Raw genomic sequence first — 230,686 nt, 5'->3', positions numbered from 1 at the left:
GTGGCCGCGCGCCGCGCAGCGATACCGGCCTCGGGATACTACGAGTGGCTGGTCGCGCCCGACGGCGGCAAGACACCGCAGTTCGTCTCATCCGGCGACGACGAGACGATCCTCTTCGCCGGACTGTACGAGTGGTGGCGCAATCCCGCCGTCGCCGCCGACGATCCTGCGCGCTGGCTGCTCTCGACGACCATCCTGACCCGCGCGGGAGCCGGGCCGCTGGCGTCGCTGCACGAGCGCATGCCCGTGTTCCTCGAGCCGGGCCTCATGGAGGACTGGCTCGACCCGCGCACGACGGGAGATGCTGTGCTGCTCTCCGAGATCTCGCTGGCGGCGGAGGAACTCGCCGAGGACATGGTGTTCCACACCGTCGGGGCTGCCGTGGGCACCGTCGGCAACGACTTCCCGGAGCTGGTGCAGCCCGTCGACTGACCGCCGCGCAAATCGGATGCGTGCGACACTGGATTGTGCGGAAATCGGATAAGCCCCTCTCGGCCAAGCAGGGCGCCGAAGTCATCATTCACCGCGCGGCTCGCATCGAAGACGCGGTGCACGAGTTCCGGCAGAAACGCGCGCAGGCCAGAGGCAAGGTGCCCACGGTCATCCCCTACGCGGGTTATGGATCGACGAGCTGGGTACGGGTGCTCGCGCGGGTGTTGCTGACGACGCCGACCAGGCCTGGCTCGCGAGAGGAACGCAAGGCCCGAACGCAGCACGAGAGCGTGCGTGGCTGGCGGAGCTTCACGAGCGTCCCCTTCGGCAACGCCTCCGTGACGGTCGAGGCCGGTGGGCGGTCTCACACCGTTGCAGCGGATCGGGGCGGCGTCGTGGATGCGGTCGTCGAGGTGGCGCTCGAACCGGGCTGGCAGACCATCACCATCGGAATCGAGGGTGGTCAGACCGTCGAGGCTCCCCTCTTCGTGCTCGATCCCTCCACACGTTTCGGCGTCGTCAGCGACATCGACGACACCGTCATGGTCACGGCGCTTCCGCGACCATTGTTGGCTGCCTGGAACACCTTCGTGCTCGACGAGCACGCTCGGGTGCCCACGCCAGGCATGGCCGTGCTGCTCGAACGCCTCACGACGGAGAACCCCAGCTCCCCCGTCATCTACCTCTCTACGGGTGCATGGAATGTCGCGCCGACGCTCAGCCGGTTCCTCTCGCGCAACCTCTACCCCGCGGGCCCCCTGCTTCTCACCGATTGGGGGCCCACGCACGATCGTTGGTTCCGCAGCGGGCGCGAGCACAAACGCGAGAACCTGCGGCGGCTCGCACGCGAGTTCCCCGACGTGCGCTGGCTGCTCATCGGAGACGACGGGCAGCACGACGAGGAGATCTACGCGGACTTCGCCATCGACTTCCCCGACAGCATCGCCGCTGTGGCGATCAGGCAGCTCTCACCGAGCGAGGCCGTTCTGGCCGGAGGCCGCTCGAACGACGAGGTGCACACCGAGCAGACCGGCGCGACATGGGTCTACGCTCCCGATGGTGCCGGCATCTCCTCCCAGCTCACCGAGGCCGGCATCCTCTAGCTTCTCCCGCGCTAGATCCAGCCGCGTTCCTGGGCGACGAACACGGCCTGCTGACGAGTATCGACGGCGAGCTTCGCGAGCACAGCGGATACGTGATTGCGCACCGTTCCGGGCGCGAGCTTCAGCTGCCGGGCGATCTGGGCGGTCGTCTCGCCCCGACGGCCGACGCGGAGGACATCGAGCTCTCGATCGGTGAGCGGGCAGCGTTCGTCGCTGAGGGCATCGGCCGCCATCTCCGGGTCGACGTATCGGGCTCCCGCCATGACCCGTCGGATGACCGCGGCAACTTCTCCGGCATCCCGCGACTTGGGCAGAAAGCCGGCCACTCCGGCCGCGAGCGCGCGCCTCAGCACGCCGGGGCGCGCATGACGGGTGACCACGACGCACCGCGCGCTGACCGTGCGTCGGAGCCGCTCGGCGACCTCGACTCCATCGAGGCCGGGCATCTCGAGATCGAGAAGGCACACATCGGGCTTCAGCCGCTCGGCCTCGGCGACGGCCTCCTCGCCGTCGGCGCATTCGGCGATCACGTCGATGTCGCCCTCGAGGCGCAACAGGGCCGCGAGGGCGGAGCGGATCATCGCCTCGTCGTCGGCGAGAAGCACCCGGATCATGCTCGCACCGCCTGGCCGTCCGGAACAGTGACGACCACGCGGAACTCGCCGTCGTCTGTCGTCACGGTCAGGGAACCGCCAGCCGCGCCCACGCGCCGCGCGATGCCGTCGAGACCCGATCCGCGGTTGTCGGCGAGGATCATCGGGTCGGATTCCTCGGTGTCGTTTCGGATCTCGTAGCGCCACTGCTCGCCGCCATGGGTCAGCGCCAGTGCGGCCCGTCGTCCGCCACCGTGACGGAGCACATTCGTCGTCGTCTCACGGATGACGGGCCCGAAGATCGAGGCAGGAGCGCCGGCCGCATCCGGTGAGACACGCGTGTCTGCTGCCATGCCCGCCGCACGGAGGAGGTCCCGGGCGTTGGCCAGCTCGTCGGGAAGGGGCACGGAGCGGAAGCGGGTGGCGAGGTCTCGGGTTCCCTGGCGGGCATCGTCGACGCTCACTCGCGCCGCGCGAAGCTGCTGAAGCGCGGCATCTCTGTCATCGGGGAGCAGCCGCTCGGCCAGCTCCAGCTGCAGGGCGATCACCTGCAGATGATGACCCTGCAGGTCGTGCACGTCTGTCGCGACGCTCAAGCGTTCCTCCGCGGCGGCAAGGCGCGACTCGGAGATCCGGGCGCGGTCGAGCGCGATGAGAACGTCCCACCACCAGAGCGAGAACACCGTCATCAGCGGAAGAACGCTCGTGTAGAAGCCGAACACGAAATAGTCACCGCCTCCCGGCCCCGCGAAGGTGCCATTGACGTCGAGCCCCCAGAGACACACCAGCAGCACCGTGACGACGATCACCAGGCGCAGGCGCACGGGGCGCGGCCAGTCGAGCAGCTGCAGAGACTGCGCCAGCGGCAGCGCGAGCATCAACCAGAGACCGCTGACCGAGAAGACGACGGCACCGGCGGCCACAGCCACCAGCAGCGGCACGAGCACAGAGCGGCCGGGCAGGCTCGTCGTCTCACCCGTGCGATGCCGATAGGTGCGCACCAGCGGCAGGGTCGAGGCGATCCAGATCAGTCCCGCAGCCGAGACCACGAGCAGTGTCGCCGCCTGCTCTCCTCTCTGGATCAGCGTCGCCACCCAGATCAGCACGATGACGACCTCGAAGAACACGACCGCAGACGCCGTGTACCACCAGGTGGCGACGACTCCCCGCGCCGTCGTCGAGCCTGGTCGCCCGGTCGTGTCGGATGCTCGGCGAGAGTCTGCGGGATGCGTCACGTCCACCACCATAGGCGCGTGACAGATGTCACGGCCTCGGCGGGCATAAGGCCCGACAGGAGGTGACAGACCGACACTGTCGATGGGGCAGCTCGTGCGCTGGGCTTGAGCATGACAAGGCCCCGTCGATCCGGGTGCCGCCACACGAGAAGGAGTCACACCATGGACCTCATCCCCCGCTTCCAGGATCTGGTCGCCCAGGTTCCCGAGCTCGTTCAACCGCTGATCGTCGCACTGGCCGGCGCCGTACCCTTCATCGAGGGCGAGGGGGCCGCCGTCATCGGCGTGATCGGCGGGGTGCATCCCGTGGCCGCCGTGCTCGCCGGTATCGCCGGCAATTTCCTCTGCGTACTCGTGCTCGTGACGCTGAGCTCGAGAACACGCTCGGCGATCATGAGCCACCGACGAAACCGCGCCGAGGCCCGCGAGGTGACCCTGGTCGGCGCCGGTTCCGTGGCGCATGACGAGAACGCAGACGTGGATGCACCGGAGTCGGGCCGAAAGACGGCTCGCTGGGTGAAATTCCAGCGCGCGCTCGACCGCTACGGCGTTCCCGGAGTCAGTCTGCTCGGGCCTCTGCTGCTGCCGACGCAGTTCACGGCGACGATGCTCACCGCGTCGGGAGTAGCCGCTCGACGCGTGCTGTTCTGGCAGGGTCTCGCCATCATCGGGTGGACGACCCTTCTCGGCGTGGTCGTCGGTGGTGTCGTGCACACCGTCACATAGTCGCACTCGCACGCCACGCTGGGGCGAGTGGCGGATGTCGGTGCCGGTTCGTACACTTCGAATATAGAAGATATATTCGAATGTCTCCCGATTGGAGAGCGGCCATGAACATCGAAGAACCCGTCACCGTCGAGCTGTCCGACGACGGCTCTCCCCTGAGATTCGAGTGGCGCGGAGTGCATTACGGAGTCATCAGCGCACCCGAACGCTGGTTCGCGCGGCGACCCTGGTGGCTGCTCGACGGCAGGGCCTCTCTCGGCACGGGCGGGGCCCTGATCGATCGTGAGATGTGGCGCGTCGATGCCGTACCGCTCACCGTCGGTATGCCGCGCCGCGACGGCACGTTCGATCTCGCCCTGCGCTCTGCACCGGGCGAGTGGCACATGTCCCGTGCCTTCGACGACGTTCTCGACACGCAGCTCTTCGCCTGACGCCGATGCCCCGATTCACCCACCTGCATGTCGCGTCGGCATACTCTGCGCACTTCGGAACATCCCAGCCCGAGGCGTTGGTCGCTTCCGCTGTGAGCGACGGCGCCGAGGTCGCGGCCATCACCGATCGCGACGGCCTCTACGGCGCCATCCGGCACGTGCGGGCCTGCATAGCCGCGGGCATCGACGCGGTCGTGGGTGTCGATCTCGCTCTGCTGCCAGAGCGAACGAGGCGCACCTCGACCCCGGGCAGACAGGCCGATTCCCCGGCTCCCCCAACCTCGGCTCCCCCGGCCTCGGCTCCCCCGGCCTCGGCTCCCGCGCGCATCACGGTCCTGGCGCACGGGCACAACTCCGGTGAGGGGTGGGCTGCACTCTGTCGGCTGATCAGTGCCGCCCACAGTCCTGCGGGCGACGGCATGCCGCGGCGTCCGAGCGATGTCGGCATCCAGCGCTCCCGTCCCAACGGGTTCCTCATCGGCGAGTCCGGCCCGGTCGCCACAGTATTGCTCGGCCCTGATTCCGACGTGGCGCAGGCGGTAGCCGCCGCAGATCTCCCACTCGCCGCATCCATGCTGGCCGAGTGGAAGAGGCTGCTGCCCGGCGCGATCGCGGTCGAGGTCGTATGCCACCTCACTGAACCGGGAGATCGCGCCAGCATCCGTCATGCCGCGCGCATGCTCGAACTCGCCGACAGCGTGGGCGTACCCGCGGTGCTGAGCAACGCCGTGAGATACCTGCGACCCGACGACGCGGTCACCGGTGACGTGCTCGACGCGGCCGATCGACTCCGCCCCCTGGGCGCGTTCCAGCCCCAACCCAATGCTCAGGCCTGGCTCAAATCGGCCGCTGCCATGAGGCGCCTCGCCTTCCTCATCGTCGATCACTCGGCACTGCCCCGATCAGCCGCCGAGCAGTTGCTGTCGCAGACCGAGCGCCTGGCCGACACCTGCAGACTCGACCCCCGAGCAGACCTCGCGTGGCGGCAGCCGAAGATTCCCTCGCACACCGTCCTCGGCGTCGACGGCGATCCGCTCGTCGAGCTGCGTCGACGCAGTGAGTCGGGCCTTCTCGAGCGCTACGGAGCTGCCCGGTCGAGCGAGCTCGAGTCCTTGAAGACCCGGCTCGACACAGAGATCGAGACGATCGGCCGATTCGGCTTCGCCAGCTACTTTCTCACCGTGGCCGAGGTCTCGGCGCTGATGCGGTCGATGAACGTGCGCAACCAGGCGCGAGGCTCCGGCGCCGGCAGCCTGGTGAACTATCTCCTGCGCATCTCCAACGTCGACCCGGCACGGCACGATCTGTTGTTCGAGCGATTCTTGGGAAACAAGCGCTCGACGCTGCCCGACATCGACATCGACGTCGAGTCCGCCCGCCGTCACGACATCTACCGCGCCATCTTCGAACGATTCGGCGAGAATCGCGTGAGCCTCATGTCGATGCAGAACACCTATCGTGCACGAGGCGCAGCGCGCGACGCCGGCCTCGCCCTCGGTCTCGACGACGCTCAGATCGACCTCGTCGCCACCAACCTCTGGCGTTTCAACGCTCGCGATTTTCGCCAAGTGCTCTCCGAGAAGCCCGAACTCCGAGAGATCGCCGCTCTCGTCAAGAACGACGCCCAGATCGACATGCTCGTCGATCTCACAGAACGACTCGATCGTCTCCCTCGCCACATCAGCATGCATCCGTGCGGCGTGATCCTCGGCAACGACGGGCTCCTCAACACCACGCCCGTGCAGCCGAGCGGCATGGGCCTGCCCATGAGCCAGTACGACAAACACGATATGGATGACGCCGGGCTGTTGAAGCTCGATGTACTCGGCGTGCGCATGCAGAGCACGCTGGCCTACGCCGTGTCCGAGATCCGTCGCATCCATGGGCGCCGAGCGGCCCACGCCGGCGGCCTGCCGGTCGATGCGCGCTACGTCAGCGCCGACGGCGTCATCGAGCTCGACGAGATTCCCCTCGACGACGAGGCCACCTTCGAGGCGATCCGAACCACGCGCACCCTCGGCATGTTCCAGATCGAGAGCCCGGGCCAACGCGAGTTGATCGGCAAGATGCAGCCCACGGAGTTCGAAGATCTGATCGCCGACATCTCCCTGTTCCGGCCCGGACCGATGAAGGGCAACATGGTGGCGCCGTTCCTCGACACGAAGCACGGCTTCGCCCAGCCGCAGTATCTGCACCCGACGTTCCGCCCCTTTCTCGAGAGCACCTACGGCGTCGTGATCTACCACGAGCAGATCCTGCGCATCTTCGCGGCCTGCATGAACGTCTCGCTCGCCGAGGGCGACGAGATGAGGAGAACGATCGAAGACCCCGAGGCCCGTGTCGAAGAACGATTCCGTCGACAGACCGCAGCGAACGTCGATAGCGACGGCGCGCGCATCTACGACGATCAGGCAATCGAGCGCATCTGGGCCGTGCTCAAAGGGTTCGGATCCTTCGGCTTCTGCAAGGCGCACGGAGCCGCCTTCGCCCTGCCGACCTTTCAGAGCGCGTGGCTCAAGACCCACTATCCCGCCGAATTCGTGGCGGCTCTGCTCACCCACGACCCCGGCATGTACCCGAAACGACTACTGCTGGCCGAGGCACGGCGCATGGGTGTGCCGATCCTGCCACTCGATGTCAGCGCGTCACGAGAGGTCTATACGGTCGAGCGCATCGAACCGCCTCGGCCGCAGGGTGTGCTCGCCGATCCCGACGACGTGATCCTCGGCATCCGGCTGTCGCTGAGCGATGTGCACGGAATCACCGGGGCCGAACTCGAGCGCATCCTCGCCAATCAGCCGTACGTGGGCATCGGCGACTTCTATCAGCGCGCGGCTCCATCGCGCGCCCTTCTCACCAGGCTCGGGCTGGTCGGCGCCCTCGATTCACTGGCCACGAGAGATGATGCGGCCGGTGACGGACACGCATCACGCGGCGACGTGATGGCCCGAGTGCGCGAGCTGATCGCACGGGGCAAACGTCCCGCGACCCGGAATGTCCAACCCACCCTGCCGATCTTCGTCGACGACAGAGAACAGCTGACGGAGGTCACGAGCGAACCGAGCATGGTCGAGCGCGTTGCGACCGAGCTCGACGTTCTGCAGATGGAGGTCAGCGAGCACGTGATCGAGAGCTACCGCCCCCTGCTCGACGAACTCGGTGTGATGCCCGCCAGCGAACTCCTCAACTGCTGGAACGGCACGACCGTGCTGGTGGCCGGAATCCGAGTGGCGACACAGACGCCCCCGATGCGCAGCGGCAAACGCGTCGTGTTCATCAGCCTCGACGATGGCTCGGGCTGCTCCGATTCCACCTTCTTCGAGGAGGCGCAAGACCGGGCCGGCCCTCTGCTGTTCGGCACCAAGCTCATGGTCATCCAAGGCAAGACGCGACGCACAGGAGAACGGGGAGTCTCGATCGAGGCGACGAACGCCTGGGACTTGAAGGCTCTCTGGGCGCAATGGCAGCAGACACAGCAGCGCCAGGAGCGCGAGGCCTCGTGAATGCGGCGGCACAGGCGCCCGGCGCGACAGAATAAACGCATGCGACGCACAGACCGCGCTCGGATCGCGAACCTCAGGCTGGTCTCCCAGCACCTGGCGGCGAGCGCACTCTCCTCACCCGCAGAAGTAGCTTTCTCGATGCTCGCGACACAGGCGCAAGACCTGTCGTCGGCGCAGTGGGCTCTGGGCGTGCGCAGCCCGGGCTCCACGCTCGCCGACGTCGACCGCGCATTCACCGAGGGCTCGATCGTGCGGTCATGGCCCTTCCGGGGAACACTCCATGTGACGCCCGCGGCAGACCTCGGCTGGATGCTCGCCCTCACCCGCGACAGAACTCTCCGCGGCGCGAAGACGAGACACGCCGGCCTGGGGCTCGACGAACAGACCTTCTCGCGCGCCGCCGGTGTCGTCCGCAGCTCGTTGCAAGGGGGTGGGCGATTGTCGCGGGCGGCCCTGCTCGCCGAGCTCGATGCTGCCGGCGTCGCCACCGACCATCAGCGCGGTAGCCACATCATCTGGTACCTGGCCCATGCCGGCCTCATCTGCTTCGGTCCGATGGGGGCCACGGGGCAGTCCGTGGTGCTGACCGACGAATGGGTGACGGAGCCGCGCCAGCTCTCCCCCGATGAGGCACTCGCCGAACTCGCGGTGCGCTACTTCACGTCGCACGGCCCGGCGACGCTTCGCGATCTCCTCTGGTGGAGCAAAGTCCTGGTGCCGGAGGCGAGACGAGGCATCGAGGGCGCCGGCGACAGACTTCGCCGCATAGAGGTCGATGGCACGACCTACTATCTGGCGGCAGACCAGGCAGACGAGCCCGTCGTACCCGGGCTCGTTCTGCTCCCCGGCTTCGACGAATACCTCCTGGGCTACGAGAACCGCGATGCCGTGCTGGCTCGAGAGCACAGCGCCCGCGTCGTGCCCGGCTCGAACGGCATCTTCCTGCCGATGGTCGTCTCGAACGGTCAGGTGGTCGGCACCTGGCGGCGAACGATTCGACGGGCTTCGGTCGACATCGCAGCGTCGACGTTCGCGCCGATGACCTCCACGGTCACCGCCCGCTACGTGAAGGCCGCCCGACGGTACGCCCGATACCTGGGGCTCGACCAGGGTGAGACGACGATCGCCGACTCCTGAGGTCTGCGGCAATCCGTGCGCCCGTGCGACAACGAAGACACTTCGATATGACTCCCGCCGATGCCTCCTCACCGCGCTACGCTCCGTTCGGCCTCGACGCCGACCCGGCGGCGTCGAGCCTCATCTCGAGCACCGTCGAGACAGAACTCGGGTCAGTCCGCGTGCACAGCTCGATGACGCGAAGCGGATCGACCGCCACGCTGCTGCTGCACGGCGCGGCCGGCAGCTGGACGACGTGGACGCCTCTTCTCGCGGCCGCCCGGGCCACGGGAGCGCCGCTCGCCGATGTGGTGGCCATCGATCTGCCGGGGTGGGGCGATTCGCCCGGCCCGCGCATCCGGTCGCGTCTCACCCTCGACTCGCTGGCCGATGTGGTCTGGCGTGTCGTCACGCACCTCGGCTACACCCGTGCCGACATCGTCGGCCACTCCCTGGGCGCCTTCATCGCGCTGCACCTCGCGGCGACCCGCCCGGCGAGTGTCGATGCCGTTCGCCTCGTCTCGGCGACGAGCTACTCGGTGCTCGCGAGCATCGAGCATCCGGTGCGATCATTCGGTGCCGTTCCCGGCTTCACTTTGCTGCTCGGCGTGTTCCGGCTGCTTCGGATGGGTGGAGATCGCGGCGCTGGGCTCGTGCGGGCCGTTCGGCGCGTCGGGCTGCTGCGCGTCGCCGTGAGTCCGCTCTTCCGACATCCACGTCTCGTGCCGCGATCGGTCGTAAGCGCGCTGGCCGACGAGGTGCGGCCCGACAGTTTCGTGCGTGCCGCGGAGGCGACCCGCGGCTACGGCCTGCAGCGACGCTGGGCGAGCATCCGGTGCCCCGTGTGGGCCGTGCGGGGCGACGCCGACTCGTTCGTACCGTCGCGCGACCTCACCGGCCTGCTTCGCGCGATCCCGCTCGCGACACTCGCCGAGATCGGCGACTGCGGCCATTTCGCTCACATCGAGCGCCCCGGTGAGACGTTGGATGCCCTCGGCCTGATGCCCTCGCGACCGCGGCCCGCACACGACGAAGCCGCCGCCCGGTGATTCCGGGCGACGGCTTCGATACGCGGATGATCCGCGACAGAACTACTTCTGGAGCGAGGCCTGAAGGTCGATCGTGATGGTGACCTCGTCGCCGACGAGAACTCCACCGGTCTCGAGGGGAGCGTTCCAGCTGACACCGAAGTCGTTGCGGTTGATCTTGGTGGTCGCGGTCAGTCCGGCCTTGTAGTTGCCGTACAGGTCGTCCTGGAATCCACCGAACTCGAGGTCGAACGTGACCGGCTTGGTCACGCCCTTGATCGTGAGGTCTCCGTCGACGAGGAAGTCGCCACCCTCGTAGCGGATGCCGGTCGACACGAAGGTCAGCTCGGGGTGCGTGGGGGCGTCGAAGAAGTCGTTGGTGCGCAGGTGACCGTCGCGGTTCTCGTCGTTCGTGTTGATCGAAGCGACCTCGGCCTTGGCCGTGACGGTGGAGTCGAGCGGGTTCTCGCCCGTGGTGAAGGTGGCGTCGAACTTCTCGAACTTGCCCTTGACCTTGCTGATGAGCAGGTGGCGAACGCTGAACGAGACCTCGGAGTGCGAAGCATCGATAGTCCAGGTGCCGGCCTTGTAACCCGGGATGTTGATCGTGTCGGTCATGATTTCTCTTTTCGTCTGAGACAGAAGGGAGTGGGTCAGAACCCACTTCGATACAAATGCATGTACCACCGCGATTATTCCACTTCAGTCGAACCAGATTCTGAATAGCCGGTGAATGTCGTCACGCGGCGACATAGTCGGACGGCAGTTGAGAAGATTGCAGAATGACGAATGACAACACACGCGTGGATTTCTGGTTCGACCCATCGTGCCCTTGGGCCTGGATGACGAGCCGCTGGGTCGACGAGGTATCCGGCCACCGCGACCTCGACGTGCACTGGCACATCATGAGCCTCGCGATCCTGAACGAGAACAACGACGTGCCCGAGTCCTACCGAGCCTTCTTTCCGCGCGCTCTGCGCTACGCGCGTGTCGTGGCGACCGCCGAGGCGTTGCACGGTGAAGAGACGCTCAAGCCGCTGTACGACGCGCTCGGCCGGCGCATCCATCTCGACGAGCGGGCGACCGACGTCGAGGCCGTGGTCGCGGAATCGCTTGCCGAGGCGGGGCTCGACGCATCGATCGCCGACCGGGCGCTTCCGGATGCCGATGGCCGATTCGAATTCGAGGCCGAGTTGCGCGCATCCCACCGCAGCGGCATCGACCTGGTCGGCGACGATGTCGGAACTCCGATCATCGCCGTGAACGGCGTCGCCTTCTTCGGCCCCGTCATCTCGCCCGCACCGCACGGCGAGCAGGCACTCGCCCTGTGGGACGGGATCGTCGCAGCAGCGTCCTACGACGGGTTCTTCGAGCTCAAACGCAGCCGCACCCGCGATCCGATCTTCTCCTAAAGTCCCGGTAATCCCGGGATTCTAAAGAGCGTCGCCTACCCTGGAGATCATGGCCCATTCCGTTCTGAGATTCTTCGGCGTGCTCGCGACGGTCACCGCGCTCGTCGCGGTGCCGTTCGCGGGCGCTGCCGCAGGCCCGCTTCGCGCCGCCGACTATCCCTCTTGGGACGACGTGCAGGCGGCCAAGCAGAACGAAGCCACGGCCCAGGCCGAGGCAGAACGGATCAGCGGCCTTCTCGACGAGCTCGAGGCGACGGCCACCACCCTCAGCAACGAAGCGCTGAAGCGCGGCCAGGAATATCTTGTCGCGACGTACAACCGAGACGCGGCGCAGACCTCGGCCGACGACCTCGAGACCCGGGCGACCGAGGCCTCGACGAAGGCCGATGCGGCGAAGCGCCAGGTCGGCCAGATCGCCGCGCAACTCTACAAGTCCGGCGGCGACAACGGCACGGCCAATCTGTTGCTGAACGGCGATAAGTCGAAACAGCTGCTCTACAAGCTCGGCACGATGAGTCAACTCACGGCGCAGACCGTCGGCCTGCGCGACGCCGCCGAGATCGCAGCCAACAACGCGACGTCTCTGAGAGAGCAGGCCGATGCCGCGTTGGCCGAACGCGACCGGCTGTCGACCGAGGCAGAGACCGCCCTCGCAGCGGCGAAAGACTCCAAGGCGGCGGCCGACGCCCAGGTCGTCGAGGAACAGGCGCACAGCGCCACCCTGTACGAGCAGCTTGCAGCGTTGAAGAACACGACCGCCGCCGCCGAGCAGGGCTATCGAGATGGCCTCGCCAAGGCGGCCGAGGAGGCCGCTCGCAAAGCGGCAGCCGAGGCCGCGGAAGCGGCGAACGACGCTGGCGGCGATGGCAGTTCCTGGGTGCCCGATTCTGGCTCGGTCGCGTCACCCGCCGAGGCGAAGCAGATCGCGTTCAACATGCTCGGCTCCTATGGCTGGGGCGGCGATCAGCAGAGCTGTCTCGTTCAACTCTGGACAGGCGAGTCCGGCTGGCGCGTCAATGCCTACAACCCCGACAGCGGCGCCTACGGCATCCCCCAGTCGCTGCCCGCCAACAAGATGGCCAGCGCTGGAGCCGACTGGCCCACCAACGCAGCCACCCAGATCACCTGGGGACTCGACTACATCAGCGGCCGTTACGGCACACCCTGCAATGCCTGGGCAAGCTGGAACGCGAGATCACCGCACTGGTACTGACCCGGCCAGGTCTGATAAGTCGCGTCTGGTCAGCGCCCGACAAGACTCGAGCCGGCCGTCGTCAGCAGAACAACGTCGACGACCGCGCTGGCGATGATCAGCTGAAAGAGCAGCCGCGTCGGCGGCCGGGTGAGCGCCAGGGCAATCCCCGCCACCGCGATGGCGACGCCTGCGACAAGTCCGATCACGGCAACAGCGATCAACTCGGGCGACGACGACGCGATGCCGATCGACGCGATGAGCGAGGCTAACGCGAGGGAAGCGAACGCGACCACACCCGACGGGCGACGACCGAGGATGTGAGGCAGCCCTCGCACCCCGGTGCGGGCGTCGTCGTCGAGGTCAGGGAGAACGTTGGCGAAATGCGCCCCGAAGCCCAACAGCGCTCCGACAGCGATCGCCCACCATGCCGCGGGCCGCGGCTCGATCAATGACAGCGTCACGAACAGCGGAAGCGTTCCGAACGTGACCAGATACGGGACTCCCGATGCCGGCGTGCGCTTGAGCCACGCGTTGTAACTCCACCCAGACGCGATTCCGATGATATTCACGAGTGCGGCGAGCGGGCCGAGCAGCAGAGACAGCGGCACGGCGACGACGACGGCAGCGATGGCGGCGCCACGAACCGCCGATCGACTCACCACGCCGGATGCGATGGGCTTATCCGGGCGCGCGACCGCCGAGTCCCGATCGGCATCGATCCAGTCGTTGCTCCACCCGATCGACAGCTGGCCCGCGAGCATGGCCGCCCCCACGAGCACGATCCGTGCCGGATCGACGCCCACTCCCACTGCGAGGATGACGGTGACGAGAGTGACGGCGATCGCCGGCCCCGGATGAGACGCGCTGATCATCCCCCGGAGCATATGTCGAAGTATAGAGAGTGGCCGGGCGTCGCTCAGGATCGCTCGATGCTGGCGAGGAGCATCGTGAGCGATCGTGCTAGTGCGGCGCGCTCATCACCCTTCAGGCCCGCGAGAAGGGAGTTCTCTGCCGAGAGCTGGAGAGGGAACACCTCGTCGACGAGGTCTCGACCCGCTGCCGTCAACGAGATCAACGCTCCCCGGCCATCGGCGGGATTCATGGAACGACTCACCAGCCCGCGCCCCTCGAGCTGCTTGAGCCTCTTCGTGGTCGAGGGAGCCGTCGCGAGAGAGATCGTACGCAACTCGCCAGGAGATCTCGGCGTAGCGGATCGCCTGAGAACGGCGAGGATGTCGAACTCCCCGCGCGTGAGCCCGTGAGCGGCGAGCACCTCGTCGCTGCGGTGCACGATCAACGCCGCACTACGAAGCACGCGCCCCACGACGCCGATTGCCTCGAGGTCGAGGTCCGGTCTGATACGGCGCCACTCGCGCTGAATATCGTCGACCGCGTCGCCGCGATCGGTGCCACTGACCTCCGCGCCAGTCATCGGACCTCCACAAAATAATTTACTAGTAAACTATATCCAATGAGCTCGCCCATCCTTCCCCACCCGCGTCATCTCGTGGCATTCGGTCCGCACAGAGGCGCTCACACGGTGGCGGTCCGGGCCGGCATCTCGATGGCCGTGCCGCTGATCGTGCTGTGGCTCACAGATCATCTCGACCTGTCGCTCTACGCGGCATTCGGGGCATTCACCGCACTGTACGGACGCAACCACAGCCATCTCCCCCGCCTACGCATGCAGTCGCTCGCCGCCGCGATGCTGGTCGCAGCTGTCGTCATCGGAACGACCGTCGGCATATTCGAGGCCCGCGAATGGATCGTCGTGCCCGTCGTCGCCGTCGTCGCGGCCGTCGTGACGATCATCTCGGATGCCGCCGACCTGCATCCACCGGGCGCGCTGTTCGCCACCTTCGCGGTCGCGGCGTGCGCATCCGTGCCGAGCACGACCGGGTCGATCTGGCTGGCGTTAGCCGTCGCGTCGGCCAGTGCCGCGCTCTCGCTCGCCATCGGCGTCGTCGGCTTCGCCCACCCTGCCGCGCGGATCCGGCCGCACTCGCGATTCTCCGTCTCGTTCCGCGATGCGATTGCCCGACCAGCACAAGTCTCGACGATCGCCCGACTCGTGACCGGAATCCTCGTCGCCGGAATCGTTCCCACCCTCGCGGGAATCGGGCATCCGTATTGGGCGATGGTCGCGGTCGTCGCAGCCCTGTCGGGGCCGGATGCGACGGCACGGCTCGTGCGCGCCGGTCACCGGATCCTCGGAACACTCGTCGGCCTCGGCCTCGCCGCGCTCATCTTCGCGATCGACCTGCCGACCGCAGCGACCATCGCCGTCGTAGTGGCACTGCAGATGACCGCCGAACTCTTCATCGGCCGCAACTACGGACTGACCATGGTCTTCGTCACCCCGCTCGCGCTCTGCATGATCGAACTCGCACACGCGGTCGACGGAGGCGCGCTCATCGCTGACCGCTTCGTGGAGACGGTGTTCGGAGCGGTGATCGGCATCGGACTCACCCTCCTGTGGCGCTCCCGATCATCGACGATCGTCGACCCGTGACGGGCGGCCCGCATCGGCGTGGGACGAACCAGAGTCGACACCCGATCGCTCGTCCGCCTCGAGACGCTCGGCTTCGTCTCCGCCAATAGCCTCTCCGCGGGCGACGAGTCCCGCCACATCCGACAGCGGAATCTGCTTGAGGAAGAGCGAGAGCAGGAAGGCGAGTCCGATGAAGGGCAGCAGGAACCAGAACACGGGCGCCAGCGCATCGGCGTAGGCCGTGACGATGCCATCACGCACACTGTCGGGCAGCTGCGACAGCGTCTGCGGGTCGAGTGTCGACGTCGATGCGGCGGCGTCCGACGCACTGGCCCCGGCGTTCGTGAAGACGGCCGTGAGGTTCTCTGAGAGGCGCGTGGTGAAGATGGTGCCGAACACCGCGACTCCGAGAGAGGCGCCCACTTCGCGGAAATAGTTGTTCGTGCTCGTCGCAGTGCCGACCATCGAGGGATTCACCGAGTTCTGCGCCACGAGTACGACGACCTGCATGATGAGGCCGAGGCCGGCGCCGAAGACGAACAGGAAGATGCAGATGAGCCAGATCGGGGTATCAGCGGTCAGTGTCGTCATCGCCACCATTGCCGCGGCGGTCAGCAACGTTCCCACGATCGGGAAGAGCTTGTAGCGGCCGGTGCGAGTGATGGCGACTCCCGACACGATCGACGTGCCGATGAGGCCGACCATCATCGGCAGCATCAGCAGACCCGATGCAGCCGCCGAGGTGCCCGACGACATCTGGAGGAAGGTCGGGATGAAGCCGATGGCCGAGAACATGCCGAGTCCCAGCGTGAGCCCGATCAAGGTCGCGTTGACGAAGGTGCGGTTCGTGAACAGGGCGAGCGGGATCACCGGGTCTTTCGCCCGAGCCTCGACGATGACGAACAGGATCGCGGCGACGATCATGCCGGCCCCGAACATCCAGGTCTCGGGCGCGGCCCAGCCGTGGTCGGTCTTGTCGCCGCCGAAGTCGGTGAAGAAGATGAGGCAGGTCGTGAAGGCCGAGAGCAGGATCACGCCGAGGATGTCGATCGGCTGCGTCGCCTTCTTGCTCGGCAGCCGGAGCGCGAACCAGGCGATCGCGAAGGCCGCGATGCCCACGGGGATGTTGATGTAGAACGCCCACTGCCAGGTGAGGTGGTCGACGAAGAAGCCTCCGAGCAGGGGTCCGCCGACGGCGGAGAGGCCGAAGATCGCACCCAGCGGGCCGAGGTACTTGCCGCGCTCGGAAGCCGGAACGATGTCGGCGATGATCGCCTGCGACAGGATCATCAGACCGCCGCCGCCCAGACCCTGGATGGCACGGAACACGATGAGCTGCGTGAAGTCGCCGGCGAAGGCACAGCCGACCGACGCGATGGTGAACAGCGCGATCGCGATGAGGAACAGGTTGCGGCGGCCGAGCACGTCTCCGAATTTTCCGTACACGGGCATCACGATAGTGGTGGCGAGAAGGTAGGCCGTGGTCAGCCAGACCTGGTGCTCGACGCCGCCGAGCTGCCCGACGATGGTGGGCATGGCGGTGGAGACGATCGTCTGGTCGAGGCTCGAGAGGAGCATGCCGGCGATGAGGGCGCCGAAGATGATCCAGATGCGCCTCTTCGTGAGGAGCATCGGCCTCTCGGCGATGGAGGCAGTAGTCACGGGTGGGCCTTTCGAGGAGTGGAATCGGCGAGCACGGTGCGTGCAGCAGAGAGGGAGTCAGTAAGGATGGAGGTGAAGTCGAGGGGGGCCGCGAGGGCATGCATGCGCTCGCCCACGCTGCGCAGCAGACCGACCAGGACGTATGCGACGGCCTGCGCCCGGAGATCATCGACCGCGACATTCTCGCGCTCGGCGACGAGAGCGACGAGTTGCCGCTCGCGCTCCTTGCTCATGCCGATGAAGCGCTGAAGGAGTCGAGGCTCTCGGTCCAGAGCAGCGAAGAAGTACGCGTGCTCCTGCGCTGTGCCCTCGAGCGTACCGAAGTGCTCGATAGCCAGCTCGAGCAGATCGTCGATGACGACAGGCCAGCCACGGGACCCCCGGGCCAGGAACTCCCCCGCGAAGATCTGCGACTCGGCGTCGGGATCGACACCGATGACCGCATCCTCCTTGGTGCGGAAGTAGTTGAAGAACGTGCGTCGGGATACACCGACCTCATCGCAGAGCTGCTCGACGGTGAAACCGGCGAGGCCGTGCTCGGCAGTGAGCCGTCGAGAAGTGGAGGTCAGACGTGACGCCGTCTCAAGACGGCGCCGCTCACGACGATCGACGATTGCACTTTCATTCACAAAGTGCAGTATTGCACTTTGTTACCGTGGGTGCAATCTTGTCGAGAAGCCCGTCATCACCGTCGGCTGATCCCAGGCAGCCTTGGGCAAAAAGAACTTGGGCAAAAAGAAAGGAACCACCCTCTCGGGCGGTTCCCTTTTTGATTCCGGTGGAGCTGAGGGGATTCGAACCCCTGACCCCCTGCATGCCATGCAGGTGCGCTACCAACTGCGCCACAGCCCCGAACATGTCTCCGCCTGGGCTTTCGCACCGGGCCGAAACAACTTGCCTAGCTTACAACATGGATCCCGCTGAAGAAAAATCGAGAGGCGATCCGGCTGTCGTCAGCGTCAGGCGCTGGCCTCCGAAGACGCGAGCTCGATCGGAACGACAGGGCAGTCCTTCCAGAGACGCTCGAGCGAGTAGTACATGCGGTCTTCCTCGTGGAAGACGTGCACGACGATGTCGCCGAAGTCGAGAAGAGCCCAGCGGCCCTCCGAGAGACCTTCGCGGCGCAGGATCTTGACGCCCTGCTCGGCGAAGCGGTCGATGATCTCCTCGCCGATGGCCACGACGTTGCGCTCATTGCGACCGGAGGCGAGCAAGAAGATGTCGGCGAGGGGAAGCGGGCCGGATACGTCGAGAGCGACGAGATCGGATGCCTGCTTCGAATCAGCGGCGGATGCCGCGATCTGGGTGAGCTCGATGGAGCGTGCTGAGGCTGTCAATTGAATTTAGAAGATCCTGAAGACAAAGGCGGCGAGCAGAAGGCCCACGACGCCGATCGCGAGAACACCCGCGGTGATCGCGAGGACGACAGGCACGTTGACCCTGCCCCGCTTGGGAGGAGCGACGAGGGCGTTGTTCGACGCCCCAGTGCTGACTGCTCGGCTGGCACTGACCGGAGCGACGTCGTCGCCGCTCTGCTCGGTCTCACCGATGTCGAGGAGTGCGTCGAGATCTTTAGACTCGATGCCGGCCGCAGGAGCGCCGCTGGCGCCCATGCTCGAGGGCAGGTCGATCGACCCGGTGATGATGACCTCACCGGTCTCGTCGAGAGCTGTGCCCATGTCCATGCTGCTGGGAACGGCGGGAAGAACCAGCGCGCTCGTCTGCGACGAGTTGGTCGATCCGACGGTACGCGACGAGATGAGGTCGTCGAACGACGCGTTGGAGTCGTCGATCTTCGCCGGAGCCTGCTCGTCGGGGACGACGGTCGGAGGCTGGAAGATGGGAGCGAGAATAGGGCCGCTCGAGAGCGACTCGACGGTGATCTCGGTGACAGAGTCTCCGTCGTCGGGGTCGTCGTCGATCGGCACATCATCGGTGCCGGAATCGTCGGTTCGCGAGTCACCGGTGCGCGAATCACCGGATCGCTTCTCGTCGATCTGCGGCTCATCGATGACGAGTTCTTCGACGATGGGCTCGGACTCGCTCGCCTCGGGCGCGAAGCTCGAGATCGGGTCGGATGCGCCGCGTGCGCTGACCGGAGACGGCGTCTGCTGCGGGGTCTCGCGCTCGAACGTGGGAATCGCCTGAGTCGGCTCTTCGACCACGACGGCGTCTTCGACGACCTCGGTGGCGTCGGATGTCTGGGTGGCTTCGGTTTCGGAGTTCGCGGACTCGTCGGAAGGAGCCGCGGCGTCGGGCTCTGCCGTGTCGGGAACGGCGCTCGCATCGGCCTCGGCTGCGCGGCGCGCAGCCTCTTCGTTCACCTTCGCGGCGTCCTGCCGGTCTTTCTTGGGCATGGTGCGCTCGAGTTCGCGCAGCTGGCGCCGTGTCAGCGGCTGCTCGTCGGGAGACAACGTCATTCAAAACTCCGATATAGATGGTGCTTGGTGATGTACTGTACGACACCGTCGGGTACCAAGTACCACACCGGAAAACCCCGGCCCACCCGGCCGCGTATGTCAGTGGACGATATCGCTAGAGCCGGAACTTCCAAATAGCTTACGTCTTCATGCGGCAAAGCGGAAATGGACAGCGGATGTCCGGGCCGGGAGACGGCCACGAAGTGGGCGAGCGACCAGAGTTCGTCGGCGTTCTTCCACCCCAGGATCTGAGCGATGGCGTCGGCACCCGAGATGAAGAACAGGTCGGCGTCGGGTCGCTGTTCGTGCAGATCGCGCAGGGTGTCGATCGTGTAGGTGTCGCCGACGCGGTCGATGTCGACGCGGCTCACGGTGAACCGCGGATTGGACGCCGTGGCGATGACCGTCATGAGATAGCGGTGTTCGGCCGGCGTGACGACCTTCTTCTGCCAGGGCTGTCCGGTGGGGACGAACACCACTTCGTCGAGGTCGAACGACTGGGCTACCTCGCTGGCGGCAACGAGGTGTCCGTGGTGGATGGGGTCGAAGGTTCCACCCATCACACCGATCCGGGCACGCCTGCCGCTGGCGGAGGTCACGTTCGTCGGTGCCTAGTGGTCGGCGCCGGTGCGGTCTGCGTGTCCGTGAGGATCGTGGCTGGCGGCGTAGGCGGCGGACTTGCGCGGGTGGCGGTTGGCAACGTCACGGTAGCTCCACATGACGGCGGCCAGAGCGGCGAAGATCACGAAGGCGATGAGTCCGAAGACGATGGCCGGGAACGGCAATTCGACGTGGGCCTCAGCTTCGGCCAACAGGCTGGTCACAACTGACATGGTTCTCTTTCGTCGTCGGCGGCGCGCAGAAAATAACGCGGTCGGTCAAGGATACCGCTACGCGCGCACCTGCCCTGTTCCCCGCACCAGCCACTTCGTGCTCGTGAGCTCGGGAAGTCCCATCGGGCCGCGCGCGTGCAGCTTCTGGGTGGAGATGCCCACCTCGGCTCCGAAGCCGAATTCGCCTCCGTCGGTGAAGCGCGTCGAGGCGTTCACCATGACGGCCGCAGAGTCGACCTCGCGCAGAAAGCGTTCGGCATTCGACAGATCGTTGGTGATGATCGACTCTGTGTGGTGCGTCGAGTAGTGGCGGATGTGATCCATCGCCTCATCGAGATCGGCGACGACCCGCACGGCGAGGTCGAGCGTCATGTACTCGGTCGCCCAGTCGTCGTCGGTCGCCTCGACCGCGTCGGGGAACACAGCGAGCGTGCGGTCATCGCCGTGAATCGTGACGCCGGATGCACGGAGCGCACCGAGCACACCGGGAAGCAGACGCTCCGCGGCGCTCTCGTGCACCAGCAGCGTCTCGAGCGCGTTGCACACGCTCGGCCGCTGCACCTTGGAGTTGTGCACGATGGCGGTGGCCATCTCGAGGTCTGCGCTCGAATCGAGGAAGATGTGCACGATACCGGCACCCGTTTCGATGACGGGAACGGTCGACTCGCTGACGACGGTGTTGATCAGGGCGGCACTGCCGCGGGGAATCAGCACGTCGACGTACCCTCGCGCGGTCATCAGAGCGGTAGCGCCCTCGCGTCCGAATTCGTCGATGGTCTGCGCGGCCTCCCGCGGAAGACCGACCGACTCGAGCGCGATCTGAATCAGGTCGACGAGCACCCCATTCGTCTTCTCGGCAGCGGAGCCTCCCCGAAGAACGACGGCGTTGCCGCTCTTGATGGCGAGCGCCGCGATGTCGATCGTGACGTTCGGACGGGCCTCGTAGATGGCGCCCACGACACCGAAGGGCACACGGACCTGCTCGATGCGCACGCCATTGGGCAGCGATCGCCCGCGCACGGTCTCCCCCACGGGATCGACGAGGCCCACGAGGTCGAGAGTCGCCGACGCGAGAGCCTCGATGCGGGCGTCGTTCAGGGTGAGCCGATCGAGCAGCCCCGCAGCGAGCCCGTTCTCTCGCCCGTTGGCGAGGTCGAGGGCGTTGGCCTCGCTGATGCGCGAGACGTTCGACCTCAGCTGCTCCGCGATGGCCGAGAGCGCGTCGTTCTTGACGTCGGTCGTGGCCTGGGCGAGGCGGCGCGCAGACGTGCGCGCGGCATCCAGTTTCTCGGTGAACGTGCTGGAGGCCAGTGTCGAAAGGGGCATGGCGCCCAGTTTACGACGAGGGGGCCGCGTCGAACCAGGTTCCGACGGTCTCACCGGCGAGCGCCTGAGCGGCCTGCGGAGTCGAGGTCAGGATGACCGCCGTGCCGTTGCTCGCGGCGTAGCGCGCGGCCGACACCTTGGTCGTGGCACCGCCCGTGCCGAGCCCTGTTCCGACGTCGCCGACGACGACACCGTCGAGCTCGTCGCCGTAGGGCACATGCGAGATCAGGATGGCGCCGGGTTCGAGGGGCGGCCGGGTGTAGAGGGCGTCGACGTCGGAGAGCAACACCAGCAGGTCGGCCTGCACGAGCTCGGCCACGAGCGAGGCGAGGCGGTCGTTGTCGCCGAAGCGGATCTCATGCGTGGCGACCGTGTCGTTCTCGTTCACGATGGGCAGGATGCGCAGACCGAGCAGACGCTCCATGGCTCGCTGAGCGTTCGAACGCGGCGTGGGGTTCTCGAGGTCGCCGGCCGTGAGGAGCACCTGGCCCGCCACGATGTCGAAGCGGTCGAGGCTGTCTTGATAGCGGTAGATGAGCACGTTCTGCCCCACCGCTGCCGCAGCCTGCTGGGTGGCCAGATCAGTGGGGCGGGAGTCGAGCTGCAGATACGGCATGCCCGTGGCGATTGCGCCTGACGAGACCAGCATGATCTCGACACCGCGACCATGGGCCGTGGCCAGCGCGTCGACGAGTGGCGCTATCTGGCCCGCATTGTCACCGGAGATCGACGACGAGCCGACCTTCACGACGATGCGTCTCGCGCGCTCGATGTCGCTGCGGTCGGCCAGCCGGACGCGGGTCACTCCTCGTCCGTGCTGTCTTCGCGCCAGAGTCCCGCCTCTTTCTCGCGCACGAGCTCTGCGCGGGCCTCGGCCTTGGCGTCCATGCGCTCGAAGTACTCCTCGCGGCGCTGGTTGCTCGTGCGTCGGCCGTCTTTGAGCAGGCGCGGGTCGAGACCGCGCGGCGCGGTGACCAACTCGGCCGTCGACGTCATCGTGGGCTCCCAGTCGAACACCACGCCGTTGTCGAGGCCGATGATGACCGTCGAACCGGCCTGAGCACCCTTCTTGAAGAGCTGGTCTTCGACGCCCAGCTTCGCCAGACGGTCGGCGAGGAAGCCGATGGCCTCTTCGTTCGTGAAGTCGGTCTGCTGCACCCAGCGCTCGGGCTTCGTGCCGAGCACCCGGTAGATGTTTCCGCCCGATCCACCCTCGACGCGCACGGTGAAGCCGGCCTCGTCGACGGCGCGGGGGCGCATGACCAGGCGAGGCTTCGGCGGAGCGTCGATGAGCGCCTGCCGGCCCTCTTCGACGAGCTGAGCGAGAGCGAACGACAGCGGCTTCAGGCCCTCGTGGCTGACCGTGGAGATCTCGAACACGCGGTATCCCCGACCCTCGAGTTCTGCGGTGACGAAGTCGGCGAGCTCGCGCCCTTCCGGGACGTCGATCTTGTTCAGGGCGACGAGCTGCGGGCGCTCGATGAGCGGGATCTGACCCTCGGGAACCGGGTACGCGGCCAGCTCGGCAAGAATGATGTCGAGGTCGGAGATGGGATCGCGGCCGGGTTCGAGGGTCGCGCAGTCGAGCACGTGCAACAGCGCGGTGCACCGCTCGACGTGGCGAAGGAATTCGAGGCCCAGACCCTTGCCCTCGCTCGCGCCCTCGATGAGGCCGGGAACGTCGGCGATCGTGTAGCGGGTCTCCCCCGCCTGAACGACGCCCAGGTTGGGGTGGAGCGTGGTGAAGGGATAGTCGGCGATCTTCGGCTTCGCGGCGGAGAGTGCCGCGACGAGGCTCGACTTGCCGGCGGAGGGGTAGCCCACGAGCGCGACGTCGGCGACGACCTTCAGTTCGAGCCGGATGTCGCCCTCGAAGCCGAGCGTTCCGAGCAGCGCGAAGCCCGGAGCCTTGCGCTTCGTGTTGGCCAGAGCTGCGTTTCCGAGCCCGCCCTGTCCGGCCTCGGCGACGACGACGCGCATGCCGGCGTCTGTCATGTCGGCGAGCTCGGTGCCGTCGGCGTCTTTCACGAGCGTTCCGATAGGCACGCTCAGTACGAGTTCGTCGGCGTTGGTTCCGCTGCGGTGATCGCCCATGCCGGGGCCGCCGTTCTCACTGCGACGATGCGGTGAGCGGTGGAATCCGAGCAGTGTGGTGACGCCCGGGTCGGCGACGAGCACGATGTCGCCACCGTTGCCGCCGGTTCCACCGTCGGGCCCCGCGAGGGGCTTGAACTTCTCGCGCTTCACCGACACGCAGCCGTTGCCGCCATTGCCTGCGCGGAGGTGGAGTGTCACATGGTCAACAAACGTCGCCATCTGCTCTCCTAACGTTGGTGTTTCAGTGAAAAACGAAGAATGGCAGGAACGGGCCGAAGCCCGCCCCTGCCATCTGTGCCTGCGAGGTGGTGCTACTCGCCTGCCACGATGTTGATGACCTTGCGGCCGCCCTTGTGTCCGAACTCGACCGAACCAGCGGCCAGTGCGAACAGGGTGTCGTCGCCGCCACGGCCGACGTTCACGCCGGGGTGGAAGTGGGTGCCGCGCTGGCGGACGATGATCTCGCCCGCTCCGACGACCTGGCCACCGAAGCGCTTGACGCCCAGACGCTGTGCGTTGGAGTCACGACCGTTGCGAGTGGAACTCGCGCCCTTTTTATGTGCCATTAGCTCTTCCTGCCCTACTTGATTCCGGTGACCTTGACGCGGGTCAGGTCTTGACGGTGACCCTGGCGCTTCTTGTACCCGGTCTTGTTCTTGAACTTCTGGATGACGATCTTCGGGCCACGGAGGTCTTCGAGGACCTCGGCGGTGACGGTGACCTTGGCGAGCGATGCGGCGTCGAAAGTGATCTTGTCACCGTCGACGAGCAGCACGGCGGCCAACTCGATGTTGCCGTCTTTGTCGGCCTTGATGCGGTCGAGGGTGACGATCGTGCCGACCTCTACCTTTTCTTGCCGACCACCGGCGCGCACAACTGCGTAAACCACTTCAGTACCTATTCTCTAGAGAGCGAATGCCCACAAAACTCGATTGACACGCGGGCTGAGCCAAGCGCGCGCCAACGGACAACTTTACGTCAAGCTCGCGCTCCGGTCAAACCCGGAGCACGTTGATGAGCGCCTTCCCCCGAGGGTTCGGTCGAGGTCTTTGCGCTCTCGACAGCATAACAGCCTCTGATGCCGGCTACGGCCAGGTGACGCGGAGGCCCGCCAGCGTGCGCACCGCCGCCCCGCTCGACCGGTCGACGAGAGAGGTCGCGATCTCGGCGCCGGGGCGTGGCTGCACGGCGATCGCGAGGTACTGGGTGTTCGGCGACTGCGTGACCGAGACGATGCGGGCATCCGCCGATGCCGTGTCGAAGACGACCGTCGCCCCGCTCGTGTCGCTTCGGACCACGACCTGCCGCATGACGCCATCGACACCGGCGACGTTCACCACGGAGACGGTGGTCGACCCGTCCGGGCCCAGGAGTGGAGGACCGACAGCGGTCGCGCCCTCCGGGAGGATCGGCGTGAGCGGCGACACCTGACCGGAGAGGAGATCGAGCATGTGGAAGGTGCCCTGGCCACTGATCACCGATTGCGTTCCTGTCGGAGCGACCTCTCCGAGACCGTCGTAGTCGCCGATCACGGCCCCCTGCTGCAGCGCGGAGTCGTAGATCGACATCACTCCGCCGGCGGTCGTCTCGATGAGCGTGCTGTCGGGAATGAATCGCCACTGGTCCACCTCGAGCGGCTCACCGATCACGGTGCCGGGCAGCGTGAACGAGGTGTGCTTGGCGAGCAGGTCGAACAGCAGCAGAGTATTCGAGTAGCCGGCGGCAGGGTCGGCGCTGGTGAAGCGGAACCCCAGCATCGCCTGTTTCACCGAGGAGCCGAGCTGCGTGATCGTCCCCCGCGTCGGCAGAGGCAGGGTCTCGACGGCGCTCTGTCCGGGCGCTACCAGCACGAGCTGCGACATGCCGTCGTCGGTCTCGGTCACGATCGCGAGGCTCGAACCGACGACGGCGAAGTCCTGGATGCGCGGGGCCGAGTACACGACGTCTCTCGCGGCTCCGGAGACGGTGGTTCGCACGATGGCGTCGTCGGCGCCCGCCGCCGCATCCGGCCCGCCTTTCTGCAGGTAGTAGAGCGGCGGCGATCCCGTCGTGAAGGAGTAGTCGAACGTCGACCCGGCCTCCTGGAACGGGCTTGTGACCCCGGATACGGACACCACGTAGTCGGTGCCGTACAACAGGCGCTGCTCGAAGGTGATCGAGAGCGTGCTGCCGTCGGTGGCGACCTTCAGGGGAATGCTCGGCGTGACGCTCACCTGCTCGACATCGATCTCGGCGAGCGGCTCGTTCGAGTGCATCAGCAGGCGTTGCTGGGTGAGCTGAACGACGCTCTCGGTATCGATGTCGGAGCGCACGAGCCGCGGGCCCTGCCCCAGGGTCAACACGGCGAGACCGGTGCAGAGCACGACCAAGACGGCGATCATCGCTGCGAGCGTGCGGCGGAACGATCGTCGAGGCCCGGGCGCTGTGCTTCGCTGCTCAGTAGACATAGGGGTCACTCGGCTCGTCGACCGAGCTCACCTGCTGTGGCACGATCACCATCGACTGGCGGCTCTTGACGCTCGGGTTCAGGTCGAAGGCGCCCGTCACCTCGACCCAGTCGTCGAGCTCGAGCGACGACTTCCAGTCTGGCTGGTACACCGGAACCCCGACCGGCTGGGCGTCGGCGGCGCAGCAGGTCACGAAGAAGCGGGTGACGAAGAAGACGTTGTCCGGGTCGTCGGGGTCGGCGCTGATGAAGCCCGTCAGTGTCGCAGGTTTGCCCGCGATGCCCTGCAGATCTGTGCTCTGACGAAGAGCGGTCGCCCACTCCTTGACGCCGTAGTCCGCGGTGTCACCGGCGGGCTGCTGCGACCCTGACCCCACGACAGTGCCGCTGTTCACACTGCGCTGGTCGGCGGTGGCCGAGGTGAGCGTCGCAGGGGGCAGAACGATCAGTGAGCCGACGCCGAACAGGCTCGCGATCACCACGGCTATCGACAGGCCACGCCGCCACACGCGCCGCGCCGGGCCGGCGTCCGTCGCGTCGTCGCTCGGCACCCGCACCACGAAACTGGCGACGACCAGCACGATGCCGCAGGCGGCCGCGATGACGGTGAAGGCGAAGTAGCGGGGATGCACGTAGAGGCCCAGGTCGCCGTTGAGCCAAAGCCACACGGTGGCCACGCAGGCGACCAGCGTCAGAGCGACGCCGATCCATCGTTGTCTTGCACCGTCAAACAAGAACGTTCACCGCCAACCCCAGTGCCGCGGCCATCAGCCCGACAAGCACAGACACCTGCACGAGAGTCTTGGTCGTGAACGTGGTGCGCATCAGCGCCAGCATCTTCACGTCGATCATGGGTCCGAAGGTCAGGAACGACACGATGGCACCCGTCGAGAAGATGCCGCCGAACGACAGGATGAAGAAGGCGTCGACGTTCGAGCAGACCGACACGACGAAGGCGAGGACCATCAAGGCCAGCACAGACCACACCGGGTTGCTGCCCAGCGCGACCAGCACGTCGCGCGGCACGATCGTCTGGATGCCGCCGGCCACGAGCGAGCCGATGATCAACGCGGGCATGATCCCCGTGGTCTCCCGAACGAACATGGCCAGGCTGCGCACGAGTCGTGACCCGGACTCGTCGTGGGCGATCGCGCACTCGCGAACGAACCCCGGCGTCAACAGCGCATCGGGGTCGGAGTGCTTCGAGTAGAGCCATCCGATCGTGTTCGCGATGACGAATCCGCCCACGAGTCGTGCGATGAGGATGATCGGGTCTCCTCCGAACGCCTGCTGGGTCGTGATGATGGTGATCGGGTTGAGGATGGGCGCCGCGAGCAGAAACGTCAGTGACTCGGGCACGGTGAAGCCACGGATGATCAGCCCGCGCGCAAGAGGCACGTTGCCGCACTCGCACACGGGCAGGAGCATGCCGATGAGCGAGATGCAGGCTCGCCGGGCCACGGGGTTCTTGGGCAGGATGCGATCGAAGAATCCCGCCGGAAGCCAGACCTGCACGATCACCGCGAGCACGATACCCAGCAGCACGAAAGGCAGCGACTCGACGATGACGCTGATCGAGAGCGTGACGAAATCCTGCATGCGGTTGGGCAGGCTCCACCCGAGACCGGGGATGAGAGCGCGAACCGCGAACAGGAGAGCGACGACGCCGACGCCCACTCCGATGCGCACGAGCAGCTGACGCCCCGTCACCGACGCCGAGTGCGTATGGCCCTCGTGCTCGTCGTGACCCGTGTGATCAGCATGACCATCGAGCGTGGAGCGGGTGGAAGACATCGGGCACAAGAGTACAAGCCGGCGGCACGCGGGAGGCTGAGAAGCGCCGTGCGGCCGTACACTCGTGAGGACTATGACCGTGCTCATCGATTGGCCCATCTGGCCCGCTCACGGCACCGTCTGGGGCCACCTCGTCAGCGACTCCTCACTCGATGAGCTTCACCAATTCGCACGAGCGGCCGGTCTGCCCGCGCGGAGCTTCGACCTCGATCACTACGACGTGCCCATCGCGCGGCACGACGACCTCGTGGCGGCCGGCGCGCTGCCCGTGAGCTACCGCGACCTGGTGCGCCGACTGGAGCGGAGCGGGTTACGCGTCAAAGGCCGCGACCGCCCCGGTGCGGGGCGATAGCGGCCTCTGACGAGTGCTGCGGTCTATCTGCTACTGCTGCTGTTCCTCGGGCGTCGGAGCCGAGAGGGCTGCCGTACTCACCCGACGGCTGCGCGAGCGTCCCTGACCGGGCTGCTTGGGCTCGGGAAGAGCGCCGAGCACTGAATCGAGTAGCACCTCGGCGTCTCTGTTCGAGATGCGGCGCTGGGCTGCCGGCGCCTTCGCTACGGGAATGTCGAGGATATCGATGGCCGGAAGCTCCGCGGCGACGGGCGCCTCGGCGGCATCCGCGGTCGCCTGAGGTGCCTCGGTAGCCGAAGACGACTCTGGGCTCTCGACATCGACCACGGGCTTCGACTGGCGCGCGCGGCGGTTGCCCTTGCGACGTGACGATGTCGGCGCATCCGAGCCCGACGCATCCGGAGCCGTCTGAGCGTTCTCAGAGACCGGCGCGGCCTCGACGGGCGCGTCGGCGGCGGGAGCCGACGCGGCCTTCGCCGCCTCGGACTGCTCCTGCGTGATGATGTTCACGGCACCCGTGTGGGTCGAGATGGTCGACGCGGCGATCTTGGCGAGCGCATTCTTCGCGTCGTCGGTGATGCCGTGCGGCTTGGTCGCAGGCACGCTGTGCGACGACGATCCGTTCGAGGATCCGTTGCCGTTCGACGAGCCGTTTGCGCCGTTTCCGTTGCCGTTGCCGTTGCCGTTGCCACGACCCGAGCGGCGACGCTCCTGCTGGGGCGCGCCCGACGATGCGGGGGCGTTGCCCGGTCCGCGGTGCTTCACGACGGGGTCGTGGTGAACGATGACTCCGCGCCCGGCGCAGACCTCGCAGGCCTCGCTGAACGATTCGAGCAGCCCGAGACCCAGCTTCTTTCGGGTCATCTGCACGAGACCGAGCGACGTGACCTCGGCCACCTGGTGCTTGGTGCGGTCGCGGCTGAGGCACTCGACCATGCGTCGCAGAACCAGATCGCGATTCGACTCGAGAACCATGTCGATGAAGTCGACGACGATGATGCCGCCGATGTCGCGCAGCCGTAGCTGACGCACGATCTCTTCGGCGGCCTCGAGGTTGTTCTTGGTGACGGTCTCCTCGAGGTTTCCGCCCGAGCCCACGAACTTGCCGGTATTGACGTCGACGACGGTCATGGCTTCGGTGCGGTCGATCACGAGCGATCCACCCGACGGCAGCCAGACCTTGCGGTCGAGCGCCTTCTCGATCTGTTCAGAGATGCGGAACTCGTCGAACGCGTCGCGGTCGCCCTCGTAACGCTCGACCCGGTCGAGCAGATCGGGAGCGACCTGACCCAGGTACGTCTCGATCGTCGAGCGAGCGTCGTCGCCTGAGATGACGAGGCGCTGGAAATCTTCGTTGAACACGTCGCGCACGATCTTGATCAGCAGATCGGGCTCGGAGTGGAGAAGGGCCGGTGACTGCTGCTTCTGCACCGCGGTCGAGATCTCGGCCCACTGCTTGGTGAGACGGCTCACATCGAGGGTCAACTGTTCCTCGGTCGCGCCCTCTGAGGCGGTACGCACGATCACGCCGACGTTCTCGGGAAGCACCTCTTTGAGGATCTTCTTGAGGCGTGAGCGCTCGACATCGGGGAGCTTGCGCGAGATGCCGTTCATCGAGCCGTTGGGCACGTACACGAGGTAGCGGCCCGGGAGCGAGATCTGGCTGGTCAGGCGAGCGCCCTTGTGGCCGACCGGATCTTTCGTGACCTGCACCAGAACGGTTGCACCCGGCTTGAGGGCCAGTTCGATCTTGCGTGCCTGGTTGCCGCCGTTGGGGTTCTCCGCCGCCGCGGCATCCCAGTCGACCTCACCCGAGTAGAGCACGGCGTTACGGCCGCGTCCGATGTCGACGAACGCCGCCTCCATGCTGGGCAGCACGTTCTGCACCTTGCCGAGGTAGACGTTGCCGATGAGCGAGGCGTCCTGCGCTTTGGCGACGTAGTGCTCGACCAGTACGCCGTCTTCGAGCACGCCGATCTGGATCTTGTTGTCTTTGGCCCGCACGACCATGACACGGTCGACAGACTCTCGGCGGGCCAGGAACTCGGCCTCGGTCACGACGGGACGACGGCGACCCGCGTCCCGACCGTCGCGCCGGCGCTGCTTCTTGGCCTCGAGACGGGTCGAGCCCTTGATGCGCTGGGGTTCGGTGATGAGTTCGGGCTCTGGCCGCGGGGCGCGCACCTTGACGACGGTGTTGGCCGGGTCGTTGTCTCCCGGCCGGTTGTCTTCGCCCGAGCGGCGGCGCGAGCGGCGACGCACCGAGGTGTCGGGACGATCGTCGTCGTCGCCCTCATCGTCGTCGCGCGGGGGCAACGGCCGGATATCGGGCGCCTGGAAGATCAGCGACGTGGTCGGGCGCACGACGGGCGTCTGCGCGGGCGCGTCGGCCTTCGCAGCAGGCTCGAGCGGCGCGAGGCCCGGGTGCTCCTCGTCGAAGCCGGCCGCGACCTCGGGCGGCGTCTCCGGCGCCTGCTTCGGCGCGTCTGGCACCACCGGGGGCGCGACGCGGGCCTCGAGCGCGGGAGCCTCGAGCGCGGGAGCCTCGACGACCTTCTTGGCCGACTTCCGGCCTCCGAAGAGGCGTTTGCGCGGTGCTGATTCTGTGTTCGATGAACCGTGGTTGTTGTTGTCTTCCACCATTGCTGGTGCACTCCTTGCCGAACCGGTGGCCGCGCCACCCGTCGGTACTCTCTAGAGCGAGCCCGCCGCCTGAGCGACGCCCTCGCCAATCCTTTACACGGACAGCCGGCGACATAGGCTCTGGCTGCCTTTACGTGTACTTCTTTTGTGACTGTACATCTGTGTTCGGATGAGGCGGGCGACCGATGAGGTTGCGCCTGCTTTCGTTCCGACAAGCCTTCTTTGGCGTCTTCCCGGACGCGGCCAGGAAGACTGACGCCAATTATCGCACGCATTCTCAGAATGCGTATTTTGCCCTGTGCGATAATCCGACCGTGGCGAAAACGACGACCAAGACGAGAAGGCCCTTCATTTTCGCGATCTTCCTGATCGTGGCCGGAGTGATCGGATGGATCGCCGCCTTCGACCTCACTCTCGAGAAGATCGAGACTCTCGTCGATCCCTCCCACACCCCGAGCTGCGACATCTCGCCGCTCGTGCAGTGTGGGGTGAACATGTCGAGCGCTCAGGGATCGGTGTTCGGTTTCCCCAACCCCATCATCGGAGTGGCGGCCTTTATGGCCCCGATCTTCGTCGGCTTCGCGATTCTCGCCGGCGCACGCTTCGCCTCATGGTTCTGGATCACCTTCAACGCGGGCCTGCTGGCTGGAATCGTGTTCGTCGCCTGGCTCGTCTCCCAGAGCATCTTCGTTCTGGGAACCCTCTGCCCCTATTGCATGGTGGTGTGGAGCGTGATGATCCCGATGTTCTTCTACGTGACCGTCTTCAACCTCAAAGAGGGCCATTTCGGCAACTCGGGCGCGTCGCGCCGGGTCTTCGCCCGCATCTACCCGTTCACGTGGATTCTCGTGCTTCTCGGGTATCTGGCGATCGTCGTGATGGCGCAGCTGAGGCTCGACGCCATCACGACGATCATCTTGTATAGCTGATCTAGCCGAACCAGATGGCCAGTTCGCGCTGCGCCGACTCGGGCGAGTCGCTGCCGTGCACGAGGTTCTGCTGAACCTTCAGGCCCCAGTCGCGGCCTAGGTCGCCACGGATCGTGCCGGGAGCAGCCGTGGTCGGATCGGTGGTGCCGGCCAGCGAACGGAACCCCTCGATGACCCGATTGCCGGCGATCCGAATCGCGACGATCGGACCCGACTCCATGAACTCGAGGAGCGGTTCGTAGAACGGCTTGCCCTCGTGCTCGGCGTAGTGGGCGGCGAGCAGGCTGCGCTCCGGCTCGACGAGCTTGATGTCGACGAGCTGGTAGCCCTTGCTCTCGATGCGGGAGAGGATCTCCCCCGTGAGGTTGCGGGCGACGCCGTCGGGCTTGATGAGAACGAGGGATTCTTCGCTCGAGATGGTCACAGGGATGTCCTTCCAGACAATGGGAAAACGTACCGTTTCACTGTAGCGAGGGTCGCCGACCGATCAGGGCTGACCGGCGGCGGCAGCGGCTTTCTCTCGGTCGATCCTCGCCCCGACGACCATGCAGTACGTCCACAGCCCCACGAAGAGCACTCCGACGATCCACATGACGGGCACGAGGAAAGCGGATGCGATGATCGCGGCCTGCAGCACCCAGCCGAAGGCGTAGCCCCAGCGGAAGCGCAGCAGCCCGGCCCCGGCCACCAGCGCAACGCACAGCAGTGCACCGCCTCCGAGGGCGGGCAACGCGGGCAGCGCTTTGAGCCCGAACGCCACGAGGGCGGCGAGGAACATCACGACACTCTCGAAGCCGAGCACGATCGAGCCGAGCGACCGGCGCACTGACGCGGCTCGCGCGGGCCGAACCGGCCCGGCTCCGTCTGCCGGGGGCTGGATGTCTGTCACGGCTTCCATTTCTCGGCCGCGGCCAGGGTGATGGCCTCGCCGACCAGCGTGATCGAACCGGTGACCAGCACGGCACCTCGTTCGGCTTCCTCCGCGCTGTCGCGTGCGACCTCCATGGCTCGCTCGAACCCGGGCTCGACCGTGACGCGGTCGCGCCCGACGATGCCAACAACGATCGCCGCCAGCGAATCCGCGTCGACGGCACGATCGCTGGGCGCATCCGTCACGACGAACTCGGTGACGACGGGCTCGAGCGCCCGTACGATGCCCTCGACGTCTTTGTCGGCGAGAACGCCGAGAACGGCGACCACCTTGTCGAAGGTGAAGTACTCGGTGATGGCCACGGCCAGCACCTCGGCTCCGCCGGGGTTGTGCGCGGCGTCGACGAGCACGGTGGGTTCGATGCCCACCAGCTGCAGGCGCCCGGGTGACGTGACGGTGGCGAAGCCCTCATTCACGACATCGGATGCGAGTTCGTGCGTTCCGCCGCCGAGGAACGACTCGACCGCGGCGACGGCCACGGCCGCGTTCTGTGCCTGGTGCGCTCCGTAGAGCGGAAGAAAGAGATCGGAGTACGTTCCGGCGAGGCCCTTGATCGAGACGACCTGGCCTCCGACACCGACTGCGCTGGAGATCAGCTGGAACTGCTCTCCCTGAACCGCGAGGGTCGACTCGGTCAGCTCCGCTGCACGCTGCAGCTCCGCCAATGCGCCCTCGGGCTGGAGGGCCGAGACGACATGGGACACGGGCTTGATGATTCCCGACTTGGTTCGGGCGATCTCCTCGACCGTGTTGCCGAGGCGCGACGTGTGATCGAGCGAGATCGGCGTGATCACGGCGACCTGCCCGTCGGCGACGTTCGTGGAATCCCATTCGCCGCCCATGCCGACCTCGATCACGGCCACGTCGACCGGGGCATCAGCGAACGAGGCGAAGGCCAGAACCGACAGCGCCTCGAAGAAGGTGATGCGGGGCTCCCCGGCCGTCTCGAGTTCGCCGTCGACGATCTGCAGGAACGGCTCGATGTCTGCCCAGTTCGCCGCCAGCGCCTCGTTGCTGATCGGTTCGCCGTCGACGACGATGCGTTCGTTGAGCCGCTCGAGGTGCGGGCTCGTGAAGAGTCCCGTTCGAAGGCCGTACGCCCTCAGGATGCTCTCGGTGATGCGGCTGGTGCTCGTCTTTCCGTTCGTTCCCGTGATGTGGATCACGGGGTACGCCCGCTGCGGGTCGCCGAGCAGCTCGACGACCCGACGGGTGGCGGAGAGCCTGGGTTGAGGCGCGGCTTCTCCGAGCCTTTCGAGGAGGGCCGCGTAGACCGCGTCTCCCGCGGCGACGAACTCGTCGGGATCGGTATCGTCGAGCGGACCGATGTACCCGGATTTCTCTGGATCGGGTGACTCGTGATCAGACATTGCGGATTCCTGACTGTCGGCTCACCGCGACGATGACGTCGTCGGTGTTCGCGTACTTGGCGCCGCCGATGCGAACGACGTGCTCGGGTGCGGTGGTGACCGCGTTGCCGATCCACTCGGTGACCAGATCTCCACGGTACCCGTCGAGACCGGGGGTGTCACGGGGGCCCGAGATGGTGAACTCCGTGGCGAGGGTCTCTGCTGCGACGTCGACCGCCGAGGCGTGACGCAGAGCGTCGGCATCCGCATCGGAGAAGAAGACGAGGTCGAGCACGATCCTGTCACTCACCTCGAAACCCGCCGACTTCCGTGCGTCCTGCACGGCACGGATCATGTCGCGCGCGAGACCCTCCGCCTCGAGTTCGGGAGTCGTCGCCGTGTCGAGCAGGGCGAATCCGCCACCCGCGAGCAGCGCGAGGGCCGTGTGGGCGCCCTCACCGGCATCCTGCGTCTCGAGCACGAGCTCGTATTCGCCGTCGACGAGGTCGATGCCTCCCGCGGTCACGACGCCGTTGCTCTCAGACCAGTCGCCTCCGCGGGCGGCCTTGATGACCTGCTGCACCTGCTTTCCGAGGCGGGGACCCGCGGCGCGGGCGTTCACGGTGAGCTTCGACGTGATGCCGAACTCGAGAGCGCCGTTCTGCTGCTGCTCGACCAGCGTGACGTTCTTCACGTTGAGCTCGTCGGCGAGGATGCCCTCGAAGGGACGCAGAGCCTCGACGTTCGAGCTCACGATCGTGAGATTCGCGAGCGGAAGACGCACGCGGAGACCGTTCTGCTTGCGCAGCGAGAGAACTGTCGACGAGATCTCGCGCACCTGATCCATGGCGTGCACGAGTGCCGGATCGGCCGGGAAGCGGTTCTCGTCCGGCCAGTCGGTGAGGTGAACGCTCCGACCTCCCGTGAGACCCTTCCAGATGCGCTCGGAGACGAGCGGCAGAAGCGGGGCGGCCACGCGGGTGACGGTCTCCAGCACGGTGAAGAGGGTGTCGAACGCCGCCGTGTCGGTTCCCGACCAGAAGCGGTCGCGGCTGCGGCGCACGTACCAGTTGGTGAGCACGTCGGCGAAGTCACGCAGCTTGGCGGTCGCCAGCGTCGAGTCGTAGGCGTCGAGGTCTGCCGCCACGTCGTGGATCAGCTCACGGGTCTTGGCCAACAGATAGCGGTCGAGCACGTCGGTGGAGTCGGTGCGCAGCTGGGCGTCGTAGCCCGACTCCCCCGCGGTGTTGGCGTACAGCGTGAAGAAGTAGTACGTGCTCCAGAGCGGCAGCAGCACCTGGCGCGTCGCCTCCCGGATCGCCTCTTCGGTCACCACGAGGTTTCCCCCGCGCAGCACAGGAGAACTCATGAGGAACCAGCGCATCGCATCCGAACCGTCGCGGTCGAGCACCTCGGAGACATCGGGGTAGTTGCGGAGGCTCTTCGACATCTTCTGCCCGTCGCTGCCGAGCACGATGCCGTGGCTCACGACGTTGCGGAAGGCGGGGCGGTCGAAGAGCGCGGTCGACAGGGTGTGCAGGGTGTAGAACCATCCGCGGGTCTGCCCGATGTACTCCACGATGAAGTCGGCCGGGTTGTGGCTGTCGAACCAGTCCTGGTTCTCGAAGGGATAGTGCACCTGGGCGAACGGCATCGATCCCGAGTCGAACCAGACATCCAGAACGTCTTCGATGCGGCGCATCGTCGACTGCCCGGTGGGGTCGTCGGGGTTGGGGCGCGTGAGTTCGTCGATATACGGGCGGTGCAGATCGGTCGGACGCACGCCGAAATCGGCCTCGAGCTCGTCGAGCGAGCCGTAGACGTCGACGCGCGGGTACTCGGGGTTGTCGCTCTTCCACACGGGGATCGGGGATCCCCAGTAGCGGTTGCGCGAGATCGACCAGTCGCGGGCGTTCGATACCCACTTTCCGAACTGGCCGTCTTTCACGTTCTCCGGGATCCAGTTGATCTCCTGGTTGAGCGTCTCCATGCGGTCGCGGAACTCGGTGACGCGCACGAACCAGCTCGACACCGCCTTGTAGATCAGCGGGTTACGGCAGCGCCAGCAGTGCGGGTAGGAGTGCTCGTAGCTGGCCTGGCGCAGCAGGCGTCCGTTGGCGCGCAGGAGCTGGGTGAGCGGCTTGTTCGCTTCGAAGACCTGCAGACCCACGACGTCGGAGACGCTGGGCAGGAACCGCGCGCCCTCGTCGACCGAGATCACGACGGGGATGCCGGCGGCCTCGCAGATCTTCTGGTCTTCCTCACCATAGGCGGGCGCCTGGTGCACGATTCCGGTTCCATCGGTGGTCGACACGTAGTCGGCGACGAGGATGCGCCACGCGTTCTGCGTTCCCCACGTGTCGGTGTCGGCGTAGTAGTCCCAGAGCCGGTCGTAGGTGATGCCCTCGAGCTCGGCGCCCAGGTGGGTGCGCGAGACGGCGGCGATGGCGTCGTCGGCCGACTCGTAGCCCAGGTCTTTCGCGTAATTGCCCACGAGATCGCTCGCGATCAGGTACTCGTGCGACTCGCCCTCGACCCTGTCTTCGTGCACGTCGGCGGCGCCCAGCGGGCCGCCCGGCAGCACGGCGTACTGGATGCCCGGGCCGACCGCGAGCGCCAGGTTCGTCGGCAGGGTCCACGGTGTCGTGGTCCACGCCAGGGCACGCACGGCGGTGAGGCCGAGAGCCTCCGCCTTCGCGCCGGTCAGGGGGAAGGTGACCGTGACCGTCTGGTCCTGGCGCATCTTGTAGACGTCGTCGTCCATGCGCAGCTCGTGGTTCGACAGCGGGGTCTCATCGTGCCAGCAGTAGGGAAGCACGCGGAAGCCCTCGTAGGCGAGCCCCTTCGTGTGCAGCTGCTTGAACGCCCAGATGACGCTCTCCATGAAGGTGATGTCGAGGGTCTTGTAATCGTTCTCGAAGTCGACCCAGCGGGCCTGCCTGGTGACGTACTCCTGCCATTCGCCCGTGTAGCGGAGAACGGAGTCACGCGAGGCCTGGTTGAAGACGCCGATACCCATCTCTTCGATCTGGCTCTTCTCGGTGATTCCGAGCTGGCGCATCGCCTCGAGCTCGGCGGGCAGGCCGTGGGTGTCCCATCCGAAGCGGCGCTCCACCTTTTTTCCGCGCATGGTCTGGAACCGCGGGAACAGGTCTTTGGCGTATCCGGTGAGGAGGTGGCCGTAGTGCGGCAGTCCGTTCGCGAAGGGCGGGCCGTCGTAGAAGACCCACTCGTCGGCATCCGCTCGATTCTCGATCGACGCGCGGAAAGTGTCGTCGGCCTTCCAGAAGCCGAGGACCTCTTCTTCGATGGCCGGGAAGTTCGGGCTCGGCGTGATGGCGGGCGCCGCGTGGCGGTGCTGCTCGCCGGGGGTTTCTTCAGACTTGGGGTACGACATGCTTCTCCTGGACGGGCTTTCTCGTTGCCTGTTCCACGAGGACGCCTGGTCGGAAACGCTCCGACCCGCGTGGTACCACCTCGCTTGCCCACCATGACTCGGTCGGCCGCTCGTTCATTGGCTGTGACGGGCCAGACCCGTTCGGTTCTACTCGGCCCGCTCGCGCGTGCCTTTCTTCCGAAGACTCACCGGTGATAGCCGGATCACTGTCATCTGACACCCATGTTATCCGACATCGGCACGGTATGGCCTCTTTGCACCCGTACCCTGGTCTGATGCCCGGATCCACTCAGACCACCGCCTCCGTCAACCGATGGGTCTTCTGGCCCGCCGCCGTGATCGTCGTCGCGTTCGCCGCATTCGCCATGGTCCTGCCCGATGCCGCGGAGGCCGCCTTCTCGGCCGTGCAGTCGAGCATCGTCAAGAACTTCAACTGGTACTACGTGCTCATCGCCGCGTTCTTCGTTGTGTTCTGCCTGTTTCTGGGCTTCAGCCGCTACGGCGACATCAAGCTCGGCAAAGACGATGACGAACCCGAGTTCTCGGTCGGTTCGTGGCTCTCACTGCTGTTCGCAGCCGGCATGGGCATCGGACTCGTGTTCTACGGGGTCAGCGAGCCGCTGAGTCACTTCGCGAATCCCCGCCCCGGCGTCACGGGAACAGAGAACGAACTCGCTCAGCAGGCGATCTCGCAGACCTATCTGCACTGGGGCATCCACGCGTGGTCGATCTACGTCGTTATCGGGCTCGCCCTCGCCTACGCGATCCATCGCCGCAACCGACCCGTCTCCATCCGCTGGACCCTCGAGCCGTTGCTCGGCCGCCGCGTTCGCGGGGGCTGGGGCAATGCCGTCGACGTCGTCGCCCTGGTTGGCACCCTGTTCGGTGTCGCGACCTCCTTGGGTCTCGGAGTTCTGCAGATCAGTGCCGGACTCGAGTCGGCGGGACTGCTCGATTCTTCGACGATGATCAATGTGATCATCATCGTCGTGATCACCGGGTTCGTCCTGTTCTCCGTGCTATCCGGCGTGGGGCGCGGCATGAAGTGGCTGTCGAACATCAACCTGATGCTCGCCGCTCTGCTCGTCATCTTCATCCTGATCGTCGGGCCGACCCAGTTCCTCCTCCGCGACTTCGTGCAGTCGCTTGGAAACTACGTGCAGAACTTCGTGGGTATGTCGTTCGCCGTCAACGCCTACACGGGCGAGGCCGGCGAGGCGTGGCAGGCCAGCTGGACGACGTTCTATTGGGGATGGTGGATCTCGTGGGCGCCGTTCGTCGGTATCTTCATCGCGCGGATCTCGCGCGGCCGCACCGTGCGGCAGTTCGTGATCGGCGTCATCCTCGTTCCCACCCTCATCACCTTCCTCTGGTTCTCCGTGCTCGGGGGAACCGCCCTGTACATGCAGTTGTCGGGGCAGGCCGATCTCATCGGGGCAGACAAGACCGTCGATGTCGAGGGCGCGCTGTTCGCCATGCTCGGCAATCTGCCCGGCGGGGCAGTTCTCACCATCGGTGCGATCCTGCTCATCGCCGTCTTCTTCATCACCTCGGCGGACTCCGGATCGCTCGTCATGAGCATGATCGCGTCGGGCGGCCAAGTGGAGCCTCGTCGCTGGGTACGGGTCTTCTTCGCGTGCGTCACCTCGCTCCTCGCTATCGCCCTCCTGCTCTCCGGCGGGCTCGAGGCACTGAAGACGGCGGCGATTATCATCGCGCTTCCGTTCTCCGTCGTCATGCTGCTGATCTGCTGGTCGACCATCATCGCGTTCTCGAGGGAGCGACGGGCGTACGACAAGGCGCGGCGCGCTGCCTTTGTGGAGCACATCGGCGACTTCTATGGACTCGAGGTCGACGAACCCGACGAGCGAGAACCCGAGAGCGGCTGGCGCTCGCTCTTCCGGCGCCGCGGCAGCCGCTCGGCCGCTCCGATGGAGACGTCGACGGAAATTCTCGTCGCTTCTACGGCCGAGGCAGCGCCCGGCGAGGAGATCACCGAGGAACAGCTGCCGAAGGCGTCGACGACTCCCGAGTGATCTGAGGGCTGCGAGACGGCACGCTCCACACGATGGGCACGTCGCGCATCACGAGCACGCTGTCGAGCCGGGCGCTGCCCTCGGGTAGCGCGTCGAAGAACGACGATTCGACGTTGAGGAGCCGCCCCGGCTCGACAGCCCAGTGATCGGTCCCGAGGCTCAACCCGTCGAGCTCTTCGGAGCCTCGCCGCGGCGACCATCCGGTCGAACCCGCGCGAAAGAACTCCGATGCATCGTCGACGGTCGGAAAGAGACGGCTTCTCCATTCGGAGACCACGGCGACATCGGCCGACACCCTCAGATCAGACGCGGAGAGTTCGACCCGGATACGGTTGGGCGTCTCAGAACCGGTGAAGCGCGCGTGCCGATGAACGCCAGGGAACAGCCGTCCTCCGACCGCGACCGGAACCCAGGACGCGCTGTGCCGCACGGGAATGTAGACGCCTCGCTGCGTGCCGCCCTCGTCGTCCCACTCCACGGCGATGCGGTGGGCCGCGTTCTCGGCGCCCCACCCGAGCGCCCGCGGCATCCACGGCGTTCGCATGTCGCCGAGCCTGATCAGACAGACCCCGGCCACGGCGGAGCCGTTGACGAGCTGAGGCCGGAGGCCCCCGGGGAGCAGCTCGGCGGCGACCGAGGGATCGAGGGCGTAGTTGATGAGCAGCCGGCGTTCGATCGTGGCCGTCAGTGACGGAAGAAAATAGCTCATGCGCGCGCCTCGTTCGTGTGCGTCGGTGTGGCTTTCTGGATGCCTCGGAGAACGATCTGCTCGGGACAGACGGCGGAGAGAAAATCGCCGACCGACAGCGCGAGTCTGTCGCCGACGAGCGAGTAGAGGATGCGGTTCGCATCTCGCCTCTCTGTCACGAGGCCGGCCCCTTTCAGCACGGAGAGGTGCCGGGAGATCGTCGGACCCGAGACCGGGAAACGACCGGCGATATCGCCCGCGGCGAGCTCGCTGTCTCGCAACTCCTGCAAGATCTGCCGACGGATCGGAGAGCTCAGTGCGGTGAAGACGTCAGACGTCGATTCGTCGTTTCGCATGTTTGCAATATAGCACTAATGCTAATTAGGTCGATAGCTATTTACCGAGAGAGCCGGACACCGTACGTCACGGCATGCGCGGCACCGCGGCGACCAGCGCGCGGGTGAATGGATGCTCCGGGTGCCGGAAGACCCGATCGGTAGCGCCGCTTTCGACAACGCGGCCGTCTTTCATCACGACGACCTCGTCGCACAGCTGAGCGACCACGGCGAGGTCGTGCGAGACGAAGACGAGTGCGACGCCGAGGTCGCGACGCAGCGCGTTCAGCAGGTCGATGATCGTCGCCTGAATAGACACGTCGAGGGCCGATACGGGCTCATCGCAGACGAGAATTCGAGGCTCAGAAGCGAGGGCACGCGCGATGGCGACACGCTGCCTCTGCCCGCCCGACAACTCGTGCGGTCGCCGACCCTCGAGCGAGGCGTCGAGGCCGACACTGTCGAGCAACTGCCGGATGCGCGCGGCCCGGTCGCCGGGAGACGTGCGGCGCGCGTCGCCTCGCAGCCCTTCGGCGACGATGCGAGCGACCGTGTATCGAGGATCGAAGGAGCCGAGCGGGTCCTGGCTGATGAGCTGGATGTCGCCCCGCCTCGACCGGCGCCGCCGCTCGGGCACCCCGCTCCACTCGACCCCATCCAGCGAGACCGATCCGCGGTTCGGATCGTCGAAGGCGAGCAGCAGCCGGGCGAGCGTGGTCTTTCCCGAGCCGGACTCCCCCACGACGCCGATCGACGCCCCCGCGTGCACGACCAACGACACATCGTCGACCGCCGAGCGCAGGCTGCCGTCGGGACGCCGGAAGTCACGTCCGAGGCCGGTGGCGTGCAGCAGGGGCGTTGACTCCCGCTGATCGAGTAGGCCGCCCGCGGCCGTATCGAGACCACCGGGAGTGATCTCGATACTCGGGCTCCTCCGTCGCGCCGCTACTCGATCGGCGAAGGGTCCGTCACCGAGGCGCGGGGCCGCCGCCAGAAGCATCTGCGTATACGGGTGCTGCGGGCGCGAGAGGACCTCGTCTGTGACGCCCTCCTCGACGATACGGCCGTCTTTCATCACGGCGACTCGGTCTGCGAGACCCGAGACGACGGCGAGATCATGACTGATCACGACGATGCCCAGTCCGTCGCGTCGCAGACCGGCGAGAAGGTCGAGTACCTGGGCCTGCACGGTGACGTCGAGCGCGGTCGTCGGTTCGTCGGCGATGAGGACGCCGGGCTCCCCCGCAAGCGCCGAGGCGATCAGTGCTCGCTGTCTCAGCCCTCCAGACAGCTCGTGCGGATACTGCCGTGCCCGCTCGGCCGGCTCAGGCACGGCGACCCGAGCCAGCATCCCGGTGACGGTGTCGACGATCCCGGCCCGAGGCATCCGCTCGCCCGAGCCGCGGGCACCGTGGATCTCGATCACCTCGGCGACCTCGGCGCCGACCCGGCGCAGCGGGTCGAGCGAGACGAGGGCGTCCTGGCTGACCAGGCCGACGCGGGCGCCCCGGATGCGCCGCCAGTCGCGTTGCGAGTAGCGCCGCGCGTCGACGCCGTCGATCACGAGTTCGTCGACGGCGACCGAGGCGCCGTCGGGAAGCAGCCCGAGAAGCGCCCTCGCTGTCAGGGTCTTGCCGGAGCCGGACTCCCCCACGATGGCGAGGCACTCCCCGGCCGCCACGGAGAGCGAGACGGAGTCGACGACGACCGTCTGACCGAAACGCACCGTCAGCCCCGAGATCCGCACGACCTCACGATTCTCGATCATGCTCGCCCCTCACCGGCCCTACGCAGGCGTCGACCCACGACGGTGGCCGATACGACGGTCAGCGTGATCAGCACGCCGGGGAAGAACGCGACCCACCAGGCCTGGCCGAGGAGGTTGCGGCCTCCCGAGAGGAGGAGCCCCCACTCCGGTGTCGGGTCCTGCGGGCCGAGGCCGAGAAAACTGAGTCCGGCCGCGGCCACGATCGTGGTTCCGATTCCGATCGTGGCGATGACCCCCAGCGGGCGCAGCGTGTTCGGCACGATGTGTGCCACGGCGACGCGCAGCGGGTGCACTCCGAGACCCCGTGCGGCCTCCACGTAGCCGGAGCGGCGAACGACGAGGGTCTCCGCGCGCGCGACCCTGATGTAGGCGGGCACCGCCGCGACTCCGACGGCCGTGGCGACGTTCACGGGCCCCGGGCCGAGTACCGCGATCGCGAAGAGCGCGATGAGGAACTCGGGGAACGCGAGGAGGATCTCGACGCCACGCATCGCCACGCTGTCGATCACACGCGGAGCGAGGCCGGCCAGGGTGCCCACGATGATTCCGACGACCAGCGCGGCGGCGGTCGCGCCGACACCCACGCCGAGCGAGTACGAGGCTCCGTAGACCACGCGGGTGAACACGTCGCGACCGGTCTGGTCGGTGCCAAACGGATGCCCCCAGGCCGGTGGCTGCAGCACCTGGGAGGTATCGGTCGCCAGCGGGTCGAGAGGCGTGAAGATCCACGGCGCCACGGCCATCGCGGCGACGACGACAAGAAGGAGTACCGCAGCGATCAGGCCGACCCGCCCCCGCAGCCAACCCGTCAGCCCGCCGCTCATCGCGCACCTCGGATGGCGGTCGTGGGCGTGTGGATGCGCGGATCGATGGCTCGGTAGGCGAGGTCGACGAGAAGATTGACGAGCACGAAGACGATGGCCGTGAAGACGATGATGCCCATGACCACGGGCAGGTCGCGATTGGTGATGGCCGAGAGAGCCACGCGTCCCAGACCGGGGCGGGCGAAGACCGACTCGACGACGACGGCTCCGCCCAGAAGCGATCCCACGATGTAGCCGGCCAGGGTGAGCGCGGGAATCGCCGCGTGCCGCAGAGTATGCCTCAGCACCAGGCGCGCGGGTCCGGCCCCGCGCGCCCTGGCACTGGTGACGAAAGGCTGCTCCTCGGCGTCTTCGAGGCCCGTCCGCAGCACCTGGCCGAGAATTCCAGCGACCGGCAGCGCGATGGTCAGCGCGGGCAGAATAAGGCTCTGGATGCCGTCTGCGCCGGCCACCGGAAACCAGCCGAGCCCGAACGCGAAGACGCTCAGAAGAACGAGGCCGATCCAGAACGGAGGCGAACTGATGGCCAGCAGTTCGAGCACCGAGAACACTCCGCGCGCGGCCCGTCCGTGCACGAGCACCGCGCCGACGAGGGCGATGACCAGCGCGATCGCCAACGAGGCCGCCGCCAGCTGCAGCGTGTATCCGAGCTGCTGCCCGATCACCTCGGTCACCGGCAGCCGAAGCTGATAGCTGGTGCCGAAGTCGCCCCGCACCAGCCGGGAGAGATACGACAGATACTGAACGACCAAGGGCTGATCGAGGCCGAGCTCCGCCCGGATCGACTGCTTGAGCTCGGGCGACGCCTGCGCCGAGACGCCGAGCATGACATCGACCGGGTCTCCGGGAACGAGCTTCAGAACCAGGAACGCCGCGGTGGCCGCGCCCCACACCACCACGAGCATCCCCGCGACGCGCGCGAGGATGCGCCGAAGTACCATGCCTCGCACTCTATGTCAGCCCGGACTACTTCGTGAGCGAGGCCCCGGAGAAGAGCGGCCACCCGTGAATGTCGACCTCGATGCCGCTCACCTTGTCGCTCGAGGCGAGGATGTACTCGGGCACGTACAGCGGCACGATCACGGCGTTCTCCGCGTTCCACTGCTGCAGCTTCGTGTACAGCTCCGCGCGCGTGGAGCCATCCGTCGTGGCGACGGCCGAGGCGAGCGTCGCATCGATCTCGGGATCGCTGAGGTGCGACGCGTTCTGGTAACCGCCCGTTCCGAGGTGGCTGCGCAGGACATCCGCATCGGCCGACAGGAATCCCCAGTCGGTGAGGTCGTAGTCGCCCGCGAGGTAGGCGTCGAGGTAGGCGCCGGGCTCGAGCTGGTCGTGCACGACCTCGAATCCGATCTTCTTCAGTCCGTCTTGAATCAGATTCGCGAGGTTGGCGTTGTCCTCGTTGACGGGAGTGTAGGAGATCCACCGGGCGCTCAGGCGCTTGCCGTCTTTCGTTCGGTAGCCGTCGGAGTCGCGCTCCGACCAGCCCGCGGCATCCAGTGCGTCGTTCGCCGCGTCGGCGTCGAACGACGCGCTCTTCTCGAGGGCTGCGTCGTAGGAGTCGGGTGTCGTCGGCCCGAGAATCGAATAGGCGCGCTGATAGCTGTCGTTGAAGACGGCCTTGACCGCCGCATCGAGGTCGAACCCACCCGCGAAGGCCTTGCGCACGGTGACGTCGGAGAAGACCGGACGCGTGACGTTGAGGTAGAGCGAGTACGGCACACCGGGCGACTCGGTCGACGTGACCGTGAAGTTGTCGCCGACCTGCGTCAGGCTCGACGGAGCTGTGTCGCCGATCACATCGACCTGGCCCGAGGTGAGCGCGCTGGTGCGTACCGAACTCTCCGGGAGGATCTTCACGTCGAGCTCGTCGATGGTCGCCGGCCCCTGCGCCGTCGCGCCCTCGGGCGCCCAGTTGTAATCGGGGTTCTTCGTATAGACGAGCTCGCTGCCCGGGGTGTACTTCGAGAGGATGAACGGACCCGAACCGACGGAGATGCCCGGGCCGCCGGCCTTCAACTCGCTGGCATGCTCGGCCAGCACCTTCGGCGAGTAGAAGCCGAGCTGCACCGACGCGGCGTTGGCGAGGAACGGAGCGTACGGCTGCGAGAAGCTGACCCGAACGGTCGTCGGGTCGATCACCTCGGTGCCCGCGTAGTACTCGCCGCCGATGAGGCTGGATGCCTGGGCCGACTCGGTGGCCGGGTCGACGATGTGGTCGAAGTTCGCCTTGACCGCAGCAGCATCGAACTTCTCTCCGTCGGAGAATGTGACGTCGTCGCGCAGGGTGAAGGTGTACTGCAACTGGTCGTCGGACACCTGCCACGACGTCGCCAGCCACGGAACGATCGTGCCGTCGGCCTTCTGCGACACGAGCGAATCGAAGACAGGCCGCTGCAGGATCGCGTTGATGTCGAGTTGCGACGAGTGCACGTCGAGGTGACCCACCGGGTCGACATCGACACCGAACGAGATGGTGCCTCCCTCGACCTTCTCACCCGTGCCCGCAGACGCGGAGCATCCGGCCAACACCAGAGCGGCACTGACGACGAGCGCGAGGGAACCTGCGATTCGGAACGATCCGGGGCGCGAAAACATGATGAACTTCTCTCGGGTGGGGATGCCTCGATCGCGAGACGCACCTTCTAGCCTAGGCCGTTTTAAATAGACTCAGCCCAATAAAGCGAAGACGAGAGAGGATGCGCCCGTGACGGATGCGCCGCGTGCCATGAGGGGACGACCCCGCGTCGGGTCTCCGTCGCTTCTCGAAGAGGCTGCCTTCGAACTCTTTCTCGAGAACGGCTACGCCGGCACGACCGTCGAGCAGATCAGCACCCGGGCGGGCGTGAGCCGCAACACCTTCTTCAACTACTTCGCAGCCAAGAGCGACGTGTTCTGGGTCGGGCTCGACGCGAGCATCGATCGCATGGCGGCAGTGCTCGACGCCGCGAGCGCCGATACCGATACCGATGACGGAGTGACGCCGATCGAACTCCTGCGCGACGCTCTTCTCGACGTCGCCGACCGCCTCGGCCCGTCTGACGTGCCCTGGGTGCTCACCCACTTCGAGCTCATCGGCAGCACCCACGAGGTGATGGCGTCAGCCATCGGTCGGGCCACGCGCCTGTCGAACGTCATCGAGCGAGCCCTCGGCGACTCCGCACCCGCGGCCGTCTCCCGCAGCCTGTCATTCGCCTGCGTGGCCGCCGTCATCGCAGCGATGACGAGCTGGGCAGAAGCCGGCCCCGACAGAGGATCGCTCGCAGCTCACCTCGAACGTGCGCTCTCGCCCGTTCTGGCGGGATTCACGGCGCTATAGCGCCGCCCGTCACGTCGCGGAGTGCGACTCGAGGAACTCGTAGACCTCGAGCGTGTCGACGCCCGGGAACTCTCCCTGCGGCAGCGGCGACAGAATGTGGGCGTGCAGCCTCGCGCTGGGCCAGGCCCTGTCTCTCCATCGTTCGGCGAGGTCGTCGTCCGGCCTGCGGCAACACGACTCGTCGGGGCAGCGGGACTGCGCCCGCACCGTCGTGTCTCTGCCCCGAAACCACTTCGCCTCGGCGAACGGCACGCCGACGCTGATCGAGAACTCACCGGCGTCAGTCTTGCCTGTCTGCGTCGCGGACCAGAACGTTCCGCCCGGGGTGTCTGTGTACTGGTAGAACTCCGTCGTGCGGTTGGTGCGGTGCAGGGCCGCGCGTGACGCCCAGAAGCGGCACACGAGCTGACCCTCGATCGCGCCCGTCACATCCATCGGCAGAACGAGACCGTCGTTCTCGTAGGCCTTCTGAATAGCTCCGTCGTCGGCGACGCGTAAGAAGTGCATCGAGAGTCCGAGCTGCTCCGTGCTCAGATTGGTGAGCCGCAGCGCCGCCGCCTCGTGAGTCACCCCGAAGGCGTCACGGAAGTCCTCCACAGACAGGTCACGGCGCTCCTTCGCAGCGCGCAGGAACCGCACCGAGGCGTCGTGCGGCATCAGGCATGCGGCCGCGAAGTAGTTGATCTCGAGCCGCTGCTGCAGAAACTCGGCGTAGCTCTCGGGCGGCTGGTGCCCGAGGAGCCTGTGCGCCATCGCCTGCAACGCCATCGAGCGAAGGCCGTGGCCACCGGGAATCGATGCCGGCGGCAGGTAGATGCGCCCGTTCTCGAGGTCGATGACGGATCGTGCCGAGTGGGGCAGGTCGTCGACGTGGATGAGGCTGAATCCGAGACTCTCGGCGAGCAGGCTCACGCTGCGATGGGTCAAGGCTCCCCCGACGTGACCGACCTTCGCGAGCGCCTCCGAGGCGATCTTCTCGATCTCGGGCAGGTAGTTGTTGCGCTCGCGCATCCTGAGTCGCAGCTCGGTGTTCGCTCGGCGGGCCTCCTCGGGCGTCGCGACCGCGCGATTCGCGCGGCGGATGAGCTCGCGATGCAGGCCCACCAAGGACTCGAGGGTCTCGGTGGGCAGGCTACGCGACGCGGGAACGACCGGCAGCCCGAGCGAGGCGTAGAGCGGACCTCGCTGAGCCCGCGACAGTTCGATCTCGAGGGCTGTGCGGGCATCCGGAGCATCGCCCGAAAGCAGGTCGGTCAGCGGAACACCGAGCTCGCTCGCGATGTTCTGCAGCAAGACGAGCCGAGGCTCCCGGCGGCCGTTCTCGACGAGCGAGAGCTGACTGCCCACGACGCCCACCCGCGCACCCAGTTGGTCGAGCGTGAACCCGGCCTTCTTGCGATGGTGCCGGATGCGTCGGCCCAGCGTGATCAGATCGGTTTCGGCGGCCACATTGCCCTCCTGTCAAGATCGGCTCTTCTTTGCGCGCGATCTTCTCAAATCTACGCCGCTAATAGCTCAGTGTGGAGATACCGAAGGATTTTCTTCCTCGCAACCAGACCGACGCATCTATTCACAGGAGAATCATGACGCTGCTCGCACCGAGGACCGCATCACCCCGCTCTCACTCCAACCCCGAGATCGCCGACTGGGTCGACGACATCGCTCGGCTCACCACGCCCGACGAGGTCGTCTGGGTCGACGGGTCGACCGCGGAATGGGATCGACTGACCAAAGAGATGGTCGCGCAGGGAACGCTGATCCGACTGAACCCCGAATGGCGACCGAACAGCTTCTTGGCGCGCAGCGACCCGGCCGACGTGGCCCGGGTCGAGGATCGCACATTCATCTGCTCTGCGGATCCCGATGATGCGGGCCCCACTAACAACTGGCGCGCTCCCTCGATCATGCGACTCGAGCTGACGAACCTCTTCGCGCAGAGCATGAGGGGCCGCACCATGTACGTGATCCCCTTCTCGATGGGACCCGTCGGAGGCGCACTGTCGCAGTTCGGTGTGCAGATCACCGACTCGCCCTACGTCGTCGCGAGCATGGCTCTGATGACTCGCATCGGAGACGAGGCGCTCGAGGCGATTACACCGGGAACGCCGTGGGTACCCGCCCTGCACAGCGTCGGCGTACCCCTGATCGACGACGCCGGAGTGCGCCACGACGACTCGCCCTGGCCGCACAACGAGACCAAGTACATCTGCCACTTTCCCGAGACCCGTGAGATCTGGTCGTTCGGCTCGGGCTACGGCGGCAACGCGCTGCTCGGAAAGAAGTGCTTCGCGCTGCGTATCGCGAGCGTGATGGCCCGCGACGAGGGCTGGATGGCCGAGCACATGCTGATCGTGCGCGTCACCTCGCCGGAGAACAGGGTGTTCCACCTGGCGGCCGCCTTTCCCTCGGCCTGCGGCAAGACCAACCTGGCCATGCTGGCACCGACGATTCCGGGCTGGAAGGTCGAGACCATCGGCGACGACATCGCCTGGATGCGACCCGGCCCGGATGGGAGACTTCGCGCGATCAACCCGGAGCGCGGCTTCTTCGGCGTCGCGCCTGGAACGGGACCGTCGACCAACCCGACCGCGACGCAGACGATCTGGGGCAACACGATCTTCACGAATGTCGCCCTGCGTGACGACGGAGACGTGTGGTGGGAGGGTCTGACCGATGCGCCTCCCGCCCACGCGACCGACTGGGAGGGGAACGACTGGACCCCCGCATCCGGAACCCGCGCAGCGCACCCGAACGGCCGATTCACGGTGACCGCCGACCAGTGCCCCTCGATCGCCGACGAGTGGAACTCGCCAGACGGAGTCGTGATCGACGCGATCCTGTTCGGAGGGCGCCGCCCGAGCACCGTGCCCCTCGTGTCGCAGGCACGTTCGTGGCAGCAGGGTGTCTTCATGGGCGCGACCATGGCGTCGGAGACGACCGCGGCCGCCACCGGCGAGGTCGGTCGCCTGCGCCACGATCCGTTCGCGATGCTGCCCTTCGCCGGCTACAACATGGCGGACTACTTCGCGCACTGGATCGCGATGGGCGAGCATCTCGGGGAGAAGGCACCGCAGATCTTCTCCGTGAACTGGTTCCGCACCGATGCCGACGGCCGATTCATCTGGCCGGGATTCTCGGAGAACGCCCGGGTCATCGAGTGGATCGTGGGCCGGCTCGAAGGCGATCTGGCCGCGCGATCCACACCCATCGGAGGTCTTCCGCTGGCGCACGAGCTGAACCTCGACGGACTCTCGCTCGGCGTCGACGAGATCCAGGCGATCATCGATCTCGACAAGACGGCATGGCGGCGAGAAGCGGCGGCGATCGCCGAGTACTTCGACGCTTTCGAGGAGAACCGGTTCCCGGTCGAGTTGCGACGGGAGCTCGAGCGGCTGACGCGCGACCTCGGCCCCGAGGTGACGCCGAACTGAGGCGGCGGCGGGGAGGGTATCCTGGGAAACTGACATTCAGGCACCTCACCATCGACACGGTGCCGCCCATAACAAAGGACTCCCCGCCGTGACCGACTCCCTGCCCTCGTCCATTCCTGCCAAGCCCGTGCTCGAAGGGCTCGAAGAGAAGTGGGCCGAGACCTGGGAGTCCCAGGGCACCTATCTCTTCGACCGAGATGCGGCCACCCGCGAGGGTGTCTACTCCATCGACACTCCCCCGCCCACGGCGTCTGGTTCTCTGCACATCGGTCACGTCTTCTCGTATACCCACACCGACGTGATCGCGCGCTTTCAGCGCATGCGCGGCAAGAGCGTCTTCTACCCCATCGGCTGGGACGACAACGGTCTGCCCACCGAGCGCCGCGTGCAGAACTACTACGGCGTGCGCTGTGACCCGTCGCTGCCGTACGAGGCCGACTTCACCCCGCCCTTCGAGGGCGGCGACAACAAGAGTTCCAAGGCGGCAGATCAGAAGCCGGTCTCGCGCCGCAACTTCATCGAACTGTGCGAACGCCTGACGGTCGAAGACGAGAAGCAGTTCGAGATCCTCTGGCGCGAACTCGGCCTGTCGGTCGACTGGACGCAGACGTACCGCACCATCGGCGACGAGTCTCTCCGAGCCAGCCAGCTCGCTTTTCTCGGCAACGTCGAGCGCGGCGAGGCCTACCAGGCCATGGCGCCGACCCTGTGGGACGTGACGTTCCGCACCGCGGTCGCCCAGGCCGAGCTCGAAGACAAGGAGCAGCCGGGCGCGTATCACCGGCTCGCCTTCCACGGCCCCGCCGGCGACATCTTCATCGAGACGACCCGTCCCGAACTGCTTCCCGCCTGCGTGGCTCTCGTCGCGCATCCAGACGACCCCCGATACGCCGATCTCGTCGGCACGACCGTTCGCTCGCCCCTCTTCGATGTCGAGATCCCCGTGGTCGCCCACCACCTCGCACAACAGGACAAGGGCTCGGGCATCGCCATGATCTGCACGTTCGGCGACCTCACCGACGTCATCTGGTGGCGCGACCTCGACCTGCCCATCCGCGCGGTGATCGGCTTCGACGGTCGTCTCATCTCGGATGCGCCGCTGGCGATCACGTCCGAGGCCGGCAAGGCGGCTTACGCCCAGCTCGCCGGCAAGACGGTCTTCTCCGCCAAGCAGACGATCGTCGAGTTGCTCCGCGAGTCCGGAGAGATGATCGGCGACCCGAAGCCCATCACTCACCCCGTGAAGTTCTTCGAGAAGGGCGACAAGCCCCTCGAGATCGTGTCGACCCGTCAGTGGTACATCACGAACGGCGCGCGCAACGAGGAGTTGCGCTCCCGGCTGCTCGAGCTCGGCAACGAGATCTCGTGGCACCCCGAATTCATGAAGGTGCGGTTCGACAACTGGGTCGGCGGCCTCACCGGAGACTGGCTGATCTCGCGCCAGCGCTTCTTCGGCGTGCCCCTGCCCGTCTGGTACCCCCTCGACGCCGACGGCAACCCCGTGTTCGACCAGCCCATCTTCCCCGACGCGTCGTCGCTGCCCGTCGACCCGTCGTCGGATGCCGCTCCCGGATACGACGAGAGCCAGCGCGGCGTCGCGGGCGGGTTCCAGGGCGAGGTCGATGTGATGGACACGTGGGCCACCTCGTCGCTCACCCCGCAGCTCGCGGGTGGCTGGAAGCGCGACGAAGACCTCTTCGAGCGCGTCTACCCGTTCGACCTGCGCCCTCAGGGCCAGGACATCATCCGCACCTGGCTGTTCTCCACGCTGTTGCGCGCCACCCTCGAAGACAACGAGAAGCCGTGGAAGCACGCAGCGGTCTCGGGATTCATCGTCGACCCCGACCGCAAGAAGATGTCGAAGTCGAAGGGCAACGTCGTCACCCCCGCAGACGTGCTGAAGCAGCACGGCTCCGACGCGGTGCGGTACTGGGCTGCCTCGAGCCGCCTCGGAACCGACGCGGCCTTCGACCCGCAGAACCCGACCCAGATCAAGATCGGGCGTCGCCTCGCCATCAAGATCTTGAATGCGGCCAAGTTCGTCTACGGATTCGAGCTGCCCGCGGGCGAGCACGAGGTCACGCACCCCATCGACCTGTCGATGCTGAGCTCGCTCGACGCCGTCATCGCCACGGCGACGGAGGCGTTCGCGAACTACGACCACGCCCGGGCGCTCGAGACCACCGAGTCGTTCTTCTGGACGTTCTGCGACGACTACCTCGAGCTCGTCAAGGAGCGCGCCTACAGCGAGGCGACCGAACCCGCCGCCCGCGCATCCGCCGTCCTCGCCCTGCGCGCGGCGACCGATGTGATGCTGCGACTGTTCGCGCCGTTCCTGCCGTTCGCAACCGAGGAGGTCTGGTCGTGGACGCACGAGGGATCGGTGCATGTCGCATCCTGGCCAACGACCACCCGTGACGCCGCGGGCGTTCCGGCCGACGGCATCCCCTCGAACGAGAGCCTGCTGCACCTTGCCGGCCAGGCGCTGATCGGCATACGCCGGGCCAAGACCGACGCGAAGGCGTCGCAGAAGACCCCCGTCGCGTCGGCCGTCATCGCTGCGCCCGCCGACGCCCTCGAGGTACTCGAGAGGGCATCCGACGATCTGCGCGCCGTGGGAAAGATCGAGAATCTTACCTTCCGTGTCGGCACTGAGCTTGTCGTCGAAGAGATCGTCTTCGCGCCCGATAGTCTCAGCTGAGACAGCGTTGTCGCACACATTAGGAGCACCAGTGGCATTCACCATCAGACCCGTTGTAGACCGTGATTTCTTCGCCTGGCACGAGCTGTTCGAAGGCTACTGCGACTTCTACGAGACACCTCTGAACGACGAGAAGGCCGTGCGTGCGTGGTCGTGGTTCACGTCGGAGCGGCGGCTCGCCGAGGCCATGGTCGCCGTCGACGACGAGACCGGCCAGTTGCTCGGACTCGCTCACTTCCGCGAGTTCGTCGATACCCTCGCCGGCGGCACCGGGCTCTACCTCGATGATCTCTATGTGCGTCCGGAGGCGCGCGGGCAGGGCATCGGGGCGGCTTTGATCGAGCGACTGCGCGAGATCGGTGTCGAACGACGCTCCTTCGTCGTACGGTGGATCACGGCGGAGAACAACGAGGACGCCCGCCGTCTCTACGACAAGATCGCCCAGAAGACCGAATGGGTCACCTACGACCTGAAGGCGTAAGCCTGCACAACCGAGAGAGTCGACGCCCGTGAAGAAGACAGTTCTGCTTGCAGCGACGGTCCTCCTCACGGCGCTCTCGCTCACGGCGTGCTCTTCGGTCGGCGACGCACCCGCGGCGACACCGACATCGTCGGGCGACCTTCAGGGCGGCACCCAACCCGTTTCGACGGTTCCGATCGTGGCATTCCCCGACTCCGACGAACTCGCCGCCTGGTGCCCGCTCGACGTCGAGGCGGTGCACCTCCATCAACTGGAGACGACCGTGTCGAGTGCTGCCGTCTGCTCGACCTCCCTCGGTAGCGACGGCTTCACCACCACCACGGTGAGTGCGGTGAGCGGCACACTCGACGAGCTCCTCGCCGCCTATGCCGAGCCGAACGCGGCCGTCGATCCGTCGATCGTGTGCACGCTGCAGATCGAAGATCCGCTGCTCGTCTGGCTGACCTACCCCGGCGAACGCAGTTACCCTGTCTACGCACCGGTTGGCCCCTGCGGCTTCCCCACAGACGAGGCGAAGGCAGCGTTCTCCGCCCTCGAGCTCACTCCCGTCGTCTCGTTCACGGAGACACCGACAGGTGTGACCACCACTGACATCGGCCTCGGCACTCCCGGGGCCCCGGCCAAGGAGACCACATGATCCAGCTCGGAACCCGTTGGGCCGTCGGCGACGAGACCCCGTCGCGACTCCCTCAGGTCGTCTCCGATGCGATCGAGGGGGTCGAAGCGGCCCTCGCGGAGGCGGGTACCGACACCTCTGGCTGGAATTGGACACTCACCTGGCTCGAAGGCAAGCCGGTCTGCGAGCTCGATGACGGAACGCTCGTCGAATACGACCCTGACGCAGACGAGGCGATCGTCACTCCCTACGACGACGAGGACTGATTCTGTTCGCCCAGTCCCCCACGTCTCCGTTTCATCTGCACACGGTTCGGGTCGGCAGAGTCACTGACCTCTCGCCCAGCTTTCGGCGATTCACCCTCACGGGCGATCGCCTCGACTCCTTCGCCGACAACGGCTTCGACCAGCGCATCAAACTGATCCTGCCGATCGAGCGTCATGGTCTCAGCACGATGCCAAGGACCGACGACTGGTATGCCCTCTGGCGCGAGTTGCCGCAGGAGCATCGCAATCCCATCCGCACGTACACGGTGCGCGAGGTGCGCGCCGAGCTGCGGGAGATCGATGTCGACGTGGTGGTGCATCCCGTCGATGGGCCCGCCTCTGCGTGGGCCGAGTCCGCCGTGATCGGCGACGAGCTCATCGTTCTCGGGCCGAACGCGCATCACGACGGTGTGCACGGCGGGGTCGATTTTCTTCCTCCGCCTCACGCCGAGCGCATCCTGCTCGCGGGCGATGAGACTGCTCTGCCTGCCATCGCCGCGATCCTCGAACGCCTTCCTGCGGAGGCATCCGGACACGCCATCGTCGAGGTTCCGCACTCCGACGACGCCGTCTGCATGACGTCTCATCCTGGCTTCACAGTCGAGGTGCTCGCGCGCGACCACCGTGCGCGGGGTGAGTTGCTCGTGCCGGCGGTGCAGGCCGCGGCCCCTAACCTGCTTCGCTCGGAGGGCACGGCGACGACGCAGCGTGCCGAACTGAGCGACGTCGATGTCGACGTCGAGATGCTGTGGGAGGTGCCATCCGACGATCACGGAGGCCCCGCGCAGCAGGATGCCCCGCTCTATGCCTGGCTTGCGGGCGAGGCCGGAGTGATCAAGACCCTGCGGCGCCATCTTGTGAGCGAGCTCGGCATCGACCGCAAGAGCGTGGCCTTTATGGGCTACTGGCGTCTCGGTCGAGCTGAGGGCTGACCCGCGACCGACCGACCGTGGTCACGATCACGACGACCGCCCCCACGAGCAGGCCCCAGAAGGCCGAGCCGATGCCGATGATCGACACCCCTGAGGCTGTGACGAGAAAGGTGGCGATCGCGGGAATGCGCCGGTCGACGGCCTCGAGCGCACTCACGATGCTGGTCACGAGCGCTCCGAGCAGCGCGAGACCGGCGACCGCCGTGATGAGGATGGGCGGCGCGGCCGAGATGAGCGTCGTCGCGACGCCGGCCGCGAGGCCGAAGAGCACGTAGAGAACACCGGCGGTGACGGACGCGGGCCAGCGCTTGCGTAGATCTGGATGCGCGTCGGGGCCGGCCATGATGGCCGCGGTGATCGCGGCGAGGTTGATGGCGTGGCCGCCGAAGAGCGCTGCAAGCATAGAGCCCGCACCCGACGCGACGAGAGCCGGTCGCGGCGGAACCGTGTAGCCGAACGTCGACATCACCGCGAACCCTGGCACGTTCTGGCCGGCCATCGTGACGATGAACAGGGGCAGGCCGAGGCTCACGATCACTGCGGGATCGAACGACGGAACGACGAACTGCAGCGTCGGAGCGAGCGAGGCCCCCGCGAACATCGAGCTGCCCGCCGTGATGGCGATGCCGACAGCGGCCACGAGCATGGCGGCGGGCACCGCCCACCGGGGGGCGAGTCGGAAGAGCACGAGCCACGTGATGATCACGGGCAGAGCCAGCCACGGCAACTGCACGGCCGCCGTGATGGGAGCGAGGCAGATGGGGAAGAGGATGCCGGCCAACATGGCGCTGGCGATCGGACGCGGGATGCTGGTGATGGCCCGACCCAATGCGGGCCAGAGGCCGCACAGCACGATCAGGGCGCCGCACACCAGAAAGGCTCCCACAGCCGCACCGAAGTCGTCGGTCACCGCGGCCGCCGCGACCAACAGGGCGGCGCCCGGTGTCGACCACGCGAAAGAGATCGGCATTCTGAAGCGCCAGGCGAGCAGGATGCAGCACAGCCCGCTCAGCACACAGACGGCGAGAAGCCCCGACGAAGCCTGCGCCTCACTCGCCCCGACGGCCCGGAGACCCGCCACCACGAGCACGAACGAGCTCGCGAAGCCCGTGATCGCCGAAACGATGCCCGCCGAGACGGGCTGGATCAGCCCAACGGCGTCGGCGTCGTTACGCCGACTTCTCGGCACGAACGGGCTTGCGCGGAACGATGGTGGGTGCGGCGTTGTTGTTCACGGATTCGCGCGTGACGACGACGCGTGCCACTTCGTCGGTGGAGGGAACCTCGAACATGATCGGCCCGAGCACCTCTTCCATGATGGAACGAAGGCCACGTGCACCCGTCTTGCGCAGAACCGCCAGATCGGCGATGGCCTCGAGAGCTTCACGGTCGAACTCGAGCTCGACGCCGTCGAGCTCGAACATGCGCTGATACTGCTTGACGATGGCGTTGCGCGGTTCGGTGAGAATCTGCATGAGGGCGGTCTGGTCGAGCGGTGTCACCGTGGTGACGACGGGCAGTCGACCGATGAACTCGGGAATCAGACCGAATTTGTGCAGGTCTTCGGGCAGAACGTCGGAGAAGAAGTTGACGTCTTCGCGCTTGGAGTGCAGGGGTGCATTGAAGCCGATGCCCCGTTTGCCAGCCCGCTCGGCGATGATCTCTTCGAGCCCGGCGAACGCGCCGGCCACGATGAAGAGGACATTCGTCGTGTCGATCTGGATGAACTCCTGGTGCGGGTGCTTGCGCCCGCCCTGCGGCGGCACGGAGGCGACGGTGCCCTCGAGGATCTTGAGCAGCGCCTGCTGGACACCCTCGCCGGACACGTCGCGCGTGATCGACGGGTTCTCGGCCTTGCGGGCGATCTTGTCGACCTCGTCGATGTAGATGATGCCCGTCTCGGCGCGCTTGACGTCGTAGTCGGCCGCCTGGATCAGCTTCAGGAGGATGTTCTCGACATCTTCGCCCACGTAGCCGGCCTCGGTGAGTGCGGTGGCGTCGGCTACTGCGAACGGCACGTTGAGCCGCTTAGCGAGGGTTTGTGCGAGGTAGGTCTTGCCACAGCCGGTGGGGCCGATGAGCAGGATGTTGCTCTTGGCCAGTTCGATCTGGTCGCCCTGCGTCTCTGCCGGGCCGATGGTGGTGCGTGCCTTGGTGCGCTTGTAGTGGTTGTAGACGGCGACGGAGAGCGCCTTCTTCGCGGCCTCCTGGCCGATCACGTACTCTTCGAGGAAATTGAAGATCTCTTTGGGCTTCGGCAGCTCGAACTCACCGGTGGCTTCGTCGCCCGCCTCTGAGAGGCGCTCCTCGATGATCTCGTTGCACAGCTCGACGCACTCGTCGCAGATGTAAACCCCGGGGCCGGCGATGAGTTGCTGCACCTGCTTCTGGCTCTTTCCGCAGAACGAACACTTGAGCAGGTCGGCGCTTTCTCCGATGCGAGCCATGCCAGCCTCCTGTCGATGACGATTGATTCGAGCCTAGCCCGTGCCACGGACATCCGGGGCAGACCATGATCGAGAGTCGCGTTAGTCGTAACAAAAAGGCCCTTCGGCGGGCCGGGGAACGGATCTCCCGTTCCCCGAGCCGCTCGAAGGGCCCGTAGGGATTGTGCGCTTACTTGACGAGCGCCGGCAGGTTCTTGCGCGAAGTCAGAACCTGGTCGATCAGTCCGTACTCGAGGGCGTCGGCCGCACTCATGATGTTGTCGCGATCGATGTCCTTGTTGACCTGCTCCGCGGTCTTGCCGGAATGGTGTGCCAGGGTCTCCTCGAGCCACGTGCGCATGCGCAGGATCTCAGCGGCCTGGATCTCGATGTCGGACGCCTGACCGCCACCCTCTCCGCCACCGGCGGAGGGCTGGTGGATGAGGATGCGGGCGTTCGGCAGCGCGAGGCGCTTGCCGGGCGAACCGGCGGCGAGCAGCACGGCAGCAGCCGAGGCGGCCTGGCCGAGGCAGACGGTCTGGATCTGCGGACGGATGTACTGCATCGTGTCATAGATCGCCGTCATAGCGGTGAACGATCCACCGGGCGAATTGATGTACATCTCGATGTCGCGGTCGGGGTCCTGGCTCTCGAGAACGAGGAGCTGGGCCATGATGTCGTCGGCGGACGCGTCGTCGACCTGCACACCGAGGAAGATGATGCGGTCTTCGAAGAGCTTCGCGTACGGGTCCTGGCGCTTGTAGCCGTAGGCCGTGCGCTCCTCGAACGTGGGCAGGATGTAGCGGTTGGACGGCGAGGTGCCGTTACCGTAGGGCGAGCTGTAAGCAGCGCCGAAAGCGGGAGTATTCATTCTTCTTCTCTGTTCGTCTGGTCTCGGCGGAACTTAGTTGGACTCGCTGGGCACGGCGTCGGCTTCTTCGGTGCCGCCGCCGCCGGCGACGTCGGACGCGAACTCGCGGACGTGGTCGACGAAGCCATACTCGAGGGCCTCCTGCGCGGTGAACCAGTTGTCGCGGTCACCGTCTTTGATGACCTGCTCGACGGTCTTGCCGGTCTGCTCGCTGGTGAGCTCCGCCATGCGGCGCTTCATGTCGAGGATCAACTTGGCCTGGGTCTGGATGTCGGCGCTCGTGCCGCCGAAGCCGCCGGAGGGCTGGTGGAGCAGCACGCGGGCGTTGGGCGTGATGTAGCGCTTGCCCTTGGTTCCCGACGAGAGCAGGAACTGTCCCATCGAGGCGGCCATGCCGATTCCGACGGTGACGATGTCGTTCGAGACGAACTTCATCGTGTCGTAGATGGCCATTCCCGCGGTGATCGATCCACCGGGAGAGTTGATGTAGAGGTAGATGTCGCGATCGGGGTCTTCTGCTGCGAGCAGAAGGATCTTCGCGCAGATCTCGTTCGCATTGTCGTCGCGGACGGCACTGCCCAACCAGATGATGCGGTCCTTGAGTAGTCGGTCAAAAACACTGGATACCAGAGCCGGTTCGGCCATGTGATTGCTCCTCTATTACTTGCGTGATCTCGAATCTACTGGAGGCTGCCTCGGCAGGTGCCGTTGTTCGCCGTAGGCAAAGATGGCATTGCCGCCGTAGGCAAAGATGGCGTTGCCGCCGTAGGCAAAGATCGGCGCAGCTTGCCGCCTTACGATGAACCCATGGCCACCTCGCTCGACGCGCCCGTCGCATCCACAACCCTGCTCTCACCGCGCGACCTCGAGAAGCTGGCGGCGCTGCGTGGCATGAAGCGTCTGGCCACCGGTCTGCTGGTGATCATGGCGGTGATCTTCGTCGTGGCGTTCGCCTTGCAGGAGAAGTACGAGTGGCTGCAATACGTGCGCGCCGCGGCGGAGGGCGGAATGGTCGGCGCCCTCGCCGACTGGTTCGCGGTGACCGCGCTGTTCCGGCACCCGCTCGGCCTGCGCATCCCGCACACGGCCATCATCCCGACAGAGAAGGACCGCATCGGCGTGGCCCTCGGCGAGTTCGTCGAGACGAACTTCCTCTCGCGTGAGGTCATCACGACCAAGCTCCGTTCGCTGGGCGTCTCGCGCGCGGTGGGAACATGGCTCATCGATCCGGCCCACGCCGAGAGGCTCACCACGGAGGCTGCCAACGCGGCGCGTGGATTCCTCTCTCTCGCCGACGACGACACGATGCGCGAGGTCATCGAGGAGATCGGGCGTCGACAGCTCATCGATCCGGCCTGGGGGCCTCCGCTCGGGCGTATGACCTCGACCTTCGTCGAGGGTGGGCACCAGGGACAGGTCGTCGATCTGCTGGTCGAACGTCTGCATGAATGGCTCGAGCGAAACCCGGATGCGTTCGGTCAGGCCGTGAGCGAGCGCCTGCCCAGCTGGATGCCGTCGTTTGTCGATCGCGTCGTCGACGACCGCGCGCACCGAGAGGCCCTGAAGTTCATCTCGGCGGTGCGAAAAGACCCGAACCACCAGTTGCGCGTCGCGATCGACGAGTACCTCCGCAAGCTCAGCGACGACCTGCAGCACGACGGCGCGACACAGGCCAAGGTCGAAGAGCTCAAGGGTCAGGTGTTCGACAGCCCGCAGGTGCGCGATCTCGCGGGCCAGGCATGGAACGCTGCCCGGACTGCGCTGCTGTCGTCGCTCGAGAACGCCGACAGCGAGCTGCGCACACGCCTCACCCAGGCGGTCACGCAGTTCGGCCACGCTCTTCTCGAAGACGCCGTGCTGGGCGCGAAGGTCGACCGCTGGGTCGAGGATGCCGCCGGCTACCTCGTCGAGACCTATCGCCACGACCTCGCGGCGATCATCTCAGACACCGTGCGCGGCTGGAACGCCGAGGACACAGGACGAAAGATCGAGGTCGAGGTGGGGCGCGATCTGCAGTTCATCCGCATCAACGGCACCGTCGTCGGCTCGCTCGCCGGGCTCGCGATCTTCACCGTCGCCCACGCGATCTTCGGCGGCTGACCTGCGCCGTCACGCTCCCGCGTCCCGCGCGGTATTACAGGACAACGACGTGTGTCTTGGGCGTGTCGTCCGAGCAGAAGCGGCGTTTCGCAAGATCGTCCTGTCGAACGAGAACGACCACTCTCAGGTGGCGGCCCAGAGGGCACGGTAGTACTCGATGCGCTCGTCGTCGCGGGCGACTCCGTATGCGTCGAGCAGTTCCGACTCGAGAAGCTCTCCCCCGGCGTAATTCCACTGCAGGCTCCACGTCGCGACAGCGAGGTCGGCCCAACGATCGGCGACACCCAACGACCCCAGGTCGACGTGGCCGACGAACGCTCCGTCGTCGGCGAGGAGGGTGTTCGGCGCGCACGCGTCACCGTGGCAGACGACGAGCCGGTCTATGGATGGCGAGTTCTCGATCGACTCGGCCACCATCAGGCCCTCCGCCCGGGCTCGCGCGATGCGCTGCGGCACCGACCAGGTGTAGGGGCATCGGTCCACGGGCAAGGCGTCGTGCATGCGGCGGAGTCCGGCGCCGATGGCGCGAGCCGCAACGCGTGCGGCCTCAGGGTCTGACGCGAACCGCGCATCGACCGCACTGTGGCCCGGGATGCCGGCCGTCAGCATCCACGAGCCATCGTTGCCTGAACCCGACGCGAGCACGCGAGGAACCTCGATGAAGGGAGCCGCCCAGGCCAGGCGCACGACCTCGGGGGCCAAGACGGGAGCGCCGCCAGGCATCCACTTGATGAAGCGCGCCCGGTCGCCGTCGCCCAGCCGAAACGTCAGCCCGCCTCGGGTGTTGCGCCACACGGCAACAGGTGTATCGCCGCCCGCGTGCTTCGTCACGATCGATGGCACCTCGATCGGGCCCTCGGGCACGGCGGCGATCAACATACCCTCAGTGTCGCTTAACGACGAAGGGCCCGGCGTGCGTGTGCATGCCGGGCCCCTCGAACGAAGCGACTAGTGCGAGTGACCCTCGTGGTCGTCGTGGTCGTGACCCTCGTGCTCGTCGATGGCGTCCTCGGGCTCCGAGACGACAGCGGCGAACTCCTTGAGGTCGACCGTCTTGCCGTCGGTGTCGACAACCTTGGCCTTGCCGAGCAGGATCGCGAGAGCCTTGTTGCGGGCGACCTCGCCGACCATGGCGGGGATCTGGCCGCTCTGGTCGAGCGCCTGAACGAACTCGTTCGGCTCCATGCCGTACTGGGCTGCACTCTGCACGAGGTACTGCGTCAGCTCGTCCTGGCCGACCTTGACCTGCTCCTTCTCGGCGACGGCGTCGAGAAGGATCTGGGTGCGGAAGGTGTTCTCGCTCGAGGTGGTGACCTCGGCGCGGTGCTCGTCGTCTTCGAGGCGGTTCTCGCCCTCGAGGTGACGGTGCACCTCGTCTTCGATCAGGGCGGGCGGCACGGCCACGTCGACCTTCTCGAGGAGCGTCTCGACCAGCTTGGTGCGAGCGGCGGATGCCTGGCCGAACGCCTTCTGCTTGGCGACGGTGTTCTTGAGGTCGGCCTTCAGCTCGTCGAGCGTGTCGAACTCGCTGGCGATCTGAGCGAAGTCGTCGTCGGCCTCGGGAAGCTCGCGCTCCTTGACGGCGAGCAGCGACACCGAGACGAGTGCGTCGGAACCGGCGTGGTCTCCGCCGAGCAGCGGTGCCTCGAAGGTGGTGGATTCACCGGCAGAGAGCGAGTCGAGCGCCTCGTCGATGCCCTCGAGCAGTTCGCCCGATCCGACCTCGTAGGAGATGCCCGTGGCCTTGTCGACCTCGGCGCCGTCGATGGTGGCGACCAGGTCGAGCTGGGCGAAGTCGCCCGTCTTGGCCGGACGGTCGACCGTCACCAGGGTGCCGAAGCGGCTACGCAGGTTCTCGAGCTCGGTGGCGATGTCCTCGTCGGACACCTCGACCGCGTCGACGGTGACCTCGAGGTCGTTGTAGTCGGGGAGGGTGATCTCGGGACGCACATCGACCTCGATGGCGAGCTCGAGGTCTCCGGAGAAGTCCTTGTTGCTGGGCCACTCGACGATGTCTGCGCTCGGCTTGCCGAGGGGGCGGAGCTCGTTCTCGGTGATGGCCTGGCGGTAGAACCCGTCGAGTCCGTCGTTGACGGCGTGCTCGAGCACGGCCTCTTTGCCGACGCGCTGGTCGATGAGGGGCGGCGGAACCTTGCCCTTGCGGAAGCCGGGGATGTTGATCGACTCGGCGATGTGGCCGTATGCGTGATCAATGCTGGGCTTCAGCTCGTCGGGGGTGACCGAGATGGCGATCTTCACGCGTGTCGGGCTGAGCTGTTCGACCGTGGTCTTCACGTTTGGCTTCTCCTGAGGGTTAGTACTGTGCTGCACCGTTTGGCTGGATCAAAGTGGTACCTGGGGGAACTCGCTGTGGTCGGGGCGACAGGATTCGAACCTGCGACCTCCCGCCCCCAAAACGGGCGCTCTAGCCAAGCTGAGCTACGCCCCGGTTCTCGTCACAAGTCCCGTGAGGCCAGTCACCGGGTAACGCACAGGGCGCATGGCACGAGGGTAGTGCCGGGCGAATTGGCCTCGGCAAGTCTACTGCACAGTCTGGAGGGCCGCTGAGCATATTTCCGCCGTCGGTTACGCGGTGGGGGAAACTGTGTACTACGATGTTCCAGTGCCGCTTGCGGCGCACACCTCCCATTTCGGGGCTGTAGCTTAGTGGTAAAGCCTCTGTCTTCCAAACAGATGATGCGAGTTCGATTCTCGTCAGCCCCTCGCTTGTGAATCAAGGCCCCCGTGAGTCTCTCCGGGGGCCTTTTCTCATCCACAGATCGAACGCTTCTGCCGCCGGGTGCCTGCCGCGTCTGACACGCTGTGACTATGACAGACCCCGCGCCCGCCATCGTTCCTCCTTCGGGGGCAGCATGGCCTGCGACACCTGAGGCCTTCGCCGACACCGCTCTCTGCCCGCGCTGCTTCGCTGTTCTCCGCAGTAGTCACTGCCATGTGTGCGGCCTCGAGTTGGCCGTGCCGCTGGCCGCAGAACTCATCGCCTCGTCGCACACACTCGTCGATGCCGAACGCCGCCGACGCGAGCTGATCCAGCGCATGTGGAACGAGCAACTCGCCGCTCAGGCGATTGAGACAGAGACGCAACCGGCGCCCGCAGACGTTCCGGATGCCGCGGGCGCGTCCGCCGCAACGGTCGCCGCTCCCCCGTTCCCGACATTCCCAGCCGTGCCGTCTGCCCCGAGCGCCGTGCCGGCTGCTCCGAGCGCCGTTCCGTCTGCCCCAGCCGCTGCGGCTTCCCCCGTTCAGCCCACGCTCGAACCGGTCGATTCGCGCCCTCGACGCTCCGGCGTGCAGGTCTTTCTTCTGGTGACGGGCATCGTGCTCCTCTCCGTCTTCGCGCTGTTCTTCGTGACGGTCGCGTACCTCTTCGCCACGGTGGAGGTACGCGTCGCCGTCACTGCTCTCGCCGGAGTGGTCGTCTTTGGAATCGCCTGGTTGCTGAAGCGCCGTCATCTGCCCGCCACAGCGGAAGGCGTCGGTGTGACGGGTGCGGTCATCCTGATCGGCGTACTCGAATTCGTTCGAGGCGCCGAATTGTTCGGTTCCGCCTCGATAGCACCCGCCCTCTACTCCGGAGTCGGCTTCCTCCTTCTGTCCGCTCTCCTCGAGGGGCTTCATCGCATCTCGCGGCTTCGCTTCGCACGACTCGGCAGCGTACTTCTCGCCCCGACAGGGGTCGCGCTCGTCGTGATCGGCGCGCTCGGCACTCTCGACTCCGGCCTGGCCTGGTGGGCCGGCCTGGCTTCCGCGGGCGCCTCGACCCTCGTTCTGCCCCAGGTCAGACAGCGATCGGCCGAAGCCAGCCTCGTTCGCTGGATCGCGCTCGTTTGTCTGACCGCAGCGCTCGTCCCCGCCGCCTTCCTCCTGCCCGAGGTCCCTGGCTCATCTGCCCTCTCTTACTCGGTCTCGGCGGTCGTCTGGGGTGCGGTGATCCTCCGGCTCCGCACAGAGCCCCACGCACTCATCTGGATCAGGGCGGCAGCGGTGCTGCTGGGCGTGTCCGCGTCGCTTGCCCCGACAGTGGCGATAGTCAGGCACGCTTCCACCGAGTGGAACCTGTGGGCGCCCGGCACGGCCGCAGGAATCATCGCCGTCGCCTTCGTGGTCGGGGCGCGCGCCTCGACGGAACAGCTCACGAGTCGTACCTGCCGAGACGCTCAGATCCCGGCCCTCGTCGTCGCCGCCCTCGGCCTACTGCCGGGCCTCGGCCTCGCCGCTCTTCACGTACTCGGCTCGGTCGTGCCGCGTTACCTTCTCTGGCAGGCGAATCCGGGCGACGCTGCCGGGTTCCTCTCAGAGTTGGGGGCATGGGCCGCCGTGCTTGCCCCGGGCGCCGCTGCCGTCCTCGGAGCCATAGCCATACGTGTCGCGCGTCCACCGAGGGCCGTCGGTGCGATCGTGGGCGGCCTTGCAGCGCTGGCATTGCTCGCCGCCGCCAGCCACGCGGGCACCATCTTGCTGGCGCTCGTCGCCTTCGCGGTCGTCGCCGTGACCGGACTCGCTGGCCTTTTTGTCACACGGGGGCGACGAGCGCCGGCCGTGCGCATCCCCTCCGTGGTCCTGCTCGGCGTGGCCGGGTTCGCCGTCGTCGTCCTCTCGCACGCGAGCTCGCCGCTGTGGCTCCCGGGCGCCCTCACGGTCGCCGCCCTCATCGTCGCATCACGCTTCGCCGTCGCGCCAGAGACTCGGGCCGCGTCGGTCGTTCGACCACTGCTCACGGGCCTCGCCGTCGGTTTCGGGTTCGTCGAGACGACACTCCTGATGCCGTGGATCTCCGGCTGGCGCCCGTCGCCCTCGCTCATGATCTCGTCGTTTCCCAGTGCTACAGATCTCGTCGCTCTTCCCGGCGCCGCGGCCGTGCTCCTTCTGTGTGTGGTGCCGCTGGTTCTACGCACTCACGCGGGCCTCGCGCCGCGAGGCACCTGGGATCTGCGAGCGGCAGCCATCGTCGCCTTGCTCACGGCGTTCCTCAGTTCGCTTGTCCTGTTCGCGACGGGCAGCGTCTCCACCGTCGACCACGTCGCGCGCATCGCCATCCCGCTCGGTCTCGCGGTCGCGGCAATCGTGTGGCAGGTTCGCGGCTCCGTAGCGCACACCGCCGAACGCATGGTGCTCGCGGGCCTGGCGCCGCTCGCGCTGGCAGCAACCCTCGCCGCCATCGCTGACGCGGCTACAGCCGCGTCAGCGGCGACAGCCTCGTCAGCGGCACTCATCGTCGATCTCGCGGCCCCGGTCGCCGCGATCCTGGCGGCCGCCCTCGGGGCGATTCTGTTCACCCGAGCCTCGTCCGGCCCGCGCGGAGCGGCGCGTATCGCGTGGGAGAGCGCGATCGCCCTCGTCGTCTTCGTGAGCGTGGTCAGCTGTATAGCGCCGGCCGGCGAGAGCACCTGGCTGGTCCTCCTTCTGCTCGCGGTCACGCCACTCATCGTCGGGTTCGCCGACGGCAACCCGTTCACGAACCGGTCGCCGCGGCGCTTCGGCGGCACGCTCTCGTGCGTCCTCGCCGCCGCGGCGCTCTGGCAGTTCCTCGGCTTCCGAGGCGTCGCCGACGTCGAACCGTACACGCTGCCATTGGCCGGCTTGCTTCTCGGTCTCACGGCCGCCATCGCCCTGTTCAGCCCGCAGACGGCTACTGTGGCGGCCGTCCGGTCGACCCTGTTCGCGGCCTCTCTCGTGATCGCACTCGTACCCTCTGCACTGGTGTCGATCGGCGACGAACGCCCCGTTCGCGCAGTCGTCATTCTCTTGACGGCAGCAGCACTGACGACTACTGCGCTCCTCGTCCCCCGCGTCGTACGTGGCGTCCTCGTGCGCGACAGTGCACTGTATTCGGGCATCGCCGTGCTCGCCGCAGTGGGCCTCACGCGAGCCGTGCGCGACGCCCTCGTCTCCGACACCGGACTGCTCTTTCCCGAGCTCTGGGTGCTGCCCGCTGTGATCGCTCTGGTCCTGACCTCCGTCGTGTGGACGAGACGTCGCGCCCTGCCGTTCCGAGTCGCCCAATTCGGCGTTCCCACCGCGGTCACTCTCGTCGCCGTCAGCGTCGTCGTATGTCTCATCGCGCTTCCCGAGACGACCTCGTCGATTCGCCTGACTGCCGCGAACACGACGTTCGTCGGCGTCGCCGTCGCAGCCGCCGTGCGCCGCCGGGTGCCGCTCGACCGCGTCTCACAGCTCGCGGCGCTGTGCGCTCTGGTCGTCGTCGGCGCGACCGGCCTCGTGACAGGCGCGGCGCATCCATTCGAACTGTCGACGACGCCCGTCGCCCTCGCGCTGATCGTCTCGGGCCTCATCACGTTGCGTCGCGACGCAGCCGCCCGCACCTGGCCGAATCTCGGCTTGGGCATCGCGGTGCTTCTTGTTCCGTCACTCCTGGCCGACTTCGGCGGCACCGAACTCTGGCGCGTCATCGCACTCGGCGTCCTTTCGGTCGCGCTCGTCGTGGCGTCCATCGTCGTTCGCTGGCAGGCCCCGTTGATCGTCAGCGGGGTCGTGCTTCTCGTCCACGCTGTCGCCCAATCCTGGCCGTGGATCCAGGGACTCTATTCGGTCGTTCCGTGGTGGATCTGGTTGGGCATCGGCGGGGTGATTCTCGTCGCCGTTGCCGCGCGATACGAGCACCGCGTGCGAAACCTGAGATCCTTCGTCGGCACGATCTCATCGCTGCGCTGACACGCCGCCACGCTCCTGAGTTCACGATGCTTGCAGCCAGGCGAGCACGGCCAGAACGCGGCGATGGTCGGTGCCGGAGTCATCGAGCCCGAGCTTCGAGAAGATGCTCGAGACGTGCTTCTCGACGGCGCCCGTTCCCACGACGAGCTGCGCGGCGATGCCCGCGTTCGTTCGCCCCTCCGCCATCAGGGCGATCACGTCGCGCTCCCGCGCCGTGAGCGTCGCCAGCGGGTCACGGCGCCGACCGAGCAGATGCCGCACGACCTGCTCGTCGAGAACCGTGCCGCCGCCGGCGATGCGGGTCACGGCATCCCGCAGTTCGTCGAGAGACGCCAGCCGGTCTTTCAACAGGTAACCGACGCCGCTCTCGCCGGCCGCCAGAAGCTCGACCGCGTAAGTCTCCTCGACGTACTGACTCAGCAGCAGAATGCCGATCTCCGGATGTCGCCGACGGAGATCGAGCGCCGCGCGCACTCCCTCGTCGCGGAATGTCGGCGGCATCCGGACGTCGAGTATCGCCACGTCTGGCGAGGTCGAGGCGACGTCGGCAAGCAGCGCCTCGGCGTCGCCGTAGGCCGCCACCGTCTCGAACCCCGCCTCGGCGAAGAGCCGAACGAGGCCCTCGCGCAACAGAAGCGAGTCCTCAGCGAGAACGAGACGGATTCCGCCGGCCGACCGGGGCTTCTCGTCTCGCTCGCTCACTCCCTCAGGATAGAGGGATGCGGGTTGCGATCATCGTCGGACCGCCCTCCGGCGACGTGATCGAGATCTCTCCACGCAACCCGCTCACCCTCTCGGCGAGTCCGGCCAGCCCGTGGCCCGCGACCTCGGCCGCCGACCCGATGCCGTCATCGAAGACGGTGAGCTCGAGCACGGACTCCCCGGTCTCGGATTCGCGCGTAGACGCCGTGACCGTGGCCATGGTCGCTGCGGAGTGCTTCGCCACGTTGGCCAGAAGCTCAGCCGCAATGAAGTAGACGCTGCGCTCCACCTCGGGCGCGATCTCCGACTGCCCCAACGACAGCCGGATGCTCGTGGGCACGGTGCTGCGAACGGCGAGCGATTCGAGTGCGGCCGCAAGGCCGCGGTCCTGCAGGAGGGGCGGCGCGAAGCCCCGCGACAGGTCACGCAGTTCCTCGAGCGCATCACGCGACTGCTCTCTGGCGCCTTCGAGCAGAGCTCGGGCGGCGGCGGGATCGGAGTCGAGAGCACGCTCGGCGCTGGCGAGGTCGAATTGCAGCCGTACGAGACGCTGCTGGGGACCGTCGTGGATGTCTCGCTCGAGGCGTCGCAGACTGTGATCCTCGGCCGAGACGGCCGCGTCGCGGGACGCGCCGAGGGCGGCGACTTCACGCTTGAGATCGTCGGAGGCGAAGCGACCGAGCATGCCGCGGGCGATTCCCTGGTGGATTCTTACGAGACCGTGCGTGACGAAGGGCAGCGTCGCGAGCATGACGAGACCGAGCACCGTGTAGAGGATCGTCTCGTTGCGCTGAAGAACATCAGGATCGTCTCCGAGCTGCAGGCCAGGCACGACGAACTCGATGACGACCTTGTTGATCCACAGGTTGCCGGCTTCGTGAGGGGGAAGGAATCGTGACCAGATGCCGAAGGTCAGACCGCCGAGGCCGGTGACGAGCCAGGTGATCGCCACACACCAGGTAGCGACGCCCACGGCGAAGTTCACGACTCCCCCGTGCAGCAAGTACAACCAGTAGTGCCCATCGCCCAGGTAGTGCCTGAGCCAGCCCACGATGCCGGGGCGGCGCTCGACGTTCCACGTCGGGCGAGCGATGGGCGGCATCCCCGCCGCTTCGAGACGAGCGAGCTCGACGGCGCCGGACCAGCGCGCCGTCACCATGGCGGCGGCCAGAACGAAGACGCCGCCGACGAGAACGACGGTCGAGACGCCGAGCGAGAACAGAGTCACAAGAACGATGAACACGACCGTCACGACCGGAAGCGTGGCGAGAAGAAATCCCAGTTCTCGAGGCACCCTGGCCCAGCGTCGACGGAATCGGCTCTGCACCGGTGCGGTTCCGTCGGTGTCGATCATCGTGCCCAGCGTGGCAGAGTCCAGCTGCTGTGTCATGTCGAGAGTGTGTGTTGTCATGCCTCAACCCTGACCGTCACGCCGCCTCGCCGACATACGACGAGCATCCGGTATCGCCCGGGGGTTAACCCCCGGTCAGCCCTGGGTTAGCCCAGCCTCAGCTTGCTTGCGGAACAATCTGTGCTGAGTACGGTTATACGAGTCAGACACGATAGGAGTCACACAATGACCAACACAACCGTCACCGTTCCCACCAGCTCGACGAGCCCCGACGTCGCAGCCGCTACGGCCCAGTTCCTCGCCCCGATCGTCGTCGACCTCCAGGCCCTCGCCATCAACGGCAAGCAGGCGCACTGGCACGTGCGCGGCGCCAACTTCATCGGCGTTCACGAGCTGCTCGACAACGTCGTGAGCCACGCCCAGGACTGGGCCGACCTCGCCGCCGAGCGCGTCGTCGCCCTCGGTCTTCCGCTCGACGCTCGTATCGAGACCGTCGCCGCCAAGACTGTCATCCCTACCATGGAGCCCGGTTTCCAGCGCTCCGAGTACATGATCGCCGCGATGGTCGCACAGATCGACGCCACGCTGGTGGGCATCCGCAAGGCCATCACCGAACTCAACGACATCGACCTCACCAGCCAGGACGTCGTTCTCGAGATCGCCCGCGGCCTCGAGAAGTCGCGTTGGTTCCTCGCGGCGCACATCGCCGAGTAATCGCAGCTTTAACGACGGCCCTCCGGTGAGTCCACCGGAGGGCCGTCGTGGTTAACCCGGCGTCCACCCCACGGCCACCGACCGGATGCCTCCGGCGGCTAGCGTCGGGCCCATGACGCAGCTCGTGAGCCACTACGCACTCCCGCCCGATCTCGACGATGTCTCGGGTTACACGGTGTTCGATGAGGACGACGACGATCCCGTACTCATCTCGCGGGACGGCACTCGCATCGATACGTGGCGCGAGGGATATCCGTATGCCGAGCGTATGGACAGAAACGAGTACGAGCTCTCGAAACGCCTGCTGCAGATCGAGCTGCTGAAGCTGCAGAACTGGATCAAGGCATCCGATCGCCGCCTCGTCGTTGTCTTCGAGGGCCGCGACGCCGCCGGTAAGGGCGGAACGATCAAGCGTTTCACCGAGCACCTCAATCCGCGCGGGGCACGAACGGTCGCCCTCGAGAAACCGTCAGAGCGGGAAAGCGGCCAGTGGTACTTCCAGCGTTATGTGAAGCACCTCCCGGCTTCAGGAGAGATCGTGCTCTTCGATCGCTCCTGGTACAACCGCGCCGGCGTCGAGCGGGTCATGGGGTTCTGCACCCCCGCCCAGTACGACGAGTTCATGCGCCAGACGCCGAGGTTCGAGGAGATGCTGGTGGGTGACGGCATCGACCTGGTCAAGTTCTGGTTCTCTGTCTCTGCAGACGAACAGCGCACGCGCTTCGCCATTCGGCAGGTCGACCCGGTGAGGCAGTGGAAACTGTCGCCCATGGATATCGCGTCGCTCGACAAGTGGGGTGACTACACGGCGGCGAAAGAGGCCATGTTCGCCCACACAGACACGTCGAACGCCCCCTGGACCGTGGTGAAGAGCAACGACAAGAAGCGTGCGCGCCTCGAGGCGATGCGCCACGTGCTGAGCCTGTTCGACTACGACAACAAGGACCACGAGATCGTCGGGCAGCCCGACGGAAACATCGTGGGTTCGGCCGCTCGAATCTACGAACGCGGGGAGAACGCCAACATCGTCGCGTAGCCTTGTTGGGTGGAAAAAGATCTTCTTGCTCTATCGCAGCTCCGGCAGGAGGCCCGTGACGTTCTGGATGCGGGCATCGAAGCCCGCTGCCGCGAGGGCGAAGATCCGTGGGAGTTTCTCCCCGACCTGCCCACGGTCGACCAGTGCGTCGTCATCGGGCTCCGCACCGCCCACGTCGAGGCCCGTCGCCCCGGTGATCCGCATCAGTCGAACTTCGAGATCCTGCGCGGCATCGCCTTCGATTACCCCGAGCTGCGGCGCGCGGCATGGTCACTCGTGACCCGCCGCTGATCTCTGCGCCCATCGGGAGACGGCTGCGCTGGTCGAGTAGGCCGCGCCCGCGTTGGTCGAGACCCGGCTGCCGCGTTGGTCGAGTAGGCCGCCCGCGGCCGTATCGAGACCCACGTGCGCTGGTCGAGTAGGCCACGTCCCGCACTGGTCGAGCAGACAGCCCCGCGTTGGTCGGGTAGGCCGCCCGCGGCCGTATCGAGACCTGGCCGCGTTGGTCGAGTAGGCCGCCCGCGGCCGTATCGAGACCCGTTCCCTGAGCCTGTCGAAGAGCACCCGGAAGGCGATGTCTACTCCTCCACAGGGCGCCCATTCGGTAGTTATCCACAGCAATATTCCCTGATCAAGCAATGAATCCCGTCGCGGACCCGGTGTCGGTGGCTGCTGTTTGACTTCAGGTATGACATCAACCATCCCGCTCCTCGAGCCCGACCCGTACGTGGTCGCGCTCGAGGAGGTCGCCGCCCTCGATCAGCAGATAGCCCGACTGTCTGCGGTCAGGGCCAGACGCGTCACCGACGCGCGAAACCACCTTCACCGGCAGGCACCAGCAGACACCTCTACCGGTGGTCCCGTATGGTCGACCGCTCGAGTCGAGAGAGTCGAGTTGTTCACCGAACTCGCCCAGCTCACCCGCCGCACCGAGTATCGGGCCGCGACTCTGATCGACACAAGCACCGCTCTCGTGGATCGTCTCCCGGCCACGCTCGCCGCAGTAACTGCGGGGGTCGTGTCGTGGGAGCACGCCGAGGTCATCGCGAAGCATTCCGACGGTCTCGACGGAGATGCGTTGACCGCCTACGACACCGGGCTTGCGGTGCTGGCGGCGGAGGTGAATCCGAAGCAACTCGACCGCAAGGCCCGCCACGAGGTCGAACTCGCCCAACCCACCACCGCGGTCGAACGGGCCGAGAAGGCCGCAGCCACCCGACGCATTTACGTCGATCCGGCAGCGGATGGCATGGCGTACCTGACCCTGTTCGCTCCGGCGCCGGAGATTCACGCGATCGCCGACCGTGCCGCCCGCCTCGCGGCAGGTCTCAGGGCGGGAGGTGACCCGCGCAGCGTGGGGCACCTGAAGCTCGATGTGCTCACCGATTTGATGCTCAACGGCGAAACCTCGATTCCGGGGGCGACCCGTGGCGTCCGGGGCAGGGTGCACGTGATGGTGCCCGCGATGACCATCCTCGGTATCGGCGAGGAGGCCGCGATTCTCCGCGGTTATGGTCCGATCGACCCGGCCACCGCCGCGCAGTTGACGGCGGAGGCGACGTCGTGGCGGCGTATCCTCACCGACCCGATCACCGGACGCATCCTAACCACCGACCCCAGGGACTATCGGCCCACGGCGCGCATGATCGACCACGCGAGACTCGTGCACCCGACCTGTGTATTCCCCGGCTGCACCGTCCCATCGGAACAGGCCGATGTCGACCACACCGAAGACCACGTCTACGGAGGGGACACGATCCCGGAGAACCTCGCACCGCTCAGTCAAGGGCATCACAGGGTGAAGCACCACACCCGGTGGCAGATCGTGCAGAACGGAGACGACATCCTGACTGCCACCTCGCCAGCGGGCTACGAGTACACGGTCCGGCCGGAAGGCAGGATGCAACCCGCACCGAAACGACTCATCCATGCATCCACAGCAGCATTGAGTGCCGTCGTCAGCTCAGAAGCCGCCACCGTGGCCGGGCAAGCAGTCGCAAAGAGAGGGACAGGACCGGAGGAGGATCTCGCGGACTGCCCCTTCTAGAGAGTTCCGAGCTAGAAAGTCCCGGCTGACGAATCACACTCAACGCCAACGTTTGAAGACCGAAGGAGACTTCACGACCCCATCCCCAATCGAGCAACGCGATACAGGCCATCAAGACGACGCTGCAGAATTCGGTCATCAAAGCGACGCTCCGGCAGATCGCGGGTCGGGCTAGCGGGAAAGCACCCGACGCGACGCGGAGCCCCGCCTCTGAGGTCGCCCTGCTCCGGGAGCCGATCGCCGATCTTCTGCGAGCTCCCGAGTGCGCAGCGGCGATCTCCTGTGCGCAGCCGACCTTTCGGTGAGCCGCGAAATGTGCTGGGGTGAGCAGGAAACACGCACCCGCGCCCGAAGCACCGACTGGCAGTGTCTCGCGCCGAGTCAGAGCGCGTTGTGCGTGAAGCGCCCCGCGAGCAGCGTCGCGGCCACGGGCATCCGGCGCAGTTCGTCGGTGCTGGCTGATAGTGGATCGACGTCGAGAACGGCGATGTCGGCTGGCCCGCCCGGCTCGAGGGCACGACGTCCGTCGGCTGAGGCGAACAGAGCGTCGGCGACCGAGATGGACTGCTCGGGATGCCAGGGCGCACGATCGTCACCCGTGCGCACCACGGCGGCGGCGATGGTGATCCAGGGGTCGAGCGGGGCGACCGGAGCGTCGGATCCGAGGGCGAGATCGGCTCCGGCCTCGAGCAGTGACGCGAGCGCGAACGCACGGCCTGTGCGCCCCGGCCAGTACTTGTCGGCGACGTCGCGATCATCCATGGCGTGCTCGGGCTGCACACCGGCGGTGACCCCGAGACGGGCGAAGCGCTCGAAGTCGGACTCGGCGACGAGCTGGGCGTGCTCGATGCTTCCGCCCACGCCGAGTCGTTCGAACGCATCGAGAGCGAGCTTGTTGGCGTGGTCGCCGATGGCGTGAACGGCCGGAACGAGGCCCGCTTGGCTCGCACGGCGAAGCATCGGTACGAGCTCGTCGTACGGAACGTTGAGCAGCCCGCGAGAGTGGGCCAGCCCTTCGAGGCCGGGGTACTCGTCGAAGCAGTACGCGGTTCGCGTGTTGAGTGACCCATCGGTGATCACCTTGAACGGCCCCACCTGCAGCAGTCCGTGCGTGCCCGCGATCAGCGCGCCGGTCGCGAGCCCCGCATCGATGGCCCGGTCGAGGTGCTGCGGGTAGATACCGAATCGCACCCGCAGCTCTGTCGCGCCAGACCGGATGCGACGGGTCCAGTCGTCGACGTTCCACGACATCTCGAGGTCGACGACACCGACGACACCCCGGGCCGCGGCGGCGCGAGCGGTGTCGCGCACCCAGCTATCGAGGGTCTCGGTCTCGACGTCGCCGAGGGTGCGGGTCACGACAAAGCAGTCGTCTTCGCGGAGCAGCCCTGTGGGATGCTCCGCCCGGCCGTGCTCTGCGAGCGCGGCGGAGTTCAGCCAGCAGCAGTGGAGATCGGCACTCACGAGGATGACGGGTCGTGCACCTGTCACGGCATCGAGCAGGCCGCGGTGCGGAGCGTCGGGCCAGAGTCCGTCGCGGAACCCGTAACCGACCAGCGGCCCGGCATCCGCTTCACCAGCCTGCCTGAGTCGCTGGCCGACGATAGCGACAGCATCGGCCGCCGATTCGGCTGACGACAGGTCGAGACGGCGCGAGACGAGCGCCCACTGGGTGGCGTGCACGTGCTTGTCCCAGAGGCCTGGAATCACGTAGCGGCCATCGAGATCGATGATCTGCGTCGACGCGTCGTCGTGGCTCGATGACGCACCACGCACGATGCCGTCGGGCTCCCCCACCGAATCGATGCGACCGTCGACAAGAAGCAGGTCGGCCCTCGCTCCCCCGGGCAGCCGGGCTCCCGTCAACAGCACCGATTCGGTCATTTCTCTCCTCGTACTCGTCGCATCTCGGCCGCGAGCGCTTCGCTCGCATACGGCCCGTCACCCTCGAGCTCGGAGATGATGCGATCGACCGTCGCCTCCGGCTTGTTCTGACTCAGTTTCGTCTTCGCCTCGATGCGCGTCGGAACGAGCCGGAAACCCACGGTGCCCGCGCTGATCGCGTCGGCGAAATCCGAGTTCTCAACTGTTCCGCGCATGAGCCGCGGTTCGTCGACGTGCTTCTCGAAGTGCTCGACGAGTCTGTCGAGCACGCGCAGGTTCTCGTCGGCGTCGAGGATCTCCGGAACGCCCGAGAGGTGGGCAGACGTGAAGTTCCAGGTGGGTACCGCCGTCTCGGCGTCGTACCACGACGGCGAGATGTAGCCGTGAGGCCCCTGCACGATGACCATCACCTCGTGTTGGCCGAGTTCGTGGAGCCTCTCGTCGGGTCGGCCGACATGCCCGACGATGGCGAGCTCGTCGCGGCTGTCGTCGAGCAGCACAGCGTAGTGCGACGCGACGAGCCCCTTCGAGGTGTGGCTGACGAGGGTGATCCAGGGATTCAGTTCGATGAGTCGTCGCAACTCTGCTTCATCGCTGAGCACGAAGGCGGGTGTTTTTCTCATGTCAGGCCTTTCTCACGTCACGCCTGATCTTTCGGGCACCAGTACAGTTTTCGGCCGCCCATGATCTCGAGCACGATGTTCGTGCCGCACACGCGACAGGGCAGTCCGTCTCGCTTGTACACCCAGTGCCGGTCGTCGCGTTTCGCGAGCGCCTTCTCGTAGTCGGCCTTGGAGAGCTTGTCCATGGTCATCATCTGGCCGGTCTCGACGCCGATGGTCAGCAGCTTCGTCCAGTCCTTCCAGAGCGCGCGAACCGTGTCCTCCGGCACGAGCTTTCCCGGGGTGTGCGGGTTGAGTCGGGCACGGAACAGCAACTCGGCGCGATAGACGTTGCCGATGCCACTGACGATCGACTGGTCCATGAGCAGCAGGCCGATGGGTGTCTGCTTCTTGCGCACGGCCTTCGTGAAGCGGTCCTCGGCTTCGCGGCGGGCCTTCGGTGTGGTCTCGAGAAGCGGATCCGGCCCGGCTTTCGCGATCACCACGGCGACTTGGGCCGCATCCAGGATCTCGCACGCGGTCGGGCCGCGCAGGTCGGCGACCGCGGTGTCGGTCAACAGGCGCACGCGCACCGCCCCGACTGGGGCCGGCGGCCATTCGGTGATCTCCTCGCCGAGCTGTTCCTGTTCGGACATGCGCAGCCGGGCGCGCCGCGGCGCGCCGATGCTCGAGATGGAGTCTTCCCCGTCTTCGTCGACGATGGTTCCCCGCTGATTCGTCTGGCCCATGCGGCCGTTCGCTGCGGCGATGGTGTCGTCACGGGTGATGTCGCCGGCGAAGTCCCAGGCACCGTAGATGCCGAGGTGCACGCGCAGCCAGACCTCGCCGTCGAACTCGAGGAACATCTGCTTTCCGACGGCCTTGGTATCGGTCATCGTGCGTCCGTCGAGGATCGCGGCGCCCTCGGCGAAGCGACCCTGCGGGGACCACGATTCGATGCGGCGACCGACGAAATTGCGGGCGAACTGACGGGTGATGCGATGTACGGAGTGTCCCTCGGGCATGACTCAGGCCGGGTCGACGACGTGGCCCGCGATGGCTCCCGTGGCCTCGTACTCCGCGAGCTGCGCGATGCGGCGCACGTGCCTCTCCTCGAGCGAGAAGGGCTCGGCCACGAAGGCGTCGATCAGGCCCATGGCCTCGTCGACGGTGTGCTGGCGGGCACCGATCGAGATGACGTTGGCGTCGTTGTGCTGGCGAGCGAGTACGGCGGTCGAGTGGTTCCAGACCAGCGCCGCGCGCACGCCCGTGACCTTGTTCGCCGCGATCTGCTCGCCGTTGCCCGAGCCACCGAAGACGACACCGAGAGCCTCGACGCCGGCTCGCTGATCGCGCACCACGGCCTGGGCCGCATTGATGCAGAACGACGGGTAGTCGTCGATGGGGTCGTAGCTCGTCGGTCCGTGATCGATCACGTCGTGCCCGAGGGATGCGAGGTGCTCCTGGATGGTCTGGGAGAAATCGAGCCCGGCATGATCCGTGGCGATATGGATGCGCATGGGATGAGTTTACTGAGGCCGGCCGGTCGCGCAGATAGGCTGGTACGGTCACGCGCGGCGGGTCACGAACTCGCGCGCCCAGAACTCATACGAGTACGAAAGAAGTCACCAGTGCCTGGAGAAAACCTCACCCGCGTCGAAGCGCAGGAGCGCGCCGCCATCGTCAGCGTCTCGAGCTACGACGTGGTCCTCGATCTCACCCAGGGAGCGGAGACGTTCCGGTCGACGACGACCGTTCGGTTCACCGCCGCCGCAGGCGCGTCGACGTTCATCGACTCCATCACCCGCTCCGTGCACTCGGTCACGCTGAACGACCGGTCGCTCGACGTCTCTGCCGTGAACGACGGTGTGCGCATCCAGCTCGACGATCTGGCCGACGAGAACGTGCTCGTCGTCGACGCCGATGCCGAGTACACGAACACCGGTGAGGGCCTGCACCGCTTCGTCGATCCCGTCGACGGCGAGGTCTACCTCTACAGCCAGTTCGAGGTTCCCGACTCGCGCCGCATGTTCGCCGTGTTCGAGCAGCCGGATCTTAAGGCGACGTTCTCGTTCACCGTCACGGCACCCGCCTACTGGCAGGTCGTCTCGAACCAGCCGACGCCAGAGCCGGTGGCCGTGGAGGGCACCGAGAGCGCCACGTGGAGCTTCGAGCCCACCCCGCGCATCTCGTCGTACATCACCGCGCTCATTGCCGGCCCCTACGTCGTCGAGCGCAGCGAGCTCACCTCGAGCGACGGGCGCACCATCCCCCTCGGCGTCTTCTCGCGCGCGTCGCTGTCGCAGTACATGGACGCCGACTACATCTTCGAGAAGACCCGCCAGGGCTTCGAGTTCTACGAGACCCAGTTCTCCTACCCCTACCCCTTCGACAAGTACGACCAGCTCTTCGTGCCCGAGTTCAATGCCGGAGCCATGGAGAACGCGGGCGCCGTCACGTTCACCGAGACCTACGTCTTCCGCTCGAAGGTCACCGACGCGGTGCGCGAGCGCCGTGTGGTGACCGTGCTGCACGAGCTCGCCCACATGTGGTTCGGCGACCTGGTCACCATGCGCTGGTGGAACGACCTGTGGCTGAACGAGTCGTTCGCCGAGTACATGTCCACCCTCGCCACGGCCGACGCGACGGAGTGGACCGAGGCCTGGGCCACCTTCGCCTCGACCGAGAAGAGCTGGGCGTACCGCCAAGACCAGCTGCCTTCGACCCACCCCATCGTCGCGACCATAAACGACCTCGAAGACGTGCAGGTCAACTTCGACGGCATCACGTACGCCAAGGGCGCATCGGTGCTGAAGCAGCTCGTGGCCTGGGTCGGCCAGACCGAGTTCATGGCCGGCGTCGCCCGCTACTTCGACGCGCACGCCTTCGGCAACACCGAGCTCGTCGACCTGCTGACCGAGCTCGAGACCACCAGCGGCCGCGACCTCGGCGAATGGTCGAAGCTGTGGCTCGAGACGGCCGGCGTCAACACGCTGCGCCCCGAGATCGCGACCGACGAGAACCGCACGATCACGTCGTTCGCCGTGCTGCAGACGGCGATCGACGAGTATCCCACCATTCGCCCGCACCGTCTCGCGATCGGCTTCTACTCCTTCGACGGCGACGCTCTGGTGCGCACGAAGCGCGTCGAGCTCGATGTCGACGGCGAGCGCACGGAGGTCGGCGAACTGGTCGGCGAGCGTCGCCCCGACCTCGTTCTGCTGAACGACGACGACCTGGCCTATGCCAAGGTGCGTCTCGACGACGCGTCACTCGCTGTCGCGGCAGAGAGCCTCGCCGCTGTGACGAGCCCTCTCGCGCGCGCCATCCTGTGGGGCTCCGCCTGGGACTCGACCCGCGATGCCGAGACGCGCGGACGCGACTTCGTGCGCCTGGTGCTGGGCAACGTGGCCACCGAGACCGAGAGCACGACGCTCCGCACCGCCCTGAACCAGCTCGTGCTCACCAGCACGAGCTACATCGCTCCGGATGCCCGCGGCGAGGTCATCGAGGTCGCAGCCGACGAGCTGTGGTCGCTTGCCCAGTCCGCCGAGGCGGGCAGCGACGCGCAGTTCCAGTTCGTGCGCTTCTTCGCCGCCCTGGCTTCGACAGACGAGCAGCTGGCGACCGTGGCAGCGCTGCGCAACGGTGAGGTTGCACTCGACGGCCTCGAGATCGACACCGATCTGCGCTGGGAGCTGCTGATCGCCCTCGTCGCCGGAGGCAAAGCCGGCCAGCCCGAGATCGATCAGGCGCTCGAGAACGACAACACGGCATCCGGCGCTCAATCGGCCGCGCACGCCGCGGCGGCGATTCCGACGACCGAAGGCAAGAACGCCGCCTGGTCGTCGCTCATCGACACCGACGAAGCTCCGAACGCCATCGTGCGCGCCACGGCCCTCGGGTTCCAGCGCGCCCACGACACGGCGCTCCTCGAGCCGTTCGTGACCAAGTACTTCGACGCCCTCGTCACCATCTGGGAGACGCGAAGCTACGGAATCTCGTCGTCGCTGATCACCGGTCTGTACCCCGCTGCGCTGGCGAACCAGCAGCTGCGTGACGCGACTCAGGCATGGCTCGATGCCAACGCCGAGCAGCCCCCGGCGCTGCGCCGCCTCGTCGTCGAGAACCTGGCCGGCGTCGACCGCGCGATCGCGGCGCAGGCGCGCGACGCGGACTGAGCACTGGAGGGCACCTCGAGCGGGGTGCCCTTCAGCCGCCACTGAGACGCCATCGATAGAGTGACGTGAATATGGATTGGAACGCTTTCTGGACCGGCTTCAACGAGTTCATGCTCGTGTGGGGCAAGCCCATCAACATCGTCATCATCATCGCGCTCGCATTCGCGATCCGCGCGCTACTGATCTTCGTGATCAAACGCGTCGTGCAGCAGGTCGTCTCCGGCGTCAAGAAGAAGCAGAACGTTCAAGACACGCAGGCCCTCATCGCGTCGCCCCTGGCCGCGGTGCGCGTCGTGCAGCGCACACGCACGCTGGGAACGGTGCTGACGAACATCGTCAATGTGACCGTGGTCGTGGTCACGCTGATCCTCGTCGTCACCACGATCGACGAGAAGATCATCGGTTCCCTCGCGATCCTCACGGCGGCACTCGGCGCCGGTCTGGGTTTCGGCGCCCAGAACATCGTGAAAGACGTCTTGAACGGTCTCTTCATGGTGATGGAGGATCAACTCGGCGTCGGTGACGTCGTCGACCTCGGGCCTGCCACCGGTGTCGTCGAGGCCGTGGGCATCCGAGTCACCCAGGTGCGCGACGTGAACGGCACTCTCTGGTTCGTGCGTAACGGCGAGATCCTGCGCGTGGGCAATATGTCGCAGGGCTGGGCGCGAGTCATCATCGACCTCGCCGTCCCCTACGACACCGACGTCGACGAGGTGCAGAAGAAGATGCTCGAGACCGCCACCGCCCTCGCCTCCAACCCCAAGTACCGCAGTCTGATCATGGAGAAGCCCGAGATCTGGGGACTGGAGTCGATCTCGGCTGAGGCCCTCGTCATCCGGCTCGTGGTCAAGACCCGCACCTCATCGAAAGACACGGTCGCTCGAGAATTGCGGATGCGCCTGAAGCGAGCGCTCGACGAGATGGATGTGCGGCTGCCGGCCCTTAACAGCATCGTCCTCTCGGGCTTCGAGGGCGCGGCAAGCGTCTCTGGCGCCCGCACCCCGAAGACCAAGCCGGTTCCCCTCACAACCAGCGTCGACGAGAACACCACCAAGTCCGGGGAGACGGGCACACGTCCTCCTCGGGCTCCCAAGAAGACGGATAGCTGACATGTCGATTCCCTCAGAGCCGTCGCCCATCACCCTCCGCGTCTCGCAGAACGGAGACTCGGCCCTCTCCCGCTCGTTCTACGACGAGGTCGGAGGTCGAGCCACGTTCGAGAAGCTCGTGCGCGCGTTCTACGACGGCGTCGCGACAGACCCCGTCCTCGTGGAGATGTACCCGGAGGAAGATCACGAGGGCGCGATTCAGCGCCTCACCGGCTTTCTCGAGCAGTACTGGGGCGGCCCCGGCACCTACAGCGAAGAACGCGGTCACCCGAGGCTTCGGATGCGGCACATGCCGTTCAAGGTGAACCCCGATGCTCGAGACCGTTGGCTCACGCATATGCGCGCCGCTGTCGACACTCTTGAGCTTGCCCCGCTGCAGGACGCTACGCTCTGGGGATACCTCGACAGGGCGGCGCACGCCATGGTGAACACCTTCGAGGAGTAGCCGAGCGATCATTCGCTGAACGCGCAGAAGAGACGAAGGAGTCTTGATGTCATCGACAAGCACCGGAGCGATCATCGTGGGCGCGGGCCTGGCGGGCCTTGTCGCCGCATCCGAGCTCATCCGCTCGGGGCGCCGGGTCACGATCGTCGAGCAGGAGCCCGCGGCATCCCTCGGCGGACAGGCCTGGTGGTCGTTCGGAGGCCTGTTCCTCGTCGACACCCCTGAGCAGCGCCGACTCGGCGTGCACGATTCCTCCGAGTTGGCGCACCAGGACTGGTTCGGCAGCGCCGGCTTCGACAGAGAAGGAGACGCCTGGCCGAGGCGCTGGGCCGAGGCCTATCTCGACTTCGCCGGCGGCGAGAAGCGCGCCTGGCTTCACGGCCTGGGCGTGCGGTTCTTTCCCGTGGTGGGCTGGGCGGAGCGCGGCGGCTACACGGCCAACGGTCACGGCAACAGCGTGCCCCGCTTTCACATCGTCTGGGGCACGGGCCCGGGCGTGCTCGCCCCCTTCGTGCGCATACTCCATGAGGGGATCGCCCAGGGACTGGTCACGATGCTGCACCGGCACCGCGTCGACGAGCTCCTCACGCGAGACGGCTCGGTCGTCGGGGTTCGCGGCGCAATCCTGGCCGACGACGACGCGGTGCGGGGAGCATCCAGCTCGCGCGACGTGGTCGGCGACTTCGAGCTGGAGGCCCAGGCAGTCATCGTGACGAGCGGCGGCATCGGCGGCAACCACGATCTCGTACGCAAGAACTGGCCCGCGCGCCTCGGCGCTCCCCCGGCCACGATGCTCTCGGGCGTGCCGGCCCACGTCGACGGCCGCATGCTCGCGATCACAGAATCAGCCGGGGCTCACCTCATCAACGGCGACCGCATGTGGCACTACACCGAGGGAATCACGAACTGGGATCCGGTCTGGCCGTCACACGGCATCCGGATTCTGCCCGGCCCGTCGTCTCTCTGGCTCGACGCGACCGGGCGCCGTCTCCCCGTCCCCCTGTTCCCTGGATTCGACACGCTCGGAACACTCGAGCACCTGCGTACGACCGGATACGACCACAGCTGGTTCGTGCTCACCCAGAAGATCATCGAGAAGGAGTTCGCGCTGTCGGGAAGCGAGCAGAACCCCGACCTCACAGGCAAGGATCTTCGGCTGCTCGCGAAGCGTGTGGCTCCCGGCGCCCCGGGACCGGTCGAGGCATTCAAGCAGAAAGGCGTCGACTTCGCGGTCGCTTCCACGCTCGGCGAGCTGATCGAGTCGATGCAGGCGCTGTCGCCGAACGGTGTGCTCGACGGCGGACTCGTCGAACGAGAGGTTCTCGCGCGCGATCGCGAGGTCGCGAACGACTTCACGAAGGATGCGCAACTCACCGCGATCCGTGGAGCCCGGCGCTATCGGGGCGACAAACTCATCCGAGTGGCCAGCCCGCACCGCCTGCTCGACGCGAAGGCGGGGCCGCTCATCGCCGTGAAGTTGCACGTTCTCACTCGAAAGAGCCTGGGCGGCATCGAGACGAATCTGCTCGGTCAGGCGATGGATGCGCAGGGCCGGGTGATTCCCGGCCTCTACGCTGCGGGCGAGGCGAGCGGATTCGGCGGTGGAGGCATGCACGGCTACCGGTCGCTCGAAGGAACGTTTCTCGGCGGATGCCTCTTCTCTGGTCGCGAGGCCGGCCGCGCGGCCGCAGCCCAGCTGTGACGAGCGAGACTGCTCAGCGAGTGAGAACGTGGCCCCGCTTGGTCGAGACGCGGGTCCAGGCTCCCGACACGAGGATGCGCGCAGGCTCATCGGTACGCAGGAAGCCCAGGCTGTCGGCGGCCAGACCGACGCCCGCGGGAATCGGCGGCACGACATCCGGAATCGCGCGACCCCAGACCTCGGCACGCACCTTGTGCACGAGCTGCTCGCCCGCGTCTGTCGGCAGCGCCGCAGCGACCTCGGCCACACCGCTGCGGGCGGCGGCCTCGAGTACCGGGGCGGCGACCTCACCAGCAGCTGTCCAGCCGCCGCGGGGCGGCGAGATCCCCACCCAGGCCGGCGACGACTCGGGCGGCGGGATGAGCACCCCGATAGGACCATCGTCGAGATTGACGGTGACCGAGAGCAGGGCCAGCCGATCGAGCAGTTGGCGAGCGGAGACGACGACGTCGAACGAGGCGCTCTCGGCCAGCGCGAACGTGCGGAGTCCGAGCACGGTGGGCGCATTGTCGAGGAGGCCCCGCGGGTGCAGCACGGGGGCATACACGGCGAGCACGCCTGATCCCCCGATGAGTCGCACGCCGCCCTGGTCGAGGCGAGCGGAGCGACCGAGGAACACTTTGAGGTCGCCGAGCGAGGGCGAATCGACAAGGGCGAATGACTGAACCATCTCGCTGTCTAAACTACTTCACTGGGAACGCCAATATGGGAGGCAGCATGACCGAGAAGATCCGTGCTACGCCATTGGAAGGGCTCCTCACAGCGCTGGACCTGACCGATACGGGCGCGCGCACGAACGAGGACATCTTCACGGGCCCGTCGCAGTGGATGCCGCAGGGTCGCGTCTTCGGCGGACAGGTGCTCGCGCAGTCGATCACGGCCGCGATGCGCACGGTCGACGAGAACAGGATCGTGCACTCGATGCACGGCTACTTCTTGAGGCCCGGCAACGTCGACAAACCCATCACGTTCGCCGTGGATCGCATCCACGACGGCCGCTCGTTCGCCACGCGGCGCACCCAGGCATACCAGGATGGAACTCCGATTCTGTCGCTCATCGCCTCGTTCCAGACGGAGGACGAGGGACTCGAGCACCAGATCGATATGCCGGAAGGGATCCCGCAACCCGAGGACATCCCGAGCACGGCGGAACGGCTGCAGGGAATCGACCACCCCGTCGCCCGATTCTGGGCGACCGAGCGACCTTTCGACATGCGCCACGTCGACTCGCCGATCTACCTCTCTGTCGAGGGCCCGCCCGTGGGGCATCAGGCGGTGTGGATGAAAGCCTTCGGCACCTTGCCCGACGACCCGAATCTGCATCGCGCGGCACTGGCCTACGCGAGTGACTACACGATCCTCGAGCCGATCTATCGCCGGCACGGCATCGCATGGGTGACACCGGGACTGAAGACGGCCAGCCTCGACCACGCCATGTGGTGGCACCGGTTCGGCAGAGTCGACGAATGGATGCTCTACGTTCAGGAATCGCCGAGCGGTCACGGGGGCCGTGGGTTGTCTCTGGGTCGCATCTACTCGCGCGACGGAGTGCTTCTCGCGAGCGTGGCCCAGGAGGGAATGGTGCGGGTTCCGCCTAGCGAGCGCGTTTCGTGAACTCGACCGACGCGTCGAGGTAGGGCTCCCACGCTGCGCGCTCGATGTCGTTGATGCGGCGCGGCCTCTGCGTAGCCGCGTCGACCAGCACGATCGTCGTCGTCGCCCGAGTGAACAGCACGTTCGGTTCGACGCCGACGGGGCTCCGCACCTCGTAGCAGACCTCGAGACTCGCCCCGCCGAGTCGTCCGAGCCAGAGCTGGATGTCGACCGGCTGCCTCATGTACGGCACGGGAGCGAGGTACTCGATCTCCTGCCGAGCGATCAGCGTCAGCGTGTCGGAGCCAGGGCGCCCGTCGAGCACCGCCGTGGATGCCCCGGCCGCAGACTCCGCCGCTCCCGGATCGGGCATCCAGAACGCTTCGATGCGCGCCTCCTCGAGGAGGCGCAGCATCTCGGCGTTATTGACGTGACCGTAGGCGTCGAGATCCGACCAGCGCAGGCGGATGGGAACGTGCAGGCGCATCGCGACCTCGACTAGTCGCGCGTGAGCTTGCGGTACGCCGAACGGTTCGGCTTGGCCGCATCCGGACCCAGTCGCTCGATCTTGTTCTGCTCGTACGACTCGAAGTTGCCCTCGAACCAGTGCCAGTTCGACGGAGCCTCTTCGGTGCCCTCGTAGGCGAGGATGTGCGTGGCGATGCGGTCGAGGAACCACCGGTCGTGTGTGATGACCACGGCGCATCCGGGGAACTCGAGGAGAGCGTTCTCGAGGCTGGACAGCGTCTCGACGTCGAGGTCGTTCGTCGGTTCGTCGAGCAGCAGCAGGTTGCCGCCCTGCTTGAGCGTGAGCGCGAGGTTCAGGCGATTGCGCTCACCACCGGAGAGCACACCCGCCTTCTTCTGCTGGTCGGGGCCCTTGAATCCGAACTGCGAGACGTAGCCGCGCGATGGGATCTCTGTCTTGCCGACCTGGATGTAGTCCTGCCCGTCGGACACGACCTCCCAGAGCGTCTTCTGCGGGTCGATGCCGCCGCGGTCTTGGTCGACGTACGAGATGTCGACTGTCTCGCCGATCTTCAGGTTGCCCGAGTCGAGCGGCTCGATTCCGGTGATCGTCTTGAAGAGCGTGGACTTACCGACACCGTTCGGGCCGATGACGCCGACGATGCCGTTGCGCGGGAGGGTGAAGCTGAGTCCGTCGATCAGAACACGGTCGCCGAAGCCCTTCTTGAGGTCCTTCGCGTCGATGACTTGCGAGCCCAGTCGCGGCCCGACGGGAATGACGAGCTCCTCGAAGTCGAGTTTGCGCGTCTTCTCGGCCTCGGCTGCCATCTCCTCGTAGCGGGCGAGGCGCGCCTTCGACTTGACCTGGCGGCCCTTGGCGTTCGAGCGCACCCACTCGAGCTCGCTCGAGAGTCGCTTCGCTAGCTTGGCGTCTTTCTTGCCCTGAACCTGCAGACGTTCCTGCTTCTTCTCGAGGTACGTCGAGTAGTTGCCCTCGTAGGGGTAGAGCTTGCCGCGGTCGACCTCGGCGATCCACTCGGCCACGTGGTCGAGGAAGTACCTGTCGTGAGTGACGGCGAGGACGGCGCCGGGGTACTTGGCGAGGTGCTGCTCGAGCCAGAGGACACTCTCGGCATCGAGGTGGTTGGTGGGCTCGTCGAGGAGCAGCAGGTCGGGCTTCTGGAGGAGAAGCTTGGTGAGGGCGACGCGACGCTTCTCACCCCCGGACAGGTTGGCGACGCTGTAGTCGCCGGGCGGGGTGCGGAGCGCATCCATTGCCTGCTCGAGCTGCGAGTCGAGGTCCCACGCATCGGCGGCGTCGATCTCCTCCTGCAGGGTTCCCATCTCGGCGAGGAGCGCGTCGAAGTCCGCATCAGGCTCGGCCATCGCGAGGCCGATCTCGTTGAAGCGGTCGACCTTCTGTTTGATCGGGCCGACACCCTCCTGCACGTTCTCGAGCACGGTCTTCGACTCGTCGAGCTCCGGCTCCTGCATGAGGATTCCGACGCTGAAGCCGGGGGTAAGCCGGGCTTCGCCGTTCGACGGCGTGTCGAGCCCCGCCATGATCTTGAGGATCGTGGACTTTCCGGCTCCGTTAGGGCCGACGACACCGATCTTCGCCCCCGGAAGGAACGCCATCGTGACGTCGTCGAGGATGAGCTTGTCTCCCACGGCCTTGCGGGCGCGGACCATCGAGTAGATATATTCGGCCATTCGACCAGTCTATGGTCTCTTCGCCTTAGTCTTCCTCGGCTCAGAAGTCGATGGGACGCGTCTGGCCGACGAAGCACTTGCCGGTCGCGAGCGGCGCCGCGATGATGCTGGTGTATCCCCCGACCGCGCCCCACTGCCCGATCAGACAGGCATCGGGGGCGTGCACCGAGAACTGCACGGAGTCGGCCTTGACGCCCACCGTGGTGATGTCGGGCGTCAGCTCCATGGTCTCGACGGCGAAGCCGCCGGCGCGGAGAGAGTTGATGAATGTGGGGCCGTCGGGCTGACCGCCGGCTGCCGTGATGGCCTGGTTGTTGAGGTAGTCGAAGAACGGCTTGTTCTCGGCGGCGGTGCCGTTCGGAACAAGGGCGGGTGGGGGCGCGTCGGATGGCGTCGGTGTCGGCGTCTCGGACACGGTCGGCTCGGCCGATGTCTCGGCGGGCTTGGGCTCGGACTCCGCAACGCAGCCGGTCAGAATGAGCGCGAACGTGGCTGCCGCCACGACCGCCGCCAGTGACGCTCGACGTCGTCGTGTGCCGGTGCTGCCCGTCGCCGTGCGCGTCACTATGCCCTCTTTCGCTGTGTCCCCCGTGTGCCCTCACCGATTCTAGGTGAGGGCCTCGGGGGCGCCGCAACGGCTCGGCAGATTCACCGGTTCGTGGCGTCGGTCAGAAAGGCACCTTCTCCGTGTCCGATACGTCCTCGCTCTCCACCTCTGCCGGCCCGTCGGCGTCATGCGAGAGGCCGGCGCCGGTGACCGGGGTAGACCAGATGTCGTTCGCTGCCGGGTCGTGCGAGCCGGAATCCAGCGGATCGGGTTCAGGAGCCTCGTCACCGGATGCGGCGCCCTGCTGCTCGGCCGGAACGGCCGCCTTGAGTCGCGTGAAGTGCGACACCCCGAACGCGAGGTCATGACCGATGGAATCGACGTCGACTTCGACTGCGGTGCCGCGCTTGTCTCCACTGGTCCAGTTGCGCACCCGCAGGCGACCCGTGAGAACCACGTGGTTGCCGATCTCGAGCGAATTGGCCACGTTGTTGGCCATCCATCGGTATGCGTTGATCGTGTACCAGTTGGTGTCGCCGTCGACCCAGGTCGACGTCGCTCGGTCGAATCGTCGCTGGCTCGATGCGAGACGGAAATTGGCGACCGTCAGGCCCGTGCTGGTTCGAACGTTCTCGGGTTTGGTTGCTACGACGCCTGCGAGCGTCACGATGTCTGTCACGTCATTCTCCTTACGATCGGTCAGTTGGCCGACGCGAGAGCGGCACTCGTGCCAGTTGATTCCGTTCTCGCGCCGGTTGCACCAGAATCGCGGTCGGGCGCGCTGTGTGGAGTCGCCATCGTGCGATCTGTGCACAGCTCCGCGCGATCCCGGGCGGAGGAGGAGAGGTCGGCTCCCTTACTCACCCGCACTATCGCGCTTGTGGATTCGATCCCGTGCAATACGGTTGTTGCGTGATCTACAGAGCCGATGACAGCCGATACGAGTCGATGCAGTACAACAGGACAGGGCGGAGCGGGCTCAAGCTGCCCGCCCTCTCGTTGGGTCTCTGGCACAACTTCGGAGACACGAAGCCTCTGCAGGCGCAGCGCGATATCGTGCATCGCGCTTTCGATCGCGGAGTCACCCATTTCGATCTCGCCAACAACTACGGACCGCCCTACGGTTCGGCAGAGACCAACTTCGGGCGCATCCTCGCTGACGACTTCGGCGCCTACCGCGACGAGTTGGTCATCTCGTCGAAGGCCGGCTACGACATGTGGCCTGGGCCTTATGGAGACTTCGGCTCGCGCAAGTACCTGCTCTCGTCGCTCGATCAGAGTCTCGGGCGACTGGGGCTCGACTACGTGGACATCTTCTACCACCACCGCCCCGACCCGGAAACGCCGATCGAAGAGACGGCGGCTGCGCTCGCCAGCGCGGTATCCCAGGGCAAGGCTCTCTATGTCGGGGTGTCCAACTACGGGCCCGACGACACCCGGCGCATGCACGCTGCGCTGGCCGAGCATCGCGTCCCGCTGCTCATCCACCAGCCGCGTTACTCCATGTTCGACAGGCACATCGAAAAGGAAGGCCTCTTCCCTGTCCTCGACGAACTCGGCGTGGGCGGCATCGTCTTCTCTCCGCTTGCACAGGGCCTCCTGACCGACCGCTACCTCACCGGCACGGTTCCGGATGGGTCGCGTGCCGCGACGAGCCGGTTCCTGCCCGAGTCGCGAATCGACGAGGGCTACCTCGCGCGCGCCCGTGCTCTCGACGCCATCGCGAAAGACAGGGGCCAGACGCTGGCCCAACTCGCACTCACCTGGGTCCTTCGCCAGCCGCAGGTGACCAGCGCGATCATCGGCGCATCCAGTGTCGAACAGCTCGATCAGAATCTCGATGCGCTGCAGGCAGAGCCCCTCTCCGAGGCCGAACTCTCACTGATCGAACCGCACGCGGTGCACGGCACCGGGCTCTGACACTCACTGTCGGTGGCTGCTCCTAACCTTTCTTCATCACCACGAGCCCGGGCCGGCGCGAAGACAGGAGTTGCAATGACCATCACATCCACGACCTCCGCTGCATCGTTCGTCGCTCTGCGTCCCGGCTTCTGGCGCGTGGTCCATCCGGCCGGGCATGTGCTGGGCTACATCGAAGAGGCACGGGCCGCCGGGGCACACCATTTCGCTGCCCGCCGTCTCGTCTCCAACACGACTCGACTCGTCGACATCGGCGACTTCGCCTCGTTCGACAGCGCGAGAGCGTGCTTCGCATAATCCGTCGATCACGAATCGATCTCTCCTCGGCTCGTCGCGCCGTCATGCCTGCAGACGACGACGTAGTCTTCGCCTCATGGAATGGTGGAACGACCTCGCAGATTGGTTCTTTTCGAGCAACGGACGCTTCGTGGTGTCCGGCATCGTGCTCCCCGCAGCAGCGATCATCGTTGCCGCGATAGTCGGCGCCTGGATCGCGAGTGCCTCGATCAAGAGACTTCTGGCGAAGCACGATCGCGAGCTCAAGGTGGCCGCGATCGCGTCTCTGATCGACGCCGCTCAGCAGGCGTCCGTGTGGAACTCGTTGACGCCGCAGGAGCAGATCATGTCCGACCGCGCCGTCGGCCAGGCTGATATCCAGATCCGCATGCTTCCCATCAAGGGCTCCGCCGTCGCGGCAGACTGGGCTGCGCACTCACTCGCCGACATGCGCCGCAACTCCGCCACCTTCGGTTATCAGGTCGAGCCTGCGGTCATCGAATTCCGCGATCGCCTCATCGAGTGGCAGGAACGACCGGGCCGCAGCCGCAAGACCTTCCAGTCAGACCTCGAGCGCTGGAGCGTCGAAGACGAGGATGCCGAGAAGCACCTCGCACGGCAGCAAGAAGAGTGGGTCGCCCAGCAGCACCATGAGCAGCACAGCACCCCCGAGATCGAGGCGACGACCGTCATCACTCCCGTCACGCCTCAGGCTCCTTCGACGCCACCCGCCGCATCGGCGACCGTCGAAACGCCGGAACAGCGCGCGGCTCGCGAAGAGACCAAGCGCGTCCTCGAGAATGTGAACGCTGTGGAACGGCACCGCGAGTCGCCCGACGGCGGCGAGACCCCGCCCCCGATCAACGCGTTCCCGCCGCGTCGGGCATCCGACAACGACTGACGCCGCAGGGCGCAGCCCCGATCAGTATCCCGAGAAGGCGTCGGTGACGACCCGGCGAACGCGCAGGCGCTTCAGCTCCGAGCGCGCTGCCCCGACCAGGCGCGGCGGTCCTGAGACGAAGGCCGTCCTCTGTCGCGCATCGGGGACATGACGCTCGATGACGTCACCGGTCAGACGACCCGACCCCGCGTAGCTCCACCCCTCGGGCAGATTCTCCGGTTCTGAGGGTGCGAGAAGCACGACGCGGATTCCCAGCCTCTTCAACTCGTCAGCGTAGGCGAACTCTTCGTGGCCTCGAATGGCGTAGACGAGAACCAGGTCGCGTTGCTCGCCCGCAGCCGCGTCGTGCTGGAGCTGGCTGATGAAGGGCGTGATCCCGATTCCCCCCGCGACGAGCAGTACAGGCTTGTTCGGGTCTGACGGAAGCAGGAAGTCCCCCGCCACGAGGTTCGCCCTCACCGACTGCGAGGGTTTGAGCGAGGCGAGAGCCCGCTTGAAGCTCGAGGTCGACTCGCCCATGCGCACGCCGAAGCGCACCTCGTGCGGGTTGCTCGGCGCCGACGCGATGCTGAAGACTCGGCGAGTTCCCGAGGAGTCGGCGCCGGAATGCGGAATCGACAGTTCCATGTACTGTCCGGCACGGAATGAGACCGGGTGCTTCGTCGAGAAAACGAACTCCGTCATCGATGGCGTGAGTGCGACCGAGCGCTCGAACGAGAGCGACAGACCACGACGCTGGCCGACGAGGAATGCCAGGAGGTTGCCCACGACGAGAGCGAGCTCCGGGCTTCCGTGCAGTGGACCGATCGAGAAGGGGATCGAGAAGAGCAACGCCACGACGGCGGCGAGCGCGATTCGCTGCCAGAGGCGCGGCGGCAGGGTGAGCGGCTCGCTCAGCATAAAACCGGCGAGGAAGATCAATGGCGTCGATCCGAGCGCATAGACGAGTGCATCGGGCACGGTCAGACCGAACGACGACTGCACGATGGTGACGACGACCGTGGAGAGCACGATGAACGTGAGCCCCATGGGCAGCTGACGGGTTCGGTAGAGAACGAGCAGCGCGCCGATCGCGACGACGGGCAGAAGTACCGGCGTGCCGACCCACCAGACGGATGCGTTGAGACCGGTGAGCGTGATGATCACGGCGCCGACCGCGGCCGGGTTGAAGATGTGGCGACGCCTCCAGGCGAGCACGTACTTCGAGGCCACGGCGATGGCAGAGACGAGGGCGACCGACACGAGGTCGTTGCCGTCTGTCGTCGGAAAGAACAGGAAGAACAGCAGGAGCGCGGTGATGACCGACGACTCCGTGTGCGGCCGCACACGGAAGAGCAGGGCCATGACACGATTGGCCACGACGCACGACACCACCACGGTGGTCAACGTCGCGAGCAGCGCGAGAGGCGGAAAACCGAGCACGCCGACGAGGCTCTCGACGATCGCGACGAGAGCGATCGCCGCCAGCACGAGGCTGACCAGTCGGTACATCTGAAGCTTGCCCAGCAGGGCATCCAGTCGAGCCATCAGGAAAACACCTCTCCCCGCAGCGTGCGGGATCGTTCGGCTATGCCGGAGGAGCGCATGCGCACCCAATCGAATTCGAAATGCTCCGCGAGCCGCTCGGGCTGCACGAAGAACAGGGCGGTGGCGAGCCCATCGGCCAGCAGGCCGTTGGCCGCGATCGCCCAGGTAGCGATGATGTCGGAGGTCGGCGCCCCCGTGCGACCGTCGAGAATGTGGTGCAGACCAGATCCCCACACCCGTCGATTCGATCCGGATGCGCAGAGCGACTCGTTCTCGATCGTCACGACGCCGATCGCTTTGCTGGGGTCGAACGGATGCTCGAGGCCCACTCTCAGGGGCTCTCCACTGGTCAGCAGATCGCCGCTGGCGTCGATGACGAACTCGGTGATCCCCGCTTCCACGAGCACCTCCGCCACCAGGTCGACGAGGTAGCCCTTTCCGGCTGCACCCACGTCGATGACGGTCGGCGAGGTCGTCGTGATTCTCGAGCCGCTGCGGCTCACCGCCTCGGTCCATCTGCTCGGCACGATCCGACCCTGCCCGGCCGTGAGGCTGTACTGGCTGTCGTAGCCGAGATGCTCGAGGGAGCGGCCCACCAATGGTGTCACCGCTCCCCCGCTGATCTCATCGAGCTTGTCGTAGAGATCGAAAAGGTCGACCGCGTCGGGCGGAAAGTCGACCGAACCCGGTTCGGCGGCCAGGGACGCCACCAGTGAGTCCGATCGGAATCGAGAGTACGCGCGATCGAACTCCTCGACACGACCTCGTACTCGAGCGGTGACGACCTCGGGGAGCTCGTCACCGGTATCGATCTGCCACGTCGTGCCGATTCCGGTGAAACGGAAACTAGACGCCGGCATCGGCCTTGATCTTGTCGACGGCGTCGTTGAAGCCGCCGCTGGTGAGCGACGAACCGGCGACCTTCGAGACCTTGAGCTCGTTGAGACTCTTGCCCACGACCTCGGCGGCGATGCCATCGGCGAACTCGCCCTGGTACTTCTTGCCGTTGGGGTTCGTCGATTCGGGCGTGACGGTGACGGCCGTGACCTTGTCGCCGGCCAGGGTCAGCGAGACGCCGACCGTCTCCTTGCCACCGGGCGAGGTGTACTCGCCCTCCGCCTTGTACTCGCCGTCTTTGTATTCAGACGATCCAGCGGGCGCCGACGTAGAGGGAGCCGCATCGCTGGTGCTCTTGGACGAGGCCGCAGGGGTGCTGGCGGCATCCGAAGCGTCTGCTCCGGTGGAGCAGCCGGTCACGACTCCGAGGAGCGAGAGTCCGGCGAGGGCGGTGACGGCGGTTTTCTGGTGGCGGGTGATCATGGTTCTCTCCATCAGTCGGGATTCGTACTGGCAAGTTCGTACGCCTACGACCATAGGGGCGGCACTGCTGCAACTACTTGGGAGGAACTGTGGAAACACTGAGAATAGTTGAAGCGACAACTATTGAGGGCTTCTCATCGTCATTCGACACGAAGCGTAATGAAGTGCCCCCGGTAGGAATCGAACCTACGACCAAGAGATTAGAAGGCTCTTGCTCTATCCACTGAGCTACGGAGGCGTTGCGCCACGCTCATCGCGAGGCGTTTCTACGATAGCGCGTCAGAGAGAGACGAGCGCGATGACCGCCACCACAAGCGACACGGCGGCGAGAAGCAGCGAGACGCCGATGAGCACAGCGTGCACGATGAGGAACGTCGTGGCTTTGCCCGATGCGTCGCGCGCACGAGGGTCTTTGCTGATGCGCTTGTAGAAGCGCGGCCAGACGAGGGCGTTCCACAGCGCGTTGACGAGAAGCAGGATGGCGAGCGTGATGATCATCGCGTCCATCCTACGATTCATGCGCACGGATAGGATTGCCCACATGGCTTCACTCACGGATCGTCTCGTCTGGATCGACTGCGAAATGACGGGACTCGATCTCAGCGTCGACGAACTCGTCGAGGTCGCGGTGGTCATCACCGACTTCGACCTCAACATCCTCGATCCGGGCTTCGCCATCGTCATCAAGCCCGACGATTCGGCCATGCAGAACATGAACGACTTCGTGCGCAACATGCACGCGTCGAGCGGACTCGATCAGGAGATCCCTCACGGCGTGAGCTTGGCCGAGGCAGAGTTCCAGGTGCTGGAGTACATCCTCAAGTTCGTGCCCACCGGACAGCAGGCGCCCCTTGCCGGAAACACGATCGGTACCGACCGCGCGTTCCTGGCCAAGTACATGCCTCGCGTCGACGGTCACCTGCACTATCGCAGCGTCGACGTGTCGAGCATCAAAGAACTCGTGCACCGCTGGTTCCCCCGGGTGTACTACAACGCACCCAAGAAAGACGGGGGCCACCGCGCCCTCGCCGATATCCTCGAATCCATCAGAGAGCTCGGTTATTACCGCAAGGGCGCCTTCGTTGCGGAGCCCGGACCGGCCACGGAAGACCTGAAGGAGCTCTCATCCACGATTGTGCGCGAGTTCGCCGCCGGTCTGTAGTAGAGTTTTCTTCTGTCGCTTCGATGAGTACCTCATCGAGTGGCACATGGTGGATATAGCTCAGTTGGTAGAGCGCTGGCTTGTGGAGCCGGATGTCGCGGGTTCGAGCCCCGTTATTCACCCCACGTGAGAAAGGCCCGGGTCATATACGACCCGGGCCTTTCTTCTTTCACAGAGTTCCCCACGAGACACGAAGGGCGCGAGGTGCACGACATCGATGCCGAGGAGTTCGAGGCGCTCGTCGTCGCCGAGCTCGATCTCTTGCCCGACGACATGATCGACGGTCTCGACAACGTGGTCTTCGTCGTCGAAGACAGGCCGGAGGACGGCTCTCTCGATCTGCTGGGACTCTACGACGGCGTCGCACTCACCGAGCGCGGGCAGTACGGGTTCGGAGAGATGCCCGACCGGATCGTGCTCTACCGCGAACCGCTCCTGGGACTCGTCGAGGACCTCGACGAGCTGAAGGATCAGATCCACGTGACCCTGGTGCACGAGATCGCTCACTTCTACGGAATCGACGACAGCAGACTTCACGAACTCGGCTGGGGCTGACCGGTTACTCAGCCCGACGCAGTTAGCCTTGCCCCATGGCCAGGTCAACCGCATCACGCATCAACCGGGCTCTGGGCATCACCCTCGGGGCCGTTCTGATTCTCGCCATCGGCGTCTACGGTCCGGCCACTCTCGTCGGCCCGCTCCCGAGCACGAAGGCCGTGATCGACGACGCCTCGGACATCCTTCCGACGCTCGGAGCTCCGACGGTCTCGCAGAACGGTGCAAGCGCCATCTCGACCGCAGACGGATCGATCCTCGCATCCGGTGGCGACGCAGCGCCCGTTCCCCTGGGTGGCGTGACGAAGGTGATCACCGCGCTCGTGGTGCTCGACGCGAAGCCGATCGAAGCGGGCAAGCCGGGCCCGTCGATCGTGGTCACAGACGAGGACTACGCGGGTTACGTGAAGTACATCTCCGAGTCTGCGCGGTCGATCTCGTTGATCGCCGGCGAGACCTGGAGCGAACAGCAATACCTGCAGTCGATGCTGCTCGGCTCGAGCAATACCCACGCCGATGCATTGGCGCGATGGGCTTTCGGGTCGGTCGATTCCTACGTCGTCGCCGCCAACGCGTGGCTGGCGAAGAACGGGTATGCGGGCACGACCGTGGTCGACGCGACCGGACTGGCCGAGGGATCGCAGGGCACGGCATCCGAACTCGCGGCCCTGTCGGCGCGTGCGTTCGCGGACCCCGTTCTCGCCGACATCATGAGCCACGACAGCGTCGTTGTGGCGGGAAATCGCAAGGTCGACAATGTTGCGGCCTACCGCGGCGACGACGGCATCACCGGTCTCTCACGCAGCTTCACCGACTCGGCGGGTCTGTGCTTCCTGTTCCGCCTCACGGTCGGAACCGGCAAGGATGCAGTTCCGCTCTATGGCGCGTTTCTGCGCGAGCCCGATTACGAGAGCCTGGATGGCGACCTCTCGACGCTCATCTCGACCGCGGCCGCGACCCTGACCCAGACGGTGCTGGTATCGGAGGGTGAGCGGGTGGTGACGTACACCACGCCCTGGGGCGATGAGGCTCACGGCGTCGCGGTGGCGACCAGATCGCAGCTCATCTGGTTGACGACCCCGGTGAAGAAGACCATCACCGTCGACCCCGTAACCACGGGGGCCAAGGGCACACGCGTTGGTCAGGTGACGTTCACGACGCCCACGGGAGACGTCACCGTGCTGCTCGAGCTCGATCGACGAATCGCCGATCCGGGGCCGATCTGGCGCATGACGCATCCGGCTCCCGTGATCGACGCATTCATCGAGTCTCGAACCGATAAATAGGCGTGTCGACTAGTGGTCGTCGCCGATGTCGCCCGTTTGAACGGTCGGGTCGGAGTCTGCTGCGTCGAAGGAGTACTTGACGGTCAGGTGGCCGTCGACCTCTTCGGTGTCTCCCGCCTCGTACCAGAACGTCGACTCGAGGCCTCCGACTGCTCCGAGCGCGGGAAAGCGGCTGTCGAACTGGCCGTCGATGAAGGCGCGGTCTTCGGTCTGGCCTTCGAGAGGTCCGTCGAGGTACAGGGCTGTGTAGGTTTTCTCAGTCATTGCTCCACCGTAAACCGTCAGGCTGCGTTCAGCGCTCAGTTAAGCCCCGTCGAGCGTGAGATCGGCCAACGCGGAGGGATGCTCGCGCTCCACGAACTCCTCCCATTGCCGCTGCCATCTGTCCCAGTGCGGAGCATAGGTCTCGCCGTCGCGGTCGAGCGCCCGTTGCTTGCGCACCTCGTCCGGGGCGTCCAGCCAGATGCGAACATCGGCGAGCTTCGCGTTCGCCCGCGTGAGCACGCCGCATCCCTCTATGACGAGCGGTCGATCAGGGTCGACGTCATGCCATTCGGCCGGGGCATCGACATTCCAGTCGAACCGCTGCCACCGAGCCGGGCTGCCCTCAGCGAGCGGCTCGAGAACGAAACGCTGCACATGCTCCCCCGCCGCGCGTAGACCTCCCCATCCCGGGTAGATGTCGTCGAGCCTGACGAGCTGCGGCACGACGCTGCCGGGCCAGCCGCCGACGATGCGGTCGGCAAGCGTGCTCTTGCCCGCGCCGCTCGGCCCGTCGAGCAGGATGATGTTTCGAGAGCTCATCCGACGATGAAGTTCCATGTTCCGAACGCCACCGCAGTCGCGATCGAGGCCGCGGCGATCGCGGCACCGATGCCGATGAGCACGAACTCGCGCCACCCGAAAAGCGACTCGCGCGCCCACGTGCGCTTCGTGTCTCCCCCGAAGCCCCGAGCCTCCATCGCCGTCGCGAGCTTGCTGCCGCGCCTGATGGAGAGCACGAGAAGAGCGAAGGCCTGAGACAGAATGCGGCGGATGCGCCCCCGGTCACCTACTCCCCGCGCTCGTCGGGCGAGTTCGAGCGAGCGCCAGTCGTCGAGGAACAGACCCACCAGTCGCAGGCCTGCGAGCGCGCCGAGTACGAAGCGGCTGGGCAGATGCCACACCTGCGCGAGTCCATCGGCGAGGTCGGTGGGGTCGATCGTCACGAAGAGCACGATCGCGGGCAACCCGATGGCGAGCACCCGGAGCGCGGTGGCGATGGCGAGCGAGATCGATCCGTCTGTGACGTGGATGAGGCCGAATTCGAAGTGGCTCTGCCCCGACGCCTGCCCGTAGAGGAGCGTGGTGAACCCCGCCGTGGGGGCGGCGATCCACACCGGGATGGTGCGGAGGAAGAATTGCCGCGCCGACAGTCCGGCCCAGGCCAGCAGAAGGCTCTCGAGTACGAGGGCCGTAGCCGCCGAGAGCCAGTCGATCGTGAGAATGAGCGCGAAGCTCAACAGAAAGGCCGTCGCGAGCTTGGCGACGGGGTTGATCCGATAGATCGCCTGAGCGCCCTTGGTGGGGGTGAGGATACTCACGAGAGCCTCACCTCGTCGTCGGCGAGGGCCGCCACGAAGTCGGCGTCATGGGTGACCGCCAGTATCGCCTGCCCCTCGTCGAGCAGGCCGGCGAGCAGCGAGACGAGTTCGCTCCAGGTTCGCGAGTCCTGGCCGAAGGTCGGTTCGTCGAGCACGAGGAGCTGCGGCTTCGTGGCGAGCACGGTGGCCACCGAGAGCCTCCGCTTCTCCCCACCCGACAGTGTGAATGGATTCGCGAGAGCCAGGTGGTCGAGCCTCAAGCGCTCCAGCAGCCCATCGACACGCGTGCCGATCTCCCGGTCGCTCAGCTCGAGCGCACGAGGGCCGACCGCCAGCTCGTCGCGCACGGTCGATGCGAGAAACTGATGCTCGGGGTCTTGGAACACCGTGCCAATGCGAGTGAGTAGGTCCTTCGATCGCCACTCGATCGGCGAGCTCGACTTCAGCTTCCGCGCCAGGACGGCCGTGGCGGCGACGACACCCTCCGCGGGACGCAGGAGGCCCGCCAAGGTCAGCGCGAGTGTCGACTTGCCGGCACCGTTTGGCCCGACGATCGCTGTGGCCCTTCCCTCGTCGAGGCCGATGTCGATGCCGGCCGCGATGCGGGTGCCGCGCACTCGCGCGATGCCGAGCCCCGTGGCATCCAAAAGCCGTTCGCCCGACCCCGCGACCCGCCGCTGGGCGACCGGCGGGGGAAACTCGGGGATCCACACACCGGATGCGCTGAGCTCGGCGCCTCGGGCACGCAGCACGGCGTCGGGGTCGCCATCCGCCATCACGCCCCCGCCCGGCGCGAGCACGACCACCCGGTCGACGATGTCGCGCCACACCTCGACGCGGTGCTCGATGACGATCAGCGTGGCCCCTGTTGTTCGGGCCACCCGCGCAACGGCATCTCGAACCTCCGCCACGCCCTCGGGGTCGAGGTTCGCCGTGGGCTCGTCGAGCAGGATGAGGCCCGGTTGCATCGCCAACACACCCGCGAGCGCGAGCCGCTGCTTCTGGCCGCCCGAGAGCGCGGAGGTCGGATGGTCGAGGGGAAGATCGAGCCGAACCGCGTCGAGAGCCTCCGCGACACGACGCCAGATCTCATCGCGGGGCACCCCCAGGTTCTCGCACCCGAAGGCCACGTCGTCGCCCACTCGGGCGAGAATCACCTGGGAATCCGGGTCCTGCAGAACGAGCCCGGCGACGCCGCGCGCATTCGTGGCATCGCGCCCCGCCACCCGCAGCTCGCCTCGCTGCTCGCCCTCGTCGTCGCCGCCGATGACGCCAGCGAGAGCGTGCATCAGGGTGCTTTTACCCGCACCCGAAGCACCGAGAAGCAATACACGCTGACCCGGCTCGATATCGAGGTCGAGGCCGTCGACGGCCCATGCCTTGCGCGATGCGTGCCGCCAGCCCCAGCCGCGCGCCGAAACGGCGGCCGGCGGCTGGCGGTCGTGCGCCACAGTCGCGATCTTCCGGATGCCCGTCAGACCCGCGCCGATACCTCTCGACCCGAGGCGAATCGGCTGAGAGCGCCCGTTCGCGCGAGGCCACGTGCTGCCACCCACGACAGGAGCCCCGCAAGCACAGCTCCGGAGATCAGCGACGATACGGTGTAGATCACGGCGAACTCGACCTTGGCGCCCGGGTACCAGAGCACCAGGTCGTTGATCGCAAGTGCCAGACCTGCACCCATTCCCGACAGCACGGCGACGTACGCGCGCCAGTTCGCGTAGAGGAAGAGTGCGAACACGATCTCGGCACCGAGACCCTGGACGAGACCGGAGACGAGGGTGAGCGCGGCCCACTGTGTTCCGACGATCGCGGAGACCACGGCGGCGACGACCTCGGTGAAGAGAGCTGCGCCGGGCTTGCGGATGATGAGGCCGCCGAGAACGCCGGCGAAGAGCCATCCTCCGCCGAGGAGAGCCTGAAGCCCGGGCAGCGCGGCCTCGAGCGGAGCGGAGAGCGGGTTGTAGGCCTGCCCCCAGAGCCAGAAGACGAGTCCAGCGGCGACGCCGATGACGCTGGCGACGACGATGTCGACGACCCTCCAGCGGAAGCGATTGCCGCGGCTCACGCCGAGAGTCGTGGTGGTGCCTGATTCAGGTGAAGTGGTTGAAGTGCGCACTGAACGTGCCCTTTCGTCGTATGCGAATGTCAGGGCACGGGTGGGGCCGTCGCAGATGTTCTACGAACGACACCGTGAGATGTCCTCCCTGCGCTGGCATGATCCAGATCAGGTTCGACGGTCGAAGGTTGGAGAACCTTCCTCTCAGCCCGGCTCACCGGACTCCCGTGTTGCGACCAAGTATAGGGCGGTCGCTACTTCTTCAGCGCACGGATCACGCGAGCGAGCGCCTTACCTGTGACCCACACCGCCGGAACGGATACGGCGAGGAGAGAGACGAGGTTCGGCTCGAACGCGACGCGACCGTTCTCCTGGGTGACGTACGCGCCCACGGGAATGGCAGCGCCGCCCCCGCCGCCGCCCGCGATGCCGGAGGTCGTCTCATCCGAGCCGCTGCCTCCGAACCCGAACCAGGCGATGGCGACGGGCACGAGAGTCTGGCCCTCGATCTCCACGGGATCGCCGTAGACGGCTCCCACTCCGAACGATCGAACGGTCTCTGCGAGCTTCACGGCGATGTTTGTCATGAGGTCACGCTACCCGGCGCACATCTGTGCCGCCAGGGTCCCCTGGGGTGTGACACTCTGGGGGGTGTGGACCTACGTATCTTCACAGAACCGCAGCAGGGCGCGAGCTACGGCGACCTCCTGACCATCGCAACAGCCACCGAGAGGCTCGGCTTCGACGCCTTCTTCCGATCCGACCATTACCTGCGCATGGGCGATGACCCCTTCGAGGGCGTGCCTGGTCCGACGGATGCGTGGACGTCGCTGGCTGGACTCGCCCGCGAGACGTCGCGCATCAAGCTCGGAACCCTCGTCTCCAGCGTGACCTACCGCCACCCAGGAATCCTGGCTATCCAGGTCGCACAGGTCGACGCGATGTCGGGTGGCCGGGTCGAGCTCGGCCTCGGTACAGGCTGGTTCGAGAGAGAGCATCTGGCATACGGCATCCCTTTCCCCGCCAAGCGCTTCGGCATGCTCGAAGAGCAGCTCGAGATCATCACCGGACTCTGGGGCACTCCGCTGGGCGAGACCTACTCTTTCGAGGGCGAGCACTACACGCTCGTAGACTCCCCCGCCCTGCCGAAGCCCGTGCAGCATCCGTTCCCCGTCATCGTCGGCGGTTCAGGTCCCACCCGCACACCGAAGATCGCAGCGCGGTTCGCGACGGAGTTCAACGTTCCTTTCGCCGAGTTCGCCGATATCCCCCTTCGTTTCCGCGCCGTGCGCGAGGCGTGCGAGACGATCGGCCGCGAGCCGTCGGAGTTGGTCTACTCGGCCGCCCTCGTCGCCGCCGTCGGATCGAACGCCGCCGACTTCGAACGCAGGGCTGCGGCCATCGGCCGCGAGCCCGCGGAGCTCCGTGAGCACGGTCTCGCCGGCTCCCCCGCCGAGGTCGTCGATCGCATCGGCGCCCTCCGCCAAGACGGCGTCGAACGCCTCTATCTTCAGATTCTCGACATTCACGACCTCGATCACCTCGAACTCATCGCGGCCGAGGTCATGTCCCAGCTCGACTGAGCTTTCCCGCCCAGGCACTTCTGCTCGACCCGAATCACGACTCACAGGAGACTTTTAAATGGAAAGCTGGCCCGGATCGGCCTACCCGCTCGGCGCGACCTTCGACGGCAGCGGCACGAACTTCGCGATCTTCAGCGAGGCTGCTGAGCGCGTCGTCCTCTGCCTCTTCGGCGAGAAGGGCGCGGAGACCCGCATCGAACTCACCGAGGTCGACGCGTACGTCTGGCACTGCTACCTGCCACAGGTGCAGCCCGGCCAGCGCTACGGCTATCGCGTCTACGGACCCTACGACCCGGAGAACGGCTGTCGGTTCAACCCGAACAAGCTGCTGCTCGACCCCTACGCCAAGGCGACGAGTGGAACCATCGACTGGGATCAGTCGCTGTTCTCCTACAACTTCGGCGACCCCGACTCGCGCAACGACGAGGACTCCGCCAAGCACATGATGACCGGCGTCGTCATCAACCCGTTCTTCGACTGGTCGGGCGACCGGGTCCTCGACATCCCCTACAACGAGACCGTCATCTACGAGGCGCATGTGAAGGGCCTCACCGAGCTGCACCCGGAGGTTCCGCGCGACCAGCGAGGAACCTACGCGGGTGTCGCGCATCCGGCCGTCATCGAACATCTCAAGAAGCTCGGCGTCACCGCCATCGAGCTGATGCCGGTGCACCAGTTCGTTCAAGACAGCACGCTGCTCGAGAAGGGTCTGTCGAACTACTGGGGCTACAACACCATCGGCTTCTTCGCGCCGCAGTCGAGCTACTCCTCGGCGGGTGAGCGCGGCCAGCAGGTGCAGGAGTTCAAGGGCATGGTCAAGTCGTTGCATGCGGCCGGCATCGAAGTGATCCTCGATGTGGTCTACAACCACACCGCCGAGGGCAACCATCTCGGCCCCACCATCTCGTTCCGAGGCATCGACAACGCCGCGTACTACCGCCTGATGGACGACGACAAGCGTTATTACATGGACTACACGGGCACGGGCAACACCCTGAACGTGCGCCACCCCCACTCCCTGCAGCTGATCATGGACTCGCTGCGCTACTGGGCGACCGAGATGCACGTCGACGGCTTCCGCTTCGACCTCGCCTCGGCGCTGGCCCGCGAGTTCTACGACGTCGACAAGCTCTCGACCTTCTTCGAGCTCGTGCAGCAAGACCCGGTGATCTCGCAGGTCAAGCTCATCGCCGAGCCGTGGGACGTCGGTCCCGGCGGCTACCAGGTCGGAAACTTCCCGGCCCAGTGGACCGAGTGGAACGGAAAGTACCGCGACACGGTGCGCGACTTCTGGCGCGGCGAGCCCGCGACGCTGGGTGAGTTCGCATCGAGGTTCACGGGGTCTGCAGACCTGTACGAGCACTCGGGTCGCCGACCCGTCGCATCCATCAACTTCGTCACGGCTCACGACGGCTTCACCATTCGCGACCTCGTGTCGTACAACGAGAAGCACAACGAGGCCAACGGCGAGAACAACAACGACGGCGAATCGCACAACCGCTCCTGGAACTCCGGAGTCGAAGGCCCCACGAACGACCCGGTGATCCTCGAGCTGCGCGCCCGCCAGCAGCGCAACTTCCTCGCCACCCTCCTGCTTTCGCAGGGCGTTCCCATGCTGCTGCACGGCGACGAGATCGGTCGAACCCAGCAGGGCAACAACAACACCTACGCCCAGGACTCGGAGATCAGCTGGATCCACTGGGACCACGCCGATGTGCCTCTGAACGAGTTCACCGCCGCAGTCTCCCGACTGCGTAAGGAACACCCCACGTTCCGTCGCAGCCGTTTCTTCGACGGCCGACCGGTCAGGCGCGGCAAGGGCGAGCCCCTGCCCGACATCGTCTGGCTCAACTCCGATGCCCGTGAGATGGAACCCGAGGAATGGGACGCGCCGCTCAGCCGATCGGTGGGCGTCTTCCTCAACGGGCAGGGCATCCGCGGGCGCGACCAGCGAGGTCAGCGCATCACCGACGTGAACTTCCTTGTCTATTTCAACGCCGAACCGCAAGACGTTGACTTCGTTCTTCCTCCCGGCGAATACTCGCAGTCGTGGGACGTGGTGATCGACTCGGCCGGCCAGGCTGCGGACGGACCGCTTCGCAGCGCGAACGAGAAGGTCAAGGTGCTGGCGAAGTCGCTCGTCGTGCTCCGCGCGCACCAAGAGGCCGTGACCGAGGCCGACCACTCGGTGGCCGCATCCCTCACTGCCATGACCGGCACCATCGAGACCATTCCCCTGACCAAGCCGTCCAACGGCTAGCGAGGACCCATGCGCGAACCCCTCTCCACCTACCGACTCCAGATCTCGTCGTCGTTCACTCTCGACGCCGCGGCGGAGCTGATCGACTACCTCGCCGACCTCGGCGCCGACTGGGTCTACCTGTCGCCGATTCTCGAGGCCGAACCGGGCAGCAATCACGGCTACGACGTGATCGATCACAGCCGTGTCGACCCCGAGCGCGGTGGGCCGGATGCCCTGGAGAGACTCGCTGAGGCGGCGCACGCCCGGGGGCTTGGCGTTCTCGTCGACATCGTGCCCAATCACGTGGGCGTGGCGACGCCTCCGCTCAGTGTCTGGTGGTGGGAGCTGCTGACGCACGGACGCGACTCGCGCCATGCCGAGGCGTTCGATGTGGATTGGGAGTTCGGCCACGGCAAGGTGCGACTACCGGTACTCGGTGACGATTCGCTCGATGCACTCGAGCTCGCCACCGGGCCCGATGGAAAGCCTGAACTGCGCTACTACGACAACCGATTCCCGGTGGCTCCGGGCACGGCCGACGACGGCGCCGATGCGATCACGGTGCACTCGCGCCAGCACTACGAGCTCATGAACTGGCGCCGCGCCGATGCAGAGCTGAACTACCGACGGTTCTTCGCCGTGACGACGCTGGCCGGCGTCAAGGTCGAGGTGCCGTGGGTGTTCGACGAGTCCCACGCCGAGATCGGTCGCTGGTTCGCCGACGGGCTCGCCGACGGCCTTAGGGTCGACCACCCCGACGGACTCGCCGACCCCGAGGACTACCTCGAGCATCTCGCGGAGCTGACCGGGGGCGCCTATGTGCTCGTCGAGAAGATTCTCGAGGGTGGCGAACGGCTGCCCGGCACCTGGAAGACGGCCGGCACGACCGGCTACGACTCGCTCGGCGACATCGACAGGGTTCTGGTGGATGCCTCGGGCGAACCGTTCCTGAACGTCGCACTCGGTCTCGGCGAGGGCGAGAGCGCTCACGACAACTGGATCGCCTTGATCCACGACACCAAACGTGCCATTGCCGACGGCATCCTGCGCTCGGAGGTTCTGCGAATTCAGCGCGACCTCGACCGCGAAGACGCGCTGGCGGAGTCGAGCTGGCGCGGCTCCCCCGCGATCGCGGATGCCATAGCCGAATTGCTCACCTGCTTCCCCGTCTATCGCTCGTACCTGCCGTCGGGAAGAGAGAAGCTCGAGGAGGCTCATCGTCTCGCCCTCGCGGCCAGGCCCGACCTCGCCGCAGAACTCGACGTCGTCACCGCGGCGCTGTCGCACCCGAGCAACGCCGCCGCAATTCGCTTTCAGCAGACATCGGGCATGGTCATGGCCAAGGGCGTCGAGGACACCGCGTTCTACCGCTGGAACCGGCTGGTGTCGCTCAACGAGGTCGGCGGCGAGCCGGCCGAGTTCGCGATCGATGCCGCCGAATTCCACGCGCGCCAGTGGCAGCGCATGGCGTCGTTCCCTCGCACCATGACGACGCTCTCGACTCACGACACGAAGCGGGGCGAAGACGTGCGCGCCCGCATCGACGTGTTGAGCGAGCTGCCGCACACCTGGCTCGATACGCTCGCGGGGCTCCGCGAATCCGATCCGATCGGCGACGAGACCTTCGATTCGCTGCTCTGGCAGACCGCGATCGGCGCGTGGCCGATCGAGCGTGAGCGCTTGCACGCCTACGCCGAGAAAGCGTCTCGCGAAGCCGGCGCGTCTACGACGTGGAACGCACCGGACGAGCAGTTCGAGAAGGCCCTGCATGCCGCGGTCGACGCCGCCTACGATGACCCGCGCACCCACGAGCTCGTGGAGTCGCTCGCCCTGCGCATCCGGCCCGCGGGCTGGTCGAACTCGCTCGCCGCGAAACTGATCCAGCTCACCATGGTGGGCGTGCCCGATGTCTACCAGGGCACCGAGCTGTGGGACAACTCTCTCGTCGACCCCGACAATCGCCGCCCCGTCGACTTCGACGAACGGCGCCGACTGCTCGAGATCCTCGACACGGGTGAGCTTCCGACGGTCGATGAGACCGGCGCCGCGAAGCTGCTCGTCACGTCGCGCGCGCTCCGGCTCCGGCACGAGCATCCCGAGCTCTTCACGGGATACACCCCCGTCGAGGCGCACGGTGACGCGGCCAGTCACGTGATCGGCTTCGACAGGGGCGGTGCGGTCACGATCGCGACCCGCCTTCCCTGGTCGCTCGCCCAGGCAGACGGCTGGGGTTCGACCCAGATCACCATCGACCGCGACAGCGTCGACGTTCTCACCGGACGCCGGATCGAGGCCGGGCCGGTGGCCGTATCTGAGTTGCTCGCAGACCTTCCCGTCGCCCTTCTTGCCGCCGTCCGAGAGGATCCTTCAGAATGACCGTCCGTACCCGTTTCGATGTCTGGGCGCCTCACGCCCGACGCATGCGCCTCGTCGTCGCCGAGCAGACGATCGAGATGACCCGCGAAGACGGCGACTGGTGGACCGCCGGCCCGTCGGCGCCCGAGGGCGAGGTCGACTACGGCTATCTGGTCGACGACGCGAACGGACAGACGGTCGGGCCTCTGCCCGATCCGCGTTCCCGGCGCCAGCCCGAGGGAGTGCACGGACTCTCGCGCACCGTCGACGATGCGGCGTACGTCTGGAATGACGACGACTGGGCGGGCAGGCAGCTCGCCGGAGGCTCGATCTACGAGTTGCACATCGGCACCTTCACGCCCGAGGGCACCCTCGACTCGGCGATCGATCGTCTCGATCACCTCGTCTCGTTGGGCATCGACTTCGTCGAGGTGATGCCGGTGAACGCCTTCAACGGCACGCACAACTGGGGCTACGACGGTGTGCTCTGGTTCGCCGTGCAAGAGACCTACGGCGGGCCGGATGCCTACCGCCGGTTCGTCGACGCGTGTCACCTCCGCGGCCTCGCCGTCATCCAAGACGTGGTCTACAACCACCTGGGCCCGAGCGGTAACTATCTGGGGGTCTACGGACCCTACGAGCACGAGGCCGCCGGAACGACCTGGGGCAAGGCGATCAACCTCGACGGCCACGGCTCGACGGAGGTACGGCGTTTCATTCTCGACAACGCCCGCATGTGGTTCGAGGAGTATCACGTCGACGGCCTGCGCCTCGACGCGGTGCACGCTCTGCACGACGAGAGTTCGCGTCACCTGCTGAGCGAGCTCGCGGCCGAGACGGATGCCTGGTCGGCGTTCGTCGGTCGGCCGCTCAGTCTCATCGCGGAGTCCGACCTCAACGACCCGGTCATGTTCACCGCGCGTGACCAGAACGGCTACGGTCTCGCGGGCCAGTGGAGCGACGACTTCCACCACGCCGTGCACGTCGCCCTCACGCGCGAGACGTCGGGCTACTACGCCGACTTCGAGCCGCTCAGCGCCTTGGCCAAGGCCCTGACGTCCGGCTTCTTCCACGACGGAACCTGGTCGAGCTTCCGGGGCCGCCACCACGGCAAACGCATCGACACGGCGAACGTGCTCACCTGGCGCCTCGTCGTGGCCAATCAGAACCACGACCAGATCGGCAACAGGGCGATCGGCGATCGACTCACCGCGTCGCTCGACGAAGGTCAGCTCGCCATCGCCGCAGCACTGACTCTTCTCGGCCCGTACACCCCCATGCTGTTCATGGGCGAGGAGTGGGGCGCCTCGACGCCCTTCCAGTTCTTCACCTCGCACCCGGAACCAGAACTCGGCAAGGCCACAGCAGAAGGCCGCATCGCCGAGTTCGAGCGCATGGGGTGGGACGAGTCGGTCGTTCCGAACCCGCAGGACGTCTCGACGTTCACCAACTCGAAGCTCGACTGGTCAGAGCCTGCCGACGACACGTCGGCTCACGCGCGATTGCTGGAGTTCTACACGGCGCTCACGACGTTGCGCCGAACCGTGCCGGCCTTCACCGACCCGCGCTGGCCGCACCTCTCGGTGGAATTCTCCGAGCAGGATCGCTGGCTCGAACTGACGCGCGGCGACGTGCGGGTGCTGGTCAACCTCTCGGGCGAGCCGTTGGATGCCCCGAGCGGCCTGCTCTCGTCGAGCGGCGTGCTCCTCGAGTCGAGCCCGCGCGGCGACATCGCCCGTGTCGCCGGACACTCGGTGACGGTCTATCGCCCCAGCATCTGACGCTACGCGCTGATCGAGTAGCCGCGCGAGGAACGAGCTGGCGTATCGAGGTCACCCGCGGTGGTCTCGATACGCTCGTCCCTCGCTACTCGACCGGCGCAGGTCCTCCTATTCCGAGGCGGGCGGGCTCTTCTTGCGCATGAGCGATGCGGGGCCGACGGCTCCTGAACCGAAGCGCGCCGAGAGCTTGTCGATCGTGCGCTCGGCGTCGCGCCATCCGTCGGTCTGGGATTCGGCCTCGTCGATCCAGAGCGAGGGCTGGTGCACCACCGACCCCGATTCGGCCAGCTGCTCCACACGCACGCCGATGAGGCGCACCCGCTGATCGTCGCGCAGGTCGAGCGCGTCGAAGATGGCCTTGGCCTCGTCGTAGATCTGCTTGCCGAGGTCGCTGGGCTCGGCGAGCGTGCGCGACCGTGTGATGGTCGTGAAATCGCTGAATCGGAGTTTGAGGGCGACCGTGCGCCCCTCGAGACCTGCCTTGCGCAGACGGACGGCGACCTGATTCGCCTGTTTCAAGAGTTCTCGATGAAGGACCCGTCGGTCTGAGACATCGAACTCGAAGGTGTTCTCGTGCCCGATGCTCTTCTCTTGACGCTCGAGAACGATGCCCCGGGGATCGATGCCGAGTGCCAGCGCGTGCAGTTTCTGGCCCGAGGCCTCGCCCACCGCCCTGGTGAGTGCCGGCAGCGGCATCTCGGAGAGTTCGCGCACGGTCTTGATGCCGATGCGCGCCAGTGCCGCTTCGGTGCTCGCGCCCACGCCCCACAGCGCTTTGATGGGCAACGGATGCAAGAAGTTGAGGATCTCGGACTCGGGAACGATCAGCATGCCGTCGGGCTTCGCCCTCTGCGACGCCATCTTGGCGACGAACTTGGTCGACGATGCGCCGACAGAACAGGTGAGGCCGGTCTCTGCGAGGACACGTGCGCGAACCTGAGCGCCGATGACGCTCGGACTGCCCAGAAGCCGTCGGGCGCCCGACACGTCGAGGAAGGCCTCGTCGATGCTGAGCGGCTCGACCAACGGGGTGACGTCTCGGAAGATGCGCATCACCTCGGACGAGTAGTGCTGGTACAGCTTGTGGTGCGGAGGCAGGACGTGCGCCTTCGGGGCGAGCCGCATGGCGACGGAGACCGGCATGGCCGAGTGCACCCCGAGCCGACGAGCCTCATAGGTGGCGCTCGTGACGACGCCTCGGCCCCCGGCGTGGCCGATGATGACCGGTTGACCGCGCAGCTCGGGATGGTCGAGGAGCTCGACCGAGGCGAAGAAGGCGTCCATGTCGATGTGCAGCATGGTGGCGGTCGAGTCATCTACCCCCGCACTCACCGTCATCCTTCGAGTCTAGGCAGCACCAGTGACACCAGCTTGTTCGCCGTATTCGCGTCGCGCGCCGTCGCCGCCGGGCCGAACTGCCTCCAGAACGACGCCGGGATCGACGACGTGGATACCCCGTGGGGACACCAGGCGTAGACGGCCCGCGATCCGACGCGAACGGCCTCGGGAAGCAGCGTCGCGGCATCCGGAATCGTGACGCCCGACGGGACCGGACCGGGAAGGAAGGAGATCACCAGCCGTGACGGATTGTCGGACTCGCCGACGAGAGGATTCTCCTCGACCACGTTCACGAACTCGCGGCCCTCGATCACGACGAACGGCGCGGAGATCCCGGTCGCGTCGGAGAAGCGACTCTCGAGAGCTGCGATATCGCCAGGCGACAGATCTACATCGGACTCGAAGACGGCGTTGCCGCTGCGCAGATGAGTCTTCACATCGGTGAAGCCGCTCTCCTCGAGCACACGCTGGAAGTCGGGCATCGCCACAAGAGTGCTCGTTCCCACGTTGATGCCCCGCACCAGTGCCACATAGGTCGTCACCGTCACCTGTCCTGTCATCCGGAGGGCTCCCACGCTACCCCCAGCCGCCGTCCAGCACGAGGAGTAGCGTTGGCATCATGGAATTCAGGTACCTCGGCAAGTCCGGGCTCAAAGTCTCGGAAATCACGTACGGCAACTGGCTCACTCACGGATCGCAGGTCGAGAACGACATCGCTGCGCAGTGTGTGGAGGCGGCGTTGACCGCCGGCATCACGACCTTCGACACGGCAGACGCCTATGCGAACACGGCTGCGGAGAAGGTGCTCGGAAAGGCGCTCAAGCACCAGCGCCGCGAATCGCTCGAGATCTTCACCAAGGTCTACTGGCCCACCGGCCCCAAGGGCCCCAACGACGTCGGACTCTCGCGCAAGCACATCATGGAATCCATCGACGGATCGCTGCGCCGTCTGAAGACCGACTACGTCGATCTCTATCAGGCTCACCGCTACGACGTCGAGACTCCCCTCGAGGAGACGATGCAGGCGTTCGCCGACATCGTGCGCCAGGGAAAGGCTCTCTACATCGGCGTCAGCGAGTGGAATGCAGAGCAGATCCGCGCGGGCCACGCCCTGTCGAAGGAGCTCGGCTTCCAGCTCATCTCGAACCAGCCCCAGTATTCGATGCTGTGGCGCGTGATCGAAGACCAGGTCGTGCCGACCTCAGCCGAGCTGGGTCTGTCGCAGATCGTCTGGTCTCCCGTCGCCCAGGGCGTGCTCACCGGCAAGTACAAGCCGGGCGCGGAGCTGCCGCCGGGAAGCCGCGCCACCGATGAGAAGGGCGGCGCCGACATGGTCAAGCGCTTCCTGAACGACGACGTGCTGACCCGGGTTCAGCTGCTGCAGCCCATCGCCCACGACCTCGGCCTGACCATGGCTCAGCTCGCGATCGCGTGGGTTCTGCAGAACCCGAACGTGGCCTCAGCACTCATGGGAGCATCGCGGCCCGAGCAGGTCGAGTCGAACGTCAAGGCCGCCGGAGTGACTCTCGACGAGGGCATCCTCGCCCGCATCGACGAGGCCCTCGGGTCGGTCGTCGTGCGCGACCCCAAGCACACCGTCTCTCCCGAGAAGCGCCCCGTCTGATCGACGTCATCGCGGGGTGATGGCCGGCCCGTCGATGCCGAGCCGAGCGAGCCTGCGGCGTGCCGCAAGCTCGCTCGGCGGATCTTTCTCGAGCGTTCCCGCGATCACTCGAAGCGTCAGTCGCGTGAACGCGGCCACTGGCAGCCGGATGGGCCCGAGCGATGGGATGCGCAGCCGCAACATGCCGCGATAGGGCTCGGGGATCGACGCGACCGCCCCCGCGAAGAGGAGGGCGTAGCCCGGCATCAGAGACCGGCCGAGTGGCGGTCGGCGGATGAACGACACGGCATCGGCCACGCGGTCGTTGTAGACCAGCTGCCCTCGATCGAGGTACTGGCGCACATGCTCGGACAGCTCTGCTTCGGATCGCGGAGGATTCGGCACGCCCATCAGCTCGCCGGCCTTCGCCCACTCGCGAACGTAGGCGTCCGGTCCGCCTGGGATCGGCCTTCCGTACAGCTTGGCCGTCGCGAGAAACGAATCCGTGAACGCGAGGTGCACCCAGCTCAGCAACTCGGGATCGTTCGCCGCGTAGGGGCGCTCGACACCGCGCGCATCGAGATAGCTGCCGACGACGCGCTCGTGCATCTTCAGCACCCAGTTCGAGGTGCCTATCGCCGTTCGGGTGTCACCGTAGCTCACGGTGAAGATCCATCGGATAGTGCCGGCCAATCGACCGAGCGGATCCTCCTTGTAGCGGGAGTGATCGTGCACTCCGGCCATCGCACCCGGGTGCAGCGCCTGGATCAGCAGCGCACGGATCCCCGCGACGATCGTCGACATGCCTCCGTGCACGCTCCACGTGGCAGAGCCCGGCGCGAAGAACCCGCCGTCCTCGCCCTCGTCCAGACGAACGGACCACTCGGGCGGCTCGTCGCTGGAGCCGCTCAGGACGAGGCGGATGCGATCGCGCAGGGCGCCGGGAACGAGTTTCACTCACCCAGTCTGCGCGCGCCGACCTGGGGGCTGCCCGGCATTGACGACGCGCCCCGCTGCGCCTACGCCTGCGACACGCGTACCGTGTTGCCCGACGGGTCGCGGAACGCGCAGTCGCGTGGCCCCCACGGCTGCTCGATCGGCTCTTGCAGCACCTCTGCCCCGGATGCGCGGATCCTCTCGAAGCTCGCGTCGAGGTCGTCGCTGCGGAAGACGAGAGTCTGCAGCACACCCTTGACGAGCAACTCCTGCAACGCGTCGCCGTCGGCTTGCGAGCGACCGGCGTGAGGCTCCGAGAGCACGATCGACAGGTCGGGCTGGTCGGGGCTGCCGAGCGTGACCCAGCGAAAGCCTCCGTTGGCCACGTCGTTCTGAACCTCGAATCCGAGAGCGTCGCGGTAGAAGCCGAGCGCCTCATCGACATCGGTGACGGTGATTCCTGCGTACTGAAGTGAAATGGTCATGGATGCCACGCTAGGCCGACAGCGACATCGCGACTTCTCGAATCCTGCTCGATTCGGCGGTCGCCGAGTCTGCGGTGCGCGGCCGCGTGTACCCGCTCGCCACACACGACGGCATCAGCTGCACGGCACCGTGTTCCCGACTGCGGTACTGGCTGGGCGTCTCACCGACCAGCAGGCTGAAACGAGAGCTGAAGGAGCCGAGCGATGTGCAGCCGACCGCCATGCAGGCATCGGTCACCGAGGCCCCCGTTCGGAGCAGCGCCATGGCGCGCTCGATGCGCCGAGTCATGAGGTACCCGTAGGGCGTCTCACCGTACGCTTCGCGGAACTGCCGGGAGAAGTGCGCCGGCGACATGAGCGCGTGGCGCGCCATCGCAGGCACGTCGAGCGGACGCGCGAACTCTCTGTCGATCAGGTCGCGCGCCCGGCGCAGCTGCACCAGCGCGGCGAGTCGTTCCGGGGACATGTCTCGACCGTAGCAGCGCGTACCCGCGTCGTCACGTCCCTGTTCCTATCGCGCGAGGCGCTCCACTGCGGCGCCGAAGAGCGCCGGCATCGCGCGCGCCGCCGGCACGATGAGCGGCCGGAGCGGAGACTGCGCCGCGGCGAGCAGACCCGAGGTGATCACCCGAAAATCCCGGCTGACCCGAGACCACTCCCGATCGTAGGCCTTGGCTTGACGCGCGGGCTGACCGACGATCGACTCGACGGCGGCGCGCGCGTGGGCGAGTCCGACCCGGATGCCCTCCCCCGTCAGCGCATCGACGTAGCCCGATGCGTCTCCCAGGAGCAACACTCGTCCGACGCTGCGGGCCGAGCTGCGTTGCCGCAGAGGCCCCGCTCCGCGCAGCCCCTCCTCGGCGCCGGCGTCTCGCAGCCGAGCATTCAGCTCAGGGATGCGCCCCAGCACCTCGTCGAAATCGGTGCGCGGCGGGCCCAGAACGGCGACGCCGACGAGGCCCCCGGCCAGCGGCGTCACGTAGGCCTCGGCATCCGCGACCCAGTGCACCTCGACCAGGTCGGTCCACGGTTCGATCGTGTAGTGCTTGCGCAGGCCGAATCGGCGGCGATCGACGCGCGCCCTCGGCGGCCGCTCGAGTCCCGACAGCCTTCTCACCGTCGAATGCAGGCCGTCGCACGCGAACAACCACGACGCACGCACGTCGCCGACCGTCACGCCACCGGCGTTCTGCACAACATCGGAGACTCGGGTATCCACGCGCGTGACGCCCAGCTCGTCGGCGCGAGCCGCGAGAGCGTCGTGCAGGGCCGTGCGTCGCACGCCGAGCCCTGAGCCTCCGGCGAAGCGGTGCTCGGCAGATCTGATGGCATCCGTGTATCGGAATCCCGCGATCGGAATGCCCGGTGGATGGATGCCGAGTCGCGCGAGGGCGTCGACAGCGCCCGGCATCAGCCCTTCGCCGCAGGCCTTATCGATCGGAAAGGACCGTGGCTCGATGACGCCGACCGACAGACCGGCGAGCCGAGCCTCGATCGCCGCGGCGAGGCCGACGGGGCCAGCCCCCACGATGGCGACATCGACCTCGATTGGGGTCATCTCGGCACGACGGGCTTCTCGCCGAGAGCAGCTTCGAGCGCGCGCTCCTCGACCGGGATACGGAACCCGAACAGGAGCACCGCGTTGAGCACGGTGAAGGCGAGGGCCGTCACCCAGTTCGTGTGCACCAGGGGCAGCGCGATGCCTTCGGCGATCACGACGATGTAGTTGGGGTGGCGGAGCCACCGGTACGGCCCGCCCAGAACGAGCGGCAGGCCGGGGACTACGATCACCCGGGTGTTCCAGCGACGCCCCAACGACGCGATGCACCACCAGCGCAGGGCCTGACTCGCCAGCGCGATCACGAGCATGGGCCAGCCCAGCAACGGGATGAACGGCCTGTCGGCGAGAAGCGTTTCGACGAGGCAAGCCAGGAGCAGACCCGTGTGAAGGGCGACCATCGGTCCGAAGTGGCGACGGCCGAACTCCATGCCGCCGCGGGCGAATGCCCACGCCGCGTTGCGTGTGGAGACGACGAGCTCGACGATGCGCTCGCCACCGGTGAGCAGGATCAGAATCACGTACAGCAGCACGGACAGCGTCATGTCGGATCTCCAGACCAGCGAAGTAGAACGAGTTCGGCGGAGACCCCGGGGCCGAGCGCGAAGAGGGCACACAGCTCGCCGCCGGTCGGCGGGGCGTCTCGGATGCTGTCGGCCAGCACGTGCAGCACCGAGGCCGACGAGAGATTGCCGACCCGAGCCAGCGAGCGCCAGCTGGCGTCGAGCGACCCCGGCGGCAGCTGCAGAGCGTCGCTGAACGCGTCGAGCACACGCGGGCCACCCGGATGCGCGATCCAACGCCCGATGCCGCCCACGGTCGATCCGTGGTCGGCGAGGAACTGCGTCATGTCCCTGCCGAAGTGCTCGTCGACCACATCCGCGACACCGGCGGTCAGCACGATCCTGAACCCCGTCTCACCGGGATTGAAACCGAGCACGTGACGGGTGTCCGGGTACAGCGCGCTGCGCGCCGCCACGACGTCGAATCCCTGATCTGCTCGGTCGGCCGCGCGTTCGGCCCCCACCATGACGACCGCGGCAGCGCCATCGCCGAAGAGCCCGGATGCGACCAGATTGGCCATCGAGTCGTCGCCGCGCTGCACGGTCAGCGAGCACAGCTCGACCGAGATCAGAACAGCCACGCCGCTCGGATGGCCGACGAGGTAGTCGTCGACGCGGGCGATCCCTGCCGCACCCGCGACGCATCCGAGCCCGAACATGGGCACCCGCTTCACGTCGGGTCTTAGCCCTAGCCGGGGAACGAGCAGCGCGTCGATGGAGGGAGCCGAGACGCCGGTCACCGAGGTGAAGAGAACGAAATCGACTTCGTCCGCTGCGATTCCTGCCTGCGACAAAGCCCCCGCGAGGGCCTCCTCGGCCAGATCGGTCGCAGCCTCGATGAAGATGCCGTTCGTGGTCGTGAAGTTCTGCCCCTCCAGATAGCGCTCGATGGGCTGCACCAGGTGACGCCGCTCCACCCGGCTTCCTGCGTGAAGGCGCCGCAGGAGGGCTCGCTTCGTCGGGTCCTCAGTGATCATAGGAGCGATGGCCGCCGTGATCTCGGTCTGGGCATACGAGTTCCGTGGAAGTGCGGCGGATAGCCCGACGATTCTCGACACGCTCGCACGCTAGCACGGAGGGCGCACCGCCATCGATGCCCATGGGATGTCGATTCACCTGCGCGATAATGACTCGACGACGACGCGAAGGGCACCGAATGACCATCGAGACCGACCGGCCCTGGATTTCTCAGTATGCAGACGGTGTGCCTGCGACGATCGAGCTGCCGACCGGCTCGCTCGTCGACATGTTCGACGACTCTGTGCGCGCGTTCAGATCCAACGTCGCCCTCGACTTCTTCGGCTCGACCACGACATATGCAGAACTCGGCATGCTCGTCGCGCGCGCGGCGGAGGGGTTGCGTCGAGCAGGGGTGGGTCACGGCGACCGGGTGGCCCTCGTGCTGCCCAACTGCCCGCAGCATGTCATCGCCTTCTACGCGGTGCTTCGGTTGGGCGCGATCGTCGTGGAGCACAACCCGCTCTACGCCGATCGCGAAATGCGACACCAGTTCGAAGACCACGGCGCGAAGGTCGCGATCGTGTGGGACAAGGTGGGCGAACGCATCCACTCGATGCCCGCCGATGTCGCATTCGACACCGTCATAGCGGTCGACGTGACGCGCGCCATGCCGTTCTCCAAGCGACTCGCGCTGCGCCTGCCCGTGCCGAAAGCGCGCGAGGCACGCAAGGCGCTCACTGCCGAGTCGAAGCGCAGCACGCCATGGGAGAGGCTCGTCAATCATCGGCCGATCCGGCGCTCCGTGCCGCGGCCGTCGGTCGACGACCTCGCCGTGATCCAGTACACCAGCGGCACCACCGGAACGCCGAAGGGTGCGAAGCTCAGCCATCTCAACCTGCACGCCAATGCACTGCAGGGACGAGCGTGGGTGCCCGGGATGGTGGCCGGCAAGGAGGTCATCTACGCCGTGCTACCCATGTTCCACGCATACGGCCTCACGCTCTGCCTCACCTTCGCGATGAACAGCGGCGCGCGGCTCGTGCTGTTGCCCAAGTTCGACGTCGACCTCGTTCTCGACGCGGCCAAGTCGCATCCGCCCACATTCCTACCGGCCGTGCCTCCCATCTACGAGCGGCTCGCCCTGGGCGCCGAGAAGCGAAAGGTCGATCTCACAGGCATCCGGTTCGCGATCTCGGGGGCCATGAATCTGCCTGTCTCCACGGTCGAGTTGTGGGAGAAGGCGACCGGCGGCTACCTGGTCGAGGGCTACGGACTCACCGAGACCTCTCCCGTCGCCCTGGGCAACCCGATCGGCCCGAGCCGTCGGCCCGGCACTGTCGGCGTGCCGTTTCCCAGCACGGAGATCCGCGTCGTCGATCCCGACGACACCTCCATCGACCGTGCCCCGGGAGAAGAGGGCGAACTGCTGATCCGCGGACCGCAGGTGTTCCAGGGCTACTGGCAGAAGTCCGACGAGACCCAGGCGGTCCTACTCGAGGGCGGGTGGTTCCGCACGGGCGACATCTGCACTCAGGATGCCGATGGCTTCGTCACGATCGTCGACCGCATCAAAGAACTCATCATCACGGGCGGCTTCAACGTCGCGCCCTCGGAGGTCGAGGACGCGCTCAGGCAACACCCCGGAGTCGCCGATGTCGCCGTGGTCGGCATGCCCAGCGGCGGCGGCGGAGAAGACGTCGTGGCGGCGGTCGTGTTGTCGTCCAAGGCCGACTTCGACGAGAAGACGTTCCGCGACTGGTGCCGCGACCAGCTCACCGCGTACAAGGTGCCAAAGAGGATCGTAGTCATCGACGAGCTTCCGAAGTCCCTGATCGGCAAGGTCCTGCGCCGGGCGGTCAGGGAGCAGCTGCTTGCCGACCGCGGCTGACCTGGTCTGAGCCAGGAGCTAAGACGCCTCGGGCAGAGACGAGGCGGGTAAGACGGGGGCAGACAGCAGCGCGACCTTCACGGATCCGCCCTTCGTGACCTGCTCGCCCAGCTGCACGAAGCCGAGCCGATCGTGGAACGCCAGAGACCCCGGGTTCGGCGGATCGAGGTTGACCTCGCACGTGACTTCGACGAGTCCGGCCAGCTCTGCCTCGGCGAAGACCCGCTCGTAGAGAATCTGTCCGAGACCCCGGCCGCGCATGCCCTGGTGCACGACGATGCGGTCGACGTAGAGAAAGTCACCGCCGCGCTCTTCGAACCAGCGGTAGTTCTCGCTGTCGTAGTCGTTGCCGGCCGTCAGCGTGATGACGAGTCCCAGCGGCTCTCTGGGCGACGCGTCGTCGACCACGATCACCGCAGAGTGCGCCATCGACACGAGATCGAGCAGTTCTTTCTCGTCGAGCAGGTTGACCGCCGGTATCGCCCCGTTGTTCATCGCGAGAAGCGGAGTCAGATCGGTAGCGTCGATGTCTCGGGTCGTCAAGGTCACCCCGAGAGCCTAACCGCACCGGCTCGGCGGAATGCGCACCGCCATGATGGACTTATACCCAGGACTATGACGAGCACCGCCGACAGGAGCCCCATCGTGACCATCGACTGGCTGACACTGCAGTACACCGCCCACGCCGAGTTCACCGCGCGTCTGAACGCGGTGACCGATTGGAACGCGCCCACGCCCGACACCGACTGGAACACCCGTCAACTCGTGACCCACGTGATCGAAGAACAGCAGTGGGTGCCTCTGCTGCTCGAGGGCCGCAGCCTGCGCCACGCTCGATCGCTCAAGCGGCCCCTGTCGAGCGATCTCGCGGCAGAGTGGGCGCAGTATTCGAAGGCCGCGACCGACGCGTGGCGGTCGGCGGCGCCGGATGCTCAGGTGCAGCTCTCGTACGACACCGTGACGGTCACCGAGTACCTGCGTGAGCAGGTCTCCGATGTCACGATCCACACCTGGGACCTCGCTCGTGCGACCCGGTCGGCGGAGACCATCGACGAAGAGCTGATCGCCGCAGTCTGGAGCGTCTTCGAGCCGCAGAAAGAGACGCTCGAAGCGTCAGGCCTGTTCAGCTCGCCCGTTCCCGTTCCCGAGCATGCGTCGCTGCAGTCGAAGCTGCTCGCTCTGACGGGACGTGACGACAGGCTTCCGCTCTCCGCGTAGCCGCCGATGTATGCATCGACATGAAGGCGCAATAACCTGAGGTCTAGGCGGCGAACCCGAGACGCCGCCCCGCAACGAGGAGCCTCATGTCGACCCCAGCAGCGCTGTCCATTCCCGACCAGCACGGCAAGCGTGTGATCATCACCGGCGCCAACAGCGGTCTCGGACTCGAGGCCGCACGCCGTCTGGCGGCAGCCGGTGCCCACGTGGTCATGGCCGCGCGCACGGCCGAGAAGAACGCTCACGCCGCCGAGACGATCCAGAAGAGCGTTCCGGATGCCTCGCTCCAGCTGGAGAGCCTCGACCTCGCGTCCCTGGCGAGTGTGGAGGCGTTCGCCGACCGCATGATCGCCGAGAAGGTGCCCACCGACATCCTGATCAACAACGCCGGCGTCATGGCGGTGCCCTCGAGGCGCACGACAGAAGACGGCTTCGAGTTGCAGTTCGGCACGAACCACCTCGGTCACTTCGCCCTCACCGCACGTCTGCTCCCGACACTGACCGCCGCTGAGGCGCCCCGTGTCGTCACCCTGTCGAGCGTGATGCACTGGATCGGTCGCATGCGATTCGGAGACCTCAACGCCGAGAAGAAGTACAACGCGTGGCTCGCCTACGGCCAGTCGAAGCTGGCGAATCTGCTCTTCGCCCACGAGTTGCAGCGCCGAAGCGATGCCGCCGGATGGGGCCTGCTGAGCGCCGCGGCGCATCCCGGTTCGAGCCGCACGAATCTGCAGAGCGCGGGCCCGCAACTGGGTCGCGACAAGCCGGCCAACGCGTTCGTCGAGCGCTTCATGCAGTCGCCCGGGCTGTCGCAGAGTGCAGAGCAGGGCGCAGAGCCCGAGCTCTTCGCCGCGACCTGGGCGAGCGTCTCGGGCGGTGACTACGTCGGGCCCACCGGGGCGTTCGGTCTCACGGGCCCTCCCGGCCGCGCGAAGCAGAGCCGACGAGCCCTCGATCAGAGGGACGCCCTGCGGCTGTGGACCGCGTCGGAGGACCTGACCGGCATCGACCTCTAGCCCCTCGACAGGCTCGTCACCCGAGCCTATCGAAGGGCAGCGGGCCGACTACTCGGGAAGAGCTGTGGCTCGCTCGAGAACGAGTTCGCGAACGCGTGCGGCGTCGGCCTGACCCTTCATCGCCTTCATCACTGCTCCGATCACGGCGCCGGCGGCCTGGACCTTGCCGTCGCGGATCTTGGCGAGCACGTCGGGCTGGCTCTGCAGGGCCTCGTCGATGGCGGCGATCAGCGCGCCGTCGTCTGACACGACGGCGAGGCCGCGCGCATCCACGACCTGCTGCGGGGTGCCCTCGCCGGCGATCACGCCCTCGAGAACCTGCCGCGCGAGGCGGTCGGTGAGGGTGCCGTCATCAACGAGCGCGACGAGCTGCGCGACCTGCAGCGGCGTCACGAGTGTCGTTGCGTCGACGCCCTGCGCGTTGGCCGTTCGGGCGATCTCGCCGGTCCACCACTTGCGCGCGGCTGCTGGCGAAGCACCCGCGGCCACGGTGTCGATGACCTCGTTGACCAGGCCGGAGTTCGTCAGGTCTTGGAACTCGAGGTCGGTGAAGTTCCACTCGGCCTTGAGGCGGCGGCGGCGCGCCGCGGGCGCCTCGGGCAGGGCCGCGCGCAGTTCCTCGATGAGCTCTGCCGAGGGAACGACGGGCAGCAGATCCGGCTCAGGGAAGTAGCGGTAGTCGTCGGCGTCGGACTTCGGGCGCCCCGCAGAGGTCTCGCCCGTGTCTTCGTGCCAGTGCCTGGTCTCCTGCGTGATGGTTCCGCCGTCGTCGAGGATGGCGGCCTGGCGCTGGATCTCGTAGCGGATCGCTCGCTCGACGCTGCGCAGCGAGTTGACGTTCTTCGTCTCGGTGCGGGTTCCGAGCGGCGCGGGGGGCTCACCCTCGGGCGTGCGCCGACGCAGCGAGATGTTGGCGTCGCAGCGCAGGTTTCCGCGCTCCATGCGCGCCTCCGAGATGCCGAGGCCCACGACGATGTCGCGGATCGTCGACACGTAGGCCTTGGCCAACTCGGGTGCGTCGGCCTCGGCGCCGTAGATGATGTCGGTGACGATCTCGACGAGCGGCACACCGGCGCGGTTGTAGTCGACCAGCGAGTACTCGGCGCCCTGGATGCGACCGGTCGCGCCACCCACATGGGTGAGCTTTCCGGCGTCCTCCTCCATGTGCGCCCGCTCGATGGGAACGGTGAACATGCGCCCGTTCGGAAGCTCCACCTCGACGGAGCCCTCGAAGGCGATGGGCTCGTCGCTCTGCGAGATCTGGTAGTTCTTGGCCAGGTCGGGGTAGAAGTAGTTCTTGCGGGCGAACCGGCTCGTCGGTGCGATGGAGCAGCCGAGGGCCAGGCCCAGGCTGATCGCGTAGCGAACGGCCTGTCCGTTGACGACGGGAAGCGATCCCGGCAGACCGAGGTCGACCGGAGTGATGTTGGTGTTGGGCTCGCCGCCGAAGTAGTTGGGCGCGTCAGAGAACATCTTGGTCTTGGTGCTGAGCTCGATGTGCACCTCGAAGCCGAGAACCGGCTCGAACAATTCGAGCGCGCGGTCGTAGTCCATCAATTTCGCCATCAGACGGCTCCCTCGTCGGTCGCGTTCATTTCACTGGAGGACAGGTCGGGCGCCTGGCTCAGGAGCGTGTGGCCCCACTTCTGCTCGAGCAGCGCCTCGAGCGCCGCCGCGACGCCGTAAAGGCGGGCGTCTTCACGGGCCGGTGCCAAGAACTGGATGCCGACGGGCAGGCCGTCTTCCGCGGCCAGGCCGGCGGGCACCGAGATTCCGGGGATGCCGGCGAGGTTCGCCGGGATCGTGGCGATGTCGTTGAGATACATCGACAGCGGATTGCCGGTCTTCTCGCCGAGTTTGAACGCCGTGGTGGGCGCCGTCGGCGACACCAGGACATCGGCGTTCGCGAAGGCGGCGGCGAAGTCGCGCTGCACGAGCGTGCGCACCTTCTGAGCACTGCCGTAGTAGGCGTCGTAGTAGCCGGCGGAGAGCGCGTAGGTGCCGAGGATGATGCGTCGCTTCGTCTCTGCTCCGAAGCCCTGCTCGCGGGTGGCACTCATCACGTCTTCGACGGTTCCGCCGCCCTTCGGGTTGACCCGCAGACCGAAGCGCACGGAGTCGAACTTGGCGAGGTTGCTGGAGGCCTCGGCGGGCATGATCAGGTAGTACGCGGCGATGGCGTGCTCGACGCTCGGAAGCTCGACCTCGGTGATGATGGCGCCCGCTGCCTCGAGAAGAGCCAGTGCTTCGCGGAAGCGCTCCATAACACCGGGCTGGAAGCCGTCGCCCTGGAGCTCTTTGATGACACCGATGCGCAGACCCGCAACGTCGGCGTTGCGCACGGCCTCGGCGAACGAGGGCCACACGTCGGTGAGAGAGGTGGAGTCGCGGGGGTCGTGCCCGCCGATCACGTCGTGCAGCAAGGCCGAGTCGAGAACGGTGCGGGAGACCGGGCCGATCTGGTCGAGGCTGGAAGCGAGCGCGATGGCTCCATAGCGGCTCACCCCGCCGTAGGTGGGCTTGAGACCGACCGTGCCGGTGACGTGGGCGGGCTGGCGGATAGATCCGCCAGTGTCGCTGCCGAGCGCGAAGGGCGCTTCGAAGGCCGCGACCGCAGCGGCGGAGCCGCCGCCGGATCCTCCCGGGATGCGCTCGAGATCCCACGGGTTGTGTGTGGGGCCGTAGGCGGAGTGCTCCGTCGACGAGCCCATGGCGAACTCGTCCATGTTGGTCTTGCCGAGCGAGACGAGGCCAGCGGCCCGCAGCTTGGTCATGACCGTCGCGTCGTAGGGCGGAACCCAGCCCTCGAGGATCTTGGAGCCGCTGGTCGTCGGCATGCCCTTGGTGACGATGACGTCTTTGATGGCGATGGGCACGCCGGCCAGCGGGTGCAGCTGCTCGCCCGCCGCACGGCGACGGTCGATGTCGGCCGCCTCGGCGAGAGCGCTGTCGGATGCGACGTGAAGGAACGCGTGCACCGCGCCTTCGACCGCAGCGATGCGGTCGAGGTGAGCCTGGGTCGCTTCGACCGAGCTCACCTCTTTCGAGGCGAGCTTAGATGCGAGGGCGTCGGCGGTGAGCCGGGTCAGATCGGATGTCATTACTGCTCCTCCCCCAGGATCGCTGTGACGCGGAACCGGGAGCCGTCGTGGTCGGGTGCCCCTGCCAGCGCCTCTTCGGCGGTGAGGGTCTGCCCCACGACGTCGTCGCGGAAGACGTTCTGCAGCGGAATCGGGTGGCTCGTCGCCGGCACGTCAGGTGTCGCGACCTCGGCGACCGTGGCCACGTGGTCCATGATCGACCCGAGTTCGCTGGTGAGCGACACGATCTCTTCGGGCGTCAGGGCGATGCGGGCGAGGTTGGCGAGGTGAGTGACCTGCTCCTGCGTGATTTCGGACATGCTGCTCCGTGTCTTCATTCGGGGGGAGTTCGGACGAACCCACCGATTCTACCGGAGGCGGTCGCGGTGATCTCGGCGCAGCCCTGCCGCGTTGGTCGAGTAGGCCGCCCGCGGCCGGATCGAGACCACTACTGCTTAGACCCCTCGTCTACTTCTGCCTCGGGGGCGGGACCCAGCGCATCCGGGCCCTCGGTGACGAGGATCGCGAACTGCTCGGCGTCGATGATGCGCAGGCCCAGGGCCTCGGCCTTCGTGAGTTTGGAACCCGCACCGGGGCCCGCCGCCACGAAGTCGGTCTTCTTGCTGACGCTCGACGCGGCCTTGCCTCCCGCGTTCATGATCGCTTCGAGGGCTCCCTCGCGACTGAACCCCTCGAGAGATCCGGTGGCGACCACCGTGATGCCCGAGAGGACTCCGCCCTCGACGACCGCGGCTCCCGGACCCGGATGCCCCGGGGTCGTGAACTGCACGCCGGCCGCGGCCCACGCCTCGACGATCTCGACGTGCCAGTCGACAGCGAACCAGTCGATCAGGGCATCGGCGATGATCGGTCCGACGCCGTCGACCGCGGCGAGTTCGTCGCGGCTTGCGGCGCGGATGGCATCGAGCGAGCCGAAGTAGTCGGCGAGTGCGCGTGCCGCGACCGGGCCGACATGGCGAATCGACAGCGACACGAGAATGCGCCACAGCGGCTTGGTCTTGGCCTTCTCGATCTCGGCGAGGAGCTTCACCGCGTTGGTCGAGGGCACGGAGAACTCGTCACCCGCGAACTCGAGTGCTTCGGGATCGTAGGCTCCATCGCGCTTCTGACGCTTGCGTTGGAACGGCGTGACCCGCTTCGGCTCGCCGTCGTCGGTGAGTTTGACCATGCCCGTCTCGTTGTCGCGCACGACGACGGTGATCGGGAAGATGTCTTGCATGCGGAGGGCGAAGAGCCCCGCCTCAGTCTCGAGCGGCGGTTCGGCCGGTTCGAGCGGTTGGGTCAGTGCCGCCGCCGAGACCTCGCCCAGCACCTCGATGTCCAGTCCGCCGCGAGATCCCACGTGTTCGACGCGCCCGCGTACCTGCGCGGGGCAGCTGCGGGCATTCGGGCAGCGCAGATCTTTGTCGCCCTCTTTCGCCGGGGCGAGACGGGTGCCGCACTCCGGGCAGTTCTCGGGCATCACGAACGCGCGCTCATCGCCGGTGCGCAGTTCGACGACCGGGCCGAGCACCTCGGGAATGACGTCGCCGGCCTTGCGCAGAACCACGATGTCGCCGATGAGCACGCCCTTGGCTTTGACCACGTCTTGGTTGTGCAGGGTGGCCTGACGCACTTCCGACCCCGCGACCTCGACTTTCTCCATGACGGCGAAGGGCGTGGCTCGGCCTGTACGCCCCACGCTCACGACAATGTCGAGCAGTCGAGTGTTGACCTCTTCGGGCGGGTACTTGTAGGCGGTCGCCCAGCGCGGGGCGCGGCTCGTGGCACCCAGCTCGTCGTGCAGGGCGAGATTGTCGACCTTGATGACGATTCCGTCGATCTGGTGCTCGACACTGGCGCGATGGATGCCGTTGTAGCGGACGAACTCGACCACGTCGTCGATGTCGTCGAAGACCTTGAAGTGGGTGGAGATGGGGAGCCCCCACTCGGAGAGCAGGCCGTACACCTCGCTCTGCGCCGCGACGGGAGGGTTGGGCCAGGCGCCGATGCCGTGCACGAGCATGCGCAGGCGAGACAACCGGTTCTCGACCAGGGCGAGCTGCTTGTCGTTCTTGCCCTCGGTCTTCTGACGAAGCGAACCCGCGGCCGCGTTGCGAGGATTCGCGAACACGCGCTCCCCCGCCGCCTCTTGAGCGGCATTCAGCTCGTCGAAGGATGCGACGGGAAAGAAGATCTCACCCCGAACCTCGACGAGAGGGGGATGACCTGTTCCTTTGAGGCGAGGCGGGATCTGTTTGATCTGAAGCACGTTGTCGGTGACATCTTCGCCGACCACCCCGTCGCCCCGTGTGGCGGCTGTGACGAGAACGCCGTTCTCGTAGCGCAGGTTGATGGCGAGGCCGTCGATCTTGAGCTCGGAGAGGTAGCGCACCGCACTGCGTCCGGCGTCGCGCTCGATCTTCGAAGCCCACTCGCGCAGTTCGTCTTCGCTGAAGACGTTGTCGAGGCTGAGCATGCGCTCGGCGTGGGTGACCGGGGTGAACATCGTGGTCTCTGCGCGGCCACCCACGGTCTGGGTGGGGCTGTCGGCGCTCTGGAGTTCGGGATGAGCACGCTCGAGTGCGTCGAGTCGGCGTACGAGGGCGTCGTATTCGGCGTCGGACACCGTCGACGCGTTCTTCTCGTAGTACTGATCGCGCAGCTCGAGGATGCGCGACGTGAGCTGCTCGGCCTCGACCTTGGCCTCGGCAAGGTCGGGCGTGGCCTCGTCGGGAAGGATCTCGGACATCAGGCCACGGCCGGGCTGGAATCGGAAGCGAACGAGACAGCGCTCACCGTGCGGTCGATCGTGCACTGGCCGAGAACGCGTGTTCCGATATACACCACGGCAGTCTGCCCGGGGGCGACACCATTGAGCGGCGTGTGCGGCGTGATCACGAGCTCGTGATCGGATGCCGGTCGCTGGCCTTCGACAGGCACGGGAACCTCGAGGGGGCGTACGACGGCGGTCGCCGCGACAGGGTCTGCGTGGGCCCTGATCTGCACCTCGCACTCGAAGGCGACCTCGGGATGCTCGGGAGGAAGGCCCGCCCAGGTGAAGCGGGCGCCCGCGATCTCCGAGATGTCGAGCGCCTCTTTCGGACCGACGACCACCTGGTTGCTGATGGGCCGCACCTCGAGAACGAAGCGCGGCTTGCCGTCGGGCGCCGGCATGCCGAGGTGCAAGCCTCGGCGCTGGCCGACCGTGAACGAGTGGGCTCCGTCATGGCTGCCCACGACGCTGCCGTCGCGTTCGATGACCTGGCCGGTCTCGGCACCGACGCGCTCGGCGAGCCACCCCTTGGTGTCGCCGTCGGGAATGAAGCAGATGTCGTGACTGTCGGGCTTCTTCGCCACGGAGAAACCGCGCTCAGCAGCCTCAGCGCGAACCTCGGCCTTGGACGGCGTTGCGCCGAGTGGGAACATGCTGTGCGCGAGCTGCTCGCTGGTGAGGACGCCCAGAACGTAGCTCTGGTCTTTGGCCCAGGTCGCGGCCCTGTGCAGTTCGCGATTGCCCTGGGCATCGGTGACGATGTTGGCGTAGTGGCCCGTCGCCACGGCGTCGAACCCGAGGTCGACGGCCTTCTCGAGAAGGGCGGCGAACTTGATGCGCTCATTGCAGCGCATGCACGGGTTGGGAGTGCGCCCCGCTGTGTACTCGGCGACGAAGTCGTCGACCACGTCGGCCTTGAACCGCTCGGAGAAATCCCATACGTAGTAGGGGATGCCGATCTTGTTGGCCACACGCTGCGCATCCATCGAGTCTTCGATGGTGCAGCATCCGCGCGCGCCCGTGCGGAGAGTGCCGGGCATTCTGGAGAGGGCGAGATGCACCCCGACCACATCGTGCCCGGCCTCGACCGCGCGCGCCGCGGCCACCGCGGAGTCGACCCCGCCACTCATCGCTGCTAAAACCTTCACGGAACGAGCTTACGTGAGGGGTACGACGGCGGGGCCGGGGTGGTGCTTACTCGGCCGGTGTCGTAGCCGCGGCGTCTGCCTCGGCCTGGGCCTTCATCGCAGCTTCGACGTCGAGCGCCTTGAGCTGTGCGACGAGGTCGGCGAGTGCGGGCGCGGGAAGCGATCCAGCCTGGCGGAACACGGGCACGCCGTTCTTGAACGCCATGAGCGTGGGGATCGACGTGATCTGCGCCGCGGCCGCGAGCTGCTGCTGGTCTTCGGTGTCGATCTTTCCGTAGACGACATCGGTGTTGTCGTTGCTGGACTTCTCGAAGACGGGAGCGAACTGCTTACAGGGTCCGCACCAGTCGGCCCAGAAGTCGAGAAGAACGATCTCGTTGTCGGTGATGGTCTTGTCGAGGGAATCGGCGGTGACGGTAACGGTAGGCAAAACGGGCCTCCTCGTGAAGCGTGTCGGTTGATGGTCGTGCGGTTCGCGAAACGCTACCCGCACGACCCGTACAACGAAACGGGGTTGCGCTTCATTCCCCGGCCCGCCCGAGGGCGGGCCGGGGACGATGCACTACTACGCGCCGATGCCCACGACCTCGGGCTGCTCGTTGGAACCAGGAGCGCTCGGCTCCACCGCTGCGGCCACGCGAGCGCCGAGCGTCGCGTCGACGTTCGTCCAGTACTGGTACACGCGCTGGCGGAGGCCGGCATCGGTCACCTTCGAGACGTGACCCGCGATGTTCGCGACGAGCCGGTCGCGAGCCGCGTCATCCAGCACCTCGCGAACGAGCGTGCCGGCCTGGCCGAAGTCGTCGTCGTCAGCGTGCAGAGTCGCGGCGGCGCGCACGAGCTCGCCGTCGCTCTCCCAGCCCGCGTCGTTGCCGTGACGCGCAGGGTCGGCGTGAGGGCCGCCGTGCGAGTTCGGCGCGTAGACGGGGGTTTCCTCCGAGTTGAAGCCGTGACGCATCGCGCCGTCTTTCGAGTAGGAGTTGACCGGCGAGACCGCTGCGTTCACGGGCAGCTGGGCGTGGTTCGTTCCCACGCGGTAACGGTGCGCGTCGGCATAGCTGAAGATGCGGGCGAGCAGCATCTTGTCGGGGCTGGCCGCGATTCCTGGAACGAAGTTCGAGGGAGCGAAGGTCGCCTGCTCGATCTGAGCGAAGTAGTTCTCGGGGTTGCGCGTCAGGGTCATCGTTCCGACCTCGTGCAGCGGGTAGTCGGCGTGCGGCCAGACCTTGGTGAGGTCGAACGGGTTGAAGCGGTAGTTCGCCGCGTCGGCGTAGGGCATGATCTGCACCGAGAGGGTCCAGCTGGGGTAGTCGCCACGCTTGATCGCCTCGGAGAGGTCGCGGATGTGGAAGTCCGCATCCTCACCGGCGATGCGGTCCGCGTCGGTCTGGCTCAGGATCTCGATGCCCTGGTGGGTCTTGAAGTGGTACTTGACCCAGAAGCGCTCGCCCTCGGCGTTGATCCACTGGTACGTGTGCGAACCGAAGCCGTCCATGTGTCGCCACGAGGCCGGCAGACCGCGGTCGCCCATGAGCCACGTCACCTGGTGGGCCGTCTCCGGCGACAGGGTCCAGAAGTCCCACTGCATGTCGTGATCGCGCAGGTGTGTGCCGGGCAGACGCTTCTGCGAGTGGATGAAGTCGGGGAACTTGATGCCGTCACGAATGAAGAAGACCGGCGTGTTGTTGCCGACGAGGTCGTAGTTGCCCTCGTCGGTGTAGAACTTGAGGGCGAATCCGCGAGGGTCGCGCCACGTGTCGGGGCTTCCCTGCTCGCCGGCGACGGTCGAGAACCGAGCGAGCACGTCGACGGATGCGCCCGGCTGGAAGAGGCTGGCCCGGGTGTAGGCCGACACATCGTGGGTGGTGACGAACGTTCCGAATGCGCCGCCGCCCTTGGCGTGCACGATGCGCTCCGGAACCTTCTCGCGGTTGAACTGCGCCAGCTTCTCGACCAGGTAATGGTCATGCAGTGTGATGGGACCGTCGGCTCCGACGGTCTGCGAGTGCTCGTCACTGGCGACGGGTGCGCCCGAGTTGGTGGTGGTAAAAGCATCGGTGGACATAGTTCTCCTTGGGTAGAGGATCGGTCGACAGGACGAGAATACGGTCTGGCGCTGCTAGGCAGTCTGGCAATTCGGGCAGAGACCCCAGAAGTTCACTTCGGCGCTCTGGATCTGAAAACCGGACACCGACGACGGAATGAGACACGGGCTGTGCCCGACCGCGCAGTCGACGTCTTCGACCGCTCCGCAGGCGGAACAGACGATGTGGTGATGATTGTCATCGACGCGCCGCTCGTAGAGAGCGGGCGAGTGAGCGGGTTCGATGCGCCGCACAAGCCCGGCCTGAGAAAACGCCGCCAGAACTCCGTGCACGGCCTGCACGCTGGTTCCGGGCAACGAGATCCGTATCGATCGAAAGATGCGCTCCGCATCGATGTGCGGCTCGCGTTCGATCACGTCGAGCACTGCCAAGCGCGGTTCCGTCACCTTGAGGCCGACCGAGCGGATGCTGTCGGCCAGGGCCGCGGCCTCCGTCACGTCTGTCGTCATGCACCCACCCTAGCCGTATTTTGAATGACTCAAAACATGAGGATTCGTGCGACGGCTCCGTCGTCACGCACGGCGGCCGAGCAGCCTGAGTATTTGCTCAGTCTGCTGCGGCAGACTTGGGCACGATGTCTCTCCTTCACGAGACGCCCCGAGCGTCCCCTTCTGCGCGGCGCCGGCCCTCTGCGGGTCGACGCGCTCTCAACGCCGTCGTCGTGATCGCATCCCTCGTGCTCGCCGCCATCATCGTGCTGCACACTGTCGTGCCCGACGTGGCCGGACTCGGCCTCGTGATCGACTCTGCTGCACCCTGGCTCGGGGTCGGCATTCCGATCCTTCTCGTTCTCGCCGCATTCGCTCGCCGTGGCCGCCCGTGGATCGCCGCTCTCGTGCCGCTCGTGGCCTGGGTCCTGGTGTTCGGACCGTCGATCGTTCCTCTGAAGTGGACCGCGCCTCCCGCGAGCGCGACGACGCTCACGGTCGCGAGCCAGAACGTCGAGGCGAATTCGGGAACGGGTGCGGCGTCGGCCACGGATCTCGTCGCAACCGGCGCCCAGGTGGTCGCCATACAGGAGATCGACGACGCGTCGCGCACCGAGATCTCATCGGTTCTCGACGGAGCCTACGAGTACTCCTATCAGGTGGGCACGGTCGGTCTCTGGAGCAGCTATCCCATTCTGAACGCCCAGCCCTGGGATCTCGGGCTGGGGTGGCAGCGCGCGCTCGCTGCCGATCTCGAGACACCCGAGGGTCTCGTGAGCATCTATGTGATCCATGCGGCGTCGGCCCGCATGGGCGATCACGGCGACCGCGACGAGATGCTCAAGAACCTCTCCGACGTGCTTCCGAACGACGAGAATGATCGCGTCATCGCAGTCGGCGACTTCAACGCGGCCTCGACAGACAGGGCGTTCAAGCCGATTCTGTCGCAGCTGTCGGAGCCGAATCAGAGCGATGGGATCTTCGGCTTCACCTGGCCGTCCTCGCCCTTCGCCGTCACGCGACTCGACCACTTTCTCCAGCGCGGTCTCGAGGTCACGAGCAACACCGTCATCCCGGCGGGCAAGAGCGACCATCTGGCGATCGTGGCCACGGTCAACCTCTAGCGAGCGTGCCCGAGCGGCACCACCCGGTCGCTCAGCCCGGCCTTCGACGCCTGAGCGAAGGCACCGGGAAGAGCGGCCACGAGCGCGTCGACGTCGTCCTCTGTCGTTCCATGCCCGAGCGTGATGCGCAGCGCCCCCCTCGCGTCGGCCTCGCTCAGACCCATGGCGGTGAGCACGTGCGACGCCTCGGGCACGCCCGCCTGACACGCCGATCCCGTCGACACGGATAGCCCTGCCACATCGAGCAGGAAGAGAAGCGAGTCGCCCTCGCAGCCAGGGAAAGTGAAGTGGGCGTTGCCCGGGAGCCGGCCCGCGGCATCCGGATCGCCGTGAAGCACCGCCTCGGGTACGGCCCGTCGCACGTTCTCGACGAGCCGGTCACGAAGAGCCCGAAGCTCGGCCGCGTGGGCATCGACCTCGGCGGATGCGCGGAGAGCGGCGACACCGAACGAGACGGCGCCGGCGACGTCCTGCGTTCCGCTGCGGCCGCGCTGCTGGCTGCCGCCGTGAAAGAGGGGCACCACCTCGGCGGAGCGAGACAGCAGAAGTGCCCCCACCCCGACCGGTCCCCCGATCTTGTGCGCCGAGATGCTCATAGCGGCGGCACCCGAGGCATGGAAGTCGAGTGGCAGATATCCGAATGCGGAGATGGCGTCGACGTGGGTCGGGATTCCGAACTCCGCCGCGACCTCTGCGAGCTCGGCGACCGGCTGGATCGTACCGACCTCGTTGTTCGCCCAGAGAACGGAGAGCAGGGCGACGCCGTCTGGATCGCGTTCGATCGCCTCGCGCAGGGTGTGCGGGTGCAGCCGACCGAGCGAATCGATCGGCAGCCACTCGAGCTCGGCCCCGTCATGGCCCGCGAGCCACTCGACGGCATCGATGGTCGCGTGGTGCTCGCCGCCGGGAATGAGGATGCGACGCCTCGGCCGATCCTCTTGCCTCTTCCAGAACAGGCCCTTGATGCCGAGGTTGACGGCTTCCGTGCCGCCGGAGGTGAAGACGACCTCGACGGAATCCGCCGACACGCTGGCGGCGACATTCTCGCGGGCTTCTTCGAGCATCCGCTTGGCCTGCTGCCCCTGGCTGTGGATCGACGCGGGGTTGCCGACGACGCCGAGCGCCTCGATGTAAGCGTCTCTCGCATCGGGGAGCATCGGGGTGGTGGCCGCATGGTCGAGGTAGACGGGCACGACGACCCTTTCCGTGATCTGTTCGAAACGTATGAATCACTACTCTAAGACGCATGACTGCCGCCGATCCCCTCGCGAACATGGGCGTTCGCCTCACCGCCCACGGAGGCGAGATCCGCGTCTGGTCGGAGCACGCCGACAAGGTCGAACTCTGCCTGTTCGACGACAAGGACGCCAACTGGATCTACAAGACCGTCGATCTCGCGCGGGATCGGCACGGGGTGTGGTTCGGCCGCACGAGGGAGCTGGTCCCCGGTCGCCGCTACAACCTCCGCGTCTCAGGGCCGCACGGGCCGACCCACCGCTTCGACCCCTCGCGGCTTCTCCTCGATCCCTACGGCAAGGGCATCCAGCGGCTGAGTTCGGGATCGCAGCGCTCGGTCGTCGTCGATCAGTCGTTCGATTGGGCCGGCGTCGCGAAGCCCAACACGCCGCTCGACCACACCGTGATCTACGAGGCGCATCTCAAGGGTCTCTCCGAACTCAACCCGCGCATCCCCGAAGAGCTTCGGGGAACCTATGCCGGCCTCGCGCATGAGACGACCATCGGGTACTTGAAGAATCTCGGCGTCACGGCCGTGCAGCTGCTGCCCGTGCAGTCGTTCGTCTCAGAGCAGCGGCTCATCAAGCAGGGCCTCCGCAACTACTGGGGCTACAACACCCTCGGATTCTTCAGCCCGCACGCGCTGTACGCGTCGAAGGCGGCGCAGGCGCAGGGACCCAGTGCGAATCTGCGCGAGTTCAAAGGCATGGTCAAGCTTCTGCACGAGGCCGGCATCGAGGTGCTCATGGATGTGGTCTACAACCACACGGCCGAGGAGGGCCCCGGGGGTCCGACCACCAGCTTCCGCGGCATCGACAACGCCAGCTACTACCGCCAGACAGCGGGCGGCACCTACATCGACGTCACCGGATGCGGCAACAGCATCAACACCGCCACCCCGGCGGTCTCACGCATGATCCTCGATTCGTTGCGGTTCTGGGCGAACGAGGTGCAGGTCGACGGATTCCGCTTCGATCTCGCAGCGACCCTGGGACGCAACGCCGACCACTACTACGACCCGCAGCATCCGCTTCTCACTCAGATCGTGTCCGATCCGCTGCTGCAGAACGTCAAGATGATCGCCGAGCCGTGGGATGTCGGCATGGGCGGATGGCAGACCGGCAATTTTCCCGATGGCTGGTCGGAGTGGAACGACCGCTACCGCGACCGGATGCGCAAGTTCTGGCTGCGTGACATCCGATCGATCCGCGAGCACGGCAACCCGGGCGACGGCGTGGGCATGCTCGCGACGCGGCTGGCGGGATCGTCGAACACCTTCGCGCAGCATCGCGGACCGCTGTCGTCGATCAACTTCATCACGGCCCACGACGGCTTCACGATGGCCGACCTCACCGCATACGACTCGAAGCACAACGTGGGCAACGGCGAGTCGAATCGCGACGGCACCGACAACAACATGTCGTTCAACCACGGCGTCGAGGGGCCCACGTCGTCGCGGCCGATCGAGGCGTCGCGGCGCCAGGCGATGCGCAATCTCATGGGCACCCTGCTGCTCTCGGCGGGAGTTCCTCTCATCACCGCCGGCGACGAGTTCGGTCGCAGCCAGAAGGGCAACAACAACGCCTACTGTCACGACAGCGAACTCACCTGGCTGAGCTGGGACAGGCGGCGCTGGCAGAAAGACCATTGGAAGACCACGCAGCACCTCTTGAAGCTGAGGCGCGAGAACCCCGCCCTGCGTCCGGTCAGATTCGGCATCTTCGGCGAGACCACACCGAGCGCCAGCCAGATGGACTGGTACGACGCAAACGGCTCGTCGATGTCTGTCTACGACTGGAACTCCGCAGAGAACCGGACCCTGCAGTACATGGCGGCCTCGACGCCCGAGCACGAGGAGTTCAACCGCATCCTGCTCGTGATCCACGGCATCGAGGCACCGGTCGCCGTGACGCTGCCCGTGCACCTGGGCGTAGCCTCGTACACCGAGCTCTGGGACTCGGGCAACGACGCCCCGAACCCCGAAGAGGGCCCGACCTACGAGCCGGGAACAGTCATCGAGATGGCGCCGTCGTCGCTGCGCCTGTTCCGCGCGAACTGACCCGCGGAACACGCATCCGCCTCTTCCCCGCCCCCCTCCCGTGCGCGGATGAGGAACCATCGTCGACGCGCCGTGCACCTGACGAGTAGGTGCGGCGGGTCGCAGGGATTTCCTCATCGGCGGAAGGGCGGGAGGGGTGAAAGACCCGCGCGAACTGCTCGTTCTCGCCGCAGAACGATGATGATCGTCGAAAGAACGGTCTCCCAGTCGAACAAAACCATCGCATAGGTGAAATGCAGCACGCGGTAGCCGAGGGCATTCAAGAATGCGTCGCGCTTCCGGTCGGCAACAAATGCCTCGTGGCCTGAGTGGAACTCCGAGCCGTCAACCTCGACGACGATGACCCCGTCGATCACGAAATCGACCCGCAGCCCCTCGGATACGACAACCTGAACCTCGAAGGGTAGGCCCGCGGCGAGAAACCCCAACCGTGCAGCCGATTCGACTCCGCTCTCCGCTCGGCCGTCCACCAGATCGATGATCGAGCGGTGGACAGCAGGAACCGACCCACGCAACTCCCCCAAGTCGCGGTCTGACAGCACGCCGCGGTGCAATGCGGAGTCGAGCGTCGAGACGACGCTTCGATGGGACTGGCACGACACCAGATGCCGGAGATAGGCAACCCGCGAAAGCGCGTACCCTCCAGAGGTCGACCACGCCTGATCATCCCAGTGGAGAACGACATCGCCACGTTCATCGTGTGCCCGATAACGCGTCGCGTCAGTCCTGCTTCGAAAGACTGAACCGTTGCCCCTCACACACACATGGAGTTTCTCCTCGTCGAGCACCCACAGCCCATCGACTGCAGCGGCCGAGACGCAGGTGAGGACCCCGCCCACCCGCACGGCCTCGATTACGCGACGGTCGACATCCGGAAGGCAATACCAGCCGACTCGGGGCCGGATCAGCATGCCGAGCTGCACCATGCGGGCGATGGACATGCCAGAGACGCCACACCGCTCGAGATCTCGGCGCCGTGCAACACCGCCGTGGGTCAGAAGAAAACCGTATGCATCGCCATTCATGCCGGCCAGCATTCCCTGAAGAGGCATGACTCAGCGGGCGGATCACCTCATCGGCAACAAAAAAGGAACGCTGACGCCCTGGGGAGGACTGGCTACCGCGACCAGGCACCCCTTCGCGGATGAGGAAAAACGCGCGACACTCCGCTCAGAAGGGAGCATGACTCGGCGTGTCGGCAGCGTTTCCTCATCCGCGAAAGGGGGGCCAGCGGAAGGTGGCTAAGGGTGTGTCAGTGGGCCGTGGCGATGAGGCCCAGTTCCGCCGGCGACGCGAGGTGGGCGTGCTTCGGCACGACGCGCACCGTGTAACCGAACGCTCCGGCACTCGAGAGCGCGAGGGTCCCCTCGAAGAGCACCACTCCGGCGGCCTCGGTCGCTGACGTGGTCGACGGAGACAGAGCGAATGTGGCCACATCGCGCAGCTCGTCGCCCGTTCCCGCCTGACCGTAGACGACCTCGACCGAGACGTCGGCTGGACTGATGCCATCGAGCTGCACCTGGGCACGCAGATGCAGAGAGTCGCCCACCTGAGGAGTGTCGTCGAGTCCACCGGACTCGACGTGCACGACCTGCACGGCGGGCCAGTGCGCGGTCATGCGCTGCTTGAAGGCCGACAGCTCGCGCGCCGCCTCGTGGTCTCTCGCCGACATCACCCGCTCGGCCGCGGCCGCCTTCGTGTAGAGGCGCTCGGTGTACTCGCGCACCATCCGCTCGGCCGAGAGGCTGGGCGACAGAGTCGACAGCGTGTGCCGCACCGATGCCATCCACCGCTCGGGGATTCCGTCGGCGTTGCGGTCGTAGAACCGGGTGGCCACCTGATGTTCGAGCAGGTCGTAGAGCGCCCCCGCCTCGATGGAGTCGCGTTCCTCGGGCGTGCTCGCGCCGTCGGCGGTCGGGATCGCCCATCCGTTCTCGCCGTCGTAGTACTCGTTCCACCAGCCGTCGAGGATCGACAGGTTGAGTCCGCCGTTCAGCGAGGCCTTCATACCGGATGTTCCGCACGCCTCGAGCGGACGCAGCGGGTTGTTGAGCCACACGTCGGTGCCGGGGTAGAGAAGCTGAGCCATGCCGATGTCGTAGTTCGGAAGGAACACGATGCGGTGACGGACCTCGGGGTCGGAGGCGAACTGCACGAGGCGCTGGATGAGCCGCTTGCCCTCTTCGTCGGCAGGATGCGACTTGCCCGCGATCACGAGCTGGATGGGGCGCTGAGGGTTGAGCAGAATCGACTTGAGGCGCGCGGGGTCGTGCAGCATCAGGGTGAGGCGCTTGTAGGTCGGCACCCGGCGAGCGAAGCCGATCGTCAGCACGGTGGGATCGAGGAGCGTCTGGTACCAGGCCGGCGCGATCGAGCCCGGGTTCTGCAAGGTGAAGGCCTCGGTCACTCGGCGGCGGGCGTCGTGCACGAGCTGACGTCGCATGTCGCCGCGCACAGCCCAGAGGTCGCTGTCGCTCACGTCGGAGCTGTTCCAGTCGGCGTTCGTGGTGTCGGAGGTGCCGAGCTTCGAGCTCGCGAGCTCCTGCAGCAGAGGGTCGGTCCAGGTCGCGGCGTGCACGCCGTTCGTCACCGAGGTGATCGGAACGTCGTCGACGTCGAATCCCTTCCAGAGGCCCTGGAACATGCCGCGGCTCACAGCGCCGTGGAGCTGCGAGACCCCGTTCGCGCGCTGGGCGAGACGCAGACCCATGACGGCCATGTTGAAGACCTCGGACGAACCGCCCTCGTAGTCCTCCGCCCCGAGGCGCAGGATGTCGTCGACCTCGAGACCGGGAAGCAGGTCACCGCTGAAGTAGCGCTCGACGAGCGTGCGCTCGAAGCGATCGATGCCCGCCGGAACGGGCGTGTGTGTGGTGAAGACGGTGCCCGCCCGCACGACCTGGAGAGCGGCGTCGAACGACAGGCCGTCTCCGATGAGTCGGGAGATGCGCTCGAGGCCCTGGAATCCGGCGTGGCCTTCGTTGGCGTGGAAGACTTCGGGCTCGGGCACGTCGCGTAACTCGGCCGCGAGCTTGAGAGCGCGGACTCCCCCGATGCCGAGCAGGAGCTCCTGAAGAAGACGGTGCTCGCCGCCGCCGCCGTACAGACGGTCTGTGATGCCGCGAAGATCCTCGGCGTTCTCAGGGATGTCGGTGTCGAGCAGCAGAAGCCGTACGCGACCGACCTGGGCCTGCCAGACCCGGGCGAAGAGGGCGCGGCCATCGGGAAGCGCCAGAGCGATGTGGGCAGCAGAGCCGTCGGCGAGGCGCAAGACAGTGAGCGGAAGTCCGTCGGGGTCGAGCACCGGGTAGCTCTCCTGCTGCCAGCCGTCGCGAGAGATGGCTTGGCTGAAGTAGCCGGCGCGATAGAAGAGGCCCACTCCCGTGAGGGGAAGACCGAGGTCGCTCGCGGCCTTCAGGTGATCGCCGGCGAGAATGCCGAGTCCTCCCGAGTACTGGGGAAGGGCGGCGGCGATGCCGAACTCGGCCGAGAAGTAGGCGATGCCGGTGGGCTTCTCGCCCTCGAGCTGCTGGTACCAGCGCGGCTCGGCGAGATAGCGGTTGAGGTCGTCTCGAAGGCTGTTCGCCCAGGCGACGAATCCCTCGTCGTGCGACAGCTCCTCGAGGCGTTCCGGCCTCACCGCGCCGAGCAGCGCGATCGGGTCTCCCCCAGTCTGCTGCCAGTCGTCCGGTGAGATGCGCGCGAAGAGCGCCCGGGTGGGCTCGTGCCACGACCAACGAAGATTGGATGCCAGCTCACCGACCGCGCGCAGACGCTCCGGCAGCACGGATCGAACGGTGAATCTTCTGATCGCCTTCACGAGAAATTCTCCACATCGGCGCGCCACCACCACTCGTCTCGAACCCCGCGGTGGACACCGTGGGCCAGGCGTTGCCCAGCCTAGGACAGCGGCGCGCGGCCCGCATAAACGACCGGGAACCGTTTCCATAATCCCCCGCGAACGTTTCGCCTTTCTTGGTACGGTCGAACCGTGGCAAAGACGCAAGCACCCAAGCAACCGACCCTCTCCGATTCCGGACTCGGGCGCATCCCGATCCTCGACATCTTCCCCAGCGTTCCCGGCCAACGATGGCTCCCCAAGGCTTTCGCCGGCGAGGTCGTGCCCTTCGGCGCGGTGGTGTTCCGTGAGGGACACGACGCCGTCGGCTCCCGTCTCGAGGTCGCCGGCCCGTCCGGTCAGCGCAGCGAACGCGTCCTGACGCCGCTCGAACCCGGCACCGACCGCTACGGCGCCCTCGAGCAGCTGGCAGAAGAAGGCCTCTGGCGGTTCCGCATCCGCGCCTACTCCGACGACTTCGCCACCTGGCAGCACACCGCATCGATCAAGCTGCCTGCCGGTCTCGATGTCGACGTGACCTTGGCCATCGGGCGAGAGCTGTTCGAGGCGGGCCGGGTCGATGCGACCCGATCCGACGCTCAGCGCGTGCTCTTCGGCAAGGTAGCCAACACCCTGGGCGATGCGACGATCGATCCGATGGAGCGCTTCGCCGCGGCCACGAGCCCCGCCGTTCTCGACGCCATCGCCGAGCGTCCCTTCGAGAGCCTCACCACCTTCTCCGAGTGGAGGGAGATCACGGTCGAGCGCGAGCGCGCCGGATCGGGCTCCTGGTACGAATTCTTCCCGCGCTCCATCGGCGCCAAGCAGAACACCGACGGCAGCTGGACGAGCGGCACATTCCGCACGGCTGCCAAGCGCCTGCCAGAGGTCGCGGCCATGGGGTTCGATGTGCTGTACATGCCGCCCATCCACCCGATCGGCCGCTCATTCCGCAAGGGCCCGAACAACTCGTTGGATGCCGGCCCGCACGACCCCGGGTCGCCCTGGGCCATCGGCGGCCCGGCAGGCGGACACGACGCCATCCACCCCGACCTCGGAACGGTCGCCGATTTCAGCTTCTTCCTGAAGCAGGCGGCCAAAGCCGGGCTGGAGGTCGCCCTCGACTTCGCGCTCCAGGCCTCGCCCGACCACCCCTGGGTCACCGAGCATCCGGAGTGGTTCACCACGCTGCCCGACGGCTCTATCGCCTACGCCGAGAACCCGCCGAAGAAGTACCAGGACATCTATCCGATCAACTTCGACAACGACCCGAAGGGCATCCGGCGTGAGACCCTGCGCCTGCTGCGCTACTGGATCAAACTCGGCGTGCGCATCTTCCGTGTCGACAACCCCCACACGAAGCCGCTCGACTTCTGGGAGTACGTGATCCATACGATCAACGCGGAGTACCCCGAGGTCGTCTTCCTCGCCGAGGCTTTCACGCGCCCGGCGATCATGCAGGGGCTGGCGAAGGTCGGTTACCAGCAGTCGTACACCTACTTCACGTGGCGCAACACGAAAGAAGAGCTCGAGGAGTTCCTTCAGGGCCTGTCGCACGAGACCGACGCCTTCTTCCGGCCGAATCTCTGGGTCAACACCCCCGACATCCTCACGCAGTATCTGCAGTTCGGGGGGCGCGCGGCCTACAAGATCCGCGCTGCCATCGCCGCGACCGCAGCGCCCACGTGGGCCGTGTACTCCGGTTACGAGCTCATCGAGAACGTGGCACGCCCCGGCGCCGAAGAGAACATCGACAACGAGAAGTACGAGTACCGCCCGCGCGACTTCGCGCTGGCGGAGAAGACCGGGCAATCGATCGCGCCGTACATCACGAGGCTCAACGAGATCCGCCGCGACCACCCGGCCCTGCGCCAGCTGCGCAACCTCGAACTGCACTGGAGCGACGACGACGCGATCCTCGTCTACTCCAAGTACATCGCCGCGGAGTTCAGCGGCACGGGAACGCCGGACGCCGTCATCGTCGTAGCGAACGTCGATCCCCACTCGGCGCGCGAGACCAGCGTTCACTTCGACGTCTCGAAGCTCGGCCTCGCCGGGGCCGAGCAGTTCAGGGTCACCGACCTCATCACGGGCGCATCATGGATCTGGGGCGTCAGCCACAACTTCGTGCGCCTCGACGCGTTCACCGAACCCGTACACATTCTGCACGTGGAGCCGGTCGATGGGACCTGGCCCGAAACGCACCCCAGCGGTGCAGACAAGGCGGCTCACTGATGTCCACCCTCGACGGAGCATCCGTGCTCTCCATTCCCGACGTTCCCTCCGACGTGCTCGACAAGGTCGCGGCGGGCTCCTACTACAACCCCCACAGCGTGCTCGGGCAGCACCCGATCGAGGGCGCGGGGGCCGACGGTGTGACCGTCATCCGAGCCCTGCGGCCCCTCGCCAAATCGGTAGTCGCGGTGCTCGCATCCGGCGCCCGCACCGAGCTCACCCACCTGCACGGCGGCATCTGGCAGGGCTACACGCTGACCGGCCTCAGCGACTACACGATCGAGGCCCGCTACGACGACGACACCGTCTGGACCAGCGACGACCCCTACCGCTTCTCCCCCACGCTGGGAGACGTCGACATCCACCTTCTCGGCGAGGGCCGACACGAGCGCCTGTGGGACGTGCTGGGCTCGCACTACCGCTCGTGGCACGGCGTCGACGAGCAGGTCGCCGGCACGTCGTTCGCGGTCTGGGCACCGCACGCTCAAGCCGTGCGCGTGATCGGCGATTTCAACTCGTGGGACGGACTGAAGCACTCTCTGCGCAGCCTCGGCAGCTCGGGCGTCTGGGAGCTGTTCGTGCCCGGCCTCGAGCCCGGCAGCAACTACAAGTTCGAGATCCTGGCGCAGTCCGGCCAGTGGGTCCGGCGCGCCGACCCGATGGCCCGCTACACGGAGATCCCGCCGCTGACCGCATCCGTCATCGGCCAGTCGGCCCACACCTGGGGCGACGACGAGTGGATGTCGCGGCGCGCGTCGAGCGACCCGCATTCCGGTCCCATGAGCGTCTACGAGATGCACGTCGGATCCTGGCGCCCCGGACTCTCGTACCGAGAGCTCGCCGACCACCTCATCGACTACGTACAGGAACTCGGCTTCACCCACGTGGAGTTCATGCCCCTGGCCGAGCACCCGTTCGGCGGCTCATGGGGCTACCAGGTCACCTCGTACTACGCTCCCACCTCGCGCTTCGGCCACCCCGACGACCTGCGCTACCTGATCGACCGCCTGCACCAGGCCGGCATCGGAGTGCTCGTCGATTGGGTTCCCGGGCACTTCCCCAAAGACGAGTTCGCCCTGGCCAATTTCGACGGCCAGCCGCTGTACGAGCATCCTGACCCTCGTCGAGGCGAGCAGCCCGACTGGGGCACGCTCGTGTTCAACTTCGGCGACTCGCAGGTGCGCAACTTCCTGGTCGCGAACGCGCTCTACTGGCTCGAGCAGTTCCACGTCGACGGCCTGCGGGTCGACGCCGTGGCGAGCATGCTCTATCTCGACTACTCCCGCAAAGAGGGCGAGTGGCTGCCCAACCAGTACGGTGGGCGCGAGAACCTCGAGGCCATCAGCTTCTTGCAGGAGGCCACGGCGACGGCGTACAAGCTGTACCCGGGCATCATCATGATCGCTGAAGAGTCGACGAGCTGGCCTGGAGTCACGCACGCCACGAACCAGGGCGGGCTCGGCTTCGGGCTCAAGTGGAACATGGGCTGGATGCACGACTCCCTGCAGTACATGGAGACCGATCCGCTCTACCGCTCGTACCATCATGGCGAGATCACGTTCTCGTTCGTCTACGCCTTCAGCGAGAACTTCATCCTGCCGATCAGCCACGACGAGGTCGTGCACGGCAAGGGATCGCTACTGAACAAGATGCCCGGCGACCACTGGCAGAAGCTCGCGAACCTTCGGGCGTATCTCGCGTTCATGTGGGCGCACCCCGGCAAGCAGTTGCTGTTCATGGGCCAGGAGTTCGGGCAGCCGTCGGAGTGGTCGGAGGAACGCGGACTCGACTGGTGGATTCTCGATCAGCCCGTGCACCGCGCGCTTCTCGGACTCGTCTCGCAGCTCAACCGGGTCTACGCCGACAACCCCGCGCTCTGGCAGCGCGATCACGATGCCTCGGGCTTCGAGTTCATCGACGGCGGATCGTCGAACCAGAACCTCGTGTCGTTCCTCCGCTGGGACGACGAGGGCAACCCGATCGCCGTTCTGATGAACTTCTCCGGCGCTCCGGTCGGGCCTTACAGGGTCGGCCTACCCTTCGGCGGCACCTGGGATGAGCTGATCAACACCGACGCCGTGGAGTTCGGAGGATCGGGCGTGGGCAACTTCGGTTCCGTCGAGGCGGAAGACGTGCCCTGGTCGGGACGCCAGGCCTCGGTCGAACTCACGCTGCCGCCGCTGGCGGCGCTGTACCTCAAGCCGCGGCGATAGGCGTTACTGCGCCGATCGAGTAGTCCGCGAGGAACGAGCGGACTACTCGACCGGCTTCGTCGCGCTCAGTACAGCAGGCCCGTGAGTCGGGCTCGCGCCTTGACGACCCGCGGGTCATCGATTCCGGCGACCTCGAACAGCTCGATGAGGCGGGCACGAACGGTGTTCTTGCCGTCTTGGTCGAGCGTGGGGAAGAGCGTCAGAAGGCGATCGAACGCATCCTCAACGTGCCCGCCCGACAGGTCGAGGTCGGCCACCAGGAGCTGGGGCTCGAGCTCGGTCGGTCGTGCTGCGGCGTCGTTGCGGATCTCGGCCTGGGTCTTGTCTTTCAGCCGCGCGAGCAGGCTCACCTGGGCGAGACCGGCTACCGCGAGGCTGTCACGCGGGTCTTGCTTGATGGCCGTCTCGTATTCGCGGATCGCCTCGTCGAAGTCTCCGCGAGCGATGGCGTCGTAGGCCTCGGCGTGGTGTGGTGGCAGCGGTGCCTCCACGGGCGCCGACTGCTCTGCTTCGGGCGCCCCATCGACGACTGCTGTTCCCGTGACCCCCTGCTGGGCAGCCAGCTCGAGGACCTGTTCGATGACGTCGCGCACCTGCTCCACCGGGTGGACACCGGCGAAGAGGCCGATCGGTCGACCGCCGACAACGGCAGCGACGGTGGGAAGGGTCTGGGCCTGGAACGCCTGCGACAGCTGAGGGTTTGCGTCCGCCTCGACCGTGACGAGAACGAATCGGCCCGCGTACTCGGTGGTGAGAGCGCGCAAGATGGTGTCGAGCTGGGTGCTCGGCTCGTTGTACGAAGCGCCTACGACCACAACGACGGGAACCGTATTCGACAGCTCGATGAACGCACTGAAGGCGGCGTCAGTTCCCTCGATCACGAGACTGGGCAGCGGCACCGGTGTACCCGCTGCTGCCGGCGCTGCACCCGGCTGAGCGGCGGCGGCACCCGGTGCGGGCCGGTTGACGAGCGAGGAGAGATCGACAGCGCCGCGGAGGCTGGCTGCGGATGGGGGGACAGAACTCATGGAAGCTCCTTGGATTGAACGAGGCCCTGGGTGAAGCCGAGCAGCTTCGGTTTGCCCGTCTCACCCGCGGACGGGATGTAGAACAGCAGCTGGTAGTCGTAGGTCGACTCGATGCCCTTGCCTGTGGGCCCCAGACCCGACAGCGCCTTGACGGCGCCCTCCGGTGTGACAGTGGCGCCCGTCTGCGTGGGCTTGACGACCTCGGACTCGCGGAGGTTGAACGACAGGATGGCACCCGAGTCGTTGGTCGCCAGCGCGATTCCATCAGAGATGGCCGGAACCTTCGAATACTCGATCGTCGCTGTGCCCGTCTCTTCGATCTTCGCCTTCTTGGCCGCTTTGTAGTCGGAGCCGACGCTCGTGATCAAGGTGTCGCCATCGGTGTCGATCAGTCCGAACGACGGACTGGCCGATCCCTGCGCAAGGATGTCGGCGTAGGCCGCCTCGACGGCGTCGGGGGTCATCGACAGCAGCTTCGAGTCTGGAGCAAGCCGCGACGCACCGACGCTGGCCGCCGACACCGGCGGGAGCGTCGTGTCGGGCTCGAGAGAGATCGCGTATTCGACCTTGTAGTTGGCACGCGCGGATTCTTGAACGAGGGTGACGGCGAGAGGGGCAACCGTCTTGTCTTCGTTCTCGATGATGGTGAACACCGTCTTCGGCCAGACCGTGGTGGCCTGAGGAAGGACCACGGATGCGGCTCCAGAAGGGATGGCCGCCGGGAGCACATACTCCGGTAGAGCAGCGTGGATCGCATACGACGCCTTGCGCAGCTCGAGAGCCGGGCCGGTGAACCGCGCGTCGAGACCGGTGGCGTCGAATGACGCATTGGCTGCGCCTTCCACGGCGATAACGCGCTCGATGATCGCCTGCACCTGTTTCTCGGTCACTGCCGGCACGACGGCCTCTGAAGCCGGAGCAGTGCTCGTGGGCGTGGGGGTCGGCGTCTCGGTCTGCATGTCCGACGGCTTGGTCGTCGAATCCGAATCGGGCCCCACTGTCGACGTGGGGCGAGGCGTGGGGGTGACGGTGTCGGCTGTAGCCGCCATGGGCGCGCCCGCGCCCAACGCCACGACGAGAACGACCGGCAGCGCAGCCGTCATCGAGCGGGTGATGGCCTTGCGCCGTTTCGACATTCCAGACTCAATCGCATTGGTTCGGGCCGGCGAGAACCGACGACGGGGGGTGCCGGCGGGCGGCTTGCGTCGCGGCCCTTGCTGGCGTCGCATGTGCCAGAGACCCCAGAGAAGAAGAGCCAGACCGATGAGCAGGACGAAGGCCCCTGAGAGGAGAAGCGGCACAGCCCACGGCGTTGAGTTGTCGATAGGCCACGCCACGGTGATGTCTGCGGGCGCCGGGTCGGTGCCGTTGGACGCGACGATGGCGGAGTATCCCTTGGGCACGTTGATCGTGCGCGTGAGCGACTTTTCGCCTGTGTACTGCTCGAGCCAGAGGTCGCTGCCTGCCGGATCCGCCGAGCCGCTGGCGACATTCTTGGCGCCGGCGGGGTCTGCCGGAACGACCGCTTCGGTCAACTTGTTGGATTCGCTGTCTACCGCGAGCTGCGAGTAGCTCGAGCCGTTCAACCACGCCTTCACATCGGCGTCACGTCCGTAGGCGACGAAGACGGTGGAGTCACCGCTGAGCGAGACCGTCTGCGAACCAGGGTTAGCCCGCAGCGTGTCGGAGTCGAGCAGAACGTAGGCCTCATCTGTCGGACGAGAGGTCTCAGCGCTCACACTTCCCGGCGGCAGGAGGAAGGTGCGTTGGGCAACACCGACACCGATGAGAGCCGTCGCAACGACGAAGGCGATGATCGCGAATACAAAGCGCACAGATTACTCCAGACAAAGACATTAAAAGATAGCCGATCAAGCCTGGCGCTGCACTCAGACTACGCCCAGCGCGCGTTCGACGTCTGGTCTCAGGTGCAGTCCCAGAGCACGACGGACGTGGATTTCGGACTCACCACCGCGATGCCCGTGGTGAAAGTCCCGAGCCGGGTGCAGTGCGCGTTCTGCACCGTCTCTGCGACCGGGTCGGTAGCCGGTGCATCCTGCTTCACAGCGAAGAGGTGGTCGGAGCCCGACGAGATCATCTGCTCGAGTTGCACTTTCGTGAACACGGGCACGGTTCCCGAGTAGCCCCCATCGGTCAGCACACTGTCTCCGGTCGCGTTGATCACCTGAGCGGCGAGTGCCCACGAGTCCGTGACGAAATCCGGTCGACCATCGGCTCCGCCGCCCGCCTTGCGCGCCGCCGTCACGAGGTCGCCCACTTTCGGCGAGAGTGTCGCGGATCCTCCCCACAGTTGGGGCGGGGACGGTCGGAACGAAGCCAGAGCCGCCTCGTTTCTGAGCGGCTTGATTCCGACGTATGCGTCTCCTCCGGTGCCGTTCCTGGCAGGGTCGATGACCTGCAGCGAGAAGGCTGCCGGCCCACTGAGTATCAGCGCGGCGGCGAGAAGGGGAACCGCAGCCCCGAGGCGAGTGCGGCGCTGCGCCGCGACGGAGAGAAGCGAGCGGCCACGCCATCCTGTCACCGTGAGCACGATCCAGGAGGCAACGCACACCGTCGCCATGGGGATCGCGAGAACCGCCGGGAGAGAACCCTCGAGTGCGAGGAACACCGACCATGCGGCTTGCACCGCCAGAACGAGGCACACCGCAACCCGTATTCTGCGGGTCGGCGCGCGCAGCAGCCGAAGGACCTGCTTCCATCCGACGGCGGCCAGCAACGCGAGCTGAGTGCCGATGGCGGCGACATAGGCCGTATGCGGGGTGTGCGCCACCGAGAGAACAGCCGTGGCGGTGATCAGCCAGACGGACACAACGCCGAGCATGGCGAACGAAGCAGACGGCGCGCTGGCCCGGCGCGGCCACCACTGGATCAGCCCGAACACGATCGCGGCGATCGCTATGGGGTACAGCCATCCCACTTGCGTGACGTACAGCGGGTCGATCAGCTTGGTCAGGGAGGCTCCCGCCGCCGACGGATCCGAGGGCGCCGCGAAGAGGACGGGCGCTGACATGCCATGTGGACCGGAACCTCCCACAGCACCGGGCACGGCGTGCGGCAGCAGCCGGTCGATCCCGTTGTAGCCGAAGACCATGGCGAAGGCATTGTTGCTCGTCGAACCGTCGATGTACGGGCGCTCGGTGTCGGGAGTGAGTTGCAGTACGAGCACCCACACGAGCGAGGCGGCGATGGCCGTGACCGACACGACCGCGGATCGCCAGAGACGGCGCGACCAGCGGCCCTGCGTCGACAGGAGACAGCCGATGACGAAGGCGGGCAGGATGAACCACGCCTGCATCATCTTGGCCTGGAACCCCACGCCCACGAAGACGGCCGAGACCAGGAGGGGCCATAGCCGCGCGGTGAGCAGAGCCCGCTGAAAGAAGAGCAGCGCCGCCGTGAGAGCCATGGTGACGAGCCCGTCCTCCATCGGATGCGCGAACATCGATACGAAGATCGGGGTGGTCGCCGCAGCGGCTGCGGCCACGAGGCCCGCTCCAGGCCCCGCCCATCTCAGGCCGATCACCGAGCAGCACCACACGGTGACGAGCCCTTCGAGAACCTGCGGCAGAGCGAGCGCCGAGGTCGACATGCCGAACAGCCGGATGCTCAGCGCCTGCGGCACCGCGAACCCGCTGAGCTTGTCGAGCGTCACAGTGGCGGCGGGATCGAACGCCCCGAACAGCATCGCGTGCCAGGACTCCGACATCGAGCGCGCTGAGGCCTCGTAGAACGCTGCATCGCCTCCCTTAGCCAGATTCCACAGCAGAAGGGCGGCCGAGACGAGCAGGATGACGACGAGTCCGGTTCGGAATCGCCACGGTTGACCCCACCATCGAGGAAGGCTGTCAGTGTGAGAGGAGTGCACGAGCTATAGGGTGGGGCCGGTCGATGAGCGCAGGCTCGAGACTCGCTGTGGCGCGGCTGTGACGACCTGCCAGGCTCGGGTCCTTCTACTCGATAGAATTCGGGACACTCCATCAGCGATATCCGACAGCTTCGGGCAGGGCAGGTTTTCGTGAAGATCCACAACGCATTCACCCTGGGACTTGTCGGCACGCTGGGTGTCGGCGTCGGCATCCTGATTCTCACGTCGATCGAGTCGCTCGCCACGATCCTCACCTACATCGGTGCGGCCATCTTCATCGCCCTCGGCCTCGATCCCGTGATCTCGTGGTTCGAGAAGAAGAAGCTTCCTCGCTGGCTGGCCATCATCGTGGTCTTCGTCGCGGTGGCCGGAATCATCGCGGGTCTCGTGTTCGCCGTCGTTCCGATCATCGTCGACCAGCTCGGCCAGCTGTTCGACATCGTGCCCGTTCTGGTGAGCAGGGCGCAACAGGGCACATGGGTGTCCGATCTCTCGAATCAACTCGGCGGGTTCGACGTGCAGGCCGTGATCGACCAGGCCACCAAGTACCTCACCGACGTCGGCAATTACTCGATCATCGCGAGCGGCGCCCTGGCCGTGGGCGCGAGTATCGCGAATGGCGTGTTCGGCACCGTCATCGTGCTCATTCTGACCCTGTACTTCACGGCGTCGCTCAATTCGATCAAGCGGGCCACGTATCGCCTCGTTCCGGCCTCACGGCGCGAACGCTTCGCCGACCTCAGCGAGCAGATCACCGACGCCGTGGGTCGCTACGTCGTCGGGCAACTCTCGCTCGGAGCCATCAACTTCGTGCTCAGCTACGTGTTTCTGTCGATCATCCAGGCCCCGTTCCCCGCCGTGCTCGCGTTCCTCGCCGGCATGCTGTCGCTCATCCCCCTCGTCGGAACGCTCTCGGGCTCGATCATCATCGCGCTCGTCTGCCTCATTCCCGGGCTGGGGTCGCTGCCGACGTTCATCGCAGCAGCCATCTACTACTTGATCTACATGCAGGTCGAGGCCTACCTGCTGAGCCCGAACATCATGAATCGAGCCGTCTCCGTTCCCGGGGCCGTCGTGGTGATCGCGGCTCTCGCCGGCGGCACGCTGCTCGGCATTCTGGGCGCCCTCATCGCGATCCCGGTCGCAGCGTCACTGCTGCTGATCATCAAACAGGTGGTCATCCCCATTCAGAACGAACGGTGACGCAGACTCAGCTCTCGTAGCGCTCGGGCAGCGGAAGCACGGCCGGGTTCACCCGGGCCACGATCTCGCTGAGCACCCTGCGCGTCTGCGATTCGCCTACCCAGAGGTGCTTGCCGCCCTCCACGGCGACGAGCTCGATATGCGGCATCGCCGCGAAGCGAGCGGCCGCCTCGGGAGGGCGAAGGTAGTCGTCGAGCTCGGGAATGAGCGCTGTGACCGGCACATCCACTTCGTTCCACGCCGCCAGTTCCGCCTCGGAGGTTCGATGCAGGGGCGGCGAGAGCAGGATGACTCCGTCGACGGTGTGCTCGATGCCGTACTTGAGGGCCAACTCGGTTCCGAACGACCAGCCGACAAGCCAGGGGTGAGGGAGCGCGCGCTCGGCGACGAACGCCATGGCCGCCTTCACGTCCCAGCGCTCCGCGACGCCGTGGTCGTATACGCCCTGGCTCGTTCCACGGGGCGACGAGGTGCCGCGGGTGTTGAAGCGGAGCACGGCCAGATCGGCCAGAGCCGGGAGACGGTTCGCCGCTTTGCGCAGAATGTGGGAGTCCATGAATCCGCCGCCCGTCGGAAGCGGATGGAGAGTGACGAGGGTGGCGACCGGGTCTCCCGATTCCGGGAGCGCCAGTTCTCCCACCAACTCGAACCCGTCGTCGGTGTGCAGCACGATGTCTTCTCGAATGGCGGGAAGCACGGTGGTGCTGCGGATGTCTACGATGCTCACGTTCAGTTTCCGATCTTCCAGCAGTGGCTGTGCCAATGTCGGCGTCCGGCGAGATCGCTCGCCTCGCCCATCAGACCGTCCGCACGCCATGCGACGATGTGTGCCGTGCCTGCGACAACCGGCAACGAGCATCCGGGGCAGACGTAGTCTTTGACAGCCTGCGCGGGCGACACCGATTGCACGTTCCACGAACCGCTGCGGCGATGCTCGATTCGACGACCGCCGGTGAGGATGCGGCTGAGATCGATCTCTGGCTCGTCGTCATCGCCGGCCCCGCGTCGACGAGGTCGGTTGCTGCGGGGCATGCATCAATCCTAGGTCAGTGCCCCGACGCGTCGTCGTCGCGCGAGTGGTCGAGACCGGCTTCTTCGAGATCGAGCATCTCCTGTGCGCGCATCAGGGCTATCGACGAGTAGCCGCCACGGTTACGGGCCGCGACCAGCGCGGCGCGTTCGTGCAGCAGGATGTCGCGCCTGACGAGCGCATACTGTTCGTTCGCCGCCGGACCATTCCCGTGCGGCCCCGAGAGTTGCTCCCAGGCGTAGTCGCTGCGCCTCGACGACTCGACCCGCACGCGTTCGATGACGGCAGGGTCGAGCGCTCCCCCGGCCACCTCTGCCAGCGAAGGGTCAGCGAGACGCTCCGAGCCCTTGAGGCGGATGTGATCGACGAGTTGCGCGAATTCCTCTCGCTGCTTGTCGCGGGCCGGGCCCTTGACGCCGGCGAGGCGGATCACCGCGGGCAGACTCGCGCCCTGCGCGACGAGCGTCACGATGGCGACGGTGTACGCGATGAGCACGAGCTGCTCTCGATAAGGGATGTCCTCGGGCAGGGACTGGGCCGCGGCGACCGTAACGACACCCCGCATTCCACTCCACGAGAGCACCACTCCCTCCCTCGCACCGAGCGCATCAGGATCGGGATGTCTTCTCCGAAGGCGACCGACCGCCGTCATCGCCGCCACGACGATGAAGCGGATGCCTATGAGCACGACCGTGGCGAGCAGACCGAAGAGCACCGCCTGGGGAACGTCGAGCCGATGGTGCCGCATTCCCTCGACGATCGTCTTGAGTTCGAGGCCCATGAGCAGGAACACGCCGTTCTCGAGCAAGAACTGGAACGTGCGCCAATTCACGCGCTCGCTCAGCCGTGCCGGAGCCGAGAAACTCGTGGCTCCGAGGTGGCCGGTGATGAGCCCCGCGGCCACCACGCTGAGCATGCCGGATGCGCCGATCGTCTCGGCGGGAATGTACGCGGCGAACGGCACCACGAACGAGATCGCGGTGGCGAGCACGGGATCGGGCACTCGCGCCCGAACGAAGACGGTGAGATATCCGACCGCGACGCCGAGGCCGACCCCGAGCACGACGGAGTAGGCGAAGGAGCCCAGAATCTGCCACGCACTGATTGCTCCGGCCGTCGCTGCGATCGCCGTTCTGAGCAGCACGAGGGCGGAGGCGTCATTGACGAGGCTCTCGCCTTCGAGAACAGCGAGAAGTCGAGGCGGAAGGCCGAGGCGCTTGCCGATCGACGTCGCGGCCACGGCATCCGTCGGGCTGATCACCGCCCCCAACGCGATGGCCGACGCCAGGTTGAGGTCGGGAAAGAGCGTGAACAATAGAAAGCCCGTGCCGAACGCGCTGACGACCACCAGCACGACCGCAAGGGCGGAGATGCTGCCGATATTCGAGCGCAGATCTGCGAGAGGCAGGCTGATCGACGAGGCATAGAGGAGGGGCGGCAGGACACCCGAGAGGATGACCGCACTCGCGACGTGAACGGGTGGCATGCCGGGAAGAACCGAGATCCCGATGCCGAGAACGGCGAGGATGAGAGGAGCGGCGACCTTGACCTTCGGAGCGAGCAGCGACACCGCGACGATGACGACGACACCAAGAACCGCGATCAAAGCCAACCCCATGGGGTCAGCCTATTGAATCAGCACCGCTGAATCAGTACCAGCCCGAACTCTGCGAGTGTCCCCATGCTCCACAGGGAGTCTCGTAGCGGCCGGTGATATAGCCGAGCCCCCAGGTGATCTGCGTTGCAGGGTTCGTCTCCCAGTCGGCGCCGGCCGATGCCATCTTGCTGCCCGGCAGCGACTGCGGAATGCCGTAAGCGCCGCTACCCGCGTTGTACGCGTTGTAGCGCCAGCCCGACTCTTTCGACCAGAGTGAATACAGGCAGTCGTATTCGGTGCTCGGCCATCCGCGGTCGGCCACCATCTGAGCGGCGATGGCCTGCGCACTTCCCGGGTCAGGTGCAGCCGCGGGCGGCGCATACCCTCCCCCGCCTCCACCGGTCTTCGCCGGCGTCTCGGCGGGAGCCGGCGTGGGAGTCGGGGTCGGCGTGGGCTTCGGCGGCTCGGTCACGGTGAACCCGTCGCGAACGATCGACGCGGCCTGGCTCGACGAGGTGACACTCTGCGACGGAAGGTTCGAGCCCGGCTCGAGAGCGACGGTGAAGTACTCCGAGGCGGCGACGCCAGAGTACGGGTCGACGACATTGACGAGAACGGATGCGCCGACGGCGGCGACACCCAGAAGCTGAAGGGCGAGCCGACCGGGCCGCGAGGCGATGCGCGCCGGGCGCGGAGTGACGGGATCGAGAACCCGGATCGGGGCCACGCCGTTCGCCTGAACGGGCAATGAACTCACGCGGGGCTTCAGAGAGACCCCCGCGGATGCGTCACGTTCACGATTTCTACCCACGATTATTCGACTTTAGCGAACTTCTGGCCGAATTGCAGACGGAGGGGAAGATCTCAGCGCACCGACAGCATCACATCGATCACGGCGTCGAGCACGAGATCGACCTGAGCTTCGGAGTATCCGCGCGTGCGCGACCGGAACGAAACCTGACGCACATCGTCGACAGAGACCGGAGTGCCTTCTCTGAAGTAGCCGATGAGCCGCTCGGCAAAGGCGTCGACGTCGCGCTTGTCATATCCCAATTTGAATGGGCCGCTGCCTCGGAACCGCTGCTTCGCCGGCCTCTCGAGTCGAGCCAGAATCTCTCTGGCCTTGTCTCGTGCATCGGCGAACCAAGCCTCGTCGCCGACAGACGACGAGATCTTTTCCCGCTCACGGGCAGCGAATGCCTCTTCGAGGCGCTCGAGAGCGGCATCGACCGCGAGAGTCGAGTATCCCCCCTTTTCGAGCCCGAAGGCCATGTGCCGGATGCCTTCCGCTGTGATGATCGTGCCGGTGTCACCGGGCTCGGCGCTGTACGCGATACGAGCGGCGGCCAGGAACTTCTCGACCTCGTCGATCTTGTAACCCGGCCTGGAAGACCGCGCTCGGGGAAACGTTTGACTCACGGTCACCATTCTGTCAACAGTTGTCGATCGACGCCTACGCGAAGACGATGAACAGCACGTAGGCCGCCGCGGCGGAAGGCAGGATCGAATCGAGCCGGTCGAGGAAGCCGCCGTGCCCAGGCAGCCACGTGCTCATGTCCTTGATGCCGAGGTCGCGCTTCAATAGAGACTCGGACAGATCGCCCGCGGTGGCACTCAACACCAGGACCGTTCCGAGGATGAGGCCGAACCACCACGGCATGTCGAGCAGGAAGATCGAGAGCAGCACACTCGACGCGACGCCGAAGATCCACGAACCTGCGAAACCCTCCCAGGTCTTCTTCGGGCTGATGGTCGGCGCCATCGGATGCTTTCCAAAATTCAGTCCCGTGGCATACGCGCCCACGTCGACCGAGACCACCACGATGAGGAAGGTCATCACCCACCATTGGCCGTCGTCGTTGCGGAGGAGCAGGGCCGCGATGCTGCCGAGGAATGTTACGTAGACCTGAATGAACACCCCGCCCGACATGTCTAGCGACACGCTCCGCATGGATGCGCGGTGCCGGGGTATCGCGAGCTCGGCCAATCTCCACAGGACCACCAGCAGCACGCCGCCGATCATCGAGATCCACTGCCACTCTTCGCCGAAGTAGAACGACACGGGCACGACGACGACGGCAGCGAGAACGCTCGGAATACGAGGCACGTCGCGCCCGGCATGCCGCAGGGCCGTGGCGAGTTCGAACACGGTGAATGCCACGAGCACCGTGGCGAAGACGACGAAGATGTCCTTGATGAAGAGCAGGCTGAAGACCATGACGAGTCCCAACGCCAGGCCGATGCCGATCGCGCTGACGAGATTGCGCCCGGAACGGGCGGTGATCTTGTCGTTCGCCCGATCGAATTGGTCGCGCCGCTCGCGCACCTTCGCCTCGAACTCGGCGCGGGTCATGCCGGGATGCTTGCGCGCCGAGTCCGCTTCGGATGCGGGAGTGTCGGGATCGTTCGTCATGCGGGTCGCCTAGATCTCGAGGAGTTCGACTTCCTTGCGCTTCAGCGCGTCGTCGATGCCGTCGACGTGCGACTTCGTGATCTGCTCCAGCTCTTTCTCGGCGCGTGCCACCTCGTCGTCGCCGACCTCGCTCTTCAGTGCGTCGAGTTCGTCTTTGGCCTTGCGTCGGATGTTTCGGAGAGACACCTTGCCGTCTTCGGCCTTCGTCCGCACGATCTTCACGTACTCCTTGCGGCGCTCCTCCGTGAGCTCCGGCAGCGTGACGCGGATGACATTGCCGTCGTTCGACGGGTTGGCGCCGAGGTTGGGAGTGTCGCGGATCGCCTGCTCGATGTCACGCAGCGCGCCCTTGTCATAGGGGGTGATGAGCATCGTGCGAGCTTCGGGGTTCTGCAGGCCGGCCAGCTGGCTGAGCGGGGTCGGTGTGCCGTAGTAGTCGACCAGGATCTTCTGGAAGAGACCCGGGTTCGCGCGCCCGGTACGAATGCTCGAGAAGTCTTCCTTCGTGTTGTCGACGGCCTTCTTCATGCGCTCTGTTGCGCCGGCCAGTACATCCGCGATCACGGCAACTCCTTCTTTTGGTTCTTCAGTAGTTTAGGGCGACGTGCTCGGTCAGTCGTGCGACGTGCTGACCAGGGTGCCGATGCGCTCGCCGAGAATCGCCCGGGTCACATTGCCCTGCGGCTGCATACCGAAGACCATCATCGGCATCTTGTTGTCCATGCAGAGGCTGAACGCGGTGGAGTCGACGACCTTGAGCTCGCGCTGCAGCGCGTCGAGATACGTGAGCCTGTCGATCTTCTTCGCGTCGGGGTTGGTGCGCGGGTCGGAATCGTAGACGCCGTCGACCCCGTTCTTCGCCACGAGGACGACGTTCGCGCCGATCTCGAGCGCGCGCTGCGCCGCGACGGTGTCGGTCGAGAAGTAAGGCAGCCCGGCTCCCGCGCCGAAGATGACCACGCGACCCTTTTCGAGGTGACGCTCTGCCCGCAGCGGAATGTACGGTTCGGCGACCTGCGTCATGGAGATGGCGGACTGCACACGCGTGGCAGCACCCGCCTGCTCGAGGAAGTCCTGGAGGGCGAGCGCATTCATGACCGTGCCCAGCATGCCCATGTAGTCGGCCCGGCCGCGGTCCATGCCTCGCTGAGAGAGCTCGGCACCCCTGAAGAAGTTTCCGCCGCCGACGACGATCGCGATCTCGACCTGCTTAGCCGCAGCCGCGATCTCCCTCGCCAATTCGCTGACCACGTCGGGATTGACTCCGAGGGAGCCTCCACCGAAGGCCTCACCAGAGAGTTTGAGGAGTACCCGGCGCCGGGGTTCTGATGAAGTCATGTGTGTGGATCCCTTTCGATCTCGTCCTGCAAATTTTAGTGGGCTGGCCGGGCTAACCCTCAGCCGGGATCGCGCAGGTCTCCTGTTGGGCGGTGGAACCCGTGACGCCGTCGAGCACGGGAGGCGCTGCGGCATCCGGTGTCGCCGGGTCTGCGGGAGCCGCCGGATCGACAGGGGCGGCCGGATCCACGGGAGCCGCGGGATCCACCGGAGCGGTGGGCGCTGTCGTGGTTCCGATCGGTTGCGAGTCGGCGCCCAGAGTGAACGGCTGGTCGGCCTTGATCAACGCGAAGAGTGTGTCGGCCGCGTCTTGGGTGGGCACGACCTTGCCCGGATAGTCGGGGTCATCCGTCGTTCCCGGGTACTGAACGAACGTGATGTTGTTGAGATCGATCGTTCGCAGCGACTGGGCCAACGACACCATCGTGTCGACCCTCGCGAGTTCCGATGAGAGCGTGAAGTACTTCTTCTCAGAGACCACGTTCGCCAACGAATAGAGCTTGCCGAAGTCACTCAGGGTGTCGTTGCTCTTCAACTGGCGCACGAGCGACGAGAGATACTGCTGCTGCGATGAGATGCGGCTGAGGTCGCCGCCGTCGCCCACGCCGTGACGAGAGCGAAGGAATCCGGCCGCGAGACCGCCCTTGACATTGGTGACGCCGGCCGGAAGATCGAGGTGCTGCAGCACCCCGTTCTCGTCGGGATAGACGATGTACTCGTCCTTCACCGGTCCGGTGAGACAAATCGGAACGCCCCCGATGGAGTCGGTGAGCGCGATGACGGCGTCGAACGTCATCGACACGGCGTAGTCGATGGGAAGGCCCGTGAGTTCTTTGACGGTCGACGCTACGCAGGGAAGACCCCCTCTGCCCCACGCCTCGTTGATGGGCGCAGCGCTCATGGCGTCGCCCTTTTCGCACTCCGGATGCGCGATGATCAGATCGCGCGGAAAGCTCACGGCGACGGCCGTCTTATGATCTTGCGACACGTGAAGCAGCATGTTCACGTCATTCAGCGTCGCTCCCTCGCGATCGCCGTAGAGATCTTCACTCTGGTTCGCATCGTTGTCGGCGGCCACGATCAGCACGTTGAAGCCGCCCTCGTGAGCTCCGATCGCCGGCGGCGCCTGGTCGTCTTCCTGCTCCGGATGAATATCGACAGAGTTGGCCTCGAGCTTCGAGGTGAAGGTCCACGCGCTGACGGCCGCGATTCCGCCCGTGCTCACCAGCGCGACAGCCGCCACGATCGCCACAAGACGAAGGATGCGCACCCAGGCTCCGCGCAGGGGCATACGGCCATGGCGCACAGGCGATGCGGTCGTCTTCACAGGCGAGTCTCCTTGGGGCTGGGGGCTCACCCGACAGAGCGGCCACGATTGATCCTACTTAATAGCAGAAGGCCCACCCCGCACGCGGGATGGGCCTTCGACTAGTGCGTAGCTCGTGGTGCTATGCGCCGACCTTGAAGCGAGCGAAGCCCGAGACGGTGATGCCGGCATCGGCGAGCACCTTCTTGACCTGCTGCTTGTTGTCCTTCGCGTAGTCCTGCTCGAGCAGGGCGACCTGCTTGTAGTAGGCACCGAGGCGACCCTCGATGATCTTCGGGAGGGCGGCCTCGGGCTTGCCCTCGCCACGCGAGATCTCTTCGACGATGCGACGCTCGTTCTCGACGGCCTCTACCGGCACGTCCTCGCGAGCGAGGAATTCCGGGTTGGCGAACGAGATGTGCTGAGCGATCGAGCGCGCCGTGTCGGCATCCGAACCCGTGTAGCCCACGACCACGCCGACCTGCGGGGGCAGGTCCTTCGAGGTCTTGTGCAGGTAGATGGCGAAGGCGTCGCCCGTGACGACGGCCAGACGACGGAGCTCGATCTTCTCGCCGAGGATCGCCGCCTCGTTGCTGATCAGATCGGCGACGGTTCCACCGGTCGCGGGGGCCGCGAGGGCCTCCTCGACCGAGGTCGCGCCGGCAGCGACGGCCGCGTCGAGCACGGCGTCGGCCAGAGCGACGAACTTGTCGTTCTTCGCCACGAAGTCGGTCTCGCTGGCGAGCTCGATCAGGGTTGCGGTGTTGCCGCTCTCCTTGGCCGCGACGAGGCCTTCGCTGGTGGAGCGGTCGGCGCGCTTGGCGTTCGACTTGGCACCCTTGAGGCGAAGGATCTCCGTCGCCTTTTCGAGGTCTCCGCCGGCTTCGACGAGCGCGTTCTTGCTGTCGACCATGCCGGTGCCGAGGCGCTCGCGCAGGGTCTTGAGGTCAGCCAGGCTGAAATCTGCCATGGTGTGCTTCCTTACTTGACTAAAGAGGTGAGATATCGAGGAAGGCGCGAACTACTTCGCGGGGGTCTTCTCGGCGTCGGTGGCCTCGGCCTCGAGGCGGGCCTCGGTCGCAGCGTCGGACTCGACGGCGTGCTCGGGAACGATCGACGCGTCTGCCGCGGCCTCGTGCTCGGCGACAACGGCGTCTGCGTCGTTCTCTTCGGTGGGGGTCTCCGCGGCGATGACGTCGGCGACGGCAGCCTTGGCGGAGTCGGACTCGACGGCGTTCTCGACGAGACCGTCGACGGCCTCGATCTTCTCAGCCTCGGTCGACGGGTTCTCGGATGCCTGGAGAAGCTCGCGCTCCCACTCGGCCAGGGGCTCGACGGCCGAGACGTTTCCGGCTTCTTCGGGCTTCTGGTGACGCTGGATCAGGCCCTCGGCGGCAGCGTCGGCGATGATGCGCGTGAGCAGGCCCACGGAACGGATCGCGTCGTCGTTGCCCGGGATCGGGTACTGAACGTCGTCGGGGTCGCAGTTGGTGTCGAGGATCGCGATGACGGGGATGCCGAGCTTGTGCGCCTCGTCGATGGCGAGGTGCTCCTTCTTGGTGTCGACGATCCAGATCGCAGACGGCGTCTTCGTGAGGTTGCGGATACCGCCGAGGCTCTTCTGCAGCTTGACGAGCTCGCGCTTCTGAATCAGAAGCTCTTTCTTGGTGTAGCCGCGAGTGGTGTCGTCGAAGTCGACCTCTTCGAGCTCCTTCATGCGCGCAAGACGCTTGGAGACCGTCTGGAAGTTGGTGAGGAGGCCACCGAGCCACCGCTGGTTGACGTAGGGCTGGCCGACGCGCTGAGCCTGCTCGGCGATGGAGCCCTGGGCCTGCTTCTTCGTTCCGACGAAGAGGACCGTTCCGCCGTGGGCGACGGTCTCCTTGACGTAGTCGTACGTCTTGTCGATGTGAACCAGCGACTGCTGCAGGTCGATGATGTGGCTGCCCGAGCGCTCCGTGAGGATGAATCGCTTCATCTTCGGGTTCCAACGACGGGTCTGGTGTCCAAAGTGAACGCCGCTGTCGAGCAGCTGGCGAATGGTTACAACGGCCATGAGCCGTCTCCTGTTCTTCGACGGCGGCTGCGCACGTCGCAGTTCATCACGAACTGTTCGCGCCACAGGCACACGTCAATCGGTTTCTTACCGTCGACCTGTTGGCGACGGTTCCTGGTGCCCAGCACGCCTCCGACCACCGATCACACACTCCTGCAGAACAGGAGGGAGAGGGGAGGACCGAGTGGAGTCGTGACGAAAGTCAGCGGGCACGCGTAGTCACCCCGACGGATCGAGGTGCTCCGGAAACTATATCACCCCTGTTGCTTGGCGTAGTACTCGCGTAGCTCGGCCGGATCGGCAGCCTCGAGTCGACGCGTGAAGTCGCTGTCGAAGCGGGCGACGATGGGAAAGTCGCCGAGCGGCACGATCGAATGGACCACCTGATCGTCGTACACGTGCACGAGCGTGATCGACTGACCGCCGTTGCGCCCGACCAGCGTCGACTCCGGTGCCGAGACATCCATCGTGTAGCAGGTGGCCGCGGCGACCGACACGGGAATGCCCGCGAACAGACCGTGGGTGGAGTAGTGGAGATGACCACCCAGGATCGCGCGGATATCGCTGCCCCGGATGACATCGGCGAGTTCGTTCTGTCGCTGCAATTCGAGCACCTGCATGTAGGCGACAGGGCTCGGAATCGGAGGGTGGTGCAACGCGAGGATCGAGCCGTGAGAAGCACTGGTGGCCAGCTGCTCGCGCAGCCATTCGAGCTGTTCTGCTGTCAGCTCGCCGTGGTGGTAGCCGGGCACGGAGGTGTCGAGCGTGATGACTCTCAGCCCGTCGAGCGAGACCACCCTGTCGATGGGGGCTGCGTCGCTGTCAGAGTCGTGGCCGACCTCGCCGAGTAGTCCTGCCCGGAACGCGGATCGGTCGTCGTGGTTTCCCATGACCCACAGGATCTCGGCGCCCATGCGAGCGGCGGCCGGCTCGACGATGTCGCGAACCCGGCCATAGGCATCCGGTTCGCCCAGGTCTGCGATGTCACCGGTGAAGACCAGCGCGTCGATGTCGATTCGAGACGCCTCGAGCGCGCTCATCGCCGCTTCGAGGTTCGAATCGGTGTCGATGCTGCCGTAGAGGGGCCGACGCCCGCCGAGAAAGTGGGTGTCGCTGATGTGCGCCAGCACGTGGTCGGCTGGAGGGTATTGACCGAGCTGCATAGGTGCAGCTTATTTGGCGCCGCCGACTCCGTCTTTTTCGCGGCGGCGACCACGCACGACGCTGAGGCTGCCGGTCTCCTCCAGCGCCACGCCCTTCGTCTCGGGAATCTTGAAGAAGACGAAGAAGAACGACAGCACGGCGAAGGCCGCGTAGAGTCCGTAGGCCAGCGTCAGCGAGACGTCCTGAGAGATGATCGGGAACGTCATGGTGACGGCGAAGTTCGTGAGCCACTGTGCAGCAGCCGCGACGCCGAGGGCGCGACCTCGGATACGGGTCGGGAAGATCTCGCCGAGCAGCACCCAGACGAGCGGGCCCCAGGAGGCGCCGAAGGCGACCACGAAGAGGTTGGCGCCGATCAGCGCGATGATTCCCCACGCACCCTCGAGGCTGGGCTTGCCATCGACGAGCTGCGCCTGGCTGAACGCCAGCGTCATCGAACCGAGAGCCACCGCCATGCCGACCGAGCCGAACAACAGGATGGGTCGACGACCGACCTTGTCGACGAGGAAGATCGCGACGAAGGTGACCGCGACATTGGTCACCGAGGTGATGACCGAGATCGTGAGAGAGTCGCTCTCTTTGAAGCCCACACTCGACCAGAGGGTGGTCGAGTAGTAGAAGATCACGTTGATGCCCACGAGCTGCTGCAGCATGGAGAGGATGATTCCGACCCACACGATGGGCAGCAGACCGAACCGCTTTCCTCGCAGGGAGCTCTTGTCGGCGTTGGCCGCGTCTTCGCGAATACCGGCCTCGATGTCTGCGACGGCCTTGTCGAGCTGGTTGGCGGGCGTGATCGAGGCCAGAACCTTCGTGGCCTTCTCTTTCTTGTCGGTCATCAGAAGGAAGCGGGGCGACTCCGGCAGCCGAAGAGCGACGAGACCGTAGACGATCGCGGGCACGGCGCACACGAGGAACATCCACCGCCAGGCGTCGAGGCCGAGGAAGAAGACCTCGTTCGCGCCGCCGGCGACGTTCGCCAGAACCGCATCGGACAACAGTGCCGTGAAGATACCGACGGTGATCGCGAGCTGCTGCAGCGAGGCCAGGCTGCCCCGGATCGCCTTGGGGGCGATCTCGGAGATGTAGGCGGGGGCGATGACAGAGGCGATACCGATGCCGAGGCCGCCGATGAGGCGCCACACGGTCAGGTCCCACGCGGCGAAGGCGAATCCGGAACCGAGGGAGCTGACGAGGAAGAGGACGGCGCCGATGAGCATCACCGGGATGCGTCCGAGACGGTCGGCCAGTCGGCCGGCCAGATAGGCGCCGACCGCACAGCCGAGAAGAGCGGAGGCGACGGCGAAGCCGGTGAATGCCGCGGTCAGGCTGAAGTCGTCTTGAATCGCATCGACCGCGCCGTTGACCACCGAGGAGTCGAATCCGAAGAGGAAGCCTCCGATTGCTCCCGCCGCCGCGAGCGCGATGACCTTGCGCCTGAGCTTCTTATCGGTTTTCACGTCGGTGTCTGCTTGTCCTGCGACCCCACTGGTTGCCATGATCTGCTCCCTCTTGTGACCGACAGTGCGCGCATCACGACGCTGTCCCTAACACTTCGATCTTGGCACGAACTCTCCCCCATTCGGGGCATCCTGCCTGTCCCTGCCCTCCCCCTTGACAGGCTGGCGTCTATGCATCGCTCCGGTATCCACTTGTCGGTCGGGCGGATCGCCCTTCACCTGGCGCCGCTTCTCGTCGTCTCGAGTGTCGGCATGCCGCTGACGGTCTCCGCTCAATCGGCGTGGGCATGGCCCATAGGCGAGCCTCACGTCATCGTCCGCGAGTGGCAGCAGCCCGTCGATACCTACTCCCCCGGTCATCGAGGCATCGACATCCGGGCGTCGGCGGGCGACGCCGTCGTCGCGCCCGAGTCGGGAACCGTGCACTTCGCCGGGCGCGTGGTCGATCGTTCGGTGCTGTCGATCATGCACCCCGGTGATCTCATCTCGAGCTACGAACCCATCGACACCACGCTGAAGAAGGGTGATCACGTGACACGCGGTCAGCAGATCGGCACCGTCTCGTCGTCTGGTCACTGCGCCGAATCGTGCCTGCATTTGGGCGTTCGACACGCGGGTCGTTACATCTCGCCTGTTCTGCTGCTCGAGGCACGTCCACGGGCGATCCTGCTGCCGACCTCTGGCGCTGGCTTCGGCGTCGTCGGGGGTGCGGTCGGGGTCGAGCGACGGATGCGCCGGGTCAGGCCCGCGGGTGCGCCTGACGGTAGGTCTCACGCAACCTCTCGGTCGTCACGTGGGTATAGATCTGGGTCGTTCCCAGGCTCGCGTGACCGAGCATCTCCTGCACCGCGCGCAGGTCTGCGCCGCCGTCGAGAAGATGGGTGGCCGCGGTGTGCCTGAAGGCGTGAGGTCCCTCGGGTCCCGAGCCCGGAACATCCAGGAGCAGCTTCGAGACGAGCGCATAGACCGACCGGGTGCCGAGCCGCGCGCCGCGCGCGCCCAGATAGACGGCCGACGAATGAGAGCCGCCGCTCGCCCGCGCCGCCAACGCTGGCCGCCCGCGCTGCAGATAGTCGACCAGCGCCAGATGGGCAGGCTGACCGAACGGAACGACCCTCTCCTTATTGCCTTTCCCCAGCACACGCACGGTGCGTCGGTCGAGGTCGAGGTCGCCCGTATCGATGCCCACGAGTTCCGAGACGCGCAGGGCCGACGCGTAGAGCAGCTCGACGATGGCCAGGTCGCGAAGCGCGACCGGTTCGCCATCGAGGGTTCGAGCCACCAAGGAATCGAGCACGCCGTCCATCGCGTCTCGCGACAGAACGCGCGGGAGGCTGCGATCGGGCTTGGGCGCCCGCAACCGCGCTGCCGCGTCTACGGTCTGCTCGTTCCCCCGCGAGAGCCAGGCCGAGAAGCTCTTCGCCGTCGCCGATCGTCTCGCCAACGTGGCCTTCGAAAGCCCTGACTGCGAGGCCGCCCACAGCCAGTCCCGGTACACCTCGAGCGTCACTTCGTCGCTTTCGTCGATGGCTCTCTGCTCCGCGAAGGAGGCCAACGCCGCGAGGTCCGAGCGATACGCCCGGACCGTGTGCGGCGAGTAGCCACGCTCGCCGACGAGGAACGACACGAAGTCGTCTATCGCGCGTGCGAGCTGCATGCCTTCAGCATGCCGCGTTCGGCGCTGATTCGCTGGCAGGCCCGCCCTCCGACGCGAGCTGCACGCTCAGACAGCCACCAGATGCAGCACGAGCGCCTGCTCGGGCAACAGGAGCGGCATGGTGAGTCCGAGTTCTGAGAGCACGCGGCCGGGCAGGGTGATCTCGCCGTGAGTCCACCACGCGGGCGGAGCATCCTGCAAGACACGGGGCCACTCCCCGAGCTTCACGGCACGAACGCGGTACACGAGCTGTGGATCGAGCCCGGGGAAGGTCACCGGCGCCACACCCGAATCGCGGGTCGCGGCAACCGTGACGACCGCGAAGATCGCGGCCGAGGCATCCGGAGCGACGATGGCGTGCACCTGACGAGCCGGGTCGACGTCATCGGCCCGCACGAGGACTCCCGAGTGCAGGAGCGCCCGCTGCTCCCGGTAGAACGAGGTCCAGGCGCGGATCGCGTCGAGCTCCGGCTCGCTCGCCGTGGTGATGTCCCACTCGATGCCGGCGTGGCCGAACAGCGCCGTCGCGAGGCGGAAACTCAACTCATGGCTGCGGCCCGTGGTGTGCGCGGTCGGTGCCCCGAGGTGCACGCCCAGGAACTCGGGCGGCACGAGGCCCGCCGTGTAGCGGTAGATCGACTGGCGCTCGAGCGAATCGTTGGTGTCGCTCGGCCAGACCCGATCGGTGCGTTCCAGCACTCCGAGGTCGACGCGGCCGCCACCAGACGAGCACGATTCGATCTCCACGGTCGGAAACTGCTGCCGGAGAGCGTCCATGAGCCGGTAGCAGGCGAGCGTCTGACGGTGTGCCGAGCCGCCGAGCAGATCGCGGTTCTGATCCCACTTGAGATAAGCGATCGGGTACTCGTCGAGCAAGGCCGCGAGCTGTCCATACACGTGGGCGAACGCATCCGGGTTCGACAGGTCGAGCGCCTGCTGAAAGCGCCACGGCTGGGGCAGCTCGGCGTTGCCCGCTGAGAGCACCCAGTCGGGGTGGGTCCGGAATACATCCGAGTCGAGGCTCACCATCTCGGGCTCGACCCAGAGACCGAAGTCCATTCCGAGGCCATGCACCCTGTCGATCAGGGGGTGCAGGCCGTCGGGCCACTTGGATGCGTCGACGACCCAGTCTCCGAGCGCGCGCCGGTCGTCGGTGCGGCCCTTCATCCAGCCGTCGTCGAGCACGAAGCGCTCGACACCCACACTGGCCGCAGTCTCGGCCAGCCTCGTGAGTTTCGCGAGGTCGTGGTCGAAGTACACGGCCTCCCAGGTATTCAGCATGACTTTGCGTTCGCCGAGCTGGCGTCGGGCGCGCACGAAGCCGTGCAGGCGTCGCGTCAGACCGTCGAGGCCGCTGTTCGACCAGGCCGAGACGAGCCACGGCGAGTGATAGATCTCGCCCGTCGCCAGGCGCACCTCGCCCGGTTCGAGCAGCTCCCCCGCACCGACGAGAGAGTGTCCTGTCGCAGATGCCTCAGCCCATAGGCGCTGGTCGCCGCTCCAGGCGAGATGAGATCCCCACACCTCTCCGTGCCGGAAACCGAAGTTCGGGGTGCCCGCCACCATGAGGAAAGCCGCGTCGTGACCCGGTCTGCCGTGTCTGCTGTCCCTCGTCCAGGTTCCCAGCCCCAGATCGTGGCGCTGCGGCTGGCGTTCGCGCGGCCAGCGGCCGGTGAAGTCGAGCAGCTCTCGTGCCCGCGGGGGCACCGGAAGAGTGGCGTCGAGAGATGCCAGCGAGTAGACGCTCGATCCCTCGTTGCGCACGCTGAGCCGCTGTCTCAAGACCCCGTCTGTCGACAACTCGATGTCGATCTCGACGACGAGCCCCGTCGCATCCGCCTCGCCGTGAGCGGGCGGGATGCTCTCGAGAACGAGGGTGACGCTCTGGTCGGTGCGCTCGGCCTGCCTGATACGGAGCGCGGCCGTGTGCTGCACGCCGAGGGCTGAGATCTGCGTGCCCTCGTGATAGCCCGCGAGCCCGGGTCTGCCCGACCAACCGTCGGCCATGAGAGGCACGACCCTCTGGATCAGGGGTGAGTCGATGGAGCTCGGACCGACGGCACGCTGTTGCGCCTCGACGAGATTCTCGAGGGCGCGATCGTCGAGCTCGCCCAGATCGGCTCCGAAATGGATGACGGCGGGCACGGCCGTGCCGCGGGCGTCCAGCACGAAGCTGGTACCCGCGGCACGGAGGTGGTAAATCATGTTCACCTGTAGATCATGCTCACTTGTTGACGGGGATCGCAGCCGCGTCGAGTGCGTCGATGGTCTTCTTCTGACCCGTCTTCAGCGCGTCGGTCAGCGTGCCGCTACCACCCAGCACCTCGCCGAAGCCGTCTGCGACGTCACCGTAGGTCTGCGTCATCGTCGGGCCCCAGACGAAGTCCGAGTTGGTCTCGTTCGCGGCGGTCGCGAACGTGTCGTAGATCTTCTGTCCGCCGTAGAAGTCGACGCCCTCGCTGAGCACGGGCAGCTTGAGTCCGGCCTTCGTCGCGGGGTACAGGTTGGCTTCCTTGTTCAGAGCCGTGAGGGCCTCGTCGCTGGTGTTGAGCCAGAGAGCGAACTGCGCCGCCTCGTAGGGGTGCTTCGATCCCTTGAGCACGGCGGTCGAGGAACCGCCCCAGTTGCCGGCCTTGTTCTCGCCAGCCTTCCACTGCGGCATCGGCGCAACGGCCCAGTTGCCGGATGTGTCGGGGGCGCCGCTCGAGATCGAGTTGGCTCCCCAGACGGCTGAGATCCAGGTCCAGTCGCTGCCCGTGTTGTAGGCATTGTTCCACTCGTCGGTCCAGGCCGGAACCTTGGAGACGAGGTCGGTCGAGATGAGTCCCTGCCAGTAGTCGGCGACCTTTTCGGACTCGGGCGACGTCAGAGTGACGTCCCACTTGTCGCCCTCGTTCGAGAACCACCGACCGTCTGCCTGCCAGACGAGACCGGCGAACCAGTTCACGTCGTTCTGCGGGAAGTTGGTGATGTATCCGCCCTGCGAACGGATGGTCTTGGCTGCCGCTGCGTACTCGTCCCAGGTGGTCGGCACGGGGATGCCGGCCTTCTCGAACAGGTCCTTGCGGTAGTACATGGCCATGGGGCCGGTGTCCTGCGGAATCGCGTAGACCGAGTCCTTCTCGCCGAATGTCACCTGGTTCCAGGTCCAGTCGATGAAGTCGTCCTTGCTCTCGGTGACGTTCTTGCACGAGGCGATGTTGGTGAGGCCGTCCTGCACGCGGAAGTTCGGCAGGGCGTCGTACTCGATCTGGCCGAGGTCGGGCGCGTTGCCGGCGCTCAGCTGGTTGAAGAAGTTCTTGTAGGTGCCGCCGTTGCCGTTCGGGCCGGTCTGAACGGTGACCTGAACGTCGGGGTTCTCCTTGTTCCAGATGTCGACGACCTTATCGATTCCGGGGATCCACGACGTGTAGGTCAGGTCGACCTTGCCGTCGCTGGGAGCACATGCGGCGGCGTCGCCGCTGGCGCTTCCACCGCTGCCGCCTGCGGCGCATCCCGTGAGGCTGATAGCCGCGAGAACACCGAGCGCCACGATGCGCTTGCTGTTTTTGATATGCATTTTCTCTTCCTTTGACTGTGCGGTTCTGTGGTGAGGGGTCGTGCGGGTGACAGCGACTACTTGACGCTGCCGGCCCCCAGACCTCCGCGCCAGAAGCGCTGGAGGCTGAGGAAGGCGATGATCAGCGGGATGATCGACAGGAATGCCCCGATGATGACGAAGGTGCGGATCTCGGGAATCTGGTTGACCTGCGAGTTCCAGGTGTAGAGGCCGAGGGTCACGGGGAACAGCGTCTGGTCGCGCAGCATGATGAGCGGCAGGAAGAAGTTGTTCCAGATGGCCACGAACTGGAAGAGGAAGATCGTGACCAGCGCCGGCGTCATCAGTCGGCGTGAGACCGAGAAGAAGGTGCGCACCTCGCCAGCGCCGTCGAGACGCGCGGCCTCGAGGAGTTCGTCCGGCACGCTCGCCGCGGCGAAGATGCGAGCCAGGTAGACGCCGAACGGGCTCACGATGCTCGGCAGGAACACCGACCAGAACGTGTTGGTCGCGTTGAACTGGCTGAAGATGAGGAACAGCGGCAGCGCGAGCGCGGTGGCCGGAACCAGGACACCACCGAGAACGGTGTTGAAGATCAGTTCACGACCCGGAAAGCGGTACTTCGCCAGGGCATAGCCGCACATCGCCGCGAAGAGCGTTCCGAGCAGCGCGCCGAAGCTCGCGTAGATGATGCTGTTCAGCATCCACTTCAGGTACACGCCGTCGTTGTAGGCGAAGAGGTCGCCGATGTTGGTGAACAGATTGAAGTCGGCGAACCACAGGCCGGCCGTGCTCGAGAACTGCTCGCGCGACTTGGTCGAGCCGATGAAGAGCCACCAGATGGGCACCAGGAAGTAGAGCGTCGAGATGCCCATCACGATCATCGCCGCGGTGCGGGAGGCGAGCTTCTCTTTGGGAGCTCCGGCAGATATCTGGGTCACTGGTCGCCCTTACGCTGGGTGAATTTGAGAAAGACGAACGACATGATGAAGGTGGCGAGCGCCAGCACGACCGACATGGCTGCGGCAAGGCTCACGTTCGGAACGGCCGAGGTCGTGTAGACGGCGATGTTGGGCGTGAACGTGCTCGACACCGACGAGGTGAAGCTGCGGAACACCTGCGGCTCGGCGAGCAGCTGCAGCGTTCCGATGATCGAGAAGATCGCGGTGAGCACGATCGCCGGCATCACGAGCGGGATCTTGATCGACAGCGCGATCTGCAGCTGGTTGGCGCCGTCGAGTCTGGCCGCCTCGAAGATCTCGCTCGGCAGAGCGAGCAGCGCCGAGTAGATGATGAGCATGTTGTAGCCGACGTAGACCCAGGTGACCACGTTCGCGATCGACCAGAGCACCGTCTCGGGCGCCAGCAGGTCGAATCCAGAGGTGAAAGCGGCGAACGGAGAGAGGTTCGGCGAATACAGGTAGCCCCACATGATGGCGGCGATGACGCCGGGCACGGCGTAGGGCACGAAGAAGGCCAGTCGGAAGAACTTCTTGCCCTTCACGAGCGGCGAGTCGAGCAGCAGAGCGAGAACGAGCGCGAAGCCGAGCATCACCGGCACCTGCACCACGCCGAACAGCGCGACCCGGCCGACGGATGCCCAGAACGCCTCGTTCTGGAACACCAGGATGTACTGGGTCAGCCCGCCGAAGACCTCGACCGGCTTGCCGAAGGTGCCGTCGCGCTCGACGACGAGCAGGGACTGCCCAATCGCCCAGCCGATCGGCAAGAGGTAGAAGGCAGCGAACAGCACAGCAAAGGGAGCGAGGAAGATCGCAATCGCCCTCTTGTGTTTGACGGGTGTGCGGCGGGCTTTCAGCCGCGGCACCGAGGTGGTCGTCACTTCTTAGTTCCTGCTCTCTCTCACGACGCGCACCGCGCCGGCCGGCACGTCGAGCGTGCCGTTCTGCGCGGTCTCGTTCGTAGCTGATGCGGGCGTGCCGATCTCGGCGCCCGTGACAATCTCGGTGCCACGCGTTCGATACTCGAACGCGGCATCCGTGTGGTTGATGATGAACACCCAGCTGTCGGATGCTCCGACCCGGCGCACGATCTCCACGCCGACAGGGTGCGCCACGGGTACCGCAACGCCCGCCTCGGTGGCGGCACGCATGAGCGTCTCCGCGAGCGATGCCTCGTCGAGGGCCGTGGCGAGATACCACGCCACTCCACCGCCGACCGAGTTGCGCGTGACGGCAGGGACTCCGGGGACAGGGCCGTTGTCGAAGACGGAGATCGCCTCTGCGCCCTCGAGCCGCAGGCGCTCCGACCACAGACGAGCGCTCTGCCCGTCGCTCAGCTCGAGAACCGTGGATGCGTGCAGGGGAACGAATTCCTCGCTCCTCACGCCGAGGAGCTCGCGGAAGGCTCCGGGATAACCGCCTGGGCGTACCCGGTCGTGCTCGTCCACGATTCCGCTGAAGAACGTCACCACGGTGTGCCCGCCGGCCGCCACATAGTCGGCCAGAGTCTGGGCCGCGGCATCCGTGACGCTGTAGAGGCTCGGAACGACGACGAGCTTGTAGGCGGCGAGCGAAGCGCCCGGCGCCACAATGTCGACCGTGACACCGGCGCCGAGGAGAGCGTTGTACGCCGCGTGCACCTGTGCCAGGTAGCGCACCTCGACCGACGGATGCGAGTCGAGGTCGGTGGCCCACCACGCCTGCCAGTCGAAGACGATGGCCACCTCGGCGTCGACGACGCTGCCGGTGACCTCGGCAAGACGGGTGAGGATGTCTCCGAGCTCGACGACCTCGCGCCAGACGCCCGAGTCCGTTCCCGCGTGCGGCAGCATCGCCGAGTGGAACTTCTCGCTCCCCTGCAGCGACGCCCTCCACTGGAAGAAGCTGATGCCGTCTGCGCCACGAGCGACGTGACTGAGAGTGTTGCGGATCATCTCGCCCGGTGCTTTGGCGATGTTGAGCGGCTGCCAGTTGACCGCCGAGGTCGCCTGCTCCATGAGCATCCAGGGGCGGCCGCCGGCCAGGCCGCGCGTCGCATCCGCCGCGAACGACAGTTCGGATCGCGGGTCGCCCAGGCGGTGGTCGAGGTAGTGGTCGTTGGCGACGACGTCCATGTGTGGCGCCCACGCCCAGTAGTCCTGATTGCGGATGTGCGCGGTGACCATGAAGTTCGTCGTGACGGGTGCGGAGCTGTGTCTGCGGAGGATCGCCTGCTCCGCCTTGTAGTGCGCGAGCAGCTCGTCCGAGCTGAACCGCATGAAGTCGAGCGCCTGTCCCGGGTTGCCTGTCGACACAGTGAGCCTCGGCGTGCGGATGTGCTCCCATGACGCGTAGCGCTGGCTCCAGAACGAGGTGCCCCAGGCGGCATTCAGCTCGTCGATGCTGCCGTAGCGCTCCTCGAGCCAGCCACGGAAGGCGTGGGACGAGATGTCGCAGTAGCAGTGCGCGTTGTGACATCCGATCTCGTTGGAGACGTGCCAGAGGCGCACGGCGGGATGCGCGCCGTAGCGCTCGGCGATCTTCTCGACGAGTGCGAGCGCGTGCTCTCGATAGGCAGGCGAACTCGGGCAGAACGCCTGTCGTCCACCGAACTCGCGCGTCGTGCCGTCGGCCATCATCGGCAACGATTCGGGGTAGTCGGCGCTGAACCACGGCGGCGGGCTCGCCGTCGCGGTGCCGAGGTTGATGCCGATGCCGTGCTCGTGAAGGATCTCGATGATCGCGTCGAGCGCATCGAAGTCGTAGCTGCCCCGCACGGGTTCGAGCTGCGCCCAACCGAAGATGTTCAGCGCCACGAGCGTCACGCCGGCCTCGTTCATCAGGCGGGCGTCCTCGAGCCAGGTCTCTCGACTCCACTGCTCGGGGTTGTAGTCGCAACCGAAAGTGAACGCGGAGACGTCGCCATCGATCAGGGTGGCTACTGCGGTCTCGCTCACGGTACGGGCTCCATTGTCTGCTCATGCTCGATCCCGCGGCGTCGCCATCTGGGAACGCTCCCAGTTCTGCTTACTCGAAAGATCGAGGGCACTTCTGGGAACGCTCCCAGAATAAACACACCGTCATCGACGTGTCAATTCCGGAGCACCCGATCGGTCGCACCCAGCAGACTTTCAGCCCAGTACAGTGGGCATATGACCGCCCGCCGAGCCGCAGCTGCACGCGCGACCATCAACGATGTCGCGGCGGTCGCCGGCGTCTCGCGGGGCACGGTGTCCCGGGTCTTGAACGCCGAAGCGTATGTCTCGGAGGCGGCCCGCTCCGCTGTCATGGATGCGATCTCGAAGGTCGGTTACGTTCGTAACAGCGCGGCACGCAACCTGGCGACGCGGCAGTCGCACGCCGTGGGCCTCGTCGTGCACGAGCCCCACTCGCTCTTTCTCGAAGACCCGAACATCGGCAGCATTCTGCTCGGCATCAACTCCGCGCTCTCCGACGCCGACTACCAGCTCGTCTCACTCGTCATCGACTCCGAACGCGACAGCCACCGGGTGGCCGAGTACCTGAGTGGCGGCTTCGTCGACGGCGTGATCATCGTGTCGGCACGCGCCCACGATCCCATCGCCAAGGTGGTCGCCGAGCTCGGCATCGCTGCGGCCTTCGTCGGCCATCCCGTCGACGTCGAAGGCATTCCCTATGTCGGCATCGACAACTTCAGCGCCGCCAAGGCCATCACGACGCGGTTGAAAGAGACCGGACGGCGACGCATCGGCATGATCGCCGCAGGACTCGATCGCGACTCCGGGCAGGATCGCATGGCGGGCTTCCGTGCGGCGCTCGGCGACGCCTTCGACCCCGAGCTGGTGGTCACGACGCCGCTGTACGCGCACACGAGCGGCATCGACGGAATGCGTCTGCTGCTCGACCGGGCGCCCGACGTCGACGGCGTCTTCGCGGCCTCGGACGCCATGGCCGCAGGCGTGCTCGATGTTCTTCGCGAGGTCGGACGGTCTGTTCCCGGCGACGTGGGCGTCGTGGGATTCGACGACAGCGCGTGGGCGACGCGAGCGCAGCCGCCGCTGTCGACGGTTCACCAGCCGGCCGGGCAGCTCGGTCGACGGGCGGCCGAAAGCGTGCTGGCTCAGCTCAGGGGCGAGACGGTGGATACCGCGGGCACGTTCCTCGAGACGGCCATCGTCTGGCGCGACTCGGCCTGAGGCCGCCGCCGTCGTGGGCGGTGGCCCCGCTCACGCTCTGTCGAGGAACTCCCCCAGGGTCTCTGGCTGATGACCCGTCAGCAACAGAACATCGTCGGTGATGCGCGCCTGCTCCCCGGCAGCCATCGCCGTGTAGGTCGATACCCAGGCGTCGACCTGCCACGACGGCGCGCCGTAACTGGCACGAGACTCGTAAGCCTCGGGCAGCGTCTCGTCGTGGAATGACACCGTGCGCCCCGTCTTCTGCGTGATGATGCGGGCGACGTCGTCGAGACTCAGCGCCTCGCGACCCGTCAAGTCGTAGGCGGCGCCGCGGTGCGCTCCCGGGTCGCGCAAGACCGCGAGCGCGGCGTCGGCGAGGTCGGCCCTGCTGACAGCCGAGACACGACCGCTGCCGGCCGGCCCGCGAATCACTCCGTCTTCTCCCGCCAACAGTGCAAAGAAGTCCATGTAGAAGTTGTTGCGCAGAAAAGTGAAGTCCATTCCGGACTCTCGGATGTGCTGCTCCGTCGCGAAGTGGTCGCGCGCCAGAGTGAAGACCGCCTCCGGGTGCGCGCCGAAGAACGACGTGTAGACGATGTGGGTGATGCCGGCGGCCGCAGCGGCATCGATGAACGAGCGATGCTCGTCGACACGGTCGACGCTCTCGGAGCCCGACACCATGAACAGGGTTTGAGTACCCTCGAGCGCGGCCCGGCTCGCGGCGCCGTCGCGGTAAGACGCCTGACGCACCCGCGCACCGGCGAGCTGAGGTGCTCGGCTCGAGTCGCGCACCACCAGAGTCTGCTCGCGTCCGAGGTCGGCCAGAGCCCTGGCGACCCGTCCTCCGAGATGACCTGTCGATCCGGTGACCGCGAGCGCGGGGGCGCTGTTCGAGTGTGACTCTGCAAGATTCATGTCTTCACGCTACCGTTTCTGCTTCTTCCAGCCGGCCTCACCCTCTACGGCCAATCCGTCGAGGGCCAGCAGACCCAGCACACCCTCCGTCGCCCCCATCGACATGCCTGTGCGCCGTGCCACATCGGTCGTCATGCGGGCCGATCGAGCGCTCAGCGCGTCGAGTACACGCACCTGATCTGGCGGCCGCCGATCCGATGCCGCGTCGAGGCCGAGGTCGAGCTCGGGCTGCGACGCATCGCCCGCCATGCCCGTTGCGAGCTCGAGCACCTCGTCGACACTCGTCACACAAGTTGCATCGAACTCCCGGATCAGACGATGGCAGCCCGCTGACGACGGTGACGTGACGGGGCCAGGAACAGCGCCGAGAGGTCGGCCCACGGATGCCGCATGGGCTGCCGTGTTGAGCGAGCCCGAGCGGCGCCCGGCTTCGACGACGACGGTGGCGACACTCGACGCCGCAATCAATCTGTTGCGCTGCAGAAAGCGCCACTTCGTCGGCGGCGAGCCGCAGGGCAGCTCCGAGACGACGGCGCCGACTGTGGCGATGCGGCCCAGCAGGGCATCGTGACCGCTGGGGTAGAAGCGATCGACGCCTCCGGCAAGGAAGGCTACCGTGAGCCCGCCACTCGCGAGCACGGACCGATGAACCATGCCGTCTATTCCATACGCCGCGCCCGACACCACGGCCACTCCCCTGTCGCTCAGCCCCGCGCCGAGTTCCATCGCCATGTGCTCCCCGTAACCGGTTGCTGCCCGCGCGCCGACCAGGGCGACGGACGACGGAAGCGACGCCAGCGCCGCATCGACACCCCGTACCCACAGCGCGATCGGGCCGTGCGCGCCGAGGTCGTCGACCGCCGAAGGCCAGACGCCGTCTGTCGGAAGAATGAGTCGGGCCGAGACCCTCGCCGCCTGCCGAAGTGCCGTGATGACGGAACTCGAGACAAGACGCGGCCGCCACCGCTCGAAAGCGAGCGCGAGGTCGTGCGGTGCGACAGCCTCGACCCCTGATCTGCTGATCTCCGCTGCGACCCGATCGATGGTCCACGAATCGACGAGCGATGTCAGGGCCGTCACCGCGCCCACCGACGCGACAAGTGCTCCCGCAATCGAATCGCCCGGCTCGGCAATGCCTGTCCACGAGGCCCTGGCGAAGATCTCCGCTGCGGTTGCCTCGTCGACCTCTGCCCCGGTGACAGCCGACACCGCAGCGGCGAGACCCATCACCTGCCTCGAGTCCAGCCCGAAGACGGTCACGACTGCAACGACTTTCGCAGATACAGCGCGCGCCCGACGTGTTCCGCCGTCGGCGATTCCACGGCGTCGAGGTCGGCGACCGTCCACGCCAAGCGCAGCACCCGGTCGTAGCCGCGCATGGTGAGGCCACCTCGTTCGAGCGCCCTGTCGAGCGAGGCTGTCGTGGCCCGGTGAAGCCGACGTGGGCCGGTGCGTAGCCACGAGCCGGGAACCTGCGAGTTCACCCTCCACGGCGTCTTGGCGAGTCGGGATGCTGAACGGGCCCGCGCCTCGATGACGGTCGCCCGTGCAGTGGCCGTGTCGAGTCGCTCGGCGCCGTCGGCCATGCGGAGCTCAGCCGCCGTGATGCGCTGCACCCGCAGCTGGATGTCGATGCGGTCCATCAAGGGGCCCGAGATCCGGCCGAGGTATCGGCGGCGAGCATGAGGGGTGCAGGTGCACTCGGAATCGCGCGCACCGTACTGGCCGCACGGACACGGATTCGCCGCGAGTACGAGCTGGAACGTCGCAGGAAACGAGGCGACGGCGTTCGCACGGTGGATGCTGATGACGCCCGTCTCGATCGGCTGCCTCAGAGCATCGAGCACCGACGAATTGAATTCGGGGGCCTCGTCGATGAAGAGGACTCCGTGCGAGGCGCGGGCGGCTGCCCCCGGTCTGATCTGCCGCGAGCCCCCGCCCACCAGCGCCGCCGCCGTCGCCGTGTGGTGCGGGCTCTCGAGCGGAGGCCGCGTGATGAGCTGCGAGCCGACGACCTCGCCGCTGAGCGAGCGAAGCGAACTGACCTCGAGGGATTCGAGCGCGCCGAGATCGGGAAGCAACCCGGGTAGCCGAGCGGCGAGCATGGTCTTGCCGGCACCGGGTGGGCCCAGCATGAAGAGGTGGTGACCGCCCGCGGCCGCGACGACGAGCGCCTGCGTCGCGTCGCGATTGCCGACCACGTCGGCCAGCTCGAGCACGGGCGTCTCGGTGGCGCTCTCTCTCGCGAGCAGGATCGGCTCGACGGGCTGAGGCTGGAGGCTGCTGCCGTGAAAGATCGCTGCGTCACGGACAGAGGCGACAGGAATGACCGTGATGCCGGGCACGAGCGCGGCCTCGTCGGCGTTACCCGTGGGCACCATGAACCGGGTGAACCCCAGCCGAGCTGCGGCGGCCACAGCGGGCAGGATGCCGCTGGTCGGCCTGAGCCGCCCGTCGAGGCCCAGCTCTCCGAGATGCACGACCCTGCCGATCGACTCGGCGCTGATGCTGCGCGCTGCTGCGAGCAACGCCATGGCGATGGCGAGGTCGAAGACCGGCCCGAACTTCGGCAGAGCGGCCGGTGACAGATTCACCGTGATGCGCCTCGCCGGCAAGGGGCATCCGGCATTGCTGGTCGCATGCCGCACCCGCTCACGAGCATTCGAGAGCGCCGTGTCGGGCAGACCGATGATCGTGAACGAGGGAAGCCCCGGAGTGATGTCGGCCTCGACCTCGACCATCTGACCGGTGAGGCCCAGCAGCGCCACGGCGGTCGTCGTGCCGATCATCGAAAGACCCCGCGGAGATGCTCGACGAAGGGCACGCCGCCCTCGCGGATGAGTACGGACACCGCATCGATTCGGATGACGCCGGGACGCGGGCCTCGCTGCGCGTCACACCAGGCGATAGCAAGCCGTCGCAGCCGTGCCAGCTTCGCATCGGTGATCGCCTCGAACGGATGCCCGAAGGCGGTCGACGATCTGGTCTTGACCTCGACGAACACGGTGTCGCGGCCGTCGACGCCGACCAGGTCTATCTCACCCTGCTCGCATCGCCAATTGCGTTCGAGAACGGTGAAGCCCTGGTCTGCGAGGTAGCTCGCGGCCACGTCTTCGCCCTGGCGACCCAGGGCATCTTTTGCTTTCATTCGCGCCTCCGCCATCGAGGATGGCAGCGCGTGAATTCCGCCAGACGTCACTCCGAGAGAACGGGCGAAACCCACTCTCCACAGGGCAAGCCGAGGAGAAGACGCCTACTCGTCGAGCGCGAGTTCTTTCGGAAGCTCGAAGTCCTTCGTCGACAGCTCTTCGACGTTGACGTCTTTGAATGTCAGCACGCGCACACTCTTGACGAAGCGGTCGGAGCGGTAGACATCCCACACCCACACGTCGTTCATCACGAGCTCGAAGTAGAAGTCGTGCTCGGTGTCGCGGCGAACCAGTTCGACGTCGTTCGCCAGATAGAACCGGCGCTCGGTCTCGATCACGTACTTGAACTGCGAGACCACGTCGCGGTATTCGCGGTAGAGGGCCAGTTCGACTTCGCGGTCGTAGTCCTCGATCTCATCATCTTCCATGGTGCGCCCAGTCTACGGCGTCGAAACGAGGGCGGGTTCCTTGAGCCAGCTGCGGCGATGGAAGTCGCTGGCGCCGTGAGTGGCGATGGCCTCCATGTGCACGCTGCTGCCGTAGCCCTTGTTGCTGTCCCAGCCGTAATGAGGCGTGTCGGCGTGGCGGTCGATCATGAGGCGGTCGCGGTGCACCTTGGCCACAACGGATGCCGCGGCGACCGACGCGCAGTCACGGTCGGCTTTGACGCGGGTCACGACGTTCAGGGGTGTGGAGAGGGCGGGGGCCAGCCAATCGTGGGAGCCGTCGAGCAGGATGACGGAACCGGCGACATCCACCCCTCGGCCATAGAGCAGGCCGAGCCCGCGTTTGGCGGCGAGACCGAGACACGCGATGATGCCGAGCTCGTCGACCTCCTGCGGGCTCGCGAGCCCCACGGCGCTGTCGAGAGCCCAGTCGGCAGCGAGAGGAGCGATGCGCTCGCGCGCCGCCTCGGAGAGCATCTTCGAGTCGCGCAGTCCTGCCGGAATCGGCGCACGCCTGCTGGCACGGATCACGCAGAGGCCCACGGCGACGGGGCCGGCGAGTGCTCCCCGGCCGACCTCGTCGATTCCGATGACGAGGCTCGCACCCTTGCGTTCCAGTCCGCGCTCAACGGTGAGGGTCGGGTCGGAGACAGCTATTTCGATCCCTCGCTCTCGACACCCGCGAACACATCGGAGTAGTTGTCGAGGAACGTCCAGCGGTCGGTCGGCCATGTGATCCACAGAGCGCGCCCCACGACATTGTCGATCGGCACGAAGCCCTTGCCAGGCTGGTCCTGGTTGAACCGCGAGTCCTTGGAGTTGTAGCGGTTGTCGCCCATGACCCACAGGGAGCCCTCGGGTACGGTCACGTCGAACGCCACGGCGGAGGCGGCCGTCTGCCCCTCGGGCAGCTTGATGTATGGCTCATCGAGGGGAACGCCATTGACCGACATCTGACCGAGTGCGTTGCAGCAGGTCACGTGATCGCCCGGCAGGCCGATGACCCGCTTGATGAGGTGGTCGTTCGCGTCGCTCGCCGCGAGGCCCACCGTCTCGAGCACCCAGTCGAGGGCTGCTGCGACGGGCGCCTTCTCGGGCTCGACAGTGGCGGGAAGCCAGCCGCCCGGATCGGCGAACACGACGACATCGCCGCGCTCGATCGGCATCAGGCCGGGCTCGAGCTGATTGACCAGAATGCGGTCATTGACCTGAAGCGTGTTCTCCATCGACCCCGAGGGGATGTAGAACGACCGCACGAGGAACGTCTTGATCAGCACCGACGCCAGAACGGCGACGAGGAAGATGATGAGGATGTCGCGAAGGAACAGCAGTGTGCTGCGCTGCCTGCGCGAATTCTTGTGCCGGCGTGACGTACGCGATGGCATGGTCGTTTCTGTCATTTAACCGCCTGAGCTCCCTGCCATTTTATGGGCAAGGAGCTCAGGGATGTGAATCGAAGGACCGACGCGTTTCGGCTGTCAGTTGATTCGAAGGCGAAAGTTACGCGTCGCGCTTCTCTTTGATCTTGGCCTTCTTGCCGCGAAGGGCACGCAGGTAGTAGAGCTTCGCGCGGCGAACGTCACCGCGGGTGACGACCTCGATGTGGTCGATGACCGGGGAGTGAACCGGGAAGGTACGCTCGACGCCGACCTGGAAGCTGACCTTGCGCACGCAGAACGTCTCGCGAACGCCCTCGCCCGAGCGGCCGATGACGACGCCCTGGAAGACCTGGATACGCGAACGCGTACCCTCAACGATGTTGACGTGCACCTTGACGTTGTCGCCGGCGCGGAACTCGGGAATGTCGCTACGCAGCGATGCCGCGTCGACGAAATCGAGAATGTGGCTCATGATGATGATTCGCTCTCTGCAACCGCCACAGGTCGACTACGGGGTAAAAGAAGTGTGAGTTTCGGTGCCATCGTTTATCGCAGACTCCCCTGTGGCAGAGTCGGGCCGAGGCACAATCGTTTATTCTGCCACACGCGGCGCCCGCGCCACAATCAGTGGGTGTCGCGGCTCGTCTCGATCACGATGTACTCGCCGTCGTTCCGGATGCCCGCGGGCACCTGATTGGGGCGGAATCCGGCACCCGGAGCGGTCGGCGGAACCTCGAACGAGGCGAACGCATCCTGAACTCTCTTGCGGGCCTCGACGAAGAACTGCCACACCGCGGCCCAGAACCCGCCGATCACAGCCACGATGAGCACAACGGATGCGATCGTCGAGGCGGCCGTATTGAGGCCCAGAGTGATCGCCGCAGCCGAAATGACGGTGAGAACGGCCACGTCGATCCACGAGACGAGTTTGGATGCGCGGACACCCGGCCGCGCATAGACGATTCCGGCGATGGCGGCCAGCGCCACGAACAGCACGATGGCGGCGAGGAGAACACCGAGGGTTTCCCAGGCGCCTCCGCCGAAGACAGCGCTGCCGACTAGCAACCACGCCGGCAGAACGACTGCTGCGGGGAACAGAACCGAGTAGAAAGCCCGACGAATCATCACCTCTTCAGGCTAGGCGCGGCAGCTCGGGAATTGGCTGGGATCATGTGCGCCTCGGGCGAACACGAGAGCGGGCAGAATAGAGACATGATCGAGTTGCGCACGCCCACAGAAATCGACGAGATGCGGGCTGCGGGGCGCTTCGTCGCCGACGTGCTCACCGAGCTGAAGTCCAGGGCCGCCGTCGGCATGAACCTGTTGAAGCTCGATGCGATCGCGCACGAGATGATCCGGTCGCGTGGAGCCGAGTCGTGCTACATCGACTACCACCCGTCGTTCGGCGCCAGCCCCTTCGGCAAGGTGCTCTGCACATCAGTCAATGACGCCGTGCTGCACGGCCTCCCCCATGACTACGTGCTCCGCGACGGCGACCTGCTGAGTCTCGACTTTGCGGCATCCGTCGACGGCTGGGTGGCCGACTCGGCGGTGTCGATCGTGGTGGGAACGCCTCGCGCCGAAGATCTGCGGGTCATCGAGACGACAGAACGAGCGCTGGAAGCCGGCATCGCGGCTGCCCGGCCGGGAGGACGGCTCGGCGACATCTCCGCGGCGATCGGACAGATCGCTGCGGAAGCCGGATATCTCGTGAACACCGACTTCGGCGGTCACGGAGTGGGCCGCACGATGCACGGCGACCCACACGTTCCGAACAGCGGTCGACCCAATCGTGGTCTTCCCCTGCGCGCCGGCCTGGTCATCGCGATCGAGCCGTGGTTCCTCGAGTCGACCGACAAGATCGTCACCGACAAAGACGGCTGGACCCTCCGCAGCGCCGACGGATCACGGGGCGCGCACTCCGAGCACACTGTCGCCATCACGGAAGACGGCCCGCTCATTCTGACCGCTCGCTCCTAGCCGCCCACGTCTGCTTAGTCGACGAGTTCGAAAGCCGCGAGCCCTCCGACGTACGACTTCGGAAGCGGACGAGCGAATTCGTCGCGTCTGGAGGTGGAGTAGCCGAGCGTGACGAGCGACTCCACGAGCTTGGTGGCCGCGCTCACCCCGTCGATGACGGGAACGCCGACCTCGCCCGAGATATAGCTGCACAGATCGGCCATCCCCGCGCATCCGAGCACGATCGAATCGGCCTTGTCTCGCTCGACGGTCTGCCTGCACAGATCGATGATCACCTGCGCGGCACCGGTCGCGGGGTCGTCGAGAGCGAGCACGGGGATGTCGCAGGCGTAGACGCCCACGCAGCGATCAGCGAAGCCGTAGTGGCGAACCAGATCCTGGGCTCGCCCCACCGTTCGCGACAGCGACGTGACGACGCTGAAGCTCCGACCCACCAGCGTGGCGGCGTGCATCGCCGCTTCAGCGATCCCGACGACCGGGCCGCCCGCGAGCTCGCGAGCGGCATCCAGCCCCGGGTCGCCGAAGCAGGCGATGACATACCCGTCAGACCCCGCGCGCTCACCCTCGGCGATCTCGTGAAGCAGACCAGGAACCGAGAGCGCCTCGTCGTAGTGACTCTCGATCGACGCCGGGCCCATCGACGGGTTCACGGCGCTGATGCGCGTTCCGGGCCCGGCCACCCCCCGGGCACACGATCCGATCATGTCGGTCATGGCCCGGGTGGTGTTCGGGTTGATCACGGTGATGTGCACGAGTGCGTGTCCGTTCGATGGTGCGGTGAAGGGAGTTACTGGATGACCGAGGCTGTCTCATGCTCCTCGGCCGCCTGCATGCTGCGGGCCGCCTGGGGGCTGATCTTCTCGGCCAGCCAGTAGACGACGAGTCCGATTCCGCAGCCGATGAACCAGGCATACGAGGCCGCGCCCTGCAGAACGGGGATGAACACCGTGCTGGCCGCGAGAACCGCTCCGACTGACGTCGCGATGACCGCGTTCGGGTTGAAGCCCCTCTTGTACCAGTAGCGCCCTTTCTCGCTCATCGTGTAGAGGTCGTCGACGTAGACCGTCTGCTTGCGCACGATGTAGAAGTCGCAGATCAATACGCCGAACAGCGGGCCGATGAACGCACCCAGTGTGTCGAGCGTGTAGTGGATGATCTCCGGGCTCGAGTACAGGTTCCACGGCGTGATCAGAACGCTTCCGACGGCGGCGATCATGCCGCCCATGCGCCAGGAGATCTTCTGAGGAGCGACGTTCGAGAAGTCGAAGGCCGGTGAGACGAAGTTCGCCACGATGTTGATTCCTACCGTCGCGATCGCGAAGGTCAGAGCGCCGAGGATGATGGCGTAGACGTTGTCGATGCGGGCGACGGTCTCGATCGGGTCGGTGATCAACGTGCCGAACACCGGAACCGTTGCAGACGCGCAGATCACGACGAGCAGCGAGAACACGAGGAAGTTCAGCGGCAGGCCGAGGAGGTTTCCACGCTTGACCGCCTTGAACGACTTGCCGTAGCGCGAGAAGTCGCCGAAGTTCAACATGGGGCCGGAGAAGTACGACACCACCAGCGCGATGGCGCCGAGCATGACGGGAACGGCGTCCCAGCCCTGGAACTTCACGGAACCGAGGTTCAGGTCGATGTTCTCCCAGCCCGCCTGCGACACGAGGTAGATGGCGAGGATGATCATCACGACGTAGACCGCCGGGCCGCAGAAGTCGATGAACTTGCGGATCGACTCCATTCCTCGCCAGAACACGAAGGCCTGAGCGACCCAGAGAATGAGGAACGCGACCCAGCCCAGCAGCGACAGGCCTGCGAAACCGACGGTGTCGGCATCCGCAATGCTTGCCAGGTCGGGCCAGAGCTTGAGGGCGACGACGACGAGTGCGGCCGAGGCCAGATAGGTCTGGATGCCGTACCAGGCCACCGCGATCAGGCCGCGGATGATCGCGGGGATGTTGGCGCCGAGGACGCCGAACACGGTGCGCGAGATCACCGGATAGGGCACGCCCGACTGCTGACTCGGCTTGGCGACGAGGTTGCAGAGGAAGTAGACGATGGTGATCCCCACGAGCAGAGAGACGAGCACCTGCCAGCTCGCGAGCCCGAGCGCGAAGAGGCTGCCCGCGGTGACGTAGCCTCCGACGCTGTGCACGTCGGACATCCAGAAGGCGAAGAAGTTGTAGGCGCTCCAGGTCTGCTTCTTGAGCGGCGCGAGATCCTCATTGCTGAGGCGTGGATCGTGGAACGCTTCGACGACGCCGCTGCCCGTGGGCAGCCCGGCAGCCTCGAGCACGTCGCCGGGCTTCTCCCCGTGGGGGTTGATGACCTCGGTCATGGAATTCTCCGGTTTCTGATCAGTGGTGCGACAGTGTGGTTGGAGGGTGGTGGTCGGTGGATTGTTCGATTCGATCCACGTTCCCTAACCGGCAGCTCCCCAGGGCTCCGTCAGTGCTCATAAAGCTATTGCTTAACACGTCTTGCACGATTTCGTGCCTGTTACAGGCATGTGACAATTGACGAGTGGAGAACGTGCTCGAGTCCGGAGACGCTGCGGCGCTCAGCGCGAACGAGTCCCTCGGGCGCAGGCTCCGCGAACTCCGGATGCAATCGGGACTCTCGCTTCGAGCACTCGCCCGCTCGCTCGACATCTCGGCCAGCGCCGTGTCGCAGATCGAGACCGGCGTGATGGTCCCCTCGGTGAACCGACTGATCGCGATCGTGACCGCCCTCGGCGTGCCCCTGTCGGCCGCCTTCGAGGCCCCGGGCGCAGAATCGGCGGCGGCATCCACCACCGCGACGCTCGGCGACCGGCTCGCCGGCCTTGCCGACGAGCCCGTCGAGGGTGACGGCTACGTCATCTCACGCGCCGGCCGCGTGCCCGACATGAACCTCGAGTCGGGCGTGGTCTACCGCAGACTCTCCCCCGGCCCCGTGCCCGGCCTCGAGATCTTCGAATCGACCTACCCCGCGGGCTCGACCGGTAGCGCCCACGGCGACCTGATCCGGCATGACGGCTTCGAGATCGGCAGCATCAGCTCGGGCACGCTCACCATCACCTTCGAGGGCGAAGACGTGACCCTGTCTGCCGGAGACTCGATCACGTTTCCCGCGACGAGGCCCCACCGGCTCAGCAATCGGTCAGGCGAGTCCTGCGTCGCCGTCTGGCTGATCGTTCACTCGTAGAAGATCTGGCCTGACCCGCGCGGTGCGTTCGAGCTGCTGCTCGCGACGCCACTCGGCGATGAGGCGGTGGTTGCCGCTGAGCAGCACGGGCGGCACCGCACGGCCACGCCACTCCGCCGGCTTCGTGTAACTCGGGTACTCGAGAAGGCCGTCTTCGTGGGACTCCTCGACCAGACTCTCGGGGTTTCCGACCACGCCCGGAATGAGCCGGCCGATCGCCTCGATCATCGCCATGACCGCGACCTCACCGCCGTTCAGCACGTAGTCGCCCAGGCTCACCAGCCGAACCTCGGCCCTCTCGGCCGTGTCGTCGAACACGCGCTGATCGATGCCCTCGTACCGCCCGCATCCGAACACCAGGTGCTCGCGCGTCGAGAGCTCGCGCGCCATCTTCTGGGTGAACACCTCGCCCGCCGGCGAGGGAAAGATCACCAGCGGGGCCTCGGATGCGGCGGGTTCGGCGTCGAGGATCGCGTCGAGCGCCTCGCCCCACGGCTCGGGCTTCATGACCATTCCCGCTCCGCCGCCGAACGGGGTGTCGTCGACCTTGCGGTGCCTGTCGTGAGTGTGGTCGCGCAGATCGTGCACACCGAGCTGGATGAGGCCGGACTGCCGCGCCTTGCCGAGAAGGGAGATGTCGAGCGCGTCGAAGAAGCTCGGAAAGATCGAGACGATGTCGATACGCATCCTGAAAGCCTAGCTGCGGCGGGCGCCCGGGTCGCGCAGTGCGCGTCAGCCGCGTATCGGACGGAGATTTCGATGGATCGTCGGCGTATGACGGACGATCCCTCGAAATCTCCGCCCGAGAATTAGTCGTCGGATGGAATGAGTCCGGCAACTCGATGCCGGGCAGCCCAACGGTGCTCATTGCGCCGCACAACGGCGCGAATCGCCCGTTCGACGGAGGGCCACTCATTCATGACCTGGCCATAGGTGACGCGAAGGACGACATATCCCCGTTCGATCAACTCGAGGTCACGACGGCGGTCCTCAGCGTAGGCCTGAGCGCTCGTGTGCCAGGTCTTGCTATCCAGCTCGACCACGAATCGATCCCCGATGAGGAGGTCGACGCGTCCAACCGTTCCGATGCGCACTTGTGTGCGGTGCGGAATGCCCAATGCTCGTAGACGCAGTCGCGCCTTGGTCTCGAGCCCGGATTGCGCGGTCGCATCGATGAGCTCAAGATAGCGACGGTATTTCTTGGGAAGCGATTCGATGATCCGCCGAACCTGGTAGATGCCGACGAGGCGATTGTTGAGCGCCGAGTCGAGGGCGACGATCACCTCTTCTCGAGGCTGGCAGATGATGAGGTGCCTCAGCGCCGCGGGAACGCTGTCGACTGCCAGGTCCAACTCTCCAGCCTGCAGAACGGCGGCGCCGCGATGCAGCCGAACGCCATAGCTCGCCGGTTTCGACAGGCGGACAGCTCTATCGTGCGGCGCCGAGAGATGGCTTGCATGTGCGTCAACGGACACATGCAGAAGCCGGTCATCGACGCACCAGACACCTTTGCGCCTCAGCGCTGACACGCATGTTAGATGCCCGCCCACTCGAACCGCCGCGACCAGTTCCGGGTCGGCGTCTGAGGCCGCATACCAACCGCGTCGGGGGTTCGTGAGAAAGCCAGACTTCACTGCGTTCGCCAAATCGGAAGCCGCGAAGCCGTGAGCGGATAAAGCGCTGCGCGAGGCGACACCGCCATAGCCACCGATGACATCGAGAAGTGCTTGCATCAACACATGCTCGCCGCTTCCGAAGTCCGGAAACGGCGGCCGAAGCTATCTGTGGAAAACACGAACGGGCGGAGATTTCCACCCTCCAAACGCCTCTGGGCGCCGGTGGTGCGTAATCTCCGCCCGTTCGGATGAAGCGGCTACTCGGCCGGGGTGTCCTCAGGCGAGGGCTCCTCTGTGGGAGCCTCCTCGTCGTCGTCCGACTCCGGCAGCTCCTCGAGAAGGCCCGGAGGCGGCGTGATGGTCATCGTTCCCGCCGCGATGTCGACCGCCGGAATGATCGCCTTGACGAACGGGACCAGCACCTCGCCGGATGCCTGTTCGATGACCAGCAGATCTTGAGCGGGCATGTGGTTGACCTGGCGCACGACGCCGATCTTCTCGCCGTCGCGGATCACGTCGAGTCCGACGAGCTGGTGGTCGAACCAGGCGTCTTCTTCGGCGGACTGCTCGTCGGAGTCCTGGTCGATCCAGAGGATCGCCTTGACCAGGCCTTCGGCGGCGGTGCGGTCGGGCACGCCCTTGAAGAATCCGACGGCGTGGCTGTTGAACCACTTGAGCTCGATGAGTTCGAGCGTCTTGCCGTGCCACGGAGATGATGTGGGCACTTGGAGGGTGAACACCGCGCCCGGCACGAAGCGTCGTGCGGGGTCATCGGTGAAGAGTTCCAGCTTGATCGCCCCCTTGAGCCCGTGGGCTTTCAGGAGGCGACCAACCCGGAGTTGCTGCTTCTCGTTCTTAGAAATCGGTATCCACCACGTCTACACGAACGCGCTTGCCATCAGCGAGCGCGGCGACGAGTGTGCGGAGAGCCTTGGCCGTGCGACCCGCACGACCGATCACGCGGCCGAGGTCGTCGGGGTGCACGCGCACCTCGAGAACCTCTCCGCGCGGTGAGCTCTTCGCAACGACATGCACGTCGGCAGGTTTGTCGACGATGCCCTTGACCAGGTGCTCGAGAGCAGGAGCGAGCAAGGCTAGGCCTTCTCTGCTTCAGCCTCGGGAGCCTCGTCGGCAGCCGGTGCCTCTTCGGCGGGAGCTGCGGGAGCCTCGACCTTGACCTCAGCCTTGGGTTTCAGAACCGGCTTCTTCTTCTCGTCGGCGACGAACGGCTCCTTGGGCTCCTTGACGCGCACGGTCGAAACCGCGTCTTTGTCGCCCTTGAACTTGCCCCAGTCACCGGTGAGCTTCAGCAGCGCGGCGACCTGCTCGGTCGGCTGAGCGCCGACGCCGAGCCAGTACAGCGCACGCTCGGACTCGATCTTGATGACCGAAGGCTCTTCGGTGGGGTGGTACTGGCCGATCTCCTCGATGACACGACCGTCGCGCTTGGTGCGCGAGTCGGCGACGACGATGCGGTAGTACGGTGCACGGATCTTGCCCATGCGCTTCAAACGGATCTTTACAGCCACAATTCTTCCTAGGTTTTTCTCTCGGCCCTGATGGGCCTAAATGTGGGTGAACTGGCAGCCGTGAGCGTGGGGTGCACACTCGGCGTAAAAAGTTCTCGAGGGTTCTGCCACAACCTGATTAGAGGGTCGGGCGGGCAGACTCGACAGATCATTCTGTCAGATATTCGCCTCGTGCGCGTAATTCCTGAGCGCTATCCGTCGAGTCTGTCAGGATGAGGCGACCCGCTGCTATCGATCGGAGCCGCACATGCAGATCTCGTTCGCTCCCTCCGAACGCTCCACGCTCGGTATCGAGTGGGAGATCGCGCTCGTCGAACAGAGCTCAGGCGACCTGGTCAACGTCGCCGGCGATGTGCTGCAGTCTCTGCGTGGACCAGACGGCCAGGATCATCCGCGCATCACCGAAGAGCTGCTGCTGAACACCGTCGAGCTCGTCACCGCCGTGCACACACGGGTATCGGATGCGGTCGACGACCTCCAGGGACAGCTCGCCGAGGTGCGCGCCATCACCGATCCGCTCGACGTCGAGCTCATGTGCGCGGGAACCCATCCGTTCGCCCAGTGGTTCGACCAGCAGATCACCGACAAGGAGCGGTACCACAAGCTCATCGACCGCACCCAGTGGTGGGGCCGCAACATGATGATCTGGGGCATCCACGTGCACGTCGGCGTCGAGAGCCGCGACAAGGTTCTTCCTCTCCTCAACGGCCTGCTCAACTACTACCCGCACCTGCAGGCTCTCTCTGCATCGAGCCCGTTCTGGGCCGGCGAGAAGACGGGCTACGCCTCGAACCGTGCGCTCATGTTCCAGCAACTTCCGACCGCGGGCCTCCCCTACCAATTCGACGAGTGGAGTCAGTACGAGTCGTACGTCGACGACATGAAGGTCACGGGCATCGTCGACGACCACACCGAGGTTCGCTGGGACATCCGGCCGTCGCCCCAGTGGGGCACGCTCGAGATGCGCGCCTGCGACGGCCTCTCGAGCCCCGAGGAGATCGGCGCGGTCGCGGCCCTCATCCAATGCCTCGTCGAGCACATGTCAGACCGGCTCGACGCGGGCGAGACCCTGCCGACGCTGCAGCCCTGGTACGTGCGCGAGAACAAATGGCGCGCTGCGCGCTACGGTCTCGACGCCGAGATCATCGTGGATGCGCAGGGCTCAGAGAAATTGGTCACCGACGACGTGCGAGAACTGCTGGTCACACTCGCGCCGGTCGCCGAGCGGCTCGACTGCGTCGATGAACTGGCCAAGGTGAACCTGATCCTCGAGCACGGCGCCAGCTACCAGCGTCAGTTGCGTGTCGCGGAAGAGAACGGTGGAAGCCTCAAGGCCGTGGTCGCGTCGCTCACTCGCGAACTGCGCCACGGCCTCGGCACGGTCGCGCCCTGAGCTTGTCGAAGGGACGCCCTTCGACAAGCTCAGGGAACGGCAAGCTCAGGGAACGGCAAGCTCAGGGAACGGGCTAGGCGTTCTTCTCGTCGCGCCAGGCGAGCAGATCCTTGACCGGACCGAGATCGATCGACGGCCCGGTGATTCCGAGGGTGAACAGCGTGACACCCGCCTCGGCCTTCTCATCGAGCACCGCGGCATCGGCCGAGCCGAAGGCGCCCGCGAGCTTGACGTCGTTCGAGATCTCGATCTCCGAGACGTCGCGGCCGACGTCCGATGCGTGTCCGCGCAGAACCTCGAGCTTGTGCCGGAGAGTAGGTACGTCGGAGAAGCTGTGCCAGATCGTGGCGTGCTTCGCGACGAGCTTCAGAGTCTTCTTCTCGCCGCCTCCGCCGATCAGCACCGGGATCTTGCGGGTGGGAGCCGGGTTGAGAACGCCCCAGCGCGCCTCGATCCGCGGGAGCGCCTCGCCCAGTGCATCCAGTCTCTGCCCGACCGTGCCGAACTCGTAGCCGTACTCGTCGTAGTCGCGCTCGAACCAGCCCGAGCCGATACCGAAGACGAGCCGCCCCTCGGCTCCCGGAGTCTTGGCGCTGATGTGATCGACGGTGCGCGCCATGTCGGCGAGCAGGTCGGGGTTTCTGTAGCTGTTGCAGGTGACGAGCGGACCGAACTCGATCGTCGACGTCTGCTCGGCCCAGGCGGCGAGCATGCTCCAGCCCTCGAAATGAAGGCCCTCAGGGTCACCCGACAGCGGGTAGAAGTGATCCCAGTTGAAGGCGATATCGACGCCCAGTTCCTCGAGCTGGCGAAGAGTGTCGCGGATCGTCGTGTAGTCGGAGTGCTGGGGCGCGATCTGGATGCCGATGCGCACGGGGCGCGAGGTGTTTGTGGTCATGATGCGAGCCTACTTATCACGCCTGTTCGAGAACTCACCTTGCGGCATCCGGCGTCGCACCTCACAATGAACAGGTGAAGTCGATAGAGCCGAAGTCTGCGAACGTGCGCCCTCAGCGGCCCCGTCGCAACATCGCCTCCCGGTTCCTCCCCCCGGCCGCACTGCTCTTCGTCGGTGCTCTCGCCGTGGCCACGTCGCTTCCCGCCGCGGCTTTCGGGCCGGGCTCCTCGTTCGGTCTGACCGGAGCGACGGGTGGTCCGCAGTCGCAGGATCAGCTGCTCTCGGTCGACGCCTCCGCCGCCGACGCCAGCGTTCTGCGCGACGGCTACACCGTCAACACTCCGACTCCGACACCCACCCCGACGCCTGTGGTCAAGGCCGCGCCCGCATCGACGGGTGGAAGCCCGGGAGGATGGGGCTGCCAGCGAGACGCCCCCGCCGAGACGACGCGTCTCACGTGGCCATACGATCACCCCGTCAAGATCGGTGACGGCTTCGGCCCACGCGCCGAGGGCATGCACGACGGAGTCGACATGCTCGCCGGCAACGGAACACCGGTCCAGGCGATCGGCGATGGCGTGGTCACCGCCTCGGGCTACAACGGCTCCGCGGGCAACTACGTGGCCATCGCGACCATGGTCGGCGGCCAGCGTCTCTGCAGCATGTACATGCACTTCCAAGACGGATCGGTGACTGTGACGGTCGGCCAGGAAGTCACCGCGGGCACCGTGATCGGCCTCACCGGCGACACGGGCAACGCCAGCGTCGAGCACTGCCACTTCGAGCTGTTCTTCGCCGACGGCGTGCGGTTCGATCCGATTCCGTACCTGACGGCGAACGCCAGCTACTAGGCGTTCGGCTCCCTGGCGCGTCCCTTCGACAAGCTCAGGGAACGGGGCTGGTTCGTCGAGCCAGTCGAGACGAGCCCTTCGACAGGCTCGCCCTTCGACAAGCTCGCCCTTCGACAGGCTCGGGGAACGGAGGAACGCCGCTAGCGGCCCAGGAACTTCTGCAGCGAGGCCAGCTCTTCTTCGCTCGGAGCGCCCGGGGCCGACTTGCCCTTACCGAGCCCCAGACCGAAGCCCGAGCCGCCCGCGGTGACGGGCGCGGCATCCGGCTTGATACCCGCCGCGCGTGCGGCGTCTTCGGCCGCCCGCTTGGCCGGGTTGCCCGACTTCGAGCCCTTCTTCTTGGCGACCTGCTTGCGGCCGCCGTGGGCGCCGGGAACCGGACCCATTCCGGGGATGTTAGGCATGCCACCCTTGGCGACGGTCTTCATCATCTTGGCCGCCTGCTCGAAGCGCTGCACGAGCTGGTTCACGTCGGTGACGGTCATTCCCGAGCCCTTGGCGATGCGCAGTCGACGCGAACCGTTGAGGAGCTTCGAGTTCTGCCGCTCGGCCTTCGTCATCGACTGGATGATGGCCTCGGTGCGCACGATCTCGCGCTCGTCGAAGTTCTCGAGCTGCTGCTTCATGCCTCCCATGCCGGGGAGCATGCCCATCATCTTCTTGATGGAGCCTGCGCCGCGCAGCTGCTGCATCTGAGACAGGAAGTCTTCGAGGGTGAACGTGTCGGTGGCGAACTTCTCGGCCATCTTCATGGCCTCGCCCTCGTCGAAGGCCGACTGGGCCTGCTCGATGAGGGTCAGGATGTCACCGAGGTCGAGGATTCGACTCGCCATGCGGTCGGGGTAGAAGGGCTCGAAGTCGTCGAGCGACTCACCCGTCGAGGCGAAGATGATCGGTCGACCGGTGACAGAAGCCACCGAGAGCGCCGCTCCACCGCGGGCGTCACCATCGAGCTTGGTCAGCACGACGCCGGTGAAGTCGACTCCGTCTTGGAAGGCCTTGGCCGTGGCGACGGCGTCTTGACCGATCATGGCGTCGATGACGAAGAGCACCTCATCGGGGTCGACTGCCTTGCGGATGTCTGACGCCTGCTTCATCATGTCGGCGTCGACACCGAGGCGACCCGCCGTGTCGACGATGACCACGTCGTACTGCTTGTCGATGGCGAACTTGATCGAGTCTTTCGCGACCTTCACCGGGTTGCCGGTTCCGTTGCCCGGCTCGGGTGCGAAGACGGCGACTCCGGCCTGGCCGGCGACGACCTGCAGCTGGTTGACGGCGTTGGGGCGCTGGAGGTCGGCGGCGACCAGCAGAGGCGTGTGGTTGTCTTTGGCCAGCCACTTGGCGAGCTTTCCCGCGAGGGTCGTCTTACCTGCACCCTGGAGGCCGGCGAGCATGATCACGGTCGGCGGCTTCTTGGCGAACTGGATGCGACGGGCCTCGCCACCGAGGATCGCCACGAGCTCCTCGTTGACGATCTGCACGACCTGCTGTGCCGGGTTGAGCGCCTTGTTGACCTCGTCGCCCAGCGCGCGCTCGCGCACCTTGCCGGTGAAGTCCTTGACCACCTCGAGCGCGACGTCGGCGTCGAGCAGCGCACGGCGGATCTCACGGACGGTCGCGTCCACATCGGCAGGGCTCAGCTTGCCCTTGGTGCGAAGGTTCTTGAATGTCTCTGCGAGCCGGTCAGACAGGTTTCCGAAAGTAGCCATGGTTCGACAAGTTTACCTGGCCGCCGACGATCGCGTCTCGACAAGCTCGACGAACGGAACACTTCGGGGATCATTAGCCAAGCTAATGAGTTACGCTAACTACATGACACCTCTCTCGCTGCCCGCCCTCAGCTCCGAGCTGCGTGGAGTGACGATGCACCTCTCTCGCAGGCTCCGCAACGAACGAGCCGACATCGACCTCAGCGACTCCCAGTTCAGCGTGCTGGCCTATCTCGTTCGCACCGGAGCGCACACGCCGAACGAGCTGAGCGTGTGGGAGCACGTCACTCCCCCATCGATGAACCGCACCATCAACGCGCTCGAAACCGCCGGTCTCGTCGCGCGAACACCGGATGCGTCGGACGGCCGCAAAGTCTTCGTCACGGCCACCGAGAACGGCTTCGCGGTCGTCAAGGAGACGCGGCGCAAGCGCGACGCGTGGCTGCACTCGAGGCTCTCAGCACTCACAGCCGAGGAACGTCGAACACTCGAGGAGGCGACGGTCATTCTGAGAACGATGGTGGCTCCGTGAGCGCGATGTTCCGCTCGCTCTCGAGCGTCAACTACCGCATCTGGTTCGCCGGAGCGCTGGTGTCGAATGTGGGCACGTGGATGCAGCGCACGGCCCAGGACTGGATCGTGCTCACCGAGCTGACCAACCACGACGCGGCGGCCGTGGGCATCGTCATGGCGCTCCAGCTCGGCCCGCAACTTCTCCTCGTGCCGTGGTCGGGCCTGATAGCCGACCGTCTCGATCGGCGACGCACCCTGATGGTGACCCAGGCATCCATGGGCGCCCTGGGGCTGGGACTCGGCCTCATCGTCGTGACGGGCGTCGCCCAGCTCTGGCATGTCTACCTCTTCGCCCTACTGCTGGGCATCGCCTCCGCGATCGACGCACCCGTGCGGCAGACATTCGTCTCCGAACTCGTCGGCGGCTCGAATCTGTCGAACGCCGTGGCGCTGAACTCGGCCTCGTTCAACGCTGCCCGCATGATCGGCCCCGCCGTCGCGGGCCTTCTCGTCGCGGTGATCGGCGCAGGGTGGGTCTTCCTGCTGAACGCGGTGACGTTCGGTGCGGTACTGGCCTCACTCGCCTTCATCAGGGTGGATCAGCTGCGTCAGAGCAAGCGGGCGCCGCAGGGCAAGGGACAGCTGCTCGAGGGGTTCCGTTATGTACGAAGTCGGCCGGATCTGCTTGTGATCTTCGTGATCGTGTTCATCATCGGCACGTTCGGCATGAATTTCGCCATCTTCACCTCGACCATGGCGAGCGTGGAATTCGGGCGCGGACCCGAGGCATTCGGCCTGCTCTCGTCGGTCATGGCGGTGGGATCGGTGACGGGAGCGCTGATGTCGGCTCGACGCGACCGACCGCGGCTCCGACTCACGTTCGTCGCGGCGGCCGCGTTCGGTGTGAGCTGTCTCGCTGCCGCCATCATGCCGAGCTACTGGGAATTCGCCATCGTGCTCATCTTCGTGGGGCTCTCTGCTCAGACGTTGATGACGACGGCGAACGGCACGGTGCAGACGACGACCGCGCCCGAGATGCGTGGGCGCGTGATGGCCCTCTACATGGCGGTCTTTATGGGAGGTACTCCGCTCGGTGCGCCCGTCGTGGGCTGGGTGGCGAACAGCTTCGGCCCTCGATGGGCGATCGGGGTGGCCGCCGCGTCAGGGCTCGTCGCCGCTGCGATCGGTCTCGGCTGGCTCATCGTGTTCCGGCATCTGCGGTTGCACTTTGACCGCGCGGCACATCCTCACTTCGTCCTGAGCCACGACGGTCGACCCTACGAGCGCAGCAGCGACCCCGAGACGACAGTGGAGCTCGAAGAGGATCTCGCGCTCGATGAGGCGGATGCGCGGAGATCGTGAGCGCTGATCGCCGCGCGACCGGCGTCAGGCGATGTCGACGACGGTCACTCCCGACGACCGATCCCCCGCCGCTATGGCTTCGAGTGCCGCGGGAGCATCGGCCAGCGCGATTCGGTGCTCGATGAGACGGGCCGGGTCGAGGGCGCCACTCAGAACGAGGTCGAGGAGCGCGAGATAGTCCGACGCCGGCATTCCGTGGCTGCCGTGCAGCGAGAGCTCCTTGGCGATGATCGCCGGGAGCGGCACCGCCGGCTCCTCTGAGAACAGGCCGATCTGCACCTGGCGACCGAGGGGCGCGAGAGCGAGCACACTGAGCCGCATCGTCGCCTGCCTGCCCAGGGCCTCGACCGAGACCTGAACTCCGGATGGGGCCACGGACGCGATCGCCTCGAGGATCTCCGGCTCAGAGAGGTCGGATGAGTCGATGGTGTGTGCCACTCCCAATGACGAGGCCCGCTCGAGTGCGTCGGGGTCGATATCGACGGCGATCACCTCGGCACCGAGGGCGACTCCGATCATCGCGGCGCTCAGCCCCACCCCGCCGCAGCCGACGACGAGCAGTCGCTCGCCGCGCTGCAGTCTCGCCCGGTGCACGAGACCTCGATAGGCGGTCGCGAATCGACAGCCGAGAAGGGCAGCGGCACCCGAGTCGAGCTCGTCAGGAACCCGAATGAGGTTGACGTCGGCATTGTGCAGAGCCACGAGCTCGGCGAACGAGCCCCAGTGGGTGAATCCGGGCTGCGTCTGATTGCGGCAGACCTGGCCGTTTCCGTCGGCGCATTCCGGGCAGCTTCCGCAGGCCGAGACGAACGGAACGGTCACCCGCTCGCCCACCCGGAACGTGGTGACCTCCGGACCGACGGCGGCGATGCGTCCGACGAGTTCGTGACCCGGAACATGCGGGAGGGCGATGCCGTCGTCATGGCCGAGCCATCCGTGGGCATCGCTGCGGCAGACTCCCGTCGTTTCGACCTCGACGACCACGCCGGCGGCCGAGGGAACGGGATCGGGCACATCGCGGAGCTCGGGCGCTCCGCCGAACTCGGTGAATACGACAGCGCGCATGGGACTCTTTCTCGCGGGGAACGCCTCCGACGATACCGGCCATGATCGCTGTCGGCGTCAGTCCCTAGACTCGGGGGCATGCGCCACGGAATCGTCATCCTGCCCCAAGACCCCTGGTCTGTCGCTCGCCGAAAGTGGCAGTCCGCCGAGGGGCTCGGCTTCGAGCACGCCTGGACCTACGATCACCTCTCGTGGCGTTCGCTCGCGGACCAGCCGTGGAACGCGACGGTTCCCACCCTCACGGCAGCGGCTGTCGTCACGGAGACCATCCGGATCGGCACCTTCGTCTCATCGCCGAACTTCAGGCATCCGGTGCCCTTCGCGAAAGAGGTGGCCACGGTCGATGACATCTCGGGCGGCCGATTTCTGCTCGGCATCGGGTCTGGAGGAACGGGCTTCGACGCCTTCGTGCTCGGTCAGCCCGAATACACACCGGCTCAGCGGCACGCGCGCTTCGCCGAGTTCGTGACTCTGCTCGACGAGCTGCTTCGACACGAGGGCGACAGCGAGCGCGGCATCTCTTTCGACGGCGAATGGTACGAGGCGGTCGACGCACGCATGGTCGGCGTTCCGGCGCAGCAGCCACGCGCACCCTTCGTGCTCGCCGCGAACGGGCCGAGGGGCCTCGCGCTGGTCGCGCAGCAGGGTCAGGGGTGGGTCACCACGGGCAAAGACGGCGCCACTGGCGGGGAGTGGTGGACTGCGGTGGCCACCCTCGCCGGCCGTCTCGATGACGCGGCGAATGCGGCGGGTCGCGACCCGGCATCCATCGACCGGTATCTGTCGCTCGACTCGGGCGGCCAGTTCTCGCTCGAGAGCGTGGGCGCCTTCGACGACATGGTCGGGCGTGCGGCCGAGCTCGGGTTCACCGACGTCATCTCGCACTGGCCGAGGCCAGAAGGCATCTATGCGGGAGACGAAGAAGTGCTCTACGAGGTCGCCTCGCGGTTCTGAGCGGTTCCTCGGGGTTCTGAGCGGTTCTAGCCGACCAGGTTCTGAGCGAACACGTGCGGGGTGAAACCGGTGAGGTCGTTGATTCCCTCGCCCTGGCCGATGAGCTTGATCGGAATGCCCGTCTTCTCCTGCACGGCCAGCACGAAGCCGGCCTTCGCCGAACCGTCGAGCTTAGTGAGCACGAGGCCCGTCACCCCTGCGTGCTGAATGAATGCCTCGGCCTGAGCAAGTCCGTTCTGACCCGTGGTCGCGTCGAGCACGAGAAGCACCTCGGCCACGGGCGCCTGCTTCTCGATCACGCGGCGGATCTTGCCGAGCTCGTCCATGAGCCCACCCTTGGTCTGCAGGCGGCCGGCGGTGTCGATGACGACGATCTCGGTGCCGTGCAGCTTCGCGAACTCGATGGTCTGAAAGGCGACGGATGCCGGATCCTGGCCCTCGTGCTGCGGCCGCACGATGGCAGCGCCGGCGCGCTCGGCCCACGTGGCGACCTGCTCGACCGCGGCAGCACGGAAGGTGTCGGCCGCCCCGATGACCACCGTACGTCCGTAGGTGGCGAGGAACTTCGCGAACTTGCCGATCGTTGTGGTCTTTCCAACGCCGTTGACGCCGACGACCAGCACGACGGCCGGGCGCTCGGAGAGGTGCAGGGTCGTGTCGAGCCTGGAGAGCCGCTCCTCCATGGTCTCGCGGAGCATGCGCTGCAGGTCTTTGGGGTCGGTCGTCTTGAAGCGGTCGACCTTGGCCCGCAGGTCGCTCACGACGGAGTCGGTGACGTCGGGCCCGAAGTCGGCCTTCAGCAGCGCGTCTTCGAGGTCCTCCCACGTATTGGCGTCGATCGTGGGCTTGGTGAACATGCCCCGGAGGGCGCCAGAGAGAGACCAGGGGGTGCGTTCAGCCATACGACAAGACTAGCGGCGCGCGTTCAGCCCACGGCCTGCACGAAACCGTCGGAGCGCTCGGCCTCGGCCGCGAGATGGGCGAGGCGCTCGGGCAGCTCGATTCCCTTGCGTGACATGGACTGCGCCCAGAGGCGTCCCGCCCTGTAGCTCGAGCGCACGAGCGGCCCCGCCAGAACGCCGAGGAATCCGATCTCCTCCGCCTCCTGCTTGAATGCCACGAACTCCTCCGGCTTCACCCAGCGCGACACCGGAAGGTGGCGAGGGGTCGGACGCAGGTACTGCGTCAGCGTGATGATGTCGGTGCCGGCGTCGTGCAGATCGCGCAGCGCCTGACTCACTTCGCCGGGCTCCTCGCCCATGCCGAGGATCAGATTCGACTTCGTGATCAAGCCTGCGTCTCGGGCCTGCGTCAGAACGTCGAGCGAACGCTCGTATCTGAACGCGGGGCGGATGCGCTTGAAGATGCGCGGCACCGTCTCGACGTTGTGGGCGAAGACCTCGGGTCTCGACGAGAACACCTCGGCAAGCAGATCGCTGTTTCCCGAGAAATCGGTGGCCAGGATCTCGACACCCGTGCCGGGATTTCTGCGGTGGATCTCGCGCACGGTCTCAGCGTGCAGCCAGGCGCCCTCGTCGGGGAGGTCGTCGCGGGCGACTCCGGTGACGGTCGCGTAGCGCAGGTTCATCTTCTCGACCGATTCGGCGACGCGCCTCGGCTCGTCGGTGTCGTAGTCGGCGGGCTTGCCGGTGTCGATCTGGCAGAAGTCGCATCGGCGGGTGCACTGAGACCCGCCGATGAGGAACGTCGCTTCGCGATCCTCCCAGCACTCGAAGATGTTCGGGCAACCGGCCTCCTGGCAGACGGTGTGCAGCCCCTCGTCTTTCACGAGACTCTGCAGAGCACGGTACTCGGGGCCGAAGCGCGCCTTCGTCTTGATCCACTCCGGCTTCTTCTCGATCGGAGTCTCGGCATTTCTGATCTCGAGACGCAGAAGTTTGCGTCCTTCGGGCACGGCGCTCACGCGGCGACCTCCGCGGCTGAAGCCGAGAACCCAGCGATCGCCGACGAATCGGCGAAGCGCTCGGCGATGAGCGGCGCGACATCGCTCGGTGTGACGATGTGACTGAGACATTCGCTGATCGTCGTCACCCCCGCGTCGCGGATACCGCACGCCACGATCCGCGAATAGGGCGCGAGGCTGTTGCTGCAATTCAGGGCGAATCCGTGCATCGTCACGCCGTGGGCGATCCGGATGCCGATGGCCGCGATCTTGAGATCGGTTCCGTTTCTCGAAATCCAGACCCCCGAGCGCCCCTCGACGCGCCCGCACTCCACGCCGAGCTCGTCGAGCACCTCGATGAGAACGCCCTCGAGACGGCGCACATAACCGACGACATCGACAGGCTCGGCCAGTCGCAGAATCGGGTAACCGACCAGCTGGCCGGGCCCGTGCCAGGTGATCTTTCCACCTCGGTCGACGTCGACGACCGGAGTTCCGTCGGTGGGCCGCTCCGACGCATCCGTTCTGCGCCCAGCGGTGAAGACCGACTGGTGCTCCAGCAGCACGAGGGTCTCCGGCCCAGCGCCGGCGACGACATGGTCGTGGAGGCGACGTTGAAGCGCCCACCCGTCGGAGTATTCCACCGCGTCGTCGCCGAATCCGGCGAGAAGAACCTCAGTCATTCGGGCAGTCTAGCTATTTAATAGACGCAGTCCAATTAATAGCATCGGACGCGCCATTCCGTCGTCGAAGACGAGGTGGAATCGTGTGCAGAGCGCCGAAAGAAACCAGGGCGAATCCGACTTCGGGCAACGAGGTCGCAGGCAGCCACAACCAGACATGCGGCTCCTCGCCCATCTCGCCGCGCGAGAATCCGGGAAGGAGAGACACCGCGAGAACGCCGAATCCCACGGCCGCGATCGCGGGAAAGACCGGCGCGTGGCGAAACCACCATCGACGCGCGGGACGCAGAAGCCTGAGGGGAAGTCCCACGACGAAGGCACCCAACCCGCCCGCCAGCACGCTGGCTACGGCGCCGATGAGCACGAACGTGATCCAATTCGTCGCCCCGAGCTGACCGTCGCTGGCCAAATCGACGATGAAGAAATAGGGGACGATAGCCGCGACCATGACGCCGAACTGCAGAAGGATCAGCGGCGGCATCTCCTCGTGTTCCGATTCGTTGCGCTGACGCCGACGTCGCTCGACGCCGAGATCGATCTCACGCCACCGTCGAGGAGTGACATTGATCGCCGAGAACGCGGCCAGAAGAAAACCGGGCACAACCAACGCGCGCAGAGGAGAACGGATGTCGGTGGGAGCCGCCGACAGGCCGTGTGCCACCTCGGAGATCGTGGGCAGATACGCACACATGAAAAGTGCGCTACCGACGAGCACTCCGAGAAGCGGCCACGCGGGGTGGAGTCGCTGAGGCCATCGCCCCCAAGACCACGAACGCAGTACCGCCGTAACCGGCACGACCGCCAAGACGACCTGGAGAAGAATCAGCGGCAGCACGACGGCCACGAATGTTCCGGAGTCGAGACCGCCCACGAAGCTGCCGTCCAGCGCTCGGGAGACGGAGGCGAGCACCACGGTCACAACCAGAAGCACGACCGTCTGTCTCAGCAGAACGGCGGCGGGCTCCACCGGCTCCGACCGCATCATGCCGGCTGGTTGTCGCCGACGCGCTGGCCGACGACCGCAGACACTCCGTCTTGCCTCATCGACACGCCGTAGAGGGCGTCGGCGATCTCCATCGTGCGCTTCTGGTGCGTGATCACGATGAGCTGACTCGTCTTTCGCAGGTCTTCGAAGATGGTGAGCAGCCGGCCGAGGTTGGCGTCGTCGAGGGCCGCCTCGACCTCGTCCATGATGTAGAACGGGCTGGGCCTGGCCTTGAAGATCGCGATCAGCAGCGCGACAGCGGCCAACGATCGCTCGCCGCCCGACAGCAGCGAGAGCCGCTCGATCTTCTTGCCGGCGGGTTTGACCGAGACCTCGATGCCGGTGGTGAGCAGATTCGTCGGATCGGTGAGACTGATGCTGCCCGTTCCACCCGGGAAGAGGATCGGGAACACCTCCTGGAAGGCAGCCTTGGTGTCGGTGAATGCCTCGTCGAAGATCACCTGCATCTTCACGTCGATCTCATCGATGATCGTGAGCAGGTCGGTGCGAGTCTTCGTGAGATCGGTCAGCTGCTCGGTGAGGAACTTGTGCCGCTGCTCGAGCGCGTCGAACTCCTCGAGCGCGAGAGGGTTCACCCGGCCGAGCTCCGCGAGCTTGCGTTCAGCCTTCGCCAGTCGGGCCTGCTGCTGCGCGCGGTCGAAGGGGATGCCCGCGGGCTGCCCTTCGACAGACTCAGGGAGCGAACCTTCGACAGGCTCAGGGAGCGGTGCATCCGAGGGGATCAGCTGGTCGGGGCCGTACTCGGAGACGAGAACATCTTCGACGAGACCCAGCTCGCTGCCGACGCGCTCGAGCACGCTCGACAGGTGCAGCTTCTTCTCGTAGATCTGCAGTTCGAGACCGTGCACGTTCTCGGTGATCGCCTGCAGACGCTCACGCAGTGCCGCCTCGTCGCGGCGCAGGGCGAGTAGTTCCTGATTCTGTTCCGCACGCTCCGCCTCGGCCCGGCCCTGTTCGAGCCGCGCCTCGGCGACCGACGCCTCTACCGAGCTGAGCACGGCAGGCAGGGATTCGACGACATCGGTCGCGGCCTCGACCTGACGACGACGAATCACGGCTCTCCGCGCAGCCTCCTCGGCCGCGGCACGGTCTGCTTCGACCTGCTTCTCGAGCGCCGATCGACGAGCCTCCTCGGCGCGTACCCGCTCGCGGGCGGTTTCCAGCTGGAGCCGCGCCCCGATCTCCCGCTCCCGGGCACCTTCGAGCTCGGCATACAAGGCATCGCGCTGACTCACGTCGAGCATGGGCCGAGGGCGTGACTGCGCCGTCTCGAGCTCCTCCTTCGCCGTCGCCGCAGCCCGCTCGGCCTGCGCGACGGTCTCCTCAGACGCCGAGAGCGCCGTGCTGAGCCGATCGAACTCGCCGGTGGATGCGTCGAGCTGAGCCTTGAGCCGGGCGAGTTTCTCGGTCTGAGCAGCGAGCGCAGAGTCGAACTCGCGCAGCGCTGTGAGGGCATTCGCCGACTGCTCCTTCGCGACCTGCACGATTGCACGCTGCTCGGCGAGGGCGAACTTGGCCCGCTCGATCAACGAGCGCGTCTCGTCGAGGCTCACCGACGCGGTGTCGCGTTCGGCACGCAACTCGATGCGACTGCGCTTGGCGCCGGATCCTCCGCGCAGCACGTACTCGGTCAGCACATCGCCCGATCGCGTGATGAGAGTGGCTCCCGCGTGCGTCGACACCGTCGGCCAGACCTCGCGGGCCGTTGCGAGGTCGTCGACGATCAGCGTTCGGGCAAGCAGACCACGCACTCCGGCGGGCGCCGTGATCACGTCGACGGCCGCGACGACCCCGGTGGCATCGGATGCGATGGGCGAGGGGGCGCCGTCGCCTGCGGCAGCGGATTCGGACGGGTCGGCCACGACGATCTCGACCCGGCCGAGCTCGTCACTGTGCGCCAGATCGATAGCCGTGCGCGCGGCATCCGGTGTCTCGGCCAGAACCGCGTCGGCCAAGGTGCCGAGGGCCGCCGCGATCGCAGCTTCGAAGCCGGGCTTGGCGGTGACGTTGTCGGCCACCAGACCGAGAACGCCCGGAACTTTCGCCGCAATCAGGTCGGTGGTGCCGTCTTTTTGATCGAGGGCGAGCGTCAGAGCGCTCGTTCTGGCCGCGAGCGCGTCTCGTTCGCGCTCGTGGCCGTGCAGCGTCTCGCGCAAGACCTCGATCTCGGCTTCGGCCTCGAACAGTCGGGCCTGGGCGAATTCGTAGGCCTCGTCGAGATCGGTCTCCGATGTGCCCGAGACGGCGGCCTCGGCCTCGAGCAGGGCGAATTCGGCCTGCGCCGACTCGCGCCGCGCTATCGCGGCCTCGAGGGCGTTGGTCTGGCGCAGCACCTCGCCCCGAACGGCCGCGAGTCGTGAGTTCGCCGTATCGACTTGACCCTGCAGCTTAGAGATCTCGAGGTCATGCCTCGAGACGAGGGCGCTCTGCGCCGCGATCTCCTCATCGACCGAGTCGAGCGCCGAGCGCGCGGTCACGGAGCCGGCCTGCGCTGCGGTGAGAGCCAGCTCGGCCGCGGCGACCTCGCCGCGAAGCCGAACGATCTCGTCCGCCGCATCGGCGACCATCTGCGGGGTGACGGTGGGCCCGGCGGCCGTGCCCTCGGCATCCGAACCCAGCAGCGCGAGCCGCTGGTTCGCCAGGGTGAAGAGCCCACGCAGGCGCTCCTGCACCGACTCGAGGCCGAAGCTGGTTCGCCGTGCGATGTCGACGGCGTCGCCGACCTGAGCGCTCTCGATTCGTGCCACCCGAAGCTGGTTCTGTTCGAGTCGCTCCTGCAGCACGATGCGCTCGGTGCGTCGCTCGTTCTCTGTGCGTCCGTGGTCTGAGAGCGCGGTGCGCAGCGTCACGACCTCGTCTGCGAGAAGTCGGGCTCGGGCGTCACGAACGACCATGGCGATCGACTGCGCTTCTTTGGCGACCTCGGCCTGGCGGCCCAGAGGTTTGAGCTGACGACGGATCTCGCCGGCCAGGTCGCTGAGTCGCGTCAGGTTGGCCTGCATCGCCTCGAGCTTGCGCTGCGTCTTCTCTTTGCGGCGACGGTGCTTGAGAATTCCGGCGGCCTCTTCGATGAACCCGCGACGCCCTTCGGGGGTCGCGTGCAGCACGGCGTCGAGCTGGCCCTGACCGACGATCACGTGCATCTCGCGCCCGAGACCCGAGTCGCTCAGCAGTTCTTGCACGTCGAGGAGTCGGCAGCCCTCACCGTTGATCGCGTACTCGCTGCCCCCGTTGCGGAAGAGCGTGCGGCTGATCGTGACCTCGGAATAGTCGATCGGCAGGGCCCCATCGGAGTTGTCGATGGTGAGGATGACCTCGGCCCGGCCCAGCGGGCCCTTGGTGGCCGTGCCGGCGAAGATGACGTCTTCCATCTTGCCGCCGCGCAGGGTCTTAGCTCCCTGCTCGCCCATGACCCAGGCGAGGGCGTCGACGACGTTGCTCTTGCCCGATCCATTCGGTCCGACGACGCAGGTGACACCCGTCTCGAAGGCGAAGGTGGTGGGGTGAGCGAACGACTTGAAGCCCTTGAGGGTCAGGCTCTTGAGATACACCCGAGACCCTCCGCTTCGTTCTGACTGCCCGTGATTGCTCTACGGTACCGAACCCGCGCGGAACCGGGGGCGAGGCTCGTCAGCAATGCTCGAACGCATAGTCGGCTTCGCCCTTCGCCACGAGGTTGCGGTCGCGCAGAATCGTGGTGGCGGGCCGGTCGTCGGATGCGCAGATCTCGTCGAACGGGGCCGAGAGGTCGTCTGTGTATTCGATGTCCACGACCGCATCGCCGTAGACGTCGGCGTACGCGCCGCACTCCTCGAACCGCACGCACTCCTCCGTGACGGCGAAGTCGAAGCCTGCCTCCGCGCGTCCTCGCCCACCCAATTCGGCCGAGTTCTTCTGCCCGATCGCCATGAGGTGACCGTGAGCGCGGTCGGCGAAGAGCTTCGCGAGCGCCAGGTTGTCGTCGACGCCGAGGCGCCCGTCGCTGCGCGAGTACGTGTCGAGGTTGTCGATCTCGACGGCGTCGAATCCCTTGTCGGCGCAGGTCTCGATCGAGGCGCCGATCATGCGCGAGATGCGCTGTCTCTTCTCAGGGCTCGAGGTGTCGAGAATGAATTCGTCGGGCCAGTTCGGGTCGATGATGGCCTGCCCGTCGTCATCCCGCAGCACGAGGTCGGGGTTGTCCACGCTCCACCGCTCGTCGTCGCCGGGCTGGGACTGGAACCCGTTGACGTAGCAGATGGAGTACACGCCCTTCGCGGGCTCGGAGGTGCTGTCTCGCGCGACCATCTTCACCGCGTCATCGACGTCGTAGCTGCCGCCGAGCTGATAGTCGGCGGGCTGGCCGAATGGGGGAAACGTGACGGCGTCGGATGTCGCGACAAGGTACCCACTACCTGCTGGGTCGGGAACAGCGTCTGGCTCCGATTCAGCAGAACAGGCCGAGAGGAGACCGACGAGTGCAACACTTGCGACGATCGCCGTCAGCACTGTCTTGTCGAAGCTCCGCATAGCGCTCATGCTAGGCGGCGTACGCTTGATCCGCCGCCTCGTATCCGTGCTGGCGCGGCCTCCCCGAATGATTGGACACTCCAAAAGGAATGACTCATCCCCCGATCGTCTCCCCCGGAGCCGCGCTGACCCCGGCAGAGTTGAGCCGGTATTCGCGCCAGCTCACCCTGCCTCAGATCGGCATGGACGGACAGCGGCGGCTCAAGGCTTCGCGCGTTCTCGTGCTCGGCGCGGGCGGGCTGGGCTCGCCCATTCTCACCTCGCTGGTCGCAGCGGGCGTCGGAACGATCGGAATCGTCGACTCCGACACCGTCGAGCCTTCCAATCTGCAGCGCCAGACGCTCTTCAGCACCGCCGACGTCGGCAGGCAGAAGGCCGTCGCGGCGGCCGATGCCTTGGCCGAGCTCAATCCGCTGATCGACGTCGTTCCTCTGGTGACGCGCCTGACGTCGGCGAACGTGCTCGCCCTTGTGGCCGACTACGACGTGATCGTCGACGGCACCGACAACTTCGAGACCAGGTACCTCGCCCACGACGCGGCCAAACTCCTGGGCAAGCCCTACGTCTGGGGCTCGGTGCTGCGCTTCGACGGCCAGGCGACCGTTTTCTGGGCTGCGCCCCCGGCCTCCCTCGGCCAGGGCGTCACCGTGCGAGACCTCTTCGCCGAGGAACCCGAGGCCGACGAGGGCGAGACGTGCGCGACCGCCGGCGTCCTGGGCTCGATCTGCGCCTCGATCGGCTCGGTCATGGCGACCGAGACCATCAAACTACTGCTGGGCTTTGGCGAGCTGCTGCTCGGCCGGCTGCTCGTGCACGACGGCCTGGATGCGACGTGGCGCGAGATCCGCTTCGGCCCGGCCGCTCGCGGCGCGGCTCCGCGTGAGCGCGCGGCCAGCTCATCCTCCCCCGCAACAGACACCCCGCAAACGAAAGGCACCCCCGTGACCCAGCCCGACGCATCCACCGCCCAGCCCGAGCCGTCTGCCGACCGGCTGACCCCCGCCCAGCTGAAGGCCCTGCTCGACGCCCGCGAACGAGGCGAGCAGAACTTCGTACTGGTCGACGTGCGCGAGCCGTGGGAGCGCGACATCGTGGCGATCGAGGGCTCGGAGCTGATTCCGATGAGCCAGCTGCTCAGTGACGAGGCGCGCGAGAAGATGCCCCAGGACGACCGGGTGATCCTCTACTGCCACCACGACGGCCGCTCCGGCCAGGCCCGCGACTATATGGCGCAGAACGGCTGGTCGAACATCTCAGACCTCGGTGGTGGAGTCGACGCCTGGGTCACCGAGATCGAGCCCGACAAGGCCCGGTACTGAGGCGCCGCTGTCGTGCGTCGATGATCTGCGCAGGCGCAGTCGTCATGTCGTCTGAGGGCATGATCGAGACGGCGGCATGGGGAGTTGTGCCCATAGACCACACCCCGCGGCCTGAGTAGAGTCGCACGAAAGTGGGGGCGGAAAGGGGCCGATGTGTCTGGATTCTTTGGAGCGGACGTCGCCGAACTTCGGAGCCTCGCGCGTACTGTCGAGGGCGGCAGCGAGCAGCTCGCGGCTATTCGAGCGTTACTGTCGCAGAGCATCGGTCAGTCGGCGTGGGACGGGCCCGATGGGGCCGACTTCACCGCCGCGTGGCACAGCAGACTCGCGCCGGGACTCCAGAGAGCAAGCGAACGGCTTGCCACTGCCACCGAGACTCTGAAGCGCAATGCTGACGAGCAGGATCAGGCCAGCCAGGACGGATCCGGTTCGAGCTCATCGAGCAACGCGACGCCGGCGTCGTTCGGCACGGGATCCGGTTCGGGCGACTCGCCGACAACGACGTCCGACGGCCAGTACACGATCGGGCCGCCCTCACGACCGGATATCGCGTGGGACGAAGACTTCGAATACGACTCCAAGGATCCAGGGCCGGGAGACTACGCTTCTGCGGCCGCCTGGAAGGCAAGGCTCGCGGGAGCGGGCGTTTTAAGGCCTGACCTCGACGATGCGATGGACGCGTACGGACACTATTGGGACAACAACGGCGACCCCTTCGAGTTCGACTACGAGGAGGCGGTCAGGGAGGATTCCCATGTCGCCGACAACGTCGACGGGGAGATCACCAGGGCGCAGGCGGCGGCCGAGGAGTTGATCAAATCCGGACAGAGCATCTTCGAGTTCACCGGCGCACCCACGGCGTCTTCGGCATACCCCACCACCGAAAACTGGACCAAGACCATCGGCGCCTACCAGCAGTGGAGCAGCGCGGATGTCGCCGTCGATGGAGATAAGGTGACGATGACGGTGACGGTTCACGCCGAAGATCGATACAACTTCAATGCCGGACAAAGTGATATCGCTTCCGGTCAACCCGATGACGCGAACGGCAGGTTCACGGAGCTCGGCTGGGCGAAGCCATTCGACAGCTCGGGCTCGGTGACTCGAACAGTCACCTGGACTGTCGGGGATCCGACCTCGGGCCAGATCTCGGAACCGGAGAAGCCAAGTGAACGTTGACGCTCAGAGAATGCAGTGGCCACGCGCATCCGCGTTTATCGCGGCCGCCGCGCTGGTGACAGTCTTGAGCCTCGCGCTCGGCGGTTGTGCCATCGCTCCCCCTCACGCCAATTCGCGAACCCCGGAGACCCCGACAATGACCGAGACGACCATGAAGCGCGGCGGCACCGGAGAACTCCGCACCGACCTCGAACCTCTCACCTCACGCTTTGACTTACTGACGGGCGCAGAGTCGGCCACCTGGCTTTCCGGGACTTTGGGCGATGATTCTGTGCCCGGGCCGTCGATCTACTGGATCGACGCGATCGTCACCCTCCCCGAGGCCGACGCGCAGAAGATCGTCGGGGAATACGAGGTGACGCAGACGACGACCACGCCCACGGTCGAGTCGCCTCTAGACGAAAAAGTGCCAGAAGGCCCGTACCTCGCTTCGCCTGCTCTCGACGCTGCGTTCTCACAAGACACGTTCCGGAGCACCGTGCATCTGGCCGCGGATGGTCGCACTCTCATCGTCCGCAGCGTCTTCCAGTGACATGAACGACAAAGAGATTCTGCACGACTACCTGCGGCGCGGACGCGACAGCCTGCTCCTCAAGGTCGAGGGGCTCAGCGACTACGACACCCGCCGACCGCTGACGCCCACGGGCACGAACCTTCTCGGTCTGATCAAGCACGTGGCGAGCGTTCAGCTCGACTACTTCGGCGTGACGTTCGCTCGTCCGGCCGATCGCGCGGTTCCCTGGCTGGCCGAGGATGCGGCAGACGACGCCGACATGTGGGTGCCCGCCGCCGAGTCGCGTTCCGAGATCATCGAGTTCCACCATTACTCGGCGGCGCACAGCGACGCCACGATCGATGCGCTCGCCCTCGACGCGGTGGGCGAGGTGCCGTGGTGGCAACCGGAGAAGCGCCACGTGACGCTGCACCAGATCCTCGTGCACGTGATCGCGGAGACAGCCCGGCACGCGGGCCACGCGGATATCCTTCGCGAGGGCATCGATGGTGAGGTGGGCCTGCGGGCTGCAGACCCGAACGTTCCCGCGCGCTCGGTCGAGGAGTGGGCGGCCTACCGCGCGTTGATCGAGGCTGAGGCCCGCCGCGCGTAGCTCCGGCCACCAGCAGGTACCGCTACGGACAGTGGGTACAGGCACACCTGCACCACCAGTCCGCGCGGGGTACTACTACTCGTGAGGAGAAGGTCAGCCGCCGGCGAACGGGGGCAGCACGTCGAGGCGGTCGCCGTCTTTCAGCACGATGTCGCGATCGGTGGTGGAGACCTCGTTGAGGATGAACGAGCAGCGCGCGAAGACGGCCCGAGGGTTGTCGCCGAGCTCGTCGAGCAGAGCGCCGATCGTGTGGCTGTCGCCGATCGGACGCGTCTCTTCGGCTACACCCGTTGCAGCCTTGGCCGCGGCGAAGTACCTCACCTGAACCTGCATCTCAGCCGCCGATCGCACTCATGGAGCGGGCCGGCTGCTCGAAGCCGGAGGCGTTGATGCCGTGCCCGGATGGCTTCGCCCACATGGCCGCACGCCAGAGGTCGGCGATCTCCTCGTCGGTCGCTCCTCCGCGGAGCAGCGCGAGCAGGTCGGTCTCTCCCTCGGAGAAGAGGCAGCTGCGAACCCCGCCCTCGGCGGTGATGCGCGTGCGGCGGCAGTCGTCGCAGAAATTCTCGGTGACGCTCGCGATGATTCCCACCATGCCGAGCACCTCACCGGTCGGGTCGGACTTCTCGCGCACCTGGTACAGCTCGGCCGGGGCACCGTCGCGCGGAGCCTCATCGGGCGTGAGCACGTAGCGCACCTCGAGCTTCTCGCGGATCTGGGCGGCGGTGATCATGCCGTCGCGCGTCCACGAGTGGTCGGCATCCAGAGGCATCTGCTCGATGAAGCGCAACTGATGGCCGCCTGCCAGAGCCCACTCGAGCAGCTCGACGCCCTGGTCGTCGTTGATGCCCGGCATCAGCACGGCATTGATCTTGGTGCGCTCGAGGCCCACGGTGCGCAACTCATCGATGCCCTCGAGCACGCGGTTGAGGAACGGACGCCGGGTGATCGTGGCGAAGGTCTCGGCGCAGATCGAATCGAGCGACACGTTGACGCGGTCGAGTCCCGCAGCGGCGAGCGCCTCCGCGCGACTCTTCAGTCCGATCGCGTTGGTTGTGAGAGAGATCTCGGGACGAGGCTCGAGGGCCGCGCAGTCTTCGATGATCTCGACGAGGTCTTTGCGCAGCAACGGCTCGCCGCCCGTGAAGCGGATCTGACGCACTCCGAGTTCGCGTACGGCGATGCGGGCGAGACGCGCGATCTCCTCGCGGGTCAGGAGCTTGGGCCCAGCCAGGAACGGCAGGCCCTCGGCGGGCATGCAGTAGGTGCAGCGCAGGTTGCACTTGTCTGTCAACGAGATGCGCAGATCGGTGGCCGTGCGACCGAAGCGGTCGAGCAGGCCGGGCACGGCAGGGCGATCGGATGCCTGCGGCTGGCCAGACGTCACAGTCGTGCCGCGGATCGGGATCGTCGGCATGCCGAGCGTGATGCTCATTCACCCAGCCTACGTCGTCCTTCGGCGTCAGGCCCGTGCCTCGGCTCCCGACGTTTGTCGGAAAATGGAGGAGTCAGACTGCGCCGAGTCCGAACGTCAAGAGACGAGTGAACTCGGTCTGGGGATTCAGAAGCACCTCTCGTGCGGCGCCCTGCTCGACGATCCGCCCACCGTCGAGAACGATTACCCTGTCTGCGAGCGCGAGGGCATCGAGCGGATCGTGGGTGACCATCACCACCGTGCGCTCGGCGAGCACTTCAGACAGAAGCCGTCGCATCGCCGGAGCCACAGCCGCGTCCAGGGCGCCGAACGGTTCATCGAGCAGCAGCAGTTTCGGCTCGGTCGCCAGCGCCCTGGCCACCGCGACGCGTTGGGCCTGGCCGCCCGAGAGCCGACGAGGGCGCCGATCGGCCAGCCCCGTAGCATCCACTCGCTCGAGCCAATGCTCGGCGATGCGCCGGGCTTCGGCCCGGTCACGGCCCGCGCTGCGAGGGCCGAATGCGACGTTGTCACGCACGGTGAGGTGGGGGAAGAGGAGAGCCTCCTGCGCGAGCAGCGCGACACCGCGGGAGTGCGGCGACACCCAGACGTCGCGAGCGTCATGGCCGGTCGAGACCAGCGTCTTCTCGCCCAGGCGAACGTGCGCCGAGTCCGGCCTCAGAAGACCGGCGAGAACGTCGAGGAGGGTCGACTTTCCGGCACCGTTCGGCCCGAGAACAGCAAGCGTCTCGCCCTCGTCGAGCGAGAAGCGCACATCGAGCCGGTCGGACTCCACGACCGCGTGCACATCGAGGCTCATCGAATCTCCCTGCGCCCGTAGGTGACGATCATCACGACGACCGCCACGACGACGAGCACCAGGGCCAGGGCCACGGCCGCATCGGGATCGGTCTCGCGCTGCAGGTAGATCTCGAGCGGCAAGGTTCGCGTGACGCCCTCGAGGCTGCCCGCGAAAGTCAGAGTTGCACCGAACTCGCCGAGCGCCCGGGCGAAGGCGAGCACCGCCCCGGTGACCAGGCCGGGCAGCACCAGGGGCAGGGTCACCCGGCGAAATACGCTGCTGGGCGATGCACCCAGTGTGGATGCGACGGCCTCGTACCGCGATCCGGCCGCACGCAGGGCCGCCTCCAGGCTCAGCACCAAGAAGGGCAGCGCGACGAAAGTCTGCGCGAGCACCACGGCGACGGTCGAGAAGGCGATGCTCACGCCCATCGTCTCGAGCGAGGAGCCGAGAAGCCCTCGTCGCCCGAAGGCCGCAAGCAGCGCGATGCCTCCGACGACCGGCGGAAGAACGAGAGGTAGAAGGATCAGCGCGCGGAGAATGCGCTTGCCGGGGAAGCTCGTTCGCGCGAGAACGAGCGCCAGAGGAACGCCGAGCAGAACGCACAGCGCGGTACTCGCGACCGACGTGCGCAGGCTCAGCGCAAGCGCAGCCAGAGATGAGGGGCTGGTGACGAGCACCGCGAAGTTCGGCCAGTCGACGCGGGTGGCGAGACTCACGATCGGAACGACGATGAGCAGTGCCCCGACAGCAGCGACAACGGCAACCCACGCAGGGATGCCGCCGAGAGTGGAGCGCTGCCGCACGCGTTCGGACATTACGGCTTGGCGAAGCCCGCGGAGGCGAGGATCGTCTGACCTTCAGCCCCGGCGATGAGGGTCGCGAATTCTGCTGCGAGCTCGGGCTGCGCGGCCCCCACCGTGACTCCGACCGGATATTTGTTCACGGCCCCGGCCGCCTCGGGAAAAGTGATGCCCTCGACCGCGTCGCCGGCAGCCTCGACGTCGGTCACGTACACGAGTCCGGCATCCGCCTCGCCCGACGAGACCTTGCCGAGCACGTCGGTCACGGCGGACTCCTCGCTCACGGGGCTGAGCGTGATGCCGGTGGCCTGTTCGATCTTCGTCGTCGCCGAGCCGCAGGGAACCTGCTCGGCGCAGATGACCACCTTCGCGTCGGGTTTGGTCAGATCCTGGAAGGAGGTGATGTCAGCCGGGTTGCCTCGAGGTACCGCGATCTCGAGGGTGTTGCTCGCGAAGAGCTGCGGTGTGCCTCGGATCAGCTTCGCGTCGCTCAGCTTCGCCATGTTCTTCTCGTCAGCGAATGCGACGACGTCGGCCGGCGCTCCCTCGATGATCTGGGAGACCAGATCTGCCGAGCCTGCGAAGGTCAACGAGACGGTCACTCCGGGGTGCGACTTCTCGAACTCGGACGCGAGCTCGGTGAAGGTGCTTTTGAGCGACGCCGCGGCGAAGACCGTAAGCGTCTGGTCGACGACCGGGGTCTCACTCGACCCGTTCCCTGAGCCTGTCTCGTTCCCTGACCATGCCTCGTTCCCTGAGCCTGTCGAAGGGGACGCGCACCCCGCGAGAAGACTCACGGCACCGACGACGGCGAGAGCCGAGAGGACGACCTTTCTCACGACGTACTCCTGGATGCCTCGACGATGACGTTGGTGGATTTGATCACGGCAACGGCGACCGAGCCGGGCTTCAAGTCGAGGTCGCGAACCGCCTCGGTGCTCATGAGCGACACGACGCGATGGGGTCCGCACTGCAGCTCGACCTGGCTCATCACCCGGTCGCTCGTCACGCGGGTGACCAGGCCGACGAAACGATTGCGCGCCGAGCTCTTCATATCGGACGGGTCGACCGAATGAGCCGAGTTCTCTTGCGCCAGACGCGCCAGGTCGACACCGTCGACTACTTTGCGCCCGGCCTCGTCGAGCGACGAGTCGAGCACGCCCTTCTCTATCCAGCGCCGAACGGTGTCATCGCTGATACCGAGAAAGAGCGCGGCGTCTCTGATCCGAATTTGCGTCACAAAAGCGAGTTTAGTGACTCATTAGCGGATGGAGCGCACGATTAGGGCGCGGCCGCGATGATCAGCTGCGCCACCAGCACCACGAGAACCGCCACACCCACCACGAGCGCGATCAACGAGATCCGGTTTCTGACTCGCCGGAGTCCGACGATGCCGAGTATCAGCGCGACGATCGCTGCCACCAGGTTCAGCACCGACGCGATCACGGAGAATCCGAGGTACCACGCCGCGTCGTCGCTCGCGTCGCCCAGCGCCACGATCGTCGCGACGACGAGAACCACCGCCGCGACCAGCCCGATCGAGGCGAGCACGGTGAAGACGATGGTCACCACCCTCAACGGATTCGATAGAGACTGCGTCGATGCAGATGCGGTAGATGACATTCGTTACTCCTCGTTGGCTCCGGACCGGCAAGCGAGTCGAGAAGACCGGGCGACGCCGTCGTGTCGACCCTAGGGGCCAGTCGTGCGGCCGGTCACCCCCACCTTCGGGGCGTGCTCCAGATTTTCGGTCGCCCGCCCGCGCCCGCTGCGGGGCCGATGAGCGAGAATGAGTGCATGGCCTCACGCTCGCTCGACCAGCACGCCGCCGCCGTGCGGCAGCTGCTGGCGCCCCTCGGTCACGATCGTGCCGTCGAGACGATCTCCCTCTCCGCCTCCCGCATCGCCGCGGCGCCCGACGCCTATAGGCAACGCACACTCGCCCACGATGTCGTGTCGCCTGGCGACCTTCCGCCGTTCGACAACTCGCAGATGGATGGCTACGCCGTTCGGGCGGCCGAGCTGTCGGGGGCGACCCCGGATGCCGGGGTGCGGCTTCGCGTCGAGACCCAGATCAACGCGGGAGACACGATCTCCGCGATTGAGCCCGGAACCGCTGCACCGATCATGACGGGGGCTCCCCTGCCCGCCGGCGCAGACGCCGTCGTTCCGATCGAGCGCGCTATCCCCTCGCATTTCCGTTCGGCCACAGAGACCGACGGCGGCTCGCCACTGACCGTCGAATTCACGTCGGCTCCCGGTGCAGACGAGTTCGTTCGGCGCCGTGGAAGCGACGTCGCGCGGGGCGAGCTGCTCCTGCCGGAGGGTTCCATGCTCGGCCCGGCCCAGCTGGGAGTGATCGCGGCGTCAGGATTGACGAAGGTCGACGTGCTGCGCCGCATCCGGGTTCTGCTCATCGCCACCGGCCACGAGATCCGCGAACCGGGCACGGCCCTGCAACCGGGCCAGATCTACGACTCGAACAGCGCGGTCTTGAGCCAGGCGCTCATCGATGCGGGCTGCACGGTCGTCGCCTGGCCGTGCCGCTCCGACGATGCGGCCGATCTGCTGCACATCATCGAGAAGGGTGCGCCGACGGCCGATCTCGTAATCACCGTCGGAGGAGTCAGCGCCGGCGCGCGCGAGGTGGTGCGCGACGCGCTCGGCCCGCTCGGCGTCGAGTTCTCGCATGTGGCCATGCAGCCGGGCGGACCCCAGGGGCTGGGGCTCGTCGAGGCGGCCGGGCATCCGAGCGGAATCCCCGTCGTGACCTTCCCCGGCAACCCGGTGAGTGCGCTCATCTCATTCGAGATGTTCGTGCGCCCCGCGCTTCGGCGCCTTGCCGGGTCTACCCGTGTCGAACGCGAGGTGCTGCGCCTCCCCCTGGCCGAGTCCGTCGATTCGCCCGTCGACAAGCATCAGGTGCGCCGCGCATCCATCGACACCGACGGTCGCGTGCGACTCGTCGGCGGGCCGAGCTCTCACCTCTTGCATTCCTACGCGGCTTCGACCGCCCTTGTTCACCTTCCGGTCGGGCTCGGCCACGCCGACGCAGGCGACCCGGTCGACGTCTGGAGAATCGATGACTGACGAACCCGCCCTCACCCACGTGCGCGCCGACGGCGCGGTGCTGATGGTCGATGTGACGGATAAGGCGGAGACGTCGAGGCGCGCGAGCGCGGTGGCCACGGTCGTCACCCGCCCCGACGTGCTCGAGCTCCTCCTTGCCGGCAAGCTGCCGAAGGGCGAAGCCCTCGCCGTATCGCGGGTCGCCGGAATCATGGCGGCCAAGCAGACATCGTCGCTCATCCCGCTGTGCCATCCGTTGCCCCTCTCGGGAGCGACGATCGACTTCGAACCCGGCGACGACCGCATCGTGATCACCGCCACGGTGAAGACTCGAGGAGTCACCGGCGTCGAGATGGAGGCGCTGACCGCGGCGTCCGTCGCCGCGCTCACCCTGTACGACATGATCAAGGCGGTCGACAAGCACGTGGTGATCACCGACATCCGGGTCACGGCCAAATCAGGCGGCAAGTCGGGCGACTGGACCGTCGAATGACGAGCAGTGCCGCCGAACCCCGCGAGCGCAGAGCCCGCGTCATCGTTGCGTCGACCCGGGCCGCCACCGGCGTCTACGACGATCGCACCGGCCCGGTGATCGCCGACTGGCTGCGACGGCGCGGGTGGGCAGATCCGGTCGTGCAGGTGGTTCCGGATGGCGACGAGGTCGTCGCCGCACTTCAGGATGCCGTCGGGTCGGGCGCTGACCTCGTCGTGACGACGGGCGGCACCGGGGTCAATCCCACCGACCGCACGCCGGAGGCGACGCTGCCACTGCTCGAGCGGGAGTTGCCGGGAGTGATCGAGGCGATCCGCCGACGCGGGGCCGAATCGACGCCGCTCGCCTCTCTCACCCGAGGGCACGCGGGAATCGCGGGCGGCCGAACCTTCGTGGTGAACCTTCCGGGCTCGACCGGAGGAGTAAGAGACGGACTCGCCGTGCTCGAGGAGCTTCTCGACCATGTCATCGATCAACTGCACGGAGGCGACCATGAGCGCTGACATCCGCTCCTCACCGACGCACTCCACACCCGAGTCGGGCAGCGACTTCGGCGAGTCTGCACCCGCCGTGGTCGCCTTCGCGCGAGTAACGGATGCGGTGGTCACCGTCGACGAGTGCGTCGCTGCCGTCGAGAACGACCACGCCGGAGCGGTCGTGACGTTCGCGGGGGTGGTGCGCGATCACGATGAGGGCAAGGGCGTGACTTGGCTGAGGTACTCGGCGCATCCGACGGCCGACGCCGTGTTGCGCGAGATCGTCGCCGAGACGGCCCTCGCCTACCCGGGCACGACGATCGCCGCGGCGCACCGCGTCGGAGATCTCGCGATCACCGATGTGGCACTGGCGTGCGCCGTCGCATCGGCGCACCGCGGCACTGCCTTCGCCGCGTGCGCCGCGCTCGTCGACGAGATCAAGGCGCGCGTGCCGATCTGGAAAGAGCAGGGCTTCACCGACGGTTCCACGGAGTGGGTGGCCGCGCTCGGCTGAGGTGCTGCTGGGGTGCGTCTCTACACGCCGGAGGAGAGTCCGGCCGCCCTCGATGCTCGGATGACGATGGCCACGAGACCGGCGACGAACGTGGCGATCGCGACCCAGTAGGCCGGCAACGCCACGAGCCCGATCAGATCGGACGTCACGGCGAGCACGAGCGCGACAAGGGCCGGCATCAGGGCAGCCGCGTGGCCGACTCGCCACGACTCCTCGTCGCGCATGAGCGAAGGAAGACGGAGTCCCACCATCGGATTGACGGTGAGCGACCCGCGCTTGGCAGCCAGGCAGATCACGGCGATCAACGCCAGAAGGCCGGCGGACAACCAGCCGAGAATAACCAGCGCGGCAATAGGATCCTGCGTTTCCATCTCTCCATTCTTCACCCGGGTCCGCACAACACCCTTGCCGTTCCGCAAACATCATTTGTATGATGTTTGAGCGCACCCCCCTTTCGGGTGTGTCCCGTTGCACAGTGCCGTGTTCGGACGACGCGGCGTAGACGGGCCCTCCTGATTAGGAGTCACCAATGACGATCGGCTCTCTTCGCGGTGCTGCCCTGACGGTGATCGGTGTTCTCGCGACATCGCTCGCTGTCGCCAGTCCCGCTTCGGCAAGCACCAACACCATCTACGCCTCCCCCGACGGTTCGGGCGACGCGTGTTCATCTGCGCAACCGTGCGCGCTCCCTACGGCAAAGGACACGGTGCGAAATCTCGTCGCCGCGAGCGGAACAGACATCACCGTCGAACTCGCCGACGGCGTCTACCGCGTCGGAGACCCGCTCGAGTTCCGGGCCGAGGACGCCGGCGGTACCGACGGTTCGGTGCGCTGGGCGGCGGCGGCGGGAGCTCATCCCATCATCTCTGGCGCCCAACCTGTCACGAACTGGCGCGTGCATGACGCCGACGCAGGCATCTGGGTGGCCGACACCCCGCAGGGCGTCGATACCCGACAGCTCTACGTGAACGGGGTCTTCGCGCAGAGGGCATCGCGACAGATCCCTGGCGCAGACATCGCGATGGATGCGTCGGGCATCACGTTGACGAACGAGAACCTCGCGTTCTTGAACGACGTGCCGCAGCAGGATCGAATCGACTTCGAGGCGAAGGGCGACTTCACCTATCGGTACTCCCCCGTCGAGTCGATCGCCGGCAACAAGGTCACGATGAAGCAACCGGCCTGGGACAACAACACGTGGGGCTGGGACACGCCTCAGTACGCACTGTTGGGCGGATCGACCTACTGGCTCTCGAACTCTCTCTCCTTCCTCGACGAGATGAACGAGTGGTACGTCGATCCTTCGGCCGGCCAGCTGTACTACAAGCCCGGAGCAGGCGTCGACCCGAACGGGCTCGATGTCGAGCTGCCCCGAGTCGAGGCACTGATGAGCATCGGAGGAACCTACGACAAGCCGCTCGAGAACCTGACGTTCGAGGGCATCACCTTCACCGGCACTTCGTGGCTCGGTCCCAACGAAGACGGCTACGCGACCCAGCAGAACGGGTCGTTCATGAAGGGCACCTACGACTACCGACCCGCTGTCGCGTTCACCAGCTGTTCGCGTGGATGCGAGCAGTTCGAGCGTGCGCGCACAGGCTGGTACCAGCAGCCCGCGGCGGTGCAGGTCTCCGCGGCGTCGAACGTGCGGTTCGAGGGCAACTTCTTCACCAACCTCGGCTCGTCTGCTCTTGGCGTCGGCAACGACGAGAACGCGACCATCAGCGGTGTGGGCCTCGGCGTCAGCAACATCGACGTCATCGGCAACCGCTTCGCCGAGGTGGGCGGTCATGGCGTCTTCGTCGGTGGAAACCGCGCTGACGCGCACCACCCGAGCGACCCGCGCATGCTCAATCACGACGTCACCGTGGAAGACAACACCGTCTCTCGCGCGGCCGTGGAATACAAAGACAACTCGGGCATCCTCAGCACCTACGTCACCAACGCCCACATCCAGAACAACGAGGTCGCCAACGTCGCCTACGACGGCATCGACACGGGCTACGGCTGGGGCATGAACGATGCAGGCGGATCCGGCGAGTACACGAAGCGCGGTTACTACAACTGGAACACCCGCTACGAAACACCCACGACATTGAAGGACAACGTGGTCGCGGGCAACCTCGTGCACAACACCAAGTCGCAGTTCGCCGACGGCGGGTCGATCTACAACCTGTCTGCGAGCCCGGGCTCGGTCACCGAGAAGAACTACCTGTACAACGTGTCGGGGGTCGGGCTGTACCTCGACGAGGGAACACGGTCGACGACCTATCGGCAGAACGTGCTGCAAGGAACGAACCCCTGGTTGTTCACGAACGCCTACAACGCGACGAATACCAGCGACAACCAGATCACGCAGAACTGGTACAACTCCGGCGGCGCTCAGATACCGAACGCCGAGGCCAACCGCAACGTGATCGTCGACAACGAGCAGGTCTCGGGAACGAACTGGCCGACGGCAGCGCACGAGGTCATCTGCGCCGCGGGTGTGGATCCCGAGCGCCGCACGGCGCTCAACGGCAACCTGTTCTCTGAAAACCCGGACTGCGGCAGCTCGGGTGAGCCCGTCGCGGCACCCTACTCGACGAGCGGATCCTCGGCACAGGACTCGTTCTTCGCCCAATCCGGAGAGCAGTTCGCGATTCGTGCGACCGGTACCGATGTCTGGGGAGGCGGAGGTCAGCGCGACGACCAGTACGGGGCCATCTACCAGGCCGACGCCATCACGGCGGCCTCGAACGTCTCGGCGCGAATCGACACCGTCGGCGACGCGAATGGATGGGCCAAGTCCGGCGTCATGATGCGGAACGACATGGCGGCTCCCGGTGCGTCAGCGGGTTACGCCGTTGTCGCGGTGACGCCACGTAACGGCGTCGTCTTCCACTGGGACGCCGATGGCGACGGATACCTCGACAACTCGTCGACGGCGAGCGTCAACACCTTCCGTCCCATCTGGGTGAAACTCGAACGTCTGGGTGACGCTGTGAGCGCGTTCTATTCGTACGACGGAGCCAACTACGCACAGGTGGGCACCGCGGTGACTCTCACCGGTGCCGAGGCCGTGGAGGACGCCGGGATCTTCTCGACGTCTCACGATGCCGCCCAGTCGGCGATCAATGTGTTCAGCGATCTGACGGTCGAGACCGACACGGTCAAGCCTGAGGTGACGCTCGTCTCGCCGACCTCGGCGGGGCCGTTCGGAACGCTTGCAGTTCAGGTCGATGCGACCGATGACCGCGGGCTCGCTCAGATCGTCGCCAACGTCTACAAAGACGGAACGCTCGTGAAGAGCACGCAGTCGGCGATCGCAGGTGACACAACGGCAAGCCACTCTGCAACGGTCGAGTTGCCCGACGGCGCCTACACCGTGAAGTACAACGCACACGACCTCGCCGGCAATGTCTCACAGACGGGCGAGTTCGCCTTCACAATCGACGCGACGAAGCCGAAGGCGACAGTGAAAGACGGTCCGGAGTTCACCGTGGCCACCGGGTCGAGCTACGACAAAGTCAGTTTCAAGCTCTTCGATACGGGACTGATCGACAGGGTCGAGCTCAATGGCGTCGTCAAGGATCTGTCGAACAACGCGTGGTCAGATGTGAACTTCGTGACCCCCGGCGTCTTCGGCGCGAAGTCCGGTGAGAACACGTTGGTCGTCTACGACGTGGCCGGCAATACCGAGACGGTGACGTTCACACTGAACTGATCGCTCACGAAGAATCCCTCGCTCGAGTCCCGAGCGAGGGATCCTTCGTGCTCGTCACCGCACGCCACCGGCGTGCAGGGGAAGCGTGTGTGGCAGGTTTAGGCTGACAGCATGACCGTGGACCCCGCGCCGGCGTCTCCGGCACTGCGCAGCTCTGCGCCCCGCGTGCCCGCCGCCCGACTGGGAGTGGCTGTCGTTCACGACCTCGTGACGGAGATCGTCACCGGCGAAGTCGCTCCGGGTGAGGCGTTGCCGACGGAGGAACGTCTGGCGCAGCACTTCGGGGTGAGCCGTACCGTCATCCGCGAGTCGGTCAAGCGTCTCGAAGAGAAAGGGCTGATCACCTCCACCCCCGGTCGAGGCACGATCGTCGAGCCGACCACGTCGTGGAACATCCTCGACAGCGTCGTCCTGTCTGTCATGCTCGAGAACGACGACTCGCTGGGTGTCCTCGACGACCTCGCGGTGATCCGCGGAGCGCTCGAGGGGGCGATGGCCGCCGCTACGGCATCGCATCACTCCGACGACGAGATCGCTCAAGTGCTGTCGTCCCTCGAAGAAATGGAGCGCACCGTCGACGACCTCGACGAGTTTCCCGACGCCGATCTGCGGTTCCACTTTCTCGTCATGACGCTCTCGCGCAACGAACTCGCCAGCAACATCACGAAAATTCTGTTCACACGGGCGCGTCAGTCAGCCCGGTTCCTCGGACATCAGACGTCGGACGCGCATCAGATCACGCTCGACGAACATCGCCGCGTCTACGAAGCGATCGCTACGGGCGACGTCGCAGGAGCGGAGCAGGCGATGCGTTCGCACATCATCGATGCATGGCAACGACGACGCTTTCCCACCCGCCGCGAAACCTGAGCGACCGCCGCCGGCGACACACCACAGCGTGTCCGGCGCGGTGAGTTACACGCTCGACACATGGGTGAGGTGTACTGGAACCCAGCACCACCGCAATCATTCGGTACGAGGAGACGTACATGGACCTCAACACCGTGAACCGGGTCGTTCCGGCCAGAAGCCGGGCAGACCTCCGAGAGCTCGGCGAGGGTGCCGTGCCCTTGGCCGGCGGAACGGTGCTGTTCGCGGAGCCCGACCCCCGCATCCACACTCTCGTCGACCTGCAGACCTTCGGCTGGGCGCCGTTCGAGGTCACAGACGAAGGGCTCACGGTAGCCGCGACGACCACGTTGACCGAGCTCTCCCGACTGCCCGACGACCACGCATGGCGTGCCCACCCCCTCTTCTATCAGTGCTGCACCGCCCTGTTCGGCTCGTTCAAGGTCTGGAACGTCGCCACCGTGGGCGGCAACATCTGCACCGCGCTGCCGGCCGGGCCCATGACCTCGTTGTTCAGTGCGCTCGATGCCGAGGCGCTGATCTGGAGAGCCGACGGCAGCGAGCTGCGGCTGCCCGTGAGCGAGCTCGTCACGGGCAATACGACCACCTCTCTCGGCTCCGGCGACGTGCTGCGTTCACTCCACGTCTCCCCCCGATCACTCGGCTCCGCAACGGCATACCGAAAGATCGCCCTCTCGGCCATCGGTCGAAGCGGAGCTGTCGTCATCGGCCGGCTCGACCCCGTCGACGGCAGCTTCGTGCTCACGGTGTCGGCCGCGACCGTGCGCCCAGAGCAGCTGCGCTTCGCCGGCCTGCCCACGGCATCCGACCTGCGCAGCGCGATCGAAGGTATCGACACCTGGTTCACGGATGCGCATGGCGCGGCCGACTGGCGGCGCGCGGTCAGCGCATTGCTGGGCGAGGAGATCCGGCTCGAGCTCACGGAGGCATCTCGATGACGTTCTCGATCAACGGCGAAGAGTTCGACTCGGAGCCCCGTGCCGGCCAGAGCTTGCGCACCTTCATTCGCGACCAGCAGCACTTCGAGGTCAAGAAAGGATGCGACACCGGAGACTGCGGTGCCTGCTCCGTGCTCGTCGACGGCACTCCCGTGCACTCGTGCGTGTATCCGGCCTTCCGTGCCGAAGGAAAAGACGTGACGACCGCCGCGGGGCTCGGCATGCCGGGTGACCTCTCACCCGTGCAGCAGAGATTCGTCGATCACGCCGCATTCCAGTGCGGCTTCTGCACAGCGGGCATGGTCGTCACCGCATCGACCTTCGATGACGACGATCTGGCCGAACTGCCGCGCCTGTTGAAGGGCAATCTCTGCCGGTGCACCGGATACCGCGCGATCCACGAGGCCATCGACCACGTGCACACCGACGCGTGCGGCGTCGAGCTCGAGCCGGGCGTCGCGGCGCCGGAACCGCGCACGACGCCGGTGATCAAGACCGGGCCGCGCGCATCCATCGGAACCTCGGTCTCGGCGCCGGCCGCCGAGCGGGTGGTCAGCGGCCAAGAACCGTTCACGCTCGACGTCGCGGTAGCTGGGCTTCTGCATCTCGTCGTGCTGACCTCGCCGCACGCGCACGCACGAATCACGGCCATCGACACGCGTCGCGCATCCGCCCTGCCCGGGGTGCACGCCGTGCTCACTCACGAGCACTCCCCCGACACCCTGTTCTCGACCGCCCGGCACGAGTCCCGGCTCGACGACCCGGATGACACGCTGGTGCTCGACAGCGTGGTGCGCTTCCGCGGACAACGCGTCGCCGCTGTCGTGGCCGAGTCGGTCGGCACCGCGGAGGCTGCCGCGCGACTCATCGAGGTCGACTACGAGGTGTTGCCGGCCGTGTTCGACCCGCACCTGGCGACGCTCGACGGCGCCCCGAGCATCCACGGAGACAAGAACGGCACCACCTCTCGCATCGTCGACCCCACGCACAACCTGGTCGCCGAGCTGCACGGAGAGTATGGCGACGTGGCCGCGGGCCTCTCTGAGGCAGCGCACACGGTCACCGGCACGTGGCAGACCCAGCGCGTGGCCCACACGCACCTCGAAACCCACGCCACGATCGGCTGGATGGACGAGGACGAGCGGCTGGTGCTGCGCACGAGTTCGCAGGTTCCGTTCCTGGTGCAGACCGAGATCTGCCGTCTCTTCGATCGCGACCCCTCGACCGTGCGCGTGTTCACAGCGCGAGTCGGCGGAGGCTTCGGCGGTAAACAGGAGATTCTGACCGAGGACATCGTGAGCCTCGCCGTTCTCACGACCGGTCGGCCGGTGCAATACGAGTTCACTCGCGAAGACGAGTTCACCCTGTCGCCCACGAGGCACCCGATGGAGGTGCAGGTCACGCTCGGCGCAGACGCGGGCGGCCTGCTGACCGCGCTGAAGGTCGAGCTGCTCTCCGATACCGGCGCCTACGGAAACCACGGCCCGGGAACCATGTACCACTCGTGCTCAGAATCGGTGAGCCTGTACAACGTGCCGAACAAGCGGGTGGATGCCCGCTGCGTCTACACGAACAACCTTCCGTCGGGCGCCTTCCGCGGGTACGGACTCGGGCAGGTGATCTTCGCCATCGAATCGGCGCTCGACGACCTGGCGCGCCTCATCGGCATCGATCCGTTCGAGCTGCGCAGGCTCAATTCTGTCGGGCCCTCCGATCCCCTGATCGTCACCCATGTCGAGGGCGACGATCTGATTCTCGGCGGCTACGGACTCGACCAATGCATCGATCTGGCCGAACAGGCTCTGGCGAGGGGCAACTCCGCGGTTGCTCCGAGCGGCTCCGAGTGGCGGGTTGGCGAGGGCATGGCCTCGTCCATGATCGCCACGATGCCTCCGCGCGGCCACTTCTCCGAGGTCACCGTCACGGCGGATGCCGACGGTGGCTACACGGTCGGTGTCGGCACCGCGGAGTTCGGCAACGGCACCACCACGGTGCATACCCAGCTCGCCGCGAGCGCGCTGTCGACGACCCCCGCGCGCATCCGGGTCAAGCAGAGCGACACCGATTCCGCGCGCTACGACACCGGCGCGTTCGGCTCTGCCGGCACGGTCGTCGCCGGCAAGGCTGTGCTCGCCGCCGCGGAGTCACTCGCGCGCGAGTTGCGACAACTCGCCGCAGAGCGCACACAGACAGCGCCGGATGCGTGGACGCTCGACGACGGCACACTCGTCTCGGCAGAGCACCGGCTGTCGGTCGCCGAACTCGTGGGCGCCGAGGGGCTGACCGTCACGGCGAACGAAGACGGCGCTCGGCGCTCGATCGCGTTCAACGTGCACGCGTTCCGCGTCGCAGTGAACACGCTCACGGGCGAGGTGCTCATCCTTCAGTCGATTCAGACAGCCGACGCCGGATTCGTCTTGAACCCGGCTCAACTGCGGGGTCAGATCGAGGGCGGCGTAGCCCAGGCGATCGGCACGGCGCTCTACGAGGAGATCATCAACGACGGCGAAGGCACGGTGCTCACCACCGTTCTGCGCAATTACCACATCCCCCAGCTCTCCGATCTGCCGGTCACCGAGGTGTACTTCGCCGACACCCACGATCCACTCGGGCCGTTCGGCGCCAAGTCGATGAGCGAGGCGCCCTACAACCCGGTCGCCCCTGCCCTCGCGAACGCGATCACCGACGCGATCGGCCGCCGCCCGATGGAGCTGCCGATGTCGCGCGACCGCATCTGGCGGTTGCTGCAGGACTAGTCGCTCGGCAAGCGCGGGAGTTCTCGCCGAGCGCGGTGGCACGACCACCGCGTTGCGCGCGAACTCCCGCGCTCGAGGCTACGAGCCTGCGACTCGAATCGCCGCCTTGCGGTGAATGGGGCCCGACAGCGACCGCAGCGACGCCCCGCCCGCCCCGGTGCGCGTCGCGATGACCTCGGCGAGGATCGACACCGCCGTCTCCTGCGGGGTGCTTCCGCCGAGGTCGAGCCCGATCGGCGAGTGCAGTCTGGCGAGCTCCTCTGCGCCGAGACCCGCCTTCTCGAGAGCGTTGATGCGCCGCTCGTGGGTGCTGCGCGACGCCATCGCCCCGACGAAGGCGACCGGCAGGCGCAGCGCCAGCTCGAGCAGAGGAACATCGAACTTCTCGTCGTGAGTGAGCACACAGATCACGGTGCGCGAATCGGTGAGGGTAGAGCGGAGATACTCGCTCGGCCAGGCGACGACGACCTCATCGGCGGAAGGAAAGCGCTGAGGCGTGGCGAACAGAGGCCGCGCGTCGCACACGGTCACGTGGTAACCGAGCAGATGGCTGGCATCGGCAAGCGCCGCAGAGAAGTCGACCGCCCCGAAGATGATCATGCGTGGGGCCGTGGCGGCCACGACGAACAGCACTCGCAGCGCCTCGTCGTCACAGTCGACATCGAGCGTGCCCGACACCCCCGACGACACCCGCGCCGTCAGTTCGTGCAGGATGCGCTGCACGGCGGCGGAATCGAGCCCGTCGCGTTCGACCTCGGGCGCCGACGCCGTCGCCGCGATCACCGTGCCCGCGGCCCGACCGGCGACGACTATGGCGACACCGGCCGGGCGGCCATCGCGCGTCGCCTCGAGTTCGTGCACCACTCGCGCGTCGAGCGCGCCGCGGGCGCCGCCCATCGTGACCTCGTGCACGAAGACCTCGATACGCCCGCCGCAGCTCAGCCCCGCCTCGAAGGCGTCGCCTTCGGTGAAGCCGAACTCCGCGAGAACGGGAACGCCCGTCTCGAGCACCCCCTCGGCAGCCTGGTAGACGGCCCCCTCGACGCATCCGCCCGAGATGCTGCCGAGCACGCGCCCCTGATCGTCGACCGCCATCGAGGTGCCAAGAGCTCGCGGGGCCGAGCCATCCACGGTCGTGACGGTCGCGACTGCGATACGCCGACCCGCGCCGAGGGCCTCGAGCAGGTCTGCCGCGATATCGAGCATGGGAACGTCACTTTCGACTTCGAGAACGGCGATAAAGCCTCACCTCGACTGACACAATCCTGACACACGGAGGTGCTAGAACTGGTCAATGCTCCTCATCAACAATGCCGTCACAACGATGATCGACGAGACCAACGAGAGCGCAAACGATCTCGCCCTGGCCGACGGAGTCGTGGTCTCCGGGGCCGTGGCGGCAACCGGCGAGAGCGATGAGGTCGACGTTCTGGATGCGTCCGGCTGCGTCGTGACGCCGGGTCTCGTGAACGCTCACCACCACCTGCTGCAGAGCGCGTTCCGAACACTGCCCGGCACACGCGGGGTCGCTATGAGCGACTGGCTGCCGACGATGGCGGCGGCATACGCCCGCGTCGGAATCGATCCTGAGCTGGCACGCGCTGCCGCGCTCGTCGGCGTCGCCGAGGGTCTGCTCTCGGGGGTCACGACCGTCGCAGACCACCACCTCACGTGGCCCGCGGGCTGTGACGATATGGGCATCGCGCGCGCCACGGCGTCGGCCGCCGCGGAACTGGGCGGCAGACTCGTCTTCGTACGTGGCTCGGCTCGCGACGACCCCGAGGAAGCCGCGCTGTCAGCGGAGCGCATCGTCAGCGCGCTCGTGCCGCACGGCGACGCCGGCATCTCGAACGACGGGATGCTGCAGCTGGCCGTCGGACCGGCCGGAGTGCACAGCGACAGCGAGCAGACGTTCCGATTGCTCGCCGAGGTGGCCGACCGGCACGGACTGCGCCGGCGAACCCAGGCCAACGAGCAGGTCGACGTGGCGATCGCGCTCGAGAAGTACGGCCGGCGCCCGATCGACCTGCTCGATGAGTGGGGGTGGCTCGCACCCGATGTCACCATCGCCCATCTCTGTGCCGTCACGCCCGAGGAGATCGCGCGGCTCGCATCCGCCGGTATCACCGCGACTCACGCGCCCGGCTGCGATCTGCCGATGGGGTGGGGAATCGCCCCTGTCGCCGCGCTCCGCGAGGCCGGTATCTCCGTCGGGCTCGGCACGAGTGGGGGAGGCAGCAATGATGCGGGCCATCTGCTGGCCGACGCGCGTCTCGCCATGCAGGTCGCCCCTCTGGTCGGGCGCCCTCTCGCCGCACGCGAGGTTCTCGGCATGGCGAGCGAGGGTTCGGCGCTCGGACTCGGGCGCGAAGAGCTGGGGCATCTGCGCCACGGCGCCGCAGCAGATCTGTGCGTCTGGGACGTCTCCGGCGTGGCCGATGCCGGTGTCGCGGATCCCGTCGCGGGCTTGCTGTGGGCCAGCCCCGGTCGCCGCCCGAAGCACGTCGTCGTGGGCGGACGCGTGGTCGTGCGCGACTACGAGCTCGTCGGCCACGACCAGCGAGACCTGGCCGCAGCGCTCACGACGCTTCTCGCCGCGAGAACCGTCTGAGTCGGTGTCAGAGCTCGAGCACCAGGCGCGGGCAGGCCGCCCGAGACACGCAGATCATCATGACCTCGTTGTCGGCCTGCTCGTCGGGGGTCAGCACCGAATCGCGATGATCCACCTCGCCCGAGACGACGGGCGTCTCGCAGGTTCCGCACGTTCCCTCCCGACACGACGAGAGAACGAGCACTCCGGACCCTTCGACGACATCGAGGATCGATCTGTCGGGTGGCACCGTGAGGGTCTCCCCCGACAGCGTGAGTTCGACTTCGAACGAGTCGTCGAGCACGGGCGCTCCCGCGTCTCGGGCCTCGAATCGCTCGAGGTGCAGGCTGCCGTGCGGCAGCGAGGCGCATGCGTCTTCGACGGCGGCGAGAAGGCGGGCCGGGCCGCAACAGTAGACGAGGGTTCCGTCGGCGGCCTCTGCGACGAGCGCCGCGACATCCATTCGACTCACCTCGCCCTCGTCGGAATCGGCCGCGAACGCGCGCACCCGACCGCCGAACAGAGCCTCTAACTCACCGAGGAAGGCCATCGTGCGCCGCGACCGACCAGCATAGGCGAGAGACCAGGAGGCTCCCGCTTCGTCGGCGGAGTGGATCATGGGGATCAACGGCGTGATTCCGATGCCCCCGGCGATGAAGAGGTAGCTCTCGGCGGGCACGAGCTCGAAGTGGTTGAGCGGTCCGCGCAGACGCACCCTGCTTCCGACGGAGAGCTCCGTATGCATCGCGCGTGAGCCGCCGCGCCCGTTGTCGTCGAGCAGCACCCCGATGCGATACGAGCGCCTGTAGGCCGGGTCTCCACAGAGGGAGTACTGCCGCTCGACTCCCTCGCGCACGACCACGTCGAGGTGCGCGCCCGGAGTCCACGAGGGAAGTTCCGATCCGTCGACGGCGCGGAACTCGATCGTCTTCACACCGTCGGCGACATCGGTGATGCGACTCACGACGGCGTCGATCTCAGAGAGGTGGAGGGTCATGGGGATGGTGGCTTTCAGTGAGAAGATGCTGCTTCGTTCACTGTGACAGTACCCTTGACGAAGACACACTTCGATCACTGACGTCGAGCATTCCTCGGATCGTCATGCGAGGAAATGTTCGTGTTACGTGTCCGAAATATCCACTGCTTAGAGTGGACACGTAACCGGCCGGCGTGGGCCCCAAGAAGTTCATCGGAGGGCACACAATGAGCGCATTGCCGAGGGCCGTCTCTCTCCTCCGCTCCGCGACTCTCGACGATGGCTCCGTCGTCGATGTCGAGATCACGGGCGACACCGTCGCCAGTGTGAGGCCAGCGGGCAGCGCGAGTTCCGCAGCCGCATCCGAGACCCTCGATCTCACCGGCTTCGTTCTGCTCACCGCGCCCGCCGAACCACACGCACACCTCGACAAGGCGCTGTCGTGGGACCTGATCGATCCGCCCATGGGCGACCTCGGCCTGGCCATCGAATCGTGGAAGGACTACTCGGCCACGATGACGGTCGAGTCCATCGCAGACCGCGCTCGTCGCGCCGCGCTCATGCTTCTGCAGAATGGCACGACCGCCATTCGCTGCCACGTCGACGTCCTCTCGGGCGACTCTCCGTTGCGCGGTGTCCAGGCGCTGGTTCAGGTACGCGACGAGCTGCGCGACCTGATGCACATCGAACTCGCCGCCCTCGCCGGGCCGGCCATCCCCAGCGCCGATGTCGAAGCGGCACTCGATCTCGGAGTCGACCTCGTGGGTGGCGCACCCCACCTCGCCGACGATCAGAGCGCCGATCTGCAGCGCCTGCTCGCCATTGCTGCGCGTCGCGGCATGGGCGTCGACATCCACACCGACGAGAGTCTCACGGGCGGGTACACGCTCGCCGAGCTGGCTCGCACCGTGCGTGACTGGCCCGAGTCGATGCCGGTCACGGCCGGTCACTGCGTGCGCCTCGGAACTCTCGACCTCGACGAACTCGATCGCATCATCGACGAGGTTCTCGCCAGCGACATCGGCATCGTGACGCTGCCCATCACCAATCTCTATCTGCAGGGCTGGCAGCATCCGGTATCGACGCCGCGCGGCCTCACGGCCGTTCGCAGGCTTCTGGATGCCGGGGTTCGGTTGGGTGCGGGCGCCGACAATGTGCGTGACCCGTTCAACCCGGTGGGCCGCAGCGATGCCCTCGAAACCGCATCTCTGCTCGTGACCGCCGGGCATCTCACTGTGCCCGAGGCCTATGCCGCGGTCAGCGAGGGGGCCCGCTCGGTCATGAATCTCGAGCCCGCCGGCGTATCCGTCGGCGCGAAGGCCGAGCTGCTCGCCGTTCGCGGCGCAAATCTCGCGGATGTGGTCGCGAACGCGCCCGCCGACCGGTACGTGATCCACGCGGGGCGCCTCGTCGCCTTCAGCGAGGTCACGCACCACATTGCCCTTCCGACTCGGTCCATCGAGCCGGCCGAACTCCTTCTCGAAAAGAGGTGATGAGCCCGATGACCCTGACGACAGAACCTCCTGCCGAGACGACGACGACCGAGCTTCTCCATTTCTCCGACGTCGCCATGACGTTCCCCAACGGCACGACAGCGCTCTCCGGCGTCGATCTCACGGTGAAGAAGGGCGAATTCGTCACCGTCGTCGGGCCGTCAGGATGCGGCAAGTCCACGCTTCTGCGCATCGCCTCCGGGCTCACTCCAGCGACGGCGGGCGAGACGAATGTCGCCACCAAGCGCATCGGCTACGTCTTCCAAGACGCGACGCTCCTGCCGTGGCGAACCGTGCAGGCCAATGTCGAGCTGCTCGCCGAGCTGAACGGCATCCCCAAGAAAAAACGAGTCGCCGAGGCAGCGAAGGCCATCGAACTCGTGGGACTCGCCGGCTTCGAGAAGCAACTGCCCAGGACGCTCTCGGGTGGAATGCGCATGCGCGCTTCCCTGGCGCGGTCGCTGACACTCGACCCCGAGCTCTTTCTCTTCGACGAGCCGTTCGGCGCCCTCGACGAGATCACACGCGAGCGCCTCAACGACGAGCTGATCAAGCTCTTCACCGAGCAGCAGTTCGCCGGGCTCTTCATCACCCACTCGGTGTCGGAGGCCGTCTACCTCTCGACCAGAGTCGTCGTGATGTCGGGCCGCCCGGGCAAGATTGTCGAGACCTTCGACGTTCCCTTCGCGTACCCGCGCGATCCCGAGATCCGTTTCACCCCCGAGTTCGCCGAACTCGCCGGCGAGGTCTCGCACGCGCTCAGAAAGGGACACTCGTGACCACGACCGCTCCACCGACCGGGCCGGTCGCCACGAACCCCAAGATCCGCACCATGTCCCGCGCATCCGATATGCCGAAGCGACGCGGCGGCCGATTCCCCTCGTGGGTGCCGCCCGTGATCGTCTTCATCGTGATCCTCGCGATCTGGTACTTCGTCAGCTATGTGCTGCTCGACCCGGCTCGCTCGTTCCTGGTTCCCGCACCCCACGTGATCATCGAAGAGGCGTTCCTCGACCCGAAGGTCTTGGGCGACATCATGGGGGCGCTGGGACGTTCGGCGGGAGTCGCCCTCACCGGGCTCGCGATCGCGATCGTCATCGGCTTCGTCTGGGCTGTCGCCATGAGTCAGGCCCGCTGGATAGAGCGATCCCTCTTTCCGTACGCCGTCATCCTTCAGTGCATTCCGATTCTGGCGCTCGTGCCGCTCATCGGTTTCTGGTTCGGCTTCGACTTTCCCGCCCGCGTGATCGTCTGCGTCATGATCTCGCTGTTCCCGATCGTGTCGAACACGCTCTTCGGGTTGCAGTCGGTCGACAAGGGCCAGCGGGAGCTGTTCCAGCTGCAGAAGGCCAGTCGCTGGACCGTCCTTCAGAAGCTCGAGTTTCCCGCCGCACTCCCGGCGATCTTCGCCGGAATGCGCATCTCGGCCGGACTCGCGGTCGTCGGCGCCATCGTGGGCGACTTCTTCTTCCGCCGTGGCGAGCCCGGCCTCGGGTCGCTGATCAGCAACTACCAGTCCCGAGTGCAGGGCCCCGAACTGTTCGCCGCCATCATCGTCGCCTCGCTCTTCGGCGTCGTGGTCTTTCTCGTCTTCGGCTGGCTGGGCAAGCTCGCCGTGGGCCGCTGGTACGACTACAGCAAGTAGGTCACCGGTGGTCGGCGATACCCGACCCATCCGTTTCACAGCAGCACCCTTCACCGCACGGAACCGCTTCGCACCCTGCACATCACACAAGGAGATGAAATGCGCATCACTCGATCGAGGTCACTCATGGCCGCGGGCCTTCTCGCCTCAACGGCACTCGTCCTCACCGGCTGCTCGGCCGGCGGAACCGACACCGCAACCGACGCAGCCAAAGATCTCAAGATCGGCTCGGTCGACCTCGCTGCTGCCGGATGCCCCGCGACCATCACGATCCAGACCGACTGGAACCCGGAGGCGGAGCACGGCCACCTGTACTCCATGTTCGGTGACGATGCCGTGGTCGACGCAGGCAACAAGAGCGTCTCGGGGCCCCTCTACTCGAAGGGCGAATACACGGGAGTGAACCTCGAAGTGCGCTCCGGCGGCCCCGCGATCGGCTTTCAGACCGTGACCTCGCAGATGTACACCGACGACAGCATCACCCTCGGCTACGCGAACACCGACGAGGCGATCCAGCTCTCGGCCGACATGCCCACCACGGCCGTCTTCGCTCCGCTCGAGATCAACCCGCAGATGATCATGTGGGATCCGAAGACGTACCCCGACGTGAAGACCATCGCCGATCTCGCGAAGGCCGGCGCCATCATCAAGTACTTCGGCGGAGCGGCCTATATGGAGTACCTCAAGGGCGCGGGAATCGTTCCCGAAGCCCAGGCAGACGGCGGTTACGACGGAACGCCCGCCAACTTCGTGACCGCGCAGGGCAAAGACGCGCAGCAGGGCTTCGCGAGCGCCGAACCCTACATCTACGAGAACGAGGTCGACGCATGGAAGAAGCCGGTCGCGTACCAGCTGATCCACGACGCCGGCTACCCGATCTACGCAGCGGCCGTCTCGGTGCGCTCCGCTGATCTCGAGAAGCTCTCGCCCTGCCTCACCAAGCTCGTGCCCGTTCTGCAGCAGGCAGAGGTCGACTACTTCGCCGACCCCGCCGCGACGAACAAGCTCATCCTCGACCTCGTCGACCAGTTCGATACCGGATGGGTCTACGACGAGGGCGTGGCCGACTACTCGGTCGACACGATGAAGAAGCTCGGCCTGGTCAGCAACGGAGACAACGCCTACATCGGCGACTTCGACGAGGCTCGCGTTCAGAAGGTCCTCGACATCGATACGCCGATCTTCACCAAGCTCGGCACTCCCCCGGCTGAGGGTCTGAAGACCTCCGACCTCTTCACCAACGAGTTCATCGATCAGACCATCGGCCTGAAGTAACACGTAGCTGCAAAACCGTCGGCCCTTCATCGGTCGCCTGGCGCATACCTCGAGTGAGCGACAGGCGGCCGATGATGGGCCATCATCATTCGGCACCATCTAAGGACCCGCACCATGACCGACCTGACCGAGCCCATCGCATCCCTCGCTACAGAACTCAGCGCGATTCTGGGTGAGCGCGGCGTGACCACCGAACTCCGCGCCCGTGAGAAGGCCTCGGCCGACGGCTCGTACCTGTCGCCGATCATCACCGAGCAGCTTCCGCTTGGTCTCGCCGACATCGTGGCGTTCCCGACGACGGCGGAACAGGTGGCCGAGGTGGTCGCCGCGGCCGTTCGTCACGGCGTGGGAATCACTCCTCGCGGCAAGGGAACCGGCAATTACGGCCAGGCCATTCCGATCGAGAACGGTCTCGTGCTCGACCTGTCGAAGCTGCGGGGCGTCGTCGAGGTCGGCGACGGGTTCCTCACAGCGTTGGCCGGCACCCCGATCGTCACGATCGAACAGGCCGCCCGCGAGTCGGGCCAGCAGATCCTCATGTACCCCTCGACGGCACAGTCCTCCATCGGCGGCTTCCTCTCGGGTGGCTCGGGCGGCACCGGATCGATCGCCCACGGCTCCAACCACGAGGGCTTCGTTCTCGCTCTCGACGTCGTTCACGCCACCCCGGATGCGCGGCTCGTGCACGTCGACGGCGACGACGCGCAGCCGTATGTGCACACCTACGGCACGGCGGGCATCATCGCCCAGGCGACCATCGCGCTCGAGCCTCTGCAGGACTGGCGGGGTCTGTTCGCCAGCTTCGACACCTTCTCCGAGGCCATCTCCGTCATTCGCGAGATCGGGCAACTCGAGCCGACTCCGCGCCTTGTCTCTGCCGATCTGCCGGTACTCGCCAATGCGCTGCCCGCCGACCCGGGCATCCCCAAAGACCGCGCGAGCCTTCGCGCCATCATCGACATCGCGGCCGTCCCCGCCGCGACAGCCCTCATCGAAGCCGCGGGAGGCCGCGTAGAAGAGGTGCGCGAGGGCCCGCAGACCGCCATGAAGCTGAGCATGATCTCGTACAACCACCCCATCGAGTGGCTGCAGAAGAGCGACCCGGGCAAGTACTTTCACATCGAGGTCGCCGGCGACGCGCTCGTCGACCGCATCGACGAGGTGCACGCCGTGTACCCCGGCGGCATGCTGCACATCGAGGCTCAGAAGAACCGCCCGATCGGCATGCTGGCGGGCATCTACGAGAGTGCCGAGAAAGTCTACGAGGGCTTCGACAAGCTCGCTGCGATCGGCGTCGGCGTACACAACCCGCACGTCTGGTTCGTCGACCACGAGGTCGAGCGCACTCTCGCTCTCGCCGAGAGCACCGATCCGCGCGGGCTGCTGAATCCCGGCAAGCTGCAGGGAAAGACTGCTGCCGGAGCAGGTTCATGAGTGGCGCCCACGCGGGCGATCCCGTCGTGAACGACCTCGGAACGCGCAAACTCGTCGAGCTGTCTGGGCCGGCCGCGACCGCGGCGCTCGACGCCGACTCCGTCGTCGTCATTCCTACGGGGGCGATCGAGCACCACGGGTCGCACCTTCCTCTGATGACCGACTACCTGCTGGCGGATGCGATCGCGAACGCCGCCGTCGAGCGCGCCGCATCGCAGGGTGTCGACGCGTGGATTCTGCCGACCCTGGCGTACACCAAGAGCGACGAGCACCACTGGGCATCCGGAACCATGTGGCTCACCTGGGAGACGATGATGAACACCATCGTCGACCTGGGCAACTCGATCGCCGCCACCCCCGCGAACAAGGTGGCGTTCTTCAACGGCCACGGAGGAAACCTCGCGTTGCTGCAGGTCGCATGCCGCGAGCTGCGCCGCCGCTTCGGGTTGCAGACCTTTCTGCTCGGGCCTATCGTGCCGCCGATGGCAGACGGCACGGGCGACGGACCCGACGAGCTGGGACTCGGCATCCACGGCGGCCACAGCGAGACGTCGCTGATCATGCACATCCGACCCGACCTCGTCGATCTCTCACTGGCTCAGCGCAGTGTTCCCGAGCACCTG

General features: G+C 66.4%; 212 protein-coding genes, 5 tRNA genes and 1 riboswitch (2 of these 218 cut by a window edge). Of the genes, 79 read left to right on the top strand and 138 right to left on the bottom strand.

The genetic code is table 11. The features are described from left to right. Both CCK87_RS04590 and CCK87_RS04585 read left to right on the top strand, forming a co-directional pair. A protein-coding gene (locus tag CCK87_RS04590) for an SOS response-associated peptidase (protein WP_086460392.1) crosses the window boundary here: on the top strand, positions 1–432 show its 3' portion. 306 nt of this gene lie to the left of the window's left edge; 432 of the gene's 738 nt are visible here — the last part of the coding sequence; its start codon lies off the left edge, out of view; it ends in the stop codon at positions 430–432. Between the two features lie 35 nt (positions 433–467). Continuing rightward, entirely contained in the window at positions 468–1,535 is a 1,068-nt protein-coding gene (locus CCK87_RS04585) for a phosphatase domain-containing protein (protein WP_249273705.1), read from the top strand. An 11-nt stretch (positions 1,536–1,546) separates the two neighbouring features. On the opposite strand, the gene CCK87_RS04580 is transcribed toward CCK87_RS04585, so the two are convergent. After that, the gene (locus CCK87_RS04580; RefSeq protein ID WP_055774428.1) at positions 1,547–2,149 is read right to left on the bottom strand and encodes a response regulator transcription factor; all 603 of its coding nucleotides are present in this window, start codon (positions 2,147–2,149) and stop codon (positions 1,547–1,549) included. Next, positions 2,146–3,363, bottom strand: coding sequence for a histidine kinase (locus tag CCK87_RS04575; RefSeq protein WP_249273704.1), 1,218 nt, complete (start codon positions 3,361–3,363; stop codon positions 2,146–2,148). The genes CCK87_RS04580 and CCK87_RS04575 overlap by 4 nt, the downstream gene beginning before the upstream one ends. Before the next feature lie 162 nt (positions 3,364–3,525). Here CCK87_RS04575 and CCK87_RS04570 point away from each other — a divergent pair, with 162 nt between their 5' ends. From CCK87_RS04570 to CCK87_RS04550, 5 genes are all read left to right on the top strand, one after another. Continuing rightward, positions 3,526–4,089: a small multidrug efflux protein gene (locus CCK87_RS04570; protein ID WP_086460234.1), complete on the top strand. Its 564-nt coding sequence runs from the start codon at positions 3,526–3,528 to the stop codon at positions 4,087–4,089. Between the two features lie 104 nt (positions 4,090–4,193). Next, complete coding sequence (locus tag CCK87_RS04565) at positions 4,194–4,520, top strand: DUF6504 family protein (protein WP_086460233.1); 327 nt, start codon at positions 4,194–4,196, stop codon at positions 4,518–4,520. Between the two features lie 5 nt (positions 4,521–4,525). After that, the gene (dnaE, locus tag CCK87_RS04560) at positions 4,526–8,023 is read left to right on the top strand and encodes a DNA polymerase III subunit alpha (RefSeq protein WP_086460232.1); all 3,498 of its coding nucleotides are present in this window, start codon (positions 4,526–4,528) and stop codon (positions 8,021–8,023) included. A 39-nt stretch (positions 8,024–8,062) separates the two neighbouring features. After that, positions 8,063–9,160: a winged helix DNA-binding domain-containing protein gene (locus tag CCK87_RS04555; RefSeq protein ID WP_170927138.1), complete on the top strand. Its 1,098-nt coding sequence runs from the start codon at positions 8,063–8,065 to the stop codon at positions 9,158–9,160. 47 nt (positions 9,161–9,207) lie between these two features. After that, positions 9,208–10,188 (top strand): alpha/beta hydrolase, encoded by a 981-nt coding sequence (locus CCK87_RS04550; RefSeq protein ID WP_086460230.1) that lies wholly within the window; start codon positions 9,208–9,210, stop codon positions 10,186–10,188. Between the two features lie 42 nt (positions 10,189–10,230). On the opposite strand, the gene CCK87_RS04545 is transcribed toward CCK87_RS04550, so the two are convergent. Continuing rightward, positions 10,231–10,785, bottom strand: a complete 555-nt coding sequence (locus CCK87_RS04545) for a YceI family protein (protein WP_086460229.1) — start codon at positions 10,783–10,785, stop codon at positions 10,231–10,233. Between the two features lie 164 nt (positions 10,786–10,949). Between CCK87_RS04545 and CCK87_RS04540 the strand changes: the two genes are divergently transcribed. Further along, a complete protein-coding gene (locus CCK87_RS04540) occupies positions 10,950–11,579 on the top strand; it encodes a DsbA family protein (protein WP_086460228.1) in 630 nt (209 codons plus the stop codon). Positions 11,580–11,628: 49 nt separating this feature from the next. Continuing rightward, the gene (locus tag CCK87_RS04535) at positions 11,629–12,792 is read left to right on the top strand and encodes a hypothetical protein (protein ID WP_249273703.1); all 1,164 of its coding nucleotides are present in this window, start codon (positions 11,629–11,631) and stop codon (positions 12,790–12,792) included. A gap of 29 nt (positions 12,793–12,821) precedes the next feature. Here CCK87_RS04535 and CCK87_RS04530 read toward each other — a convergent pair whose 3' ends face one another. Beyond that, positions 12,822–13,646: a UbiA family prenyltransferase gene (locus CCK87_RS04530; protein ID WP_249273702.1), complete on the bottom strand. Its 825-nt coding sequence runs from the start codon at positions 13,644–13,646 to the stop codon at positions 12,822–12,824. A gap of 44 nt (positions 13,647–13,690) precedes the next feature. After that, entirely contained in the window at positions 13,691–14,206 is a 516-nt protein-coding gene (locus tag CCK87_RS04525; RefSeq protein WP_086460226.1) for a MarR family transcriptional regulator, read from the bottom strand. Positions 14,207–14,245: 39 nt separating this feature from the next. Here CCK87_RS04525 and CCK87_RS04520 point away from each other — a divergent pair, with 39 nt between their 5' ends. Further along, positions 14,246–15,286, top strand: a complete 1,041-nt coding sequence (locus tag CCK87_RS04520; protein WP_086460225.1) for an FUSC family protein — start codon at positions 14,246–14,248, stop codon at positions 15,284–15,286. On the opposite strand, the gene CCK87_RS04515 is transcribed toward CCK87_RS04520, so the two are convergent. The 15 genes from CCK87_RS04515 to CCK87_RS04445 all read right to left on the bottom strand — a co-directional run bounded on the left by CCK87_RS04515 (position 15,263) and on the right by CCK87_RS04445 (position 27,843). Beyond that, positions 15,263–16,897: an MDR family MFS transporter gene (locus CCK87_RS04515; RefSeq protein ID WP_086460389.1), complete on the bottom strand. Its 1,635-nt coding sequence runs from the start codon at positions 16,895–16,897 to the stop codon at positions 15,263–15,265. The genes CCK87_RS04520 and CCK87_RS04515 overlap by 24 nt on opposite strands. A 26-nt stretch (positions 16,898–16,923) precedes the next feature. Further along, complete coding sequence (locus tag CCK87_RS04510) at positions 16,924–17,556, bottom strand: TetR/AcrR family transcriptional regulator (RefSeq protein WP_170927137.1); 633 nt, start codon at positions 17,554–17,556, stop codon at positions 16,924–16,926. A 150-nt stretch (positions 17,557–17,706) separates the two neighbouring features. Then, positions 17,707–17,779: transfer RNA gene (locus CCK87_RS04505), tRNA-Ala, on the bottom strand. 107 nt (positions 17,780–17,886) lie between these two features. Beyond that, positions 17,887–18,264 (bottom strand): ribosome silencing factor, encoded by a 378-nt coding sequence (rsfS, locus tag CCK87_RS04500; RefSeq protein WP_055852647.1) that lies wholly within the window; start codon positions 18,262–18,264, stop codon positions 17,887–17,889. 6 nt (positions 18,265–18,270) lie between these two features. After that, the gene (locus CCK87_RS04495; RefSeq protein WP_140162767.1) at positions 18,271–19,347 is read right to left on the bottom strand and encodes a hypothetical protein; all 1,077 of its coding nucleotides are present in this window, start codon (positions 19,345–19,347) and stop codon (positions 18,271–18,273) included. Continuing rightward, positions 19,344–19,946, bottom strand: coding sequence for a nicotinate-nucleotide adenylyltransferase (gene nadD / locus CCK87_RS04490; protein WP_082465812.1), 603 nt, complete (start codon positions 19,944–19,946; stop codon positions 19,344–19,346). Before nadD ends, CCK87_RS04495 begins: the two co-directional genes overlap by 4 nt. A 12-nt stretch (positions 19,947–19,958) precedes the next feature. After that, positions 19,959–20,180: a hypothetical protein gene (locus CCK87_RS04485; protein WP_086460222.1), complete on the bottom strand. Its 222-nt coding sequence runs from the start codon at positions 20,178–20,180 to the stop codon at positions 19,959–19,961. 57 nt (positions 20,181–20,237) lie between these two features. Then, a complete protein-coding gene (locus CCK87_RS04480) occupies positions 20,238–21,506 on the bottom strand; it encodes a glutamate-5-semialdehyde dehydrogenase (RefSeq protein ID WP_086460221.1) in 1,269 nt (422 codons plus the stop codon). 10 nt (positions 21,507–21,516) lie between these two features. After that, positions 21,517–22,296, bottom strand: a complete 780-nt coding sequence (gene proB / locus CCK87_RS04475) for a glutamate 5-kinase (RefSeq protein ID WP_170927159.1) — start codon at positions 22,294–22,296, stop codon at positions 21,517–21,519. An 11-nt stretch (positions 22,297–22,307) separates the two neighbouring features. Further along, positions 22,308–23,822, bottom strand: a complete 1,515-nt coding sequence (obgE, locus tag CCK87_RS04470; protein WP_086460219.1) for a GTPase ObgE — start codon at positions 23,820–23,822, stop codon at positions 22,308–22,310. A 92-nt stretch (positions 23,823–23,914) separates the two neighbouring features. Continuing rightward, entirely contained in the window at positions 23,915–24,169 is a 255-nt protein-coding gene (gene rpmA, locus CCK87_RS04465) for a 50S ribosomal protein L27 (protein WP_044442950.1), read from the bottom strand. A gap of 14 nt (positions 24,170–24,183) precedes the next feature. After that, the gene (gene rplU / locus CCK87_RS04460; RefSeq protein WP_044442947.1) at positions 24,184–24,492 is read right to left on the bottom strand and encodes a 50S ribosomal protein L21; all 309 of its coding nucleotides are present in this window, start codon (positions 24,490–24,492) and stop codon (positions 24,184–24,186) included. A 196-nt stretch (positions 24,493–24,688) separates the two neighbouring features. Continuing rightward, positions 24,689–26,050: a hypothetical protein gene (locus tag CCK87_RS04455; protein ID WP_140162766.1), complete on the bottom strand. Its 1,362-nt coding sequence runs from the start codon at positions 26,048–26,050 to the stop codon at positions 24,689–24,691. Further along, entirely contained in the window at positions 26,040–26,783 is a 744-nt protein-coding gene (locus tag CCK87_RS04450; protein WP_249273701.1) for a TIGR03943 family protein, read from the bottom strand. The genes CCK87_RS04455 and CCK87_RS04450 overlap by 11 nt, the downstream gene beginning before the upstream one ends. After that, positions 26,776–27,843, bottom strand: coding sequence for a permease (locus tag CCK87_RS04445; RefSeq protein WP_086460217.1), 1,068 nt, complete (start codon positions 27,841–27,843; stop codon positions 26,776–26,778). The genes CCK87_RS04450 and CCK87_RS04445 overlap by 8 nt, the downstream gene beginning before the upstream one ends. Before the next feature lie 73 nt (positions 27,844–27,916). Between CCK87_RS04445 and CCK87_RS04440 the strand changes: the two genes are divergently transcribed. Next, positions 27,917–28,195, top strand: a complete 279-nt coding sequence (locus CCK87_RS04440) for a DUF4031 domain-containing protein (RefSeq protein ID WP_086460216.1) — start codon at positions 27,917–27,919, stop codon at positions 28,193–28,195. Between the two features lie 30 nt (positions 28,196–28,225). Here CCK87_RS04440 and CCK87_RS04435 read toward each other — a convergent pair whose 3' ends face one another. Then, positions 28,226–30,838 carry an Rne/Rng family ribonuclease gene (locus tag CCK87_RS04435; protein ID WP_086460215.1) on the bottom strand — a complete coding sequence of 871 codons (2,613 nt, stop codon included), beginning with the start codon at positions 30,836–30,838 and terminating at the stop codon, positions 28,226–28,228. Positions 30,839–31,152: 314 nt separating this feature from the next. On the opposite strand from CCK87_RS04435, the gene CCK87_RS04430 reads away from it, so the two are divergent. Next, complete coding sequence (locus CCK87_RS04430; RefSeq protein WP_249273700.1) at positions 31,153–31,767, top strand: vitamin K epoxide reductase family protein; 615 nt, start codon at positions 31,153–31,155, stop codon at positions 31,765–31,767. A gap of 1 nt (position 31,768) precedes the next feature. Here CCK87_RS04430 and ndk read toward each other — a convergent pair whose 3' ends face one another. From ndk to ileS, 4 genes are all read right to left on the bottom strand, one after another. After that, positions 31,769–32,185 (bottom strand): nucleoside-diphosphate kinase, encoded by a 417-nt coding sequence (gene ndk / locus CCK87_RS04425; RefSeq protein ID WP_086460387.1) that lies wholly within the window; start codon positions 32,183–32,185, stop codon positions 31,769–31,771. Positions 32,186–32,254: 69 nt separating this feature from the next. After that, positions 32,255–32,656 (bottom strand): DUF4233 domain-containing protein, encoded by a 402-nt coding sequence (locus tag CCK87_RS04420; protein ID WP_249273699.1) that lies wholly within the window; start codon positions 32,654–32,656, stop codon positions 32,255–32,257. Continuing rightward, a complete protein-coding gene (locus CCK87_RS04415; RefSeq protein WP_086460212.1) occupies positions 32,653–34,068 on the bottom strand; it encodes a folylpolyglutamate synthase/dihydrofolate synthase family protein in 1,416 nt (471 codons plus the stop codon). Before CCK87_RS04415 ends, CCK87_RS04420 begins: the two co-directional genes overlap by 4 nt. Next, the gene (ileS, locus tag CCK87_RS04410) at positions 34,061–37,444 is read right to left on the bottom strand and encodes an isoleucine--tRNA ligase (protein WP_086460211.1); all 3,384 of its coding nucleotides are present in this window, start codon (positions 37,442–37,444) and stop codon (positions 34,061–34,063) included. Before ileS ends, CCK87_RS04415 begins: the two co-directional genes overlap by 8 nt. A 275-nt stretch (positions 37,445–37,719) precedes the next feature. Here ileS and CCK87_RS04405 point away from each other — a divergent pair, with 275 nt between their 5' ends. Continuing rightward, positions 37,720–39,480 (top strand): BCCT family transporter, encoded by a 1,761-nt coding sequence (locus tag CCK87_RS04405; RefSeq protein ID WP_086460210.1) that lies wholly within the window; start codon positions 37,720–37,722, stop codon positions 39,478–39,480. Here CCK87_RS04405 and CCK87_RS04400 read toward each other — a convergent pair. From CCK87_RS04400 to CCK87_RS04375, 6 genes are all read right to left on the bottom strand, one after another. Then, positions 39,437–40,189 (bottom strand): DUF2071 domain-containing protein, encoded by a 753-nt coding sequence (locus CCK87_RS04400; RefSeq protein ID WP_086460209.1) that lies wholly within the window; start codon positions 40,187–40,189, stop codon positions 39,437–39,439. The genes CCK87_RS04405 and CCK87_RS04400 overlap by 44 nt on opposite strands. Next, entirely contained in the window at positions 40,186–40,524 is a 339-nt protein-coding gene (locus CCK87_RS04395; protein ID WP_086460208.1) for a metalloregulator ArsR/SmtB family transcription factor, read from the bottom strand. The genes CCK87_RS04400 and CCK87_RS04395 overlap by 4 nt, the downstream gene beginning before the upstream one ends. Positions 40,525–40,591: 67 nt before the next feature. Next, complete coding sequence (locus tag CCK87_RS04390) at positions 40,592–42,271, bottom strand: ABC transporter ATP-binding protein (RefSeq protein WP_086460207.1); 1,680 nt, start codon at positions 42,269–42,271, stop codon at positions 40,592–40,594. After that, entirely contained in the window at positions 42,268–43,095 is an 828-nt protein-coding gene (locus CCK87_RS04385; protein ID WP_086460206.1) for an ABC transporter permease, read from the bottom strand. The genes CCK87_RS04390 and CCK87_RS04385 overlap by 4 nt, the downstream gene beginning before the upstream one ends. After that, positions 43,092–44,036, bottom strand: a complete 945-nt coding sequence (locus tag CCK87_RS04380) for an ABC transporter permease (protein WP_086460205.1) — start codon at positions 44,034–44,036, stop codon at positions 43,092–43,094. Before CCK87_RS04380 ends, CCK87_RS04385 begins: the two co-directional genes overlap by 4 nt. 25 nt (positions 44,037–44,061) lie before the next feature. Beyond that, positions 44,062–45,693: an ABC transporter substrate-binding protein gene (locus tag CCK87_RS04375; protein WP_086460204.1), complete on the bottom strand. Its 1,632-nt coding sequence runs from the start codon at positions 45,691–45,693 to the stop codon at positions 44,062–44,064. Between the two features lie 109 nt (positions 45,694–45,802). On the opposite strand from CCK87_RS04375, the gene CCK87_RS04370 reads away from it, so the two are divergent. Beyond that, positions 45,803–46,414: a TetR/AcrR family transcriptional regulator gene (locus tag CCK87_RS04370; RefSeq protein WP_212638187.1), complete on the top strand. Its 612-nt coding sequence runs from the start codon at positions 45,803–45,805 to the stop codon at positions 46,412–46,414. A gap of 9 nt (positions 46,415–46,423) precedes the next feature. Here CCK87_RS04370 and CCK87_RS04365 read toward each other — a convergent pair whose 3' ends face one another. Continuing rightward, the gene (locus CCK87_RS04365; protein WP_086460202.1) at positions 46,424–47,863 is read right to left on the bottom strand and encodes a helix-turn-helix transcriptional regulator; all 1,440 of its coding nucleotides are present in this window, start codon (positions 47,861–47,863) and stop codon (positions 46,424–46,426) included. Positions 47,864–47,997: 134 nt separating this feature from the next. Here CCK87_RS04365 and CCK87_RS04360 point away from each other — a divergent pair, with 134 nt between their 5' ends. The 6 genes from CCK87_RS04360 to CCK87_RS04335 all read left to right on the top strand — a co-directional run bounded on the left by CCK87_RS04360 (position 47,998) and on the right by CCK87_RS04335 (position 54,841). Further along, complete coding sequence (locus CCK87_RS04360; protein WP_086460201.1) at positions 47,998–49,845, top strand: phosphoenolpyruvate carboxykinase (GTP); 1,848 nt, start codon at positions 47,998–48,000, stop codon at positions 49,843–49,845. Positions 49,846–49,933: 88 nt separating this feature from the next. After that, on the top strand, positions 49,934–52,546 hold the full coding sequence (valS, locus tag CCK87_RS04355) for a valine--tRNA ligase (protein ID WP_086460200.1): 2,613 nt from the start codon (positions 49,934–49,936) through the stop codon (positions 52,544–52,546). Between the two features lie 31 nt (positions 52,547–52,577). Next, the gene (locus tag CCK87_RS04350; RefSeq protein ID WP_086460199.1) at positions 52,578–53,027 is read left to right on the top strand and encodes a GNAT family N-acetyltransferase; all 450 of its coding nucleotides are present in this window, start codon (positions 52,578–52,580) and stop codon (positions 53,025–53,027) included. A 28-nt stretch (positions 53,028–53,055) separates the two neighbouring features. Next, positions 53,056–53,664 (top strand): hypothetical protein, encoded by a 609-nt coding sequence (locus CCK87_RS04345; protein ID WP_086460198.1) that lies wholly within the window; start codon positions 53,056–53,058, stop codon positions 53,662–53,664. Next, a complete protein-coding gene (locus CCK87_RS04340; RefSeq protein ID WP_249273698.1) occupies positions 53,661–53,909 on the top strand; it encodes a hypothetical protein in 249 nt (82 codons plus the stop codon). Before CCK87_RS04345 ends, CCK87_RS04340 begins: the two co-directional genes overlap by 4 nt. Then, positions 53,906–54,841, top strand: coding sequence for a siderophore-interacting protein (locus CCK87_RS04335; RefSeq protein WP_212638194.1), 936 nt, complete (start codon positions 53,906–53,908; stop codon positions 54,839–54,841). Before CCK87_RS04340 ends, CCK87_RS04335 begins: the two co-directional genes overlap by 4 nt. Here the strand turns inward: CCK87_RS04335 and CCK87_RS04330 are convergent. From CCK87_RS04330 to CCK87_RS04315, 4 genes are all read right to left on the bottom strand, one after another. Then, entirely contained in the window at positions 54,804–56,030 is a 1,227-nt protein-coding gene (locus tag CCK87_RS04330; RefSeq protein WP_086460196.1) for a benzoate/H(+) symporter BenE family transporter, read from the bottom strand. The genes CCK87_RS04335 and CCK87_RS04330 overlap by 38 nt on opposite strands. Further along, complete coding sequence (gene clpX / locus CCK87_RS04325) at positions 56,011–57,288, bottom strand: ATP-dependent Clp protease ATP-binding subunit ClpX (RefSeq protein WP_055774534.1); 1,278 nt, start codon at positions 57,286–57,288, stop codon at positions 56,011–56,013. Before clpX ends, CCK87_RS04330 begins: the two co-directional genes overlap by 20 nt. 169 nt (positions 57,289–57,457) lie before the next feature. Then, on the bottom strand, positions 57,458–58,138 hold the full coding sequence (locus tag CCK87_RS04320) for an ATP-dependent Clp protease proteolytic subunit (protein WP_044442923.1): 681 nt from the start codon (positions 58,136–58,138) through the stop codon (positions 57,458–57,460). Positions 58,139–58,171: 33 nt separating this feature from the next. Beyond that, positions 58,172–58,783 (bottom strand): ATP-dependent Clp protease proteolytic subunit, encoded by a 612-nt coding sequence (locus tag CCK87_RS04315; protein ID WP_086460195.1) that lies wholly within the window; start codon positions 58,781–58,783, stop codon positions 58,172–58,174. Between the two features lie 162 nt (positions 58,784–58,945). On the opposite strand from CCK87_RS04315, the gene CCK87_RS04310 reads away from it, so the two are divergent. Further along, positions 58,946–60,238 (top strand): DUF445 family protein, encoded by a 1,293-nt coding sequence (locus CCK87_RS04310; protein WP_140162765.1) that lies wholly within the window; start codon positions 58,946–58,948, stop codon positions 60,236–60,238. A 123-nt stretch (positions 60,239–60,361) separates the two neighbouring features. Here the strand turns inward: CCK87_RS04310 and CCK87_RS04305 are convergent, their stop codons facing one another. From CCK87_RS04305 to CCK87_RS04295, 3 genes are all read right to left on the bottom strand, one after another. Next, a complete protein-coding gene (locus tag CCK87_RS04305; RefSeq protein WP_086460194.1) occupies positions 60,362–61,117 on the bottom strand; it encodes an aminoglycoside 3'-phosphotransferase in 756 nt (251 codons plus the stop codon). Between the two features lie 69 nt (positions 61,118–61,186). Beyond that, positions 61,187–62,533, bottom strand: a complete 1,347-nt coding sequence (gene tig, locus CCK87_RS04300; RefSeq protein ID WP_086460193.1) for a trigger factor — start codon at positions 62,531–62,533, stop codon at positions 61,187–61,189. A gap of 76 nt (positions 62,534–62,609) precedes the next feature. Beyond that, positions 62,610–62,687, bottom strand: a tRNA-Pro gene (locus CCK87_RS04295). A 204-nt stretch (positions 62,688–62,891) separates the two neighbouring features. On the opposite strand from CCK87_RS04295, the gene CCK87_RS04290 reads away from it, so the two are divergent. Beyond that, a tRNA-Gly gene (locus tag CCK87_RS04290) sits at positions 62,892–62,962 on the top strand. Between the two features lie 105 nt (positions 62,963–63,067). Next, entirely contained in the window at positions 63,068–66,931 is a 3,864-nt protein-coding gene (locus tag CCK87_RS04285) for a hypothetical protein (RefSeq protein ID WP_140162764.1), read from the top strand. 21 nt (positions 66,932–66,952) lie between these two features. Here CCK87_RS04285 and CCK87_RS04280 read toward each other — a convergent pair whose 3' ends face one another. Continuing rightward, positions 66,953–67,633: a response regulator transcription factor gene (locus tag CCK87_RS04280; protein ID WP_249273697.1), complete on the bottom strand. Its 681-nt coding sequence runs from the start codon at positions 67,631–67,633 to the stop codon at positions 66,953–66,955. Between the two features lie 4 nt (positions 67,634–67,637). Further along, a complete protein-coding gene (locus tag CCK87_RS04275) occupies positions 67,638–69,023 on the bottom strand; it encodes a sensor domain-containing protein (RefSeq protein WP_249273696.1) in 1,386 nt (461 codons plus the stop codon). Between the two features lie 186 nt (positions 69,024–69,209). Here CCK87_RS04275 and CCK87_RS04270 point away from each other — a divergent pair, with 186 nt between their 5' ends. From CCK87_RS04270 to CCK87_RS04255, 4 genes are all read left to right on the top strand, one after another. Beyond that, entirely contained in the window at positions 69,210–69,698 is a 489-nt protein-coding gene (locus CCK87_RS04270; RefSeq protein ID WP_055774554.1) for a DNA starvation/stationary phase protection protein, read from the top strand. Between the two features lie 112 nt (positions 69,699–69,810). Continuing rightward, complete coding sequence (gene ppk2 / locus CCK87_RS04265) at positions 69,811–70,734, top strand: polyphosphate kinase 2 (RefSeq protein WP_086460191.1); 924 nt, start codon at positions 69,811–69,813, stop codon at positions 70,732–70,734. A 9-nt stretch (positions 70,735–70,743) separates the two neighbouring features. Then, positions 70,744–71,025 (top strand): hypothetical protein, encoded by a 282-nt coding sequence (locus CCK87_RS04260; RefSeq protein WP_086460190.1) that lies wholly within the window; start codon positions 70,744–70,746, stop codon positions 71,023–71,025. Between the two features lie 397 nt (positions 71,026–71,422). Then, a complete protein-coding gene (locus CCK87_RS04255; protein ID WP_086460189.1) occupies positions 71,423–72,781 on the top strand; it encodes an HNH endonuclease signature motif containing protein in 1,359 nt (452 codons plus the stop codon). 381 nt (positions 72,782–73,162) lie between these two features. On the opposite strand, the gene CCK87_RS04250 is transcribed toward CCK87_RS04255, so the two are convergent. Genes CCK87_RS04250 through CCK87_RS04235 form a run of 4 tightly spaced genes read right to left on the bottom strand, consistent with a single transcriptional unit; the run spans position 73,163 to position 76,787 of the window. Next, positions 73,163–74,665 (bottom strand): amidohydrolase family protein, encoded by a 1,503-nt coding sequence (locus CCK87_RS04250; protein WP_086460188.1) that lies wholly within the window; start codon positions 74,663–74,665, stop codon positions 73,163–73,165. Next, positions 74,662–75,288 carry an FMN-binding negative transcriptional regulator gene (locus CCK87_RS04245; protein ID WP_086460187.1) on the bottom strand — a complete coding sequence of 209 codons (627 nt, stop codon included), beginning with the start codon at positions 75,286–75,288 and terminating at the stop codon, positions 74,662–74,664. The genes CCK87_RS04250 and CCK87_RS04245 overlap by 4 nt, the downstream gene beginning before the upstream one ends. A 17-nt stretch (positions 75,289–75,305) precedes the next feature. Then, the gene (locus CCK87_RS04240; RefSeq protein WP_086460186.1) at positions 75,306–76,292 is read right to left on the bottom strand and encodes a DNA glycosylase; all 987 of its coding nucleotides are present in this window, start codon (positions 76,290–76,292) and stop codon (positions 75,306–75,308) included. A gap of 3 nt (positions 76,293–76,295) precedes the next feature. Beyond that, the gene (locus tag CCK87_RS04235) at positions 76,296–76,787 is read right to left on the bottom strand and encodes a ribose-5-phosphate isomerase (protein ID WP_086460185.1); all 492 of its coding nucleotides are present in this window, start codon (positions 76,785–76,787) and stop codon (positions 76,296–76,298) included. Positions 76,788–76,898: 111 nt separating this feature from the next. Here CCK87_RS04235 and pepN point away from each other — a divergent pair, with 111 nt between their 5' ends. The 4 genes from pepN to CCK87_RS04215 all read left to right on the top strand — a co-directional run bounded on the left by pepN (position 76,899) and on the right by CCK87_RS04215 (position 82,704). After that, the gene (gene pepN, locus CCK87_RS04230; RefSeq protein ID WP_086460184.1) at positions 76,899–79,448 is read left to right on the top strand and encodes an aminopeptidase N; all 2,550 of its coding nucleotides are present in this window, start codon (positions 76,899–76,901) and stop codon (positions 79,446–79,448) included. Between the two features lie 71 nt (positions 79,449–79,519). Next, the gene (locus CCK87_RS04225) at positions 79,520–80,557 is read left to right on the top strand and encodes a mechanosensitive ion channel domain-containing protein (protein WP_086460183.1); all 1,038 of its coding nucleotides are present in this window, start codon (positions 79,520–79,522) and stop codon (positions 80,555–80,557) included. Between the two features lies 1 nt (position 80,558). Beyond that, entirely contained in the window at positions 80,559–81,002 is a 444-nt protein-coding gene (locus CCK87_RS04220) for a globin (RefSeq protein WP_086460182.1), read from the top strand. 46 nt (positions 81,003–81,048) lie between these two features. Further along, positions 81,049–82,704: an FAD-binding dehydrogenase gene (locus tag CCK87_RS04215; protein ID WP_086460181.1), complete on the top strand. Its 1,656-nt coding sequence runs from the start codon at positions 81,049–81,051 to the stop codon at positions 82,702–82,704. A 13-nt stretch (positions 82,705–82,717) separates the two neighbouring features. Here CCK87_RS04215 and CCK87_RS04210 read toward each other — a convergent pair whose 3' ends face one another. Beyond that, positions 82,718–83,374, bottom strand: a complete 657-nt coding sequence (locus tag CCK87_RS04210) for a hypothetical protein (protein WP_086460180.1) — start codon at positions 83,372–83,374, stop codon at positions 82,718–82,720. Positions 83,375–83,421: 47 nt separating this feature from the next. Between CCK87_RS04210 and CCK87_RS04205 the strand changes: the two genes are divergently transcribed. Beyond that, positions 83,422–84,318, top strand: coding sequence for an acyl-CoA thioesterase II (locus CCK87_RS04205; protein ID WP_086460383.1), 897 nt, complete (start codon positions 83,422–83,424; stop codon positions 84,316–84,318). Here the strand turns inward: CCK87_RS04205 and CCK87_RS04200 are convergent. The 4 genes from CCK87_RS04200 to CCK87_RS04185 all read right to left on the bottom strand — a co-directional run bounded on the left by CCK87_RS04200 (position 84,299) and on the right by CCK87_RS04185 (position 87,704). After that, positions 84,299–84,784: a thioesterase family protein gene (locus CCK87_RS04200; protein WP_086460179.1), complete on the bottom strand. Its 486-nt coding sequence runs from the start codon at positions 84,782–84,784 to the stop codon at positions 84,299–84,301. The two genes, CCK87_RS04205 and CCK87_RS04200, sit on opposite strands and share 20 nt — an antisense overlap. A gap of 11 nt (positions 84,785–84,795) precedes the next feature. Next, the gene (gene ettA / locus CCK87_RS04195) at positions 84,796–86,478 is read right to left on the bottom strand and encodes an energy-dependent translational throttle protein EttA (protein ID WP_078715228.1); all 1,683 of its coding nucleotides are present in this window, start codon (positions 86,476–86,478) and stop codon (positions 84,796–84,798) included. A 40-nt stretch (positions 86,479–86,518) separates the two neighbouring features. Further along, the gene (locus tag CCK87_RS04190) at positions 86,519–87,043 is read right to left on the bottom strand and encodes a hypothetical protein (RefSeq protein ID WP_086460178.1); all 525 of its coding nucleotides are present in this window, start codon (positions 87,041–87,043) and stop codon (positions 86,519–86,521) included. 103 nt (positions 87,044–87,146) lie between these two features. After that, complete coding sequence (locus CCK87_RS04185; protein ID WP_170927136.1) at positions 87,147–87,704, bottom strand: single-stranded DNA-binding protein; 558 nt, start codon at positions 87,702–87,704, stop codon at positions 87,147–87,149. 269 nt (positions 87,705–87,973) lie between these two features. Here CCK87_RS04185 and CCK87_RS04180 point away from each other — a divergent pair, with 269 nt between their 5' ends. From CCK87_RS04180 to CCK87_RS04170, 3 genes are all read left to right on the top strand, one after another. Then, complete coding sequence (locus CCK87_RS04180; RefSeq protein ID WP_086460382.1) at positions 87,974–88,945, top strand: aldo/keto reductase; 972 nt, start codon at positions 87,974–87,976, stop codon at positions 88,943–88,945. A 75-nt stretch (positions 88,946–89,020) separates the two neighbouring features. Beyond that, positions 89,021–89,242 carry a hypothetical protein gene (locus CCK87_RS04175; protein WP_086460176.1) on the top strand — a complete coding sequence of 74 codons (222 nt, stop codon included), beginning with the start codon at positions 89,021–89,023 and terminating at the stop codon, positions 89,240–89,242. A gap of 76 nt (positions 89,243–89,318) precedes the next feature. After that, entirely contained in the window at positions 89,319–90,122 is an 804-nt protein-coding gene (locus tag CCK87_RS04170) for a hypothetical protein (RefSeq protein ID WP_086460175.1), read from the top strand. A gap of 21 nt (positions 90,123–90,143) precedes the next feature. Here CCK87_RS04170 and CCK87_RS04165 read toward each other — a convergent pair whose 3' ends face one another. The 5 genes from CCK87_RS04165 to CCK87_RS04145 all read right to left on the bottom strand — a co-directional run bounded on the left by CCK87_RS04165 (position 90,144) and on the right by CCK87_RS04145 (position 93,467). Continuing rightward, positions 90,144–91,649: a hypothetical protein gene (locus CCK87_RS04165; protein ID WP_086460174.1), complete on the bottom strand. Its 1,506-nt coding sequence runs from the start codon at positions 91,647–91,649 to the stop codon at positions 90,144–90,146. Then, positions 91,649–92,509 (bottom strand): FAD:protein FMN transferase, encoded by an 861-nt coding sequence (locus CCK87_RS04160; protein WP_086460173.1) that lies wholly within the window; start codon positions 92,507–92,509, stop codon positions 91,649–91,651. Before CCK87_RS04160 ends, CCK87_RS04165 begins: the two co-directional genes overlap by 1 nt. Further along, on the bottom strand, positions 92,496–92,969 hold the full coding sequence (locus CCK87_RS04155; RefSeq protein WP_086460381.1) for an FMN-binding protein: 474 nt from the start codon (positions 92,967–92,969) through the stop codon (positions 92,496–92,498). The genes CCK87_RS04160 and CCK87_RS04155 overlap by 14 nt, the downstream gene beginning before the upstream one ends. 165 nt (positions 92,970–93,134) lie before the next feature. Next, positions 93,135–93,207, bottom strand: a tRNA-Arg gene (locus tag CCK87_RS04150). Positions 93,208–93,248: 41 nt separating this feature from the next. Then, complete coding sequence (locus tag CCK87_RS04145) at positions 93,249–93,467, bottom strand: hypothetical protein (protein WP_086460380.1); 219 nt, start codon at positions 93,465–93,467, stop codon at positions 93,249–93,251. 43 nt (positions 93,468–93,510) lie between these two features. Here CCK87_RS04145 and orn point away from each other — a divergent pair, with 43 nt between their 5' ends. The 4 genes from orn to CCK87_RS04125 all read left to right on the top strand — a co-directional run bounded on the left by orn (position 93,511) and on the right by CCK87_RS04125 (position 95,972). Next, positions 93,511–94,131: an oligoribonuclease gene (orn, locus tag CCK87_RS04140; RefSeq protein ID WP_086460172.1), complete on the top strand. Its 621-nt coding sequence runs from the start codon at positions 93,511–93,513 to the stop codon at positions 94,129–94,131. Between the two features lie 49 nt (positions 94,132–94,180). Next, a tRNA-His gene (locus CCK87_RS04135) sits at positions 94,181–94,256 on the top strand. A 79-nt stretch (positions 94,257–94,335) separates the two neighbouring features. Then, positions 94,336–94,686: a metallopeptidase family protein gene (locus tag CCK87_RS04130; RefSeq protein WP_086460171.1), complete on the top strand. Its 351-nt coding sequence runs from the start codon at positions 94,336–94,338 to the stop codon at positions 94,684–94,686. Positions 94,687–94,721: 35 nt separating this feature from the next. Continuing rightward, complete coding sequence (locus tag CCK87_RS04125; protein WP_086460170.1) at positions 94,722–95,972, top strand: D-alanyl-D-alanine carboxypeptidase; 1,251 nt, start codon at positions 94,722–94,724, stop codon at positions 95,970–95,972. Positions 95,973–95,981: 9 nt separating this feature from the next. Here CCK87_RS04125 and CCK87_RS04120 read toward each other — a convergent pair whose 3' ends face one another. The 6 genes from CCK87_RS04120 to CCK87_RS04100 all read right to left on the bottom strand — a co-directional run bounded on the left by CCK87_RS04120 (position 95,982) and on the right by CCK87_RS04100 (position 100,201). Then, positions 95,982–96,236, bottom strand: coding sequence for a hypothetical protein (locus CCK87_RS04120; protein ID WP_086460169.1), 255 nt, complete (start codon positions 96,234–96,236; stop codon positions 95,982–95,984). A gap of 39 nt (positions 96,237–96,275) precedes the next feature. Beyond that, entirely contained in the window at positions 96,276–96,776 is a 501-nt protein-coding gene (locus tag CCK87_RS04115) for an AAA family ATPase (RefSeq protein ID WP_249273695.1), read from the bottom strand. After that, positions 96,773–97,555, bottom strand: coding sequence for an energy-coupling factor transporter transmembrane component T (locus CCK87_RS04110; protein ID WP_212638186.1), 783 nt, complete (start codon positions 97,553–97,555; stop codon positions 96,773–96,775). The genes CCK87_RS04115 and CCK87_RS04110 overlap by 4 nt, the downstream gene beginning before the upstream one ends. Next, positions 97,552–99,006, bottom strand: coding sequence for an ATP-binding cassette domain-containing protein (locus CCK87_RS04105; protein WP_170927135.1), 1,455 nt, complete (start codon positions 99,004–99,006; stop codon positions 97,552–97,554). The genes CCK87_RS04110 and CCK87_RS04105 overlap by 4 nt, the downstream gene beginning before the upstream one ends. 23 nt (positions 99,007–99,029) lie before the next feature. Beyond that, positions 99,030–99,623, bottom strand: coding sequence for an ECF transporter S component (locus CCK87_RS18535; protein WP_249273694.1), 594 nt, complete (start codon positions 99,621–99,623; stop codon positions 99,030–99,032). Between the two features lie 118 nt (positions 99,624–99,741). Then, positions 99,742–99,844, bottom strand: a riboswitch (TPP riboswitch). 24 nt (positions 99,845–99,868) lie between these two features. Next, positions 99,869–100,201, bottom strand: a complete 333-nt coding sequence (locus tag CCK87_RS04100) for a hypothetical protein (protein WP_086460378.1) — start codon at positions 100,199–100,201, stop codon at positions 99,869–99,871. Positions 100,202–100,267: 66 nt separating this feature from the next. Between CCK87_RS04100 and CCK87_RS04095 the strand changes: the two genes are divergently transcribed. The 4 genes from CCK87_RS04095 to treZ are packed head-to-tail and all read left to right on the top strand — an operon-like array spanning position 100,268 to position 107,575. Then, a complete protein-coding gene (locus CCK87_RS04095) occupies positions 100,268–101,197 on the top strand; it encodes an LLM class F420-dependent oxidoreductase (RefSeq protein WP_170927133.1) in 930 nt (309 codons plus the stop codon). A gap of 58 nt (positions 101,198–101,255) precedes the next feature. Beyond that, positions 101,256–103,457, top strand: a complete 2,202-nt coding sequence (gene glgX, locus CCK87_RS04090; RefSeq protein WP_086460166.1) for a glycogen debranching protein GlgX — start codon at positions 101,256–101,258, stop codon at positions 103,455–103,457. Positions 103,458–103,466: 9 nt separating this feature from the next. Continuing rightward, a complete protein-coding gene (treY, locus tag CCK87_RS04085) occupies positions 103,467–105,815 on the top strand; it encodes a malto-oligosyltrehalose synthase (RefSeq protein ID WP_086460165.1) in 2,349 nt (782 codons plus the stop codon). Next, positions 105,812–107,575: a malto-oligosyltrehalose trehalohydrolase gene (treZ, locus tag CCK87_RS04080; RefSeq protein WP_086460164.1), complete on the top strand. Its 1,764-nt coding sequence runs from the start codon at positions 105,812–105,814 to the stop codon at positions 107,573–107,575. The genes treY and treZ overlap by 4 nt, the downstream gene beginning before the upstream one ends. Before the next feature lie 108 nt (positions 107,576–107,683). Here treZ and dinB read toward each other — a convergent pair whose 3' ends face one another. Together dinB and CCK87_RS04070 are read right to left on the bottom strand one after the other, a co-directional pair. Continuing rightward, on the bottom strand, positions 107,684–108,913 hold the full coding sequence (gene dinB / locus CCK87_RS04075) for a DNA polymerase IV (protein ID WP_086460163.1): 1,230 nt from the start codon (positions 108,911–108,913) through the stop codon (positions 107,684–107,686). After that, complete coding sequence (locus CCK87_RS04070) at positions 108,910–109,473, bottom strand: DUF1697 domain-containing protein (protein ID WP_086460162.1); 564 nt, start codon at positions 109,471–109,473, stop codon at positions 108,910–108,912. The genes dinB and CCK87_RS04070 overlap by 4 nt, the downstream gene beginning before the upstream one ends. Positions 109,474–109,532: 59 nt before the next feature. On the opposite strand from CCK87_RS04070, the gene CCK87_RS04065 reads away from it, so the two are divergent. Further along, positions 109,533–110,537 carry an aldo/keto reductase family protein gene (locus CCK87_RS04065; RefSeq protein ID WP_086460161.1) on the top strand — a complete coding sequence of 335 codons (1,005 nt, stop codon included), beginning with the start codon at positions 109,533–109,535 and terminating at the stop codon, positions 110,535–110,537. A 6-nt stretch (positions 110,538–110,543) separates the two neighbouring features. Here CCK87_RS04065 and CCK87_RS04060 read toward each other — a convergent pair whose 3' ends face one another. The 6 genes from CCK87_RS04060 to CCK87_RS04035 all read right to left on the bottom strand — a co-directional run bounded on the left by CCK87_RS04060 (position 110,544) and on the right by CCK87_RS04035 (position 115,116). Then, positions 110,544–111,473 (bottom strand): oxygenase MpaB family protein, encoded by a 930-nt coding sequence (locus tag CCK87_RS04060; RefSeq protein ID WP_086460160.1) that lies wholly within the window; start codon positions 111,471–111,473, stop codon positions 110,544–110,546. A gap of 62 nt (positions 111,474–111,535) precedes the next feature. Next, entirely contained in the window at positions 111,536–111,937 is a 402-nt protein-coding gene (locus CCK87_RS04055; protein WP_086460376.1) for a VOC family protein, read from the bottom strand. A 10-nt stretch (positions 111,938–111,947) separates the two neighbouring features. Continuing rightward, the gene (locus tag CCK87_RS04050; protein ID WP_086460159.1) at positions 111,948–112,403 is read right to left on the bottom strand and encodes a helix-turn-helix transcriptional regulator; all 456 of its coding nucleotides are present in this window, start codon (positions 112,401–112,403) and stop codon (positions 111,948–111,950) included. A gap of 45 nt (positions 112,404–112,448) precedes the next feature. Next, complete coding sequence (locus CCK87_RS04045) at positions 112,449–113,495, bottom strand: NAD(P)/FAD-dependent oxidoreductase (RefSeq protein WP_170927132.1); 1,047 nt, start codon at positions 113,493–113,495, stop codon at positions 112,449–112,451. Continuing rightward, positions 113,492–114,040: an isoprenylcysteine carboxyl methyltransferase family protein gene (locus CCK87_RS04040; RefSeq protein ID WP_170927131.1), complete on the bottom strand. Its 549-nt coding sequence runs from the start codon at positions 114,038–114,040 to the stop codon at positions 113,492–113,494. Before CCK87_RS04040 ends, CCK87_RS04045 begins: the two co-directional genes overlap by 4 nt. Continuing rightward, on the bottom strand, positions 114,037–115,116 hold the full coding sequence (locus tag CCK87_RS04035; protein ID WP_086460158.1) for a 3-oxoacyl-[acyl-carrier-protein] synthase III C-terminal domain-containing protein: 1,080 nt from the start codon (positions 115,114–115,116) through the stop codon (positions 114,037–114,039). Before CCK87_RS04035 ends, CCK87_RS04040 begins: the two co-directional genes overlap by 4 nt. Before the next feature lie 98 nt (positions 115,117–115,214). Here CCK87_RS04035 and CCK87_RS04030 point away from each other — a divergent pair, with 98 nt between their 5' ends. Continuing rightward, a complete protein-coding gene (locus tag CCK87_RS04030) occupies positions 115,215–116,906 on the top strand; it encodes a long-chain-fatty-acid--CoA ligase (RefSeq protein WP_086460157.1) in 1,692 nt (563 codons plus the stop codon). A gap of 18 nt (positions 116,907–116,924) precedes the next feature. On the opposite strand, the gene CCK87_RS04025 is transcribed toward CCK87_RS04030, so the two are convergent. Continuing rightward, the gene (locus tag CCK87_RS04025) at positions 116,925–117,455 is read right to left on the bottom strand and encodes a GNAT family N-acetyltransferase (protein WP_086460156.1); all 531 of its coding nucleotides are present in this window, start codon (positions 117,453–117,455) and stop codon (positions 116,925–116,927) included. A 66-nt stretch (positions 117,456–117,521) separates the two neighbouring features. On the opposite strand from CCK87_RS04025, the gene CCK87_RS04020 reads away from it, so the two are divergent. Together CCK87_RS04020 and CCK87_RS04015 are read left to right on the top strand one after the other, a co-directional pair. Beyond that, complete coding sequence (locus tag CCK87_RS04020) at positions 117,522–118,124, top strand: TIGR03086 family metal-binding protein (RefSeq protein ID WP_086460155.1); 603 nt, start codon at positions 117,522–117,524, stop codon at positions 118,122–118,124. An 86-nt stretch (positions 118,125–118,210) separates the two neighbouring features. Continuing rightward, positions 118,211–119,140: an SDR family oxidoreductase gene (locus CCK87_RS04015; protein ID WP_086460154.1), complete on the top strand. Its 930-nt coding sequence runs from the start codon at positions 118,211–118,213 to the stop codon at positions 119,138–119,140. Between the two features lie 48 nt (positions 119,141–119,188). Here CCK87_RS04015 and gatB read toward each other — a convergent pair whose 3' ends face one another. The 8 genes from gatB to CCK87_RS03975 all read right to left on the bottom strand — a co-directional run bounded on the left by gatB (position 119,189) and on the right by CCK87_RS03975 (position 128,698). After that, complete coding sequence (gene gatB / locus CCK87_RS04010; protein ID WP_086460153.1) at positions 119,189–120,706, bottom strand: Asp-tRNA(Asn)/Glu-tRNA(Gln) amidotransferase subunit GatB; 1,518 nt, start codon at positions 120,704–120,706, stop codon at positions 119,189–119,191. Continuing rightward, on the bottom strand, positions 120,706–122,241 hold the full coding sequence (gatA, locus tag CCK87_RS04005) for an Asp-tRNA(Asn)/Glu-tRNA(Gln) amidotransferase subunit GatA (RefSeq protein WP_086460152.1): 1,536 nt from the start codon (positions 122,239–122,241) through the stop codon (positions 120,706–120,708). Before gatA ends, gatB begins: the two co-directional genes overlap by 1 nt. After that, positions 122,241–122,540 (bottom strand): Asp-tRNA(Asn)/Glu-tRNA(Gln) amidotransferase subunit GatC, encoded by a 300-nt coding sequence (gene gatC, locus CCK87_RS04000; protein WP_086460151.1) that lies wholly within the window; start codon positions 122,538–122,540, stop codon positions 122,241–122,243. Before gatC ends, gatA begins: the two co-directional genes overlap by 1 nt. 128 nt (positions 122,541–122,668) lie before the next feature. Further along, the gene (gene ligA / locus CCK87_RS03995) at positions 122,669–124,972 is read right to left on the bottom strand and encodes an NAD-dependent DNA ligase LigA (RefSeq protein WP_086460150.1); all 2,304 of its coding nucleotides are present in this window, start codon (positions 124,970–124,972) and stop codon (positions 122,669–122,671) included. Continuing rightward, complete coding sequence (mnmA, locus tag CCK87_RS03990) at positions 124,972–126,144, bottom strand: tRNA 2-thiouridine(34) synthase MnmA (RefSeq protein ID WP_170927130.1); 1,173 nt, start codon at positions 126,142–126,144, stop codon at positions 124,972–124,974. Before mnmA ends, ligA begins: the two co-directional genes overlap by 1 nt. Before the next feature lie 46 nt (positions 126,145–126,190). Then, complete coding sequence (trxA, locus tag CCK87_RS03985; RefSeq protein ID WP_086460148.1) at positions 126,191–126,574, bottom strand: thioredoxin; 384 nt, start codon at positions 126,572–126,574, stop codon at positions 126,191–126,193. 135 nt (positions 126,575–126,709) lie between these two features. Continuing rightward, positions 126,710–128,209, bottom strand: coding sequence for a catalase (locus CCK87_RS03980; protein WP_086460147.1), 1,500 nt, complete (start codon positions 128,207–128,209; stop codon positions 126,710–126,712). 54 nt (positions 128,210–128,263) lie between these two features. Next, on the bottom strand, positions 128,264–128,698 hold the full coding sequence (locus CCK87_RS03975) for a Fur family transcriptional regulator (protein ID WP_086460146.1): 435 nt from the start codon (positions 128,696–128,698) through the stop codon (positions 128,264–128,266). A 125-nt stretch (positions 128,699–128,823) separates the two neighbouring features. Here CCK87_RS03975 and CCK87_RS03970 point away from each other — a divergent pair, with 125 nt between their 5' ends. Continuing rightward, entirely contained in the window at positions 128,824–129,801 is a 978-nt protein-coding gene (locus CCK87_RS03970; protein ID WP_086460145.1) for an endonuclease/exonuclease/phosphatase family protein, read from the top strand. Here CCK87_RS03970 and CCK87_RS03965 read toward each other — a convergent pair. Beyond that, positions 129,798–130,994 (bottom strand): cysteine desulfurase family protein, encoded by a 1,197-nt coding sequence (locus tag CCK87_RS03965; RefSeq protein ID WP_086460144.1) that lies wholly within the window; start codon positions 130,992–130,994, stop codon positions 129,798–129,800. The genes CCK87_RS03970 and CCK87_RS03965 overlap by 4 nt on opposite strands. Positions 130,995–131,047: 53 nt before the next feature. Here CCK87_RS03965 and glgX (CCK87_RS03960) point away from each other — a divergent pair, with 53 nt between their 5' ends. Beyond that, the gene (glgX, locus tag CCK87_RS03960) at positions 131,048–133,096 is read left to right on the top strand and encodes a glycogen debranching protein GlgX (RefSeq protein ID WP_086460143.1); all 2,049 of its coding nucleotides are present in this window, start codon (positions 131,048–131,050) and stop codon (positions 133,094–133,096) included. Between the two features lie 113 nt (positions 133,097–133,209). Here the strand turns inward: glgX (CCK87_RS03960) and CCK87_RS03955 are convergent, their stop codons facing one another. Further along, positions 133,210–133,884, bottom strand: a complete 675-nt coding sequence (locus CCK87_RS03955; protein WP_249273693.1) for a DUF559 domain-containing protein — start codon at positions 133,882–133,884, stop codon at positions 133,210–133,212. Between the two features lie 464 nt (positions 133,885–134,348). Then, complete coding sequence (gene glgP / locus CCK87_RS03950) at positions 134,349–136,916, bottom strand: alpha-glucan family phosphorylase (protein ID WP_086460373.1); 2,568 nt, start codon at positions 136,914–136,916, stop codon at positions 134,349–134,351. 234 nt (positions 136,917–137,150) lie between these two features. Between glgP and CCK87_RS03945 the strand changes: the two genes are divergently transcribed. After that, positions 137,151–139,169: a maltotransferase domain-containing protein gene (locus CCK87_RS03945; protein ID WP_086460372.1), complete on the top strand. Its 2,019-nt coding sequence runs from the start codon at positions 137,151–137,153 to the stop codon at positions 139,167–139,169. Further along, positions 139,169–141,382, top strand: a complete 2,214-nt coding sequence (gene glgB / locus CCK87_RS03940; protein ID WP_086460141.1) for a 1,4-alpha-glucan branching protein GlgB — start codon at positions 139,169–139,171, stop codon at positions 141,380–141,382. The genes CCK87_RS03945 and glgB overlap by 1 nt, the downstream gene beginning before the upstream one ends. 65 nt (positions 141,383–141,447) lie before the next feature. Here glgB and CCK87_RS03935 read toward each other — a convergent pair whose 3' ends face one another. The 3 genes from CCK87_RS03935 to CCK87_RS03925 form a co-directional block, all read right to left on the bottom strand. Further along, positions 141,448–142,410, bottom strand: coding sequence for a tetratricopeptide repeat protein (locus CCK87_RS03935; protein WP_086460140.1), 963 nt, complete (start codon positions 142,408–142,410; stop codon positions 141,448–141,450). After that, positions 142,407–144,245 (bottom strand): hypothetical protein, encoded by a 1,839-nt coding sequence (locus CCK87_RS03930; RefSeq protein WP_086460139.1) that lies wholly within the window; start codon positions 144,243–144,245, stop codon positions 142,407–142,409. Before CCK87_RS03930 ends, CCK87_RS03935 begins: the two co-directional genes overlap by 4 nt. A gap of 89 nt (positions 144,246–144,334) precedes the next feature. Next, the gene (locus CCK87_RS03925; protein ID WP_086460138.1) at positions 144,335–146,296 is read right to left on the bottom strand and encodes a glycosyltransferase family 39 protein; all 1,962 of its coding nucleotides are present in this window, start codon (positions 146,294–146,296) and stop codon (positions 144,335–144,337) included. A gap of 150 nt (positions 146,297–146,446) precedes the next feature. Between CCK87_RS03925 and CCK87_RS03920 the strand changes: the two genes are divergently transcribed. Further along, entirely contained in the window at positions 146,447–147,499 is a 1,053-nt protein-coding gene (locus CCK87_RS03920; RefSeq protein ID WP_086460137.1) for an AI-2E family transporter, read from the top strand. A gap of 7 nt (positions 147,500–147,506) precedes the next feature. On the opposite strand, the gene CCK87_RS03915 is transcribed toward CCK87_RS03920, so the two are convergent. From CCK87_RS03915 to CCK87_RS03820, 19 genes are all read right to left on the bottom strand, one after another. Further along, positions 147,507–148,220 (bottom strand): alpha/beta hydrolase, encoded by a 714-nt coding sequence (locus CCK87_RS03915; protein WP_170927156.1) that lies wholly within the window; start codon positions 148,218–148,220, stop codon positions 147,507–147,509. A gap of 8 nt (positions 148,221–148,228) precedes the next feature. Continuing rightward, on the bottom strand, positions 148,229–148,531 hold the full coding sequence (locus CCK87_RS03910) for a hypothetical protein (RefSeq protein ID WP_085481888.1): 303 nt from the start codon (positions 148,529–148,531) through the stop codon (positions 148,229–148,231). A gap of 14 nt (positions 148,532–148,545) precedes the next feature. Continuing rightward, positions 148,546–150,147 carry a sodium:proton antiporter gene (locus tag CCK87_RS03905; RefSeq protein WP_086460135.1) on the bottom strand — a complete coding sequence of 534 codons (1,602 nt, stop codon included), beginning with the start codon at positions 150,145–150,147 and terminating at the stop codon, positions 148,546–148,548. Between the two features lie 31 nt (positions 150,148–150,178). Then, positions 150,179–150,883, bottom strand: a complete 705-nt coding sequence (locus tag CCK87_RS18530) for a lytic transglycosylase domain-containing protein (RefSeq protein ID WP_249273692.1) — start codon at positions 150,881–150,883, stop codon at positions 150,179–150,181. Positions 150,884–150,990: 107 nt separating this feature from the next. After that, positions 150,991–151,554, bottom strand: coding sequence for a DivIVA domain-containing protein (locus tag CCK87_RS03895; RefSeq protein ID WP_086460134.1), 564 nt, complete (start codon positions 151,552–151,554; stop codon positions 150,991–150,993). A 25-nt stretch (positions 151,555–151,579) separates the two neighbouring features. After that, the gene (locus tag CCK87_RS03890; RefSeq protein WP_249273691.1) at positions 151,580–152,539 is read right to left on the bottom strand and encodes a phosphatidate cytidylyltransferase; all 960 of its coding nucleotides are present in this window, start codon (positions 152,537–152,539) and stop codon (positions 151,580–151,582) included. Between the two features lie 9 nt (positions 152,540–152,548). Then, complete coding sequence (frr, locus tag CCK87_RS03885; protein WP_086460133.1) at positions 152,549–153,103, bottom strand: ribosome recycling factor; 555 nt, start codon at positions 153,101–153,103, stop codon at positions 152,549–152,551. A gap of 48 nt (positions 153,104–153,151) precedes the next feature. Next, complete coding sequence (gene pyrH, locus CCK87_RS03880) at positions 153,152–153,877, bottom strand: UMP kinase (RefSeq protein ID WP_086460132.1); 726 nt, start codon at positions 153,875–153,877, stop codon at positions 153,152–153,154. A gap of 52 nt (positions 153,878–153,929) precedes the next feature. Then, positions 153,930–155,204, bottom strand: coding sequence for an LCP family protein (locus CCK87_RS03875; protein WP_140162763.1), 1,275 nt, complete (start codon positions 155,202–155,204; stop codon positions 153,930–153,932). A gap of 121 nt (positions 155,205–155,325) precedes the next feature. Next, on the bottom strand, positions 155,326–156,153 hold the full coding sequence (tsf, locus tag CCK87_RS03870) for a translation elongation factor Ts (protein WP_086460130.1): 828 nt from the start codon (positions 156,151–156,153) through the stop codon (positions 155,326–155,328). A gap of 51 nt (positions 156,154–156,204) precedes the next feature. After that, a complete protein-coding gene (gene rpsB, locus CCK87_RS03865) occupies positions 156,205–157,239 on the bottom strand; it encodes a 30S ribosomal protein S2 (protein WP_086460129.1) in 1,035 nt (344 codons plus the stop codon). A 254-nt stretch (positions 157,240–157,493) separates the two neighbouring features. Continuing rightward, complete coding sequence (locus CCK87_RS03860) at positions 157,494–158,402, bottom strand: phosphodiesterase (RefSeq protein ID WP_086460128.1); 909 nt, start codon at positions 158,400–158,402, stop codon at positions 157,494–157,496. A gap of 9 nt (positions 158,403–158,411) precedes the next feature. Continuing rightward, entirely contained in the window at positions 158,412–159,902 is a 1,491-nt protein-coding gene (locus CCK87_RS03855; RefSeq protein ID WP_086460127.1) for a sugar porter family MFS transporter, read from the bottom strand. Positions 159,903–160,602: 700 nt separating this feature from the next. Continuing rightward, a complete protein-coding gene (locus CCK87_RS03845; protein ID WP_086460125.1) occupies positions 160,603–161,520 on the bottom strand; it encodes a tyrosine recombinase XerC in 918 nt (305 codons plus the stop codon). Positions 161,521–161,586: 66 nt separating this feature from the next. Further along, a complete protein-coding gene (locus tag CCK87_RS03840; protein ID WP_086460369.1) occupies positions 161,587–163,725 on the bottom strand; it encodes an alpha-galactosidase in 2,139 nt (712 codons plus the stop codon). Between the two features lie 19 nt (positions 163,726–163,744). Then, positions 163,745–165,079 carry an extracellular solute-binding protein gene (locus CCK87_RS03835; RefSeq protein WP_086460124.1) on the bottom strand — a complete coding sequence of 445 codons (1,335 nt, stop codon included), beginning with the start codon at positions 165,077–165,079 and terminating at the stop codon, positions 163,745–163,747. 56 nt (positions 165,080–165,135) lie between these two features. After that, positions 165,136–165,942 carry a carbohydrate ABC transporter permease gene (locus CCK87_RS03830; RefSeq protein ID WP_085483625.1) on the bottom strand — a complete coding sequence of 269 codons (807 nt, stop codon included), beginning with the start codon at positions 165,940–165,942 and terminating at the stop codon, positions 165,136–165,138. 53 nt (positions 165,943–165,995) lie between these two features. After that, entirely contained in the window at positions 165,996–166,901 is a 906-nt protein-coding gene (locus tag CCK87_RS03825) for a sugar ABC transporter permease (RefSeq protein WP_085481914.1), read from the bottom strand. 3 nt (positions 166,902–166,904) lie between these two features. Continuing rightward, positions 166,905–168,956: a beta-galactosidase gene (locus tag CCK87_RS03820; RefSeq protein ID WP_249273690.1), complete on the bottom strand. Its 2,052-nt coding sequence runs from the start codon at positions 168,954–168,956 to the stop codon at positions 166,905–166,907. Between the two features lie 195 nt (positions 168,957–169,151). Between CCK87_RS03820 and CCK87_RS03815 the strand changes: the two genes are divergently transcribed. Then, positions 169,152–170,174, top strand: coding sequence for a LacI family DNA-binding transcriptional regulator (locus tag CCK87_RS03815; RefSeq protein WP_086460123.1), 1,023 nt, complete (start codon positions 169,152–169,154; stop codon positions 170,172–170,174). 30 nt (positions 170,175–170,204) lie between these two features. On the opposite strand, the gene CCK87_RS03810 is transcribed toward CCK87_RS03815, so the two are convergent. The 9 genes from CCK87_RS03810 to CCK87_RS03770 all read right to left on the bottom strand — a co-directional run bounded on the left by CCK87_RS03810 (position 170,205) and on the right by CCK87_RS03770 (position 177,170). Further along, on the bottom strand, positions 170,205–171,071 hold the full coding sequence (locus CCK87_RS03810; RefSeq protein WP_086460122.1) for an SDR family oxidoreductase: 867 nt from the start codon (positions 171,069–171,071) through the stop codon (positions 170,205–170,207). Between the two features lie 9 nt (positions 171,072–171,080). After that, positions 171,081–172,331, bottom strand: coding sequence for a DNA-processing protein DprA (gene dprA, locus CCK87_RS03805; protein ID WP_249273689.1), 1,251 nt, complete (start codon positions 172,329–172,331; stop codon positions 171,081–171,083). Continuing rightward, positions 172,328–173,860 carry a YifB family Mg chelatase-like AAA ATPase gene (locus CCK87_RS03800; RefSeq protein ID WP_086460121.1) on the bottom strand — a complete coding sequence of 511 codons (1,533 nt, stop codon included), beginning with the start codon at positions 173,858–173,860 and terminating at the stop codon, positions 172,328–172,330. The genes dprA and CCK87_RS03800 overlap by 4 nt, the downstream gene beginning before the upstream one ends. Then, a complete protein-coding gene (locus CCK87_RS03795; RefSeq protein WP_086460120.1) occupies positions 173,857–174,219 on the bottom strand; it encodes a YraN family protein in 363 nt (120 codons plus the stop codon). The genes CCK87_RS03800 and CCK87_RS03795 overlap by 4 nt, the downstream gene beginning before the upstream one ends. A gap of 105 nt (positions 174,220–174,324) precedes the next feature. After that, positions 174,325–174,648: a DUF2469 family protein gene (locus tag CCK87_RS03790; protein ID WP_044442048.1), complete on the bottom strand. Its 324-nt coding sequence runs from the start codon at positions 174,646–174,648 to the stop codon at positions 174,325–174,327. 12 nt (positions 174,649–174,660) lie between these two features. After that, positions 174,661–175,284: a ribonuclease HII gene (locus CCK87_RS03785; RefSeq protein ID WP_349289985.1), complete on the bottom strand. Its 624-nt coding sequence runs from the start codon at positions 175,282–175,284 to the stop codon at positions 174,661–174,663. 35 nt (positions 175,285–175,319) lie between these two features. Beyond that, complete coding sequence (gene lepB, locus CCK87_RS03780) at positions 175,320–176,066, bottom strand: signal peptidase I (RefSeq protein ID WP_086460119.1); 747 nt, start codon at positions 176,064–176,066, stop codon at positions 175,320–175,322. Between the two features lie 100 nt (positions 176,067–176,166). Continuing rightward, on the bottom strand, positions 176,167–176,517 hold the full coding sequence (rplS, locus tag CCK87_RS03775) for a 50S ribosomal protein L19 (protein WP_044442052.1): 351 nt from the start codon (positions 176,515–176,517) through the stop codon (positions 176,167–176,169). Positions 176,518–176,669: 152 nt separating this feature from the next. Then, a complete protein-coding gene (locus tag CCK87_RS03770; protein ID WP_086460118.1) occupies positions 176,670–177,170 on the bottom strand; it encodes a hypothetical protein in 501 nt (166 codons plus the stop codon). Between the two features lie 87 nt (positions 177,171–177,257). Here CCK87_RS03770 and map point away from each other — a divergent pair, with 87 nt between their 5' ends. Continuing rightward, the gene (map, locus tag CCK87_RS03765; RefSeq protein ID WP_086460117.1) at positions 177,258–178,025 is read left to right on the top strand and encodes a type I methionyl aminopeptidase; all 768 of its coding nucleotides are present in this window, start codon (positions 177,258–177,260) and stop codon (positions 178,023–178,025) included. A 14-nt stretch (positions 178,026–178,039) separates the two neighbouring features. Here map and CCK87_RS03760 read toward each other — a convergent pair whose 3' ends face one another. Together CCK87_RS03760 and CCK87_RS03755 are read right to left on the bottom strand one after the other, a co-directional pair. Continuing rightward, entirely contained in the window at positions 178,040–178,777 is a 738-nt protein-coding gene (locus tag CCK87_RS03760; protein WP_086460116.1) for an aspartate/glutamate racemase family protein, read from the bottom strand. Between the two features lie 35 nt (positions 178,778–178,812). Beyond that, on the bottom strand, positions 178,813–180,363 hold the full coding sequence (locus tag CCK87_RS03755; protein WP_086460115.1) for an NCS1 family nucleobase:cation symporter-1: 1,551 nt from the start codon (positions 180,361–180,363) through the stop codon (positions 178,813–178,815). Between the two features lie 185 nt (positions 180,364–180,548). On the opposite strand from CCK87_RS03755, the gene CCK87_RS03750 reads away from it, so the two are divergent. Then, positions 180,549–181,211 (top strand): helix-turn-helix domain-containing protein, encoded by a 663-nt coding sequence (locus CCK87_RS03750; RefSeq protein ID WP_249273688.1) that lies wholly within the window; start codon positions 180,549–180,551, stop codon positions 181,209–181,211. Here CCK87_RS03750 and trmD read toward each other — a convergent pair. From trmD to rpsP, 5 genes are all read right to left on the bottom strand, one after another. Next, the gene (trmD, locus tag CCK87_RS03745) at positions 181,167–181,898 is read right to left on the bottom strand and encodes a tRNA (guanosine(37)-N1)-methyltransferase TrmD (RefSeq protein WP_086460114.1); all 732 of its coding nucleotides are present in this window, start codon (positions 181,896–181,898) and stop codon (positions 181,167–181,169) included. The genes CCK87_RS03750 and trmD overlap by 45 nt on opposite strands. 122 nt (positions 181,899–182,020) lie before the next feature. Further along, positions 182,021–182,563 carry a DUF559 domain-containing protein gene (locus CCK87_RS18200; RefSeq protein WP_170927127.1) on the bottom strand — a complete coding sequence of 181 codons (543 nt, stop codon included), beginning with the start codon at positions 182,561–182,563 and terminating at the stop codon, positions 182,021–182,023. A 521-nt stretch (positions 182,564–183,084) separates the two neighbouring features. Then, positions 183,085–183,696, bottom strand: a complete 612-nt coding sequence (gene rimM / locus CCK87_RS03735) for a ribosome maturation factor RimM (RefSeq protein ID WP_086460112.1) — start codon at positions 183,694–183,696, stop codon at positions 183,085–183,087. Then, complete coding sequence (locus CCK87_RS03730) at positions 183,683–183,919, bottom strand: RNA-binding protein (RefSeq protein WP_044442063.1); 237 nt, start codon at positions 183,917–183,919, stop codon at positions 183,683–183,685. Before CCK87_RS03730 ends, rimM begins: the two co-directional genes overlap by 14 nt. A 2-nt stretch (positions 183,920–183,921) precedes the next feature. Beyond that, positions 183,922–184,356, bottom strand: coding sequence for a 30S ribosomal protein S16 (gene rpsP, locus CCK87_RS03725; protein WP_044442064.1), 435 nt, complete (start codon positions 184,354–184,356; stop codon positions 183,922–183,924). A 247-nt stretch (positions 184,357–184,603) separates the two neighbouring features. Between rpsP and CCK87_RS03720 the strand changes: the two genes are divergently transcribed. Next, a complete protein-coding gene (locus tag CCK87_RS03720) occupies positions 184,604–185,749 on the top strand; it encodes a glutamate--cysteine ligase (protein ID WP_086460111.1) in 1,146 nt (381 codons plus the stop codon). Positions 185,750–185,822: 73 nt separating this feature from the next. Here the strand turns inward: CCK87_RS03720 and CCK87_RS03715 are convergent, their stop codons facing one another. Further along, a complete protein-coding gene (locus CCK87_RS03715; RefSeq protein ID WP_086460110.1) occupies positions 185,823–186,647 on the bottom strand; it encodes an LLM class F420-dependent oxidoreductase in 825 nt (274 codons plus the stop codon). A 74-nt stretch (positions 186,648–186,721) separates the two neighbouring features. Here CCK87_RS03715 and CCK87_RS03710 point away from each other — a divergent pair, with 74 nt between their 5' ends. Continuing rightward, positions 186,722–187,498 (top strand): M23 family metallopeptidase, encoded by a 777-nt coding sequence (locus CCK87_RS03710; protein ID WP_086460109.1) that lies wholly within the window; start codon positions 186,722–186,724, stop codon positions 187,496–187,498. A 140-nt stretch (positions 187,499–187,638) separates the two neighbouring features. Here the strand turns inward: CCK87_RS03710 and ffh are convergent, their stop codons facing one another. Then, positions 187,639–189,210 (bottom strand): signal recognition particle protein, encoded by a 1,572-nt coding sequence (gene ffh / locus CCK87_RS03705; RefSeq protein WP_044442067.1) that lies wholly within the window; start codon positions 189,208–189,210, stop codon positions 187,639–187,641. 103 nt (positions 189,211–189,313) lie between these two features. Between ffh and CCK87_RS03700 the strand changes: the two genes are divergently transcribed. Next, the gene (locus tag CCK87_RS03700; protein WP_086460108.1) at positions 189,314–189,742 is read left to right on the top strand and encodes a MarR family transcriptional regulator; all 429 of its coding nucleotides are present in this window, start codon (positions 189,314–189,316) and stop codon (positions 189,740–189,742) included. A 5-nt stretch (positions 189,743–189,747) separates the two neighbouring features. Next, positions 189,748–191,085, top strand: a complete 1,338-nt coding sequence (locus tag CCK87_RS03695) for an MFS transporter (protein ID WP_086460365.1) — start codon at positions 189,748–189,750, stop codon at positions 191,083–191,085. Between the two features lie 24 nt (positions 191,086–191,109). Here CCK87_RS03695 and CCK87_RS03690 read toward each other — a convergent pair whose 3' ends face one another. Beyond that, entirely contained in the window at positions 191,110–192,150 is a 1,041-nt protein-coding gene (locus tag CCK87_RS03690; protein ID WP_086460107.1) for an alcohol dehydrogenase catalytic domain-containing protein, read from the bottom strand. 78 nt (positions 192,151–192,228) lie between these two features. On the opposite strand from CCK87_RS03690, the gene CCK87_RS03685 reads away from it, so the two are divergent. Next, positions 192,229–193,104, top strand: a complete 876-nt coding sequence (locus CCK87_RS03685; protein ID WP_086460106.1) for an LLM class flavin-dependent oxidoreductase — start codon at positions 192,229–192,231, stop codon at positions 193,102–193,104. A gap of 26 nt (positions 193,105–193,130) precedes the next feature. Here CCK87_RS03685 and ftsY read toward each other — a convergent pair whose 3' ends face one another. The 6 genes from ftsY to CCK87_RS03655 form a co-directional block, all read right to left on the bottom strand. After that, a complete protein-coding gene (ftsY, locus tag CCK87_RS03680; protein ID WP_055774844.1) occupies positions 193,131–194,006 on the bottom strand; it encodes a signal recognition particle-docking protein FtsY in 876 nt (291 codons plus the stop codon). A 23-nt stretch (positions 194,007–194,029) separates the two neighbouring features. Continuing rightward, entirely contained in the window at positions 194,030–195,028 is a 999-nt protein-coding gene (gene lipA / locus CCK87_RS03675) for a lipoyl synthase (protein ID WP_086460105.1), read from the bottom strand. Further along, positions 195,025–195,690: a lipoyl(octanoyl) transferase LipB gene (gene lipB / locus CCK87_RS03670; RefSeq protein WP_086460104.1), complete on the bottom strand. Its 666-nt coding sequence runs from the start codon at positions 195,688–195,690 to the stop codon at positions 195,025–195,027. Before lipB ends, lipA begins: the two co-directional genes overlap by 4 nt. Before the next feature lie 13 nt (positions 195,691–195,703). Next, positions 195,704–196,675, bottom strand: coding sequence for a hypothetical protein (locus tag CCK87_RS03665; RefSeq protein ID WP_086460103.1), 972 nt, complete (start codon positions 196,673–196,675; stop codon positions 195,704–195,706). Further along, a complete protein-coding gene (gene smc / locus CCK87_RS03660) occupies positions 196,672–200,247 on the bottom strand; it encodes a chromosome segregation protein SMC (RefSeq protein WP_086460102.1) in 3,576 nt (1,191 codons plus the stop codon). Before smc ends, CCK87_RS03665 begins: the two co-directional genes overlap by 4 nt. A gap of 79 nt (positions 200,248–200,326) precedes the next feature. Beyond that, a complete protein-coding gene (locus CCK87_RS03655; RefSeq protein ID WP_086460101.1) occupies positions 200,327–201,205 on the bottom strand; it encodes an endo alpha-1,4 polygalactosaminidase in 879 nt (292 codons plus the stop codon). 89 nt (positions 201,206–201,294) lie between these two features. On the opposite strand from CCK87_RS03655, the gene CCK87_RS03650 reads away from it, so the two are divergent. The 4 genes from CCK87_RS03650 to CCK87_RS03635 all read left to right on the top strand — a co-directional run bounded on the left by CCK87_RS03650 (position 201,295) and on the right by CCK87_RS03635 (position 204,809). Continuing rightward, on the top strand, positions 201,295–202,524 hold the full coding sequence (locus CCK87_RS03650) for a ThiF family adenylyltransferase (protein ID WP_086460100.1): 1,230 nt from the start codon (positions 201,295–201,297) through the stop codon (positions 202,522–202,524). A 153-nt stretch (positions 202,525–202,677) separates the two neighbouring features. Further along, the gene (locus tag CCK87_RS03645) at positions 202,678–203,703 is read left to right on the top strand and encodes a hypothetical protein (protein WP_086460099.1); all 1,026 of its coding nucleotides are present in this window, start codon (positions 202,678–202,680) and stop codon (positions 203,701–203,703) included. Between the two features lie 136 nt (positions 203,704–203,839). Continuing rightward, positions 203,840–204,235: a hypothetical protein gene (locus CCK87_RS03640; RefSeq protein ID WP_086460098.1), complete on the top strand. Its 396-nt coding sequence runs from the start codon at positions 203,840–203,842 to the stop codon at positions 204,233–204,235. Position 204,236: 1 nt separating this feature from the next. After that, positions 204,237–204,809, top strand: a complete 573-nt coding sequence (locus tag CCK87_RS03635; protein WP_086460097.1) for a DinB family protein — start codon at positions 204,237–204,239, stop codon at positions 204,807–204,809. 93 nt (positions 204,810–204,902) lie between these two features. On the opposite strand, the gene CCK87_RS03630 is transcribed toward CCK87_RS03635, so the two are convergent. From CCK87_RS03630 to CCK87_RS03600, 7 genes are all read right to left on the bottom strand, one after another. Next, entirely contained in the window at positions 204,903–205,130 is a 228-nt protein-coding gene (locus CCK87_RS03630) for a MoaD/ThiS family protein (protein ID WP_249273687.1), read from the bottom strand. A 13-nt stretch (positions 205,131–205,143) separates the two neighbouring features. Continuing rightward, on the bottom strand, positions 205,144–206,244 hold the full coding sequence (gene moaA, locus CCK87_RS03625; RefSeq protein ID WP_086460096.1) for a GTP 3',8-cyclase MoaA: 1,101 nt from the start codon (positions 206,242–206,244) through the stop codon (positions 205,144–205,146). A gap of 73 nt (positions 206,245–206,317) precedes the next feature. Then, entirely contained in the window at positions 206,318–207,043 is a 726-nt protein-coding gene (locus CCK87_RS03620) for an ATP-binding cassette domain-containing protein (protein ID WP_086460095.1), read from the bottom strand. Further along, positions 207,040–207,843 (bottom strand): ABC transporter permease, encoded by an 804-nt coding sequence (locus CCK87_RS03615; RefSeq protein ID WP_086460094.1) that lies wholly within the window; start codon positions 207,841–207,843, stop codon positions 207,040–207,042. Before CCK87_RS03615 ends, CCK87_RS03620 begins: the two co-directional genes overlap by 4 nt. Continuing rightward, positions 207,843–208,667: a molybdate ABC transporter substrate-binding protein gene (modA, locus tag CCK87_RS03610; protein WP_212638185.1), complete on the bottom strand. Its 825-nt coding sequence runs from the start codon at positions 208,665–208,667 to the stop codon at positions 207,843–207,845. The genes CCK87_RS03615 and modA overlap by 1 nt, the downstream gene beginning before the upstream one ends. Then, complete coding sequence (locus CCK87_RS03605) at positions 208,664–209,068, bottom strand: TOBE domain-containing protein (protein ID WP_086460093.1); 405 nt, start codon at positions 209,066–209,068, stop codon at positions 208,664–208,666. The genes modA and CCK87_RS03605 overlap by 4 nt, the downstream gene beginning before the upstream one ends. A 41-nt stretch (positions 209,069–209,109) precedes the next feature. Next, the gene (locus CCK87_RS03600; protein ID WP_140162760.1) at positions 209,110–209,451 is read right to left on the bottom strand and encodes a hypothetical protein; all 342 of its coding nucleotides are present in this window, start codon (positions 209,449–209,451) and stop codon (positions 209,110–209,112) included. Positions 209,452–209,625: 174 nt separating this feature from the next. Here CCK87_RS03600 and glp point away from each other — a divergent pair, with 174 nt between their 5' ends. From glp to CCK87_RS03580, 4 genes are read left to right on the top strand one after another with little or no spacing between them, the layout of a single operon-like run. Continuing rightward, a complete protein-coding gene (gene glp / locus CCK87_RS03595; RefSeq protein ID WP_249273686.1) occupies positions 209,626–210,918 on the top strand; it encodes a gephyrin-like molybdotransferase Glp in 1,293 nt (430 codons plus the stop codon). Next, on the top strand, positions 210,911–211,390 hold the full coding sequence (gene moaC, locus CCK87_RS03590; RefSeq protein ID WP_086460090.1) for a cyclic pyranopterin monophosphate synthase MoaC: 480 nt from the start codon (positions 210,911–210,913) through the stop codon (positions 211,388–211,390). The genes glp and moaC overlap by 8 nt, the downstream gene beginning before the upstream one ends. Beyond that, positions 211,387–211,893, top strand: coding sequence for a MogA/MoaB family molybdenum cofactor biosynthesis protein (locus CCK87_RS03585; RefSeq protein ID WP_086460089.1), 507 nt, complete (start codon positions 211,387–211,389; stop codon positions 211,891–211,893). The genes moaC and CCK87_RS03585 overlap by 4 nt, the downstream gene beginning before the upstream one ends. After that, on the top strand, positions 211,883–212,380 hold the full coding sequence (locus CCK87_RS03580; RefSeq protein ID WP_086460088.1) for a molybdenum cofactor biosynthesis protein MoaE: 498 nt from the start codon (positions 211,883–211,885) through the stop codon (positions 212,378–212,380). Before CCK87_RS03585 ends, CCK87_RS03580 begins: the two co-directional genes overlap by 11 nt. A 20-nt stretch (positions 212,381–212,400) precedes the next feature. Here the strand turns inward: CCK87_RS03580 and CCK87_RS03575 are convergent, their stop codons facing one another. Beyond that, positions 212,401–212,751, bottom strand: a complete 351-nt coding sequence (locus CCK87_RS03575) for an SdpI family protein (protein ID WP_086460087.1) — start codon at positions 212,749–212,751, stop codon at positions 212,401–212,403. A 158-nt stretch (positions 212,752–212,909) separates the two neighbouring features. Between CCK87_RS03575 and CCK87_RS03570 the strand changes: the two genes are divergently transcribed. From CCK87_RS03570 to CCK87_RS03555, 4 genes are all read left to right on the top strand, one after another. After that, positions 212,910–216,086, top strand: a complete 3,177-nt coding sequence (locus CCK87_RS03570; RefSeq protein ID WP_212638184.1) for a right-handed parallel beta-helix repeat-containing protein — start codon at positions 212,910–212,912, stop codon at positions 216,084–216,086. 111 nt (positions 216,087–216,197) lie between these two features. Continuing rightward, positions 216,198–216,956, top strand: a complete 759-nt coding sequence (locus CCK87_RS03565; protein WP_086460086.1) for a FadR/GntR family transcriptional regulator — start codon at positions 216,198–216,200, stop codon at positions 216,954–216,956. Positions 216,957–217,075: 119 nt separating this feature from the next. Next, the gene (locus CCK87_RS03560; RefSeq protein WP_086460085.1) at positions 217,076–217,894 is read left to right on the top strand and encodes an FAD binding domain-containing protein; all 819 of its coding nucleotides are present in this window, start codon (positions 217,076–217,078) and stop codon (positions 217,892–217,894) included. After that, positions 217,891–220,650, top strand: coding sequence for a molybdopterin-dependent oxidoreductase (locus CCK87_RS03555; RefSeq protein WP_086460084.1), 2,760 nt, complete (start codon positions 217,891–217,893; stop codon positions 220,648–220,650). Before CCK87_RS03560 ends, CCK87_RS03555 begins: the two co-directional genes overlap by 4 nt. A 78-nt stretch (positions 220,651–220,728) precedes the next feature. Here the strand turns inward: CCK87_RS03555 and CCK87_RS03550 are convergent, their stop codons facing one another. Beyond that, entirely contained in the window at positions 220,729–221,856 is a 1,128-nt protein-coding gene (locus CCK87_RS03550; RefSeq protein WP_086460083.1) for an XdhC/CoxI family protein, read from the bottom strand. 88 nt (positions 221,857–221,944) lie between these two features. Here CCK87_RS03550 and CCK87_RS03545 point away from each other — a divergent pair, with 88 nt between their 5' ends. Beyond that, positions 221,945–223,261: an amidohydrolase family protein gene (locus tag CCK87_RS03545; RefSeq protein WP_086460082.1), complete on the top strand. Its 1,317-nt coding sequence runs from the start codon at positions 221,945–221,947 to the stop codon at positions 223,259–223,261. Positions 223,262–223,268: 7 nt separating this feature from the next. On the opposite strand, the gene CCK87_RS03540 is transcribed toward CCK87_RS03545, so the two are convergent. Then, complete coding sequence (locus tag CCK87_RS03540; RefSeq protein ID WP_086460081.1) at positions 223,269–224,237, bottom strand: PDR/VanB family oxidoreductase; 969 nt, start codon at positions 224,235–224,237, stop codon at positions 223,269–223,271. Between the two features lie 206 nt (positions 224,238–224,443). Here CCK87_RS03540 and CCK87_RS03535 point away from each other — a divergent pair, with 206 nt between their 5' ends. The 6 genes from CCK87_RS03535 to CCK87_RS03510 form a co-directional block, all read left to right on the top strand. Further along, positions 224,444–225,709, top strand: coding sequence for an amidohydrolase family protein (locus CCK87_RS03535; RefSeq protein ID WP_086460362.1), 1,266 nt, complete (start codon positions 224,444–224,446; stop codon positions 225,707–225,709). An 8-nt stretch (positions 225,710–225,717) separates the two neighbouring features. Then, positions 225,718–226,488, top strand: a complete 771-nt coding sequence (locus CCK87_RS03530; protein ID WP_086460361.1) for an ABC transporter ATP-binding protein — start codon at positions 225,718–225,720, stop codon at positions 226,486–226,488. Further along, a complete protein-coding gene (locus tag CCK87_RS03525) occupies positions 226,485–227,354 on the top strand; it encodes an ABC transporter permease (RefSeq protein ID WP_249273685.1) in 870 nt (289 codons plus the stop codon). Before CCK87_RS03530 ends, CCK87_RS03525 begins: the two co-directional genes overlap by 4 nt. 99 nt (positions 227,355–227,453) lie before the next feature. Then, on the top strand, positions 227,454–228,629 hold the full coding sequence (locus CCK87_RS03520) for a nitrate ABC transporter substrate-binding protein (protein WP_086460080.1): 1,176 nt from the start codon (positions 227,454–227,456) through the stop codon (positions 228,627–228,629). Positions 228,630–228,743: 114 nt separating this feature from the next. Continuing rightward, entirely contained in the window at positions 228,744–230,063 is a 1,320-nt protein-coding gene (locus CCK87_RS03515) for an FAD-binding oxidoreductase (RefSeq protein ID WP_086460079.1), read from the top strand. Further along, positions 230,060–230,686, top strand: partial view of a creatininase family protein gene (locus CCK87_RS03510; RefSeq protein WP_086460078.1) — the 5' portion only. Its footprint extends 201 nt past the window's final position; only the first 627 of its 828 coding nucleotides appear in the window; it begins with the start codon at positions 230,060–230,062; the stop codon falls past the right edge of the window. The genes CCK87_RS03515 and CCK87_RS03510 overlap by 4 nt, the downstream gene beginning before the upstream one ends.

Source organism: Agreia sp. VKM Ac-1783 (assembly GCF_900177765.1).
In the GTDB taxonomy this organism is placed as follows: domain Bacteria; phylum Actinomycetota; class Actinomycetes; order Actinomycetales; family Microbacteriaceae; genus Agreia.
This window is presented reverse-complemented; position numbering and strand designations above follow the sequence as displayed.

Excerpts from the sequence above, each read along its gene's own strand:
- CCK87_RS04580 (WP_055774428.1), bottom strand. The coding sequence starts at position 2,149 with ATGATCCGGGTGCTTCTCGCCGACGACGAGGCGATGATCCGCTCCGCC.
- CCK87_RS04570 (WP_086460234.1), top strand. The coding sequence starts at position 3,526 with ATGGACCTCATCCCCCGCTTCCAGGATCTGGTCGCCCAGGTTCCCGAG.
- CCK87_RS04565 (WP_086460233.1), top strand. The coding sequence starts at position 4,194 with ATGAACATCGAAGAACCCGTCACCGTCGAGCTGTCCGACGACGGCTCT.
- dnaE (WP_086460232.1), top strand. The coding sequence starts at position 4,526 with ATGCCCCGATTCACCCACCTGCATGTCGCGTCGGCATACTCTGCGCAC.
- CCK87_RS04555 (WP_170927138.1), top strand. The coding sequence starts at position 8,063 with ATGCGACGCACAGACCGCGCTCGGATCGCGAACCTCAGGCTGGTCTCC.
- CCK87_RS04550 (WP_086460230.1), top strand. The coding sequence starts at position 9,208 with ATGACTCCCGCCGATGCCTCCTCACCGCGCTACGCTCCGTTCGGCCTC.
- CCK87_RS04545 (WP_086460229.1), bottom strand. The coding sequence starts at position 10,785 with ATGACCGACACGATCAACATCCCGGGTTACAAGGCCGGCACCTGGACT.
- CCK87_RS04540 (WP_086460228.1), top strand. The coding sequence starts at position 10,950 with ATGACGAATGACAACACACGCGTGGATTTCTGGTTCGACCCATCGTGC.
- CCK87_RS04535 (WP_249273703.1), top strand. The coding sequence starts at position 11,629 with ATGGCCCATTCCGTTCTGAGATTCTTCGGCGTGCTCGCGACGGTCACC.
- CCK87_RS04530 (WP_249273702.1), bottom strand. The coding sequence starts at position 13,646 with ATGATCAGCGCGTCTCATCCGGGGCCGGCGATCGCCGTCACTCTCGTC.
- CCK87_RS04525 (WP_086460226.1), bottom strand. The coding sequence starts at position 14,206 with ATGACTGGCGCGGAGGTCAGTGGCACCGATCGCGGCGACGCGGTCGAC.
- CCK87_RS04520 (WP_086460225.1), top strand. The coding sequence starts at position 14,246 with ATGAGCTCGCCCATCCTTCCCCACCCGCGTCATCTCGTGGCATTCGGT.
- CCK87_RS04515 (WP_086460389.1), bottom strand. The coding sequence starts at position 16,897 with ATGCTCCTCACGAAGAGGCGCATCTGGATCATCTTCGGCGCCCTCATC.
- CCK87_RS04495 (WP_140162767.1), bottom strand. The coding sequence starts at position 19,347 with ATGACGTTGTCTCCCGACGAGCAGCCGCTGACACGGCGCCAGCTGCGC.
- CCK87_RS04485 (WP_086460222.1), bottom strand. The coding sequence starts at position 20,180 with ATGTCAGTTGTGACCAGCCTGTTGGCCGAAGCTGAGGCCCACGTCGAA.
- CCK87_RS04480 (WP_086460221.1), bottom strand. The coding sequence starts at position 21,506 with ATGCCCCTTTCGACACTGGCCTCCAGCACGTTCACCGAGAAACTGGAT.
- obgE (WP_086460219.1), bottom strand. The coding sequence starts at position 23,822 with ATGGCGACGTTTGTTGACCATGTGACACTCCACCTCCGCGCAGGCAAT.
- rpmA (WP_044442950.1), bottom strand. The coding sequence starts at position 24,169 with ATGGCACATAAAAAGGGCGCGAGTTCCACTCGCAACGGTCGTGACTCC.
- CCK87_RS04455 (WP_140162766.1), bottom strand. The coding sequence starts at position 26,050 with ATGTCTACTGAGCAGCGAAGCACAGCGCCCGGGCCTCGACGATCGTTC.
- CCK87_RS04445 (WP_086460217.1), bottom strand. The coding sequence starts at position 27,843 with ATGTCTTCCACCCGCTCCACGCTCGATGGTCATGCTGATCACACGGGT.
- CCK87_RS04440 (WP_086460216.1), top strand. The coding sequence starts at position 27,917 with ATGACCGTGCTCATCGATTGGCCCATCTGGCCCGCTCACGGCACCGTC.
- CCK87_RS04435 (WP_086460215.1), bottom strand. The coding sequence starts at position 30,838 with ATGGTGGAAGACAACAACAACCACGGTTCATCGAACACAGAATCAGCA.
- CCK87_RS04415 (WP_086460212.1), bottom strand. The coding sequence starts at position 34,068 with ATGTCTGATCACGAGTCACCCGATCCAGAGAAATCCGGGTACATCGGT.
- ileS (WP_086460211.1), bottom strand. The coding sequence starts at position 37,444 with ATGTCGTACCCCAAGTCTGAAGAAACCCCCGGCGAGCAGCACCGCCAC.
- CCK87_RS04405 (WP_086460210.1), top strand. The coding sequence starts at position 37,720 with ATGCCCGGATCCACTCAGACCACCGCCTCCGTCAACCGATGGGTCTTC.
- CCK87_RS04400 (WP_086460209.1), bottom strand. The coding sequence starts at position 40,189 with ATGAGCTATTTTCTTCCGTCACTGACGGCCACGATCGAACGCCGGCTG.
- CCK87_RS04395 (WP_086460208.1), bottom strand. The coding sequence starts at position 40,524 with ATGCGAAACGACGAATCGACGTCTGACGTCTTCACCGCACTGAGCTCT.
- CCK87_RS04390 (WP_086460207.1), bottom strand. The coding sequence starts at position 42,271 with ATGATCGAGAATCGTGAGGTCGTGCGGATCTCGGGGCTGACGGTGCGT.
- CCK87_RS04385 (WP_086460206.1), bottom strand. The coding sequence starts at position 43,095 with ATGAGCGGCGGGCTGACGGGTTGGCTGCGGGGGCGGGTCGGCCTGATC.
- CCK87_RS04380 (WP_086460205.1), bottom strand. The coding sequence starts at position 44,036 with ATGGTACTTCGGCGCATCCTCGCGCGCGTCGCGGGGATGCTCGTGGTG.
- CCK87_RS04375 (WP_086460204.1), bottom strand. The coding sequence starts at position 45,693 with ATGTTTTCGCGCCCCGGATCGTTCCGAATCGCAGGTTCCCTCGCGCTC.
- CCK87_RS04360 (WP_086460201.1), top strand. The coding sequence starts at position 47,998 with ATGACGCTGCTCGCACCGAGGACCGCATCACCCCGCTCTCACTCCAAC.
- CCK87_RS04340 (WP_249273698.1), top strand. The coding sequence starts at position 53,661 with ATGATCCAGCTCGGAACCCGTTGGGCCGTCGGCGACGAGACCCCGTCG.
- clpX (WP_055774534.1), bottom strand. The coding sequence starts at position 57,288 with ATGGCTCGCATCGGAGAAAGCGCCGACCTGCTCAAGTGTTCGTTCTGC.
- CCK87_RS04320 (WP_044442923.1), bottom strand. The coding sequence starts at position 58,138 with ATGAATACTCCCGCTTTCGGCGCTGCTTACAGCTCGCCCTACGGTAAC.
- CCK87_RS04315 (WP_086460195.1), bottom strand. The coding sequence starts at position 58,783 with ATGGCCGAACCGGCTCTGGTATCCAGTGTTTTTGACCGACTACTCAAG.
- CCK87_RS04310 (WP_140162765.1), top strand. The coding sequence starts at position 58,946 with ATGGCCACCTCGCTCGACGCGCCCGTCGCATCCACAACCCTGCTCTCA.
- CCK87_RS04305 (WP_086460194.1), bottom strand. The coding sequence starts at position 61,117 with ATGTTGATCGCCGCCGTGCCCGAGGGCCCGATCGAGGTGCCATCGATC.
- CCK87_RS04285 (WP_140162764.1), top strand. The coding sequence starts at position 63,068 with ATGACAGACCCCGCGCCCGCCATCGTTCCTCCTTCGGGGGCAGCATGG.
- CCK87_RS04275 (WP_249273696.1), bottom strand. The coding sequence starts at position 69,023 with ATGACACAGCAGCTGGACTCTGCCACGCTGGGCACGATGATCGACACC.
- CCK87_RS04270 (WP_055774554.1), top strand. The coding sequence starts at position 69,210 with ATGACCAACACAACCGTCACCGTTCCCACCAGCTCGACGAGCCCCGAC.
- ppk2 (WP_086460191.1), top strand. The coding sequence starts at position 69,811 with ATGACGCAGCTCGTGAGCCACTACGCACTCCCGCCCGATCTCGACGAT.
- CCK87_RS04255 (WP_086460189.1), top strand. The coding sequence starts at position 71,423 with ATGACATCAACCATCCCGCTCCTCGAGCCCGACCCGTACGTGGTCGCG.
- CCK87_RS04250 (WP_086460188.1), bottom strand. The coding sequence starts at position 74,665 with ATGACCGAATCGGTGCTGTTGACGGGAGCCCGGCTGCCCGGGGGAGCG.
- CCK87_RS04245 (WP_086460187.1), bottom strand. The coding sequence starts at position 75,288 with ATGAGAAAAACACCCGCCTTCGTGCTCAGCGATGAAGCAGAGTTGCGA.
- CCK87_RS04240 (WP_086460186.1), bottom strand. The coding sequence starts at position 76,292 with ATGCCCGAGGGACACTCCGTACATCGCATCACCCGTCAGTTCGCCCGC.
- CCK87_RS04235 (WP_086460185.1), bottom strand. The coding sequence starts at position 76,787 with ATGCGCATCCATATCGCCACGGATCATGCCGGGCTCGATTTCTCCCAG.
- CCK87_RS04225 (WP_086460183.1), top strand. The coding sequence starts at position 79,520 with ATGGATTGGAACGCTTTCTGGACCGGCTTCAACGAGTTCATGCTCGTG.
- CCK87_RS04220 (WP_086460182.1), top strand. The coding sequence starts at position 80,559 with ATGTCGATTCCCTCAGAGCCGTCGCCCATCACCCTCCGCGTCTCGCAG.
- CCK87_RS04215 (WP_086460181.1), top strand. The coding sequence starts at position 81,049 with ATGTCATCGACAAGCACCGGAGCGATCATCGTGGGCGCGGGCCTGGCG.
- CCK87_RS04210 (WP_086460180.1), bottom strand. The coding sequence starts at position 83,374 with ATGGTTCAGTCATTCGCCCTTGTCGATTCGCCCTCGCTCGGCGACCTC.
- CCK87_RS04205 (WP_086460383.1), top strand. The coding sequence starts at position 83,422 with ATGACCGAGAAGATCCGTGCTACGCCATTGGAAGGGCTCCTCACAGCG.
- CCK87_RS04200 (WP_086460179.1), bottom strand. The coding sequence starts at position 84,784 with ATGCGCCTGCACGTTCCCATCCGCCTGCGCTGGTCGGATCTCGACGCC.
- ettA (WP_078715228.1), bottom strand. The coding sequence starts at position 86,478 with ATGGCCGAATATATCTACTCGATGGTCCGCGCCCGCAAGGCCGTGGGA.
- CCK87_RS04180 (WP_086460382.1), top strand. The coding sequence starts at position 87,974 with ATGCAGTACAACAGGACAGGGCGGAGCGGGCTCAAGCTGCCCGCCCTC.
- CCK87_RS04175 (WP_086460176.1), top strand. The coding sequence starts at position 89,021 with ATGACCATCACATCCACGACCTCCGCTGCATCGTTCGTCGCTCTGCGT.
- CCK87_RS04170 (WP_086460175.1), top strand. The coding sequence starts at position 89,319 with ATGGAATGGTGGAACGACCTCGCAGATTGGTTCTTTTCGAGCAACGGA.
- CCK87_RS04165 (WP_086460174.1), bottom strand. The coding sequence starts at position 91,649 with ATGGCTCGACTGGATGCCCTGCTGGGCAAGCTTCAGATGTACCGACTG.
- CCK87_RS04160 (WP_086460173.1), bottom strand. The coding sequence starts at position 92,509 with ATGCCGGCGTCTAGTTTCCGTTTCACCGGAATCGGCACGACGTGGCAG.
- CCK87_RS04155 (WP_086460381.1), bottom strand. The coding sequence starts at position 92,969 with ATGATCACCCGCCACCAGAAAACCGCCGTCACCGCCCTCGCCGGACTC.
- CCK87_RS04145 (WP_086460380.1), bottom strand. The coding sequence starts at position 93,467 with ATGATCATCACGCTCGCCATCCTGCTTCTCGTCAACGCGCTGTGGAAC.
- orn (WP_086460172.1), top strand. The coding sequence starts at position 93,511 with ATGGCTTCACTCACGGATCGTCTCGTCTGGATCGACTGCGAAATGACG.
- CCK87_RS04125 (WP_086460170.1), top strand. The coding sequence starts at position 94,722 with ATGGCCAGGTCAACCGCATCACGCATCAACCGGGCTCTGGGCATCACC.
- CCK87_RS04120 (WP_086460169.1), bottom strand. The coding sequence starts at position 96,236 with ATGACTGAGAAAACCTACACAGCCCTGTACCTCGACGGACCTCTCGAA.
- CCK87_RS04115 (WP_249273695.1), bottom strand. The coding sequence starts at position 96,776 with ATGAGCTCTCGAAACATCATCCTGCTCGACGGGCCGAGCGGCGCGGGC.
- CCK87_RS04100 (WP_086460378.1), bottom strand. The coding sequence starts at position 100,201 with ATGACAAACATCGCCGTGAAGCTCGCAGAGACCGTTCGATCGTTCGGA.
- glgX (WP_086460166.1), top strand. The coding sequence starts at position 101,256 with ATGGAAAGCTGGCCCGGATCGGCCTACCCGCTCGGCGCGACCTTCGAC.
- treY (WP_086460165.1), top strand. The coding sequence starts at position 103,467 with ATGCGCGAACCCCTCTCCACCTACCGACTCCAGATCTCGTCGTCGTTC.
- treZ (WP_086460164.1), top strand. The coding sequence starts at position 105,812 with ATGACCGTCCGTACCCGTTTCGATGTCTGGGCGCCTCACGCCCGACGC.
- dinB (WP_086460163.1), bottom strand. The coding sequence starts at position 108,913 with ATGACGGTGAGTGCGGGGGTAGATGACTCGACCGCCACCATGCTGCAC.
- CCK87_RS04070 (WP_086460162.1), bottom strand. The coding sequence starts at position 109,473 with ATGACAGGACAGGTGACGGTGACGACCTATGTGGCACTGGTGCGGGGC.
- CCK87_RS04065 (WP_086460161.1), top strand. The coding sequence starts at position 109,533 with ATGGAATTCAGGTACCTCGGCAAGTCCGGGCTCAAAGTCTCGGAAATC.
- CCK87_RS04055 (WP_086460376.1), bottom strand. The coding sequence starts at position 111,937 with ATGACCATTTCACTTCAGTACGCAGGAATCACCGTCACCGATGTCGAT.
- CCK87_RS04050 (WP_086460159.1), bottom strand. The coding sequence starts at position 112,403 with ATGTCCCCGGAACGACTCGCCGCGCTGGTGCAGCTGCGCCGGGCGCGC.
- CCK87_RS04045 (WP_170927132.1), bottom strand. The coding sequence starts at position 113,495 with ATGACCCCAATCGAGGTCGATGTCGCCATCGTGGGGGCTGGCCCCGTC.
- CCK87_RS04040 (WP_170927131.1), bottom strand. The coding sequence starts at position 114,040 with ATGACGCTGTCCGTGCTGCTGTACGTGATTCTGATCCTGCTCACCGGT.
- CCK87_RS04030 (WP_086460157.1), top strand. The coding sequence starts at position 115,215 with ATGACCATCGAGACCGACCGGCCCTGGATTTCTCAGTATGCAGACGGT.
- CCK87_RS04020 (WP_086460155.1), top strand. The coding sequence starts at position 117,522 with ATGACGAGCACCGCCGACAGGAGCCCCATCGTGACCATCGACTGGCTG.
- CCK87_RS04015 (WP_086460154.1), top strand. The coding sequence starts at position 118,211 with ATGTCGACCCCAGCAGCGCTGTCCATTCCCGACCAGCACGGCAAGCGT.
- gatB (WP_086460153.1), bottom strand. The coding sequence starts at position 120,706 with ATGGCGAAATTGATGGACTACGACCGCGCGCTCGAATTGTTCGAGCCG.
- gatA (WP_086460152.1), bottom strand. The coding sequence starts at position 122,241 with ATGACATCCGATCTGACCCGGCTCACCGCCGACGCCCTCGCATCTAAG.
- gatC (WP_086460151.1), bottom strand. The coding sequence starts at position 122,540 with ATGTCCGAAATCACGCAGGAGCAGGTCACTCACCTCGCCAACCTCGCC.
- ligA (WP_086460150.1), bottom strand. The coding sequence starts at position 124,972 with ATGTCCGAGATCCTTCCCGACGAGGCCACGCCCGACCTTGCCGAGGCC.
- CCK87_RS03980 (WP_086460147.1), bottom strand. The coding sequence starts at position 128,209 with ATGTCCACCGATGCTTTTACCACCACCAACTCGGGCGCACCCGTCGCC.
- CCK87_RS03975 (WP_086460146.1), bottom strand. The coding sequence starts at position 128,698 with ATGACGACAGACGTGACGGAGGCCGCGGCCCTGGCCGACAGCATCCGC.
- CCK87_RS03970 (WP_086460145.1), top strand. The coding sequence starts at position 128,824 with ATGTCTCTCCTTCACGAGACGCCCCGAGCGTCCCCTTCTGCGCGGCGC.
- glgX (WP_086460143.1), top strand. The coding sequence starts at position 131,048 with ATGACTGCCGCCGATCCCCTCGCGAACATGGGCGTTCGCCTCACCGCC.
- glgB (WP_086460141.1), top strand. The coding sequence starts at position 139,169 with ATGTCCACCCTCGACGGAGCATCCGTGCTCTCCATTCCCGACGTTCCC.
- CCK87_RS03935 (WP_086460140.1), bottom strand. The coding sequence starts at position 142,410 with ATGAGTTCTGTCCCCCCATCCGCAGCCAGCCTCCGCGGCGCTGTCGAT.
- CCK87_RS03910 (WP_085481888.1), bottom strand. The coding sequence starts at position 148,531 with ATGCCCCGCAGCAACCGACCTCGTCGACGCGGGGCCGGCGATGACGAC.
- CCK87_RS03905 (WP_086460135.1), bottom strand. The coding sequence starts at position 150,147 with ATGGGGTTGGCTTTGATCGCGGTTCTTGGTGTCGTCGTCATCGTCGCG.
- CCK87_RS03895 (WP_086460134.1), bottom strand. The coding sequence starts at position 151,554 with ATGGTGACCGTGAGTCAAACGTTTCCCCGAGCGCGGTCTTCCAGGCCG.
- CCK87_RS03890 (WP_249273691.1), bottom strand. The coding sequence starts at position 152,539 with ATGACGAACGATCCCGACACTCCCGCATCCGAAGCGGACTCGGCGCGC.
- pyrH (WP_086460132.1), bottom strand. The coding sequence starts at position 153,877 with ATGACTTCATCAGAACCCCGGCGCCGGGTACTCCTCAAACTCTCTGGT.
- tsf (WP_086460130.1), bottom strand. The coding sequence starts at position 156,153 with ATGGCAGATTTCAGCCTGGCTGACCTCAAGACCCTGCGCGAGCGCCTC.
- rpsB (WP_086460129.1), bottom strand. The coding sequence starts at position 157,239 with ATGGCCGTTGTAACCATTCGCCAGCTGCTCGACAGCGGCGTTCACTTT.
- CCK87_RS03860 (WP_086460128.1), bottom strand. The coding sequence starts at position 158,402 with ATGCAGCTCGGTCAATACCCTCCAGCCGACCACGTGCTGGCGCACATC.
- CCK87_RS03855 (WP_086460127.1), bottom strand. The coding sequence starts at position 159,902 with ATGGCAACCAGTGGGGTCGCAGGACAAGCAGACACCGACGTGAAAACC.
- CCK87_RS03845 (WP_086460125.1), bottom strand. The coding sequence starts at position 161,520 with ATGCAGCTCGCACGCGCGATAGACGACTTCGTGTCGTTCCTCGTCGGC.
- CCK87_RS03840 (WP_086460369.1), bottom strand. The coding sequence starts at position 163,725 with ATGATTTACCACCTCCGTGCCGCGGGTACCAGCTTCGTGCTGGACGCC.
- CCK87_RS03835 (WP_086460124.1), bottom strand. The coding sequence starts at position 165,079 with ATGCATATCAAAAACAGCAAGCGCATCGTGGCGCTCGGTGTTCTCGCG.
- CCK87_RS03830 (WP_085483625.1), bottom strand. The coding sequence starts at position 165,942 with ATGATCGTGATGGGCATCTCGACGCTCTACTTCCTGGTGCCCATCTGG.
- CCK87_RS03815 (WP_086460123.1), top strand. The coding sequence starts at position 169,152 with ATGACCGCCCGCCGAGCCGCAGCTGCACGCGCGACCATCAACGATGTC.
- CCK87_RS03810 (WP_086460122.1), bottom strand. The coding sequence starts at position 171,071 with ATGAATCTTGCAGAGTCACACTCGAACAGCGCCCCCGCGCTCGCGGTC.
- CCK87_RS03800 (WP_086460121.1), bottom strand. The coding sequence starts at position 173,860 with ATGATCGGCACGACGACCGCCGTGGCGCTGCTGGGCCTCACCGGTCAG.
- CCK87_RS03795 (WP_086460120.1), bottom strand. The coding sequence starts at position 174,219 with ATGAAAGCAAAAGATGCCCTGGGTCGCCAGGGCGAAGACGTGGCCGCG.
- CCK87_RS03790 (WP_044442048.1), bottom strand. The coding sequence starts at position 174,648 with ATGGAAGATGATGAGATCGAGGACTACGACCGCGAAGTCGAACTGGCC.
- lepB (WP_086460119.1), bottom strand. The coding sequence starts at position 176,066 with ATGACAGAAACGACCATGCCATCGCGTACGTCACGCCGGCACAAGAAT.
- rplS (WP_044442052.1), bottom strand. The coding sequence starts at position 176,517 with ATGAGCCACATTCTCGATTTCGTCGACGCGGCATCGCTGCGTAGCGAC.
- CCK87_RS03770 (WP_086460118.1), bottom strand. The coding sequence starts at position 177,170 with ATGATTCGTCGGGCTTTCTACTCGGTTCTGTTCCCCGCAGCAGTCGTT.
- map (WP_086460117.1), top strand. The coding sequence starts at position 177,258 with ATGATCGAGTTGCGCACGCCCACAGAAATCGACGAGATGCGGGCTGCG.
- CCK87_RS03755 (WP_086460115.1), bottom strand. The coding sequence starts at position 180,363 with ATGACCGAGGTCATCAACCCCCACGGGGAGAAGCCCGGCGACGTGCTC.
- trmD (WP_086460114.1), bottom strand. The coding sequence starts at position 181,898 with ATGCGTATCGACATCGTCTCGATCTTTCCGAGCTTCTTCGACGCGCTC.
- CCK87_RS03720 (WP_086460111.1), top strand. The coding sequence starts at position 184,604 with ATGCAGATCTCGTTCGCTCCCTCCGAACGCTCCACGCTCGGTATCGAG.
- CCK87_RS03715 (WP_086460110.1), bottom strand. The coding sequence starts at position 186,647 with ATGACCACAAACACCTCGCGCCCCGTGCGCATCGGCATCCAGATCGCG.
- ffh (WP_044442067.1), bottom strand. The coding sequence starts at position 189,210 with ATGGCTACTTTCGGAAACCTGTCTGACCGGCTCGCAGAGACATTCAAG.
- CCK87_RS03700 (WP_086460108.1), top strand. The coding sequence starts at position 189,314 with ATGACACCTCTCTCGCTGCCCGCCCTCAGCTCCGAGCTGCGTGGAGTG.
- CCK87_RS03695 (WP_086460365.1), top strand. The coding sequence starts at position 189,748 with ATGTTCCGCTCGCTCTCGAGCGTCAACTACCGCATCTGGTTCGCCGGA.
- CCK87_RS03690 (WP_086460107.1), bottom strand. The coding sequence starts at position 192,150 with ATGCGCGCTGTCGTATTCACCGAGTTCGGCGGAGCGCCCGAGCTCCGC.
- CCK87_RS03685 (WP_086460106.1), top strand. The coding sequence starts at position 192,229 with ATGCGCCACGGAATCGTCATCCTGCCCCAAGACCCCTGGTCTGTCGCT.
- ftsY (WP_055774844.1), bottom strand. The coding sequence starts at position 194,006 with ATGGCTGAACGCACCCCCTGGTCTCTCTCTGGCGCCCTCCGGGGCATG.
- lipB (WP_086460104.1), bottom strand. The coding sequence starts at position 195,690 with ATGACTGAGGTTCTTCTCGCCGGATTCGGCGACGACGCGGTGGAATAC.
- CCK87_RS03665 (WP_086460103.1), bottom strand. The coding sequence starts at position 196,675 with ATGATGCGGTCGGAGCCGGTGGAGCCCGCCGCCGTTCTGCTGAGACAG.
- CCK87_RS03655 (WP_086460101.1), bottom strand. The coding sequence starts at position 201,205 with ATGCGGAGCTTCGACAAGACAGTGCTGACGGCGATCGTCGCAAGTGTT.
- CCK87_RS03650 (WP_086460100.1), top strand. The coding sequence starts at position 201,295 with ATGACTCATCCCCCGATCGTCTCCCCCGGAGCCGCGCTGACCCCGGCA.
- CCK87_RS03640 (WP_086460098.1), top strand. The coding sequence starts at position 203,840 with ATGACCGAGACGACCATGAAGCGCGGCGGCACCGGAGAACTCCGCACC.
- CCK87_RS03635 (WP_086460097.1), top strand. The coding sequence starts at position 204,237 with ATGAACGACAAAGAGATTCTGCACGACTACCTGCGGCGCGGACGCGAC.
- moaA (WP_086460096.1), bottom strand. The coding sequence starts at position 206,244 with ATGAGCATCACGCTCGGCATGCCGACGATCCCGATCCGCGGCACGACT.
- CCK87_RS03620 (WP_086460095.1), bottom strand. The coding sequence starts at position 207,043 with ATGAGCCTCGATGTGCACGCGGTCGTGGAGTCCGACCGGCTCGATGTG.
- CCK87_RS03615 (WP_086460094.1), bottom strand. The coding sequence starts at position 207,843 with ATGTCCGAACGCGTGCGGCAGCGCTCCACTCTCGGCGGCATCCCTGCG.
- CCK87_RS03600 (WP_140162760.1), bottom strand. The coding sequence starts at position 209,451 with ATGTCATCTACCGCATCTGCATCGACGCAGTCTCTATCGAATCCGTTG.
- glp (WP_249273686.1), top strand. The coding sequence starts at position 209,626 with ATGGCCTCACGCTCGCTCGACCAGCACGCCGCCGCCGTGCGGCAGCTG.
- moaC (WP_086460090.1), top strand. The coding sequence starts at position 210,911 with ATGACTGACGAACCCGCCCTCACCCACGTGCGCGCCGACGGCGCGGTG.
- CCK87_RS03585 (WP_086460089.1), top strand. The coding sequence starts at position 211,387 with ATGACGAGCAGTGCCGCCGAACCCCGCGAGCGCAGAGCCCGCGTCATC.
- CCK87_RS03580 (WP_086460088.1), top strand. The coding sequence starts at position 211,883 with ATGAGCGCTGACATCCGCTCCTCACCGACGCACTCCACACCCGAGTCG.
- CCK87_RS03575 (WP_086460087.1), bottom strand. The coding sequence starts at position 212,751 with ATGGAAACGCAGGATCCTATTGCCGCGCTGGTTATTCTCGGCTGGTTG.
- CCK87_RS03570 (WP_212638184.1), top strand. The coding sequence starts at position 212,910 with ATGACGATCGGCTCTCTTCGCGGTGCTGCCCTGACGGTGATCGGTGTT.
- CCK87_RS03565 (WP_086460086.1), top strand. The coding sequence starts at position 216,198 with ATGACCGTGGACCCCGCGCCGGCGTCTCCGGCACTGCGCAGCTCTGCG.
- CCK87_RS03560 (WP_086460085.1), top strand. The coding sequence starts at position 217,076 with ATGGACCTCAACACCGTGAACCGGGTCGTTCCGGCCAGAAGCCGGGCA.
- CCK87_RS03555 (WP_086460084.1), top strand. The coding sequence starts at position 217,891 with ATGACGTTCTCGATCAACGGCGAAGAGTTCGACTCGGAGCCCCGTGCC.
- CCK87_RS03550 (WP_086460083.1), bottom strand. The coding sequence starts at position 221,856 with ATGCTCGATATCGCGGCAGACCTGCTCGAGGCCCTCGGCGCGGGTCGG.
- CCK87_RS03545 (WP_086460082.1), top strand. The coding sequence starts at position 221,945 with ATGCTCCTCATCAACAATGCCGTCACAACGATGATCGACGAGACCAAC.
- CCK87_RS03540 (WP_086460081.1), bottom strand. The coding sequence starts at position 224,237 with ATGACCCTCCACCTCTCTGAGATCGACGCCGTCGTGAGTCGCATCACC.
- CCK87_RS03535 (WP_086460362.1), top strand. The coding sequence starts at position 224,444 with ATGAGCGCATTGCCGAGGGCCGTCTCTCTCCTCCGCTCCGCGACTCTC.
- CCK87_RS03530 (WP_086460361.1), top strand. The coding sequence starts at position 225,718 with ATGACCCTGACGACAGAACCTCCTGCCGAGACGACGACGACCGAGCTT.
- CCK87_RS03520 (WP_086460080.1), top strand. The coding sequence starts at position 227,454 with ATGCGCATCACTCGATCGAGGTCACTCATGGCCGCGGGCCTTCTCGCC.
- CCK87_RS03515 (WP_086460079.1), top strand. The coding sequence starts at position 228,744 with ATGACCGACCTGACCGAGCCCATCGCATCCCTCGCTACAGAACTCAGC.